The sequence below is a fragment of the Streptococcus oralis genome (assembly GCF_023611505.1).
Lineage (GTDB): Bacteria > Bacillota > Bacilli > Lactobacillales > Streptococcaceae > Streptococcus > Streptococcus oralis_CT.
The window spans coordinates 864,312-1,094,997 of the sequence record NZ_CP097843.1 but is presented as its reverse complement, the minus strand read 5'-3'; the positions used below and the strand labels follow the sequence as shown (position 1 = coordinate 1,094,997).

At 40.5% G+C, this 230,686-nt stretch carries 224 protein-coding genes, 4 tRNA genes, 6 pseudogenes and 1 riboswitch (2 of these 235 only partly in view); of the genes and pseudogenes, 98 read left to right on the top strand and 136 right to left on the bottom strand.

What is annotated here, in order from left to right; all coding sequences use genetic code 11:
* Positions 1-1,968, top strand: the 3' portion of a protein-coding gene (locus tag M9H69_RS05675) for a pneumococcal-type histidine triad protein (protein WP_284444138.1). 1,071 nt of this gene lie to the left of the window's left edge; only the last 1,968 of its 3,039 coding nucleotides appear in the window; the start codon falls outside the window, past its left edge; the stop codon is at positions 1,966-1,968.
* Positions 1,969-2,013: 45 nt separating this feature from the next.
* Here M9H69_RS05675 and pepT read toward each other — a convergent pair whose 3' ends face one another.
* Positions 2,014-3,237, bottom strand: a complete 1,224-nt coding sequence (gene pepT / locus M9H69_RS05670) for a peptidase T (RefSeq protein ID WP_250315034.1) — start codon at positions 3,235-3,237, stop codon at positions 2,014-2,016.
* A 153-nt stretch (positions 3,238-3,390) separates the two neighbouring features.
* On the opposite strand from pepT, the gene hemH reads away from it, so the two are divergent.
* A complete protein-coding gene (gene hemH, locus M9H69_RS05665; protein ID WP_250315033.1) occupies positions 3,391-4,485 on the top strand; it encodes a ferrochelatase in 1,095 nt (364 codons plus the stop codon).
* Positions 4,486-4,526: 41 nt separating this feature from the next.
* Here the strand turns inward: hemH and mscL are convergent, their stop codons facing one another.
* Positions 4,527-4,907 carry a large conductance mechanosensitive channel protein MscL gene (gene mscL / locus M9H69_RS05660; protein WP_033584199.1) on the bottom strand — a complete coding sequence of 127 codons (381 nt, stop codon included), beginning with the start codon at positions 4,905-4,907 and terminating at the stop codon, positions 4,527-4,529.
* Between the two features lie 69 nt (positions 4,908-4,976).
* Positions 4,977-5,423 carry a GtrA family protein gene (locus M9H69_RS05655; RefSeq protein WP_250315032.1) on the bottom strand — a complete coding sequence of 149 codons (447 nt, stop codon included), beginning with the start codon at positions 5,421-5,423 and terminating at the stop codon, positions 4,977-4,979.
* Between the two features lie 28 nt (positions 5,424-5,451).
* Positions 5,452-5,548, top strand: a riboswitch (PreQ1 riboswitch).
* Between M9H69_RS05655 and M9H69_RS05650 the strand changes: the two genes are divergently transcribed.
* The 4 genes from M9H69_RS05650 (at position 5,546) to dapA (ending at position 8,658) form a co-directional block, all read left to right on the top strand.
* Positions 5,546-6,055, top strand: a complete 510-nt coding sequence (locus M9H69_RS05650; protein ID WP_000737309.1) for a QueT transporter family protein — start codon at positions 5,546-5,548, stop codon at positions 6,053-6,055. It overlaps the preceding riboswitch by 3 nt.
* 105 nt (positions 6,056-6,160) lie before the next feature.
* A tRNA-Thr gene (locus M9H69_RS05645) sits at positions 6,161-6,233 on the top strand.
* 357 nt (positions 6,234-6,590) lie between these two features.
* Positions 6,591-7,667, top strand: coding sequence for an aspartate-semialdehyde dehydrogenase (locus tag M9H69_RS05640; RefSeq protein ID WP_250315031.1), 1,077 nt, complete (start codon positions 6,591-6,593; stop codon positions 7,665-7,667).
* A 55-nt stretch (positions 7,668-7,722) separates the two neighbouring features.
* Positions 7,723-8,658 (top strand): 4-hydroxy-tetrahydrodipicolinate synthase, encoded by a 936-nt coding sequence (dapA, locus tag M9H69_RS05635; RefSeq protein WP_000121610.1) that lies wholly within the window; start codon positions 7,723-7,725, stop codon positions 8,656-8,658.
* A 42-nt stretch (positions 8,659-8,700) separates the two neighbouring features.
* Here dapA and mnmE read toward each other — a convergent pair whose 3' ends face one another.
* Positions 8,701-10,074, bottom strand: coding sequence for a tRNA uridine-5-carboxymethylaminomethyl(34) synthesis GTPase MnmE (gene mnmE / locus M9H69_RS05630; protein ID WP_250315030.1), 1,374 nt, complete (start codon positions 10,072-10,074; stop codon positions 8,701-8,703).
* 134 nt (positions 10,075-10,208) lie between these two features.
* Complete coding sequence (locus M9H69_RS05625; RefSeq protein ID WP_001117394.1) at positions 10,209-10,391, bottom strand: 4-oxalocrotonate tautomerase; 183 nt, start codon at positions 10,389-10,391, stop codon at positions 10,209-10,211.
* Between the two features lie 122 nt (positions 10,392-10,513).
* Between M9H69_RS05625 and M9H69_RS05620 the strand changes: the two genes are divergently transcribed.
* The 18 genes from M9H69_RS05620 (at position 10,514) to M9H69_RS05535 (ending at position 24,875) form a co-directional block, all read left to right on the top strand.
* Positions 10,514-11,113 carry a thymidine kinase gene (locus M9H69_RS05620; RefSeq protein ID WP_250315029.1) on the top strand — a complete coding sequence of 200 codons (600 nt, stop codon included), beginning with the start codon at positions 10,514-10,516 and terminating at the stop codon, positions 11,111-11,113.
* Complete coding sequence (locus M9H69_RS05615) at positions 11,103-11,582, top strand: GNAT family N-acetyltransferase (RefSeq protein ID WP_250315028.1); 480 nt, start codon at positions 11,103-11,105, stop codon at positions 11,580-11,582. Before M9H69_RS05620 ends, M9H69_RS05615 begins: the two co-directional genes overlap by 11 nt.
* A gap of 9 nt (positions 11,583-11,591) precedes the next feature.
* The gene (gene prfA, locus M9H69_RS05610) at positions 11,592-12,671 is read left to right on the top strand and encodes a peptide chain release factor 1 (RefSeq protein ID WP_223339630.1); all 1,080 of its coding nucleotides are present in this window, start codon (positions 11,592-11,594) and stop codon (positions 12,669-12,671) included.
* Positions 12,671-13,507, top strand: a complete 837-nt coding sequence (prmC, locus tag M9H69_RS05605; RefSeq protein WP_250315027.1) for a peptide chain release factor N(5)-glutamine methyltransferase — start codon at positions 12,671-12,673, stop codon at positions 13,505-13,507. The genes prfA and prmC overlap by 1 nt, the downstream gene beginning before the upstream one ends.
* Positions 13,491-14,093 (top strand): L-threonylcarbamoyladenylate synthase, encoded by a 603-nt coding sequence (locus M9H69_RS05600; protein ID WP_250315026.1) that lies wholly within the window; start codon positions 13,491-13,493, stop codon positions 14,091-14,093. The genes prmC and M9H69_RS05600 overlap by 17 nt, the downstream gene beginning before the upstream one ends.
* Position 14,094: 1 nt before the next feature.
* A complete protein-coding gene (locus M9H69_RS05595) occupies positions 14,095-14,526 on the top strand; it encodes a GNAT family N-acetyltransferase (RefSeq protein ID WP_250315025.1) in 432 nt (143 codons plus the stop codon).
* A gap of 55 nt (positions 14,527-14,581) precedes the next feature.
* Positions 14,582-15,838, top strand: coding sequence for a serine hydroxymethyltransferase (gene glyA, locus M9H69_RS05590; RefSeq protein ID WP_000575498.1), 1,257 nt, complete (start codon positions 14,582-14,584; stop codon positions 15,836-15,838).
* A 7-nt stretch (positions 15,839-15,845) separates the two neighbouring features.
* Positions 15,846-16,820: a nucleoid-associated protein gene (locus tag M9H69_RS05585; RefSeq protein WP_250315024.1), complete on the top strand. Its 975-nt coding sequence runs from the start codon at positions 15,846-15,848 to the stop codon at positions 16,818-16,820.
* Positions 16,820-17,422, top strand: coding sequence for a lysozyme family protein (locus tag M9H69_RS05580; RefSeq protein WP_250315023.1), 603 nt, complete (start codon positions 16,820-16,822; stop codon positions 17,420-17,422). The genes M9H69_RS05585 and M9H69_RS05580 overlap by 1 nt, the downstream gene beginning before the upstream one ends.
* A gap of 86 nt (positions 17,423-17,508) precedes the next feature.
* Positions 17,509-18,483, top strand: coding sequence for a DUF1002 domain-containing protein (locus M9H69_RS05575; RefSeq protein WP_250315022.1), 975 nt, complete (start codon positions 17,509-17,511; stop codon positions 18,481-18,483).
* A 74-nt stretch (positions 18,484-18,557) separates the two neighbouring features.
* Positions 18,558-19,928, top strand: a complete 1,371-nt coding sequence (gene rlmD, locus M9H69_RS05570; RefSeq protein ID WP_250315021.1) for a 23S rRNA (uracil(1939)-C(5))-methyltransferase RlmD — start codon at positions 18,558-18,560, stop codon at positions 19,926-19,928.
* A gap of 212 nt (positions 19,929-20,140) precedes the next feature.
* Positions 20,141-20,569, top strand: a complete 429-nt coding sequence (gene aac(6'), locus M9H69_RS05565; RefSeq protein ID WP_250315020.1) for an aminoglycoside 6'-N-acetyltransferase — start codon at positions 20,141-20,143, stop codon at positions 20,567-20,569.
* A gap of 57 nt (positions 20,570-20,626) precedes the next feature.
* A complete protein-coding gene (locus M9H69_RS05560; RefSeq protein WP_250315019.1) occupies positions 20,627-21,235 on the top strand; it encodes a Type 1 glutamine amidotransferase-like domain-containing protein in 609 nt (202 codons plus the stop codon).
* A gap of 178 nt (positions 21,236-21,413) precedes the next feature.
* On the top strand, positions 21,414-22,157 hold the full coding sequence (locus M9H69_RS05555) for a CPBP family intramembrane glutamic endopeptidase (protein WP_250315018.1): 744 nt from the start codon (positions 21,414-21,416) through the stop codon (positions 22,155-22,157).
* A 154-nt stretch (positions 22,158-22,311) separates the two neighbouring features.
* The gene (locus M9H69_RS05550; protein WP_250315017.1) at positions 22,312-23,136 is read left to right on the top strand and encodes an alpha/beta fold hydrolase; all 825 of its coding nucleotides are present in this window, start codon (positions 22,312-22,314) and stop codon (positions 23,134-23,136) included.
* A complete protein-coding gene (locus tag M9H69_RS05545) occupies positions 23,130-23,258 on the top strand; it encodes an ADP-ribosylglycohydrolase (RefSeq protein ID WP_268718737.1) in 129 nt (42 codons plus the stop codon). Before M9H69_RS05550 ends, M9H69_RS05545 begins: the two co-directional genes overlap by 7 nt.
* A gap of 104 nt (positions 23,259-23,362) precedes the next feature.
* Positions 23,363-23,980 carry an SAP domain-containing protein gene (locus M9H69_RS05540; RefSeq protein ID WP_000573118.1) on the top strand — a complete coding sequence of 206 codons (618 nt, stop codon included), beginning with the start codon at positions 23,363-23,365 and terminating at the stop codon, positions 23,978-23,980.
* Positions 23,981-24,020: 40 nt separating this feature from the next.
* Positions 24,021-24,875 carry an ADP-ribosylglycohydrolase family protein gene (locus tag M9H69_RS05535; RefSeq protein ID WP_250315016.1) on the top strand — a complete coding sequence of 285 codons (855 nt, stop codon included), beginning with the start codon at positions 24,021-24,023 and terminating at the stop codon, positions 24,873-24,875.
* Between the two features lie 230 nt (positions 24,876-25,105).
* On the opposite strand, the gene M9H69_RS05530 is transcribed toward M9H69_RS05535, so the two are convergent.
* The 3 genes from M9H69_RS05530 to M9H69_RS05520 are packed head-to-tail and all read right to left on the bottom strand — an operon-like array spanning position 25,106 to position 27,398.
* Positions 25,106-25,822, bottom strand: coding sequence for an ABC transporter permease (locus M9H69_RS05530; RefSeq protein WP_250315015.1), 717 nt, complete (start codon positions 25,820-25,822; stop codon positions 25,106-25,108).
* Positions 25,819-26,634, bottom strand: coding sequence for an ABC transporter ATP-binding protein (locus tag M9H69_RS05525; RefSeq protein ID WP_250315014.1), 816 nt, complete (start codon positions 26,632-26,634; stop codon positions 25,819-25,821). The genes M9H69_RS05530 and M9H69_RS05525 overlap by 4 nt, the downstream gene beginning before the upstream one ends.
* Positions 26,635-26,636: 2 nt before the next feature.
* On the bottom strand, positions 26,637-27,398 hold the full coding sequence (locus tag M9H69_RS05520) for a MerR family transcriptional regulator (protein WP_250315013.1): 762 nt from the start codon (positions 27,396-27,398) through the stop codon (positions 26,637-26,639).
* A 344-nt stretch (positions 27,399-27,742) separates the two neighbouring features.
* Here M9H69_RS05520 and M9H69_RS05515 point away from each other — a divergent pair, with 344 nt between their 5' ends.
* From M9H69_RS05515 to M9H69_RS05475, 9 genes and pseudogenes are all read left to right on the top strand, one after another.
* Entirely contained in the window at positions 27,743-28,309 is a 567-nt protein-coding gene (locus M9H69_RS05515) for a hypothetical protein (protein WP_250316173.1), read from the top strand.
* Between the two features lie 105 nt (positions 28,310-28,414).
* On the top strand, positions 28,415-28,657 hold the full coding sequence (locus M9H69_RS05510; protein WP_250315012.1) for a phosphohydrolase: 243 nt from the start codon (positions 28,415-28,417) through the stop codon (positions 28,655-28,657).
* A 261-nt stretch (positions 28,658-28,918) separates the two neighbouring features.
* A complete protein-coding gene (locus M9H69_RS05505; protein ID WP_000814116.1) occupies positions 28,919-29,305 on the top strand; it encodes a hypothetical protein in 387 nt (128 codons plus the stop codon).
* A 45-nt stretch (positions 29,306-29,350) separates the two neighbouring features.
* On the top strand, positions 29,351-30,232 hold the full coding sequence (locus M9H69_RS05500; RefSeq protein ID WP_084940716.1) for a diacylglycerol/lipid kinase family protein: 882 nt from the start codon (positions 29,351-29,353) through the stop codon (positions 30,230-30,232).
* Between the two features lie 39 nt (positions 30,233-30,271).
* The gene (locus M9H69_RS05495) at positions 30,272-30,793 is read left to right on the top strand and encodes an RDD family protein (RefSeq protein WP_009730133.1); all 522 of its coding nucleotides are present in this window, start codon (positions 30,272-30,274) and stop codon (positions 30,791-30,793) included.
* A 176-nt stretch (positions 30,794-30,969) separates the two neighbouring features.
* A pseudogene (locus tag M9H69_RS05490) lies at positions 30,970-31,832 on the top strand (DUF4300 family protein).
* Between the two features lie 93 nt (positions 31,833-31,925).
* Positions 31,926-32,246, top strand: a complete 321-nt coding sequence (locus M9H69_RS05485) for a hypothetical protein (RefSeq protein ID WP_061598402.1) — start codon at positions 31,926-31,928, stop codon at positions 32,244-32,246.
* A 38-nt stretch (positions 32,247-32,284) separates the two neighbouring features.
* Positions 32,285-32,596, top strand: a complete 312-nt coding sequence (locus M9H69_RS05480; protein WP_000351658.1) for a hypothetical protein — start codon at positions 32,285-32,287, stop codon at positions 32,594-32,596.
* A 48-nt stretch (positions 32,597-32,644) separates the two neighbouring features.
* Complete coding sequence (locus tag M9H69_RS05475) at positions 32,645-33,448, top strand: hypothetical protein (protein ID WP_250315011.1); 804 nt, start codon at positions 32,645-32,647, stop codon at positions 33,446-33,448.
* Positions 33,449-33,478: 30 nt separating this feature from the next.
* Here M9H69_RS05475 and M9H69_RS05470 read toward each other — a convergent pair whose 3' ends face one another.
* On the bottom strand, positions 33,479-34,498 hold the full coding sequence (locus M9H69_RS05470; protein WP_250315010.1) for a hypothetical protein: 1,020 nt from the start codon (positions 34,496-34,498) through the stop codon (positions 33,479-33,481).
* A 119-nt stretch (positions 34,499-34,617) separates the two neighbouring features.
* Here M9H69_RS05470 and M9H69_RS05465 point away from each other — a divergent pair, with 119 nt between their 5' ends.
* From M9H69_RS05465 to M9H69_RS05380, 18 genes are all read left to right on the top strand, one after another.
* Complete coding sequence (locus M9H69_RS05465) at positions 34,618-35,124, top strand: YfbM family protein (RefSeq protein ID WP_000525326.1); 507 nt, start codon at positions 34,618-34,620, stop codon at positions 35,122-35,124.
* Between the two features lie 48 nt (positions 35,125-35,172).
* Positions 35,173-35,577: a hypothetical protein gene (locus M9H69_RS05460; RefSeq protein ID WP_250315009.1), complete on the top strand. Its 405-nt coding sequence runs from the start codon at positions 35,173-35,175 to the stop codon at positions 35,575-35,577.
* A 132-nt stretch (positions 35,578-35,709) separates the two neighbouring features.
* Complete coding sequence (locus M9H69_RS05455) at positions 35,710-36,561, top strand: CbrC family protein (RefSeq protein ID WP_001070496.1); 852 nt, start codon at positions 35,710-35,712, stop codon at positions 36,559-36,561.
* A gap of 18 nt (positions 36,562-36,579) precedes the next feature.
* Positions 36,580-37,053: a hypothetical protein gene (locus M9H69_RS05450; RefSeq protein WP_193431810.1), complete on the top strand. Its 474-nt coding sequence runs from the start codon at positions 36,580-36,582 to the stop codon at positions 37,051-37,053.
* A gap of 26 nt (positions 37,054-37,079) precedes the next feature.
* Positions 37,080-37,634, top strand: coding sequence for a hypothetical protein (locus M9H69_RS05445; RefSeq protein WP_084851186.1), 555 nt, complete (start codon positions 37,080-37,082; stop codon positions 37,632-37,634).
* Between the two features lie 10 nt (positions 37,635-37,644).
* A complete protein-coding gene (locus M9H69_RS05440) occupies positions 37,645-38,142 on the top strand; it encodes a hypothetical protein (protein ID WP_001265715.1) in 498 nt (165 codons plus the stop codon).
* Positions 38,143-38,190: 48 nt separating this feature from the next.
* A complete protein-coding gene (locus M9H69_RS05435) occupies positions 38,191-38,985 on the top strand; it encodes a DUF4261 domain-containing protein (protein WP_250315008.1) in 795 nt (264 codons plus the stop codon).
* A gap of 43 nt (positions 38,986-39,028) precedes the next feature.
* Positions 39,029-39,496: a hypothetical protein gene (locus M9H69_RS05430; RefSeq protein ID WP_250315007.1), complete on the top strand. Its 468-nt coding sequence runs from the start codon at positions 39,029-39,031 to the stop codon at positions 39,494-39,496.
* On the top strand, positions 39,489-40,505 hold the full coding sequence (locus M9H69_RS05425; protein ID WP_250315006.1) for a hypothetical protein: 1,017 nt from the start codon (positions 39,489-39,491) through the stop codon (positions 40,503-40,505). Before M9H69_RS05430 ends, M9H69_RS05425 begins: the two co-directional genes overlap by 8 nt.
* Positions 40,506-41,095: 590 nt before the next feature.
* Complete coding sequence (locus tag M9H69_RS05420; RefSeq protein ID WP_250315005.1) at positions 41,096-42,556, top strand: aminotransferase class I/II-fold pyridoxal phosphate-dependent enzyme; 1,461 nt, start codon at positions 41,096-41,098, stop codon at positions 42,554-42,556.
* Positions 42,557-43,417 carry a polyamine aminopropyltransferase gene (speE, locus tag M9H69_RS05415; protein WP_009730144.1) on the top strand — a complete coding sequence of 287 codons (861 nt, stop codon included), beginning with the start codon at positions 42,557-42,559 and terminating at the stop codon, positions 43,415-43,417.
* The gene (locus M9H69_RS05410; protein WP_250315004.1) at positions 43,414-44,673 is read left to right on the top strand and encodes a saccharopine dehydrogenase family protein; all 1,260 of its coding nucleotides are present in this window, start codon (positions 43,414-43,416) and stop codon (positions 44,671-44,673) included. Before speE ends, M9H69_RS05410 begins: the two co-directional genes overlap by 4 nt.
* Positions 44,673-45,800, top strand: coding sequence for a carboxynorspermidine decarboxylase (gene nspC / locus M9H69_RS05405; RefSeq protein WP_250315003.1), 1,128 nt, complete (start codon positions 44,673-44,675; stop codon positions 45,798-45,800). Before M9H69_RS05410 ends, nspC begins: the two co-directional genes overlap by 1 nt.
* Entirely contained in the window at positions 45,797-46,882 is a 1,086-nt protein-coding gene (aguA, locus tag M9H69_RS05400; protein ID WP_250315002.1) for an agmatine deiminase, read from the top strand. The genes nspC and aguA overlap by 4 nt, the downstream gene beginning before the upstream one ends.
* A 9-nt stretch (positions 46,883-46,891) precedes the next feature.
* Positions 46,892-47,767, top strand: a complete 876-nt coding sequence (aguB, locus tag M9H69_RS05395) for an N-carbamoylputrescine amidase (RefSeq protein WP_250315001.1) — start codon at positions 46,892-46,894, stop codon at positions 47,765-47,767.
* 144 nt (positions 47,768-47,911) lie between these two features.
* Complete coding sequence (locus tag M9H69_RS05390) at positions 47,912-48,649, top strand: TraX family protein (RefSeq protein ID WP_250315000.1); 738 nt, start codon at positions 47,912-47,914, stop codon at positions 48,647-48,649.
* A 106-nt stretch (positions 48,650-48,755) separates the two neighbouring features.
* On the top strand, positions 48,756-49,454 hold the full coding sequence (locus M9H69_RS05385) for a response regulator transcription factor (RefSeq protein ID WP_000146578.1): 699 nt from the start codon (positions 48,756-48,758) through the stop codon (positions 49,452-49,454).
* Positions 49,454-50,332, top strand: a complete 879-nt coding sequence (locus M9H69_RS05380; protein ID WP_195215690.1) for a sensor histidine kinase — start codon at positions 49,454-49,456, stop codon at positions 50,330-50,332. Before M9H69_RS05385 ends, M9H69_RS05380 begins: the two co-directional genes overlap by 1 nt.
* 39 nt (positions 50,333-50,371) lie before the next feature.
* Here M9H69_RS05380 and M9H69_RS05375 read toward each other — a convergent pair whose 3' ends face one another.
* The 3 genes from M9H69_RS05375 to M9H69_RS05365 all read right to left on the bottom strand — a co-directional run bounded on the left by M9H69_RS05375 (position 50,372) and on the right by M9H69_RS05365 (position 53,000).
* On the bottom strand, positions 50,372-51,127 hold the full coding sequence (locus M9H69_RS05375) for an ABC transporter permease (RefSeq protein ID WP_061598385.1): 756 nt from the start codon (positions 51,125-51,127) through the stop codon (positions 50,372-50,374).
* Between the two features lie 10 nt (positions 51,128-51,137).
* Positions 51,138-52,046 (bottom strand): ABC transporter ATP-binding protein, encoded by a 909-nt coding sequence (locus M9H69_RS05370; RefSeq protein ID WP_250314999.1) that lies wholly within the window; start codon positions 52,044-52,046, stop codon positions 51,138-51,140.
* Between the two features lie 144 nt (positions 52,047-52,190).
* The gene (locus tag M9H69_RS05365) at positions 52,191-53,000 is read right to left on the bottom strand and encodes a Cof-type HAD-IIB family hydrolase (protein WP_250314998.1); all 810 of its coding nucleotides are present in this window, start codon (positions 52,998-53,000) and stop codon (positions 52,191-52,193) included.
* A 121-nt stretch (positions 53,001-53,121) separates the two neighbouring features.
* Between M9H69_RS05365 and rexB the strand changes: the two genes are divergently transcribed.
* From rexB to M9H69_RS05350, 3 genes are read left to right on the top strand one after another with little or no spacing between them, the layout of a single operon-like run.
* Positions 53,122-56,397 carry an ATP-dependent nuclease subunit B gene (rexB, locus tag M9H69_RS05360; RefSeq protein ID WP_250314997.1) on the top strand — a complete coding sequence of 1,092 codons (3,276 nt, stop codon included), beginning with the start codon at positions 53,122-53,124 and terminating at the stop codon, positions 56,395-56,397.
* Entirely contained in the window at positions 56,394-60,047 is a 3,654-nt protein-coding gene (gene addA, locus M9H69_RS05355) for a helicase-exonuclease AddAB subunit AddA (RefSeq protein ID WP_250314996.1), read from the top strand. The genes rexB and addA overlap by 4 nt, the downstream gene beginning before the upstream one ends.
* 17 nt (positions 60,048-60,064) lie before the next feature.
* A complete protein-coding gene (locus M9H69_RS05350) occupies positions 60,065-61,243 on the top strand; it encodes a hypothetical protein (protein WP_250314995.1) in 1,179 nt (392 codons plus the stop codon).
* A gap of 33 nt (positions 61,244-61,276) precedes the next feature.
* On the opposite strand, the gene M9H69_RS05345 is transcribed toward M9H69_RS05350, so the two are convergent.
* Together M9H69_RS05345 and mazE are read right to left on the bottom strand one after the other, a co-directional pair.
* Positions 61,277-61,633: a type II toxin-antitoxin system PemK/MazF family toxin gene (locus M9H69_RS05345; RefSeq protein ID WP_042902272.1), complete on the bottom strand. Its 357-nt coding sequence runs from the start codon at positions 61,631-61,633 to the stop codon at positions 61,277-61,279.
* A complete protein-coding gene (gene mazE, locus M9H69_RS05340) occupies positions 61,617-61,832 on the bottom strand; it encodes a type II toxin-antitoxin system PemI/MazE family antitoxin (RefSeq protein WP_001098941.1) in 216 nt (71 codons plus the stop codon). Before mazE ends, M9H69_RS05345 begins: the two co-directional genes overlap by 17 nt.
* 212 nt (positions 61,833-62,044) lie before the next feature.
* On the opposite strand from mazE, the gene ylqF reads away from it, so the two are divergent.
* The 13 genes and pseudogenes from ylqF to xerS all read left to right on the top strand — a co-directional run bounded on the left by ylqF (position 62,045) and on the right by xerS (position 72,301).
* Positions 62,045-62,896 carry a ribosome biogenesis GTPase YlqF gene (gene ylqF / locus M9H69_RS05335; RefSeq protein WP_250314994.1) on the top strand — a complete coding sequence of 284 codons (852 nt, stop codon included), beginning with the start codon at positions 62,045-62,047 and terminating at the stop codon, positions 62,894-62,896.
* The gene (locus M9H69_RS05330) at positions 62,883-63,662 is read left to right on the top strand and encodes a ribonuclease HII (protein WP_250316151.1); all 780 of its coding nucleotides are present in this window, start codon (positions 62,883-62,885) and stop codon (positions 63,660-63,662) included. Before ylqF ends, M9H69_RS05330 begins: the two co-directional genes overlap by 14 nt.
* A gap of 12 nt (positions 63,663-63,674) precedes the next feature.
* Entirely contained in the window at positions 63,675-65,225 is a 1,551-nt protein-coding gene (locus M9H69_RS05325) for a ClC family H(+)/Cl(-) exchange transporter (RefSeq protein WP_250316150.1), read from the top strand.
* Between the two features lie 51 nt (positions 65,226-65,276).
* Positions 65,277-66,023 carry a CPBP family intramembrane glutamic endopeptidase gene (locus tag M9H69_RS05320; protein ID WP_250316149.1) on the top strand — a complete coding sequence of 249 codons (747 nt, stop codon included), beginning with the start codon at positions 65,277-65,279 and terminating at the stop codon, positions 66,021-66,023.
* Positions 66,024-66,175: 152 nt separating this feature from the next.
* Positions 66,176-66,605: pseudogene (locus tag M9H69_RS05315) on the top strand (hypothetical protein).
* Positions 66,605-66,961 (top strand): hypothetical protein, encoded by a 357-nt coding sequence (locus M9H69_RS05310; RefSeq protein WP_250316148.1) that lies wholly within the window; start codon positions 66,605-66,607, stop codon positions 66,959-66,961. The pseudogene M9H69_RS05315 and the gene M9H69_RS05310 overlap by 1 nt, the downstream one beginning before the upstream one ends.
* 51 nt (positions 66,962-67,012) lie before the next feature.
* The gene (locus tag M9H69_RS05305; protein WP_250316147.1) at positions 67,013-67,456 is read left to right on the top strand and encodes a hypothetical protein; all 444 of its coding nucleotides are present in this window, start codon (positions 67,013-67,015) and stop codon (positions 67,454-67,456) included.
* A complete protein-coding gene (locus M9H69_RS05300; protein WP_250316146.1) occupies positions 67,456-68,688 on the top strand; it encodes a hypothetical protein in 1,233 nt (410 codons plus the stop codon). Before M9H69_RS05305 ends, M9H69_RS05300 begins: the two co-directional genes overlap by 1 nt.
* Before the next feature lie 72 nt (positions 68,689-68,760).
* Positions 68,761-69,183 carry a hypothetical protein gene (locus M9H69_RS05295; protein WP_250316145.1) on the top strand — a complete coding sequence of 141 codons (423 nt, stop codon included), beginning with the start codon at positions 68,761-68,763 and terminating at the stop codon, positions 69,181-69,183.
* The gene (locus M9H69_RS05290; protein WP_250316144.1) at positions 69,183-70,436 is read left to right on the top strand and encodes a hypothetical protein; all 1,254 of its coding nucleotides are present in this window, start codon (positions 69,183-69,185) and stop codon (positions 70,434-70,436) included. The genes M9H69_RS05295 and M9H69_RS05290 overlap by 1 nt, the downstream gene beginning before the upstream one ends.
* Entirely contained in the window at positions 70,418-70,810 is a 393-nt protein-coding gene (locus M9H69_RS05285; protein ID WP_250316143.1) for a hypothetical protein, read from the top strand. The genes M9H69_RS05290 and M9H69_RS05285 overlap by 19 nt, the downstream gene beginning before the upstream one ends.
* Positions 70,791-71,081 carry a hypothetical protein gene (locus M9H69_RS05280; RefSeq protein ID WP_250316142.1) on the top strand — a complete coding sequence of 97 codons (291 nt, stop codon included), beginning with the start codon at positions 70,791-70,793 and terminating at the stop codon, positions 71,079-71,081. Before M9H69_RS05285 ends, M9H69_RS05280 begins: the two co-directional genes overlap by 20 nt.
* Before the next feature lie 149 nt (positions 71,082-71,230).
* Positions 71,231-72,301: a tyrosine recombinase XerS gene (gene xerS / locus M9H69_RS05275; RefSeq protein ID WP_250316141.1), complete on the top strand. Its 1,071-nt coding sequence runs from the start codon at positions 71,231-71,233 to the stop codon at positions 72,299-72,301.
* Positions 72,302-72,373: 72 nt separating this feature from the next.
* Here the strand turns inward: xerS and M9H69_RS05270 are convergent, their stop codons facing one another.
* From M9H69_RS05270 to eno, 17 genes and pseudogenes are all read right to left on the bottom strand, one after another.
* Complete coding sequence (locus M9H69_RS05270) at positions 72,374-73,363, bottom strand: lipoate--protein ligase (protein WP_061414054.1); 990 nt, start codon at positions 73,361-73,363, stop codon at positions 72,374-72,376.
* A 58-nt stretch (positions 73,364-73,421) separates the two neighbouring features.
* The gene (gene lpdA / locus M9H69_RS05265) at positions 73,422-75,125 is read right to left on the bottom strand and encodes a dihydrolipoyl dehydrogenase (protein ID WP_250316140.1); all 1,704 of its coding nucleotides are present in this window, start codon (positions 75,123-75,125) and stop codon (positions 73,422-73,424) included.
* Positions 75,126-75,171: 46 nt separating this feature from the next.
* A complete protein-coding gene (locus M9H69_RS05260; protein WP_250316139.1) occupies positions 75,172-76,215 on the bottom strand; it encodes a dihydrolipoamide acetyltransferase in 1,044 nt (347 codons plus the stop codon).
* Positions 76,216-76,655: 440 nt separating this feature from the next.
* Complete coding sequence (locus tag M9H69_RS05255) at positions 76,656-77,648, bottom strand: alpha-ketoacid dehydrogenase subunit beta (RefSeq protein ID WP_250316138.1); 993 nt, start codon at positions 77,646-77,648, stop codon at positions 76,656-76,658.
* A 16-nt stretch (positions 77,649-77,664) separates the two neighbouring features.
* On the bottom strand, positions 77,665-78,633 hold the full coding sequence (locus M9H69_RS05250) for a thiamine pyrophosphate-dependent dehydrogenase E1 component subunit alpha (RefSeq protein WP_250316137.1): 969 nt from the start codon (positions 78,631-78,633) through the stop codon (positions 77,665-77,667).
* A gap of 177 nt (positions 78,634-78,810) precedes the next feature.
* Positions 78,811-80,151 carry an MATE family efflux transporter gene (locus tag M9H69_RS05245; RefSeq protein ID WP_250316136.1) on the bottom strand — a complete coding sequence of 447 codons (1,341 nt, stop codon included), beginning with the start codon at positions 80,149-80,151 and terminating at the stop codon, positions 78,811-78,813.
* Between the two features lie 41 nt (positions 80,152-80,192).
* Positions 80,193-81,461 (bottom strand): dihydroorotase, encoded by a 1,269-nt coding sequence (locus M9H69_RS05240; protein ID WP_250316135.1) that lies wholly within the window; start codon positions 81,459-81,461, stop codon positions 80,193-80,195.
* A 12-nt stretch (positions 81,462-81,473) separates the two neighbouring features.
* Positions 81,474-81,938 (bottom strand): NUDIX hydrolase, encoded by a 465-nt coding sequence (locus M9H69_RS05235; protein WP_250316134.1) that lies wholly within the window; start codon positions 81,936-81,938, stop codon positions 81,474-81,476.
* Between the two features lie 9 nt (positions 81,939-81,947).
* On the bottom strand, positions 81,948-82,601 hold the full coding sequence (locus M9H69_RS05230) for a uracil-DNA glycosylase (RefSeq protein ID WP_250316133.1): 654 nt from the start codon (positions 82,599-82,601) through the stop codon (positions 81,948-81,950).
* 61 nt (positions 82,602-82,662) lie between these two features.
* Positions 82,663-83,355 (bottom strand): annotated as a pseudogene (locus tag M9H69_RS05225) (YjjG family noncanonical pyrimidine nucleotidase).
* Between the two features lie 27 nt (positions 83,356-83,382).
* Positions 83,383-84,000 (bottom strand): hypothetical protein, encoded by a 618-nt coding sequence (locus M9H69_RS05220; RefSeq protein ID WP_250316132.1) that lies wholly within the window; start codon positions 83,998-84,000, stop codon positions 83,383-83,385.
* A gap of 86 nt (positions 84,001-84,086) precedes the next feature.
* Complete coding sequence (locus M9H69_RS05215) at positions 84,087-84,590, bottom strand: hypothetical protein (protein WP_250316131.1); 504 nt, start codon at positions 84,588-84,590, stop codon at positions 84,087-84,089.
* A gap of 284 nt (positions 84,591-84,874) precedes the next feature.
* Complete coding sequence (locus M9H69_RS05210) at positions 84,875-85,417, bottom strand: ClbS/DfsB family four-helix bundle protein (RefSeq protein ID WP_250316130.1); 543 nt, start codon at positions 85,415-85,417, stop codon at positions 84,875-84,877.
* A gap of 131 nt (positions 85,418-85,548) precedes the next feature.
* Positions 85,549-86,463: a peptidase gene (locus tag M9H69_RS05205; RefSeq protein WP_250316129.1), complete on the bottom strand. Its 915-nt coding sequence runs from the start codon at positions 86,461-86,463 to the stop codon at positions 85,549-85,551.
* A gap of 184 nt (positions 86,464-86,647) precedes the next feature.
* Positions 86,648-87,484 (bottom strand): AraC family transcriptional regulator, encoded by an 837-nt coding sequence (locus M9H69_RS05200; protein ID WP_250316128.1) that lies wholly within the window; start codon positions 87,482-87,484, stop codon positions 86,648-86,650.
* A 199-nt stretch (positions 87,485-87,683) separates the two neighbouring features.
* Positions 87,684-88,178 carry a YkgJ family cysteine cluster protein gene (locus tag M9H69_RS05195; RefSeq protein ID WP_000031484.1) on the bottom strand — a complete coding sequence of 165 codons (495 nt, stop codon included), beginning with the start codon at positions 88,176-88,178 and terminating at the stop codon, positions 87,684-87,686.
* A gap of 175 nt (positions 88,179-88,353) precedes the next feature.
* On the bottom strand, positions 88,354-89,658 hold the full coding sequence (gene eno, locus M9H69_RS05190) for a surface-displayed alpha-enolase (protein ID WP_000022823.1): 1,305 nt from the start codon (positions 89,656-89,658) through the stop codon (positions 88,354-88,356).
* 162 nt (positions 89,659-89,820) lie between these two features.
* Here eno and M9H69_RS05185 point away from each other — a divergent pair, with 162 nt between their 5' ends.
* A complete protein-coding gene (locus tag M9H69_RS05185; RefSeq protein WP_000131095.1) occupies positions 89,821-90,267 on the top strand; it encodes a DUF1694 domain-containing protein in 447 nt (148 codons plus the stop codon).
* On the opposite strand, the gene M9H69_RS05180 is transcribed toward M9H69_RS05185, so the two are convergent.
* The 12 genes from M9H69_RS05180 to M9H69_RS05125 form a co-directional block, all read right to left on the bottom strand.
* Positions 90,264-91,379, bottom strand: coding sequence for a glycerate kinase (locus M9H69_RS05180; RefSeq protein WP_250316127.1), 1,116 nt, complete (start codon positions 91,377-91,379; stop codon positions 90,264-90,266). The genes M9H69_RS05185 and M9H69_RS05180 overlap by 4 nt on opposite strands.
* A 9-nt stretch (positions 91,380-91,388) precedes the next feature.
* Positions 91,389-92,033, bottom strand: coding sequence for a phosphoserine phosphatase SerB (serB, locus tag M9H69_RS05175; RefSeq protein ID WP_250316126.1), 645 nt, complete (start codon positions 92,031-92,033; stop codon positions 91,389-91,391).
* A gap of 61 nt (positions 92,034-92,094) precedes the next feature.
* Positions 92,095-93,528, bottom strand: a complete 1,434-nt coding sequence (gene glgA / locus M9H69_RS05170; RefSeq protein ID WP_250316125.1) for a glycogen synthase GlgA — start codon at positions 93,526-93,528, stop codon at positions 92,095-92,097.
* Positions 93,525-94,664, bottom strand: coding sequence for a glucose-1-phosphate adenylyltransferase subunit GlgD (gene glgD / locus M9H69_RS05165; protein WP_250316124.1), 1,140 nt, complete (start codon positions 94,662-94,664; stop codon positions 93,525-93,527). The genes glgA and glgD overlap by 4 nt, the downstream gene beginning before the upstream one ends.
* Positions 94,654-95,796, bottom strand: coding sequence for a glucose-1-phosphate adenylyltransferase (locus M9H69_RS05160; protein WP_000787257.1), 1,143 nt, complete (start codon positions 95,794-95,796; stop codon positions 94,654-94,656). The genes glgD and M9H69_RS05160 overlap by 11 nt, the downstream gene beginning before the upstream one ends.
* Positions 95,786-97,714: a 1,4-alpha-glucan branching protein GlgB gene (gene glgB, locus M9H69_RS05155; RefSeq protein ID WP_250316123.1), complete on the bottom strand. Its 1,929-nt coding sequence runs from the start codon at positions 97,712-97,714 to the stop codon at positions 95,786-95,788. Before glgB ends, M9H69_RS05160 begins: the two co-directional genes overlap by 11 nt.
* A gap of 272 nt (positions 97,715-97,986) precedes the next feature.
* Positions 97,987-99,411, bottom strand: coding sequence for an NADP-dependent glyceraldehyde-3-phosphate dehydrogenase (locus M9H69_RS05150; RefSeq protein WP_250316122.1), 1,425 nt, complete (start codon positions 99,409-99,411; stop codon positions 97,987-97,989).
* Between the two features lie 197 nt (positions 99,412-99,608).
* The gene (pulA, locus tag M9H69_RS05145) at positions 99,609-101,894 is read right to left on the bottom strand and encodes a type I pullulanase (RefSeq protein WP_250316121.1); all 2,286 of its coding nucleotides are present in this window, start codon (positions 101,892-101,894) and stop codon (positions 99,609-99,611) included.
* A 165-nt stretch (positions 101,895-102,059) separates the two neighbouring features.
* Positions 102,060-104,018 (bottom strand): NAD-dependent DNA ligase LigA, encoded by a 1,959-nt coding sequence (gene ligA, locus M9H69_RS05140; RefSeq protein ID WP_250316120.1) that lies wholly within the window; start codon positions 104,016-104,018, stop codon positions 102,060-102,062.
* A 90-nt stretch (positions 104,019-104,108) separates the two neighbouring features.
* Positions 104,109-105,287, bottom strand: coding sequence for an MFS transporter (locus M9H69_RS05135; protein WP_250316119.1), 1,179 nt, complete (start codon positions 105,285-105,287; stop codon positions 104,109-104,111).
* 80 nt (positions 105,288-105,367) lie between these two features.
* A complete protein-coding gene (locus M9H69_RS05130; protein ID WP_250316172.1) occupies positions 105,368-106,231 on the bottom strand; it encodes a MutR family transcriptional regulator in 864 nt (287 codons plus the stop codon).
* Between the two features lie 2 nt (positions 106,232-106,233).
* Positions 106,234-108,135, bottom strand: a complete 1,902-nt coding sequence (locus tag M9H69_RS05125; protein WP_250316118.1) for an ABC-F family ATP-binding cassette domain-containing protein — start codon at positions 108,133-108,135, stop codon at positions 106,234-106,236.
* Between the two features lie 227 nt (positions 108,136-108,362).
* Here M9H69_RS05125 and M9H69_RS05120 point away from each other — a divergent pair, with 227 nt between their 5' ends.
* Entirely contained in the window at positions 108,363-110,081 is a 1,719-nt protein-coding gene (locus tag M9H69_RS05120) for a phospho-sugar mutase (RefSeq protein WP_250316117.1), read from the top strand.
* A gap of 110 nt (positions 110,082-110,191) precedes the next feature.
* Positions 110,192-110,539, top strand: coding sequence for a thioredoxin (locus tag M9H69_RS05115; protein ID WP_250316116.1), 348 nt, complete (start codon positions 110,192-110,194; stop codon positions 110,537-110,539).
* A 32-nt stretch (positions 110,540-110,571) separates the two neighbouring features.
* On the opposite strand, the gene M9H69_RS05110 is transcribed toward M9H69_RS05115, so the two are convergent.
* The 8 genes from M9H69_RS05110 to M9H69_RS05075 form a co-directional block, all read right to left on the bottom strand.
* Positions 110,572-111,381, bottom strand: coding sequence for an MBL fold metallo-hydrolase (locus tag M9H69_RS05110; protein ID WP_001290612.1), 810 nt, complete (start codon positions 111,379-111,381; stop codon positions 110,572-110,574).
* A gap of 1 nt (position 111,382) precedes the next feature.
* Positions 111,383-112,732, bottom strand: a complete 1,350-nt coding sequence (gene vicK, locus M9H69_RS05105; RefSeq protein WP_000568719.1) for a cell wall metabolism sensor histidine kinase VicK — start codon at positions 112,730-112,732, stop codon at positions 111,383-111,385.
* The gene (gene yycF / locus M9H69_RS05100) at positions 112,725-113,432 is read right to left on the bottom strand and encodes a response regulator YycF (RefSeq protein WP_250316115.1); all 708 of its coding nucleotides are present in this window, start codon (positions 113,430-113,432) and stop codon (positions 112,725-112,727) included. Before yycF ends, vicK begins: the two co-directional genes overlap by 8 nt.
* A gap of 59 nt (positions 113,433-113,491) precedes the next feature.
* Positions 113,492-114,667, bottom strand: a complete 1,176-nt coding sequence (gene mutY, locus M9H69_RS05095) for an A/G-specific adenine glycosylase (RefSeq protein ID WP_250316114.1) — start codon at positions 114,665-114,667, stop codon at positions 113,492-113,494.
* 82 nt (positions 114,668-114,749) lie between these two features.
* A complete protein-coding gene (gene pta / locus M9H69_RS05090) occupies positions 114,750-115,724 on the bottom strand; it encodes a phosphate acetyltransferase (protein ID WP_250316113.1) in 975 nt (324 codons plus the stop codon).
* A gap of 43 nt (positions 115,725-115,767) precedes the next feature.
* Complete coding sequence (locus tag M9H69_RS05085; protein ID WP_250316112.1) at positions 115,768-116,664, bottom strand: RluA family pseudouridine synthase; 897 nt, start codon at positions 116,662-116,664, stop codon at positions 115,768-115,770.
* Positions 116,661-117,479, bottom strand: coding sequence for an NAD kinase (locus M9H69_RS05080; RefSeq protein WP_250316111.1), 819 nt, complete (start codon positions 117,477-117,479; stop codon positions 116,661-116,663). Before M9H69_RS05080 ends, M9H69_RS05085 begins: the two co-directional genes overlap by 4 nt.
* Positions 117,463-118,134, bottom strand: coding sequence for a GTP pyrophosphokinase (locus tag M9H69_RS05075; RefSeq protein WP_250316110.1), 672 nt, complete (start codon positions 118,132-118,134; stop codon positions 117,463-117,465). Before M9H69_RS05075 ends, M9H69_RS05080 begins: the two co-directional genes overlap by 17 nt.
* A gap of 129 nt (positions 118,135-118,263) precedes the next feature.
* Here M9H69_RS05075 and M9H69_RS05070 point away from each other — a divergent pair, with 129 nt between their 5' ends.
* From M9H69_RS05070 to M9H69_RS05040, 7 genes are all read left to right on the top strand, one after another.
* On the top strand, positions 118,264-118,833 hold the full coding sequence (locus M9H69_RS05070; protein ID WP_250316109.1) for a CYTH domain-containing protein: 570 nt from the start codon (positions 118,264-118,266) through the stop codon (positions 118,831-118,833).
* A 111-nt stretch (positions 118,834-118,944) separates the two neighbouring features.
* Positions 118,945-119,904 carry a ribose-phosphate diphosphokinase gene (locus M9H69_RS05065; RefSeq protein ID WP_001283846.1) on the top strand — a complete coding sequence of 320 codons (960 nt, stop codon included), beginning with the start codon at positions 118,945-118,947 and terminating at the stop codon, positions 119,902-119,904.
* A gap of 9 nt (positions 119,905-119,913) precedes the next feature.
* Complete coding sequence (locus tag M9H69_RS05060) at positions 119,914-121,029, top strand: cysteine desulfurase family protein (protein ID WP_250316108.1); 1,116 nt, start codon at positions 119,914-119,916, stop codon at positions 121,027-121,029.
* A 4-nt stretch (positions 121,030-121,033) separates the two neighbouring features.
* Entirely contained in the window at positions 121,034-121,381 is a 348-nt protein-coding gene (locus tag M9H69_RS05055) for a DUF1831 domain-containing protein (RefSeq protein ID WP_250316107.1), read from the top strand.
* A 6-nt stretch (positions 121,382-121,387) separates the two neighbouring features.
* Positions 121,388-121,597, top strand: a complete 210-nt coding sequence (locus tag M9H69_RS05050) for a DUF4649 family protein (protein ID WP_093585258.1) — start codon at positions 121,388-121,390, stop codon at positions 121,595-121,597.
* 98 nt (positions 121,598-121,695) lie between these two features.
* The gene (locus M9H69_RS05045) at positions 121,696-122,337 is read left to right on the top strand and encodes a redox-sensing transcriptional repressor Rex (RefSeq protein WP_000653419.1); all 642 of its coding nucleotides are present in this window, start codon (positions 121,696-121,698) and stop codon (positions 122,335-122,337) included.
* A gap of 15 nt (positions 122,338-122,352) precedes the next feature.
* Positions 122,353-123,042, top strand: a complete 690-nt coding sequence (locus tag M9H69_RS05040; RefSeq protein ID WP_250316106.1) for a gamma-glutamyl-gamma-aminobutyrate hydrolase family protein — start codon at positions 122,353-122,355, stop codon at positions 123,040-123,042.
* Here M9H69_RS05040 and radC read toward each other — a convergent pair.
* From radC to M9H69_RS05025, 3 genes are all read right to left on the bottom strand, one after another.
* Positions 123,039-123,719: a RadC family protein gene (gene radC, locus M9H69_RS05035; protein WP_250316105.1), complete on the bottom strand. Its 681-nt coding sequence runs from the start codon at positions 123,717-123,719 to the stop codon at positions 123,039-123,041. The two genes, M9H69_RS05040 and radC, sit on opposite strands and share 4 nt — an antisense overlap.
* Positions 123,720-123,761: 42 nt before the next feature.
* Positions 123,762-126,053, bottom strand: coding sequence for a DNA helicase PcrA (gene pcrA / locus M9H69_RS05030; protein ID WP_250316104.1), 2,292 nt, complete (start codon positions 126,051-126,053; stop codon positions 123,762-123,764).
* 182 nt (positions 126,054-126,235) lie between these two features.
* Positions 126,236-127,906: a formate--tetrahydrofolate ligase gene (locus M9H69_RS05025; protein WP_250316103.1), complete on the bottom strand. Its 1,671-nt coding sequence runs from the start codon at positions 127,904-127,906 to the stop codon at positions 126,236-126,238.
* A gap of 230 nt (positions 127,907-128,136) precedes the next feature.
* On the opposite strand from M9H69_RS05025, the gene coaB reads away from it, so the two are divergent.
* The 5 genes from coaB (at position 128,137) to M9H69_RS05000 (ending at position 131,170) form a co-directional block, all read left to right on the top strand.
* Positions 128,137-128,826, top strand: a complete 690-nt coding sequence (gene coaB, locus M9H69_RS05020; protein WP_250316102.1) for a phosphopantothenate--cysteine ligase — start codon at positions 128,137-128,139, stop codon at positions 128,824-128,826.
* 11 nt (positions 128,827-128,837) lie between these two features.
* Complete coding sequence (gene coaC, locus M9H69_RS05015; RefSeq protein ID WP_250316101.1) at positions 128,838-129,389, top strand: phosphopantothenoylcysteine decarboxylase; 552 nt, start codon at positions 128,838-128,840, stop codon at positions 129,387-129,389.
* The gene (locus M9H69_RS05010; protein ID WP_001042726.1) at positions 129,373-129,936 is read left to right on the top strand and encodes an ECF transporter S component; all 564 of its coding nucleotides are present in this window, start codon (positions 129,373-129,375) and stop codon (positions 129,934-129,936) included. The genes coaC and M9H69_RS05010 overlap by 17 nt, the downstream gene beginning before the upstream one ends.
* 179 nt (positions 129,937-130,115) lie before the next feature.
* Complete coding sequence (locus M9H69_RS05005) at positions 130,116-130,643, top strand: ECF transporter S component (protein ID WP_000354636.1); 528 nt, start codon at positions 130,116-130,118, stop codon at positions 130,641-130,643.
* Between the two features lie 11 nt (positions 130,644-130,654).
* The gene (locus tag M9H69_RS05000; protein WP_250316100.1) at positions 130,655-131,170 is read left to right on the top strand and encodes a transcription repressor NadR; all 516 of its coding nucleotides are present in this window, start codon (positions 130,655-130,657) and stop codon (positions 131,168-131,170) included.
* Here the strand turns inward: M9H69_RS05000 and M9H69_RS04995 are convergent.
* Positions 131,167-131,316 (bottom strand): annotated as a pseudogene (locus M9H69_RS04995) (8-oxo-dGTP diphosphatase); the annotation flags it as partial. The gene M9H69_RS05000 and the pseudogene M9H69_RS04995 overlap by 4 nt on opposite strands.
* Positions 131,317-131,431: 115 nt before the next feature.
* Positions 131,432-132,205: a class I SAM-dependent methyltransferase gene (locus M9H69_RS04990; protein WP_250316099.1), complete on the bottom strand. Its 774-nt coding sequence runs from the start codon at positions 132,203-132,205 to the stop codon at positions 131,432-131,434.
* A gap of 56 nt (positions 132,206-132,261) precedes the next feature.
* Here M9H69_RS04990 and M9H69_RS04985 point away from each other — a divergent pair.
* Positions 132,262-132,375 (top strand): annotated as a pseudogene (locus M9H69_RS04985) (3H domain-containing protein); the annotation flags it as partial.
* Here the strand turns inward: M9H69_RS04985 and M9H69_RS04980 are convergent.
* The 4 genes from M9H69_RS04980 to M9H69_RS04965 all read right to left on the bottom strand — a co-directional run bounded on the left by M9H69_RS04980 (position 132,372) and on the right by M9H69_RS04965 (position 136,889).
* Positions 132,372-132,839, bottom strand: coding sequence for an 8-oxo-dGTP diphosphatase (locus M9H69_RS04980; RefSeq protein ID WP_250316098.1), 468 nt, complete (start codon positions 132,837-132,839; stop codon positions 132,372-132,374). The pseudogene M9H69_RS04985 and the gene M9H69_RS04980 overlap by 4 nt on opposite strands.
* Positions 132,840-132,858: 19 nt before the next feature.
* The gene (locus tag M9H69_RS04975; RefSeq protein ID WP_250316171.1) at positions 132,859-133,179 is read right to left on the bottom strand and encodes a hypothetical protein; all 321 of its coding nucleotides are present in this window, start codon (positions 133,177-133,179) and stop codon (positions 132,859-132,861) included.
* Positions 133,180-133,870: 691 nt separating this feature from the next.
* Complete coding sequence (gene uvrB, locus M9H69_RS04970; RefSeq protein ID WP_250316097.1) at positions 133,871-135,859, bottom strand: excinuclease ABC subunit UvrB; 1,989 nt, start codon at positions 135,857-135,859, stop codon at positions 133,871-133,873.
* A 76-nt stretch (positions 135,860-135,935) separates the two neighbouring features.
* Positions 135,936-136,889: a CPBP family intramembrane glutamic endopeptidase gene (locus tag M9H69_RS04965; protein ID WP_250316096.1), complete on the bottom strand. Its 954-nt coding sequence runs from the start codon at positions 136,887-136,889 to the stop codon at positions 135,936-135,938.
* Positions 136,890-137,061: 172 nt separating this feature from the next.
* On the opposite strand from M9H69_RS04965, the gene M9H69_RS04960 reads away from it, so the two are divergent.
* From M9H69_RS04960 to zwf, 3 genes are all read left to right on the top strand, one after another.
* The gene (locus M9H69_RS04960) at positions 137,062-139,227 is read left to right on the top strand and encodes an ABC transporter substrate-binding protein/permease (protein WP_250316095.1); all 2,166 of its coding nucleotides are present in this window, start codon (positions 137,062-137,064) and stop codon (positions 139,225-139,227) included.
* Positions 139,227-139,967 carry an amino acid ABC transporter ATP-binding protein gene (locus M9H69_RS04955; protein ID WP_007516801.1) on the top strand — a complete coding sequence of 247 codons (741 nt, stop codon included), beginning with the start codon at positions 139,227-139,229 and terminating at the stop codon, positions 139,965-139,967. Before M9H69_RS04960 ends, M9H69_RS04955 begins: the two co-directional genes overlap by 1 nt.
* A 149-nt stretch (positions 139,968-140,116) precedes the next feature.
* Complete coding sequence (gene zwf, locus M9H69_RS04950) at positions 140,117-141,604, top strand: glucose-6-phosphate dehydrogenase (RefSeq protein ID WP_250316094.1); 1,488 nt, start codon at positions 140,117-140,119, stop codon at positions 141,602-141,604.
* Between the two features lie 44 nt (positions 141,605-141,648).
* On the opposite strand, the gene ftsY is transcribed toward zwf, so the two are convergent.
* From ftsY to M9H69_RS04935, 3 genes are read right to left on the bottom strand one after another with little or no spacing between them, the layout of a single operon-like run.
* Positions 141,649-142,917 (bottom strand): signal recognition particle-docking protein FtsY, encoded by a 1,269-nt coding sequence (ftsY, locus tag M9H69_RS04945; RefSeq protein WP_250316093.1) that lies wholly within the window; start codon positions 142,915-142,917, stop codon positions 141,649-141,651.
* Positions 142,918-142,920: 3 nt separating this feature from the next.
* Positions 142,921-143,739: a Cof-type HAD-IIB family hydrolase gene (locus M9H69_RS04940; RefSeq protein WP_250316092.1), complete on the bottom strand. Its 819-nt coding sequence runs from the start codon at positions 143,737-143,739 to the stop codon at positions 142,921-142,923.
* Entirely contained in the window at positions 143,739-144,530 is a 792-nt protein-coding gene (locus M9H69_RS04935) for a Cof-type HAD-IIB family hydrolase (RefSeq protein WP_250316091.1), read from the bottom strand. Before M9H69_RS04935 ends, M9H69_RS04940 begins: the two co-directional genes overlap by 1 nt.
* A gap of 205 nt (positions 144,531-144,735) precedes the next feature.
* Here M9H69_RS04935 and M9H69_RS04930 point away from each other — a divergent pair, with 205 nt between their 5' ends.
* Positions 144,736-145,431, top strand: coding sequence for a VIT1/CCC1 transporter family protein (locus tag M9H69_RS04930; protein ID WP_000136037.1), 696 nt, complete (start codon positions 144,736-144,738; stop codon positions 145,429-145,431).
* A 39-nt stretch (positions 145,432-145,470) separates the two neighbouring features.
* Here the strand turns inward: M9H69_RS04930 and M9H69_RS04925 are convergent, their stop codons facing one another.
* Entirely contained in the window at positions 145,471-147,459 is a 1,989-nt protein-coding gene (locus M9H69_RS04925; protein WP_250316090.1) for an FtsX-like permease family protein, read from the bottom strand.
* A gap of 1 nt (position 147,460) precedes the next feature.
* The gene (locus M9H69_RS04920; RefSeq protein WP_250316089.1) at positions 147,461-148,219 is read right to left on the bottom strand and encodes an ABC transporter ATP-binding protein; all 759 of its coding nucleotides are present in this window, start codon (positions 148,217-148,219) and stop codon (positions 147,461-147,463) included.
* Between the two features lie 444 nt (positions 148,220-148,663).
* On the opposite strand from M9H69_RS04920, the gene M9H69_RS04915 reads away from it, so the two are divergent.
* A complete protein-coding gene (locus tag M9H69_RS04915) occupies positions 148,664-150,658 on the top strand; it encodes a DUF1430 domain-containing protein (protein WP_250316088.1) in 1,995 nt (664 codons plus the stop codon).
* Between the two features lies 1 nt (position 150,659).
* Positions 150,660-151,310 carry an ABC transporter ATP-binding protein gene (locus M9H69_RS04910; RefSeq protein WP_250316087.1) on the top strand — a complete coding sequence of 217 codons (651 nt, stop codon included), beginning with the start codon at positions 150,660-150,662 and terminating at the stop codon, positions 151,308-151,310.
* A gap of 104 nt (positions 151,311-151,414) precedes the next feature.
* Here M9H69_RS04910 and M9H69_RS04905 read toward each other — a convergent pair whose 3' ends face one another.
* The 3 genes from M9H69_RS04905 to M9H69_RS04895 are packed head-to-tail and all read right to left on the bottom strand — an operon-like array spanning position 151,415 to position 154,306.
* Entirely contained in the window at positions 151,415-151,687 is a 273-nt protein-coding gene (locus M9H69_RS04905; protein WP_009730226.1) for a PspC domain-containing protein, read from the bottom strand.
* Positions 151,688-151,746: 59 nt separating this feature from the next.
* Positions 151,747-152,190: a SprT family protein gene (locus M9H69_RS04900; protein WP_250316086.1), complete on the bottom strand. Its 444-nt coding sequence runs from the start codon at positions 152,188-152,190 to the stop codon at positions 151,747-151,749.
* Positions 152,177-154,306, bottom strand: coding sequence for a Tex family protein (locus M9H69_RS04895; RefSeq protein ID WP_250316085.1), 2,130 nt, complete (start codon positions 154,304-154,306; stop codon positions 152,177-152,179). Before M9H69_RS04895 ends, M9H69_RS04900 begins: the two co-directional genes overlap by 14 nt.
* Positions 154,307-154,442: 136 nt before the next feature.
* Here M9H69_RS04895 and M9H69_RS10370 point away from each other — a divergent pair, with 136 nt between their 5' ends.
* Genes M9H69_RS10370 through M9H69_RS04885 form a run of 3 tightly spaced genes read left to right on the top strand, consistent with a single transcriptional unit; the run spans position 154,443 to position 156,292 of the window.
* Positions 154,443-154,574, top strand: coding sequence for an SPJ_0845 family protein (locus M9H69_RS10370; RefSeq protein WP_000268696.1), 132 nt, complete (start codon positions 154,443-154,445; stop codon positions 154,572-154,574).
* On the top strand, positions 154,575-155,480 hold the full coding sequence (locus tag M9H69_RS04890) for a permease (protein WP_250316084.1): 906 nt from the start codon (positions 154,575-154,577) through the stop codon (positions 155,478-155,480). It abuts the gene before it with no gap.
* Positions 155,477-156,292 (top strand): TIGR03943 family putative permease subunit, encoded by an 816-nt coding sequence (locus M9H69_RS04885; RefSeq protein WP_250316083.1) that lies wholly within the window; start codon positions 155,477-155,479, stop codon positions 156,290-156,292. Before M9H69_RS04890 ends, M9H69_RS04885 begins: the two co-directional genes overlap by 4 nt.
* Before the next feature lie 83 nt (positions 156,293-156,375).
* On the opposite strand, the gene M9H69_RS04880 is transcribed toward M9H69_RS04885, so the two are convergent.
* The 40 genes and pseudogenes from M9H69_RS04880 to gyrA all read right to left on the bottom strand — a co-directional run bounded on the left by M9H69_RS04880 (position 156,376) and on the right by gyrA (position 198,314).
* Positions 156,376-157,302: a bifunctional riboflavin kinase/FAD synthetase gene (locus M9H69_RS04880; protein ID WP_250316082.1), complete on the bottom strand. Its 927-nt coding sequence runs from the start codon at positions 157,300-157,302 to the stop codon at positions 156,376-156,378.
* A gap of 143 nt (positions 157,303-157,445) precedes the next feature.
* A complete protein-coding gene (gene smc, locus M9H69_RS04875; protein WP_250316081.1) occupies positions 157,446-160,985 on the bottom strand; it encodes a chromosome segregation protein SMC in 3,540 nt (1,179 codons plus the stop codon).
* Entirely contained in the window at positions 160,976-161,674 is a 699-nt protein-coding gene (gene rnc / locus M9H69_RS04870) for a ribonuclease III (RefSeq protein ID WP_250316080.1), read from the bottom strand. Before rnc ends, smc begins: the two co-directional genes overlap by 10 nt.
* A gap of 173 nt (positions 161,675-161,847) precedes the next feature.
* Positions 161,848-161,919, bottom strand: a tRNA-Arg gene (locus M9H69_RS04865).
* Between the two features lie 68 nt (positions 161,920-161,987).
* The gene (locus tag M9H69_RS04860; protein ID WP_250316079.1) at positions 161,988-162,974 is read right to left on the bottom strand and encodes a GMP reductase; all 987 of its coding nucleotides are present in this window, start codon (positions 162,972-162,974) and stop codon (positions 161,988-161,990) included.
* A gap of 172 nt (positions 162,975-163,146) precedes the next feature.
* Complete coding sequence (locus M9H69_RS04855) at positions 163,147-164,451, bottom strand: McrC family protein (protein WP_250316078.1); 1,305 nt, start codon at positions 164,449-164,451, stop codon at positions 163,147-163,149.
* A complete protein-coding gene (locus M9H69_RS04850; RefSeq protein ID WP_250316077.1) occupies positions 164,438-166,129 on the bottom strand; it encodes an McrB family protein in 1,692 nt (563 codons plus the stop codon). Before M9H69_RS04850 ends, M9H69_RS04855 begins: the two co-directional genes overlap by 14 nt.
* Positions 166,130-166,284: 155 nt before the next feature.
* Positions 166,285-167,064 (bottom strand): L-threonylcarbamoyladenylate synthase, encoded by a 780-nt coding sequence (locus M9H69_RS04845; protein WP_250316076.1) that lies wholly within the window; start codon positions 167,062-167,064, stop codon positions 166,285-166,287.
* Positions 167,065-167,089: 25 nt separating this feature from the next.
* The gene (gene leuD, locus M9H69_RS04840) at positions 167,090-167,683 is read right to left on the bottom strand and encodes a 3-isopropylmalate dehydratase small subunit (RefSeq protein ID WP_250316075.1); all 594 of its coding nucleotides are present in this window, start codon (positions 167,681-167,683) and stop codon (positions 167,090-167,092) included.
* A gap of 9 nt (positions 167,684-167,692) precedes the next feature.
* Positions 167,693-169,075, bottom strand: coding sequence for a 3-isopropylmalate dehydratase large subunit (leuC, locus tag M9H69_RS04835; protein ID WP_250316074.1), 1,383 nt, complete (start codon positions 169,073-169,075; stop codon positions 167,693-167,695).
* A gap of 3 nt (positions 169,076-169,078) precedes the next feature.
* The gene (locus M9H69_RS04830) at positions 169,079-169,348 is read right to left on the bottom strand and encodes a DUF1294 domain-containing protein (RefSeq protein WP_125841322.1); all 270 of its coding nucleotides are present in this window, start codon (positions 169,346-169,348) and stop codon (positions 169,079-169,081) included.
* The gene (gene leuB / locus M9H69_RS04825) at positions 169,345-170,382 is read right to left on the bottom strand and encodes a 3-isopropylmalate dehydrogenase (RefSeq protein ID WP_250316073.1); all 1,038 of its coding nucleotides are present in this window, start codon (positions 170,380-170,382) and stop codon (positions 169,345-169,347) included. The genes M9H69_RS04830 and leuB overlap by 4 nt, the downstream gene beginning before the upstream one ends.
* Positions 170,383-170,393: 11 nt before the next feature.
* Positions 170,394-171,956, bottom strand: coding sequence for a 2-isopropylmalate synthase (locus tag M9H69_RS04820; protein ID WP_250316072.1), 1,563 nt, complete (start codon positions 171,954-171,956; stop codon positions 170,394-170,396).
* A 314-nt stretch (positions 171,957-172,270) separates the two neighbouring features.
* Positions 172,271-172,927, bottom strand: a complete 657-nt coding sequence (locus M9H69_RS04815; RefSeq protein WP_250316071.1) for an MmcQ/YjbR family DNA-binding protein — start codon at positions 172,925-172,927, stop codon at positions 172,271-172,273.
* A gap of 43 nt (positions 172,928-172,970) precedes the next feature.
* On the bottom strand, positions 172,971-173,603 hold the full coding sequence (locus M9H69_RS04810) for a copper homeostasis protein CutC (protein WP_250316070.1): 633 nt from the start codon (positions 173,601-173,603) through the stop codon (positions 172,971-172,973).
* A gap of 92 nt (positions 173,604-173,695) precedes the next feature.
* On the bottom strand, positions 173,696-174,055 hold the full coding sequence (locus tag M9H69_RS04805; RefSeq protein WP_250316069.1) for a YbaN family protein: 360 nt from the start codon (positions 174,053-174,055) through the stop codon (positions 173,696-173,698).
* 107 nt (positions 174,056-174,162) lie between these two features.
* Entirely contained in the window at positions 174,163-176,250 is a 2,088-nt protein-coding gene (gene topA, locus M9H69_RS04800) for a type I DNA topoisomerase (protein WP_250316068.1), read from the bottom strand.
* 117 nt (positions 176,251-176,367) lie between these two features.
* Positions 176,368-177,216 carry a DNA-processing protein DprA gene (dprA, locus tag M9H69_RS04795; protein ID WP_250316067.1) on the bottom strand — a complete coding sequence of 283 codons (849 nt, stop codon included), beginning with the start codon at positions 177,214-177,216 and terminating at the stop codon, positions 176,368-176,370.
* An 80-nt stretch (positions 177,217-177,296) separates the two neighbouring features.
* Complete coding sequence (locus M9H69_RS04790) at positions 177,297-177,920, bottom strand: hypothetical protein (protein WP_000734764.1); 624 nt, start codon at positions 177,918-177,920, stop codon at positions 177,297-177,299.
* A gap of 138 nt (positions 177,921-178,058) precedes the next feature.
* A complete protein-coding gene (gene lepA / locus M9H69_RS04785; RefSeq protein ID WP_250316066.1) occupies positions 178,059-179,882 on the bottom strand; it encodes a translation elongation factor 4 in 1,824 nt (607 codons plus the stop codon).
* A 78-nt stretch (positions 179,883-179,960) separates the two neighbouring features.
* Positions 179,961-180,689 (bottom strand): metallophosphoesterase family protein, encoded by a 729-nt coding sequence (locus M9H69_RS04780; protein WP_250316065.1) that lies wholly within the window; start codon positions 180,687-180,689, stop codon positions 179,961-179,963.
* Positions 180,690-182,357, bottom strand: a complete 1,668-nt coding sequence (gene recN, locus M9H69_RS04775; protein ID WP_250316064.1) for a DNA repair protein RecN — start codon at positions 182,355-182,357, stop codon at positions 180,690-180,692.
* 6 nt (positions 182,358-182,363) lie between these two features.
* A complete protein-coding gene (locus tag M9H69_RS04770; protein WP_001034409.1) occupies positions 182,364-182,795 on the bottom strand; it encodes an arginine repressor in 432 nt (143 codons plus the stop codon).
* Complete coding sequence (locus tag M9H69_RS04765; RefSeq protein WP_250316063.1) at positions 182,788-183,603, bottom strand: TlyA family RNA methyltransferase; 816 nt, start codon at positions 183,601-183,603, stop codon at positions 182,788-182,790. The genes M9H69_RS04770 and M9H69_RS04765 overlap by 8 nt, the downstream gene beginning before the upstream one ends.
* On the bottom strand, positions 183,596-184,471 hold the full coding sequence (locus tag M9H69_RS04760) for a polyprenyl synthetase family protein (RefSeq protein ID WP_250316062.1): 876 nt from the start codon (positions 184,469-184,471) through the stop codon (positions 183,596-183,598). Before M9H69_RS04760 ends, M9H69_RS04765 begins: the two co-directional genes overlap by 8 nt.
* Positions 184,468-184,680 (bottom strand): exodeoxyribonuclease VII small subunit, encoded by a 213-nt coding sequence (locus M9H69_RS04755; protein WP_000043226.1) that lies wholly within the window; start codon positions 184,678-184,680, stop codon positions 184,468-184,470. The genes M9H69_RS04760 and M9H69_RS04755 overlap by 4 nt, the downstream gene beginning before the upstream one ends.
* Positions 184,658-185,998, bottom strand: coding sequence for an exodeoxyribonuclease VII large subunit (gene xseA, locus M9H69_RS04750; RefSeq protein ID WP_250316061.1), 1,341 nt, complete (start codon positions 185,996-185,998; stop codon positions 184,658-184,660). Before xseA ends, M9H69_RS04755 begins: the two co-directional genes overlap by 23 nt.
* A 128-nt stretch (positions 185,999-186,126) precedes the next feature.
* Positions 186,127-186,765 (bottom strand): uridine kinase, encoded by a 639-nt coding sequence (udk, locus tag M9H69_RS04745; RefSeq protein ID WP_009730252.1) that lies wholly within the window; start codon positions 186,763-186,765, stop codon positions 186,127-186,129.
* A 111-nt stretch (positions 186,766-186,876) separates the two neighbouring features.
* Positions 186,877-187,755 (bottom strand): tRNA pseudouridine(55) synthase TruB, encoded by an 879-nt coding sequence (gene truB, locus M9H69_RS04740; protein ID WP_250316060.1) that lies wholly within the window; start codon positions 187,753-187,755, stop codon positions 186,877-186,879.
* A 28-nt stretch (positions 187,756-187,783) separates the two neighbouring features.
* A complete protein-coding gene (locus M9H69_RS04735; protein ID WP_250316059.1) occupies positions 187,784-189,031 on the bottom strand; it encodes a glutamyl-tRNA amidotransferase in 1,248 nt (415 codons plus the stop codon).
* Between the two features lie 25 nt (positions 189,032-189,056).
* Positions 189,057-190,331 (bottom strand): DUF2130 domain-containing protein, encoded by a 1,275-nt coding sequence (locus M9H69_RS04730; RefSeq protein ID WP_250316058.1) that lies wholly within the window; start codon positions 190,329-190,331, stop codon positions 189,057-189,059.
* A gap of 94 nt (positions 190,332-190,425) precedes the next feature.
* Positions 190,426-191,706, bottom strand: coding sequence for an O-acetylhomoserine aminocarboxypropyltransferase/cysteine synthase family protein (locus M9H69_RS04725; RefSeq protein ID WP_250316057.1), 1,281 nt, complete (start codon positions 191,704-191,706; stop codon positions 190,426-190,428).
* A 149-nt stretch (positions 191,707-191,855) separates the two neighbouring features.
* Complete coding sequence (locus M9H69_RS04720; protein ID WP_000254787.1) at positions 191,856-192,653, bottom strand: formate/nitrite transporter family protein; 798 nt, start codon at positions 192,651-192,653, stop codon at positions 191,856-191,858.
* A 124-nt stretch (positions 192,654-192,777) separates the two neighbouring features.
* Positions 192,778-193,125: a hypothetical protein gene (locus M9H69_RS04715; RefSeq protein WP_001008345.1), complete on the bottom strand. Its 348-nt coding sequence runs from the start codon at positions 193,123-193,125 to the stop codon at positions 192,778-192,780.
* A gap of 122 nt (positions 193,126-193,247) precedes the next feature.
* Positions 193,248-193,589: pseudogene (locus M9H69_RS04710) on the bottom strand (hypothetical protein).
* Positions 193,590-193,707: 118 nt separating this feature from the next.
* Positions 193,708-193,830 (bottom strand): hypothetical protein, encoded by a 123-nt coding sequence (locus M9H69_RS10365; protein WP_284453901.1) that lies wholly within the window; start codon positions 193,828-193,830, stop codon positions 193,708-193,710.
* A 123-nt stretch (positions 193,831-193,953) separates the two neighbouring features.
* Positions 193,954-194,583, bottom strand: coding sequence for a hypothetical protein (locus M9H69_RS04705; protein ID WP_250316056.1), 630 nt, complete (start codon positions 194,581-194,583; stop codon positions 193,954-193,956).
* Positions 194,584-194,609: 26 nt separating this feature from the next.
* Complete coding sequence (locus M9H69_RS04700) at positions 194,610-195,026, bottom strand: hypothetical protein (protein ID WP_000464449.1); 417 nt, start codon at positions 195,024-195,026, stop codon at positions 194,610-194,612.
* A gap of 73 nt (positions 195,027-195,099) precedes the next feature.
* Positions 195,100-195,846 carry a class A sortase gene (locus M9H69_RS04695; RefSeq protein WP_000018513.1) on the bottom strand — a complete coding sequence of 249 codons (747 nt, stop codon included), beginning with the start codon at positions 195,844-195,846 and terminating at the stop codon, positions 195,100-195,102.
* Positions 195,846-198,314 carry a DNA gyrase subunit A gene (gene gyrA, locus M9H69_RS04690; RefSeq protein WP_250316055.1) on the bottom strand — a complete coding sequence of 823 codons (2,469 nt, stop codon included), beginning with the start codon at positions 198,312-198,314 and terminating at the stop codon, positions 195,846-195,848. The genes M9H69_RS04695 and gyrA overlap by 1 nt, the downstream gene beginning before the upstream one ends.
* A gap of 195 nt (positions 198,315-198,509) precedes the next feature.
* On the opposite strand from gyrA, the gene M9H69_RS04685 reads away from it, so the two are divergent.
* Positions 198,510-199,496, top strand: a complete 987-nt coding sequence (locus M9H69_RS04685; RefSeq protein ID WP_000204722.1) for an L-lactate dehydrogenase — start codon at positions 198,510-198,512, stop codon at positions 199,494-199,496.
* Positions 199,497-199,771: 275 nt separating this feature from the next.
* Here M9H69_RS04685 and M9H69_RS04680 read toward each other — a convergent pair whose 3' ends face one another.
* Both M9H69_RS04680 and M9H69_RS04675 read right to left on the bottom strand, forming a co-directional pair.
* Entirely contained in the window at positions 199,772-200,047 is a 276-nt protein-coding gene (locus tag M9H69_RS04680; RefSeq protein ID WP_001284630.1) for an HU family DNA-binding protein, read from the bottom strand.
* Between the two features lie 106 nt (positions 200,048-200,153).
* Entirely contained in the window at positions 200,154-200,990 is an 837-nt protein-coding gene (locus tag M9H69_RS04675) for a DegV family protein (RefSeq protein ID WP_000195447.1), read from the bottom strand.
* A 143-nt stretch (positions 200,991-201,133) separates the two neighbouring features.
* Here M9H69_RS04675 and M9H69_RS04670 point away from each other — a divergent pair, with 143 nt between their 5' ends.
* Entirely contained in the window at positions 201,134-201,982 is an 849-nt protein-coding gene (locus M9H69_RS04670; protein ID WP_007522135.1) for a YitT family protein, read from the top strand.
* Positions 201,983-202,004: 22 nt separating this feature from the next.
* On the opposite strand, the gene M9H69_RS04665 is transcribed toward M9H69_RS04670, so the two are convergent.
* The 17 genes from M9H69_RS04665 to parE form a co-directional block, all read right to left on the bottom strand.
* Positions 202,005-203,402 (bottom strand): APC family permease, encoded by a 1,398-nt coding sequence (locus M9H69_RS04665; RefSeq protein WP_250316054.1) that lies wholly within the window; start codon positions 203,400-203,402, stop codon positions 202,005-202,007.
* Positions 203,403-203,528: 126 nt separating this feature from the next.
* Entirely contained in the window at positions 203,529-204,941 is a 1,413-nt protein-coding gene (gene sufB, locus M9H69_RS04660) for a Fe-S cluster assembly protein SufB (protein WP_000797062.1), read from the bottom strand.
* Between the two features lie 57 nt (positions 204,942-204,998).
* On the bottom strand, positions 204,999-205,439 hold the full coding sequence (gene sufU / locus M9H69_RS04655) for a Fe-S cluster assembly sulfur transfer protein SufU (RefSeq protein ID WP_250316053.1): 441 nt from the start codon (positions 205,437-205,439) through the stop codon (positions 204,999-205,001).
* The gene (locus M9H69_RS04650; protein ID WP_250316052.1) at positions 205,426-206,652 is read right to left on the bottom strand and encodes a cysteine desulfurase; all 1,227 of its coding nucleotides are present in this window, start codon (positions 206,650-206,652) and stop codon (positions 205,426-205,428) included. Before M9H69_RS04650 ends, sufU begins: the two co-directional genes overlap by 14 nt.
* A 10-nt stretch (positions 206,653-206,662) precedes the next feature.
* On the bottom strand, positions 206,663-207,925 hold the full coding sequence (sufD, locus tag M9H69_RS04645; RefSeq protein ID WP_084911645.1) for a Fe-S cluster assembly protein SufD: 1,263 nt from the start codon (positions 207,923-207,925) through the stop codon (positions 206,663-206,665).
* A gap of 27 nt (positions 207,926-207,952) precedes the next feature.
* Positions 207,953-208,723: a Fe-S cluster assembly ATPase SufC gene (gene sufC / locus M9H69_RS04640; RefSeq protein ID WP_250316051.1), complete on the bottom strand. Its 771-nt coding sequence runs from the start codon at positions 208,721-208,723 to the stop codon at positions 207,953-207,955.
* Positions 208,724-208,875: 152 nt separating this feature from the next.
* Entirely contained in the window at positions 208,876-209,070 is a 195-nt protein-coding gene (locus M9H69_RS04635; protein ID WP_001081612.1) for a DUF3272 family protein, read from the bottom strand.
* A 27-nt stretch (positions 209,071-209,097) separates the two neighbouring features.
* Positions 209,098-210,753: a DNA polymerase III subunit gamma/tau gene (gene dnaX / locus M9H69_RS04630; protein ID WP_250316050.1), complete on the bottom strand. Its 1,656-nt coding sequence runs from the start codon at positions 210,751-210,753 to the stop codon at positions 209,098-209,100.
* On the bottom strand, positions 210,753-211,250 hold the full coding sequence (locus M9H69_RS04625; RefSeq protein ID WP_250316049.1) for a GAF domain-containing protein: 498 nt from the start codon (positions 211,248-211,250) through the stop codon (positions 210,753-210,755). The genes dnaX and M9H69_RS04625 overlap by 1 nt, the downstream gene beginning before the upstream one ends.
* An 82-nt stretch (positions 211,251-211,332) precedes the next feature.
* Positions 211,333-212,535, bottom strand: coding sequence for a 30S ribosomal protein S1 (rpsA, locus tag M9H69_RS04620; RefSeq protein WP_033584854.1), 1,203 nt, complete (start codon positions 212,533-212,535; stop codon positions 211,333-211,335).
* A gap of 162 nt (positions 212,536-212,697) precedes the next feature.
* A tRNA-Gln gene (locus M9H69_RS04615) sits at positions 212,698-212,769 on the bottom strand.
* A gap of 8 nt (positions 212,770-212,777) precedes the next feature.
* Positions 212,778-212,858: transfer RNA gene (locus tag M9H69_RS04610), tRNA-Tyr, on the bottom strand.
* Positions 212,859-212,907: 49 nt separating this feature from the next.
* Positions 212,908-213,138, bottom strand: a complete 231-nt coding sequence (locus tag M9H69_RS04605) for a DUF2969 domain-containing protein (RefSeq protein WP_000037107.1) — start codon at positions 213,136-213,138, stop codon at positions 212,908-212,910.
* Between the two features lie 112 nt (positions 213,139-213,250).
* On the bottom strand, positions 213,251-214,288 hold the full coding sequence (locus tag M9H69_RS04600; protein ID WP_284453904.1) for a branched-chain amino acid aminotransferase: 1,038 nt from the start codon (positions 214,286-214,288) through the stop codon (positions 213,251-213,253).
* Positions 214,289-214,403: 115 nt separating this feature from the next.
* On the bottom strand, positions 214,404-216,884 hold the full coding sequence (gene parC, locus M9H69_RS04595; protein WP_250316048.1) for a DNA topoisomerase IV subunit A: 2,481 nt from the start codon (positions 216,882-216,884) through the stop codon (positions 214,404-214,406).
* 204 nt (positions 216,885-217,088) lie between these two features.
* Complete coding sequence (locus M9H69_RS04590; RefSeq protein ID WP_250316047.1) at positions 217,089-217,907, bottom strand: aminoglycoside 6-adenylyltransferase; 819 nt, start codon at positions 217,905-217,907, stop codon at positions 217,089-217,091.
* Between the two features lie 27 nt (positions 217,908-217,934).
* Entirely contained in the window at positions 217,935-219,884 is a 1,950-nt protein-coding gene (parE, locus tag M9H69_RS04585; protein ID WP_250316046.1) for a DNA topoisomerase IV subunit B, read from the bottom strand.
* 135 nt (positions 219,885-220,019) lie between these two features.
* On the opposite strand from parE, the gene plsY reads away from it, so the two are divergent.
* Entirely contained in the window at positions 220,020-220,661 is a 642-nt protein-coding gene (gene plsY, locus M9H69_RS04580) for a glycerol-3-phosphate 1-O-acyltransferase PlsY (protein WP_250316045.1), read from the top strand.
* Between the two features lie 33 nt (positions 220,662-220,694).
* On the opposite strand, the gene M9H69_RS04575 is transcribed toward plsY, so the two are convergent.
* The 9 genes from M9H69_RS04575 to M9H69_RS04535 form a co-directional block, all read right to left on the bottom strand.
* The gene (locus M9H69_RS04575) at positions 220,695-221,651 is read right to left on the bottom strand and encodes an ABC transporter permease (RefSeq protein ID WP_084874955.1); all 957 of its coding nucleotides are present in this window, start codon (positions 221,649-221,651) and stop codon (positions 220,695-220,697) included.
* 2 nt (positions 221,652-221,653) lie between these two features.
* On the bottom strand, positions 221,654-222,712 hold the full coding sequence (locus M9H69_RS04570; RefSeq protein WP_250316044.1) for an ABC transporter permease: 1,059 nt from the start codon (positions 222,710-222,712) through the stop codon (positions 221,654-221,656).
* Positions 222,705-224,240, bottom strand: coding sequence for an ABC transporter ATP-binding protein (locus M9H69_RS04565; protein WP_250316043.1), 1,536 nt, complete (start codon positions 224,238-224,240; stop codon positions 222,705-222,707). Before M9H69_RS04565 ends, M9H69_RS04570 begins: the two co-directional genes overlap by 8 nt.
* Positions 224,241-224,376: 136 nt before the next feature.
* Positions 224,377-225,432 carry a BMP family lipoprotein gene (locus M9H69_RS04560; protein WP_250316042.1) on the bottom strand — a complete coding sequence of 352 codons (1,056 nt, stop codon included), beginning with the start codon at positions 225,430-225,432 and terminating at the stop codon, positions 224,377-224,379.
* A gap of 89 nt (positions 225,433-225,521) precedes the next feature.
* Positions 225,522-225,911, bottom strand: a complete 390-nt coding sequence (locus tag M9H69_RS04555; RefSeq protein ID WP_000246081.1) for a cytidine deaminase — start codon at positions 225,909-225,911, stop codon at positions 225,522-225,524.
* Positions 225,898-226,560 carry a deoxyribose-phosphate aldolase gene (gene deoC, locus M9H69_RS04550; RefSeq protein ID WP_000773698.1) on the bottom strand — a complete coding sequence of 221 codons (663 nt, stop codon included), beginning with the start codon at positions 226,558-226,560 and terminating at the stop codon, positions 225,898-225,900. The genes M9H69_RS04555 and deoC overlap by 14 nt, the downstream gene beginning before the upstream one ends.
* A gap of 19 nt (positions 226,561-226,579) precedes the next feature.
* Entirely contained in the window at positions 226,580-227,857 is a 1,278-nt protein-coding gene (locus tag M9H69_RS04545; protein WP_247917269.1) for a pyrimidine-nucleoside phosphorylase, read from the bottom strand.
* On the bottom strand, positions 227,854-228,444 hold the full coding sequence (locus tag M9H69_RS04540; RefSeq protein WP_080585606.1) for a class I SAM-dependent methyltransferase: 591 nt from the start codon (positions 228,442-228,444) through the stop codon (positions 227,854-227,856). Before M9H69_RS04540 ends, M9H69_RS04545 begins: the two co-directional genes overlap by 4 nt.
* A 203-nt stretch (positions 228,445-228,647) precedes the next feature.
* Entirely contained in the window at positions 228,648-229,052 is a 405-nt protein-coding gene (locus M9H69_RS04535) for a hypothetical protein (protein WP_049504491.1), read from the bottom strand.
* 201 nt (positions 229,053-229,253) lie between these two features.
* On the opposite strand from M9H69_RS04535, the gene coaA reads away from it, so the two are divergent.
* The 3 genes from coaA to M9H69_RS04520 all read left to right on the top strand — a co-directional run.
* The gene (gene coaA, locus M9H69_RS04530; RefSeq protein WP_250316041.1) at positions 229,254-230,174 is read left to right on the top strand and encodes a type I pantothenate kinase; all 921 of its coding nucleotides are present in this window, start codon (positions 229,254-229,256) and stop codon (positions 230,172-230,174) included.
* A 67-nt stretch (positions 230,175-230,241) separates the two neighbouring features.
* Positions 230,242-230,478 (top strand): 30S ribosomal protein S20, encoded by a 237-nt coding sequence (rpsT, locus tag M9H69_RS04525; RefSeq protein WP_001274000.1) that lies wholly within the window; start codon positions 230,242-230,244, stop codon positions 230,476-230,478.
* A 52-nt stretch (positions 230,479-230,530) separates the two neighbouring features.
* Positions 230,531-230,686, top strand: partial view of a DNA topology modulation protein gene (locus M9H69_RS04520; protein WP_250316040.1) — the beginning only. Its footprint extends 378 nt past the window's final position; only the first 156 of its 534 coding nucleotides appear in the window; it begins with the start codon at positions 230,531-230,533; its stop codon lies off the right edge, out of view.

Sequence of the window (230,686 nt, the reverse complement as noted above, 5' to 3'; positions counted from 1 at the left end):
CCTCATGACCAAGACGGTGACCATGGAAGTCAGAATACCAACCACGAAGATCATGACCATGATGGAGAGGAGCATGACCATCACCACGGTGAAGAACATGATCATGGTTTCGCAGCTGACCGTGTTATTAGTGAAGATGAGCAAGGGTTTGTAGTTTCTCATGGAGATCACGCTCATTATTTCTTTAAGAAGGACTTGACTGCATCCCAAATCAAAGCTGCCCAAGATCACTTGAAAGATAATCATCAGCCTCAGCACGTTCAACCACTTGCAAAGACTGTGGAAAGTTTCTCAAGAGATGCTAGCGATGAAGAAAAAATCAAGTATATCTCACAGACCTACGGGGTTCCGCTCGAAGCGATTCGTATTTCAAATGGATTCTTTGTCTTTGGAAATCCGGATCAAGCCTATGATCCAACCCATATCCATCCCTATGCTGTTCGAAAAGAACATGTTCGTATTCCTCTCCAAACTGGAAATCCAGAACTGGATTTCCTAAATGAACTGTATACAACTGCCCTACGTGATGGGGTATCTCCTTATAGTTTGCAAGTAGAAAATGGTAGTTTTGTGATTCCTCACGGAGACCACAATCACTACATCAATGTTCAAACTAAGGGCTATGAAGTAGCTTTGAAAAATAAGATTCCGGTCCTACAATCGACCTATCAACCTGGAGCATTTGATGAACAAACAGTTCTATCTAAGGTGGATCAACTTTTAGCAGATAGCAGAAGTCTCTACAAAGACCAGCCAATCATGCAGAGACGTGTTGAACTTGCTTTGGGGCAATTCACCGAAAATATGAAAAAACTGGCAGCAAACTCAACTGCTGGATATCTAGCAGCCTTGGATCTCTTTGATAAACAGTATATCCATGTGGATCAAAGTGTGGCACCGGTTGAAACTTCACCTTTAGATAAGAAGTACCAAGCCCTTGTAGATAAGATCAATACACTGGATACAGACACTTATGGCTTGCCTAAGAAGGATCTTTTGATACATTTGCAGGAAGCAAAACTAGCACAGGATGAGACAGAGTTGGCTGCCATTGAAGCAAAACTTCAGGCCTTGCAAGATTTCCGAGATCGGACAGGGGTTACAACAGTAGAGTACATCAAGTATTTCTATGAACATGTATCTGATGGTCGTTTGAGAGAAGAACTTCGGAACCGTGTTGCCAAGTTGACATGGGAACTTTACCAGTCACAATTTTTCCTCAAAGCAACCGACTTGAACAAGCTATTCCCAACTATTTACCAAACTAAGCTAGAAGTAGAAGAAGCTCTCAAAGAAGAACCCGTTTCTACAAAAGCTGGTAAGACTATTCTAGATATGGAAAAAGTAGATAGTCAAACCGCTAAGACAGCCATCTATGAATTCCTAAAAGAACTCTACGGTGATTTTATGCCAGAAGAGCGGGTTAGCCATGTTAAGAAGGAAGAAGTGGATGCTCTCCTAACTAAAGTTGCCCAACTCCTAGCACGTGTTAAAGAGGATGGTGTCAAACAATCCCTAGCTGAAGAAGCTGCTAATATCAAAGCGGCTACTGAAAAGGAAAATGCAGACCTTGACGAAGCTAAAACACAACTTGAGGATCTTTTAAACCGTATTGCAGCGACTATCCAACGAGAGGAAAAAGAAGCAGAAAAAGATCCACAAACTGTGATCATCTACCAAAAACTCTATAATGTCTTGCTCTCTCTTCACAAGTACTTAGAGGATAACAAAGGATCCGATGCTGACTTTGAACGTGTTGATGCCCTATTTGATCAACTTGCAGCAAAAAGCAGTGATAAAGAAGGTCTCCTCACTCTAGCTAAAGAAATCATTAGATTGAACCAGGAACTCCGTTCAAAAGCAAGTGAAACTGATAGCCAATCTAAGTCTGAGAAAGACAGTGAAACAGTTGCTTCTCAACCAACAGAAAAGCAAGCGCAAAGTGAATCTGAGCTAAGTGCTCAATAAAATGAAAAAAAAGAAAGGCGAAGTAGCTGAGCTACCTCGTCTTTTTTAGTCTTTATAAGCTACAATACCAATGATGGTATCCACCGCACGCTCCATAGTCTGAAGGCTGACGTATTCAAAACGTCCATGCATGTTTTCACCACCTGCAAAGATATTTGGAGTTGGGATTCCCATAAAGGAAATCTTAGAGCCATCAGTCCCACCACGAATTGGTTCGATAATAGGCGTAATCCCTAGATCTTCCATAACAGTCTTAGCAATAGTAATAGGTGTCATGTCTTTCTCAATGACTTCCTTCATATTGTAGTACTGGTCTGTCAGAGTCAAGGTCACTCGATTATTCCCAAACTCTTGATTCATCTTGTCAGCAATAGACTGCATAGCTGCTTTACGTGCTTCAAAGACATCCTTTTCAAAATCGCGAATGATGTAGCTTGCACGCGCCTCCTCGACACTACCTGACACATCCATAAGATGATAGAAACCTTGGTAACCATCTGTCAGTTCAGGTCGGTCATTCTCAGGAAGTTGATTATGAAAATCAATCGCCAGCTGAAGGGCATTGACCATCTGTCCTTTGGCAGTACCAGGATGGACATTGCGCCCTTGGAAATGAAGTTCAGCAGCAGCTGCTGAGAAAGTCTCGTACTGCAGTTCCCCTAGAGGTCCACCATCAACAGTGTAGGCAAAGTCAACATCAAAGTCATCTGCATCAAACTTATTAGCACCGACACCGATTTCTTCGTCAGGTCCAAAACCAACACGAATTTCACAGTGTTTGATTTCAGGATGAGCAGTCAAGTACTCGATAGCGGTCATAATCTCAGCAATACCTGATTTGTCATCAGCGCCCAGCAAGGTTGTGCCGTCAGTTGTGATAAGCGTTTGGCCATGATATTTTTCAAGACTCTTGAAGTCAGAAGGATCTAGTTTAAATCCAGAATCACCCAAGTCGATAGCTCCACCATCGTAATTTTCGATGACTTGCGGATTAACGCCCTCAGCATTAAAGTCAGCAGTATCCATGTGGGAGATAAACCCAATCTTGCGTGTCAAGCTCGGATCATTAGCTGGTAAGGTACCAATAGCAAAACCATTTGGTAGGTAGTAAACATTTTGCAGGCCAACACGTTTCATCTCAGGAATAAGAACAGTGGTCGCAAAATCTACCTGGCTTTGCGTACTTGGAGTAGTAGTAGAGTGTTCATCAGAACGCGTATTGACCTTAACGTAGGTCAAGAAACGATCTAAAAGGTTCGGATAAGTCATAAAAACTCCTTTATTATCATTTTTTTTCATTGTATCATAGAATGGAGAGAAAGACAAAGAGAAGTAAATAAAAATAAAATGAATGAAAGCGTTTATTTATGATATATTTCATGATAGAATGGATAGAGAAAATAATATCATAAGGATGATAACATGAAAAAAGCAATATTGATGATGACCTTTGGATCTCCAGAGGAGATTAGTTTTGAAGGAGTAGCAGAATTTTTTACAAACATTCGTCGTGGAGTTAGGCCCCAAGACCACGAAATCCAGACTCTCTATGACAACTATGTTCGTATCGGTGGGACGCCTTTGCAGCGGATTACACGTGAGGAGGTCAATTTAGTCAAAGAACGTTTAGGGGAGGAGTACGGTATCTACTTTGCCAACAAATTTTCTCGTCCCTTTATTCCAGACGTGATCAAGCAGATGGAAACTGATGGTGTTGAAGAATGTATCTGCTTGATTTTGGAACCTCATTATTCTTTTTACTCAGTCATGGGGTATGAAAAGTTTCTGGAAAGCCAGCAGATCCGATTTTTAGTTATTAAGGACTGGTATCAACAACAGCCTTTGCTGGACTTTTGGACAGATGAGATTAGAAAAATTTTACGAAATGAGGTGGGAGAAGAATCCTTCAAGGTAATCTTTTCAGCCCATAGCGTCCCCATTTTTGCCTTGGACTATGGAGATCCTTATATCGATCAGATTTTCGATAATAGCAGGCTCATTGCTGAACAACTCGGCCTAATGAAAGATCAGTATACCAATACTTGGCAGAGCGAAAGCGATATTGGAATCCCTTGGATCAAGCCAGATGTCTTAGAATATTTACGAGAACAAAAGCAACATCCCGAGCATTATATTTTTATTCCTATTAGTTTTATCAGTGAGCACATCGAAGTCTTGTTTGACAACGATGTGGAATGTTATGATTTGTGTCAAGAATTAGGTGTCACCTACCATCGTCCACCTATGCCCAATACGGATAGTCGTTTAATTGACGCTTTAGTTGCTACTGTAAGGGCCAACGAACACAAAGAATTTAAAGCTTTTCTCCCAGAAGAAGAAACCTTTGATGAGTTAGCGCCTTCAGCAACTACTAAGGACATCATGGAGGAGACAGACGACCTTCAGATGCCAGAATTTGTCAAAAAACTCATTGAGAAAAAAGGCCGTGAAAATGTGAAGATGCCTTACCTGATTAAGAAAATGCTCGAAAAGGCTGGTAAGTTACCAAAAGAGTAAAGAAAAAAGGATTTAGCTTTAAGCTAGATCCTTTATCTGTCTTATTTTTTTTCAAGAAGAGCTTTGATTTCTTGAAGAACTTCAAGTTCAGTTGGAGCAGCAGGTGCTTCCTCAACCACTTCCTCTTTCTTACGAAGGTTTTGCGCTTTTTCCATAGCTTTAATAACGAAGAAAAGCACAGTACCTACAACGAGAAAGTTGATAATAGCACTCAAGAATTTACCATATGTAACACCATTCCATGCAAGCTCAGCGATGTTTTGTACTTTCGCAGCTTCCAAGGCTGGATTCAAGATAAGTGGAGTGATGATATCGTTAACGAGTGAAGTTACGATAGCACCAAATGCAGAGGCGATGATTACACCGACAGCAAGGTCAACAACATTACCGCGAAGCAAGAATTCTTTTAGGTCCTTTAACATTTTCATAAATTCCTTTCCTAATTTCTAACTAATTATATCCTAAATTGTGACAAAAAGCAACCTGGATGCTTAAGGAGAACAGTTGCTTTTTTTAAAAATATAGATTTTACTGAAAATATAATTAAGCACAATAATCAAGATTTGTGCTAAGATAGTTTCAACCGTATTAACCCTATCTATATTATATTCGACAAACTGACCAATAAGATCAGGAAAGGTTGTAACGAAGATATAAGTTAAAAGAACGTCAAGTCCAAGTGTAGAGAGACGAGCTAAGAAAAACTTAGCCAGCCGAGTTGACCAATTCCTTCTCTCTTGTTTAAAGACGATTGTATCATTTGTGAGAAAGGCAAAGAGAATCCCGATAAAATTTGCGAGTACGGTTGCCAGGATTTCCTGGTGGCTGATGTGGTAAATAACCAAGCGCGATAAAATAGAAACCAAAGTAGTAGCAGCACCGAAAAATAGATAGGAGAGAATTTCGTTATCGAAGAATGCCTTTATTATTCTTTTCATGGTTTTAGTATAGCATAATGTCATATATTGTGCTATACTAGTAAGGTTGATAATCTCAACCCTTGGTGCTTAACTTCTTTCACCAAGCATATTTTACGCGGGAAACCGCTAAAGGAGAAAACATGAAAAAATTAACTGTTCGTGATATGGCAGATATCGCTATTGTCGCTGCTATTTATGTGGTTTTGACCATTACCCCACCACTGAATGCCATTAGCTACGGCGCCTACCAGTTCCGTATTTCAGAGATGATGAATTTCTTGGCCTTTTACAATCCAAAATATATCATCGGTGTGACGATTGGTTGTATGATTGCAAATTTCTTTAGCTTTGGTCCAATAGATGTCTTTGTCGGAGGGGGCTCTACCCTAGTTTTCCTAAGTCTAGGTGTATGGCTCTTTAGCAAGTACAAGAAAGACTATCTGTTCAATGGTTTGATTCGAAAAGATCATTTCTTCTTTTCAATTCTCTTCTCTATTTCAATGATTACCATTGCAGCAGAACTCTATATTGTTGCAGAAGCTCCATTCTTCTTTACATGGTTCTCTACGGGAATTGGTGAGTTTGCATCACTTATCGTAGGTGCTATTTTAATCGGAAAATTAGGGCGCCGAATCGATCTAACAAGATAAGAAGTTTATAAGCTAGATTCTTGCTAAATCTAGCTTTTTTTATTCCATAAAATTAAAAGAGAGCGCTTGACAAGAACTAGGAACTATAGTATACTTTTTAGGTAAGCTGATTTAGCTCAGTTGGCAGAGCGCATCCATGGTAAGGATGAGGTCGCCGGTTCAATCCCGGCAATTAGCATGATAGAAACAAAATGACCTTGGGAGACCAAGGCTTTTCTTATCTACCTGTATAAATGAAGCAAAGAGTTTTGTCTGTTGACAAAAGTGACTCTATCTAGTAGAATAGTAGTTGCGATGAGTCGATAGGTAGTCTTCGGACTACTATTGAGCATAAGGAGGTCATAACGCAGGAGCGGACCTTGATGAGTTGTGTGAACCTGCTCATCACATGAAGATGCCTCTTAGTCCCTGGTCGAATGGCTAGGGATTTTTAGTTTTCAGAAAATATAGTCTAAAAGTGCTTTTCAATTTCTGGAAAAAGTAGTATAATACATCTATTATAGAAATTTTTAGAAAATTCCGAAAGAGGTTATTTATGGGATATACAGTTGCTGTAGTCGGCGCGACAGGTGCTGTCGGAGCTCAGATGATAAAAATGTTGGAAGAATCAACACTTCCAATCGATAAAATTCGTTACCTTGCTTCTGCACGTTCAGCAGGCAAAACTTTGAAATTTAAAGACCAAGATATTACGATTGAAGAAACAACTGAGACAGCTTTTGAGGATGTTGATATTGCACTCTTTTCAGCAGGTGGTTCGACATCAGCTAAGTATGCACCATACGCAGTTCAAGCTGGAGCGGTAGTAGTGGATAACACATCTTATTTCCGCCAAAATCCAGACGTACCATTGGTTGTCCCAGAGGTCAATGCTCATGCACTTGATGCCCACAACGGGATTATTGCCTGCCCTAACTGTTCAACAATCCAAATGATGGTGGCTCTTGAGCCTGTCCGTCAAAAATGGGGCTTGGACCGTATCATCGTTTCAACTTACCAAGCGGTCTCTGGTGCTGGTATGGGAGCGATTCTTGAAACACAACGTGAACTTCGTGAAGTCTTGAATGATGGTGTGAATCCACGTGATTTGCATGCGGAAATCTTGCCTTCAGGTGGTGACAAGAAACACTACCCTATCGCCTTTAACGCTCTTCCACAAATCGATGTCTTTACTGACAATGATTACACTTACGAAGAGATGAAGATGACTAAGGAAACTAAGAAAATCATGGAAGATGATAGCATCTCAGTATCTGCAACCTGTGTACGTATTCCAGTCTTGTCAGCTCACTCTGAGTCAGTTTATATCGAAACAAAAGAAGTGGCACCAATCGAAGAAGTCAAAGCAGCCATCGCAGCCTTTCCAAGTGCTGTTCTTGAGGATGACGTAGCGCACCAAATCTATCCTCAAGCTGTCAATGCAGTGGGTTCGCGTGATACTTTTGTTGGTCGTATCCGTAAAGACCTAGATGCAGAAAAAGGAATCCACATGTGGGTTGTTTCAGACAACCTTCTCAAAGGTGCTGCTTGGAACTCAGTTCAGATTGCAGAAACGCTTCACGAACGTGGATTGGTTCGTCCAACAGCTGAATTGAAATTTGAATTAAAATAGTCATATCGTTTAGGAGTTCAGATGAACTCCTTCTTTGAAATAGAGAGGTATTCTCATGTCTTATCAAGATTTAAAAGAGTGTAAAATCATTACAGCCTTTATTACCCCTTTCCATGAGGATGGTTCCATCAACTTTGATGCCATTCCAGCCTTGATTGAGCATCTGTTGGCGCATCATACAGACGGCATTCTTCTTGCAGGGACGACGGCCGAGAGTCCAACTTTGACTCATGATGAAGAGTTGGAACTCTTTGCGGCTGTACAAAAGATTGTCAATGGACGCGTTCCTTTGATTGCGGGTGTAGGTACCAATGATACGCGTGACTCAATCGAGTTTGTCAAAGAAGTCGCAGAATTTGGTGGTTTTGCAGCTGGACTTGCTATTGTTCCTTACTACAACAAACCTTCTCAAGAAGGGATGTATCAGCACTTTAAGGCAATTGCAGATGCTTCTGACTTACCAATTATTATCTATAACATTCCAGGGCGTGTAGTTGTCGAATTGACTCCAGAAACCATGCTTCGTTTAGCTGACCATCCAAATATCATTGGGGTCAAAGAATGTACTAGTCTGGCTAATATGGCTTACTTGATTGAACACAAGCCAGAAGAGTTCTTGGTCTATACTGGGGAGGACGGAGATGCTTTCCATGCCATGAACCTTGGTGCGGACGGGGTTATTTCTGTTGCATCTCATACAAATGGAGATGAAATGCACGAGATGTTGACTGCTATTGCAGAAAGCGATATGAAAAAAGCGGCAGCTATTCAACGTAAATTCATTCCTAAGGTCAACGCCCTCTTCTCTTATCCAAGTCCTGCTCCAGTTAAGGCAGTCCTTAACTATATGGGATTTGAAGCTGGCCCAACTCGTCTACCTCTAGTTCCAGCACCAGAGGAAGATGCCAAACGCATTATCAAGGTTGTCGTAGATGGCGACTATGAAGCGACTAAGGCAACCGTAACAGGAGTCTTAAGACCAGATTACTAATAAAGACAATAAAATCCATGACCGAATAATCATGGATTTTTCTTATTTTCCTAAACAGAATTGGCTAAAGAGTTGGGTAATGAGTTCATCAGGTGCGGCATCTCCAGTGATTTCTCCGAGAATTTCCCAAGTACGGGTCAAGTCAACTTGCAACAAATCAACTGGCATCCCTAGTTCAAGACCTTCATTAACTGCTTGTAGGCTTTCAACGGCCTTTTCAATCAAGGAAATATGACGGGCATTTGACAAGTAAGTGGCATCTTGCTCAACCAAGCCAGCATTTTCGAAGAAGAGGTCATTAATACGCTCTTCGATCTTATCGATATTTTGATTTTTAAGAACTGAAATACGGATAACATCTTCAGGTAGTTCCGAAGTTTCAATCGCTTCAGGAAGGTCAGTTTTATTAAGTAGAATAATGCGGTTGGTATCCTGACTGATTTCTAAGAGTTGTCTGTCTTGTGCTGTTAGTGGCTCACTAGCATTTAGCACTAGTAGTACCAAGTCAGCTTCCTTGAGGGCTTTTCTCGAACGCTCGACACCGATTTGTTCCACGATATCATCTGTATCCCGGATACCGGCTGTATCAATCAATTTGAGAGGAACACCATTGATATTGACGTATTCTTCTATGACATCTCGAGTAGTACCAGCAATGTCTGTAACGATAGCCTTGTCTTCACGTAGGAGATTGTTTAGGAGGCTCGATTTCCCAACGTTGGGGCGTCCGATGATGGCAGTTGAAATTCCCTCACGAAGGATTTTGCCACGTTGTGCTGTTCTAAGGAGATTGGTCAGCAGTTGCTCAAACTCCATAGTCTTCTCGCGGATGACTGCAGTAGTGGCTTCTTCAACATCATCATACTCAGGATAGTCAATATTGACCTCTACTTGGGCAAGTGTATTGAGGATTTCTTGGCGAGTATTGTTAATGAGGTCAGAAAGAGAACCGTCCAATTGTTTGACTGCAATATTCATAGCCTTGTCTGTCTTGGCACGGATGATGTCCATCACCGCCTCAGCCTGTGTCAAATCCACACGACCGTTTAGAAAGGCGCGCTTGGTAAATTCACCAGGTTCTGCCAACCGAGCTCCTTCACGGATAGCTAGCTGGAGAATCTCATTGGTCACCGCAATCCCACCGTGGGTGTTAATCTCGATAATGTCCTCACGAGTGAAGGTCTTTGGAGATTTCATGGCCCCAACCATAACCTCGTCCATAACCTTACCAGTTTGAGGGTCAACAATGTGACCGTAGTTAAGAGTGTGGCTAGCAACCTTGCTTAAGTCTTTGCCTTTAAAAATCTTTTGCGCAATGGCAAAACTGTCAGTTCCGCTCAAACGGACAATACCAATGGCCCCTTCACCTAGTGGAGTAGAGATAGCAGCGATGGTATCAAATTCACGTGTAATCATACTAATTCCTTTTGTAATTCTTTTCTTAGGATATGTATCTAAGCATCTCTTCAAATTGTAACAAATTTAGGTTATTTCTTCAATGGATGCTACTTGGAGATTGAAAAAGCCTAAGCAATTCTGCTTAAGCTAGCTTATTTGGTGCGCATTTCCCCTTGTGGGAAGTAAGTTCCTTCTGGCATGTCGTTGATGATGACATGGACAGCAGATTGAGGTGCTCCAGTATTACGGACAACAGCTTCCGTAACTTCCTTAGCAAGAGCTTTCTTTTGATCAAGCGTGCGTCCTTCAAATAAATCGATGCGTACAAATGGCATAATAGCTTCCTCCACTAGTTTTTGATTTCTTCTATTTTACCATATTTTGCCATTTAAAGCTTTTGGAAAATATGGTATACTAGAATGTAGCAAAAATTTAGAAATGGACGTGAAATAGAAGCATGGCACAGTTGTATTATCGTTATGGGACTATGAACTCAGGTAAAACGATTGAGATTCTCAAGGTGGCCTATAACTACGAGGAGCAAGGAAAGGGAGTTGTGATTATGACTTCGGCTCTGGATACGCGTGACGGTGTTGGCTATGTGTCGAGTCGAATCGGCATGAAACGCCCAGCCATTGCGATTGAGGAAACGACGGATATCTTTGGTTATATCCGAAACTTACATGAAAAACCTTACTGTGTGTTGGTCGATGAGGCCCAGTTTCTCAAGCGTCACCATGTTTACGACCTAGCTCGTGTTGTTGATGAGTTAGATATACCTGTCATGGCTTTTGGTTTGAAGAATGACTTTCGCAATGACTTGTTCGAAGGTTCAAAATACCTCTTGCTCTTAGCAGACAAGATTGAAGAAATCAAGACCATCTGCCAGTACTGTAAGAAAAAGGCGACTATGGTGTTGCGAACTCAAGATGGTGTGCCAGTCTATGATGGCGAACAAATTCAGATCGGTGGCAATGAAACCTATATCTCAGTCTGCCGTAAACATTATTTTGCGCCAATGATAACATCTAACCAGGAGAACAACTATGACAATTGAACTGAGAGATGTTACAATGGAAAATTATTTTGATGTTTTGAATTTGGATGTCAAGGAATATCAAAAACAATTCATTGCAACCAACGCAATTAGTTTAGCTGAAGCATATGTCTACACTAAAAATGGAGATTTTGTAGCTCCATTGGCAGTTTATGATAATAATGCAATTATAGGTTTTGTGATGATAGCTTATGATAAAAAGATAGGAATTAGTAGTGAAAATTATTTACTATTTCGTTTTATGATTGATAAGAATTTTCAAAATCAAGGATATTTTAAACCAATTATGGATAAAGTGCTGGACTATGTTCGGACAGCGCCAGCAGGTTTAGGCAATAAACTTTGGTTGTCTTATGAACCAGAAAATGAACATGCAAGATCTTGTTACCTCAGTTATGGATTTAAAGAAACTGGGGAAATATTTGAGAACGAAGTAGTAGCAATCTATGATTTAACAATTGAGAACTAAGGAGAAAAAATGAACATCTATGATCAACTACAAGCTGTAGAAGACCGTTATGAAGAATTAGGAGAATTGCTGAGTGACCCTGATGTCGTTTCGGACACCAAGCGTTTCATGGAGCTTTCAAAAGAAGAGGCTTCTACTCGTGATACGGTAACTACCTACCGTGAGTACAAACAAGTCCTTCAAAACATCGTTGATGCAGAAGAGATGATTAAAGAATCTGGCGGGGATGCGGACTTGGAAGAAATGGCTAAGCAAGAGCTGAAAGATGCCAAGGCTGAAAAAGAAGAATACGAAGAAAAACTCAAAATCTTGCTCCTTCCAAAGGATCCAAACGATGATAAGAACATCATCCTTGAAATCCGTGGAGCGGCTGGTGGTGACGAAGCGGCACTTTTCGCCGGAGACCTTCTAACTATGTACCAAAAGTATGCGGAAGCCCAAGGTTGGCGCTTTGAAGTCATGGAAGCTTCTATGAACGGTGTCGGTGGTTTCAAAGAAGTGGTTGCTATGGTTTCTGGTCAGTCTGTATACTCTAAACTCAAGTATGAGTCTGGAGCCCACCGTGTTCAACGTGTCCCTGTGACAGAAAGTCAAGGCCGTGTTCATACCTCGACAGCGACAGTTCTAGTCATGCCTGAAGTGGAAGAAGTAGAGTACGATATTGATCCAAAAGACCTTCGTGTTGACATCTACCACGCATCAGGTGCTGGTGGACAGAACGTCAACAAGGTTGCGACTGCTGTTCGTATCGTTCACTTGCCAACCAATATCAAGGTTGAGATGCAGGAAGAACGTACCCAGCAGAAAAACCGTGAGAAGGCTATGAAGATTATCCGTGCGCGTGTTGCTGATCATTTTGCTCAGATTGCTCAAGATGAACAAGACGCTGAGCGTAAGTCTACTATCGGTACTGGTGACCGTTCAGAGCGCATCCGTACTTATAATTTCCCACAAAACCGTGTTACAGACCACCGTATCGGTTTGACTCTCCAAAAACTAGATACCATTTTGTCTGGTAAATTGGATGAAGTTGTAGATGCCTTGGTTCTTTATGACCAAACACAAAAATTAGAAGAATTAAACAAATAATGAAATTAGCTCAATTATTTTCAGATTTTGAAGAAGAGTTGATAAGACAAGGAGAGGAAGCAGAAAGCCTCTCTTTTGTCTATCGTAGCCTGAAAAATCTATCTTTTACTGAATTCATTTTTGCCCTACAGCAAGAGGTAACAGAGGAAGAAAAACAATTTGTAGAAGAGATTTACCAGCAGTTAGCAACTCATAAACCAGCCCAGTATATCATTGGTCACGTAGATTTCTTTGGAATGCAGTTAAAAGTGGATGAGCGGGTTTTGATTCCTCGTCCAGAAACAGAAGAGTTGGTGGAACTCATCCTCACAGAAAATCCTGAGGAAAATCTTAAGATTCTAGATATTGGGACTGGAAGTGGGGCCATAGCTCTTGGATTAGCTAAAAACAGACCAGGTTGGTCAGTGACGGCAGCGGATATTTCCCAAGAGGCCTTAGAGCTTGCATCAGAGAATGCTAGAAATCAAAATCTTAATATATTTTTTAAAAAATCTGATTGTTTTGCAGAAATTTCTGAAAAATATGATATAATTGTATCCAATCCACCTTATATCTCTCGTGAAGATGAGTCAGAGGTCGGTTTGAATGTTTTACATTCGGAGCCTCATCTAGCTCTCTTTGCAGATGAGGATGGCCTAGCTATTTACCGCAGAATTGCGGAAGATGCAAAAGACTATCTCACAGATGGTGGTAAGATTTACCTTGAAATTGGATACAAGCAAGGTCAAAGTGTTCCTGCGCTTTTTAGGAAGCATCTTCCCCAAAAACGGGTACGAACACTCAAAGACCAATTTGGTCAAGATAGGATGGTTGTAGTTGATGATGGACAGGATTAGACAAGAGTTGGAAAAAGGGGGGGCAGTTGTCTTACCTACTGAGACAGTTTATGGTCTCTTTGCCAAAGCTCTAGATGAAAAAGCAGTGGACCATGTTTACCAACTCAAACGTCGTCCCAGAGATAAGGCTCTTAACCTTAATGTTGCCTCTCTAGAGGATATCTTGCACTTTTCAAAGAATCAGCCAACTTATCTACAAAAACTTGTAGAGACCTTTTTACCGGGTCCCTTGACCATTATCCTCGAAGCCAATGACAGAGTTCCCTTTTGGGTCAATTCTGGTCTTTCAACGGTGGGATTTCGGATGCCGAGTCACCCCATTACACTGGATTTGATTCGAGAGACAGGACCTTTGATTGGGCCGTCTGCCAATATTTCAGGTCAGGCGAGTGGAGTGACCTTTGCTCAAATTCTAGAGGATTTTGACCAAGAGGTTTTGGGTCTGGAGGATGATGCTTTTCTAACTGGACAGGATTCGACGATTTTGGATTTGTCTGGAGACAAGGTGAAAATCCTACGCCAAGGGGCGTTTAAGCGAGAAGATATTCTTGCACAGTTGCCAGAGATTTCTTTTGAGGAGGAATGAGATGCTCAGAGATTTGCAAGAAACAGATGTGAATGCTATATGTGAGATTAACAAAGAGGCTTTGGGCTACTCTTTTAGTCCAGAGGACACAGCTAGTCAACTAGCTAGACTGTCTCAGGATTCCCATCATTTCCTACTTGGTTATGAGGATGCAGCTAGTCATATCTTGCTTGGATATGTCCATGCTGAAGTTTATGAATCCCTCTATTCCAAAGCAGGATTCAATATCTTAGGCTTAGCGGTTTCGCCTCAAGCTCAAGGGCAAGGTATCGGTAAAAGCTTACTGCAAGGGTTGGATCAGGAAGCAAAAAGACGTGGTTATGGGTTTATCCGCCTAAACTCTGCCGATCATCGTCTGGGTGCTCATGCATTTTATGAAAAAGTTGGTTATACTTGTGATAAAGTGCAAAAACGGTTTATTCGCATCTTTTAGTTTGGTTTTTGTAAAATAAACTAAAGGACCAGTCACACTATAAAGGAGAAGACCTATGATTTTTGACAAAGATGATTTTAAAGCATACGATGCTGATCTCTGGAATGCTATTGCCAAAGAAGAAGAACGCCAACAAAACAACATTGAGTTGATTGCTTCGGAAAACGTGGTTTCCAAGGCTGTTATGGCGGCTCAAGGGTCTATCTTGACGAACAAATATGCCGAAGGTTACCCAGGACGCCGTTATTACGGTGGTACAGATGTGGTGGACGTTGTAGAGACTCTGGCTATTGAACGCGCGAAAGAAATTTTCGGTGCAAAATTTGCCAATGTCCAACCCCACTCAGGAAGTCAAGCAAACTGTGCTGCTTACATGGCCTTGATTGAACCAGGTGATACGGTTATGGGGATGGATTTGGCTGCAGGTGGACACTTGACCCACGGAGCTCCTGTCAGCTTCTCTGGTCAAACCTACAACTTTGTTTCTTATAGTGTGGATCCTGAAACAGAACTCTTGGACTTTGATGCTATTTTGAAACAAGCCCAAGAAGTAAAACCAAAACTGATTGTAGCAGGTGCTTCAGCCTATTCACAAATTATCGACTTTTCAAAATTCCGTGAAATTGCAGACGCTGTTGGAGCTAAGCTCATGGTGGACATGGCTCATATCGCTGGTTTGGTTGCAGCTGGTCTTCACCCAAGCCCAGTGCCATATGCTCATATCACGACAACAACGACCCACAAAACCCTTCGTGGACCTCGTGGTGGTTTGATTTTGACAAATGATGAGGACCTAGCTAAGAAAATCAATTCAGCTATTTTCCCTGGTATTCAAGGCGGTCCTTTGGAACATGTTGTGGCGGCTAAGGCGGTTTCTTTCAAAGAAGTTTTAGATCCAGCCTTCAAGGAATATGCTGCTAATGTCATCAAAAACAGCAAGGCTATGGTTGAAGTCTTCTTGCAAGACCCTGATTTCCGTATCATTTCTGGCGGAACTGAAAACCACCTCTTCTTAGTTGATGTTACTAAGGTTGTTGAAAACGGAAAAGTGGCTCAAAACTTGCTGGATGAAGTCAATATTACTCTAAATAAAAACTCAATCCCTTACGAAACTTTGTCACCATTTAAAACAAGTGGGATTCGTATCGGATCTGCAGCCATCACTGCACGTGGATTTGGTGAAGAAGAAAGCCGTAAAGTAGCTGAACTCATCATTAAAACCCTTAAGAATGCAGAAAATGAAGCTGTCTTAGAAGAAGTGAGAAGCGAAGTCAAAGCGTTGACAGATGCCTTCCCATTATACGAGGACTAAAACTTTTATGGACATTTATATTAAGAAAGCCATTATCCATCAGTTCAGCCCAGATGATACCGAGTTGTTCCTAGCGGATAAGTTTCTCAATATCACGCCAAAAATCGAAGAATACCTGCGCAAAAAAATTGAACGTGTGTATTCAGATGAAGCCAAGACAGGGATTTTCGAAGAAGAAAATCCCTTCTTCAATCACATCTCAGACGATTTGTTGGAGACTTCGGTAACACTGGCTAATCTTTGGAAAGAGGAGTTTAGTATTTCAGAAAATCTCAAGACCAATGACTTGGTTTTTGTTCAGTTTTCTAAAGAAGGTGTAGAGCATTTCGCTTTCTTACGAATTGCTCTACGTGAGACTTTGACCCACCTCGGTGGAGAAGTTGATAATCCAATCAAGCTAACTCAGAATAACTTGCCTGGATTTGGAACGGGGGCTGATGAGGCCTTGGTGGTCAATCTTCAAAGTCGCAAGTACCATCTCATCGAAAAACGCATCAAGTATAATGGGACTTTTTTGAACTACTTTTCAGAAAATCTCCTAGCTGTTGCCCCTAAGATTTCGCCAAAAAAATCCATCAAGGAACTGGAAAAAACAGCCCAGAGAATTGCAGAGTCCTTTAACACAGATGATTTTCAGTTTCAATCCAAGGTCAAATCAGCGATTTTCAATAATTTAGAAGAAAGCAATGAATTGTCTCCTGAAAAATTGGCGAATGACCTTTTTGATAACAATCTAACAGCTCGTTTGAGCTTTATCGACCAAGTCAAGGAAGCCGTACCCGAACCAGTCCAGTTTGATGAAATTGATGCCAGTCGTCAGCTCAAGAAATTTGAAAACCAAAAACTTTCCTTGTCAAACGGAATTGAACTCATCGTTCCTAATAATGTATACCAAGACGCAGAATCTGTTGAGTTTATCCAAAATGACAATGGAACCTATTCTATCTTAATCAAAAATATTGAGGATATTCAAAGTAAATAATGTTTAAATTTATAAGAAGAATGCTAGTGCTAGCAGTCCTCCTTTTTGCTGGATACAAAGCCTATCACATTCGTCAGGATGTAAAGCAAGTCATGACCTATCAACCTATGGTTCGGGAAATCCTCAGTGAAAGAGATACTCCAGCCAATGAAGAGTTAGTTCTCGCTATGATTTATACCGAAACGAAAGGAAAAGAGCGGGATGTCATGCAGTCTAGTGAGTCTGCTAGTGGCGCTACCAATACCATCAATGACAACGCCTCTAGTATTCGCCAAGGGATTCAAACTCTAACCGATAACCTCTATTTAGCACAGAGCAAAGGAGTAGATGTCTGGACCGCCGTTCAAGCCTATAATTTTGGACCTGCCTATATAGACTTTATCGCTCAGAATGGTAAGGAAAATACACTAGCTCTAGCCAAGCGTTATTCCCGAGAAACAGTCGCTCCAATCCTTGGGAATACCACGGGGAAGACCTACACCTATATCACCCCTATTTCTATCTTTCATGGAGCCGAACTCTACGAAAATGGAGGAAACTATTACTACTCCAGACAGGTACGTTTTAACCTGTATATCATGAAATTCTTTAATTTCTTCTAAACATCTGGTTTTACCAGGTGTTTTTCACTATAAGCTTTCTTTAAGAATGTTTTATTACCCTAGAAAGGTAAAGGAGGGAATACCCTATGAGAAAGAAACTTTTTCTAACAAGCGCTGCAGTTTTGTGGGCAGCAACAGCTATGACGAGTGTCCACGCAGCAACCGATGTTCAAAAAGTAATCGATGAAACCTATGTACAACCTGAATATGTTCTTGGCTCTTCGCTAACTGAAGACCAAAAAAATCAAACACTTAGCAAACTTGGTTATGACGCATCGAAAGATACCAAAGATATCAAAACCATGACACCTGATATCTATTCGAAAATCATGAATGTGGCTAATGATGCTAGTTTACAGCTCTATTCGTCGGCCAAGATTCAAAAGCTGGGTGACAAATCGCCTCTAGAGGTCAAGATTGAAACGCCTGAAAATATCACCAAGGTGACGCAGGATATGTACCGTAACGCAGCTGTGACTCTTGGAGTGGAGCATGCCAAAATCACAGTTGCAGCTCCTATTCCAGTTACAGGAGAAAGCGCCCTAGCAGGGATTTACTACTCGTTAGAGGCCAATGGTGCTAAAGTACCGCAAGCCAATAAAGACTTGGCCCAAGAAGAACTAAAAGCCTTGTCCGAAATCAATGCTGAAAACAAGGACAAGTCAGGATACGATGCTAATAAGCTCAATGCGGCTATGACAGATATCAAGGCAGGAATCGCAAAGGCAAAAGAAGCAAAAGGAAATCTGACAGAAGAAGATGTCCGCAAAATCGTTGAAGATACGCTAAAAAACTACAAACTTGATCAGGTTATAACAGGAAACCAGGTCAATATCATCATCAATTTTGCCCTAAACCTCTCAAAGAGCGACATTTTGAACAATGCTGATTTCACTAAAACCCTAAATGACCTCAAGGAAAGCATCGTTTCCCAAGCTGGAGATAGTTTTAAAAATATCAACCTCAACTTTGATGCCAATAAAGCGTTAGAAGAGGGGGGCAACTTTTTTAGCTCCCTTTGGCAAGCCATTGTCAACTTCTTCAAGAGTTTTGGTGCTTAGGTCATTTCATGATATAATAGATGGTAGCAGAAATGTTGCCGTCTTTTTTTGTCGGCCGATAGAAAGTGAAGAATATGTTAAAGAAAAATGATATTGTAGAAGTTGAAATTGTTGATTTGACCCATGAAGGGGCAGGGGTCGCCAAGATAGAAGGTTTGGTTTTCTTTGTAGAAAATGCTCTACCAACTGAGAAAATCCTCATGCGTGTCCTTAAAGTCAATAAAAAGATTGGCTACGGGAAAGTTGAAGAATACCTTACACATTCTCCGCATCGTAACCAAGATCTTGACCTAGCTTATCTACGTTCAGGTATCGCTGACTTGGGGCATCTTGCCTATCCAGAGCAGCTCAAGTTCAAAACCAAGCAAGTCAAAGACAATCTCTACAAAATTGCTGGCATTAGAGATGTAGAGGTCGCTGAAACACTAGGTATGGAAAATCCAGTTAAGTATCGAAACAAGGCACAGGTGCCCGTTCGTCGAGTGAATGGTGTCTTGGAAACTGGCTTTTTCCGTAAGAATTCGCATGACCTTATGCCCCTTGAAGATTTCTTTATCCAGGATCCTGTCATTGATCAAGTCGTAGTGGCTCTACGCGATTTGCTCCGTCGTTTTGATTTGAAACCTTATGATGAAAGGGAACAGTCTGGCTTGATTCGGAATCTTGTGGTGCGTCGTGGTCACTATACAGGACAAATCATGGTTATCTTAGTGACTACACGTTCTAAAGTTTTCCGAGTGGAGCAGTTGATTGAACAAGTTATCAAGCAGTTCCCAGAGATTGTGTCTGTCATGCAGAATATCAATGACCAGAATACCAATGCGATTTTTGGTAAGGAATGGAAGACTCTTTATGGTCAAGACTATATTACGGATCAGATGTTGGGAAATGACTTCCAAATCGCTGGCCCAGCCTTTTACCAAGTCAATACTGAAATGGCGGAGAAACTCTATCAAACGGCTATCGACTTTGCAGGATTAAAAGCAGATGATGTGGTGATCGATGCTTATTCGGGTATTGGAACCATTGGTTTATCAGTCGCCAAGCATATCAAGGAAGTCTACGGTGTTGAAGTGATTCCAGAAGCAGTTGAGAATAGCCAGAAGAATGCTACATTAAATAATATCACAAATGCCCACTATGTCTGTGATACTGCTGAAAATGCAATGAAGAATTGGCTCAAGGAAGGTATTCAACCAACCGTTATATTGGTCGACCCACCACGCAAGGGCTTGATCGAGAGCTTTATCAAAGCAAGTGCTCAAACAGGAGCAGACCGCATCGCTTATATTTCATGTAATGTCGCAACCATGGCGCGTGATATCAAACTCTATCAAGAATTGGGATATGAGTTGAGGAAAGTCCAGCCGGTGGATCTGTTTCCACAGACGCATCATGTTGAGGCGGTATCACTGCTTGTACGAGCTGAGGCATCAGCGAAGTAGAAGCAGATGTTCTGCCCATGGGATAGACGTCGTAGAGTAAGGAGTTTACGACTAAACGATACGGTAACAGCGAACCGCTGAGTGCGTGGCTCTGCTCTTCCGATCTGAGACAGTCGAAAAGTAGAAGAGGATGGTATTGGTATCAATCAATGAGTAACAAAGTAACAGCATGATTCGAAACATTTGCTTGTAATTTGCGGAGGAACATCAATATGGATGGAATAACAAAAGATTCTATAAAAACGGCTAAACTAATGAAACAATTATGGCCCCAATTGACCGATAAAGAAGCTATTGATGAAGTAAAAAGATATACGAATGGCAAAAATACTGCAATCTTTACTGAAGTTGAAGGTGACACAATTGTTGGTCTAGCAGTATGTTCACTCAGATTTGATTATGTTGAAAGTTGTAAATATAGTCCTGTTGGATTCTTAGAAGGGATTATTGTCGACGAGGAATATCGTTTAAAGGATATTGCTAAAAATCTCTGTACAAAATGTGAGGAATGGGCGAAAAATAAAGGATGTAAAGAATTTGCAAGTGACTGTACTTTAACGAATACGGATTCTATAAGATTTCATCTCAATATTGGATTTCAGGAGGCAAATAGAATTATTCATTTTAAGAAAAAATTATAATTTAGAAACGTGAATAAACTTGTTTAAACTTTATGTATCTTTAGAAAGTGTGTTAACTTGAAAGAACAAATTTTTTTGATGGGTGGGAATCCCCCAATAACGAAATATACCATTGTTGATAAAATTGTATTATCAAGCAAGATTGAAAGAATTGTTATTTTTACAGTTTTTCGAGATAATTGGCAACCCTATATGAAAAAGTACACGGAAGTTTTCCAAAGTCAATTTACTAATCTAAACACTGATTACTTACTTTTGGACACTGAGCAGATTGATTTTGATAGCTATTTAGATGCTGATCTAATCATCATCGGTGGAGGAAATACGGAAAAATATATAGCTACTTATGTCAATCAGGAGTTCAAAAATTATATCGATCATATGCTTAATAAAGGGGCAAAAGTTATAGGGTTTTCTGCAGGAGCCCTATTATTAGGAGAAAAAGTCTATGTCTCACCTAATGATAATTCAGATCATCAGATAAAGATAAAAGATGGATTAGGACTCTTTAGTCAGTTTTTAATTAGTGTCCATTATGATTCATGGAATGATAAAGCAAATAAGGATAGAGCTGAAGAACTCGTTAACGTTCCCATAATTCCACTAAATGATCATTCCTGTCTTGTCTTGGATAAATTTGGGAACATTATAGAGAAAATTGACTAATTCTAATCATGCGAATTTGAATCTACGAAGCTAAAGTATTGACGAAATGAATAACGAAAAGCCTTGATTGTAAGGCTTTTTTGTGTTTTTATGATAGAATATAGGTAGTTATAATCGAGAGCAACTAAGAAGCAGTAACAAATATTACATATAAAATAATCAAAATAAGGAAGATAAAATGACAGAAATTGACAAAAAGAATTTAATAAATTATCTTTATTGTACATTTGGAATTACTTATATAGCTTGGGGGCTTCTTGCCATCTTTACTCAATCTTATATTTTGGGATTAGAAACATTTATAGGGAGAATGTTACATATAGTAGGTGCACTTGGTCCAGCTATTGCAAGTGGCTTTTATTTGAAAAGGAATAATATAAAATTTAAACATTTTGTATTCACTAAAAGAAAAAGTAGTAGTATTTATTTCATTATTCATTTGTTAGCAATTTTGATACTATTTTCTGTATCTTCCTTAGAATTAAACGGAGTATCCATTTATCTGATGCCACTATTCTTTATTCAATTAATTTTTTTTGGTGGCGGACATGAAGAATTAGGATGGAGAGGTATACTACAACCTTTACTTGATAAAAAATATACTTATTGGCAATCTAATTTGATTGTAGGATCAATTTGGGGAATTTGGCATCTGCCTTTATGGTTTATAGTTGGAGAAAGTCATCAAGGATTTCCTTTTATTTTATTTTTTATATATACATTATTTTTAAGTTTTGTTTTAGGGCTTCTTTACCGTCAAACGAAATCTGTGGGATACTGTATATTATTTCATGCGTTCGCAAATTTGTTAAATCTCTATTTTGTGTTAAAAATTAATCTTATTTTTATTATCATTTTTATTGGTTATTTGATTTATACTATATTGGCGAGTAATAGAATTAGTAAGGAAACAACATTTTAAAATTTAGATCAGGATATCCATTATTGAAAGTAACGTGTGGTCATTCTAGATAATCAATGTTAGAGACTTTTCTATTTGATGAGACATCACTGCTTGTTCAAACTGATTTAACAAGTATTTATCTAGTGAAAGCCCTACAGTAAGGAGTTTAAACATGAAATTCCATGAATTTGGTGATAAGAATTTGCCTCCTATTTTACTGATACATGGTGGTGGCAGTTCTTGGTGGAATTATCTTCGTCAAGCACGAATCTTGTCAAAAGAATACCGTATTATTCTACCAACTTTGAATGGTCATGGCGAGGAATATCAACTTGATTATGTTTCTACTGAAGATTCTGCTTTGGAGATTCTAGACTATATCAAAGCAAACTGTGGTGGGAAATTGTTTGCAATCGGTGGTGTTTCACTTGGTGGTCAAATTGCCATGGAGCTTTTGTCTTTAGACAGTGAAATTGCTGAGAAGGCCATCATAGATGGAAGCCTCTGTATTCCTCAACCAAGTTTAGCTAAAATCAGCATCTTTCTAGTGTCTCTATTTGGTAAACTGATGTTCAATAAATTCTCTTGCAAACTTCAGTTAAGCATGATGAACAAACTCTATCCTAAACTGGCTTATCCAGAGGAAATAAAAGCTTATTATTTAGAGGATTTGCCAAGGACGCCTGTCAAAACATTGGTGACCATTTACAAAACCTATATGGGATGTTACAAGCTGAAAGATATGATTTCTGCTAGCAAGGCTCAGGTTCTGTATATCTATGGTGAAAAAGAATTGAACTGTGTGAAAGAATCAGCGAAATTATTTCATCAGCTACATTCAAATACAATTTTGTATGAAGCAAAGGGCTATAATCACGGCTATTTGTCAGCTTACCTGCCTCAAGAGTGGATTGATTTGGTGGCACCATTTTTAAAGAGTGAACCATTGGAAATGTGTAATGAATCTGATATGTCACAAGGAGGAATACCCTGCTAGGAGCAATTATTGGAGACATTGTAGGTTCAGTTTACGAATGGAACAATATTAAAACGAAGGATTTTCCTTTATTTCGTGAGGATTGTTTTTTCACGGGTGATACGGTAAGTCCGAACCGCTGAGTGTGTGAGTTTGTTAGCGAAACGTAGCTAATCCTCAGAATAAAGAAACTAAAACTCCATTATTTAGAAATGAAAACCTAAACTGTTTTTAAGGAGGTATTATATTGATAGAGAGCAGACCTGAGTTTGATAAAATCGCATCGTTTGATGAGTTTAGCAAATACTATTGGTATCGGGATGAACTTTCACAGATATGCAAGTCATTAGGGCTTGAATATAGAGGTACAAAACAGGAACTCAATGATATTATTAAGCAGTACTTTAAGGGGAAATTGATTAAAAAATCAACAGTAAAAAGGAAAAAGAAACGAGTAGAAGTCGTTACCTTAGATACGCCCTTACTTGAATGTGGATTCTCCTTTAACGCACACTTTAGAGAATATTTCTCAACTTTAACAGATGTTTCGCCCTTTAAATTTACTGCCGATATGGCGACTGCTTGGAGAAAAGTAAAAAGCGACAATGATTTGAGTTTCACAATACAGGATATGCTAAAAGTTTATCATGGAAATTCAGATTATGCCAAGTATGATCATTCGGTTTGTCAATGGAACCAATTTCTAAAGGATTTCTGTGCAGACGAAAATAGTCACAATTACTCGAATAAACTAAAAGTAGCTTCCATCCTTTGGAAAGAAGTTAGAAATTCAAGTAATGAAAAAATTTATTCAAAAAATCTTTTGACTGAATATGCTGATAGAATAAACGAGTATAGGAAGTAGAAAAATCAGTCTAAACCAATAGTTTACAAGGAGGAATCTTATGCTAGGAGCAATAGTTGGAGACATTGTTGGTTCTGTTTACGAATGGGATAATATTAAAACGAAGGATTTTCCCTTGTTTAGGGATGACTGCTTTTTCACAGATGATACGGTGATGACCTGTGCTGTGGCAGAAGCAATCATGAACGGTGGACAGAAGGATGACTTTATTGATTCCATGAAGAAATATGGTAGGATGTATCCTGATGCTGGTTATGGTGCTAGGTTTGATGCATGGATTCATAGTAATGACCGCTCCCCTTATAATAGCTTTGGCAATGGATCTGCTATGCGTGTTTCTCCATGTGCTTGGGTCATGGACTGCGGTTTTTGTGCGAGAACTGGTATGACGCCATCAACTAGAGAGCTTGCACGACTTTCTGCAGAAGTCACCCATAATCATCCTGAAGGTATCAAGGGAGCCATGGCGACAACTGATGCGATCTTTCTGTGTCGTTATTACTTTGGAGGTTATTGTGGGGATTATGAGCAACCAATCAACAGCAATCCTACAGAGTGTAAAAGACGAATAAAGGAATACATCGAGAAAGAGTATGGGTATAACCTTTCTCAATCTCTAGATGACATCCGTCCTACGTACCGTTTCAATGAAACGTGTCAGGATACGGTTCCTCAGGCCATCGTTGCTTTTCTAGAAAGTACAGATTTTGAAGATGCGATTCGAAATGCGATTTCTCTTGGTGGGGACAGCGACACTCTTGCAGCAATCACAGGAAGTATCGCCGAGGCAGCTTATGGAATTCCTGAGTGGATTAAGGATAAGGCCTTAAGCTATCTAGATGAGCCTTTGAAAGAGGTGCTTAGACGGTGGGAGAAAGAAGTTTCAATATCATAACGGATACTAATTAGTCAGTATTAAACTCTGAAAAATAAGATTAAGGAAGTTGAGCAAATACTAGGGTAAAGAGTTATCACCTTTTGAGAAGAAAAGGCAGAAACAAACTTGACGAAGGTATGAGCTTGACTACTGAAAAAAAACAGCAAAGCGACGAGATTATTTGTTATCTCATCGCTTTTTGCTTTTAACTTAATGCGCAATTAATCCATTTTGCTCGATTTAGGTATTTACTCAGATTTTTGTTTATTCATTAGTAAAATGCATGTTATTACTGCTATACAAGTTAGCAGAATCAAATACCATAGATTTGCAAGTCGAAGCCCTTTATCTAACATCAAACGGTATCCCCAATAAGCCGGAAAAACATGGCCTATTACTTGAAGAAAATCAGGGAGCAAACTAATGGGAAACATAATCCCTGAAAGCATAATTGAAGGCAAAAATACAAGTTGAGCTAACATGGTTAGCTTTGCCTGGTTTTTTAAAGTAAGTCCCAGTATACTTCCAATACTCAATGATACAACAATATAGATGGTTAGCGAAAGTAAGAAAAATGGAAGTTGAGTCGGTAGACTTGCTTTAAATAAAATAGGGGCAAGTAGTAGGATCACAATGCTGGTCATTATCAAATGGACAAAAGCCGAGAGAACCATAGTTAGCAATCCTAAATAAATAGGCACTCCATTTGCATTATAAATTTTTTTAATGTCGCTTCCATAAATTTCAACTAATGAAGGGGGCAAGCCAAGAAAGGCCCCCATTGAGACACTCATGACTATCATAGATTGTATGAGCGTACTTCCCATCCCAGGCATAACGGAAGTAAAAATACCACCCATGATAAGAAAGAAAACAAACGGTACAATATAGAAAGTAACCAAGAGAGATTTGCTTCGTATATCTAATTTCCACTGTAATACTAAACTATATAGAAAACAGTTCATTCTGATTCCCTCCTTGCAATTTTGATGAAATGCTGTTCCAAGGTGCCACGATCAACCTTAATATCCAATATCCGGATTTTTTTCTGCTTGCATTCTTGCAATAATGAAATTAAGGTATCCTCAATATTAGTCGTTTCAAAAGACTTCACTCCCTCTTGAGTCTTTAAATGGATATAGTATCTTCTTCCAACCTTGTCTGTCAGTTCTGAAGGAGTGCCACAAAAGACAATCTTTCCATTGTTCAAAATAGCAATGCGGTCACATAAGGTCTCAACCTCAGCCATATCATGACTTGCCAAAATGATTGTTTTCCCTTGTGATTTGAGATTCCGTATTTGTTCGTGGAGGGATAGTCTTGCTTCAACATCAAGTCCCGCTGTCGGTTCATCGAGGAAAATAATATCGGGATTGCCGATAAGTGCAAGAGTGAGATGTAGTCTTCTTTTTTGTCCCGTGGATAATTGCAGGTATTGTAACTTCTCAATTTCTTTTATTTCCAGAGCTTTAAGCATATCATCATCAATTTTTGTATGATTCCATTTTGCAAAGAGCTTTATCGCTTCCATGGGTTTGATATGGGCAGGCAAAGAAGATGACTGCAGTTGAATTCCCATTTTGCCGTTTACAACAATAGTGCCTCCATCATATTTTCTCAGTCCTTCGATACATTCAAGTGTTGTTGTTTTCCCAGCTCCATTCACACCGAGTAAAGCGAAAATTTCTCCTTTTACGATTTGAAAATTAAGACCTTTTAAGATCTTATGACAACCGTAATTTTTATTTAGTTCACGAACTTCTATTGCGTATTTCATGGTTACACCTCCTCAAAGGGATTGGTTCCAAGTCTTGAAAAATAAACTTGCAAGGCTGGCTCTAAATAATCATTAACGATCTTTTGTTTTTCTTCCCAAGCGTTAGTGGCGGTATCAATATTACCGACTTCCATCAACTTCGGAAGCATAGTCATATCTCCATTTGTAAACTCCATAATCAAGCCCCAGTATTCTTGAACAACTTGTTGGCATTGTTCGCTATCAGCTGATACGTTTTTCTCCTGAAGTTGCACAATTTCATCACTTAGGTTATTCAACCTATTCATAAATTCAAAGTCACTTTTTTTGTCAAATCGACTCCGTATATAATCGAGTGTATCATCATCAAAGCGCTTAATTAAAGAGTATGACTCATTCTTCATCTGTAGATTAACAATAATACCAGCATACTTCTTAAAATTAACCGTTTGCATCTGTAAAACTTCTGTTTTTAACTGTTCTATTGCTTCCAAAGAATCCTTAAGTTGTTTAATATTTATACGTATGGCATCCGCCTGCTCGGTAAGAGCATTTGCGACATCATCAGGTGTTTTCAAAGAGATTAACCTTTCCTTTATATCAGTCAAAGAAAAGCCCAATGATTTCATTGATATTATCTGATGGAGCAACACTAAATCTTTATCGTTATAAAGCCTACGCCCTCCATCGCTTTCTGCTGATGGATGAAGTAATCCTTCTCTATCGTAGTATTGAAGAGTACGGACGGTAACTCCCATTTTCTTAGCTGCTTTCCCAACTGTCATATAGCCTTCCGGAATCATGACGTAAGGTCATAAACAAGGATTTTTAATAAAATTTAAACTGAAAAGCTTTTAGCATTAATGAAGAATCTCATAAAAAATATAGACTTGATGAATTGGTGAGCTTGTTTTCTATTTCAAAAGGTTATTTGGTCCGATAATAAATATCTGATATGTGAGTGGAAACGTGTTATAATTGAGGATGAGATAAGAGGAGGTAAGCTGGTGAAATTTTTAGCAATCAATCCTATTTAGTAAAAAAGAATGCTTGAATCTCTATCCTCACGTGTTAAGTATATTAGTTTGCTAAAAAACTATCATCTATCCAAATATTGGAAGGATTAATGATGTATCTATTAGAATTGTACCAAAACAATTATTCAAAGGATTTAGTCTTATTTGAGACTTTAGAAAAAGGACGGGAATTTGTAACTCAAATCCCTGGGTATACATTAGAAAACGAAGATGGTTTTGAAGTGGAATATTTTAATTCAAAAAATCTACCGGATTATATGGAGATTGTCTTTAACGGAAATATTGTCCCTTTATCTAGGTTTTCGTTTAATTCTGAGGAAAATGTGGACATTATTTGGAAAGAGGTTTCGAATCTATCCTTTAAAAACGATAAAGTGATCGAAGGAGCTACAAAAGTAGACGCGTATGTCGTTAACAACGATGAAGTGAAAGCTTATGTCGAAGCCAGAGAAGCAAACTTCCGCAAGGCAAAAGCTTTCTTAGAAAGCAAAGGGTACGAAGTCGACAGAAGCTTTTTCGGAAGTGAAGACGGTGAAGCGATTGTCTACAGAAAACGCGACACCGAAGATTGGCACTTCCTATGTCACTTAGACCCGTTGTTTGTAGAGATTGAAGATGTCGAAGGATATGTGAAAGAAGCGATGGAAGATATTCAATAGTCAACCAAAGTTCTTTGTGAGTGTATGCCACTGCTTTAGTAGACGGATTGAGCAGTAAAGAGAAACATCTAGCACTATCTAGCTTCTTAAGGATAAATATCTATCATGAAAATGGAAATCGGGAAAACCTATCTTGTAAAAAAAGATATTTTTGGTTTAACAAAAGATGAACTTTGGACCTTAGTTGACAAGGGTTATCAGGCTTATTTTGGTGAACATAATTTCGTATTTGTCAATGATGATAAAGTGAAGGTATTTGCAGTTTTGCAAGATGGTTCAGAAGAAGATATGCAAATCTACCATCATCTGGATGACTATTTTGAAGAAGTTAATCGTGAGAATTTCTAAAGAATGTGAGATGAAAGTTGTATCTGTGAGTTTTAAATTTTGCTTAGCCCCAATCTATCACTACCAAGTACAAGGAATTAATTTTGGGATAGACGTCTTTACAGTGGCTATTCCGATTATCAAAAAGATCTAGACTGAGACAAAGGTAAGGGCCCGCTGGTTAGGTCTTTTTTCTGTTTATGTAGTATAATAAAAGGTGTAGGGATTCAATTTTTTAATAGAATTATTCTAAGAACGAAAACATCTAGAAAGAGAAAAAATATGAAGCAATCACTTGAATTTTTAAGAGAAAGAATCACCGATAAGATGCCCTTAGAGGAAATGGTAGCAATCTTTGAAGACTTGTGTCGTGAGCCTATTGAGGATGAGATGATTTTATTTGAAACAGGGACATTTACAGCTATATCTGATAAGCCAATGTTTCAACTATCTTTAGTAAGGCAAGCTCCAAATGAAGATGAAGAGTTTTATCAGGTTCACCTCGATATTTTCTATGAATCATGTCAAGAGAATGAAATATTTCATGAATCAATCTGGGATGAAGATTTAGAGGAAAATATCTTTGATTACATTAGAGCTTCAGAGGTGTTTGCCTATGCTAAAGAGCAGGAATACCAAGCGATCAAAATTTATATGGACCAAACTTGAGATGGTTAGTTAAAGTAAGAAAATCTAATGACAGGAGAACAATAAATGAAAAAAATTATGGTAATCATCAATCCAACATCTGGAGGTGAAAAAGCCTTGGATTATAAGGTGAAACTGGAGAATAAAGCTAGAGACTATTTTGAAGATGTGGAAATTAAAATTACGGAGAAAGCACAAGACGCCACAAACTTTGCAGAAGAAGCTTCTCAGGAGCACTATGATGCTGTTCTTGTTTTTGGTGGAGATGGAACCGTCAATGAAGTAATTTCCGGTATCGCTGAAAAAGACTATATTCCTAAACTGGCGATTATCCCAGGGGGAACTGGAAATCTCATTACGAAACTATTAGAAATCTCTCAGGATATTGATAGTGCTATTGACGAGCTTGATTTCAGTTCTACAAACAAGATTGATATTGGAAAATCAAATGGAAATTATTTTGGTTATATCTTTAGTATTGGCTCTTTGCCAGAAGCTATCCACAACGTTGGGATAGAAGATAAAACAAAGTTTGGTATGCTCGCCTATGCGATTAATACCATGAAGTCTGTGGTTACAGATCAAGCATTTAACATTACAGTTGAGACTGATAATGGTAATTACATTGGCCCAGCCAGTCATGTTTTAGTTCTCCTCACAAATTATTTCGCTGACAAAAAAATCTTTGATGAAGACAAGGATGGTTATGCTAATATTTTGATTCTAAAAGATGCGTCAATTCTTACTAAATTGTCAGTTATCCCTGATTTATTAAAAGGGGATGTTGTCGTAAATGACAATATAGAGTATCTGAAAGCTCGACATATAAAAATCTCTTCAGATAGTGAATTGGAAACGGATGTTGATGGTGACAAATCCGATAATCTACCTGTAGAAATCAAGGTACTAGGTCAGCATATCGAAGTCTATTCTCAACCGAAAGAATAAAACTTTTGAAAAGAATAGTAGATAACAAAGGAGGAGATGATGAGGAAGATTTTAGCAATTAATTCTATTTCGTTTAAAAAAAGAATGATTGAATTACTATTTGATTATCTTTTCATTCTAGCTTATTTAGCACTTCTGTTTTTGGGTTCTATGCTTTTTTACACTATTTTTTTTAATGGTATTCCAGAGTTTACAGAAATTCAGTCGCAGTGTCTTGTATTTTTTACCTCTGTTTTGCCAATCATTCTACTTTTTACATTCTTAGATTATACAAAAAATGGGAGTTTCGGGAAGGCGAAAGCAGGACTTCAATTGGTTTACAAGAAAAAAACAGTGCAAGCTAGCTTGCTTAGAAACACCATTAAATTTTTTCCTTGGCAAATAGGTCATATGGGCACGATACATGGTTTCTATAGTGAGTTTGATTCCTTATCTATTATTCTCTCGTTTTTAGCTACTCTCCTCGCAGTTGCCCTACTTGTAATGATGGTTTTCAGGAAGGATAAGCGACATCTAGGTGACCTTATAGCACATACACAGGTACAGCTAAAAGGTGACTAAAATTAAAGATTTCATAGATATTTCACTTATTAGGGAGCGTGCTGTGTGCCAGCTTCCTTTTTAATGATTTAAAATCTACTTTATTCAGCAAAATGCTTGGACTTAAAATAAATTTGAACTATAATATAAGAGAAGCTAATCGACCTGAAAAATCTTAGTAAATAAGAAAATATTTTATGAAAGTATCTAAAAAAATCAGATTAATGAGCTGCTGTGGTTTAGCTTTCTTTACTTTAGCTGCCTGTGGTACAAACCAAAACCAATCTACGGAAAAACAGAATAGTTCAACTACTAAGGTGGTTAAGGAACCTATAGCAACCTCAATAGCAAGGAAAGTTCAGAAGAAGTTCGAAAAGCCTTGGCTGCACATTTGGATAAAGATAGTGTCGATGCATTTTTCAACCTTGTCAATGATTACAACGCGACTGTCGGTTCAGTAGGCTTAACTGGAGATTTTTCTACATTTACCAAAACAGACTATGATGTTGAAAAGATAAGCAATCTTTGGACGCCTAAAAAGGGTGATTTTGTCGGTATCAACTGTCGTATTAACAGTTATTGTTTATTAAAAAATTCTATCGAAATTCCTAAATTAGAGAAAGATGATTCTCTCTTGTTTGTCGATAATGATGCCATTGACAAAGGTAAGGTCTTTGATGCAGAAGACAAGGATGCTTTTGATATTTTATTCTCAAGAGTCAAGACCGAAGCAACGACAGATGTTAAGGTGCATGCTGCAAAGATGGAACAATTCCTTTCTCAATTCAAGTTTAATGAAAATGCTCGAATGCTGTCTGTTGTAGTTCATGATGACTTGGATGGTCAATCTCTCTTTATCGGTCATGTCGGCATACTTGTGCCAAGCGAGGACGGTTATCTCTTTGTCGAAAAGTTAACCTTTGAGGAGCCTTATCAAGCTATCAAATTTGCAACCAAGGAAGATTGCTACAAATATCTAGATACAAAATACGAAAACTATACAGGTGAAGGTCTAGCGAAGTCTTTTATTATGGATAATGATAAGTGGGTTCAACTCTAAAAATAGTATTTTGGGGATGTTTTGCCTAAAGAGTGGGATAAGAAGTTACCAACCGAATGATAGTTAAATTGATATGATTAGAGGACAGCAAGCATGGATGAATATACATTAAGAGTTGTAAAAATTGATAAGGAAGCTATTTTTGAGTTTATCTACGAAACTTTTATATCGCAAGAGCAAGAACTACTGGATCTGTCGCCGGTGGATGTTATCAATGATTGTGCTATGGATTGGGAAAAGGGAGAGTTTATCTTTGCAGCACATCTTCAGGAAAATAGTCTGGGAGAATTTAATCCTCTTCCCAATGATATTGATATCCAAAATTTGCTGGAAAAACTACCTGTTACAACAGATTCTGTTCTTGGGCAAGAGAGGATTTATAGAGATTTTTCATTCGACCAATTAAAAAAATAATATAATAGAAGTAAATAAAATACTCATAAGGAGACACAATGGATATTAAAGATTTTACAGAAAAAGAACAAGAGATGATTAAAAAGGGACTCACTTTCTCTAAGCTTAACGATAAGGAAACTGCCGATAAGATTATCGCATTAATTCCTCAAGATATGATTAAACGGATTCCATTTTTTGTTAGAAAACATGCCATTACACGTACTGTTAAGAGAATCTCGCTTGAGTATCCAGAGTTGTATGCTGTAGCTGAACAAGAAGGCCAACTTCCTGAAAAGGAAGCTCAAGAATTGCGACAAATTCTTACAGATATTTTCCAAGAGAAAATGAACAAGCATAAGATTAAATAAGTTTTGAGATTTATCAATAAGATGTTGATTGAGCATTAGGAGTTGAGTATGGCTATTGATGGCGTTAAAATCATTGACAGTGATCAAGGTTATGACATTTACAATGAGGTGGTTGGTCGCTATAGAGATGGTGAACATGTAGCAAATATCATCAAGGATATTCTCGATGCGGAAAAAGATTACTGTCAAACAGACTTTTTTACAGAAATTTATTGGACAGCTCTTGCCTACTCACTGTGGAAGATTGGTCACCTGACAGACGACATCAGAGATAAAACATTAGAGCTTATCAAAAAAGGGGCTGATCCATTTTGGTTGGAAATAGATCCAAAGGCTTTGAAGCAAAGGCAGAAGGTCTTGGAAAAACTTGCAGTTCAGTTGCAAACTGAAAATCCTAGACCTCTAAAGGTCCCTAAAACCAAAACTAAACGCAAACCTTATTTTGAAGAAGGGGATATCCTTGCTGTTAAGTTCCAAGATGAGTATGGTCTTGTCTTTGTACCTATGGTTGATCAGAGTCCTAGAAAGCTTGAGTACCATCTGGCTTGCACGCGCCTCTTACAAACAAAACGGCCCACCATCGATGATTTTTTGACCAGTCATATCTCCTGTAAGATGGACAATACAAAGTTTGCTCTCGTTACAGATTGCTGGTTCAATCACAAAGATTTAGGGCAATTATTAGATAATATTGAAAAAATTGGACAGGTGAAACTTAGACCTTTTAGTCTTTGGATGCTAGCACCAGCCCAAAATTTAGAAGATATTTATGAAGAAATCACTAGAGATATGGGCTCTTCTGGCCTTCGCATCGAAACCTATAAACTTGTCGATGATGTTTTTTCAGTTTAATGCTTATGTGATAAAGGGGAAAATGGTCAATCATTCCCACATACTGTGTTGAGCTCTAACACCATAACTATCTATGGAACCATCTGAATTGATCTTGGCTTCAATCCTGTATCTTTTCCAGAGGTCGTAATCTGCCGTTTGAATGGTTAGGATGTAGTTTGAGTCAGTCTCAGCGACATTGTAATCAGCAGGATTGACTTCAAAGATATCGATTAATTTTCTTGTTTGAAAATCTTGGAGCTTGAGATTTGCTAAACTGACATGATTGATAGAAATTCCCTGCAATTGATGGGCATCCTTAGGCGTTCTATAGTAGGTAATGACACAGTTTTTGAGTTGATCAGTATCTTTGCCAGTAGGAGTAAGGATCATAAAACCATAGGACTGATCTTCACGCTTGATTTCGAGAAGCTGGCCGTAGTAGAAATGGTCGTTTTTTGGATTGGTGATAGGACTATTTGCACCTTTATCTTCGAAGGTGAAACCTTGCTCTAAAAGCTCGGAAGCCTTGCTCTCCCCGATAATGACAGTGGTATCTTGAATGGTTACTGGAACAGGTTGAGCTGGAAGACCACTCATCATCATGCAAAACATAAAAACATAACTCGTTAAAAAGGCTGTCCCGACAAAAGCGTTGGTTGATGCATAAGCATGACTGTTATGAAAGTTTTTTCTTATAGCTAGTACAATAAATTTACCAATACTTTTTAAAACCATACTAACAAGTACGATAAAAAATTGTTTTTTCAAACATTCATAAATTGCTTGCGGAAAGCTATTGCCATGATAGTAGAAGCCAGCCAATACCAGTAGATTTACGATTAAATAGATCAGCAAGAACCAATGAATCTCTTTAAGGGCATTAGCATCTGTGATTTCTTCATAGTCAACGTGAATTCTACCTTGAATGGCATGGCCGAGTTTATAGATCCATTTTGGGACATCTTTCCCTTGTCTGACCGCAACTACAAGTCTGATATAGAGATAGATAGTAAAGGACAAGGATAGAAAGAAAAGAGCATAAAAACCCAAAACAATACTAGTGAACATTACTATTTCCCCCTATTTAACATTCAATAAAACAATTTCTTAGCTCCATTATAGCATTTTCTAGGGAAATAGAGCTAGAAAGATCCGTATAATACTAACTGATTCAAAGGAGTAAAATCATGGGAATGATTGCCAATTATCAATATTTACCAGACGATGAATTAGATCAAATAAAAGGTCTTTCCAATCAAGAAGATGACTTGTTAGATTTTGCAGAGGATTCCGCTGATAGTCATGATATCTTACTAGATATTGACAAAATGTGGGATGCCTTGGTCTTTGTCTTGACAGGATTTAGTAGTTCAGAATTTTTGGATGACAATCCCTTGAGAGAAGCGGTTTTAGGAGTGACTCCTTTAGAAGAAGTGTCTGAGTACATAGCCTATACTGAAAAAAATAAGATAGCCGAAATCATAGAAGCTCTAGAAAGTTTTGACATGCACAGAGCCTTGGAAGACTTTAGTATGGAAGCCTGCAAGAAAGCCGACTTGTATCCTGATATTTGGGATTATCTTGAGGAAGAGGAAGAAATCAAGGATGAAATTCGAATCAGTTTTGTAAATATGAAAGAGTTTTACAAAAAGATTCTGGAGCTCAATGGAAATGTCCTGGTCACTATTTGTTAGAAAGTTTATTAAACATTCCTAAAAGAATAAAACTGCTTGAGGTAATAAATGAACAAAGAAGATTTATTGGCATTATGGAAGGGGATAAGCTGGGAAAAACATGATTCGGGGATCTATTTTCTAGGGCGATATCTAAATAAAGACATAAATATTTATTTTACAGGTTACTGTGAACAGGATTTGGTCTTATTATCAGATGATTTGATGACTAGTTTATATAGAAACTTGGAACACCTTGATAAAAAAGCTCAAAAGGTTATCCATGATAATTGGCCTGATAAAGCAGTTACAGAACTGGAATTAAGGGAGTTAATCTTGGATAAAAGTAGTTCTTATGGCGAATTTGCTCTAGGTTATGATGCCGGTGTCTCTCCAGCTGTATTCCTTTATCTTTTAGTGAAATTCGACAAATATTTTCAAGTTGATAGAGAGCTTGTGTATGAAATTTACTAACTGTCTGACAATAAGAGGTTAAGATCAGGTGATGAAATGAAAGATTTATATAAAGCAATGTTAGGCTTAAATGGTATTGTCCTTGTTACCATTTGTTAATCAGAATTTATCCATGTAAGAAAAGGTAGTCAGATGAATCCATATTTACAAGAATATATCACCCGGACAAGGGAATACCATGCTAAAGATGGAAAGCCTTCAAGTGTTGCGGCACTCTATGATTTGGCTGATGAATTAGCTAAGTCTGATGATTTAGAAGCTAAAAAAGTCTTAGTTGACCTCTATGAACAATTGGGTCTCTACACTAGTGCCTATAGCTTATTTACCGAAATCTTAGATAAACCAGATCGAAAACAGAAAAAGAAACTGAGCCGTTTACAAGAAATGAATCAGAGTCATGGTGATCGTTATGCCCTTCCTCGTCCCCTAAGAAAAGAAGATAAAAAGCAGAGTCAGGAGTTATTACAGTCTTTGCCACATTTTCTCTATCATCCAGATCCCTTAGCTACAGGTTCATTTGTTGAAGGAGAAGCCAAGCTTTGTCCATCTTGTGGGAAAGAAAGCAATATTTATTATGACTTGATCCCTTATTGTATTGACAACATAGAGAACCTTTGTCCATTTTGTATTGCAAATGGTCAAGCAGCTAAAAAATTCGATGCAGAATTTATCCAAGATGCCGAGTGGCAGGGTGAATTGGATCCAGAAAAGAATCAGCTGCTTTTTTGTCAGACCCCAGGCTACTCTAGTTGGCAGGGAGAATATTGGCTTTCTTGTTGCCAAGATTATTGTGCTTACTTGGGTACAGTTGGAACTCGAGAATTGAAGGATATGGGAATCGCTGAGCAAGTTTTGGCAGACTATGAAGCGCGTGAAGAATATCAAGAGGTAGAAGACTACTTGGTCAAAGACGGGCCTATCTGTGGTTATTTGTTTAGATGTCTACATTGTCAAAAATACCATATCTGGGTTGATGCAGATTAAATCGAAATGTGATTAGCTATGAAAATTAAAGAGAAGACTATGGAAGAACTAGAATTATTCGAAGCTGCCTCCAAAGATTTATTTGATACTATGCAGGGATTTAAAGACAATCTATCTGTTCAATTTCCCCTATTAGATAGTGATAACTGGCAGTATGATAAGGGATCCATAAAAGTTTGTAAGGCTGATGAGTCAGGATTCAAAAAAAGATGTAGAGTCGGAATCAGCTACAATTTGAAAGTCCCCCTATTAAACGAAGATGCCGAGCAAATCTGGCTACTGTTTAAAGACTGGTTCAATACTAGCAGATTGAGTCAAGTTGAAAGAAATCTTAATAATGAGGATTTGGGAAGATATGTCTTCTCAGCAAGTTCCCCTCTAGGTGATCAGGTAGATTGTTCCATTTATTTGCCTAATGAGTGGAATATCCCTCAGATTAGCTTTTCAGGCTATCTAACAGCTCGTTATAGGGCTTGTGATCTTGATAAATAGCAAAAATAAGATGGAGGTTTTTAGAGATGAAAAAGATTAATTGGGACAAGATAAAGACTCGCTTAGATGCCTTGCTTGTCATTGATGAGTTTCTAACAGATCCGAGTGAGGATTGGCTCAGACTTGTGATTAAGACTGAGGAAGACTATGGACTCCGCTACCTTATTGACAATGGCTCTGGTGATTCTTTAGATGTGATTTTGACTGATAAAATGATCCTTATAAAAGGCTTTGATCATGAAAGCAGTTTAAGCCAGTTTGCTGCTGACGAGTGGAATCAAGATATCATCGATGGTTTTTATAATGGACTGGATGAAAAGTATGTCTCACTTTATTCAGAAGAACAAAAAGATGAAACAACCTTCTTTATCTGGTATGACGGTCACGCGCATCAACACACTTACCAAGATCAGGATGGCGGAGAATGGTTGCTCTCTTACCTTTTTGATAGCTTTGAGAGATTTCATGAGTTTGTGACTGACTATTATGAAATTACCGTAGATAAAGATTTACTTAGGAAACTCTACATGGATGGACAACTTTCAGACATAGAAGTAAAGCAATTAATCCAGGAAAGTTAAGAGAGTAATCATGAGAGTGAACTATAAAAATACCCCTGAAAACTATCGAGCCATGGCGGAAATAATCATCCCACCCTTGCTTAATTTACTCAAAAGTTTAACCTTGTTAGAAGAGGAAATTTTTGAGCGTAACAGAGCACTGGATAAGGAAAAAGAAGCCCTTAGCATCCCAGCCAATCAAGTTCATCCCAAGTGGAATGATCTTATGGATGACTATTTTCATAGACAAATCCAACTTATGACTGGACAAGTGACTCGAAAATGCTTGGAAGGAGGAGTTCGAAATTCTTATGGCTCCCCAAGTGAGTATAACTATGTTCAAACGAATGATTTTTCTGTAGATTTTATCATGACAAAAGCTGAAGAAGCAAGAGTCATCACCCATTATCAAGAAGCTTTAGAAATGAAGCATCAGTTTGTACTTAGATTGGTGGATGGAAATTGGCTACTTGATGAGAAATTCTACGGTTTTGAGGATGAGGAAACTTGGTATGACGACTCACTTTAAGCAAGATAGCTTTGCTTCCCAACTGATATGAGAAAAAGGAGAAGTCCTATGAAATTTTTAAAAAATCTATTTGCTAGGAAGAAAGAAAAGTCAGAGAAGAAAAAACAACTGATCTTGTCCATGCCGCTCTTCAAAGGCAAGCAGGCCTATTCTTTAGACCAGGTCGTTCAGGAATTGAAATCTCACTGGGCGCTTGAAATTTCTGAAGTTTCTGGGGATGATTCTAGTGCAACCTTTGTGATTGATGGTGCTCTCGTTGCGCTGGCTTTAATGGATTTGCCTATCCCAAGTCAAGAATTTGAAGAATTGTATGCCTATTCTTACCTCTGGCAGGATGTTGAGAAGGAAACACAAGAGCACACACAACACGCCATTGTTTCTATCCTGTCTGACAATCTTTCGCCAGTAGAAACTTATTCCCTATTAACTAAAGTCAATGCCTCTATCTTAAAAACTAGTCAATCAGCTATTGGTATTTATCAGGGTTCTACCACCTTGCTCTTACCCAAAGATCTTTATCTAGACCTGACTGACCTTTTGAAAGAAGAAATGCTTCCACTTCAACTCTGGATTTATATAGGAATTATCAACCAGGGAGATAAAACTAGTATTTACACTTATGGTTTGAAAGAGTTTGGAAGAACTGAGATTGAAATTATCGAGTCTCCTATGAATAGCGATGATTTATATTATTTCCTCCTGTCTATTCTTCAGTATGTTTTAGGCAGTGACGTCACCTTAAAGGACGGTGAAACCATTGGCTTTTCAGAAGATCAAAAAATCAAAATCACTGAGTCAAAAGCCGTCTATTTGGAAGGAAATTCCTTGAAATTAGATGTTTAAACCATGATTTATAATTGAGTGTCTTTCCTAGATTGGGGGTTTTATGAAGCGTGATATAAAAAAATATTATCTCTACCGATTTCTGGACCATAGATTTGAAAAACTCTCTTGTAAGAATCCAAGTCTCAAGGAAATAAAACCAGAGAAGAGAGAAAAAATCGTTCTAGAGGCTACTCGAACTAGTCAAAAGATTATTCTAGTCCTTGGAATTCTTTATGTTTTGCTATATTCTGCTATGTTCATTTACCTAAGGCTCAATAATTTTCAAAATCCCTTATTGACTTGGTTTACTGACTACATCGACTATTTAGGGGCACTGATAAACGGAGAATGGGGCAGTAGTTGGCGTCAAAAGAAAGCTAGTTTTTTGATGATTGCTCTAGTGGCTTTACCCATTGTGCTGATAGAAGGCGGCCCCTTCTTCTTGCTGGTTTTATTGATTGGGAATTGGGTACTAAAGAGTAAGATAAGATTTGAGAGAGAACATAAAGGAGTAGAGAGCCATGGGTAGAACAGTGATTATAGGTACTTTAATTGCTTTTGCAATCTTTAATCTGCTGCTAGGTCTGGGCTTTTATCTCTTTCTAAAAAAGAGGAAAGAGAATGGACAGTCATTGTACGAAACTCCTGTAAATCAACAAACTCGAACAGAAAAACTGGGTCTAGGCGAGATTTTGGTCTACCTGACACTGATTGCCATCGCAGGGATCTTTGCCTTTCAGACCTTAAATAGAGGCGGTGTTGGGAATTCTATTTTAGCCAAAATGATCCTCCTACCTGCTCTAATGGCCCTTTTCAATGCAAGAAAACGAACTGGGAAGTCTATGCTCGCCCTCCTTATAACCTTCCTTGTCTTTCTATTAGGAGTCATGTTTAATCTCACGATTGGTTTGCCACCTCAAGCACCGATTTTACAAATTAATGAAAGTAAAATCATTTTAGCTGAAACTAAATCCAGTGAGCTGATGGACGCTGGATTTGACATCTATGTAAGACAGGGCGATGGTGGTAGCGACTATGAAGACCTCCTGACAAGTAACAGTTTCCAAAAGTATCCTGGAGATAAAACAGTTACCATCGAAAAAGGTTTCAGGCTTGATAGCAATGCTGTTCCTTACGCTCCCTATCTCCTAGCAAAAGATGGCATAGTACTGGGCAGTATTTCCTTTTACGGTGCTGAGGACCATGATGTGGCTATAGAAGATTCTAAGGTTATTCAGGTTCGATTTAACAAGGACAGTATTGAGGCAGCAAAAAAACATTCTATTACTTTCAAATTAAATGAACTTGACTTGACTACTAGACTAGATGTTCCACTTGTTCAAGAAACTTTCAAGAAGCATCTATGGTCAATTCCACCATCAAATACAAGTGATGTCACTCAACTATGGTATGGATTAAAGTGGTCCAGCAACAGTGATTCGCTATTTTGGAATGAGTACTATGGTCTCATCCGCCTAGATGAAAATTATATGATGACTGATTTTGAACTAGCTGTTCAAGTAGCACGAGATAAGTAGATAAGATTTTGAATAACTGACTATACTTACGATTCAACAAAGGAACTAATCGATTTAGTTCCTGTTTTTGTATTTTGATTTCAATTTAAAACGATTCCTTTTTATCGTTAAATACCATTTTGCGAACAAAAAAAGAAATTGTTTAAAAAAGTTTCTCAAAATCCTTTACAAGCTCTTATAAACATGATATAGTTATAAGGCTTAGAAAATGAGATGATGTTTTCTAGCAAATATAAACCCGAGTAAAAAATGCCTACGGACAGGCAGGGTTGAATGCCGAAGCGTGGTTGAAAAGCCACATTATTGATAGGGTTAAAAGCCTACTTTTATAAGTTGATGTTAGGACACTTGTCCTAATTCATAAATTTTAGTGTGGTGAAAGCACACGTCATCTTGTGAAACGATCAATAAAGTACGTAATATTTGCTACTAGAGAGTTAGGAAACATCAGGAACAGACATACTCAACAGAAACCAAAATACAAACGTCAGAAGATTGCAGAGCAGGTGAAAACCTGCTCTTTTTTCATAAGTCAACCTTTAGTCGCCTTTATCTTCTTGAGGTGCTAAAATACGGTAAAGGAGTATGTCTTGAAGAAGTTAGATCAAAACCAAGCCCCAATTTACGAGGCCTTGGTCAAGCTACGCAAGAAAAGGATTGTTCCCTTTGATGTACCAGGTCACAAACGCGGACGAGGAAATCCAGAACTTGTCGAACTATTAGGAGAAAAATGTGTTGGCATTGATGTCAATTCGATGAAACCCTTGGATAATCTAGGTCATCCCATTTCGATTATTCGGGATGCAGAGGAGCTGGCTGCGGATGCTTTTGGAGCAGCGCATGCCTTTCTCATGATTGGTGGAACAACATCATCTGTTCAAACCATGATTCTTTCCACCTGCAAGGCGGGAGATAAGATTATTCTGCCACGGAACGTTCACAAATCTGCTATCAATGCGCTGGTTCTATGTGGTGCCATTCCCATCTATATCGAGATGAGTGTAGATCCTAAAATCGGCATCGCTTTAGGTCTTGAAAATGACCGTGTTGCCCAGGCCATTAAGGAACATCCAGATGCCAAGGCCATTTTGATTAACAATCCTACTTACTATGGAATTTGTTCAGACCTCAAGGGTTTAACGGAAATGGGTCATGAAGCGGGCATGCTGGTTTTAGTGGATGAAGCCCATGGAGCGCATTTGCATTTTACAGACAAATTGCCACTGTCTGCTATGGATGCTGGCGCTGATATGGCGGCGGTTTCTATGCATAAGTCTGGTGGGAGTTTGACCCAGAGCTCCATCCTTCTTATCGGGGAGCAGATGAATCCTGAGTACGTTCGTCAGATTATCAACCTGACCCAGTCTACATCTGCATCTTACTTACTTATGGCTAGTTTGGATATTTCTCGACGAAACTTGGCTCTTCGTGGAAAAGAGTCTTTTGAGAAAGTTATTGAGCTATCCGAGTATGCTCGTCGTGAAATAAATGCCATAGGTGGCTACTATGCCTACTCAAAAGAGTTGATAGACGGTGTGTCTGTTTGTGATTTTGATGTAACCAAGCTGTCCGTTTACACTCAGGGTATTGGCTTAACAGGGATCGAGGTTTATGATCTCCTACGAGACGAATACGATATTCAGATTGAATTTGGGGATATTGGCAATATATTGGCCTACATTTCAATCGGTGACCGCATCCAAGACATTGAACGTTTAGTTGGTGCTTTAGCTGATATCAAGAGACTCTACTCAAGGGATGGAAAAGATTTGATTGCTGGAGAATATATCCAGCCTGAGTTGGTACTGTCTCCTCAAGAAGCCTTCTATTCAGAGAGAAGAAGTTTGACCCTGGACCAGTCTGTTGGACAAGTCTGTGGGGAATTTGTCATGTGTTACCCTCCAGGCATTCCTATCTTGGCTCCTGGTGAACGCATTACACGTGAAATTGTAGACTATATCCAATTTGCCAAGGAACGTGGTTGCTCTCTCCAAGGGACGGAAGATCCAGAGGTCAATCGCATTAATGTTATTGAGAGAAAGGAGAACTAGATGGATTTATGGTTTTCTGAAGTTCATACTCCAGATGTGAAATTGTCCCTGAGAACCGCCAAGCAACTCTACGCTGGTAAAAGTGAATGGCAGGATATCGAAGTTTTGGATACACCAGCTTTTGGAAAGATATTGATCTTAAATGGGCATGTCTTGTTTTCAGATGCAGATGATTTTGTTTACAATGAAATGACCGTCCACGTACCCATGGCTGTCCATCCTAATCCTAAGAAAGTATTGGTTATTGGGGGTGGTGACGGTGGTGTTGCCCAAGTATTAACCCTCTATCCTGAACTGGAACAAATCGATATTGTGGAACCAGATGAGATGCTAGTTGAGGTTTGTCGTGAGTATTTCCCAGATTTTGCCGCAGGGCTAGACGATCCTCGTGTTACCATTTACTACCAAAATGGGCTACGCTTTTTGCGAAACTGCGAGGATGATTACGATATTATCATCAACGATGCGACAGATCCATTTGGACATACGGAAGGGCTCTTTACCAAGGAATTTTACGGAAACAGTTTCAGGGCCTTGAAAGAAGACGGAATCATGATCTATCAGCATGGTAGTCCTTTCTTTGACGAAGATGAGTCAGCTTGCCGAAGCATGCACCGCAAGGTCAATCAAGCATTTCCAATCAGTCGGGTTTATCAGGCCCATATCCCAACCAGTCCAGCGGGCTATTGGTTGTTTGGATTTGCATCGAAAAAATACCACCCTGTCAAAGATTTTGACAAGGAAGGCTGGAAAAAACGCCAGCTTTTCACAGAATACTACACTGCAAACTTACATGTGGGAGCCTTTATGTTGCCCAAGTATGTAGAGGACATTTTAGAAGAAGAGGAAGGAAAAAAATGAGTCGTTTATTAGTTATCGGATGTGGGGGCGTTGCCCAAGTTGCTATTTCAAAGATTTGCCAAGATAGCGAAACCTTTACAGAGATTATGATTGCTAGCCGTACCAAGTCAAAATGTGATGACTTGAAGGCTAAACTGGAAGGCAAAACAAGTACAAAGATTGAGACAGCTGCCCTTGACGCTGACAAGGTTGAAGAAGTGATTGCCTTGATTGAAAGCTACAAGCCAGAAGCCGTTTTGAACGTAGCTTTACCATACCAAGACTTGACCATTATGGACGCTTGTTTAGCGACTGGAGTTCACTATATCGACACAGCTAACTACGAGGCAGAGGATACAGAAGATCCTGAGTGGCGTGCCATCTACGAAAAACGCTGCAAGGAACTTGGTTTTACAGCCTACTTTGATTATTCATGGCAGTGGGCTTATCAGGAGAAATTCAAAGAAGCAGGCTTGACAGCTCTGCTTGGATCTGGTTTTGACCCAGGTGTGACTAGTGTCTTTTCAGCCTATGCTCTCAAACATTACTTTGATAAAATCCACTATATCGACATTTTAGACTGTAATGGTGGTGACCACGGTTATCCATTTGCGACAAACTTTAACCCAGAAATCAATCTCCGCGAGGTTTCTGCACCAGGTTCTTACTGGGAAGATGGAAAATGGGTCGAAGTCGAAGCTATGTCTATCAAGCGTGAGTATGATTTCCCTCAAGTTGGACAAAAAGATATGTATCTCCTTCACCATGAAGAAATCGAATCACTTGCCAAAAACATTCCTGGAGTCAAACGGATACGTTTCTTTATGACCTTTGGTCAATCTTATCTCACGCACATGAAATGCTTGGCAAACGTTGGTCTCCTTCGCACGGATACCATTAACTTTAATGGACAAGACATCGTTCCGATTCAATTCTTAAAAGCTTTGCTTCCAGATCCTGCAAGCCTTGGTCCACGCACGGTTGGTAAAACCAATATCGGTTGTATCTTTACAGGTGTCAAAGATGGCGTTGAAAAGACTATCTATATCTACAATGTTTGCGACCATCAGAAATGTTACGCAGAAGTTGGTTCACAAGCAATTTCTTACACTACAGGCGTTCCAGCTATGATTGGGACAAAATTAGTTATAAACGGTACTTGGAAACAACCTGGAGTTTACAACCTTGAAGAATTGGATCCAGATCCATTCATGGAAGCTTTGAATGAGTATGGCTTACCTTGGGTTGTGGTTGAAAATCCACAAATGGTGGACTAATGAAGCTAGAACATGTACCAACACCAGCTTACGTCATTGACTTAGCAAAGTTAGAGGCCAACTGTCGCATTTTACAATATGTACAAGAAGAAGCCGGTTGCAAGGTTTTACTAGCCCAGAAGGCATATTCTCTCTACAAAACCTATCCATTGATTAGCCAGTACCTATCTGGTACAACTGCAAGTGGTCTCTATGAGGCCAAGCTAGCTAGAGAAGAATTCCCGGGGGAAGTCCATGTCTTTGCTCCAGCTTTCAAGGATGCGGACTTGGAGGAATTACTTGAAATTACAGACCATATTGTCTTTAATTCGGAGAGACAGTTGCGTAAACATGGTCCTCGTTATCGAGCGGCTGGTATCAGTGTCGGTTTGCGTCTCAATCCTCAATGTTCAACGCAGGGTGACCACGCGCTTTATGACCCTTGTGCTCCTGGCTCTCGTTTTGGTGTGACACTTGATAAAATCCCTAGTGATTTGTTGGATTTAGTGGATGGTCTTCATTTTCATACCCTTTGCGAGCAAGGTTCAGAGGATTTAGAGACAACTTTGAAAGCAGTAGAAGCGCAGTTTGGTCCTTATTTACATGAGGTAAAATGGCTCAATATGGGTGGCGGACACCACATCACAAGAGAAGATTATGATGTAGATTTGCTGATTTCTGAAATCAAGCGTATCCGAGAAACTTACAACCTTGAAGTCTATATCGAGCCGGGTGAAGCCATTGCGCTCAATGCGGGTTATCTAGCAACTGAAGTATTGGATATTGTCGAAAACGGTATGGAGATCTTGATTTTAGACGCCTCTGCGACCTGCCATATGCCTGATGTACTTGAGATGCCCTATCGTCCACCTTTGAGAAATGGATTTGAGGCGCAGAAAAAAGCCCATACTTATAGACTTTCTTCCAATACCTGCCTGACGGGAGATGTGATTGGCGATTATAGCTTTGAAAGTCCAGTTCAAATAGGAGACAGACTTTATTTTGAAGATATGGCCATTTATTCTTTTGTTAAAAATAATACCTTTAACGGTATTGGCTTGCCAAGTCTCTATCTTATGAACGAGCAGGGGGACTGCAGCTTAGTCAAAGCCTTCGGCTATCAAGACTTTAAAGGGAGATTATCATGATAGACAGTCCAAAAAAATTAGGCTTTCGTATGCCAGCAGAATATGAACCCCATCATGGTACCCTCATGATCTGGCCGACTCGACCAGGTTCATGGCCCTTTCAAGGAAAAGCTGCCAAAAGAGCATTTACTCAGATTATCAATACTATAGCAGAAGGAGAAAGGGTTTATCTTTTGGTGGAGCAGGACTATCTATCTGAAGCCCAGTCCTATCTAGGAGACAAGGTCGTTTATTTAGATATTCCTACCAATGATGCCTGGGCGCGTGATACTGGGCCGACTATTCTCGTCAATGATAAAAGAGAAAAGTTGGCAGTCGATTGGTCTTTCAATGCCTGGGGTGGTGCAGTCGATGGTCTTTATCAAGACTATGAAGCAGATGACCAAGTAGCTAGTCGTTTTGCTGAGGCCTTGGAAATGCCTGTTTATGATGCTAAACCTTTTGTACTAGAAGGCGGAGCCATACACAGCGATGGTCAAGGAACCATTCTTGTGACTGAAAGTTGCCTACTCAGTCCTGGACGCAATCCTCATCTCAGTAAAGAGGAAATCGAAAACACCTTATTAGAAAGCCTTGGCGCTGAAAAAGTTATCTGGCTTCCCTATGGTATTTATCAGGACGAAACCAATGAACACGTTGACAATGTTGCTGCTTTTGTTGGCCCTGCAGAACTTGTTCTAGCTTGGACAGACGACGAAAGTGATCCTCAGTATGCCATGTCTGTAGCTGACCTTGCTCTTTTAGAAATGGAAACAGATGCAAAAGGTCGTCCCTTCACTATTCATAAATTGCCAATCCCAGCGCTTCATCAACTTGTAACCGAAGAGGATTTGCCAGGCTACATCTATGAAGAGGGGGAAGAAGAGCGCTATGCGGGTGAACGTCTTGCGGCTTCCTATGCCAATTTCTATATTGCCAACAAGTCTGTCTTGGTTCCCCAGTTTGAGGATGTAAACGACCAAGTGGCTTTAGATATTCTCAGTAAGTGTTTCCCAGACCGTAAAGTTGTCGGAATACCAGCCAGAGATATTCTCTTAGGTGGTGGCAATATCCACTGTATCACCCAACAAATCCCAGAATAGGAGAAAAAGATGAGAAATGTAAGAGTTGCAGCGATCCAGATGCAATGTGCTAAGGATGTAGCAACAAATATCCAAACAGCTGAACGTTTAGTTCGCCAAGCTGCAGAGAAAGGCGCACAAATCGTTCTCTTGCCTGAGTTGTTTGAACGTCCTTATTTCTGTCAGGAACGCCAGTATGACTACTATCAGTTTGCCCAGTCCGTGACAGAAAATACAGGCATTCAGCATTTTAAAGGAATTGCCAAGGAGCTAAAGGTCGTTTTACCGATCAGTTTCTATGAAAAAGATGGCAATGTCTTGTATAACTCTATCGCCGTCATTGATGCAAATGGGGAAGTGCTGGGCGTTTATCGAAAGACCCACATACCAGATGATCATTATTATCAAGAAAAGTTTTACTTTACGCCTGGTAACACAGGTTTCAAGGTCTGGGACACTCGCTATGCTAAGATTGGGATCGGCATCTGTTGGGATCAATGGTTTCCTGAAACAGCGCGCTGTCTTGCATTGAATGGTGCTGAATTACTCTTTTATCCAACCGCCATCGGTTCAGAGCCAATTTTGGATACGGATAGTTGTGGTCACTGGCAACGTACTATGCAGGGGCACGCAGCAGCAAATATTGTTCCAGTCATTGCAGCCAATCGTTACGGTTTGGAAGAAGTCACTCCAAGTGAGAAAAATGGCGGACAAAGCTCTAGTCTTAACTTCTACGGTTCATCATTTATGACGGATGAAACAGGAGCTATTCTAGAGCGAGCTGAAAGACAAGGAGAAGCAATTCTGTTAGCGACCTATGACCTTGATAAGGGAGCAAGCGAACGCCTCAACTGGGGACTGTTTCGAGATAGAAGACCAGAAATGTACCAACGAATTACGGACTAGAAGGTAACTTTCATAATAAACTTTTGATATTCACGCCTGTCTTACAAAAATGTAAGATAGGCTTTTTAAATGTAAGATGGGTGTACGATTATGCGTAGAAATGTATGCTATACTCTATATAGATCAAAAAGAAAGAGGTTTATTATGAAAAAATGGAATGCGACGCAGTTGAAGTATCTGATGGCTGCAATAATGGTTTTAGACCATATTCCTCATATCACCGGAATTATTTCTCCTATGTGGGAAGGTATTTTCCACGCTATGACCCGTTGTGTAGGAGTTTGGTTTGCCTATATGGCTATGGAAGGTTTTATCCATACTCAAAATTTGAAAAACTACCTCATCCGTCTCTGGAGTTGGGCGCTTATCATGTTTGTTGGAAATAGCCTACTCAATGCCCTGTTTTCCTCTAAGGGAGTAATGGTTAATAACAACATTTTCTTGACTTTGGCTATCGGTGTCACCATGCTTTGGCTTGGTTTTCCCAGAAAAGAGCTGGATAAAAAAGAGAAATTATGGCGTCGGATTGGAGTTGCTGGGCTCTTGATTTTCGGTTGTCTTTTTACTGAGGGTGGCATCACCATGTTGCCATTTCTCTTGATTAGTTACTCTTGTCGAAATCGCAAGGGATTGCGAAATCTCCTATATGCCTTTCTGTGGGCCTTCTTGTTAGTGACTTCCATCCAAATTTACGACACTTGGCACCAAACACTAGAAATGATGCTTTACAATTCTGACTGGCTCTTTATCACCGTATTTCCTTTTATAGCCTTGTATAATGGACAGCGAGGACAAGAAACCAGCTGGAGTAAATATTTCTTTTATATTTTCTACCCGACTCATCTATGGATCATAACTTTGATTGCTTATTTGGTTAAATAGATTCAATTTCCATTAGCTCCATCTTACTTAAAATGTGAGAGGAGCTTTTCTGTATCTGGAATTCCTAACAAAACATGTTATAATAGTTTTAGAAAGGACGAGGTTTATGGCGAGCATACTTGTAATTGAAGATAATAATGAAATCCAGGAAATTTTAAGAACCCTTCTTACAGAGGAACACGAGGTGATCCAAGCATTTTCTGGCACAGAAGGTATCATGCAATTTGACAAAGGTGGCATTGATCTCGTTTTACTAGATATCATGCTCCCTGGGAAAAATGGTGACCAAGTCTTGCAAGCTATTCGACAAACGAATCAGACTCCGGTCATCATGCTTACTGCTTTAGGTGATAAAAAGCTCATCAGCCAATATCTACTAGACGGTGCCAATGATTATGTAGTAAAACCTTTTGATTTGGACGAAGTCTTTGCCAGAGTCACTGTGCAATTACGCCAAAGTGGTGAACATCAGTCAGGAGATCGAAGAGAAATTGATAACCTCGTGCAAAACTTTAAAAATATCCAATTCGATGCGGATAGTTTTGAAATAAGTAGCACAACTGAAACCATTCGCCTTGCAAAGAAAGAGTGCCAGATTCTTCAAATGTTGCTCCATCATCCTAAAAAAATCTTCACCAAGGAAGAACTCTATGAATTGATTTGGGAAGAAAGTTACCTGCCTGGAGACAATACGCTCAACACCCATCTAAGCAATCTCCGTAAAAAACTGTATCAACTGGATCCAAATCATGAGTACATTGAAACCATTTGGGGAGTTGGTGTTCGATTAAAAGGAGACAAATAATGAATTACATTTTGATATCAATATTACTCCTTACTAACATTATTTTGGCGATTTCTTTGATTCGCTATCATATAGCAATTAGAGATTTAAGCAGACAAATCGAAGAAAAGATTCGCTCTGGTAGCATGAAGAGGATCGGGGTAAATTTCTTTTCAAAGACCATTTTGCGTCTACATAACCAAATTGAGAATCTATTTCAAGAAGTGGAGCAAAATCAGCTAATCATGAAGCGTGAAAAACGCACCCTAGATATGGCAATCAGTAACATCGCTCATGATATTCGGACACCTTTGACAATCGCTTCAGGATATACTCAGCAACTAATAAAACACCCCGATAATAGTCAGGAAACTTTAAGCAAAATAGCCCATCATCAGGATTTGGTTTCCAAACGTTTGGAAGCTCTTCTTGAATATCGTCATTTGATGGAAGGAGCAGTCAAACCGAAACTGGAAGAGCTTGATTTATCAACTTTTATAACGAAAAAGACTTTAGCCTATTACGACGTTTTTCAATCTTCACGTATTGTTCTTGATTTTAACGTCGAACCAGGATTGAAAACGACGACTGATGAGGACTTGCTTGATCGAATTATACAAAACCTCCTTGGAAATGTTCTCAAGCACGGCAAGGAGAAGGCTCGACTTTCTTTGAAAAAGGAAGAAAAAGGACTTGTTTTGGAAATAGATAATCTAGTCAAAAAACCTATCAAGAATATAGACAATCTCAGCAATCGTTTTTATTCTGAAAATATGTCGGATACAGAAGAATCCTCTGGTTTAGGTCTTTATATTACTGAGGAATTAGTTCATCTTCTTGGAGCGGATATGAAGCTAGCCACTGATGGAGAATGGTTTTCAGTCTTTATTTATTTTTAACAGAAGAAACCTCCTCTATAAGTTTAGAGGAGGTCCTTTTTATAAGCTTTTCTTCTTGAAAACAGTCAGTCCACTGAAAGAGAAGAAAAGTATGACCGTTACGCAAATCGTGATGGTATAGAGAATAGCTTGACTATTAGTAGTCATAGCATAGGCAAAATCTAGAATTAAATATCGTAGAATTTCAATGTCTGGGAAAACAAGCATTGGCATAGAAAGGACGATAGAGCTAATCAGATAACCAATAAATACGGCAAGATAAGAATGAGTTAGGTAGAGAATAAAGGAAACAATCGAAAGCCAAGCGAGAAGGCAGAGAAATTGAAGGGAAATCGTCAAGAGGAGATTAGTAACAAAACCATCAGGCATTGTACCAAGTCCGTTTAGTAGGGTTGAGGGAACAAAAGCAATCACAAGGCTGGCGATGAGTTGCAAGAGAGCGATGCTTGCTAGTACAAAGGATTTAGCAAGGAAAAACTCTGTACGAGAAACACCAACAGTCAAACTATTTTTATAAAGCTTGCCGATTAGATCAACTCCAAGAACGAGACATGCTAGAACAATGCAGAGAAAAACGAGGTTTGAACCATTGCTAGACGCGTTGATAAGAGCTTGGATGCCGTCCCAACCTTTGGTCGGAAATTCTGTTTCAGGTGTGGTATTTACTGACATCAGATGTCCTGTAGCTCCGATAGTAGCACCCATTAACATGAGAGCAAAGAGAATGAATTCTGTAATCCAGAATCCTTTGGAGCGAAAGAGACGGTAAAAATCTGCTTGAATGGTATGTATCATGATTTTTCTCCTATTCTACCAATTGTGTGAAGTATTCTTCTAGGTTTTGACGGGCATAGTAAATCTCGTCAATAGCAACATCTGCCAAAGTTAATTTCTTAAGAATCTGTTTGACATCTTGTTCATTCCCAAAGATATGGATTTCATTTTCTGGATTAACAACCTTGAACTGGAGTTGGATTTGTTCTTTCAATACTTGACATGCTCTTTCTTTATCGCTTGTTCTGAGCACAATATAATCCTCACTTAGCGTTTCAAATTCAGCTTTGCTGATTTCACGGATAATCTTACCTTGATCCAAAATTCCAAAGCGATTAGCTAAGAGATAGAGTTCTGACAAGATATGGCTAGAAATGAGAATGGTTATTCCTTTTTCTTGATTGAGTCGTTGAATCATCAGACGAAATTCTTTGATTCCAATCGGATCGAGACCGTTAATGGGTTCATCAAGAATAAGGAAGTCGGGTTTAGATAGAAGAGCAATGGCAATGCCAAGTCTTTGTTTCATTCCTAGCGAGAAATCACGAAAGACTTTCTTACCTGTATCAGACAAACCTACATAATCCAGTGTTTCTCGAATGACTTTATCAGCATTTGGAATATGGCGAATCATACAATAATATTTCAGATTTTGATAGGCTGTTAAGTGATTATGAGCTACAGGTGATTCGATAACCGAACCTACTCGAGATAAAGCCTTGGTCCATTCATTTTCCGATTGACTAGAAAAGAGGGAAACAGTTCCTGTATCCGAAAACAGTAGTTGTGTAATGATTTTAATAAGAGTAGTTTTACCTGCTCCGTTTTTTCCAATTAAACCATAAATATCTCCCTCTTTTATCGTTAGACTAAGATCTTGAAGAATAGCTTGTTTACCAAATTCTTTGGTCAGTCCATGAATTTCGAGTACTGTTTTCATGATTTTCTCCTTTTGATTTATTTTTCTAACTTTAGTATAAGCTATAGAAATCAAAGAAAGCTCAAGTATTTCTAAAGAGTTTCTAAAGTTTTCTGATTTTTAAAATGTCAAAAACCCAGTTAAGGATTTAACTGGGAATTTTCTCTATAAAATATATTTCTCAATGGCACGCGCGACGCCATCTTCATCGTTGCTTGCTGTAACGGCATCAGCAAGAGATTTGACATGGTCACTAGCATTTCCCATAGCAATGCCAAGTCCTGCAAACTGGAGCATTTCGATATCGTTATTAGCATCGCCCATGGCCATGATTTCTGAGGAATCAATCTTCAAAATCTCAGCTAGTCGTGAAAGAGCAGTAGCCTTGGTCGTTCCAAGGGGCATTGCTTCATAAATGACAGGCTGCGAACGAACTCCACTGAATCGTTGGCAGAGTTCCTTCGCAAAACGCTGCTCAAAATCGTCTGTTTGCTCTTCGTTGCCCAAAAACATACCTTGGAACATCCGATATTTGCCACTAGTGGCTTCCTCAAGGGAAATTTCAGTCAAGTCTGAAAAGACTAGCTTGGCATCATTTTGAACAATTTCATTTGGCTTACCACCGAGGACAAAATAATGTTCTTCATCAAAAAGAGTCAACTGGACGTCGCTTTTTTCAGACAGGTCATAGAGGTATTCAATGTCAGCTGGACTGAGTTCTTGCCAGTCAACTAGACTCCAGTCACTAGTCTGGTGAGTTGAGCAACCGTTATTGACAATGACATACTCATTCTGGAGATCAAGACCCAGTTTTTTGTAATAAGGAAGAACACCGAAAAGCGGTCGACCCGTACAGAGAACCAATTTGACGCCTTTTTCAATAGCCTGGTGAATGGCAGTAATGTGGGCTTGTGGGATTTCCTTGGCTTCATTAAGGAGGGTTCCGTCCATATCCAAGGCTAGTAGTTTAATCATAAGACTTCCTTTTCTATGTGTTTTGCTTTTATTATAGCATATTTTGGTGATAAGGAGGCAGAATCTTCGGCTAAATCATGGTATAATATAGGATAATGACAGAAAGTGTAACGAGGCTGAGATGAAATTACTGTATACTGATATTCGGACTTCTTTGACAGAAATCTTGACCAGAGAGGCGGAAGAGCTGGTTGTTGCTGGTAAGCGGGTTTTCTACATTGCTCCCAACTCTCTTTCTTTTGAAAAGGAACGTGCCGTGCTGGAATGCTTGTCCCAGCAGGCTTCTTTTGCGATTACCGTCACGCGCTTTGCTCAGATGGCTCGTTACCTGGTTTTAAATGACTTGCCTACAAAGACCAGTCTTGATGATATCGGTCTTGGGATGGCCTTTTATAAATGTCTTGCGGAACTGGACTCCAAAGAGTTACGAGTTTATGGTGCGATTAAACAGGACCCTCAATTTATCCAGCAGCTGATTGAACTTTATCACGAGATGACAACTGCTCAGATGAGCTTTTTGGACTTGGAAAGTTTGACCGATGAGGACAAGAGAGCAGATTTACTCTTGATTTTCGAGAAAGTAACAGCCTATCTCAATCAAAGTCAGTTGGCTCAGGGAAATCAGTTGTCCCATTTGATTGAGGCTATTGAGAATGATAAGGTAAGTAGTGATTTCAGTCAGATTGCCTTAGTCATCGACGGATTTACCCGTTTTTCTGCTGAAGAAGAGCGTGTAGTGGATCTGCTCCATCGCAAAGGAGTCGAGATTGTCATTGGCGCTTATGCAAGCAAGAAGGCCTATACCAGTCCGTTCACTGAAGGAAATCTCTACCAAGCCAGTGTGGAATTCCTCCATCATTTGGGGGCAAAATACCAAACACCTGCTCAGGATCGTTCTCAGACTCATGAGAAAATAGATAGTTTTGACAAGGCCTCTCGTTTGCTGGAGTCTTCTTATGACTTTTCAGAACTCGCTTTAGATGTCGATGAGAAGGACCGTGAAAATTTGCAAATCTGGTCTTGTTTGACACAAAAAGAGGAGTTGGAACTAGTAGCCCGTAGCATTCGTCAGAAATTACATGACCATCCAGACCTGAGTTACAAGAATTTTCGTATTCTCTTGGGAGATGTAGCTTCTTATCAGTTATCACTGAAAACTATTTTTGACCAGTACCAGATTCCGTTCTATCTTGGTAGAAGTGAATCCATGGCCCATCATCCCTTAACCCAGTATGTGGAGTCTATTTTACGTTTGAAACGCTACCGTTTCCGTCAGGAGGATTTGATTAATCTCCTCAGAACTGGTCTGTATACTGACCTTAGCCAAGCTGATATTGATGCTTTTGAGCAATATCTCCGCTATCTTGGCATCAATGGCTTGCCAGCTTTTCAGCAGCCCTTCACAAAATCCCACCACGGAAAATTTGATTTGGCACGTTTGAACGCCATTCGTCTGCGAGTTTTGGCTCCACTTGAAACCTTATTTGCCAGTCGGAAGCAAAAGACCGAAAATCTCTTGCAAAAGTGGAATACTTTTCTAACAAACGCTGCTTTAAGCAAGCAGATGCAAGACTTGACAGCTACTATGGAAGCTCTAGAACAGAAAAGACAAGCCGAAGTTTGGAAAGCTTTTAGTCATGTTTTAGAACAATTTGCGACAGTTTTTGATGGTTCACAAGTTAGTCTGGAGGACTTCCTAGCCTTGCTCCATTCAGGGATGAGTTTATCTCAGTATCGCACTATTCCAGCGACAGTGGACACTGTTCTGGTGCAGAGTTACGATTTGATTGCACCACTGACAGCTGACTTTGTCTATGCCATTGGGCTGACTCAGGACAATTTACCAAAAATCGCGCAAAATACCAGTCTTTTGACAGATGAAGAAAGACAGAGACTAAACCAAGCGACAGAAGAAGGCGTTCAATTGCTGATTGCCAGCAGTGAAAATCTCAAGAAAAATCGCTATACTATGCTTTCCTTGGTTAATTCTGCTCGCAAACAGTTGGTGTTGTCAGCACCAAGTCTCCTCAATGAAAATGAGAGTAAAGAATCGGCCTATCTTCAGGAATTGGTGAGTTTTGGATTTAATCGGACAGAGAAGAAGATTCATCACAAAGGTCTGTCTAAGGAAGATATGGGTTCTTATCACAGTCTCTTGTCTAGCTTAGTTGCCTATCACCAGCAGGGCGAGACGAGTGATAGAGAGCAAGATTTGACCTTTGTCAAGGTTTTGGCTCGTGTGATGGGGAAAAAACTAGATCAAAAAGGCCTTACAAATCCAGCTATCCCAACTAGTCCAAGTAGCAAACCATTAGAGAAAGAGACCTTGCAGGCTCTCTATCCAGCTGACAAAGAGTTTTACCTGTCTACCTCTGGTTTGACGGAGTTTTACCGCAATGAATACAGTTATTTCCTCCGTTATGTCCTTGGTTTGCAGGAAGAATTACGCCTGCGCCCAGATGCTCGCAGTCACGGGAATTTTTTGCATCGTATTTTTGAACGGGCTTTGAAACTGCCTACTGAAAATCCGTTTGATCAGCGTTTGGAACAAGCTATTCAAGAAACCAGCCAAGAACGCGAATTTGAAGCTATTTATCAGGAAAGTTTGGAAGCTCAGTTTACCAAGGAAGTTCTGCTTGATGTCGCTCGGACCACTGGCCACATCCTACGTCATAATCCAGCAATTGAAACCATCCAAGAAGAGGCAACATTTGGCGGCAAAGACCAGGCATTTATTCAATTGGATAATGGGCGAAGTGTTCATGTGCGAGGCAAGGTTGACCGTATTGACCGTTTGAAAGCTGATGGAGCGTTAGGAGTGGTAGACTACAAGTCTAGTTTGACCCAGTTCCAGTTTCCGAATTTCTTTAATGGGCTCAATTCCCAACTACCAACCTATCTTGCTGCTCTTAAGGGAGAAGGAGAGCAGAACTTTTTCGGCGCTATGTACTTGGAAATGGCTGAACCTGTCCAATCTTTATTAGCTGTTAAGAGTTTGGCTGGAGCAGTAGCAGAAGCCAGCAAGTCTATGAAATACCAGGGACTCTTTTTAGAAAAAGAAAGCAGTCATTTGGGCGAATTTTATAACAAAAACAAGGCCAATCAGCTGACAGACGAGGAATTCCAACTCTTACTGGACTATAATGCCCACCTGTACAAGAAAGCAGCTGAGAAGATTTTAGAAGGCCAGTTCGCTATCAATCCATACACAGAAAACGGCAGAAGCATTGCCCCGTACGTTCAGCAACACCAAGCCATTACAGGTTTTGAAGCCAATTACCACTTGGGTCAAGCCCGTTTCCTAGAAAAATTGGACTCGGCTGACGGTAAGCGTCTGGTCGGAGAAAAACTCAAGCAAGCTTGGTTTGAGAAAATGAGAGAGGAGTTGAATCGATGAAGCCCATTTCCTTTTTAACTGAGGAAGAGATTCAAAAATTGCAAGAAGCAGAAGCGAATTCGAGCAAGGAACAGAAGAAAACAGCCGAGCAAATCGAAGCCATCTACACTTCTGGTCAAAATATCCTCGTTTCAGCGTCTGCTGGTTCTGGGAAAACCTTTGTCATGGCAGAGCGCATTCTGGACCAATTAGCCCGTGGTGTCGAAATTTCTCAACTCTTTATCTCGACCTTTACCGTCAAGGCTGCCACTGAACTAAAAGAACGCTTGGAGAAAAAAATCAGCCAGCAAATCCAAAAAACCGATGATGTTGATCTCAAACAACACTTGGGAAGACAGTTGGCAGAACTACCAAACGCGGCCATCGGAACCATGGACTCCTTCACACAAAAGTTCCTCGGCAAACATGGCTATCTGATTGATATCGCACCGAACTTCCGTATTCTACAAAATGAAAGTGAACAGTTACTCTTAAAAAATGAGGTTTTTCATCAGGTTTTTGAAGATCATTACCAAGGTGAAAATAAAGAGAGCTTTAGTCGATTGGTCAAGAACTTTGCTGGACGTGGCAAGGATGAACGAGGTCTGCGCCAGCAAGTCTACAAAATCTATGATTTCCTCCAATCCACCAGTAGCCCCAAAAAATGGTTGAGTAACTCTTTCCTCAAAGGGTTTGAAGAAGCTGACTTTGTAATTGAAAAAGACAAATTAACTGAGCAAATCAAACAGGCGCTATGGGATTTGGAAAGTTTCCTCCGTTATCATCTGGATAACGATGCCAAGGAGTTTCCAAAAGCTACCTATTTAGAAAATGTGCTGTTGGTTCTGGATGAAATTGGTTCCTTAAATCAAGAGTCCGATAGCCAGGCTTATCAAGCAGTGCTTACGCGTGTTGTCGCCATCTCGAAAGAAAAAAATGGTAGAGCTCTAGCTAATTCTAGTCGTAAGGCCGATTTGAAACCACTGGCTGATGCCTACAACGAAGAAAGAAAGGCCCAGTTTGCTAAACTTGGACAACTAGCAGACCAGATAACAATTCTCGACTATCAAGAACGTTATCATGGAGACACCTGGGAGTTATCTAAAACTTTCCAAACATTTATGAGTGATTTTGTGGAGGCTTATCGTGAACGTAAACGCCAGGAAAATGCCTTTGAGTTTGCTGATATCAGCCATTACACCATTGAAATTTTAGAGAATTTCCCACAAGTCCGCAAGGCTTATCAGGAACGATTCCACGAAGTCATGGTCGATGAGTATCAGGATACCAACCACATTCAAGAACGGATGCTGGAATTGTTGTCTAATGGCCACAATCGCTTTATGGTGGGGGATATCAAGCAGTCCATCTACCGTTTCCGTCAGGCAGACCCGCAGATTTTCAATGAAAAATTTCAACGCTATGCACAAAATCCTAAAGAAGGCAAGTTGATTCTCCTCAAGGAGAATTTCCGTAGCAGTTTAGAAGTGTTGTCAGCAACCAATGATGTTTTTGGACGCCTTATGGACCAAGAGGTCGGCGAAATCAACTATGATAGCATGCACCAGCTTGTTTTTGCCAATACCAAACTAACTCCCAATCCAGACAACAAGGCAGAATTTCTCCTCTACGATAAGGACGACAGCGGACAAGAGGAGGAAGAGAGCCAAACAGAAACAAAACTCACAGGAGAAATGCGCCTAGTTATCAAGGAAATCTTGAAGCTCCATCGAGAGAAAGGTGTAGTCTTTAAGGAAATTGCCCTTTTGACCTCTAGCCGCAGTCGAAATGACCAGATTCTCCTCGCCCTGTCTGAGTACGGGATTCCTGTTAAAACCGACGGCGAACAAAACAACTACCTTCAATCCCTAGAAGTGCAAGTCATGTTAGACACCCTTCGTGTCATCCACAATCCCCTGCAAGACTATGCCTTGGTTGCCCTTATGAAGTCCCCAATGTTTAGCTTTGATGAGGACGAGTTGGCACGCTTGTCTCTTCAGAAAGTAGAAGATAAAGTCCAAGAAAATCTATATGAGAAACTGCTTCATGCTCAAAAACAGGAAACTGAACTGAAGGACTTAATTCACACAGCTTTAGCGGAAAAATTAAATCAGTTCATGGATATTTTGGATTCTTGGCGCTTGTATGCCAAAACTCACTCCCTTTATGATTTGATTTGGAAGATTTATAACGACCGTTTTTATTATGATTATGTTGGAGCCTTGCCTAACGGTCCTGCTAGACAAGCCAATCTCTATGCTTTAGCTTTGAGAGCAGACCAGTTTGAAAAGAGTAATTTCAAGGGCTTGTCGCGTTTTATACGTATGATTGACCAAGTCCTAGAAGCCCAGCATGACCTTGCAAGCGTGGCTGTCGCACCGCCAAAAGATGCCGTGGAACTCATGACTATTCACAAGAGCAAAGGGCTGGAATTTCCTTATGTCTTTATCCTCAACATGGATCAGGACTTCAACAAGCAAGACTCGATGTCAGACGTCATTCTCAGCCGTCAAAATGGGCTTGGTGTCAAATACATTTCTAAGGTGGAAACAGGAGCAGTGGAAGCACACTATCCTAAAACCATCAAACTCTCCATTCCTAGTCTAACTTATATCCAGAATGAGAAAGAACTGCAATTGGCTAGTTATTCAGAGCAGATGCGTCTGCTGTATGTTGCCATGACGAGAGCTGAGAGAAAGCTTTATCTTGTCGGTAAGGGTTCTCGTGAAAAGCTGGAAGCCAAGGAATACCCAGCAGCAAATAACGGAAAATTAGATAGCAATACCAGACTGCAAGCAAGAAATTTCCAAGATTGGATCTGGGCTATTACTAAAGTATTTGCCAAGGACAATCTCAACTTTAGCTATCGTTTTGTTGGTGAAGATCAGCTGACCAGAGAAGCTATCGGAGAGTTGGAAAACAAGAGTCCTCTACAAGATAGCTCTCAAGCTGACAACCGCCAGTCTGAAACGATTAAAGAAGCCCTTGAAATGCTGAAAGAGGTGGAAGTTTATAATACTCTTCACCGCGCAGCCATTGAATTACCAAGTGTTCAAACTCCAAGTCAAATCAAGAAATTCTACGAACCCGTTATGGATATGGAGGGTGTTCAAATTGCTAACCAAACTCAATCAACTGAGAAGAAAATCAGCTTTGATTTGCCAGATTTTTCAACTAAAGAAAAAGTCACTGGATCTGAGATTGGTAGTGCCACCCATGAACTGATGCAGAGAATTGACCTCAGTCAGCAACCAACACTTGCCACTCTGGAAGAAACTCTGCAACAAGTTCAAACTAGTCAAGCTGTCAGAAACAAGATTAATCTTTCTAAAATCCTAGCTTTCTTTGATACAGCACTTGGTCAGGAAATTCTCGCTAATACTGACTATATCTATCGTGAGCAACCTTTTTCCATGCTCAAACGAGATGAAAAGAGCCAAGAGAACTTTGTGGTTCGTGGAATTCTAGATGGGTATTTACTCTATCAAGACCGAATTGTCCTCTTTGACTATAAGACAGACCGTTACGATGAACCAAGTCAACTCATAGACCGCTATCGTAGTCAGTTAGCTCTATATGGAGAAGCCTTATCACGAGCCTATTCGATTCAAAACATAGAAAAATACTTGATTTTACTCGGTAAAGACGAGGTTCAAGTTGTAAAAGTATAATCTAGAAAGGAGACCTCATGCCACTTCCAGTTAGAAAATCCCTGCATGATGCAGTGTTACAGGCTTCAAAAGCTGATACTTGGGATCAAGCTACCAAGGAATGGAATGAAGTTTCCTTGATTTTTAATGGTATTGGGCGCAGTAATTGTATCTGCGGAAATACTATTAAATACGCTTACGAACTCTTTAACAATGTCACAGGACAACGTCTCTTTCCTATCGGCAGTGACTGTGTTCGGCATTTTCATCGTATTAGCCTCGACCAGAAACTAGAAGAGGAAGAAAAACTTCTCAGAAAGCTTGAAAATCTGACTGGAAAAGTCAAGAAAAAGGAAAAAATCAAGGTTAATAAAAGCGACTTTGACGAACGACTTCTAAAATGGTTTTGGGAGAAAGGTGTTTTCAAAGCCAATCGTGGCAATCAATTCTCGCCTGAGAAAGATTATCGGCTCTTCCTAGAAGTCTTTCAAGGAGGAAGTTGGACCAAGGCAGAGCCAAAGAAGAAGGCCCGTATGGAAGAAGTGCTGGAAAAGTGTATCAAACCTTTTCTACTTGGTAAGTCCGATGACCAACTCTACCTTGTCAAATTAGGCAAGGAGAAAATCGACTACGAGCAGCATTTACGGATTCAAGCAGAGAAAGAACGCAAGAAAAGAGATAAAATCGCCAAGCAATACGCTGACAACCTCATTCTTGCCATGGGACCTGCAGAACGCGCTTATCAAGATTACTTTGGCTTTACAGAAACCTTGACCCAAGAAGAACGAAAATGGGAGAAAATCCTCTTTGGTAAAAATAGAGACGAACGGGCTATCAAGGCTAAACAAAACCAAAAGGAGCTGGAAAAGGATCAGCGTATTGCAAATCAAGATCCTATTGAACGAAAGCAGAAACAGACTTGGCTTCTTAATTCCTATTTTCGTGATTTGCCTGATGAAAAAGCCAGATTTTCTCGACTCTTACTAGAGTATCGAAAAAGTGGAGAAGTACCCTTTTCAGATGGTTACTTATCTGAGCATCTCATTGACTTTTTCTACAAGATGAAGGCCTTTGAGTTTGAGATTGCTCCAGAACAAGTCCGCGATTTTCTAAAAGAATGCCTTCAAGCAGAGGATCTATCATCAGCACAAGAAAGCTGGATTAGAGGGATTTTGACAAATTGCCTTCACCTGTTTTTAGATAGATTGCTCATATAGAAAAAATCCTACCTTGTCTATGCATGGTAGGATTTAAGTATCTCCGAAGATGTACTGGTAAAGTTGGACGACTTTTTGAAAACATTGTGTGTCCATTCTTGTTATTTTTTGAGCATTACGCATCCGAAAATCAAAGGTATAAAGTTGAAATGGATTGACAGCGCCATCTACCTTATCCGACGAGACAGGAACGAGCAAGCCTTTTTCTGCCAATCGTTGTTGACCGTGAGTGATAGGACAGACAGCCACAAAACCAGTTTGCAAGGCATATTCTCTCCTAGAAACGACCAAGGCAGGTCGCCGTTTCTGGATTTCTCGACCGACTGATGGATCAAAGTCCAGCCAAATGATATCCTGCTTTTCAGGAATATACTCAGATTTCGCTATCAAGTGACCTTACCTCTTCAAAATCGTTTGTCATTCTCAAATCAGTAATTCCATCAAAAGGATCTTTTAGTTTTGGAGCTAAGACAATGACTCCATCTATCCCCTTGTAGACGACCATTTCTTGTCCTTCTGTCATCCCCAAATTTTTAGGAATGGTCACAGTGAGAGAATTCCCCACCTTCCGAGTCTTTACTGTATTCATCGCTCTACCTCCATGAATTTGTATACACTAAGTATATACTCTCCAGTAAAAAAAGTCAAGTCAATTGTTGCTGGTATCAAGGATATTTCGGACGATTACTATTTATCATTTGTTGTGGTCAAAGCCTGTGCAAAAGTTCCTAATTTATGATAGAATAGATGGTAAGAGAGAAAACGTTTTTACTACGTTTTTTTAGTCGGAAAGGGAAATTTATGGCTACAATTCAATGGTTCCCGGGCCACATGTCTAAGGCTCGGCGACAAGTTCAGGAGAATCTAAAATTTGTTGATTTTGTGACGATTTTGGTGGATGCTCGGCTACCTTCATCTAGTCAAAATCCTATGTTAAACAAGATTGTGGGTGATAAACCGAAGCTCTTGATTTTAAATAAAGCGGACTTAGCAGATCCAGCAATGACCAAAGAATGGCGTCAGTATTTTGAATCACAAGGAATTCAAACTCTGGCTATCAACTCCAAAGAGCAAGTTACTGTAAAAGTTGTGACCGATGCTGCTAAAAAGCTCATGGCTGATAAGATTGCACGCCAGAAAGAACGCGGTATCAAAATCGAAACCTTGCGTACCATGATTATTGGAATTCCAAATGCTGGTAAGTCAACTCTCATGAACCGTTTGGCTGGGAAAAAGATTGCAGTGGTCGGCAATAAACCAGGTGTTACCAAGGGGCAACAATGGCTCAAAACCAATAAAGACCTTGAAATCTTAGACACACCAGGGATTCTTTGGCCTAAGTTTGAAGATGATACCGTCGCACTGAAACTAGCCCTAACAGGAGCAATTAAAGACCAGTTGCTTCCTATGGATGAAGTGACCATTTTTGGTCTCAATTATTTCAAAAAACATTATCCAGATAAGCTAGCTGAACGTTTCAAACAAATGAAAATTGAAGAAGAAGCACCTGTTATCATCATGGATATGACCCGTGCCCTCGGTTTCCGTGACGACTACGACCGTTTTTACAGTCTTTTCGTGAAGGAAGTTCGTGATGGAAAACTCGGTAACTATACCTTAGATACATTGGAAGACCTAGATGGCGACGATTAAAGAAATCAAAGAACTCCTTGCAACAGTCAAGGACTTAGATAGCCCTATTTTTTTAAAACTTGAAAAGGACAATCGCTCTGGAGTTCAAAAGGAAATCAGCAAGCGTAAAAAAGCCATTCAAGCTGAATTGGATGAGGAGCTTCGTTTGGAATCCATGCTTTCCTACGAAAAAGAACTTTACAAGCAAGGATTGACCTTGATAGCAGGTGTTGACGAGGTTGGCCGTGGCCCTCTGGCTGGTCCTGTAGTCGCTGCAGCCGTTATTTTACCTAAAAATTGCAAGATTAAAGGTCTCAACGACAGCAAAAAAATTCCTAAAAAGAAACATCTGGAGATTTTCCAAGTCGTTCAGAACCAAGCTTTGTCAATCGGCATTGGTATCATGGATAATCAAGTCATCGACCAAGTCAATATCTACGAAGCAACCAAACTAGCCATGAAGGAAGCAATCTCCCAGCTCCGTCCGCAACCTGAGCATCTCTTGATAGATGCCATGAAACTGGATTTACCCATTTCACAAACATCTATCATCAAAGGAGATGCAAACTCTCTCTCTATTGCAGCTGCATCTATAGTGGCCAAGGTGACACGAGATGAATTGATGAAGGAATTTGATCAGCAATATCCTGGCTATGATTTCACGGCTAATGCAGGATATGGAACAGCTAAACATCTAGAAGGATTGGAAAAACTAGGTGTCACCCAAATTCACCGAATCAGTTTTGAACCAGTCAAAACACTGGTTTCAACTAAGAAAGATAAGTAAGAGGAAATAATTATGGAGGAACAGTCAGAAACACTCAGTTCCAAGAAAGAATTTGCCTTTGCGTCAAGTACTATATTATCCCAAGTTGGACGAGGAATCATTGTTGGTCTCGCCGTCGGGCTCATTGTAGGATCCTTTCGTTTCTTAATTGAAAAGGGTTTCCACCTGATACAAGGACTCTATCAAGATCAAGCGCACCTAGTGCGCGATCTTTTTATCATTGGTCTATTTTATCTAATTGTTAGCTGGCTCAGTGCGAAATTGACTCGATCGGAAAAAGATATCAAGGGTTCAGGAATTCCTCAAGTTGAAGCCGAATTAAAAGGACTCATGACTCTTAACTGGTGGAGTGTCCTCTGGAAAAAATATATTTTAGGGATTCTTGCTATTGCCAGTGGCCTTATGCTAGGTAGAGAAGGGCCAAGTATTCAGCTTGGAGCAGTTGGTGGTAAAGGTATTGCCAAGTGGCTCAAATCCAGTCCAGTAGAGGAACGCTCCTTGATTGCCAGTGGTGCTGCAGCAGGATTAGCAGCTGCCTTTAATGCACCAATCGCAGGTCTTCTCTTTGTTATAGAAGAAGTTTACCACCATTTTTCACGCTTTTTTTGGGTCTCAACTTTAGCAGCTAGTCTCGTAGCAAACTTTATTTCTCTGCTCATATTTGGCCTAACCCCCGTACTGGATATGCCAGATAACATCCCTCTCATGACCCTAGACCAGTATTGGATATACCTCCTCATGGGAGTTTTTCTCGGGCTTTCTGGTTTTCTCTATGAGAAGGCTGTACTCAATGTTGGTCGAGTTTATGATTGGGTTGGCCAAACAATCCATTTAGATAGAGCTTATTATCCAATCCTAGCCTTTATCCTTATCATACCAGTCGGGATTTTCTTGCCACAAATTCTCGGTGGTGGAAATCAGGTCGTTCTTTCCTTGACTGAGCAAAATTTTAGTTTCCAAATTCTATTAGCTTACTTTTTGATTCGCTTTGTTTGGAGCATGATTAGTTATGGAAGTGGTCTCCCAGGAGGAATTTTCCTTCCCATTCTGGCTCTCGGTTCCTTACTTGGTGCCCTAGTTGGTGTCATTTGTGTCAACCTTGGGCTTGTCAGTCAGCAACAATTCCCTATATTTGTCATTTTAGGAATGAGTGGCTACTTTGGAGCAATTTCCAAGGCTCCCTTAACTGCTATGATACTCGTAACCGAGATGGTTGGAGATATTCGCAACCTCATGCCACTTGGCTTAGTGACCTTGGTTGCCTACATCATCATGGATCTACTCAAGGGGGCTCCAGTCTATGAGGCTATGCTAGAAAAAATGCTACCAGAAGAAGCAACAGACGAAGGAGAAGTTACCCTAATTGAAATCCCTGTATCAGATAAAATCGCTGGAAAACAGGTTCACGAACTCAACTTGCCACATAACGTACTCATCACCACCCAAGTCCATAATGGTAAGAGCCAAACAGTTCACGGCTCAACTAGAATGTATCTGGGTGATATGATTCACCTAGTGATTCCAAAAAGTGAAATTGGAAAAGTCAAAGATTTGTTGTTGTAAGTTTTATTTACATAATTTATTTTACGTAAAATAAATTTGAAAGGATTCTCTATGAAAAGAAATAAGGCAATTGCGGTATATTTGCTAGGCACATTTAGCCAGTTAGTATCAGTTTGTCTCCTTTTCTTTCTCTTGAATCATTTCTCTATTCAGTCCAATCTGTTAACTGTTTTAGGAATCATTGTTGGTGGGATTTCTTCAGCTCTTTGGGGAATAATTGTTGCAAATCACTATTTTCATATTCATTTTAAGAAGATCGTAAAAGATTTTTTTAACATTCATACCAGTTATAAATACTATTTATTATCTTTCTTCCTTATTGTCCTTGATTTTTCTTTTCTAATGTTTGGTGGGAAAATAATAGAATTTAGCTGGTATCTCCCATTTTTGATGTTCTTCAAATTTATTGTCTTTGGTGGTATAGAAGAGATTGGATGGCGATATGTCTTTCAACCAATTTTACAAGAGAAGCTACCGTATTTTCACTCAACAATCCTAACCTTTTTCAGCTGGGCGATTTGGCATCTGTTGTTCTTTTACATAGATGGTTCCCTAGCAACACTGCAAACTCTACCGTTTTTATTTGGATTGCTGACAAATTCTTTCATACTCTCAGCTCTTTATATCAAAACAAAGAATCTTTGGATTTGCGTTATGACACATTCGATCATTAACGTCTTGTCTCAGCTAACCATAGATACTGATCGATACGAAACCTACCTGATTAAAATTTTCGTCATTTTGATATCCTGCTATATGGTAATACATAAAAAAGATGAGTATAGTCGGTATAAATAAAATTAAATATAAACCTTCAAAACCAAATCAAAAAAGATTTGGTTTTTTAAGAATTAGAAATCTGATTTTCAGTATATAGTATGATTTTTACCCCCCTACTTTGTAAAGAATGATTAGAATATTGTATAATAAGAAAAAGGAGGAAAGCTTAAATGAGTAATTCTGGCATCAAAAAAAGTCATAAAAGGTTACTAATCGTTTTGTCAATCTCAATTATCACAGCAGTTGGTATTTTTATGTTTAGTATGTTAGGGAAATCCCAAGAAGAACGTCGGAATAAAGAGTATGAAGTTAGTTTGATTGAAACTTTAAAAGATAGTTATGAGGGTATTGAAGAAATTAGATTTTCTAATGCAAACTACACAAATCCGCCAGGAAGTTGGACTTGCGTAGTTGAACTATATTTTAATGAGAGAAGCATAAAATATAAAATTAATTATTCAAAAAAAGATAAACGTATTTCTGATGTATCTTTAGAGAGAGAATAGAAAAGAGGACCGAGAATTTTTAAATAGTCACTTGGGTAAGACTAGTAAACTCACAAAAATTATTTATTCAGATGGTTCAGAAGGAGAATATTAATGGTATACACTTATACTGATAAACAACTCAATGAATTAAATCACGGAAAAAATGTTTATAGTGTCAATGCTGAATATGCTGAAAGGGAAGTTGAAAAGAAAGTTGTAGCCAAAACAAATGATAAGTTATCTTCGGATGAAACTAACACTATAACCACCTCCGATGGTCAAGAATTCCGTGTCGTTGCGACTAAGTCTCACCGAGGAACAGGTTTTGATGGTTTGGCGGTGGCTCCTATAGTCAGTGGCAAACCGGATTATAAAAGTATAGCTGTGATTGCTACGGGAACAGATCCTGGGGGTCCTACTATGATTGATAGAAGTAAATCAACTTTTTCTTATTATAGTGTAATATAGACTAATCTTATAGTACTTTATAGTATAATAAGAAAAAGGAGAACAACTTTAATGAATAATTCTAGCATCAAAAAAAGTCATAAAAAGCTACTAATCGTTTTATCAATCGCAATCATCACAGCAGGAGGTATATTTATGTTTAGCATGTTAGGGAAATCTCAAGAAGAGCGTCGAAATAGAGAATACGAGGTAAGTCTGGTAAACGCCTTAAAGAATTCATATGAAGGGATAGAAGAAATCAAAATTTCCAATCCAGAATATACAACCCCTCCTGGCGACTGGTCTTGTGATGTAAATATTCTATTTTCAGATAAAGTAAAAATAGAATATCGTGTAGGCCACTCTTTAAATGACGTTGAAAATTATAATGGTTTTGTTAATGGAAAAACAAATAAAGAAATAAATGACCAGTGGGAAATATTGAATTCTCATAAAGGGAAAACAACATCTTTAGTTACTATATATTATTCGGATAAAGAAAAAGGAGTACAGTAGTGGTTTTCACTTATACAGATAAACAACTTAATGAATTAAATCAAGGGAAAAATGTTTATAGTTCCAATCCAGAATACGCTGAGCGAAAGGGTTACAAAATTGTTACTCCTTCGCCTAAAAATAAAGGTGAAACAAACACCATAATATCCGATGGTCAAGAATTCCGTGTTGTTGCTACTAAGTCGGATCCAGGAACAGGATTTGATGGACTGGCGGTTGCGCCAATTGTCAATGGTAAACCGGATTATAAAAGTATAGCTGTGATTGCTGCAGGAACGGATCCAGGGAGTCCTACTAAGATTGATGTTGGAACTGCAATTGCAGAAAGGGAGATATCTACATCACCTCAGTATTATGTAGCGGACCGATTTGTAAAAGAAATTATGGATGACCCTAGATATGAAGTTAGTCAACTTTCTGGTTATTCACAAGGGGCTTATATGCTAAAGGTAGGAGCTAAATACCACATACCTACGACAACCTTCAATGCCTGGTTTTTTTATCTTTCACTTTCTAATGAAGAAAAAGCATTTATTGATAAAAATCCAGCTATGTTTATAGATTATAGAAGAAATTATGATCTTGTCGTGTTTGGAAATGATTTCAACCATCCTGAATTATTCAATAAATCATTTTTAGAAATGCCTGAAACAATATACTGGCTTGACGGAACTAGTCACAATATCGATGATTGGGAGTTTGATCCTGTAACAGGTCAAGTTGTTGATGGTAAAGGAGGAAAACCCTTAATTAGCGGTGTTTATAAAGCTTATGCCAACAGTCTCCGAGGAATGGCTAGTTACAAGGACTTGAAATCAAAATGGTCATCAGGTGGCATTAGTAGTTCTGAGGAAATATACTTAGATGCAGCCCAAGGTTCTATCTTATCATCATCTATGGCTACAGCAGCCAGAACTGGAGCTGATGAAGTAAGTGCCTTAGCAAAAAAAGCTAATCAAGAATTACAAGAAATTTGGTCCAAAATCGATTTTACGAGTTACACAGCATTAGCTCCCTATGAGGTGGAGGCCCTTTTTGCTAGCCAAGGTATCACTCAAGCACAGTTTATCGATACTTTTCAGGCAGAGACAACACAAACAGTCACTAAGATGAACGCTTCCGCCCAAGAATTCGAAAATTTGGATAAACAATTACAAGAAGTCATCGAAAAAACAGTAGCAACAGACAAACAATTGGCCAAGGAGTTTCGACAATGGAAAGAAAAGATGTAAATCTCCTTTTTCTTATTATAGTGTAATATAAACTAATCTTATAGTATAATAAAAAAAAGGAGAAAAGCTTAAATGAATAATTCCAGCAATAAAAAAAGTCATAAAAGGTTACTAATCGTTTTGTTACTCGCAACCATCACAGCAGGAGGTGTTTTTATGTTTTCTATGTTAGGGAAATCCCAAGAAGAGCGTCGGAATAGAGAGTATGAAGTTAGTTTGGTGAATGCTTTGAAGAATTCCTATGAAGGGATTGAGGAGATTAAAATTTCTAATCCAGAATACACAAATCCTCCAGGCGACTGGTCTTGTAAGATTGATATCTTGTTTAAAGATGGGGAAAAAATCTTTTATGGAATTCCACATAACTTAGATGAGAAAGAAAATTATGACGGTCGTATGACTTATGGACAACGAGATTTTCTTAACCTAAGAAAAGGAATAACAACTAATACAGTTACGGTTACATACTCTAACAAAGAAAGAGGGGAACAGTAGTGGCATTTAATTATACAGACAAACAACTTAATGAATTGAACCATGGGAAGAATGTATATAGTGTCAATGCTGAATATGCTGAGAGGAATAATAGACCTTTGGTTACCGAAACTCCTAATCCGAATCCTTCTTCATCTGATTTCGAAGAGACCAACACTATAACCACCTCCGATGGTCAAGAATTTCGTGTTGTTGCGACTAAGTCTCACAAAGAAACAGGTTTTGATGGACTGGCAGTTGCGCCAATAGTCAACGGTGAACCAGATTATAAAAGTATAGCTGTGATTGCTGCAGGAACTGATCCTGGGAGTCCTACTAAGATTGATGTCGGAACGGCAGTTGCAGAAAGAGAGTCAGGTCTATCCCCTCAATATTATGTAGCAGACCGATTTGTAAAAGAAATTATGGATGATCCTAGATATGAAGTTAGTCAACTATCTGGCTATTCGCAAGGCTCTTATATGCTGAAAGTAGGAGCTAAATATCATATTCCAACTACAACTTTTAACGCTTGGTTCACTTATCTATCACTTTCTAACGAAGAAAAAGCATTTATTGATAAAAATCCAGCCATGTTTATTGATTACCGTAGAAAACATGATGATGTAGTACGTTGGAATGATTTCAATCACCCCGAATTATTCAATAAATCATTTTTAGAAATGCCTGATACCATATATTGGCTTGACGGAACTAGTCACAATATAGGTGATTGGGAGTTTGATCCTGCAACTGGTCAACTTGTAGATGGCAAAGGAGGGAAACCCTTAATCAGTGGTGTTTATCGAGCGTATGCTAACAGTCTCCGAGGAATGGCTCATTACAAGGACTTGAAGTCAAAATGGTCATCAGGTGGTATTAGTAGCTCTGAGGAAATATACTTAGATGCAGCTCAGGGTTCAATCTTATCATCATCAATGGCTACGGCAGCAAGAACTGGAGCTGATGAAGTGAGCGCCTTAGCCCAAAAAGCCAATCAAGAATTACAAGAAATTTGGTCAAAAATCGACTTTACGAGCTACACAGCATTAGCTTCCTATGAGGTTGAGGCCCTTTTTGCTAGCCAAGGTATCACTCAAGCACAGTTCATCGATACATTTCAGACAGAGACAAATCAAACAGCCACTAAGATGAATGCTTCCGCCCAAGCATTTGAAAAGTTAGATAAACAATTACAGGAAGTCATCGAAAAAACAGTGGCAACAGACACACAATTTGCTAAGGAATTCAGACAATGGAAAGCAGAGATGTAAAATGGGATGCCATTAGGCAAAAAGAGAGGGAAATTCTTAACCTCGAAGAACAATACTATCAGCAAAAGAAGAAGTTAGAGAAAAAGACACTAGAACTAGAGGAACGGTCTGCAAAATTAGAAAAAATCATGGACGAAGAAGCTGATAAAATGTACCTAGTATTAAGAAAGTTTTCATCAACAGCTGATTGTGTTAGAGACTACTTTACGGAAATAGAAAATTTGAGATATCATTCTAACCAAGTTTATAGAACTAAGGGAATAAAACTGGAAGAAGAAAAAGAAAAAATAGATAAAGAATTTCGCAAAAAAAGAAATGATTTAGATGAAGAATTTCACAGATTAAGGAGAGATTATGCAAGCACCAATGAATGAATACTACACAGATGAAGAATACCAGTATGCACTGAAACAAATGTATCGAATGATGGAAAGAAACCGAATCATTACGGAAGCAAAGTTAGCAATAACAGCAAAAAATAAATTAAAAGATAACTTTAATAAAGCAGCTAAGAAAATTGCTACAGAAACCCAATCAACCATTACAAGCATTAACAGCCAAATGGACACTGCAATTCAAGGTAAAGTTCGCAAGAGTCTTGAAACAAAGATTCCTAACATGTTGCTCAAGTATGATGAAATATAGAAAATACTCTAAAGAATTTTTTGGTTATTTGCTTAAAGTTATCTATTCCTAAATCTCCCCTATAACATCTTTCCGAAAAACTATAATTTTCTTGAAAAATATATGAGTCTATGCTATACTACTAGTAGACTTAATTATGGAGAAAATACATGAAACGTGAGATTTTACTGGAACGAATCGACAAACTAAAACAAATCATGCCCTGGTATGTTCTGGAATACTACCAATCAAAGCTTGCTGTTCCCTACAGTTTTACAACTCTGTACGAATACCTCAAGGAATACGATCGATTTTTCAGCTGGGTTTTGGAGTCTGGTATTTCAAATGCTGATAAAATGTCTGATATTCCTTTATCTGTCTTGGAAAATATGTCTAAGAAAGATATGGAAGCTTTTATCCTATATCTACGTGAACGTCCATTGCTGAATGCCAATACAACCAAACAAGGTGTCTCTCAGACGACCATTAATCGGACTTTGTCGGCACTTTCTAGTCTTTACAAGTATCTAACAGAGGAGGTTGAAAACGACCAAGGGGAGCCTTATTTCTATCGTAATGTAATGAAGAAAGTTTCAACCAAGAAAAAGAAAGAAACACTTGCTTCCAGAGCTGAAAACATCAAGCAAAAACTCTTTCTAGGTGATGAAACAGAAGGTTTTCTGACTTATATCGACCAAGAGTACCCACAACAACTCTCAAATCGCGCTCTCTCGTCATTTAATAAGAATAAAGAACGTGATTTGGCCATTATTGCCCTTCTCTTGGCATCTGGTGTTCGCTTATATGAAGCTGTTAACCTGGACCTAAGAGACCTTAATCTCAAAATGATGGTCATTGATGTCACTCGAAAAGGGGGGAAACGTGATTCTGTCAATGTCGCTGCTTTTGCTAAGCCTTACCTAGAGAATTATCTAGCCATTCGAAATCAACGTTATAAGACGGAAAAGACGGATACAGCACTCTTTCTGACCTTATACCGTGGCGTTCCCAATCGTATTGATGCTTCTAGCGTTGAAAAGATGGTTGCTAAGTACTCTGAGGACTTTAAAGTCCGTGTAACTCCCCACAAACTCCGCCATACCTTAGCAACCAGACTCTATGATGCAACTAAATCGCAAGTTTTGGTCAGCCACCAATTAGGACATGCCAGCACGCAAGTCACTGACCTCTATACCCATATCGTAAATGATGAACAAAAAAATGCTCTAGATAGTTTATAGAATACATAAAATTATTTATGTAAAATATAACTCATAAAAAGAAGCTGGTCATACAACCAACTTCTTTTCTTTTTATCCCACTACTGCTTCAGCGATTTCTTCACGGCTGATACCAGCGAAGTAGCGTGTAATATCAATGGTTTCTAGTGCCTTGAGGACATCTTCGCGTTCGTATTTCACTCCACGAAGGACATCTTCTACAGCTGCAACATCTTCGATACCAAAGAAGTCACCATAGATCTTGATATCTTGGATTTTTGATTCAATGACGTTAGCAAAAACTTCAACCTTACCACTAGTGAATTTTGTACCACGACGGACGTTAAATTCAGGTGATTTACCGTAGTTCCAGTCCCAAGTTCCAAACTTAGTATCCTTGATACGATTGATTTCCGCCAATTCTTCTTCTGAAAAGACGTATTCAGTCATCTCTGGGTACTCTTTTTTCATGTATTCCAATAGCAAATCACGGAATTCTTCAACTGTGATTTTTTCAGGTAATTCATTGACAATATTGGTTACACGGGCACGGACGGATTTCACACCTTTTGATTCAAATTTATCTTTTGAAACCTTGAGGGCGTTAGCAAGGACTGATAAATCAACGTCAAAGAGCAAGCAACCGTGGTGCATGATACGCCCATTGATATAGGCCTGGGCATTGCCACAGAATTTTTTGCCATCAATCTCAAGGTCATTACGCCCTGTAAATTCAGCTTTAACACCGAGTTGAGCTAAGGTATTGATAACTGGAGTTGAGAAGCTCTTGAAGTCAAAGGCCTTGTTTTCATCTTCTTTTGAAATGATGGTGTAGTTGAGGTTGTTTAGATCGTGGTAAACAGCTCCACCACCACTGATACGACGGACTACCTCAATACCATTTTCTCGAACATAATCACGGTTAATTTCTTCAATAGTATTCTGGTGACGACCAACAATGATAGAAGGTTTGTTAATCCAAAGTAGGAAGATTTGATCCTCATCTAGTAGGTGTTTAAAGGCATATTCTTCCAAGGCGATATTAAAAGCAGTGTCGTTTGAATGATTGATAATGTATTTCATGATATCCCTTTATACGATAGAGACTGGAAATAATCTTCCAGTCTAGTCTATCTTCGTTTTATTTTTTCTTAGGTGAATGGATGGCCATTCCTAGAACATCCGCAAACGCTTCGTACATCACTTCAGAGTAGGTTGGGTGTCCGTGGATGGTCTTCAGCATTTCTTCAACAGTGATTTCCATTTCGATGATACTTGATGCCTCGTTGATCAATTCTGCAGCTGCAGGACCAATGATGTGCACACCAAGGATTTCCCCGTATTTCTTATCAGCGATAACTTTTACGAAACCTTGAGCAGCATCCGATGCAATGGCACGACCGTTGGCAGCAAAGTTGAATTTACCGATGGCTACATCGTATTTCTCACGAGCTTGTTCTTCAGTCAGACCTACTGCTGCTACTTCAGGGAGAGTGTAGATGGCTGCAGGAGTCAAGTTCAATTTGGCAACAGCATGATTTCCTTTGAGGGCATTTTCAGCGGCAACTTCACCCATGCGGAAGGCTGCGTGCGCCAACATCTTAGTACCATTGATATCACCTGGTGCGTAGATACCTGGAACAGAAGTTTCCATGTATTCGTTGACCTTGATGCGTCCACGATCCAATTCAAACTCAACATCGCCAATACCTTCAAGGTCTGGCACACGACCGATTGAAAGAAGGGCTTTGCTTGCGATGATATCATCTTTTCCTTCAACCTTGATACGAAGTTGTCCATTTTCCTCGATGATTTCTTGGAGTTTAGTGTCGGTTAAGATGGTCATACCTTTGCGTTCCAAAATCAAGCGAAGATTCTTAGAAACTTCCGCATCCATAGCTGGAACGATACGGTCCATCATTTCGATAACAGTTACTTTTGAACCAAATGTCATGAATGCTTGGCCGAGTTCGATACCGACAACCCCACCACCGATGATTACGAGGCTTTCTGGAACTTCGTTCATTTCAAGAATATCATCGCTGGTCATCACAAGTGGAGATTCCATACCAGGGACTTTAATCTTGCTAACTTTTGAACCACCGGCAAGGATGATTTTCTTGGTTTCAAGCAATTCAGAACCATCTACCAAGACATTCTTATCTTTAGTAATAGTACCAACGCCCTTATGAACAGTAACTCCGTAACTACGAAGAAGACCCGCAACACCACCTACCAAGGTATTGACAACTTTAGATTTAGTTTCTAAAAGTTTGTCCATATCAACAGTGAAGTTTGGATTTTCGATGACGATACCACGATTTGCTGCATGACCGATGTTTTCGATGATTTCAGCATTGTGAAGGTATGTCTTAGTTGGGATACAGCCGCGGTTCAAGCAAGTTCCACCGAGTTCAGATTTCTCAACAAGGGCAACCTTACCACCAAGTTGAGCAGCTTTAATGGCCGCTACATATCCAGCAGGACCTCCACCAATCACAACGATATCAAAGGCATCATCGCTCTTGCCGTCGTCGTTTGAAGCACTAGCTGCAGGTACAGGTTTTGATTCTGGTGCTGCCGCTCCAGCTGTTGGGATATTTTCACCTTCTTCCCCAAGGTAACCAATAACTTCAGTTACTGGAACAGTTTCACCATCTCCTTTGAGGATGGCAATCAAGTATCCATCTTCTTCGGCTTCCAATTCCATGCTGACTTTATCAGTCATGATTTCCAAAAGGATTTCTCCTTCTTTTACAAATTCACCGACTTTCTTATTCCATTGGACGATTTGTCCTTCTGTCATATCCACGCCGGCTTTTGGCATAATTACTTCTAAGGCCATGTCTTACTTCCTTTATCTATATCTCTAAAAATAAATACTGTATTATTTAAACCAACATTGAGATTGGATTCTCAATCAAGGCTTTCAAGTCTTTCATAAACTTAGCACCAGCCATACCATCTACAACACGGTGGTCAATAGTTAATCCTAGGCTCATGATAGGACGAATAACAATCTCACCATTGACAACTACAGGTTTTTCAACTGTTGAGCTAACCCCGAGGATAGCTGAGTTTGGTTGGTTGATGATCGGACCAAAGGACTGGACGCCAAACATTCCTAAGTTACTAATTGTGAAGGTTGGATTTTGGAGTTCGCTCGGAGCCAATTTACCATCCAAGGTACGACCAATGACATCCTTGAAGGCTACGACCAGCTCTGAAAGGCTCATCTTTTCAGCATTGTAAACAACAGGTGTCATCAATCCATTATCCATCCCAACTGCCATAGCAAGGTTGACATAGTTGTGCGTGATAATAGTCTTGCCATCTTCTGTCAATGAAGCGTTGATGTATGGGTGTTTCATTAAGGTCTTCACAACAGCGAGTGAAAGAAGGTCTGTTACAGTAGTCTTCTTACCAGTTGCTTCCATAATTGGCTCAAGAACCTTCTTACGAAGAGCCAACATTTCTGACATATCGACATCGTAGTTGAGTGTGAAGGTTGGCGCAGTTAGGTAAGATTCAACCATACGTTGCGCGATAACCTTACGCATTGGTGTCATTGGAATACGCTCAATCTCACCATAAGGAGTGATATTGTCTGGAACTTCTTCCACTTTTTCGATTTGAGCAGGAGACTTGATGGTGTCGTTTTCGATATTTTCAGGAAGTAAGGCCAAAACGTCCTTCTTCATGATTTTACCACGGTGACCCGTTCCTTGGATTTCCTGCCAAGCAATGTTATGTTCAAGGGCAATTCGTTTTGCAAGTGGCGAAATGCGAACCACGTTTGTGTCTTTATAAGTTTCCACGTCTTCTTTGTGGACACGACCGTTTGCACCTGAGCCAGAAACGTCATAGAGGTTGATACCTAAATCATCCGCTAACTTTCTAGCTGCAGGAGTCGCTCTTAGCTTGTCATCAGCCATGACCTCTCCAATTCTATTTATGATACAAAGGGCGTCAAAAGCGACTGAAAAATAGGAAATCGACGCTGGCTTCGATGAAGCCAAGGAGATTTATCTTTTTTCCGAGCTTTTAGCCCGTGTTCGAATATAAGATATTAAGGACGAAGAGGGCAATGAAAAAATAGGAGATTGACGATGTGTTCGATGAACACAAGGAAATCTATCTTTTTTTCGCAGACCTCCGTCCGAATTCAATTACAACTCTACAAGTAACTTGGACACGGAACGTGTCTCAAGTTACTACGGTTGCCGCTATCAGGCGACCAACCTAGTAGACTTACTAAGTTTTTTATCGAATATTATTGATTCGTCAAAAAACTGTCACAACTTTACAAATAAGTTGGATACGAAATGTATCTAAAGTTAAAATCTTTAAAAATTTACATAACTTATATTATGTATTATTCTTTGTTATAAGTCTTACGGATTGCATCTTTGATGCTTTCAACTGTTGGAATCATTGCATTTTCAAGGTTTTGCGCGTAAGGCATTGGCACATCTTCTCCGGCGCAACGGCGGATTGGTGCGTCTAGATAATCAAATGCTTCTGATTCTGAAATAGTAGCTGAAATCTCTCCAATATAACCACTTGTTTTATGAGCATCATTAACCAAAACAACCTTACCAGTCTTCTTCACTGAGTTAATGATGATATCCTTATCAAGCGGAACGAGGGTACGTGGGTCCACAATTTCAACTGAAATTCCCTCTTCTGCTAACTCTTCAGCAGCTTGAACCACACGGCGAAGCATTTTTCCATAAGTAACAACTGTTACATCTGTACCTTCACGTTTGATTTCTCCAACTCCAAGTGGGATTGTGTAATCTGGATCAACTGGCACTTCCCCTTTTTGGTTAAATTCGGACTTGTACTCAAGGATGATAACAGGGTTATTATCGCGGATAGAAGACTTGAGAAGTCCTTTCATGTCCGCAGGTGTACCTGGAGCTACAACCTTAAGTCCAGGGATGTGTGTGAACCAAGACTCCAAAGACTGAGAGTGCTGGGCTGCAGAACCGACACCGTTACCAGCTGCGCATCGAACAGTCATTGGAACCTGACCTTTACCACCAAACATATAACGTGTTTTAGCAGCTTGGTTGACGATATTGTCCATGGCTATAACCGAGAAATCCATAAAGGTCATATCAACGATTGGGCGAAGTCCTGTCATGGCTGCTCCTGCTGCTGCTCCAGAGATGGCAGCTTCAGAAATCGGACAGTCACGGATACGTTCTGGACCAAATTCTTCGAGCATTCCAACAGAAGTTCCGAAGTCTCCTCCGAAGACACCGACGTCTTCTCCCATCAAGAATACATTTTCATCGCGACGCATTTCCTCAGACATAGCAAGGATAATGGTGTCACGGAACGACATTGTTTTTGTTTCCATTTTTATCTCTTTCTCCTTAGTCTGCGTAAATATCTTCAAATGCTGATTCTAGTGGTGGGAATGGGCTTTCTTCTGCAAATTTAACAGAAGCTTCTACTGCTTCCTTGACTTGTGCTTGAATTTCTTCCAATTCTTCTGCACTTGCAATATTGTTTTCAATGAGGTATTTGCGAAGGTTTTCGATTGGGTCTTTTTGTTTCCACAATTCCACTTCTTCACGAGTACGATATTTACCAGGGTCAGATGATGAGTGACCAAGCCAGCGATAGGTTACACTTTCGATCAAGACTGGGCCATTGCCACCACGAACATGATCTACAGCTTTCTTAAATCCTTCATAGGCATCGATGACGTTGTTCCCATCTTCGATAAACATTCCAGGAATTCCATATGCCGCACTGCGTTGATGGATATGCTCCACATTGGTCATTTTCTTGATATCCGCAGAGATTCCATAACCGTTGTTAATGCAGTAGAAAATAACAGGAAGTTTCCAAATAGAAGCCATGTTCACTGCTTCGTGGAAAACACCTTCGTTGGTCGCACCATCTCCAAAGAAGCAGACGACGATTTTACCCGTATGTTGCATCTGCTGACTGAGGGCCGCACCGACAGCGATTCCCATACCACCACCTACGATACCATTGGCACCAAGGTTACCCGCATCCAGGTCAGCGATATGCATAGAACCACCTTTTCCTTTACAGGTTCCAGTGTATTTCCCGAGGATTTCAGCCATCATTCCATTGAGGTCAATCCCCTTAGCAATAGCTTGCCCGTGTCCACGGTGATTTGAGGTAATCAGATCATCTGGATTAAGAGCCAGCATCGCTCCGACGTTAGCAGCTTCCTCTCCGACAGAAAAGTGAGTCATACCGGGAACTTTTCCCTTTTTCACTAACTGAGCGATTTTTAAGTCCATGCGACGGATTTCTTCCATCTTACGGAACATCTCTAGCAAAAGATTCTTATCTAAAGTTGACATAATCTTGCCTTTCTAACTTTGTACTTACTTTACTATTTTACCTTTTTTAGTATACACTGTCAAAGTATATGGCTAATAAAATTTCACAATATAAAAAAATAAATCCCTGTTAAAACAGGGATTCTCTCTAGTTAGAGCATTTTTTCACAAAGTTTTTTTCAGGATAATTTCTTAAAATTAGCTCAACCTTTTCATTATGGATTTCAAACGCCATTGATACAAACAACCAGAAACAATCAAGCTGGCAATTAACCCAATCCAGTAAGCAAATGCCCCCAAGTCAGTTACTTGATCTAGTAAATATCCTAGAGGTATCGCTACTCCCCAATATCCGATTAGGCCAAGATAGAAAGGAACGATAGTGTCCTTATACCCTCTTAAAATCCCCTGAAGCGGAGCCGCAAAGGTATCAGCTAACTGGAAAAAGAGACTGTAGGTTAGAAATACAGCAGTTGTTTCAATGAAGTGAGGGTCATTGCCATATAGACTTGCTACACGATCTCTAAAAATGTAGAGAAAGGACAGGGTAAGACCTGCAAAAATAAGGGCGGTTACTCTCCCTAGACGAGCATAGATTTTTGCATCCTCAAAACGTTTAGCCCCCACCTCGTAAGACACAACAATCGCCATAGCAGAGGAAATACTCATGGGGAAAGCGTACATGAGACTGGAAAAGTTCATAGCTGACTGGTGACTAGCGATGATGAGCGATGAAAACTTAGCCATGATTAGTCCCACAACGGAGAAAATAGCCACTTCCGCAAAGACGGTTCCTCCGATTGGTAGACCTAATCGAACACCCTCCTTGATTTTATCTATATTGAGTGGAATCCGTTTTTCAAGATGTAGCGCTTTTAACCTTTCTTGTTTGAACAAAACAAGAATAGAAATCCCCAATAAAACCCAATAGGCTAGCGAGGTCCCTAGCCCTGCTCCTGCGCCACCAAGCTCAGGAAAACCGAATGCTCCATATATCAAGAGATAGTTAAAACCACTATTAAGAGGAAGTAATAGGAGCATCAGATACATCGATAGTTTGGTCAAACCAAGAGAATCCAACAATGACCGAATGACACTAAAAAGCAACAAGGGAATAATCCCGATAGACAGGTACCAAAGATAGGAAACTGCAACTGCCGCCACTTGAGCTTCTAGTCCGATGTTGTTTAAGACAGGTGGCGCTAAGAATACTACCATTCCAAGCAAGACCAAAGACAGTCCGAAAGCCAAGTAGATAAATTGGTAAAAGTCAGATGCTACTTCTTCCTTTTTGCCCCGTCCCAGATGATGGCCTATGATGGGCACCATGGCCGAAACAATCCCTGTTAAAAAAGTAAAGAAAGGATTCCATAGACTCGTTGCAGTTGATACTCCTGCCAAGTCCATGGTATTGTACTGCCCAGTCATGGTTGTATCGACAAAAGAGGCAGAATAATTGGCAAATTGATAAATCAGGATAGGGAAAAATATCTTAAGAAATAAGACAAACTTGTCTTTAAATTGATGGGTTGGATACATATACGCTCTCTATTCTTATAGTTTATAGAGCAGAGTCCCATCTAGTTTTGGTAGACGATTTGTCCCTTACAGATAGTATATTTAACCTGCCCTTTTAAAGTTTCCCCGATAAATGGAGAATTAGCTGATTTTGAAGCGAAGTTTGGACCAACAGTACGATCAGCCTTGTCATCAAAGATAGTGATGTCCGCTGGACCATTTTCAGCTAAGTAGCCTGCTTCAAAGTTGTAAAGTTTGGCTGGATTGACAGTCATCTTTTCTAGCAATTCCATTAAGCTTAGCTCACCAGCTTCCACCAAATAAGTCAAGCCGAGAGATAGAGAAGTTTCCAAACCAGTCATACCAGATGGCGCTTTGGTGATATCTTCTACATTTTTCTCATCTGCATGGTGAGGCGCGTGGTCTGTCGCAATCACAGTGATGACGCCTGACTTGAGGCCCTCGATAACGGCACGGCGGTCTGACTCCAAACGAAGCGGAGGATTCATTTTGGCATTGCTCCCTTGAGTTAAAAGAAGAGCTTCTGTCTTAGAAAAATGTTGTGGTGCCACTTCTGCTGTGACTTGGGCCCCCAAACCTTGAGCAAACTCTACTACTTTGACACTTTCTTCCTTAGACAAATGCTGGATGTGAACATGGGCCTTGGTTGCATGGGCAATCATAACATCACGCGCAATCATGGCGTATTCTGCTACCCCTGTCGCACCACAGATCTTGAAGTGGTCTTTAGCGATGTTTTCATTAAAGCCAAGAATACCGTTCAAGCCGGGATCTTCCTCGTGTAGACAAACAAAGGTACCAAGTTTTTTAGCAGTTTCCAAGGCTTCTTTGAGAACTTTGCTGCTCTCAAGTGGAATACCGTCATCTGAGAAACCAACGGCACCTGCTTCTAAAAGCGCCTTAAAGTCAGTCAAGTCTTTACCATTAAAGTTCTTGGTAATAGTTGCAACCGTTTTGACGTTAATCTTTTCCTTGGCAGCAGACTGGAGAACTTCTTGCAAAGTCTCTACGTCTGAGATGGTTGGATTGGTATTAGCCATCATGACAACCGTTGTAAAACCACCTGCAGCAGCTGCTAGGGCACCAGTATGGATATCTTCCTTGTGGGTCTGACCAGGTTCACGGAAATGGACATGAATATCCACTAGTCCAGGTGCAACCACAAGACCTGTAGCATCAAGCACCTCTGCTCCTTCTTTCTTGATTTCAGACGCAATTTTGACAATTTTCCCATCTTGGACCAAAACATCACACACTTGATCCAAACCAGACTTGGGATCCATTACACGACCGTTTTTGATTAATAACATCTGCTTTCTCCTTTATTCATAGAAATCAACTTGAGTATCCAACAATTTATCCCCATCATAAACAAACTTAGCTGAAAAGAAGGGTTTGTCCTCTAAAAGCCACTCAACAAAGGTGTGGTCACCCTCCCAAGTTGGCTTGCTCAAAACTTCATCATAGGGAACCCATTCTAATGTTCCCTCGTTGCATTCAATCAAGTCACCCTCAAACTCCGTCACCTTAAAAACATAGGTGTACCAGTCTAAATCTGGCGTGAATTCAGGGAAAGTGATAATGCCTTTTAGAACTGGCTTGGCTTTCAGGCCTGTCTCTTCGAGGATTTCACGCGAAGCGCATTCTTGAGGTGTCTCCCCTCGCTCTAACTTACCACCCACACCAATCCATTTGCCTTCATGGACATCATTCGGCTTCTTATTACGATGCAGCATGAGCAGTTCTTTTCCGTTATCAATGTAGCAAATCGTCGCTAACTGAGGCATATTTTCTCCTTATCTAAGCCAATCGATTGGCACTTGTCCTGTCTCTTTTAAGAATGCATTGGCCTTGGAAAAAGGCTTGGAACCCCAAAATCCTCTATAAACCGATAAAGGACTGGGATGGGCTGATTCGATAATCAAGTGGTGAGGATTGGTAACTAAGGCCTTCTTCTTGCGTGCATAAGCACCCCAGAGTACAAAGACCACTGGCCTATCTAGATGATTGACCACCCGAATCACAGCATCTGTAAAAGGCTCCCATATCTGCCCAGCATGACCATTGGCCTGACCAGCAGGAACGGTCAAACAAGCATTGAGAAGCAAGACTCCTTGCTCAGCCCAAGCAGTTAAATCATGGGATTTCTTAACGCCGATGTCATCTGACAATTCTTTCAAGATATTTTGCAAGGATGGCGGAGCTGGGATAGAGTCAGGGACAGAAAAACTCAAGCCCTGAGCCTGACCTGGCCCGTGATAGGGGTCTTGCCCTAGAATCACCACCTTAACTTCTTCAAGCGGTGTAGTCAATAGAGCCTGAAAAATCTTTTCCCTAGGTGGATAAACAATTCCCTGAGCATAGACCTGGTCCATAAACTGATTGATTTTCCCGAAATAACCCTCAGGTAATTGCTCCTTAATCAAAGCATGCCAAGATGAGTGTTGCATCGCCAACTCCTTCGTTTTTACTGCTTCTATTATAGCAAAAAGTGGCTATCTAAACCACTTTTTACAGTTTATCCAAACAATCCAGCAAGTCTTGGTAAGAATGAACTTCATAGGTCGGCTGGGCTTGTGTATGATTTTCGAGGTGATGAGGATTATACCAGATAGTGTCAATTCCAGCATTATTGCCACCTTGGATGTCGGCGGTTAGAGAATCTCCAATCATCAGTGTCTCTTCTTTGCTAAATCCTGCAATCTGCTGACCGATTTTTTCATAGAATAGTGCATCAGGTTTTTGTGTTTGTAACTGTTCGGAGATAAAAACTTGGTTGAAATAGGGAGCCAGACCAGATTGAGCCAGACGTCCTGTCTGGATGGCAGTAATCCCATTTGTCGCAGCATACAAGTCATAATCTCATTCGATGAGACTGTCCAAGAGTTCATGAGCACCTGAAAAAGTTTGTCCCTGTTGAGCGAGATAAAATTGGTAACGCTGGGCAAGAAAACTACCTTCTTTCTCCAGTCCAAAATGAGCAAATAAACGAGAAAAGCGCGTGTTAACCAGTTCTTGTTTACTGATTTTCTTTTGCTCCAAGTCTTTCCAGAGAGCCTTGTTCATAGGAATGTAATAGTCTTTATAGGCTTGAATATCCGCAACTCCTTCTTCCTTTAGAAGTTGCGTCAAAGCCACATCCTCAGCAGCATCAAAATCAAGCAAGGTGTGGTCGAGGTCGAAGAGTAGAAATTTGTAGGGCATTGAGTTTCCTTTCTAAGTGAAAATAAGTTACTTGTATTTATTAGGGAAATATTCTTTTCCTAACTGCCATAAAGACTGATCAATCTCTTTAAGATTAAATTCTTCTAATCCGTAGTATTCTCTAAAAGCAATAATTATATTTTTAAATTTTTGATAATCTTTTAGGTCTGAATTCTTAAATTGAGAAAATTTATCTGTTTTTCTAAAGTATTTCAATACCTTTTCTACATAGCTATCATAAATAGGGTGTTCTTTAGGATTATGATGGGAACAGTATTTGGTAGAAAAAGAATAGAACTTTCTAGTTACTCCATTGATCGTAATATTTTGAATTTCATTGACTAAAGTTACATCACCTTGTCTCAACCTCTCATCAATGTTAAGACTCATTATATGCTCTGCAACTGTATAAACTGAAAAAATACTTGTGCTATAAAAATCATTCAACGTAGCAACCTTTAATAAGATGTCAGAGATTTCTTCGTTACTTGGTAACAGCTCAAAAAATAATTTATCTAAAGCATCTTCTTGCAACTTATAATTTTTAAGATTTTTCCATGTTTTCAAGTATTTTCCTACTTCGCTGGCTGACGGTTTAGAAATAACAATATCTGATTTCTGTCTTCTATTATAGTTAATTTGCATACTTATCTCACTTAAAGTAGTTATTAAAAAAATGATAGATTTATTATAGCATATTACAAAACGAATGGGTAACCTCCTCATTCCCCCTACCCCAACTCCTTGGCTATTCTGCTCTTTTCAAGTTTTCCCTTGGTAATTCGTTTCCATAAAACAAGTGGATTCAAACTATAAGATAGGCGTACGAGGAAATAATTAACCCATTCGATAAAGGCAAAAAGCTGTATCAACGTAGCTAAGATAGGCCCTAGGATACTCTGGGTATTCCAGACAATAAAAGGAAAGCCTGAAATAAGTAAAATAAGGTCTAGTATTCTGAGCCCACCATATATTCTAGGGACATTTCCACTTCCGAACTGAGGATTCGACAGTCTTCTAATCAAAATTGCCCAATAGATTGAACCTTGAAGCAAAATAAATGTCAGCAGAGACAACGGATAGAGAATAGAGACTAGACTCCTCCAATCACCAAGCCTATTTTTCAAAAGGAAAAAACAAAACCAAAAGGATAGGACGGCTGTAAACTCTCCCAAACAAAGGGACACCAACTCTCTTCTCACTTTCTCTTTTTGTATGTGCATCATCTCACCCATCTATCTATCATCCTATATCAGAAAAAAGCTATTCGAATCATTTTCTAGTCAACATTTCTCAGAATCAAGTCATTCTAACTATCGAACAGCCTAATTACTTTAATATAAATGCAATTCTAAGTTTAGAATTGCATTTATATATATGTTTTAGATCTATTCTAAGTCTATGACAGCTTTAAATTTTAATTTTTGAAGGATTCTAAAGCTAGAAGAGCTCAAAAATCAAGAGAACTAAGCTATTCGAAGCTTAGAAGAACCTTTGGTGAATTTCAATAGCACTTCAACTAGCTATTCTTACAATTTTTTTGATGAGCTTTGAGTTTTTTCAGAGCCCAGTCATAGTGGCTGGAGGTACTACTGACAAAGTAGGAACCTAGACTTGTCCCACCCGTCCATTTATAGACACCTTTTGTGAACAATTCGTCATTGCTGAAGCCTTCCATCAATTCTAAAACCTCCTTATGCGATTGCTCTAGTAGTTTAGTCGCTTCTTCTAAGGTCGTTCTCTGGTGCTTCTTCCAAAAAGCGACATTCATTTCCCCATAAGTTTTCCAATTATAAGGCTCAGGGAGAAAAGGTCTTTCATGTCCCTTTTGATTAGAATGTACCCAGGTCAAAAGTAACTGATGCCATTCATAGAGATGGATTAGAACATCTCTTAGATTTTTATCTCTTTTCCAGTGAGCTTCTTTTTTCTTTTCATCTTTTGAAAAATCAAAAGGAGTCTGTAGTTCCTCTTCACTTAATTTAGATATAAAGTGATTGAGCTTTTCATAGTTTTCCTTAGAGGCTAGCACTAGCTCCTCTTTTGTTCTTGGTCTAGGCATAGGAGTTCTCCCTTCATTTTTAAGTAGAATAAGCTATTTTCTTACTTCATTATACCATAGCCATAATCAAAAAGCAGTTCTTCATTTTACGAAAAACTGCTTTTACTAACTATTTTTTATGCTTATAGTCACTACTTTACATATAAATCTCTAAAGCGACCATCCACCTCTGCTATCTGATAGAGCAAGTGGGACAGTTCTTGATAATCTTCTTTTAAACACGAAAGGTGGGCTTGGCCAAATAGAGTAGCCAATTCTTCTTTGAATCTTGCCCCTTCTGGATCATGGTCTTTTAAGAACTCACTGAGGTAGAGATTTCGAACAGCTGCAAGTTTAAAACTGAAATACTGATGCAATTGTTTTTGCTCCGTATTTAAGCCGTTTTCAGCAACTGCTTTTGCATAGTATTTCAATACACCACTTTGGCCATTCAGATATCGATTCCTCATAATCCTCGCCGTTTCTTGATAGATTTCAGTCTGACTCGGACTCTTGACCTTCTTAAAATTTCCCCACATGGAGTAGGCTCCGCGCTTATAGTCAATAGCCTCCGCCTTCCAAGCTTCTATAATGTCATTAAAAGTAACCTTCATACAGGCAAAACCAGCTGGATCATGCAAATAGAGGTACTGATCATCAATGCCATACACGGTTACAAAATGATCCACACCATAAAGGTTTGTGTGATTGGGATTGTAGGTCAGATGGCCCATATCAAGAGGTCCCAGAACGACAGGTCCATTGGACAGAAAGGTTTCCAACTTTCTTTTTATCTCTTCCAAATCTACTTCCGATCCATCTTTTAGATAGAAATCCTCATAGTCAAATCCTAGTATTTTTAAGGAATGGGAGATAGAAAGATCTGGCATTCCGTTATCAAAGAATACTAGAGGGTGCTGGTCATCTTCCTTTACGATACTAGCGCCATTTCCCATCACCATGATTGCCTCTAGAAAGTCTGCTTTAAAGTCATAGCCATAGCCATCCAGTGCCATTGTCAATGAATAGCTATAGCAAAGTGAAACATCTCCAAAATACATCTGCATATTCTTGCCTCCTTATCTTCTATGGGACTATTATACCGAGAAAACTATTCTCATGCCCCATAAAATCCAAACAAAAATTATGGTATGTTTGATTTATAGACATGAATTTCCACAATAAAAAACTCTGTAAAAGGCACCTTCTACAGAGTTCGATTTGCATTTTTATAAATTGTCAGAAAATGATCTAGTTCATAATCACTGGTATCCAGAGTTCCATTTGATAGTCAGGTGACGACATATCACCTTCGGTATAGACTTCGAAGTCTGGTGAGCCTGAGTGGCGATAGCCTGTTTCAGGGAAAAAGACCTCCAAGACATATTTCCAAGCATTGTGAATGCTAGCTGGTATAGGGCCTTTGACTGGGACGATAGCATATTCAGCGGCTGGGACATCTTTGATTGATAGACCTAGCTCTTCTGCTTTGACTTTATCCGTCACATCATAAGCAGCCATATAGCTGATGATTTCGCCTTCTTTGACATCGGAGCAGAGACCAAAGGATTGGCCACTACCCAGACTTTCTAGATTTTCAAAGCTATGTTTCTCATAGAGTTGTTCCCAAGCAGATGGGCATTGGCTATTGTCGATAGCTTCCAATAGGACGCCTGCTACAGTAAAAGCAGGTTTCTTTTGAATCTTGATATCCATATTCTTTCCTCCTGTAATCTTTAAGGATAATTGAAGTCTAGGAAAAATCCGATAAGGTTTTCCATTCCTAACTTCTGAGGGGGTTGCACCATGGAATTTCTTAAAGGCTGCGCTGAAGGCATCCGCAGACTCATAGCCGTATTTCATCGCTATGTCAATGACCTTCTCAGAGCCTTCCCGCAAGTCTGTCACAGCTTCTGACAGCCTGCGATTGCGCAAGTATTCTGCTAAAGTCATATCTGCTAGGATGGAAAAGAGCCGGCTAAAGAGAGCATAAGAATGGCCTGATAGCTGCTGGAATTTCTGCAAATCCACTTCTTCGTCCAACTTACTTTCCAGATATTCCATGGTTCGATTGAATTGATGCATCATATTCTTTTTCACCTCACAAAAGATACTAAGACCGTTAAAAGCAAAGTGAAAATTGGAAAATTGACGGAGGGGCTCCTGCTCCGAGAAAATTTCATCTTTTTCACACAGCTTTTAGGCCGTGTTCAATTCTAACTATAGTCTAACAAATACAAGATACTTCCACCCTAGAATCTTTGTACAAAATTTAAAGGTGTAAAATCTATAACTTATCCTTTAATTTCTCAACAAAGAGATAGGCTGCAGGGCAGGTCAAGGTATTCTTAATCGTCAAATGATTAATTTGATGGATCTTTTTCCGGTCTGTATGGGGGAACTCACGACAGGCCTTGGGACGAACGTCGTAGATTGAGCAGAGATTATCCCCTCCTAGAAAGGGGCAAGGCATGGATTTGAAAACTTTATCCCCATCTTCATCCACCTGAAGGAATTCCGCTTCAAAAGCCGGTAGTTTCATCTTAAAGTATTTGGCGATACGGGTAATATCTGCTTCTTTAAAATCAGGCCCCAATGTCTTACAACAGTTAGCGCAGGCAGTACAATCGATCTCAGAAAAGACTTCTTGGTGGATCTGCTGGGCAATCTTATCTAGATTCTTTGGTGGCTTTTTCTTTAGATTTGCTAACACTTTACGATGCTCTTTCTGCTTTTGCAGTGCTAGTTGGTGGTAATACTCAATATCAATTTCTTTAGACATAATTGCTTTCTAATACAAGTTTTTTGTCTATTATACCATAAATACTGCCCCCTTTTTGCCCCCTGAACAGAAAAAAAGCCCTTCGGATAAAATCCGAGGGGCTTAAAACGTTGTTAGATCAACGACCGAACTTTTGAATTTCAAGGTTCGGGATAAAATAGTTCACTGAACTATTTTATTTTTTCAAGTTGTAGAATGATTTCAATCCACGGTATTCAGCTACTTCACCAAGTTGGTCTTCGATACGAAGCAATTGGTTGTATTTAGCGATACGGTCTGTACGTGAAAGTGAACCAGTCTTGATTTGTCCTGCGTTAGTTGCAACTGCGATGTCAGCGATTGTTGAATCTTCAGTTTCACCTGAACGGTGTGATACAACAGCAGTATAACCAGCTTCTTTTGCCATTTCGATAGCGTCGAATGTTTCAGTAAGAGTACCGATTTGGTTAACTTTGATAAGGATTGAGTTAGCAGCGCCTTCTGCAATACCTTTTTCAAGGTAAGAAGTGTTTGTTACGAAGAAGTCGTCACCAACCAATTGAACTTTACCACCAAGACGTTCAGTAAGAGCTTTCCAACCGTCCCAGTCGTTTTCATCCATACCATCTTCGATAGTGATGATTGGGTATTTGTTTACCAATTCTTCAAGGTAGTCGATTTGTTCTGCAGCAGTACGTACAGCAGCGCCTTCACCTTCAAATTTAGTGTAGTCGTAAACTTTACGTTCTTCATCATAGAATTCTGATGAAGCACAGTCAAATCCGATAAATACGTCTTTACCAGGAACATATCCAGCAGCTTCGATTGCAGCAAGGATAGTTTCGACACCGTCTTCAGTTCCTTCGAAACGAGGAGCGAATCCACCTTCGTCACCTACGGCTGTTTCCAAACCACGTGATTTAAGGATTTTCTTAAGAGCGTGGAAGATTTCAGCACCCCAACGAAGAGCTTCTTTGAATGTTGGTGCACCAGCAGGTACGATCATGAATTCTTGGAAAGCGATTGGAGCGTCAGAGTGAGAACCACCGTTGATGATGTTCATCATTGGAGTTGGAAGAACTTTAGTGTTGAATCCACCAAGGTAGCTGTAAAGTGGGATTTCAAGGTAGTCAGCAGCAGCACGAGCTACAGCGATAGACACACCAAGAATTGCGTTTGCACCCAATTTACCTTTGTTAGGAGTACCGTCAAGTGCGATCATAGCACGGTCGATAGCTTGTTGGTCACGTACATCGTAGCCGATGATAGCTTCAGCGATGATGTTGTTTACGTTGTCAACAGCTTTTTGTGTACCAAGACCACCGTAACGAGATTTGTCACCGTCGCGAAGTTCAACTGCTTCGTGTTCACCAGTAGAAGCTCCTGATGGAACCATACCACGTCCGAAAGCACCTGATTCAGTATAAACTTCTACCTCAAGTGTTGGGTTACCGCGTGAGTCTAGGACTTCGCGAGCGTAAACATCAGTAATAATTGACATTTTTTACTCTCCTTTGAGTTAAATTTTTTACACCTCTATGATACCTTAAAAATAAGCGTTTTTCAAGAAAAAACGTTATCTTTGTGCAAATTTTCCTTAACTTTATAAAGTAATCGCTTTCTTTTGTCTGTTTTCATGCGATTTTTGTGATATACTGTTTTTATGACAGATTTATCAAAACAACTACTAGAAAAAGCTCATGGCGGGCCAAAATTAAACCCTGACGAACAACGCCGCTACCTCGGTACTTTCGAGGAAAGAGTTCTTGGATACGCGGATATCAGTACTGCCAATAGTCCTGAATTAGAACATGGATTTTTCTCTATTTTAGATGGTTTTCAAGAAAAGGTAGAGGAACTTTTTGTGAAAATCTCACCAAATATCGAGTTTGACAAACAAGTCTTTTACTTAAAACAAGCAAAGGAAAGCAACTGCCAGGCGACTATTGTTTCAGATGATCATATCACCTCTCCTTTCGGCCTTGTCATTCACACGAACGAACCTGTTCAAGTAGATGAAAAAGACCTTAGACTTGCATTCTCGAATCTCTGGGAGGAGAAAAAGACAGAAACTCCTAAAAAATCAATCTGGAAAAAATGGTTAGGTTAATCCTTCCTCATATTTAATAAATGACCGATATTAGTAGCTGTGTGCTCCAAATAGAGACTTGCATTTTTCAAACTATTCTCTAAAGGTTCACATTTCTCTAAAATGGAAAAGGCAGCTTCTATATTTTCAAATGGTAGGGGAGGCAAATCGTCAGCAAGACTACCACAAATAGCAATAACTGGAACTCTGTTAGGGGTTCTTTTTGCTACGCCGATAGGAGCTTTTCCAGCAAAGCTTTGACTGTCCAGTCTGCCTTCTCCAACGATAACCAAGTCGGCACCTGCAACTTTCTTGTCAAAGTCTATCAAATCCAAGCAAGTATCAATCCCAGATACGATACAGGCCTTAGCAAAGGCACAGAGTCCAGCAGCAATACCCCCACCTGCCCCTGCTCCTTTAAGAAATAGGGTAGAAGGCGATAATTTTTCATAGAACCGCTGCATAGCCAGATCTACTGTCTCAAATAAAGCAGGATCCAAGCCCTTTTGTTTTCCAAATGTATAGGTCGCTCCTTGATGACCACATAAAGGGCTCACGACATCTGCTAAAATGCGAATTTTCACATCTTCAGGAATCCTATACAACTCACTGTCTGAAACTGACTCGAACTCAAGCAACGTCTGACCGCAAGCTGGTAATTCCTTTCCATTCTTATCATAAAAACAATAACCCAGACTAGCAGCAATGCCTATCCCACCGTCATTACTAGCCGTACCACCAACGCCGATATAGATTTCTTTCATCCCTTGATCAATGAGATGGTGAATCAGCTCTCCAATTCCTCTGGTTTGGATGTGGAGAGGGTTTCGTTTCTCACGCGGAATCTTTCCAAGACCAACCAAGTCAGCAACTTCAAAGAGCGTTATTTGACCTTTTTGAAAATAGCGCATTGATTCTTTTAGCCCAAAAGGCCCTGTCACCTCTTGCCATTTTTCTTCGAGTTCAAGAGAATGGCGAATAGCATCTACAGTTCCTTCCCCACCATCACCAACAGGACAGAGCAGACATTCTACATCCGCTATTGACTGTTCGAAGCCTTTTTTCATAGCTTGAGCGACCTCTTCTGCTGTCAAACTTTCTTTAAAAGAATCAGGTGCAATTACAATTTTCATAGTTCCCTCTCATTCTAAGAAATCAATCAAAGGAAGAACTTCCAAAAAATCCCTCGTATCTACATGACAAGCTATCTCTGCTTTTACGACATCTTTGGCACAAAAGGCTATACCGTGACCTGCTGATTTTAACATGAATAGGTCATTAGCCCCATCACCGATGGCAATCGTTCTTTCTTTGGGAAGTTTTAGGTCTTTTCTCCATTTCTCAAGAGTAGCTTGTTTTACTTGGGATGTAACAATTTCACCAACTAGTCGACCTGTTAAAAAGTTGTCTTTGACTTCCAACTGGTTGGCAGAGAAATAGGAAATACCTAGGTGCTTTGCTAATCTCTCAACGATTGGACTAAATCCACCTGAAACTAGACCAACTAGGATGCCATTCTTTTGAAGTATGGAGATAAATTCTTGAGCATTATTGGACAGATGGATGGATTTGAAAACTCTATCAAAGACCGAAATCGGAAGACATTTTAACAAAGCTACCCTCGCTCGTAAACTCCCTTCAAAGTCCAGTTCTCCTTGCATTGCTTGATTGGTAATCTTTGAAATTTCCGCTTCGCAACCTGCTTCTCTTCCCAAAAGGTCAATCACTTCCTCTGCTATTAAGGTACCATCAACATCCATAACACACAGGCCTTTTACTTGTGTCATCACTTCTCCTCTTTTCTAAACAGCCCAAAAATCGTATGAAAGAATCATACGATTTTATCTATTAGTTGACTAAACTATGGTACAAGTCAAGATAAGACTTGCAGGCTGTATCCCATGAGAAATCGCATTCCATAGCTTGTTTTTGTAGATTTCTCCAAACATCTGGCTGGTTCTTATAAACATCCAAGGCTGTTTGGAAACTCCAGTTAAGCCAGTATGGTGTTAAATTGTCAAAGCTAAATCCTGTACCAGTTCCTTCGATTGGATTGAAAGCTTGAACAGTATCACGCAATCCACCCACTTCATGAACCAATGGTAGCGTTCCATAGCGCATCGCCATCATTTGAGATAAGCCACATGGTTCAAAACGACTTGGCATGAGGAAGAGATCACAAGCTGCGTAGATTTCTTGAGCGAGCTTGACATCGAAAGTGATATTTGCTGATAGCTTGTCAGGATAGACTTGAGCAAACCAGGAGAAGGAATGTTCAAAAGCAGGATCTCCTGTTCCTAAAAGGACTATTTGAACGTCCTCTTGTAAGAAACGATGCAAGCTCTCTACAACAACATCAAAGCCTTTTTGACGGGTCAAACGAGAGACAATCCCAACTAGAGGAACATCTGCTCGGACAGGTAACCCAACTCTCTCTTGCAATTTTGCTTTATTTTGTGCTTTTCCAGACAAATCTTCCTTATCAAAATGATAATCTAAAAGTGGGTCTGTTTGAGGATTATAAAGATCTGCGTCAATACCATTGACAATACCTGAAACTTTGCCTGACTCCATGCGAAGAATCTGATCCAAACCGCAACCAAACTGACTGGTCATAATCTCATGCGCATAGCTAGGAGAAACGGTTGAGACACGATCCGCGTAAAGAATGCCTGCTTTCATCCAGTTGAGACAATCATTCCAGCGAAGGGTGCCATCAGCGTAGCGTTCAAAGCCAACTCCAAACAAATCCCACAACATTCCTTCAGAAAATTGACCTTGGAATTCCAAATTGTGAATAGTTAGAACAGTTTTAATTCCTTGATATGCTTGAATCCAATGATACTTTTCTTTCAACAAGAAGGGAATCATGGCTGTGTGGTAATCATGAACATGGAGAAGGTCAGGAATAAAGCCGATGCGTTCCATGGCTTCAAGAGCAGCCAGTTGGAAAAAGGCAAAGCGTTCACCATCGTCAAAATCACCGTACACATGGCCACGGAAGAAATAATATTGATTATCAATGAAGTAGAAGGTAACCCCATTCAAGACCGTTTTCTTAATACCACAGTACTGTCTACGCCATCCTACACTAACTTCAAAGTGGAGAACATCCTCTATCTGGTCACCAAACTTAGCTTCTACCATATCATAGTAAGGCAAGAAAACTGCAACTTCGTGCCCTGCTTTTACAAGTGATTTGGGAAGGGCACCAATGACATCGCCCAAACCACCTGTTTTTGAAAAGGGTGCTCCTTCTGCCGCTACAAATAAAATTTTCATGAGTAAATGTCCTCTGTTACTGTTTCACCCTTCTTAACTACAACTGGATGTTCTGCTGTTCCTCGAATGACAACACCGTCCGCAACTTCAACTCCTTTGTCTAGGATGGCATATTCAACTTGGGCACCCTGACCAATCACAACACGAGGAAATAAAACGCTGTCTTTCACCACACTATCTTTGTGAACATAAATGTTACGAGATAGGACTGACTGAACTACTTCACCCTCAATGATACTACCAGAAGCAAACTGAGAAGTACTTACTTTTGAAGTATTCGCATAGTAGGTTGGTTCTTCATTCTTAACCTTGGTATAAATCTTTTGGTTAGGTGAGAAGAGAGAGTAGAATTTTTGAGACTCCAACATATCAATATTGGCTTGATAATAGGATTGAACGGAGTGAATATTGGCTAGATAGCCCGTGTATTCGTAAGCAAAAGCACCTTCTTTTACAGCTAAATCGCGGAGTACATAGCGTAATTTTTCTGGATATTCTTTTTGAACTTCTTCTTCAAGTCGTTCAATCAACCACGGAGTATCAACGACGAATATATCTGTAGACATGTTGAAAAGTTCATCTGTTGATTTGGCATCAAAAAGTTTATGAGAAAGAACATGGTCTGTTTCATCCACTTCCAAGATGGCATTAACATCTGAAATATCCTTTTTAGGTAATTTCTTATAAACAACTGTAATCGGACGACCGGCAGTAGTATGTAAATGGAATACTTGATTGAGGTCAATATTCACCACGATGTCACAGTTAAGTGCAACCGTCTGATTTGATCCTGAACGTTTCAAATAAGTGAGAAGCTGTTGGTAATATTCTTTCCCAACTGTGCTACTTTCAACACTCGTATTATAAATACCTAGATAGTAGTGACTGAGAAGGGTAGATAAGCCCCACTCACGTCCTGAACGAATATGGTCAAAGACTGAACTGATATTGTCTTGTTGGAAAATTCCAAAGACACTACGAACACCAGCATTTGCAAGGCTAGAAAGAGGGAAATCAATTAAACGATATTTTGCTCCAAATGGCAAGCTAGCCACCGGACGGTGTTCTGTTAACGTTGACATATCATGAAAACCAACTGTGTTTCCTAAAATGGCTGAATATTTATCAATCTTCATCTGATGCTACCCCCACTACTTCATTGTATCCTACTACTTGTACTTCGTCTGTTCCATCAATTTCGACACCTTCAGAAATAACAGCACCCTCACCAATAATGGCACGTTTAATTTTTGCACCTTTTCCGATAATGGCACCACTCATGATTACAGAGTCTACTACTTCGGCACCCTCACGTACTTGCGCTTCTGTTGAGAGAATGGAATGCTTAACAGTTCCATCCACGAGACAGCCATCCACAACTAAAGAATCTTCTACATGAGCGTGTTTTCCAATAAAGTTTGGTGGTGAAATCAAGTTCCGTGAGTAGATTTTCCACTGACGATCACGACTATCCAAAGCGTTGTTTGGATCAATGTATTCCATATTGGCTTCCCATAGAGACTCAATCGTACCAACGTCTTTCCAGTAACCCTTGAATTCATAAGCATAGACACTTTCACCAGACTCAAGGTAATTTGGAATAACGTTTTTACCAAAGTCTGACATATCTACCTTGTTCTTTTCAGCAGCAACAAGCATATTGCGGAGACGTTTCCAATCAAAAATATAAATCCCCATTGAAGCCTTTGTAGACTTAGGTTGAGCAGGTTTTTCTTCAAATTCAACGATACGGTTATTGGCATCTGTATTCATGATACCAAAACGGCTAGCTTCCTTTAGAGGTACGTCTAGAACAGCTACAGTCAGACTGGCATTGTTATCCTTATGTGATTGGAGCATGTCATCATAGTCCATCTTGTAGATGTGGTCACCAGAAAGGATCAAAACATATTCTGGATTGATACTGTCGATGTAGTCAATGTTTTGGTAGATAGCGTGGCTAGTTCCTTCAAACCAACGATTTCCCTCGCTTGCAGAGTAGGGTTGAAGGATGGAAACACCTGTGTTAATACCATCTAGTCCCCAGCTCGAACCATTTCCGATATGGTTGTTCAAGGCAAGAGGTTGATACTGCGTAATAACACCGACGTTGTGAATCCCAGAGTTAGCACAGTTTGAAAGAGCAAAGTCAATGATACGGTAGCGCCCACCAAATTGCACAGCCGGCTTAGCAATACTTTGAGTGAGTTTTCCGAGACGTGTTCCTTGCCCACCAGCAAGGATCAAAGCTAGCATTTCATTCTTCATTTTCTACTCCTTTTTGGGTTTTATTTGTGACAGTTTTAGTTGGTTTCAAGCGACGTTTAATCTTCCAGATACTTGCTCCCATAGCTGGCAGGGTAAAAGTCAAGGTCTGCTCATAATCCTTCCATAATCCTTCTTGAGTTTGAACCGTTTGGTTGTATTCTTTCCAGACACCACCCCATTGTTCCAATTCTGTATTCCAAACTTCTTCATAAACTCCTGCGACAGGAAGTCCGATTGTAAAGTCTTTACGCTCAACTGGTGCCATATTAAAGACACAGACTAGCATTTCACCCTTTTTACTCTTACGAATAAAGGAAAGGACACTCTGATCTCTATTATCCGCATCGATAATTTCGATGCCGTCGTAGCTGGTGTCAATTTCCCAAAGACAACGATGCTCTTTATAGAATTGATTGAGTTGAGAAGTGAAGTACTTCATCTTAGCATTCATTGGATCTTCCAAGTTAGACCATTCTAGCTGTTCCTCAGACTTCCACTCTAAGAACTGACCATATTCGCTTCCCATGAACAAGAGTTTCTTACCTGGATGACAAATTTGATAAGTGTAGAGATTTCGCAAACCTGCAAATTGATTGTATCGATCTCCCCACATCTTGTGCATCATGCTCTTCTTACCATGTACGACTTCATCGTGCGAGAATGGTAAGAGGTAGTTTTCATTGAAAACGTACATGAAGCTGAAGGTTACCAAGTTAAAATCATACTTACGATAAATCGGATCTTCCTCGTAGAAACGGAGAATATCATTCATCCAGCCCATATTCCACTTGTAGTCAAATCCTAGACCGCCCATTTCTTTCATACCAGTAATCTTTGTTGCTGATGAACTTTCTTCTGCAATCATCATCACATCTGGATGAGCTAACTTGATAACAGTGTTCAAACGTTGAAGGAAATAATAACCTTCATAGTTAAGGTTTCCACCGTCTTTGTTTGGAGTCCAAGGAGCATTATCATAATCTAGGTAAAGCATATTGCTCACTGCATCGACCCGAATACCATCTAAGTGGTAAAAATCAATCCAAAATTTAATACTTGAAATCAAGAAAGACTGGACCTCATTTTTCCCGAGGTCAAAATTCAGCGCACCCCAACCGTAGTTATGAGCCTTGTTGTGATCTTGGTATTCAAAAGTTGGTGTGCCGTCATAATATGCTAATGCATCATCATTAATAGTGAAATGACCTGGAACCCAGTCTACGATAACACCGATATTATTTATATGACACTCTTCAACGAAATCTTGGAATTCCTCAGGTCTACCATAGGAATGTTCAAAAGCAAAGTAACCCATAAGCTGGTATCCCCAGCTCAATCCAAGTGGGTGAGCCATTAAAGGCATGAACTCAATATGTGTATAGTTCATCTCAACTAAGTATGGAATCAACTCGTCTTTCAGTTGCGAAAAAGTATAGGGACTGCCATCTGGATTTCTCTTCCAAGATCCTGCATGGGCCTCGTATATATTAACTGGTCTCTCGAAAAATCCCAAACGTTTGCGACGTGCTAGCCAAAGACCATCTTTCCATCTCTTTTCACGGATATTGGTCAGAACTGCTCCTGTACCCGGTCTAGCTTCAAAATAAACTGCCAACGGATCAATCTTCATAATCTGGTGACCATTTGCACGCGTGATATGATATTTATAAATCTGACCTTCCTGAGCCTGACTAGTAAAGACTTCCCAAACACCTGCTTCATTACGAACCATAGGAATTTGATTCTCGACCCAATTAGTAAAATCCCCAACTAGATGAACTGCTTGTGCATTTGGTGCCCAAACCCTAAAAGTATAGCCAATTTCTCCGTTTTTCTCCTCTCTATGTGCTCCTAAATAATGCTGGAGGTGAAAGTTTTCACCTGTAGTAAAGGTTCTTAATGCTTCTTGATTATTCATTCGATCCCCTCTCTTTTGTAAGCGTTTTCTATAATTCTATTATACACTCTTTTAAGATAACTTTCAAGTAATTTACGAAGAAAATCATATTTTTTTATGAAAGTCTTCAAAAAATTACCGAGCATTTTAAAAAAGATATCCCGAAAATAGAACACGAAACAATTTCCATATATTTTTTTATTATAATACCAGAATATTCGTTTTTTAACAATTTTAAACTGTATTTTTTTGAAAAAAATAAAATCAGGAAATCGATTTCCTGATTTTATATATTATTTCACATCAAATACAATGGATTTAACATTTGTCATCGCTTCGATACTATATTTAATTCCTTGCACTCCTGCTCCAGAACCTTTTACACCAAGGAATGGGAAATTATCTGGTCCGCGTTGTGTTTTATTATTAATATGAACGGTTCCCACTTCAAGTTTCTCAACGATTTCAAATGCCTTCTTAAAGTCATTTGTAAAGACAGAGGATTGAAGACCAAACTCAGATTCATTGGCAATTGCTACTGCTTCATTCGCATCTGCGACACGGATAATTGGTAGAACAGGGCCAAACGGCTCTTCCCATGCTACTTTCATATCTTTTGTAACTTGGTCAAAAAGCACTGGCCATAGAAGATTGCCTTCACGCTTGATTGGTGTAAGAGCCCTAGCGCCTTTTTCCTGAGCATCTTCAATCAATCCCCAGATGAAATCAGCTGAAGCATTGTCAATAACAGGTGTGATATCAGCATTGTCAAATGGATCACCGACTGTTAGCTTAGCGACTTTAGCCTGGAGCAATTCGGCTAACTTGTCTGCTACGCTTTCTAAAACTAAGACACGTTTGATAGCGGTACAGCGCTGACCAGAGTAGCTAAATGCACCACCTACGATTTGATTGGCTGCATTTTCCAAATCTGCATCTTCTAAAACGATTGCTGCATCTTTCCCGCCAAGCTCCAGCATAACTGGGCGCATACCAGCTAAACGACCGATACGCTCACCAATCGGTGTTGAACCTGTAAAGTTAATGAAGTTCACTTCCTTGTGTTCGATGATGTAGTCTCCGATCTCAGAACCACGTCCAGTGATGGTGTTAAAGACACCTGCTGGAATTCCGGCTTCGTCAAATGCTTTAGCTAGCAAGAGACCAGAAATAGATCCTTGCGTTGGTGGTTTAAACATAACAACATTCCCTGCAATCAAAGCCGGAGCAATCTTGGATCCAGAAAGGTTTACTGGATAGTTAAATGGCGCGATAGCTAAAACGACACCAACTGGCTCACGACGAACAACGGCTAGCTTGTTTTTACTTGCAGCTTCAAAACCGCCACCTTCCATCGCTTGTCCAGTAATACGGATACCTTCCTCAGCAGCAAAACGGATCAAATCTGCTGTACGTACTACTTCTCCAATGGCTGCTTTAATCCCTTTTGCAACCTCTTTGGCAAGAATTGTACCAATTTTTTCTTTATCACGTTCCAAAATATCTGCTGTCTTATGTAAATAGGCTGCACGCTCAACGGGTGCTAAATCACGCCACGCAGGGAGAGCTGCACGCGCAGCTTTCATAGCCTCATCTACTTCAGCCTGACTCATAGCTGGTACCGTGCCTAGTTTTTCTTGATTGATAGGAGAATAGATGGCAATTTCATTCTCTGATGATTTCCATTTTCCATTCACTAAATTCTGATAATTTGTCAAATTCTCTTCCTCCTGAAAATGATTAAAACTTATTTTATCAAATTTTCAGAAAATTACAACCCTTTTTGTGAAAATATTGATATTTTTTTCACAAACTTGATTCTTCAAATTATTTGAATTTTATTCCTATTAGATATTGGTTTTTCAATAAAAATCAAAAAAGGTCTAGTTAATCTAAACCTTTTCAGAACATTAATTTACGAGAGTACCTTTAAGACCACGACACTGGTATCATCAATCACATTTGATTCTTTAGAACGACTATTAGACACAAGCATTTCAAGATTTCCTGCATTCTCAAAGTAGAAGGAAGTTCCCTTCGCATTAAAGACTACCAATAAGTGCTCTGGTCCACCGTGAATTTCGTAAACGATCCATCCGCTATTTTCAGCAGCTGTATGGACGAAGACATGGCGATAGACTTCTTCATATGTAGGATAAGAGAAGGCACTGGTCTGTGTTTTTAGACGAATAATCTGGCGAATAAATTCAATGCTCTCTTGTCTTTCATTGATCAAATTCCAGTTGACTTGATTAACACTGTCAGGAGCATTGTAGCTGTTCATAGCCCGCTCTCTATCTGCCGCAGTCAGCTCGCCATTTTCACCAGTAGCAAGGAGCTTGGTGCGTCCAAATTCTTGCCCTAACTCTATAAAGGACATCCCTTGCATGAGAATGCTCATCGCTGTTGCTGTCTCAACCTGGCGCATAATCTTATCTGAACTGCGATCTGGATGAAGGGTTGCTAACAAATCATGCAAGTTGTAATTGTCATGGGCTTCCACATAATTAAGAACTTGGTTTGGACTAAGATAGGAACCCAATTCTCGACTACCAAGAATAGCCTTAGCTACAATTGATTCTGTAGCTGCACCACTAACAAATCCTGCCTTGATTGAGCCATAAACTTCTCCTCCTTTGACCGCATCTCGCTGATCATCATTGAAAAATCCAATATTTGGCATCTGATAGGCGTTGTCCTTCTTGGCCTTATCATAAGGTGCAAGACCTGTCCCCATATCCCAACCTTCTCCATAAGTGAGAATACGTGGATCAACTTCATCAAGTGCCCAACGAATTGCCTGCATGGTTTTAACATCGTGAATTCCCATCAAGTCAAAACGGAAACCGTCAATATTGTATTCTTTCACCCAATAAAGGAGTGAGTCAATCATATACTTGCGGAACATTTCGTGTTCACTCGCGGTTTCATTTCCTACTCCTGTGCCGTTTTGGAAGGTTCCATCTGGATTCATACGATAGTAATAATCAGGAACAGTTGTTTGGAAAGGTGCATCAACTGTTGAGAAGGTATGGTTGTAAACGACATCCATAATGACACCGATTCCTGCATCATGATAAGCCTGAATCATTGTCTTGAGGTCTCGAATAACTTGTCCAGGATCATCTGGATTGCTAGAGAAACTCGTTTCTGGAGCATTGTAGTTTTGAGGGTCATAACCCCAGTTATAGGTTACATTTCCGTCCTCATCATATTCCTTATGGCGATCAAAGATAGGTTGAAGCTGAACATAATTACAACCAAGCGCTTTGATATAGTCAAAGGCAGTTGTTTGACCATACTGGTTAACCGTTCCAGTCTGGGCAGCCCCAAGGAAGGTCCCTCGAAGGTTTTCTGGAACTCCAGATGTCGGTGATTTTGTAAAATCACGAATATGCATTTCACAGATAACTGCTTTACATGGATTTTCCAAACGCCAAGGAGCATCTGTCCCATGTTTAACTTCGAATCCTGCTACCTGTCTATCTTGCTGAGAGAGAATGACGGAACGTTTTCCATCAGGACTTGTTGCAGTTGTATAAGGATCTCGTGTCAAAGTCTGGTGGTGCGGAAACTCAACCTGGTACTGATAAGCTTTACCTGCAAGATTTTCATCTAGATCTACACTCCAAAGACCAATAGTATTGTACTTATGACTGTATGAATAGCTATTCCCACGCTCTAGATTAAAGGTTTTCCAAACCGGCGCATCGTTGCTGGTATTTTCATAGACAACCACTTGAACCGCTGTAGCTGTAGGAGCCCAAAGTTTAAAGCTTGTCTGGTAGTCTGAGATACTATACCCCAACTCTCCTTGGTATCCCCAATGATGATCAAAACTTTCACTGTGAAAGGCTTTATCAAAAGCAAAAGGGTTTTGATCTTTATAGAAAGGACTTGCAATGGCTGGATTTTCAGAATAATAAACTGTCTCATCACCATCTAAGATCCAAACCTCAGTCAACAGTGGATAATGGTTAAACCGTAGGAGATAGTCTTTTGCCTTTCCAACTATTTCGACAGAAAAGGTCAGAGTATCGAGCCTTTCTGCACTTATGACGGTAAAGGAGAATTTGGCTCCAAAATAGTCATTTTCATAATACAAATTTTCTTTAATATCTGCCTGTTTTCTACTGAATGAACAGGCATCATAATCTCCATTTTTTCGGTGAAAATGGATGACTACTGGGTATCTATACATTTCTTTTCCTAATTCCTAATTCCTAATTCCTAATTTCAATTTTTTTATGTGGTGCTGAAGAATTTAGCGGGAATTTCAGCACAATAGAGAATAGCCTTAATAGATATAAAAATACATCAGGAGAGATAGTTTCAGACTATCTAACATCTAGTTTTCAACTATTCTTTACAAACTTTCTAGCCAAGCTTCATCTCGAACTTCGATACCAAGTTCTTGTGCTTTTTGGAGCTTGTTTCCTGCATCTGCTCCTGCTACGACAAGATTCGTTTTCTTAGATACACTGCCTGTAACTTTGGCACCAAGACTTTCAAGTTTGCTTTTAGCTTCTGAGCGCGTGAGACGTTCCAATTTTCCTGTTAATACAACTGTTAAACCTGACAAGGCCGCATCTGCTACTACTGTCTGTCCCTTGTAGTCCAGATTAACTCCAGCTTCTTTCAACTCGTCTAGGAGAATCTTCGATCCTTCTGTAGCAAAATAAGTCTGAAGGCTTTGAGCAATCACACTACCCAAGCTCTCGATACTTGCGACTTCCTCTGGGTCTGCTTGGGCTAGATTTTCAATAGAGTGAAAGTGTTGGAGCAAGAGTTGGCTAGCCTTGCTTCCGACATGGCGAATTCCCAAACCGAATAAAAGCTTTTCAGCAGAGTTTTCCTTGGATGCTTGAATGGCCTGATACAGTTTAGAAGCAGACTTTTCCTTGACGCCTTCTAAAAGGAGGAAATCGTCTTCATTCAAACGGTAAATATCCGCCACATCCTTAACTAGATTAGCAGCAAAAAGCTTTTCAACGATAGATGGACCAAGTCCTGTAATATTCATGGCATCTCGAGAGGCAAAGTGAATCAAGCCTTCCATGATTTGGGCAGGGCATCGTGGATTGATACAACGAAGAGCCACCTCATCTTCAAAGTGCAACAAGTTCGAGTCACAACTTGGGCAGTTTGTAGGGATATCTAGTTTCTCTTCCGAGATACGCTTGGACTCTACCACACGCAAAACAGCAGGGATGATGTCTCCCGCCTTATAAACGATAACCGTATCGTCCTTTCGGATATCTTTTTCAGCAATATAATCTACGTTGTGGAGAGTTGCACGACTGACGGTTGTCCCAGCAAGCTGAACTGGTGTCAGATTGGCAGTTGGCGTGACAACTCCAGTACGGCCAACTGTCCAATCAACTGAAAGGAGTTGGGCTTCTTTTTCTTCAGCAGGAAATTTATAGGCAACTGCCCACTTGGGCGCTTTAACGGTAAAGCCAAGCTCTTCTTGACCTGCAAGGTCATTGACCTTGATCACTACTCCGTCAATGTCATAAGGTAAATTATCCCGTTCTTGTCCAACTTCTTGGATGAAATTCCATATCTCATCCATGCTTTCAGCCAGAATTCGCTTAGAATTAACCACAAATCCAAGCTGTTCAAGATGCTTCAAGACCTTTTCTTGGCTATCACGAGTAGAAGGGCTTACTTCTTGATAGAGGAAAGTCGCAAGATTACGCTTGGCCACTACTGCTGTATCCAACTGACGGAGGGTTCCTGCAGCTGCGTTACGAGGATTAGCAAATTCAGGCTCTCCATTTTCTTGGCGGGCCTGGTTGACTTGATCAAACGAAGCGCGTGGCATGTAACACTCTCCACGGACAGTGATATCAAGTTCTTCTGGCAAGGTCAAAGGAATGTCCTTGACGCGCTTGAGGTTCTCTGTGATATTTTCACCAACAGAACCATCCCCACGTGTGGCACCAACAACCAAAATCCCCTTTTCATACGTAAGCGATATAGACAAACCATCGATTTTCAATTCACAGATATAGGTCGGTTGGGGTAATTCCTTTCGAACACGCGCATCAAAAGCTTCTAACTCTTCACGTGAAAAAGCATCCTGCAAACTATAAAGAGGATACTGATGACTGTATTTTTCAAAACCGTCTAAAACCTTACCACCAACACGATGGGTCGGACTGTCCGCTAAAACTTGATCTGGATAGGCAGCTTCCAACTCGACTAACTCTCGGTAGAGGCGATCATACTCGCTATCTGAAACCGAGGGGTTATCACTTGTATAGTACTCGGTTGCATAGCGATTGAGTAAGGCAACTAACTCATTCATTCTTTCATTCATAATATTATTTTACCACAAATGAAGCCCTCCTCACAATAGAGAAGGGCTGAAAAATGGTTCGTAGTGAAATATTTTCTAAAAAAATAGAAATTAGGACTCTTTTTCAAAATGACTTCGTACATAAATAAGGGATAGACAAGACAGGATAACAACTCCACTTCCGATTATCAGGAAAGAAGAGAGATGTACGCTTGGCAGCACCGTCATAAAGCCTTTTGCAATCGGCATAAATAGAATGGCTAAAGTAAAAATTGTACTTAATACTCTACCCAAATATTCACTTTCAACCTTGGTTTGAACCTGAGTAAAAAAATGAATATTAAAAATTGTCATAAACAGTTCACAAACTAAATTTCCCGAAAAGGAAAGAAAAGTTGGCAGTGGTAACCCCATCACAAAAACTCCAACTCCAGTCAAAACCAATAGAATCAAAAGATTATAAACACTTGCCTTTATTTTACTAGCTAGAAGAGCTCCGATAATCGAACCAATTGCCCCCATAGTCAAAATACTTGCATAAGCTCCTTCTGCCCCGTAAAGCCGATTTGAAAAGGGGAGGAGAAATTCAAAAGCTGCAAAAAAGAAATTAACACTGGAAGCTACTAACAAAAGGAAAAAGATCTCTTGCTGGCGCCAGATATAGTCAAGTCCTTCTTTCATATCAGAAAAAATATTTTTCCAGTTGAAAGTCTTCTTCTCTTGTTTTTGAGTCTCTTTTTGGGGGAGAAAAGCTACTAATGTAAATGCGATGAAAAAACTAATGGCATCTAAAACGAGCGTCATATGGAGACTGGCAAATTGTAAAACGAGGAAAGAAAGTACAGGGGAGCTAACACCTACAACCTGCAAAACGAGCTCTAAGCGAGCATTATAGGTCACAATCTCGTCTTTCTCTACAACCTCAGTTATAATGGCTTTATTGGCTGTACGAGAAAATGCAAAGGCAACCGCCTGAACAATATTGGCAAAAATCAAGGCAGCAATCATCAAGCTATCATTTCTGATGAAAGAAATAGCTAAACAGAGAATACCACAAACCAAGTCTGTCGTCATCAAAATTTTGCGACGCGAAAAGCGGTCTGAAATCACTCCGCCAAAGGGATTGACTAGAATCGATGTAACCAACTCAGAAATTTGATAAATCCCAAGAACAGTCTGCCCTATCGTTCCCATTGACGCCAACCAAACACTGTTTCCATAATCATAGAGCATATTTCCTATCTTATTAATAGCACCACGACTAATCAACTGTACTGCATGTCGATTCATATAAAAAGCTCCTCTCAAATTTTGAAACTATTGTATCAAAACTGAAAAGAGTCTCTTCGCTTTTCCCTTATTTGGGAAATTTAAGGATTTATAAATTTTTCATAATGTTCCTGATAATAGGCCACTTGCTCTGGAAGTCCAAGTACTTCAAAAATATGCATGGCTTCCTGCATCTGACAACAACCCTCTTCTTTCAAGTCTCTCTGGTAGAGGGCAAAACCCTTTAGATAATGAAAGATATTGCGCTCATAAAGCTTGATACCATTTCCAATCAGCTTCTCTACATAACTTTCGAAATAGTCCGCATCCGTAAAGGAACGGTTTTCCAAACAATGTTGGTAACAGTTAAGGGCTAGAATCAGAACGAGTTTTCGATGGCGACCAATTTCTTTGTAGTACTCTTCTCGCTCCATGACTTCTCTACCAATCCGAGATACATAGTCCACATTGTAGAAAGTATAGAGATTACCAAAAAGAATCAACTCATACATAGTCCATTCTTCCGTTTTGAAAAGATAATCTGCGACCTTATCCAAATCACTCTGCCTCATCGTGTAACGAGTATCTCTCTGACAAATAAGGCCTTGTAGCAGAATCCAATTCAGCTCAAAATAGAGGGGATTGGTCGAACTCTTCGCTTTCTGTAGTTGTTCTTTTTGAAGTTGTTGAAAACCTGCAATATCATTTGAGTAGTAAAGCGGAATAATCTGCGCCATCAAGGCAACGTGTTCATGATTTTGAAAATCCCTAGCTTTGTCCATAAAATTTTCAACAGTCACGTGAATATTATCCAAAATCTCAAAGAAACGGGAAACTGCTAGATCAGACTCGCCAAGCTCAAAGCGAGATAACTGAGAGGTAGAGCAAGAATCTCCCGCTGCTTCCTTTAATGAGTACTTTCCACTAGTTCGAAATTCACGAAATACCTTTCCAAGATGTTCCATCTTTACACCTGCTCCGATAATTCTTCCCACTCAAGCATAGCCTCTTCCTGACGATGGCTAATTTTGTCCAGTTCAGCCTGCAACTCCATGAGTTTTTCGGCATCATTGGTTTCCAACATTTGTTCAGAGAGGGCTTGACTTTGATTTTCTAGCCCTTCGATTTCAGCCTCCAAGTTCTCGATTTGTCGCATGAGCTTGCGAACTTCTTTTTGACTTTCTTTCTGGGCTTGATAATCATTAGCTGGACTTGCTTCTTTTGCTTGATTGCTAGTTGAAACTTCTTCTGTCCGGCTGACTTCCATTTCAGCCTTCTTATCAACATAGTAGTCGTAATCTCCCAAGTAAAGAGTCGAACCATTCTCAGACAATTCCAAAACATGAGTGGCCACACGGTTAATAAAGTAACGGTCGTGGCTGACAAAAAGAAGGGTTCCATCAAAGTCGATCAAGGCATTTTCTAGCACTTCCTTGCTATCAATATCCAAGTGGTTGGTCGGCTCGTCAAGAATCAAGAAGTTATTGTTCTCCATAGACAGTTTAGCAAGTAACAAACGAGCGCGTTCACCACCAGACAACATGCCAACTGATTTTTTAACATCGTCACCTGAAAAAAGGAAAGCGCCTAGCCGATTACGGATTTCAACTTCCGGTGTCAGTTTAAAATCATTCCAGAGTTCATCGAGTACAGTATTACTAGGTGTTAACTTGCTTTGGGTCTGATCATAGTAGCCAACCTCAACATTGGCACCAAATCGCTTTTCTCCCTTGATAAAAGGAATCTGACCAACTATTGACTTGATAAAGGTTGACTTCCCGATGCCGTTTGGTCCAACGATGGCAACAGCATTCATCTTACGAAGGTCTAGGTTGATTGGCTCTGACAATATTTCCCCATCATAGCCAATAGCCGCATTTTCAACTGTCAGGACAACATTACCAGATATTTTTTCAGACTGGAAGGTCATATTGGCTGATTTCTTGCCAGATTCAGGCTTATCTATGCGCTCCATTTTTTCTAGTTGCTTACGCCGAGATTGGGCACGTTTGGTTGTCGAAGCTCGTACTAGATTTCGATTGACAAAGTCTTCCAGAGCAGCAATTTCCTTCTGTTGCTTTTCATAGTTTTTTGCTTCAGTTGCTAGCTTTTGCTCCTTTAGCTCGACAAAACGAGAGTAATTCCCCACATAACGATCCAAGGAATGTTTGGTCAAATCGAGCGTAATCGTCGCAACCTTATCCAAGAAATAGCGGTCATGGCTGACAATAATGAGAGCACCGCTATAATTTACCAAGTAATTCTCCAACCAGGCTATCGTATCAATATCCAAATGGTTGGTAGGTTCATCTAAGACCAAGAGATTTGGTTTTTCGAGGAGCATTTTAGCAAGAGCAAGACGGGTGTTTTGACCACCAGAAAGCTCGGCAATTTTCATCTGCCACATAGACTCATCGAACTTAAATCCATTTAAAATCGCTCGAATGTCTGCTTCGTAGGTAAAACCACCTGCCTGGCGGAAATTCTCTGACAAACGGTCATAATCTGACATCAGTTTATCCAAACCTTCACCAGATTTTTCACCCATCTCCAACTCCATCTGACGAAGTTGCTTCTCGGTTCGACGCAAGTCATCAAAGACATGGAGCATTTCTTCATAAATGGTATTTTCAGACTCAAAACGGCTATCTTGTACTAGGTAAGACAGAGAGATTTCTTTTTTCTTATTGATTTCTCCACTAGTTGGCTCCTCTTCTCCAACCAAAATCTTCAAAAGTGTGGACTTACCAGCACCATTTTTCCCAACAAGAGCAATTCGGTCTCGTTCATCTACCTGCAGGTTTATATTATCAAACAAAAGCTCGCCTGCAAAAGAACGTTCAATTTTATTGGCTTGTAAAATAATCATACATCTATTTTACTATCTTTTTCTCTTTTGCACAATTGCAATGAAAAAAGTTCAAGTCATAAACCCGAACTATTCATCTTCTTTTTCATTAGAAAGCGTATAGGGCTGTTCTTCTACAATGAAATAAAAGTAAATTTCCTACATTTTAAGTTATGCTAACGTTTTACTAAAATATCAAATCGTGATATAATGAAAGCGATTAAAGCAATAGATAAAGGAGATACTCTATGACTTACCAAGAAAATTATCAAAAATGGGTCGATTTTGCCGACCTTCCAGACTACCTTCGTCAAGATTTGGAAAATATGGACGAAAAAACAAAAGAAGATGCTTTCTACACCAATCTTGAATTTGGTACTGCAGGTATGCGTGGCTTGATCGGTGCCGGTACAAACCGCATCAACATCTATGTTGTTCGTCAAGCAACTGAAGGATTGGCTCGTTTGATTGAGTCAAAAGGTGGAAATGAAAAAGAACGTGGTGTGGCAATTGCCTACGATAGTCGTCACTTCTCACCTGAGTTTGCCTTTGAATCTGCGGCAGTTCTTGCAAAACATGGTATCAAATCTTACGTATTTGAAAGCCTTCGTCCAACTCCAGAACTCTCATTTGCAGTTCGTCACCTCAACTGTTTTGCAGGTATCATGATTACTGCCAGCCATAACCCTGCTCCATTTAACGGTTACAAGGTTTACGGTGAAGACGGTGGACAAATGCCTCCACACGATGCGGACGCTTTGACTACTTACATCCGTGCTATCGAAAACCCATTCGCTGTGGAAGTTGCTGATGTGGAAGCTGAAAAAGCTTCTGGCTTGATTGAAGTTATCGGCGAAGCTGTCGATGTAGAATACCTTAAAGAAGTCAAAGACGTAAACATCAACCCAACCTTGATTGAAGAGTTTGGTAAAGACATGAAGATTGTCTACACACCACTTCATGGTACTGGTGAAATGTTGGCCCGTCGTGCTCTTGCTCAAGCAGGATTTGACTCAGTTCAAGTCGTTGAAGCTCAAGCAACTCCAGATCCAGATTTCTCAACTGTTAAATCTCCAAACCCAGAAAACCAAGCAGCCTTTGCACTTGCTGAAGAACTCGGCCGTCAAGTTGGTGCTGATGTTCTTGTGGCGACTGACCCAGACGCTGACCGTGTTGGTGTTGAAGTTCTTCAAAAAGATGGGAGCTACCTCAACCTTTCAGGTAACCAAATCGGTGCTATCATGGCTAAATACATCTTGGAAGCTCATAAGAGTGCTGGAACTCTTCCTGAAAATGCTGCTCTCTGCAAATCCATCGTATCAACTGACTTGGTAACGAAGATTGCTGAAAGCTACGGCGCAACCATGTTCAACGTTTTGACTGGTTTCAAATTCATCGCAGAGAAAATCCAAGAATTTGAAGAAAAACACAATCACACTTACATGATGGGATTTGAAGAAAGCTTCGGTTACTTGATTAAACCATTCGTACGTGATAAAGACGCCATCCAAGCCGTTCTAGTCGTGGCTGAACTTGCCGCCTACTACCGTTCACGTGGTTTGACACTTGCTGATGGTATCGAAGAAATCTACAAAGAATACGGCTACTACGCTGAAAAAACCATCTCTGTTACCCTTTCTGGTGTCGATGGTGCAGAACAAATCAAAGCAATCATGGCTAAATTCCGTAACAATGCTCCGAAAGAATGGAACGCAACAGCTATCACTGTTGTAGAAGACTTCAAAGCACAAACTTCTACTGCTACAGATGGTACTGTGACAACTTTGACTACTCCTCCAAGTGATGTGTTGAAATATACACTTGCTGACGGTTCATGGATTGCAGTTCGCCCTTCAGGTACAGAACCAAAAATCAAGTTCTACATTGCCGTTGTGGGTGAAAGCAACGAAGATTCACAAGCTAAGATTGCTAACATCGAAGCGGAAATCAATGCGTTTGTGAAATAACACTCTATAAAGATGAGATAAACTAGTCTCATCTTTTTTTCGTATCAAATCTAAGCAATTTTAGGAACTTTGTGGCATACTAGACATATCAATGAAAGCGAGGTAAACTCATGGAACAATTTTTAGAAAATATTAAAGATCTTGAAGTCACAACTGTTGCCCGTGCTCAAGAAGCACTTGATAATAAAGAAACTGCAACCTTCTTCATCGGTCGTAAAACTTGCCCTTACTGCCGTAAATTTGCTGGTACATTGGCAGGTGTCGTATCTGAAACCAAAGCCCACATCTACTTCATCAACAGTGAAGAACCAAGCCAACTCAATGAATTGCAAGAATTCCGCTCACGTTATGGAATCCCAACCGTACCAGGCTTTGTCCACATTGCAGATGGCCAGATCAAGGTCCGTTGCGACTCTTCCATGTCCGCACAAGAAATCAAGGAATTTGCTGGGTTGTAAAAAATATAAAAAAGAAGGCACTTGCCTTCTTTTTATATATCTGTCAATGGTGTTGCAGTATCTGGGGAAGTGTCGTAAACTTTAAAGTCTACTCCTACTCCCAGATCAGCTTGTGCTAGCTGGTTGACCATGGTCATATGAGCCAGCTCCTTGATATTGTTCTCTTTGGACAAATGCCCGAGGTAGATTTTCTTGGTACGATTTCCCATTGCACGAATCATGGCCTCAGCACCATCCTCGTTAGAGAGGTGACCGAGATCCGATAGAATTCTCTGTTTGAGACGCCAAGCGTAAGATCCTGCTCTCAAGATTTCTACGTCGTGGTTGGACTCGATGAGATAACCGTCTGCATTTTCGACAATTCCTGCCATACGGTCACTGACGTAACCTGTATCGGTCAGCATGACAAAGCTCTTGTCATCTTTCATAAAGCGGTAAAACTGGGGTGCTACCGCATCATGGCTAACCCCAAAACTCTCAATATCAATATCGCCAAAGGTTTTGGTTTTACCCATTTCAAAAATATGCTTCTGCGATGAATCCACCTTACCGAGGTACTTGCTATTTTCCATAGCCTGCCAGGTTTTTTCATTGGCGTAAAGGTCCATACCATATTTGCGAGCCAATACACCAACTCCATGAATATGATCTGAATGTTCATGCGTAATCAAGATAGCATCCAAATCTTCTGGCTTACGATTGATTTCGCTCAAAAGACTGGTGATTTTCTTACCAGACAAGCCTGCATCCACTAAGATTTTCTTTTTTGGAGTTTCCAGATAAAAGGAATTTCCACTGGAACCTGATGCTAAAATACTGTATTTAAAGCCTTTTTCACTCATTCTAGTCTTCTATTTCGTCCTCCCATATTTCTTCTTTTACGGCATCCTTATCATAAGGGAGCACTATGGTAAAGGTTGAGCCCTTACCGTATTCGCTTTTTGCCCAAATAAAACCATTGTGTTGTTTGATGATTTCTTTCGCGATAGCCAGACCTAGACCAGTCCCACCTTGAGCACGACTTCTTGCGCGATCCACACGGTAAAAGCGGTCAAAAATCCTAGGCAAATCTTGTTTTGGAATCCCAAGACCCTGGTCAGAAATTGATAAAATCATCTGGTCATCCGTGGTTTTCATGCTAACCGTAATCTTCCCACCATCTGGTGAATACTTGATGGCATTGTTAAGAATATTATCAATCACCTGGGTCATCTTATCCGTATCAATCTCAATCCAAACTGAAGTTATTGGATAATCTCTCACTAGCTCATATTTTTTCTCTTCATCCTGATTTCTCATCTTATCAAAACGGTTGAGGATGAAGGTGATAAAGGCTGTAAAGTTAATCAACTCTATATCCAGTTTAGTAGTCGCATTGTCAATACGAGATAGATGCAAGAGATCTGTCACCATACGCATCATACGGTTGGTTTCATCGAGTGAGACCTTAATAAAATCAGGGGCGACAGGATCATACAGAGCTCCCTCATCCAAGGCTTCGAGATAAGATTTAACACTGGTCAAAGGAGTACGCAACTCATGACTGACATTCGAAACAAAGAGTCTTCGCTCACGCTCTTCCTTCTCTTGCTCGGTCGTATCATGTAAAACGGCAACCAAACCAGAGATGAAACCTGACTCACGACGAACCAGAGCAAAACGTACACGAAGGCTCAGGTATTCCCCATTTACATCCTGGGAGTCAATCGTCAACTCTGGAATCTGTGTAATCAGGTCACGCAGCTCATACTCATCTTCTATCTTAAGCAATTCGAGGATGCTTTTATTAAGAACATCTTCTTTCTGCACACCGAGCTGTTTCTTTGCCATATCGTTGATCATGGTAATCTGGCCACGGCGATTAGTCGCAAGGACGCCATCAGTCATATAAGAAAGAATACTGTTCAATCGTTTACTCTCTTGTTCCAGATTTTCTTGGGTCAAACGAATAACTTCTGACAAATCGTTTAGATTATTGGTGATATTGGTGATTTCTGTACTTCCTTGCAAGTCCAAAACTTGAGAATAATCACCTGCAATCAAGTCCTTAACCTTTTGATTTATCTCCTTCAGACGGATATTATCCCGACGATTTTCCAGTAAGAGCAAGGTCACCACCAGGATAAAGCCAAGTAAAATCAGGATAAAGATAAAATCACTGGTCAGAATAGTTTGTCTAATATCTTCAATCATTATTTTTCATATAGTAGCCAACACCACGACGGGTGAGGATATACTCTGGACGGCTTGGAGTATCTTCAATTTTTTCACGCAAACGTCTAATAGTCACGTCCACTGTCCGAACATCACCAAAATAATCATAACCCCAAACAGTCTCAAGCAAGTGTTCACGCGTAATCACTTGTCCAATATGGGAAGCCAAGTGATATAAGAGCTCAAACTCACGGTGGGTCAAATCTAATTCCTCACCATATTTCTTTGCCACGTAAGCATCTGGAACGATTTCCAAATCACCAATTTGTAAAGGTTGCGCCTTCTTCTCATCAGACTCTTGGTTATCTACTGAAACTAGATCGGTACGACGAAGAAGGGCCTTAACACGAGCCTGCAACTCACGGTTTGAGAAAGGTTTTGTAACATAATCATCTGCACCTAACTCTAAACCAATAACCTTGTCAAACTCGCTATCCTTGGCTGAGAGCATGATGATAGGAACACTACTGGTCTTGCGAATAGCTTTAGCAACTTCTAAACCATCAATTTCAGGTAACATCAAGTCGAGGATAATAATGTCAGGTTGCTCTGCTTCAAATAGCTCGATTGCCTCACGACCATTGAAGGCTGTAACAACTTCATAACCTTCCTTGGCCATATTAAACTTAATAATATCTGAGATTGGTTTCTCATCATCTACAATTAATATTTTTTTCATTTTATCACCTTTTCTCTATCTATTATAACAAAAAAATGCAAAGAAGGCACAAATGGCTACTATAGGCCTTCATCTTCAAAACTTGTTTTATAAGCCTGCCAAATTTTTTGTTGAGGTTTCGCAAGTGGATAATCAGAAAATTCCTGAGAAGAAACCCAGCGAATTTCTCTGTCAGAAAACTGTTTTGTTTCCGTCACTTGACCAGCTTGGATTTGAATATGCCATTTCCGATGACTAAATACATGCTTGACTTGGTCAAATACTTGCTGGGACCAATTCACTTCTAAATCATAATCCTGCTCAAAGTTTTCTTGAGGGCTTGGTCCAAATGCTCTGCTTTCCTCTTTGACTTGTGAGAAGAGATCTAGTTGATTATCATCGCTAGAGAAATCGTCAACCTCAATCAGTGGGAAGTGCCAAAAACCGGCTAACAGTTTCTCACTTTCATTTTTCTCAAGTAGGTATTGCCCTCTATCATTGCACACAACCAAAGCCTTCAGATAAATAGAAAGAGGCTTTCTCTTGGGTTCTTTGATCGGATATCGATCCATTGTTCCATTTTGATAGGATGCGCTAAATTCCTTAACAGGACTTTCTTCTGGTCGAGGGTTAACCGGAGACTCTATATCAGAGCCTAAATCCATCAGAGCTTGGTTAAAGTCACCTGGTCGTTTCGGGTCAATCAAGATTTCCATCATAGCCTGAAAAATTTTGCGATTGCTGGGAACTCCAATATCATAATTCACCTCAAACAAACGCGCTAAAACTCGCATGACATTGCCATCGACCGCAGGCTCGGGTAAATTAAAAGCGATACTGGAAATTGCACCCGCAGTATAGGGGCCAATCCCTTTCAAACTAGAAATTTCTTCGTAAGTGTTTGGAAATGTCCCTTCAAAGTCAGTCATAATCTGCTGAGCAGCAACTTGCATATTGCGTACTCGAGAATAATAACCCAAACCTTCCCAAGCCTTCAGCAGACGCTCTTCAGGGGCATTCGCCAGACTTTCAACAGTTGGAAACCAGTCCAAGAATCGTTTGTAGTATGGAATAACTGTATCCACCCTGGTTTGCTGGAGCATGATTTCAGATACCCAGATGTGATAAGGATTTTTACTTCTCCGCCAAGGTAGATTTCGCTTGTTTTCATCATACCAGTTGAGGAGTTTCTCACGAAAAGAAATGATCTTCTCCTCCGGCCACATGACGATACCGTATTTTTTCAAATCTAACATATATCTAGTATAACATAGAAGCTTATAGCTGTCCTTTTCTCAGTACTAAAAAGCCTCTTCCCATGGGAAAGAGGACTAAATCTTATTGATGAACTGCTTGAGCTGCAGTAATTAGTGTAAGATTATATACATCATCTGAGCTACATCCACGTGAAAGGTCATTAACTGGCTTATTCAAACCTTGTAAAACAGGACCTACAGCCGAGAAACCACCGAGACGTTCTGCAATCTTGTAACCGATATTTCCAGCTTCTATACTTGGGAAGATGAATACAGTTGCTTGTCCAGCTACTTTACTTCCTGGAGCTTTCAAAGCTGCCGTTTCAGGGTGGAAGGCCGCATCAAATTGCAATTCCCCATCTATTTCAAGATCTGGACGTAGTTCGTGCGCACGTTGTGTAGCTGCTACTACCTTATCAACGTTCTCACCAAAACCAGAACCTTTACTTGAATAGCTCAACATAGCAATTTTGGGTTCGATACCAAACATTTTCGCAGTGATTGCTGAGTTAATAGCAATTTCAGCTAAGTCATCAGCATCAGGATTAATGTTGATCGCACAGTCTCCGAAAAGATAACGTTCTGAACCACGAGTCATCAAGAAGGCACCTGAAGTACGAGTAACATTAGGACGAGTTTTAATGATTTGAAGAGCTGGACGAACTGTTGCAGCAGTTGAGTGAAGTGCACCTGAAACCATACCGTCAACCAAGCCCATATATACTAGCATTACACCAAAGTAGTTAACGTCTTCACGCAATAGTCTACCAGCTTCTTCTTCTGATATCTTACCGTTACGACGTTCAACGAGCGCAGCAACCATTTCGTCAAACTTAGCGTAGTGGTCAGGGTCGATAACTTCGTAACCTTCAGTGATCCCTTCGATTTCAAGGTAGATTTTAATTTTTTCAGGTTTACCAAGCAATACTGGGATGACATCTGTTTCTTTAACCAAACGTTTTGTCGCTTGAAGGATACGAGGTTCTTTCCCTTCAGGGAGAACGATGCGTACATTTTTACCAACCAGGTTGGCTTTGAGACTTTCAAAAACTTCCATGAGTTTTCTCCTTTAATAAAATAAATTATACTCCAAATAGTTTTTAAAGAGTATTAGTTGATAACTGAGTAATAAGATTGCTGAAATCATCCGGTAAGGGGCTTTCTAGCTGCAAATCGTGCTCTAGAAAAGGATGATAAAAAGATAAATAATGACAATGCAGAGCCTGACGTTTAATACCGTCATCCAGACTACCACCATACAAATCGTCTCCCAACAAAGGAAAGCCAATATGGGAAAAATGCACTCGTATCTGATGAGTTCGTCCAGTATGCAGGCGAATATCGACTAGGTGAATATTTCCATAAGACGCTACAACTTTGTAAGACGTATGAGCGTATTTCCCACCTTTGGCAACCCGTCTAGTGATAATGGAGTCCACATCACGCGCAATTGGTGCGATAATCTCCCCTTCTGGCTCCAAGACACCAGCTCCTTTAACTAAAGCAAAGTAACGTTTTTCGATAGACTTTCGTTGCAACTGCTTATCTAAACGTGCATGAGCGTAGCCGTGCTTGGCAAAGAGCATCAAACCAGATGTATCTCTATCAAGCCTAGTTACGATGTGAACTTGCTGGTTCTCATAATTTTGCTTGACATAGTAGCCCTTTATAAAATTAGCAATGGTATTGGAATGATTGACACTTGGGATGGATGCTACTCCATAAGGTTTATTTAAAACCAGAAAATGGTCATCCTCATAGAGAATATCCAGTGGACGCTCAATTGCTTCAAGGCTCTCAAACCCTTCCTCTGCAGGGATATCAATAGTCACCCTGTATCCAATATCTAAGAGATAAGTCGCATTTTGAGGTTGGCCATTGACCAGAATAGCCCCGCCTCGAAACTTTATCTTAGCCAACAGTCCTTTAGAAACCTCGTGTTTCTTCAGAAAGGCTTTGACCTTGACATGTTCATCTGCGATAAATTCGAACTTCATTCGTCCACCTCGCCGATGAAGGCATCTTTGACACGATTCCAGAAACTAGTGTGACTTGGTGTCGCTACGAAGTGAATCTTGTGATGGTCGATTTGGTACTCAATCCTTTCTATATTTCGGAAAGAATAGATACTATTGTCAACCGAAAGGGTGTGATAGTCATTACGAGTCGGTAATAGCTCGATTTTATCTTTCTTCGGAACGATGATTGAAGATCCTAGAGTCCGATAAACCCGGTTGTTGAGGCTCGCAATTTCAGTCAGTTGCAAGGCTTCAATGGTAGGGTGCAAAACCGCTCCTCCCAAGGATTTGTTATAGGCAGTGCTTCCAGTCGGCGTTGAGACAGTCACACCATCTCCACGAAAGCGCTCGAATGGAACATGGTTAATGATGATATCTGCAACCATGGTGCGATCTGACCGACGGATGCTCGCTTCATTTAAAGCACGGAAGGTTTTCACATCTCCATTTTCAAGTGTCACTTTGACATTCAAGACTGGGTAAGAAACCTTGGCTCCAGAATCCAGTTGGAGATTGGTAACCAGCTGGTCCAACTCAAAGTCACGATAATCCGTGTAAAAGCCTAAATGTCCAGTATGGACGCCAACAAATCGAACCTTGTCTAACTGATTTTCGTACTTGTGAAAAGCAGACAAAAGCATCCCATCTCCGCCAATCGAAATGACGATGTCTGGATTTGTGTCATTAATTATAAAATGCTGTTTTTTGAGTTTTTCCCTCAGTTTATGTAAAACTTTCTGACTCTGCGGCTTTCTATTAGCTATGAGGTCAACTCGCTTACCTGTATTCTTCATCTGTATCGTCACTATTTCCTACACCATCGTTAAGTTTTCTACTCAAAGGATCAAAGAGAGCCTGAGCTTCCTGAATGTCATCTCGAATCTTACCCATTTCTTCATCTAGCTGATGAGCAATTTTGGCAGTGATTTCCAGTCTTTCTTTTATATCCTCTGGAAAATCTCCCTGGTACTTATAATTGAGCGAATGCTCAATAGTAGCCCAAAAGTTCATAGCCAAAGTCCGTATTTGAATCTCGGCGAGGATGGTCTTAGCCCCATTTATCGTGTCAACGGTATATTCGACAACAACGTGATAAGAACGATAACCTGAAGCCTTACGATGGGTGATATAATCCCGTTCCTGAACGACTCTCATATCCTGACGTTTACGTAGTATTGCAACAACTTCTTCCACGTCATCAACAAACTGAACCATAACACGTAGCCCTGCGATATCTTGCAAGTCATTTTCCAGAGTTGCATAAGTAATACCTCGACGAGCCATCTTTTCTTTAATACTTTCAATCGGTTTGACACGACCCGTTACAAACTCAATCGGAGAATGCTTGTTTTGCTTACGATACTGTTTGCGAATCCCACGAAGTTTAATCTTCAACTCACCTACAGCCTGAATGTAAGGATCTAAAAATTCTTCCCATTCTATGGTCATACTTTCTCCCTTGTAATGTTTGATTGCTCTATCGAAAATCTTTGATTTTTTCACTACAATCTTATACAATAAATACATTGTACATTATACCATAAATCCGCTTTCAAAGATAAAGAAAAGGTTAGAAAAATGAAACATTTAGAAATTGAACTGAAAACACTACTGAAAAAAGAGGATTACGATCATTTAAAAAAACAATTTGCCCATATAGCACCTGTTCATCAAAAAAACTACTACATTGACACACCTGATTTTCAATTGCGTGAAAAGAAGGTTGCCATGCGCATTCGCACTTTTGCAGATTGGGCGGAATTGACCTTGAAAGTGCCTCAAACTGTAGGAAATATGGAATACAACCAGAAACTAACTCTTCCAGAAGCTGAGTCGTACCTAGAAAAACAAAAACTACCTCAAGGGCTCGTTCTAGAAAAGCTCGCTAAGATTGGTATTGAAAGTCATGACTGGCTTGTTCTAGGCTGCCTTTCCACTCAACGTTATGAAATGAAAACCGAGATTGGCTTAATGGCCTTAGATGAAAGTCGATACTTTGGCCAGACGGACTATGAACTCGAGCTTGAAGTCACAGACCATGAAAAAGGGAAAGCCGATTTTCGGAAATTTTTAGATGAAAATCACATAACTTATCAGAAAGCTCCTTCAAAATTAATTCGTTTTATTAAAAGCATGAAAAAAAGCTGAAATAATCTCCTTTTTTTGGTAGAATAGAAAAGATAAAAATAAAAGAATCTTGCTTTGAAAAACAGAACTTTCTCAAAGGAGATTCACAAAGTTTACAGAGGACGGTCTATAATGTCAGATAGAAACAACATGAAACTTTTCACCCTAAACTCTAACCCAGAAATCGCTCAAAAGATTGCGGATACAGTTGGTGTACCTCTCGGAAAATTATCCTCTCGTCAATTTTCTGACGGAGAAATCCAAGTCAACATCGAAGAAAGTGTCCGTGGTTACGATGTTTACATCATCCAGTCAACCAGCTACCCCGTTAGCAACCACTTGATGGAATTATTAATCATGGTTGATGCTTGTGTTCGTGCAAGTGCTCACAGTATCAACGTTGTCCTTCCTTACTTTGGTTATGCTCGTCAGGATCGTATCGCTTCTTCTCGCGAACCCCTCACTGCAAAATTGGTTGCCAATATGCTTGTCAAGGCTGGTGTAAGCCGTGTTCTAACGCTTGACCTCCACGCTGTTCAAGTTCAAGGTTTCTTTGACATTCCTGTAGACAATCTTTATACTGTTCCTCTATTTGCTAAGCACTACTGTGATAAAGGACTTCTTGGCTCTGATGTTGTTGTTGTTAGTCCAAAGAACTCTGGTGTTAAACGTGCTCGTAGTTTGGCCGAATACCTTGATGCCCCTATCGCTATCATTGACTACGCCCAAGACGATTCTGATCGTAACGAAGGCTATATCATTGGGGATGTTGAAGGCAAGAAGGCTATCTTAATTGACGATATCCTAAATACTGGTCGTACTTTCTCTGAAGCAGCCAAAATCGTTGAACGTGAAGGTGCAACTGAAATTTATGCAGTATCTAGTCACGGTTTATTTGTTGAAGGTGCAGCAGACCTCCTTGATGCTACAAACATCAAAGAAATCCTTGTGACAGACTCCGTTGCAACCAAAGAAAGAACTCCAGAAAATGTATGTTACATTACTGCTAGCGAGTTAATCGGAGATGCTATCGTCCGCATCCATGAAAGAAAACCAGTCAGCCCACTCTTTGCTTACAACAAAAAGAAATAAGGTGATCCTTTGATTTATTTGGACAATGCTGCAACGACTCCTATGTCAGCAGTTGCTATTTCAGAAATGACCAAGGTCATGCAAGAAACCCATGGTAATCCTTCTAGTATTCATAGTCATGGTCGACAGGCTGGCAAGCTCTTACGAGAAGCTCGTCAGGACTTAGCCCACTTACTAGGAACCAAACCTCAACATATCTTTTTCACATCTGGTGGTACAGAAAGCAACAATACAGCTATTATCGGCTATTGTCTCCGTCATCAAAAAAATGGAAAACATATCATCACGACAGCTATTGAACACCATTCTGTGCTTGAGACTATCGATTATCTGGTGCAACATTTTGGTTTTGAAGCGACCATCATCCAACCAGTAAATCAAGAAATAACTGCCCAGCAAATTCAAGAAGCCTTACGTGACGATACCATTCTCGTTTCCACTATGTATGCTAATAATGAAACGGGCAGTCTCTTACCTATCGCTGAGATTGGACGTGTTTTAAAAGAGCATCCTGCGGCTTATCATGTAGATGCTGTTCAAGCTATCGGGAAACTTCCTATCCATCCCGAGGAATTAGGAATTGATTTCCTCAGTGCTTCTGCCCACAAATTCCATGGACCAAAAGGAGTCGGCTTTCTTTACGCATCGGCTGGGGACTTTGACTCCTATCTTCATGGTGGTGATCAAGAACAAAAAAAACGGGCTGGAACAGAAAACCTCGCTGCCATTGTAGGCATGGTCGCCGCTCTCAAAGAGGACTTAGAGCAGCAAGCTGAACATTACCAAAAACTAGAGGGATTAAAATCTGCTTTTCTAGATGAGATTGCAGATCTAGAATACTATCTCAACGAAAGCCAACACCAGCTTCCTTATGTTGTCAACATTGGCTTTCCTGGTCAAAAAAATGATTTGCTCTTACTCCAGTTAGACCTTGAAGGAATTTCAATTTCTACCGGTTCAGCCTGTACTGCTGGTGTCGTGCAAACCAGTCATGTGCTTGAAGCATTTTATGGACCAGATTCACATCGTTTGAAAGAATCTGTCCGTATCAGTCTGTCTCCTCTTAACACTGAGGAAGAACTAAAACAACTCGCACAAACCTTAAAAAATATTATTGGAGATTAATCTAATGGCATTCGAAAAAACCATTAAACTACAAAACTGTCGCTACGACTACACACTTAGCCCATCTGTCAAAAAATTCACACTCAAAGACAATACTTTCTTTGAAACAAAAGTTGGAAACTTCGAACTGACTCGTCTGCTTGAGAAAGTACCTAACAGCGGTGAAGGATTCAAGCTAAAAATCATCATCAACAAAGACCTTACAGGTGCTAAACTCAATATCACTGACAAGTCAGGCCTTCGTTTGGTGAATATTTTTAAATCTGAAGAACACCATATCCACCAAGAGAAATTCTACTTCCTCATGGACAGTCTTGTAGAACGCGGAATCTTCACAAAAGAAGAAAGATAGTTTGCCATGTATCGTCTCACATATAAAGATAGCTATCAAGTAGAACGCACACTTGAATTTGCCGATTACGAAGAGCTTATGCTATCACTATCAGGCTGTGTCACCCTGCCCGACACTCTCCTAATTAGCTCCTTAACACTGAATGATAAAGTTATTTATCAAGGATTAGTTGGCGATCTCTACCGTTTTTTATCACAAACTAATTTTTCAGATTAAAACTAAGAATTCTCTTAGTTTTTTCTTGTTTTCGTTGATTTTTGTTGATTTTTTCACAATGTTTCTATAAAATAGAAGAATAGAAAGGTTGTGGTTTTGTGAAAGATAAACAGTCTGCTATTCCAAAAGCAACAGCAAAAAGACTCTCTCTCTACTATCGAATTTTCAAGAGATTTCATGCCGAGAAAATCGAACGTGCCAACTCCAAGCAAATTGCAGAGGCTATCGGTATCGATTCTGCGACTGTTCGTCGTGATTTTTCCTATTTTGGTGAACTAGGTCGTCGTGGTTTTGGTTATGATGTTAAAAAACTGATGACTTTTTTTGCTGACCTCCTAAATGACAACTCCATTACCAATGTTATGTTGGTTGGGATTGGGAATATGGGGCATGCCCTTCTCCACTATCGCTTCCATGAGCGTAACAAGATGAAAATCATCATGGCATTTGACCTAGATGACCATCCAGAAGTCGGGACCCAGACACCTGATGGAATTCCAATCTATGGTATCTCACAGATTAAAGAAAAAATCAAAGAAGCAGATGTCAAAACTGCTATCCTAACTGTTCCAAGTGTTAAATCACAAGAAGTTGCCAATCTTTTGGTCGATGCAGGTATAAAAGGTATTCTCAGCTTTTCCCCTGTTCACCTTCACCTCCCAAAAGATGTGGTCGTTCAGTATGTCGATTTGACAAGCGAACTCCAAACCCTCCTCTATTTTATGCGTAAAGAGGATTAGAAAGCGAAAGCATTTATGAAAAAACCAGTTATTGGGATTACAGGAAATGAAAAAACTCATCCAGATGATGACATCATGATGAGCTATGCAGCAAAGGGCTTTGTTGAAGGAGTCAAGGACGCTGGCGGAATTCCAATCATCCTACCGATTGGTGATCAAGAAATGGCTACCCATTACATCAGTATCATTGATAAGCTCATCCTAACGGGTGGGCAAAATGTTGATCCAAAATACTATGGTGAACCAAAGGCTATTGATAGTGATGACTACCACCTTCAAAGAGATATTTTTGAATTATCCCTTATCAGAGAAGCGATCAAACAGAAGAAACCAATTTTCTCTGTTTGCCGTGGTACTCAGCTTTTCAATGTCGCTATGGGCGGTACGCTTCACCAAGATATCGAGGATCATTGGCAGGACTGTTCAGCCGAATACACGACTCAACGTCTCGTAACGGAACCTGATACCATTCTCCGAGAGATTTATGGAGAAATCTCACATATCAACTCCTTCCACCACCAGAGCATTAAAGATTTAGCTCCTAATCTTAAGGTTGTAGCACATGATCCTAAAGATGGAATAATTGAGGCCGTGACAACTACGGACGGTCTTCCTTATCTTGGTGTTCAATGGCATCCTGAATTTCTCTTTGAAAATCGCCCCAAAGATAAAACATTGTTTGACTATGTTGTTAATGAACTCTAGATTAGATCCGTATTTTCACGGTAACTAAAGTAATCCGAGTGCGAGACAATCAGATGATCCAAGAAAACGATTCCCATCAGTTCGCAAGCTTCCTTGACTAGCTTAGTGACATGATTGTCATTTCGACTAGGAGATACAGCACCAGATGGATGATTGTGAACGAGAATCACCGAGGTTGCCATATGCTTCAAAGCATAGTGAAGGATTTCTCTCGGTTCAGCGATACTGCGTGTCGCAGAGCCGATAAAAATGGTCTGCTGATGAATGATTTGATTTTGAGTATTGAGATAGAGCGCCACTAGGTGCTCTTGTTTCTTGTCTCCAAGTTCCTGTTGCATTTTCTTGGCTAGCTTTTGACTACTGAGAATACTTTCCATTTCAAGGGTTTCATGTTTGTTAATGCGATGTCCCAGTTCAATCACCGCTTGTAGTTCAATGGCTTTTATTCGCCCTATACCAGACAGACTCTGCAATTCCTGCAGGGTCATTTTCTTTAAATCAGTTAGACTGTTAAGACTATCCAAGACTTTCTGAGCAATTTCAAATACATTAGCCTGACGAGTTCCAGTTCTGAGCAGAATAGCTAGTAATTCTTGATTGCTCAGAGCCTCTACTCCTTCTTTAACTAGTCTTTCTCTAGGCAAGAGTGAATCTTCTTGGAATGAAATACTGTACATAAAAATCCTCCTCACTTTATTATTCGTGAGAAGGATGGAAAATTAGATTTTTTTCTCAATTGGAGCTACACTGGCTAGGAGTTTTTTCAGACCCACTTCTGGGAAATTGATTTTTAATTCCTGAGTAGCGCCACTACCCGACACTTCAAGGACTGTTCCTTCACCCCACTTTTTGTGAAGTGCAATATCTCCAATAGACCAACTTGTACTAGTCGAATCTTTTTTACTTCCGGCTACAAACTGTCCAAATGGGAGAGTGCTTGACTGGATAGAGCTTGGTGCGGCATTACGTTTCCGTTCTTGAAGGGCCTGAGCTAAGCTCATACCTTGACCGAAAGAAATCCCACCACTGCTATATGAAGCCTTGAAACTGGTATTAGCTGAACGAGCCAGACCTTGATACTCAAGCAAGTCCGAACTGATTTCATTGATAAAACGGGTTGGGCGATTATAGTTGGTACGCCCAAAAAGCAAGCGTGAGTTGGCATTGGTCAGATAGAGGATCTTTTCTGCGCGCGTGATACCTACATAGGCCAAACGGCGTTCTTCTTCCAGTTCATCAGGATCCTCAGCTGCGCGGCTAAGCGGAAAGACATTCTCCTCCATCCCGATAATAAAGACAACTGGGAACTCGAGTCCCTTAGCAGCGTGCAAGGTCATCAAGGTCACTTCTGATGTCTCCTGACTGCCTGAATCTGTGTCTGCAATCAAAGCCAAGTCATTCAAGAAACGACTGAGTTTGTCCAAACCTTTTTCCTCTTCTTGACTATCAGGATTGACATCAAAGTTCTTGGTAACAGATAGGAACTCTTCGATATTTTCAACCCGTGCCTTGCTTTCCAAGGTTGCCTGAGTATTAAGAATATCGACATAACCTGTTTTTTCTAGAACAGCCTCCACCAGCTCGGTGATGGTTAATTGGTCCAGTTGTTCCCGCAAACCCAGAATCATATTGGCAAAGTCCCAGATAGACTGGGCTGCTTTTCCTTTGATGCCAGACAGCATGATATTGGCTGAAGCGTCTAGCATGGACATCTCTTGTAGGTTAGCAAAGTCGCGAATTTTCTCAACAGTACCTGGCCCAATTCCGCGTTTAGGCTCGTTGATAATACGCTCAAAACTGATATTGTCACTCAAATTTGCAATGAGGTTAAGATAAGCGATAATATCGCGAATTTCCTTACGGCTGTAGAACTTGGTCCCTCCAACCATAGTATAAGGAATATTGGACTTGAGCAGGGCTTCCTCAATAGTACGGGATTGCGCATTAGTCCGATAAAGAACTGCAAAATCCTTGTGGAGGAAGTTTTGGCTGCGACCAAGTTCATCTATGGTTTTGGCTACAAAAACAGCCTCATCTTGTTCGTCGTTGGCTCTGTAGTAGACGATTTGCTCCCCATCCGCATTCTGGGTCCAGAGATTCTTAGGGCGGCGATTTTTATTGTTTTTTATGACATCATTGGCAGCTTGCAGAATGGTTTTAGTTGAACGGTAATTCTCCTCCAGCAAAACAACCTTGGCGTTAGGGTAATCTTTCTCGAAATCCAAAATATTCTGCATATCAGCCCCACGCCAACCGTAGATAGATTGGTCTGCATCCCCGACCACGCAGACATTTTTAAAGCGTGAAGCCAAAAGTTTGACTAGTTGGTACTGGGCATGGTTGGTATCTTGGTACTCATCAACGTGAATGTACTGGAACTTCTGCTGATAGTAGGTCAAGACGTCAGGATTCTGATCAAAGAGACGCAAGGTCAGCATAATCAAATCATCAAAATCAACAGACTCAGACTGGCGAAGCTCCTTCTGATAAGCTGTATAACACTGAGCCACGATTTGTGTGTACATATCACCAGCTTGGGCAGCATAAGCCACATCATCAATCAGGTCATTCTTAGCATTAGAAATGGTTCCCAAAATGGTCCGTTCATTCCATTTTTTAGGATCCAAGTTTAACTGCTTGAGAATGCGTTTCATAAGGGTACGTTGTTCACCAGGATCTACAATGGTGAAATTACGATTGTAACCGATATGATCTGCATCACGACGCAGAATACGAACACACATGGAGTGAAAGGTCGCAATCAGACAGTCCTGAGTTGCTGGATTGAGCCCATAGGCACGCTCCTTCATCTCACGCGCAGCCTTATTGGTAAAGGTAATGGCCAAGATATTCCAAGGATTAACCATCTTTTCATCAATCAAGTAGGCGATTCTGTGAGTTAAAACACGAGTCTTTCCAGAACCAGCCCCCGCCATGATCAATAAGGGACCTTCTGTCGTTTGCACCGCCTCAGCCTGACGGTCATTCATTCCATTCAATAATGCGTTCATTTTCTCTTCCTTACTCTTGAAGTCAATGTTTCTATTATATCAGAAAACAGGGAAAATATCTTTAGCTAGACTGGTTGCGTGTAGTAAACAACTCTCTCATCAACTGAAGATAACTACTTATATCTATATAGAAAATGAGCTTGGATTAAAATCTCCAAACTCATTTGAATTCAATTAAACTATTAGAACAATCCTAGAACGGTTCCGTCACTATCAACATCCATATTGAGAGCGGCTGGACGTTTTGGAAGTCCTGGCATGGTCATGACATCACCTGTTAAGGCAACGATAAAGCCTGCACCCAATTTTGGTACTAACTCACGAATGGTAATTTCAAAGTTTTCTGGAGCTCCAAGTGCATTTGGATTGTCAGAAAAACTGTACTGAGTTTTAGCCATACAGATTGGCAATTTATCCCATCCGTTTTGAACGATTTGAGCGATTTGCGTTTGAGCTTTCTTCTCAAAGTTCACTTTGCTACCACGGTAGATTTCAGTGACAATCTTTTCAATCTTTTCTTGAACAGAAAGGTCGTTGTCGTAAAGACGTTTATAGTTTGCTGGATTTTCAGAGATAGTCTTGACAAGCGTTTCGGCAAGCGCTACTCCTCCTTCTGCGCCATCAGCCCAGACACTAGCCAACTCAACTGGAACATCGATTGAGGCACAAAGTTCCTTCAAGGCTGCGATTTCAGCTTCTGTATCAGAGACAAATTCATTAATCGCAACAACTGCTGGAATACCAAACTTACGAATATTTTCAACGTGGCGTTTCAAGTTAGCAAAACCTGCGCGGACCGCCTCCACATTTTCCTCTGTAAGAGCGTCTTTAGCAACGCCACCATTCATCTTAAGGGCACGAAGGGTTGCGACGATGACTACTGCATCTGGAGAAGTTGGCAAGTTTGGTGTCTTGATATCAAGGAATTTCTCGGCACCAAGGTCCGCACCAAAACCAGCTTCAGTGACTGTATAATCAGCCAAGTGAAGGGCTGTTGTTGTTGCCAAGACAGAGTTACATCCATGAGCGATATTGGCAAATGGACCACCGTGTACAAAGGCAGGTGTACCGTAAATTGTCTGAACGAGATTTGGCTTAATAGCATCCTTCAAAATCAATGCTAAAGCTCCCTCAACCTGTAAATCACCAACAGTAACTGGTGTACGGTCATAACGATAACCGATAACGATATTCGCCAAACGGCGTTTCAAGTCCTCAATGTCTGTTGCCAAGCAAAGAATCGCCATGATTTCAGAAGCAACTGTAATATCAAAACCATCCTCACGAGGAATACCATTTAGAGGGCCACCAAGTCCAACGGTCACATGACGAAGTGCGCGGTCGTTCAAGTCCACAACACGTTTCCAGAGAATACGACGTTGGTCAATTCCCAACTCATTTCCTTGGTGCAAGTGATTGTCAATCAAGGCAGAAAGAGCATTGTTGGCAGTTGTGATAGCATGCATGTCTCCAGTAAAGTGGAGGTTGATGTCTTCCATTGGCAACACTTGCGCATAACCACCACCAGCGGCACCACCCTTAATCCCCATTACTGGTCCAAGAGACGGTTCGCGGATAGCAATCATGGTTTTCTTGCCGATTTTGTTTAAGGCATCTGCAAGACCAATAGTAATGGTTGACTTCCCTTCACCAGCAGGTGTTGGGTTGATGGCAGTAACCAAGATCAATTTCCCAACTGGATTGTTCTCAACCGCACGAATTTTATCAAAACTAAGCTTAGCCTTGTATTTTCCGTACAACTCCAAATCATCGTAAGAAATCCCAAGTTTCTCCACAACATCCACGATTGGCTTTAACTCAATGCTCTGTGCGATTTCAATATCTGTTTTCATAGCAAACTCCTCTAACCTCTAATATGATAACTCATTATAACACAAAAAAAGTTTTTTCACATACAAAAAGCTTAGTAAAGTTTATAAACATAAAGTTTTAAGGCCGATTTTAGTCGTCTTTTTTACTTTTTATAAGTTTTTATAGCCAAAAACTATAATCTTGCTGGAAAATTAGAAAAAAAACAAACGCTTTCTTTTGATTCTATTTTATTTTTTGGTACAATAGTCCTATGAAAATTTTAGTTACATCGGGTGGTACCAGTGAAGCTATCGATAGTGTCCGCTCTATTACTAACCATTCTACAGGTCGCTTGGGAAAAATCATCACCGAAGCCCTACTTGCTGCTGGTCATGAGATTTGTTTGATTACTACTCCTAGTGCTCTTAAGCCAGAACCTCATCCCCATCTAACCATTCTAGAAATCAAAAATACGAATAATCTTCTTATAGAGATGAAAGAACTTATTCAAGATTATCAAGTCTTGATTCATTCAATGGCTGTATCTGACTACACACCTGTTTATATGACGGGGCTTGAGGAGGTTCAGGCTAGCTCTAATTTGGAAGATTTTTTAAACAAGCAGAATCATCAAGCTAAGATTTCTTCAACTGACGAGGTTCAGGTTTTATTCCTGAAAAAAACACCCAAAATCATCTCTCTAATCAAAGAATGGAATCCTGCCATTCATTTGATTGGTTTCAAACTGTTGGTTGATGTCTCTGAAGATTATCTCATAGAAATTGCTAGAAAAAGCCTTATCAAGAACCAAGCAGACTTAATCATTGCAAATGACCTCACTCAAATTTCAGCAAATCAGCATCGCGCCATCTTTGTTGAGAATGATCATCTTCAAACGGTTCAAACCAAAAAGGAAATAGCAAACCTCCTCCTTGAAAAAATTCAAGCATACGATTCATAGAAAGAAAAGCCATGGCAAATATTTTGATCGCAGTGACTGGTTCCATTGCCTCCTATAAAGCAGCTGACCTCGTCAGTTCCTTGAAAAAACAAGGCCATGATGTCACTGTCTTAATGACCGAGGCAGCGAGAGAGTTTATCCAGCCTTTGACACTACAGGTACTCTCACAGAATCCAGTTCACCTTGATGTCATGAAGGAACCCTATCCTGATCAAGTCAATCATATCGAACTAGGTAAAAGAACTGATCTTTTTATCGTTGTCCCTGCTACTGCTAATACCATTGCCAAACTTGCGCACGGTTTTGCGGATAACATGGTGACTAGTACAGCATTAGCTTTACCCCAAAACATTCCTAAACTACTTGCTCCTGCTATGAATACAAAAATGTACGATCATCCGGCAACCCAGGCTAATCTAAAAACATTAGAGACCTATGGTTATCAGATTATCTCTCCAAAGGAATCTCTACTAGCCTGTGGCGATCACGGCAAAGGCGCCCTAGCTGACCTGAATACTATTTTAGAAAGAATAAAGGAAACCCTCAATGAACAAACGCTCTAACATTGCTCCAATTGCTATCTTTTTTGCAGTTATGCTCGTTATCCACTTTTTAACTTCTCTCCTATTTAACCTTTTCCCATTTCCAATCAAACCAACTATCGTTCATATTCCAGTCATTATTGCTAGTATCATCTATGGTCCTCGGGTTGGGGTTACACTTGGTTTTCTTATGGGACTATTGAGCTTAACGGTAAACACAATTACCATCCTTCCAACCAGCTACCTCTTCTCACCATTCGTACCGAACGGAAACATCTATTCTGCGATTATCGCTATTGTCCCTCGCGTTTTGATTGGTCTGACACCTTACTTAGTTTATAAATTATTAAAAAACAGAACGGGTCTCATCTTTGCTGGTGCTCTCGGTTCCCTTACCAACACCGTCTTTGTCCTCGGGGGAATCTTCTTCCTTTTTGGAAATGTCTTCGACGGCAATATCCAAAAACTCCTAGCAACTGTCATCTCTACAAACTCAATCGCTGAATTGATTATCTCAGCTATTCTAACTGTAGCAATTGTCCCACGTCTCGAAACCTTGAAGAAATAAAAAAACAACTCCACTTTCGTCCTGAAGGTGGAGTTTAGCATTTAAAACATAAGAATTAAGTTTCTAGTATGCTTTACCATATTTTAATCAAATATCCCTTAAAAATCACTAATGCTTCTTGACTTAACTGATTATTTATTGTACTATACTTGTGTATATACAGATAAATGGAGGTTCTTATGGATATACGGAAAAAAACGCAGTTTATGACCATGACTGCACTGCTCACAGCAATCGCGATTTTGATTCCAATCATTATGCCTTTTAAAATCGTCATCCCACCAGCTTCTTACACTTTAGGAAGCCATATCGCCATCTTTATCGCCATGTTCCTATCACCTTTGATGGCTGCTTTTGTGATTATTGCTTCTAGTCTCGGCTTCCTGATGGCAGGCTACCCTATGGTTATCGTTCTGCGCGCCTTTTCTCACATCGTTTTTGGTATTTTGGGAGCATTTTACTTAAAAAAATTCCCTGAAACCTTGGATAAACCAAAGGCATCTTGGATTTTTAACTTTGTTTTGGGTGTTGTTCACGCTATCGCTGAAGTACTAGCTTGTATCATCTTTTATGCTACTTCAGGGACAAACGTTGAAAATATGTTTTATGTTCTCTTTGTCCTAGTTGGTTTTGGAACAATTGTCCATAGTATGGTAGACTATACATTAGCACTAGCTGTCTATAAAGTGCTTCGAAAACGTCGCTAAAAGGAAAAACTATGACAACGGATCGCAAACAAGCTCTTCTCAAACTATTAAAAGAGGCACCAAAAGCCCTCAATGGTCAAACCTTGGCTGAGCACTTTCATGTCACGCGCCAAGTCATTGTACAGGATATCGCTATTCTCCGAGCAGATGGGGCTCCTATCCTATCCACCAATCGTGGTTATATCTACAAAGAAAATGATGCCAGCCCCTACGTTCACAAACTCTTTAAAGTGAAACATGAACTGGAAGAAATTGGTCAGGAACTTCTAGCTATTGTAGATAATGGCGGACGCGTTCAAAATATCTTAATCGATCATCCCGTTTATGGCGAAATTGAAACCCATCTCAAACTCACTTGCCGCCGAGATGTCCAGCACTTTCTGGAACAAGTCGAGAATTCAGACTTTAGACCCCTTTCTGAATTGACAGACGGCATTCATTACCACCTAGTCGAAGCAGAAACGCAACAAGACCTCAACTATATTGAGGAGGCCTTGGATAAACTTGGTTATTTAGTAAAAGACTAAAAAGTTTCTTTCTCCCAGCCATCTTCTGTACGATGACGGTAGAAAAATTCCGACTTATCAGGTGCTTCCATCATTTCCATCAAGGGCAACATATCATAGGCCAGATCCAAGTTAGGAATCTGGTCTTTTTGTACCCAAGATACTTCTTTAAATCCAAAAAGTTGAGACTTTTATATAGAACCAGCTGTAGCATGCTCTATAGACTATCCGCTTGATTTTATATTGAAAAGCTTCTCCTTAATTTTTCACAATTTCGTTCCCTTAATTTTCCTTTCGAGCAATAAACATACCATATTCTTTAGGAATGATTAACTTACCCTTTTGAAAATGTATTTCCAATCTTTTACGAATGACTTTTTCTTCTAGCGAACCTATTTCTGAAATTCCTTTAAAGGATTGGATGTATTTAACTAGGTCATCTATACTAGTTACCTGTAACTCATCATCATAGAGTAATGTATCGACAGAGTTAAAATACCTCCTCAGGTACCTTTTGCCATTTTGTAAAGTAAATGTTTTATTTTCCAAATCTTGATTAACCTCATCTTTAAATAAGCTTGCCAAATAATCTACAACTCCATTTTCACCAAATGTAGCACAGTAAAAGATTCCGCCTGTTTTTAAGACTCTATTCACCTCAGAGAGCGCTTTAGGAATATTATTTACATGATGTAGAAGCATATTAGCAATAACAATATCAAACGTTTCATTCTCAAAAGAAATCTTTTGAATATCAATTATTTCATAGTTAACATTGTCTCTATTTCCAATTACTGACTTCGTTGTTTTTACCATATCTTTAGAAAAATCTGTAACAACTAACTGCTTCATTTTATCTATAGAATCACTATTACTTTTCCACAGTTCTCCTGTACCACATCCTAATTCTAGAACCTTTACTTCATCAGTGATTTGGTAGTTAGAAAATATCCAATTATTAAATCCCAGTTTATTTTTTGAATACTTCTTATGCAATTCTACTCGAATATCAAGATTATCATGATTTTTATATTGTTCAATTACTTTATCATCCATTTTCTGGTACTTCCTTTCATATCTTAAGATTATACCACAAAATATAACAATCTCTGATTTCAGAATTGACAGACGGCATCCATTACCACCTAGTCGAAGCTGAAAATAAACAAGACCTCCACTATATTGAGGAGGCCTTGGATCAGCTTGGTTATTTAGTAAAAGACTAAAAAGTTTCTTTCTCCCAGCCATCTTCTGTACGATGACGGTAGAAGAATTCCGACTTATCAGGTGCTTCCATCATTTCTATCAAAGGCAACATATCATAGGCCAGATCCAAGTTTGGAATCTGGTCTTTTTGCACCCAGGAAACTTCTCCTTCGTCTGAGGAACGCAGGCTTCCAGAGAATTCAGTTACCTTGTAACAAAAGACAATATAACGCTCACCTGTGTCTAGTGGCCAATTTTTAATACCGACCAGTTGGGGATTTTGGATAGTCAATCCTGTTTCTTCATAGATTTCTCGAATAACTGACTCTGCAAAGGCTTCTCCATTTTCAACATGACCACCTGGAAAAGCATAACCAGACCAGTGGTTGGTTTCGGGCGAACGATACTGCATGACCACGCGCTGCTTTTCAAGATCTTCAATCAGACAAATATTAGTTAAAATGGTTAATTGTGCTCGAGACATAGGACTCACTTTCTAAAATTTAATTTTCTATCTTGTACTTAACTTTAGACTTCATAATCAAAGGATTAACCAAGTCGTGATATTCATGAGTTTCATGGAGCAAGGATCCTCGGATGATTCTAATTTCATTTTTTTCCTTATTCACATAGTAGTCTAAATTGATAGGCATGGATGAGTCTGGAACCATAGATAAAATAAAGAAAATCACAAACCAGATAAGGAGAGCAAAAAATCCGCTGAGAGCTTGAAAAATCAGATGATGCCATTGAAAGATTCTCGTTTTATAGAAGATAGTCCATGGATGGATAAATAAGGTCAAACAGAGACCAAAGAACCAAATATTTCACAAAAATGGTGTAAAAGCTAAACCAAACAAGCCTAAGATAAAATGAATCAGGACAAATACCAAGAACAGAAGGTAAATAACCCTAAATATAGTTAGATGTTTTAGCATGATTAACTCCTTTTCTTTTCAATATTCTTGGAAATTAAAATGGTTAAAGTAGCCACTAGGAAGAAGAACACATAAGTAAGAATGGGGAACCAAATATAGCGATGATCTAGGGATAAGAGAGAAGGCAGGAAGCCCTTACTATTTTTCCCACCAACTCCTAAAAATAGATGAACTAGTAAACCGATACTATTAAGATAGATAAATAAATCCGCATACCTTTTTATTGTCATCCTTCTCCTAGACAAGTCTAGGAACCAATAGTCAAAGAATTGATATACCAGGCAAAAAAGATTTATATATATTGGAAAACTATAGTTGATATCTCTGTATGGTGAAGGAATAGGAAGGCTTTCGAAAATTAGAGTAACACCTAAGCCTATTCCTAAGATTAGACCAAGGACTAGGAAGAAACCTATAATTTTATGAGAATTTAGCCAATGCTGAAAACTTTCTTTCCTTGGTAGATTCTTTTTTGTATTTGAATTTCTTTTATTCATTTTCACCGTTTTCTTCATATCTAGACTACTGAAATAAGGACATAGCAATTTGGCTAATTAAATTTGACTTAAGGGCCTCTCTACCCCATCGCCTTGACTTCCAGCATCATATCACGGATCTGAGCTGCCAGTTCAAAGTCAAGCACTTCGACGGCTTCTTGCATTTGTTTTTCCAGTTTCTTGACGAGTTCTTTGCGCTCTTGCTTGTTGAGGCTGTTGATGTCAATTTCCTTGTCCTCTTCCTTGGTAACTGCCTTGGTTACGGCAATCAGGTCACGGATTTCTTTCTTGATTGTCTGAGGTACGATACCATGTTCTTCATTATATGCCATCTGGATTTTCCGACGGCGAGCCGTTTCATCGATAGCGCGTTGCATAGACTGAGTCATCGTGTCCGCATACATAATCACATGCCCTTCGCTATTACGGGCAGCACGACCAATGGTCTGGATGAGGCCACGTTCGTTACGAAGGAAACCTTCCTTATCAGCATCGAGAATGGCAACCAAGCTTACCTCAGGAACGTCAATCCCTTCGCGGAGCAGGTTGATTCCGACTAAGACATCAAATACACCCAAGCGCAGGTCACGGATAATCTCCGTCCGCTCCAAGGTCTTGATGTCCGAGTGCATATACTTGACCTTGATGCCCATTTCCTTGAAGTAGTCGGTCAAGTCTTCTGCCATCTTCTTGGTCAAGGTTGTGATAAAGGTTCGTTCATTCTTTTCAACACGGGCATTGATTTCACCCAATAGGTCATCAATCTGTCCCATAGTCGGACGGACTTCCACCTCTGGGTCTAGAAGCCCTGTTGGACGAATGATTTGCTCAATCACTGTCTCGGTCTGTTCATTTTCATAATCACCTGGTGTCGCTGAAACGTAAACAATCTGATGAACGTGACTTTCAAACTCTTCACGACGAAGAGGTCGATTGTCCAAGGCTGATGGCAAACGGAAACCATAATTTACCAGCATTTCCTTACGAGAACGGTCTCCATTGTACATGCCCTTGATCTGCCCCATGGTCATGTGGCTTTCATCAATCATGATCAAAAAATCATCTGGGAAGAAGTCGAGAAGCGTATAAGGAGGCTCCCCTTCACTACGACCATCCATGTGGCGTGAGTAGTTCTCAACCCCATTTGTATAACCCATCTCACGTAACATCTCAATATCATACTCTGTCCGCTGTTTCAAACGCTGGGCCTCTAGCAGTTTGCCTTCCTTTTCAAAGACAGCTAACTGCTCCTCCAACTCAGCCTGAATCTTGGCAATAGCAACTTCCATGTGGTCGTCATTGGTCACAAAGTGAGTCGCAGGGAAAATTGCCAGATGATCCACTTCACCTAATACCTGACCAGTCAGAGCCTCAACTTCTCGGATACGGTCAATTTCATCTCCGAAGAACTCTACTCGAAAAGCGTGTTCATCACGGGAAGCTGGAAAAATCTCCACCACATCCCCGCGAACGCGAAATCTTCCTCGTTGGAAATCAATGTCATTACGTTCAAACTGGATATCAACCAAGTCATTCAAGAGTTTATCACGAGAAATCTCAAGACCAGGACGGAGACTAACGACACTATCTGCGTATTCCTTTGGCGAACCCAAACCATAGATACAAGAGACTGAAGCCACGACGATGACATCGTTACGCTCCAGAAGAGCCGAAGTCGCTGAGTGACGGAGCTTGTCAATCTCATCATTGACAGAGCTATCCTTCTCAATATAGGTATCGCTCGAAGGGACATAAGCCTCGGGTTGGTAATAATCATAATAAGACACAAAGTACTCAACAGCATTTTCAGGGAAAAATTCCTTGAACTCTCCGTAGAGCTGACCAGCTAGGGTTTTGTTATGCGCAATGACCAAAGTTGGCTTATTGACTTTGGAAATGACTTGACTCATGGTATAGGTCTTCCCTGTACCCGTCGCCCCCATCAGAATCTGAGCCTTTTCTCCACCCTCGATATTATCAACCAACTGCTCAATTGCCTGGGGTTGATCTCCTGAAGGTTCGTATTTTGATACTAGTTTAAATTTATTATCTGTAATCCGATTGATCATAAGAATCCTCTCTCCATGTGCTATTCCTATTTTAGCATACTTATAGCATTTTCACGAAGAAAAGGACGGACCTAAGTCACATCCTTTCATTTTCTTTCTTTAATTGATTAGCGAGATAGACAATCAGAAGTAACAAGACTAAACTTGTCATGATAGAACCTTCAATCCCAAAAGAGCCTCCTGATAGCCAAACTTGATTGCCTTGTGGTAAAAAGGTCATCAGAGACGTTCCTGACGGTTGACCGCTAACTAAAATGCCAAAAAGATTGCCCTGAGCAAAATTCCAAGCTCCATGAATACCTGCAACACCACAAACTGTATCAGCTTTGAGAAGGTAAAGAGCCATGGCGATTCCGAATAAGAAGAGATTCGCTATAGATAGAGGTGTTAGACCAGAATTTCCCACATGAAGCAGGGTAAAGAATATGCTAGATATGACAACAGCAAGTTTTAGATTGGTTCTTGAGGCCAATTGTGGAAGAAGCCAAGCACGGGACACCACTTCTTCTGCTGTCCCCTGTAAAATCCAAAATGGGATAGTAAAGACGACAAAAGTAAGCGAATAAGGATTCAAGCGAATGGATTCCAAACGATATTGCCCCAAGACCACCAAACCTAACAAGGTCAGAAGAAAAAGTGCCAAACCTAGGCCAAATCCTTTCAGAAGACTGCTAAGGAAATTTTCTCTATAAAATCCCAAGGTTCTAATAGATCTTTTCTCAACTTTTTTAGTCCATCTGAACACAGTGTTGAGAATAAAACCAAAGGACAGCAATGCTAAAATTAAACGAAAGTCACTTGTTTTATCCGTCAAGCTCTGCTGCAAGGTTTGCAAGTAAGTTGCAAGATTTTGACCAGCCTCTCCAAAATTTCTAGCAAGTCCGATGAGAGCTAACAAGCTAATACCATACAAAGTATATGCAACAAACTCTCCTATAAAGACAAAAACAAAGGCTAACAAAGGACTTGTGTAAATATTTAAACTCATTTGGGAAGATTGGAAGTCTTTAAATATTCTTTTATTCTTCATGTTCCTGCCCTCATTTCTTCTATTACATACTATTATTGTATCATTTTATAGTAGCAATTCAAGAAGGAAAAGAAAACATAGATGTTATATTTTCTGACACAAAAATATAAAAATTTGCCTTTTCATCCATTTTCTGATATAATGAGAAAATATTCGGAAAAGGAGACTAAAAATGAAGAAAAAAATACTAGCATGTTTGCTCATTTTATTTCCCATTTTCTCACTAGGTATGGCAAAAGCTGATACTGTTAAGATTGTGTCTGATACAGCTTACGCGCCTTTTGAGTTTAAAGATTCAGATCAAACCTATAAAGGAATTGATGTTGATATTATCAATAAAGTCGCAGAAATCAAAGGATGGAACATCCAAATGTCTTATCCTGGCTTTGATGCAGCTGTAAATGCAGTGCAGTCAGGTCAAGCAGATGCCATTATGGCAGGTATGACAAAAACAAAAGAACGTGAAAATGTCTTTACCATGTCTGATACCTATTATGATACAAAAGTTGTCATTGCTACCACAAAGGCGAATAAAATCACCAAATATGAGGAACTTAGCGGGAAAACAGTTGGAGTTAAGAACGGAACTGCCGCTCAACGCTTCCTCGAAAGTATCAAAGATAAATACGGTTTCTCTATTAAAACCTTTGATACAGGTGATTTGATGAATAACAGTCTAAGTGCTGGTGCTGTAAATGCCATCATGGATGATAAACCTGTTATTGAGTATGCGATTAATCAAGGACAAGATCTCAGCATCAATATGGATGGTGAGGCTGTTGGAAGCTTTGCTTTTGGTGTCAAGAAAGGGAGCAAGTATGAATACTTGGTTACCGAGTTTAATGAAGCCCTAGCACAAATGAAGAAGGATGGTAGCTTGGAGCAAATCATCCAAAAGTGGACGGCTTCTAAAACTACGGCAAGCCCAACAACAACTACTGCTGCTGGACAAAAAGCTACTCCTGTGAAAAGCAAGTACATTATTGCCAGCGACTCATCTTTCGCCCCATTCGTTTTTCAAAATTCAAGCAATCAATACACCGGTATTGATATGGACCTCATCAAGGCCATTGCCAAAGATCAAGGTTTTGAAATTGAGATTACCAACCCAGGATTTGACGCAGCCATTAGTGCTGTTCAAGCAGGACAAGCAGATGGTATCATTGCTGGTATGTCTGTAACAGATGCTCGTAAGGAAACCTTTGACTTCTCAGAATCATACTACACAGCTAATACGATTCTCGGTGTTAAAGAATCAAGCACGATTGCATCTTATGAGGACCTCAAGGATAAAACTGTCGGAGTCAAAAACGGGACTGCTTCTCAAACCTTCCTTACTGAAAATCAAAGCAAATACGGCTATAAGATTAAAACCTTTGCAGATGGCGCTTCTATGTATGACAGTCTGAATACTGGCTCTATCGATGCCGTGATGGATGATGAGCCAGTTCTCAAATATTCTATCAGCCAAGGTCAAAAATTGAAAACGCCAATCGCTGGAACTCCAATCGGTGAAACAGCCTTTGCGGTTAAAAAAGGTACAAATCCAGAATTGATCCAGATGTTCAATAACGGACTTGCGAACCTCAAAGCTAACGGAGAATTCCAAAAAATTCTTGACAAGTATCTAGCTAGCGAAACTTCAACTGACTCAACAAGTACGGTTGACGAAACAACTATCTGGAGCTTGCTTCAAAACAACTACAAACAACTTCTGAGTGGACTTGGAATCACTCTTGCTCTAGCGCTTATTTCATTTGCAATTGCCATTGTCATCGGGATTATCTTTGGTATGTTTAGCGTTAGCCCATACAAATCTCTTCGTCTGATTTCTGAGATTTTCGTTGACGTTATCCGTGGTATTCCCTTGATGATTCTTGCAGCATTCATCTTCTGGGGTATTCCAAACTTCATCGAGTCGATTACAGGCCAACAAAGTCCAATCAATGACTTTGTAGCTGGTACTATTGCCCTCTCACTTAATGCGGCAGCTTATATCGCTGAAATCGTTCGTGGTGGGATTCAAGCTGTTCCAGTTGGGCAAATGGAAGCCAGCCGCAGTCTTGGTATCTCTTATGGAAAAACCATGCGAAAGATTATCTTGCCACAAGCGACTAAATTGATGTTGCCAAACTTCGTCAACCAATTCGTTATCGCTCTTAAAGATACAACCATTGTATCTGCTATCGGTTTAGTGGAACTTTTCCAAACTGGTAAGATTATCATCGCCCGTAACTACCAAAGTTTCAAGATGTATGCAATTCTTGCTATCTTCTATCTTGTAATTATCACGCTTTTGACTAGACTAGCGAAACGCTTAGAAAAGAGGATTCGTTAATGGCAAAACTAAAAATTGATGTAAATGATTTGCATAAGTATTATGGAAAAAATGAAGTTTTAAAAGGCATTACGACTAAGTTCTATGAAGGAGATGTTGTTTGTATCATCGGCCCTTCCGGTTCTGGTAAATCCACTTTCCTCCGTAGCCTTAACCTTCTAGAGGAGGTAACGAGTGGTCACATCACTGTGAATGGTTATGATTTGACTGACAAATCAACCAATGTCGACCATGTTCGCGAAAACGTTGGAATGGTCTTCCAACATTTCAATCTCTTCCCTCACATGTCCGTTCTAGAAAATATCACTTTTGCTCCTATTGAACACAAACGAATGACCAAAGAAGAAGCTGAGAAATTGGGGATGGAGTTGCTTGAAAAGGTTGGACTAGCAGATAAAGCTAATGCCAATCCAGATAGTCTTTCAGGTGGTCAGAAACAACGTGTAGCTATCGCTCGTGGACTTGCCATGAATCCTGATATCATGCTCTTTGATGAACCAACTTCCGCTCTTGACCCTGAGATGGTCGGAGATGTACTAAACGTTATGAAGGAATTAGCAGAGCAAGGCATGACTATGATTATCGTAACCCATGAGATGGGATTTGCTCGTCAGGTGGCCAACCGTGTTATCTTTACGGCTGATGGTGAATTCCTGGAAGATGGGACACCAGATCAAATCTTTGATAATCCGCAACACCCTCGTCTAAAAGAATTTTTAGACAAGGTCTTAAACGTATAAAACTAAAGTGTGAGGTTCTCCTTACACTTTTTTTATTGCGTATTGGATTTTTTGTTTTTTTTGAAAATTATGATAAAATAAAAACTATGATAATGAGGAAATCTCATCCCTAGTCCAACTAGGAAAAAATATAGAAATTAGGTAGCTAGATGTCATCAAAGGTTATTGTTACAATTTTCGGTGCGAGTGGAGATTTAGCAAAACGCAAACTCTACCCTTCCCTTTTCAGACTCTATAAATCAGGCAATCTTTCTGAGCATTTCGCAGTTATTGGAACAGCTCGTAGACCTTGGAGTAAGGAATATTTTGAATCTGTAGTTGTCGAGTCCATCCTTGATTTGGCAGATAGTACCGAGCAAGCCCAAGAATTTGCTAGCCACTTCTACTATCAAAGCCATGATGTGAATGATACGGAACATTACATTGCTTTGCGTCAATTACAAGCCGAACTTAACGATCAATACCAAGCTGAACACAACAAGCTCTTCTTCTTGTCTATGGCACCCCAGTTCTTTGGAACCATTGCCAAGCACCTCAAATCTGAAAACATTGTCGATGGCAAAGGTTTTGAGCGCTTGATCGTTGAGAAACCATTTGGTACAGACTACGAAACAGCTAGCAAACTCAATGAAGATCTTCTTGCGGCCTTTGATGAAGAGCAAATCTACCGTATCGACCATTACCTAGGGAAAGAAATGATTCAAAGTATCTTTGCGGTTCGATTTGCCAATATGATCTTTGAGAATGTTTGGAACCGTGAGCACATTGATAATGTACAGATTACCTTTGCGGAACGCTTGGGTGTTGAAGAACGCGGTGGCTACTATGATCAATCTGGTGCTCTTCGTGATATGGTGCAAAACCATACTCTCCAACTCCTCTCTCTTCTAGCCATGGACAAACCAGCTAGCTTTACAAAGAATGAGATTCGTGCTGAAAAGATAAAGGTCTTTAAAAACCTCTATCATCCAACTGAAGAAGAATTGAAAGAACAGTTTATCCGTGGTCAATATCGCTCTGGTAAAATCGATGGCATGAAATACATTTCCTATCGAAGCGAACCAAATGTCGACCCAGAATCTACAACAGAAACCTTTGCGTCTGGTGCCTTCTTTGTAGATAGTGATCGCTTCCGTGGTGTCCCTTTCTTCTTCCGTACTGGTAAACGCCTGACAGAAAAAGGGACTCATGTCAATATCGTCTTTAAGCAAATGGACTCTATCTTCGGAGAACCATTGGCTCCAAATATCTTGACCATCTATATCCAACCAACTGAAGGATTCTCTCTCAGCCTCAATGGTAAACAAGTCGGTGAGGAATTTAACTTGGCACCAAGCTCTCTGGATTACCGTACAGATGCTACTGCTACCGGCGCCTCACCAGATCCATACGAGAAATTAATCTACGATGTTTTGAACAACAACTCAACCAACTTTAGCCACTGGGATGAGGTAAGTGCTTCTTGGAAATTGATTGACCGTATCGAAGAGCTCTGGGCTGAAAATGGTGCCCCACTTCATGACTATAAAGCCGGAAGTATGGGACCTCAAGCAAGTTTTGACTTACTTGAAAAGTATGGAGCCAAATGGACCTGGCAACCGGATATCGCCTATCGTGAAGATGGCCGTTTAGAATAGCAAAAATATCCTGCAAGATTGACTTGCAGGATATTTATTTTGTATTAAATCAAGCCTTCTAAGAGACCCTTCATAAAGTTTTCTGAGTTAAATTCCCCGATATCATCGATTTTTTCACCGAAACCAATTAATTTCACAGGGATATTGAGTTCTTCGCGGATAGCCAGAACAACACCACCTCGGGCAGTTCCGTCAATTTTTGTCAAAACAATTCCTGTCAATGGTGTTATCTTAGAAAATTCCTTAGCTTGTACCAGGGCATTCTGTCCAGTTGAAGCATCAAGTGCCAGGAAGGTTTCATGAGGTGCTTCAGGAACGACACGCTTGATAATACGACCAATCTTTTCCAACTCAGCCATAAGGTTGTCCTTATTTTGCAGACGACCTGCTGTATCAATCATAAGGATATCAATCCCTTCTGCTACAGCACGTTCCATCCCGTCAAAGACGACGCTAGCCGGATCAGCCTTTTCAGGTCCCGTCACAACAGGAACATCCACACGTCGACCCCATTCAGCTAGCTGAGCCACAGCACCCGCACGGAAGGTATCTGCCGCAACCAACATGACTTTCTTTCCAGCTTGTTTGTAACGATGAGCCAATTTCCCGATAGAAGTTGTTTTCCCAACACCATTGACTCCAACAAAGAGCATAACTGTCAAACCATCTTGGAAATGGATTTGTTCATCGTAGTTGCCATCCTTTTCGTAGAGCTCAACCAATTTCTCGATAATGACACGGCGAAGTGCGTCAGGCTTTTTAGCGTTTTCTAATTTGGCTTCATAGCGTAGTTCTTCTGTTAAGTTTGAAGCGACCTGCACACCAACGTCACTCATGATGAGCAATTCTTCTAATTCCTCGAAGAATTCTTCATCTACAGAGCGGAAGTTGGCAAAGAAGGCATTCAAGCGAGCACCGAATCCCGTACGGGTTTTCTTGAGACTGCGGTCATATTTTTCCTGTACGGTTTCTTCAACCTGAGGAAGTTCTTCTTCTTCTACTACTTCAGAAGCTAGTTCTTCTTCAGTTTCTTGGTTCTCTTCTTCTAGAAATTTTTCCGGCTCTTGTCTTTGCTCTGTCTCATCAGCTTCTAACTCAAACTCCTCTTCCTGAGCCCTTCCCTCAACTGTTTCTGACTCAACCACTTCTTCTGTAGACACCTGAGAAAGTTCTTCTTGAGCAAGGGTTTCTTTGATAGACGTTTGATTTTCTTCAACCTCTTCTAACAAATCAAGATTTTCCAGAGCTTCTTTTACAACATCTTCAATTTTCGGCTCTTCTTTTTTTCCGAATAGACGGTCAAATAATCCCATATTCTAGTTCTCCTTTAACACGTATTCTTCGATAGCCCAAGCAACGGCTTCCTCGTCGTTGGTCATCGGGGTAATCACATTGGCAACTGCCTTAACTGCTGGAACTGCATTTTGCATGGCAACCCCCAGACCAGCCCACTCAATCATGGAAAGGTCATTGGCCTCGTCCCCACAAGCCATAACTTGACTTTGGTCAATACCTAAGTGCTCAATTAGCTTAGCAAGACCAGTAGCTTTATGGACGTTTTTAGGCGACCACTCCAGAAGCATTTCACGTGATTTGAAAATCTCATATTGGTCAAACAATTCTGGAGAAATCTGTTGAATCGCTGCATCCAAAGGTTCTTGGGCAAAGGCAGTCACACATTTATTATACGTCATCTGACTAGATAGATCTTCAAAAGCGACAGGCACGAAAGTCAGGGCTGGGTTGAACTTAGCATAGAGACTCTCTTGGTCCGACTGGATTTGATAGACTGTACCTTCTGAAATGGCATCTAACGGAAGTCCGAGTTTTTCAGTTTCCTCGTACAATCGTGCCACATCATCGATTGAAAAGACTGTTTTATCGAGAATCTCTCCTGTATTTTTCTGTACTAGACCACCATTAAAGGTGATGGTGTACTCATCCTCCTGACCGTCAGTCCCTAGCTCATGGAGAAAGAAATCCATAGCCTTCAGAGGACGCCCCGTTGTCAGTACGACCTTGATGCCACGGTCACGCGCAGCTTTGAGGACCGCCTTGGTACGATCTGTCAGCTTTTTATCCGTTGTCAGCAAAGTACCGTCCAAATCAAGTGCAATCAATTTAATATCTGCCATTATAAGCCCTCCATATAAGCCATCACTGACTGGTCCTTATGGTGGCCAATCACTGTTTCTGCTAATTCTAAAATCTCTGGTCGCGCATTTTCAGGAGCGATTGGGTGTCCCACAACCTGCATCATGTGAAGGTCATTGAGATTATCTCCAAACGCCATAACCTGATCCATGGTTAGACCAAGTTTTTTGGATAACTCAACAACAGCCACACCCTTATCAACGTAGTCCAAGACAATATCAATGGATTCAAAACCAGTTGTCATGGCTTTCACACCAGGAACATTTTCGTTGACCCAGGACTCTCCAGCTTCTATCGTTTCTTCAGTAAAGTTCGTGGTAAATTTAAAAATCTCATCTGAGATATCTTCCAAACTCGCTACGTTTTGAATGTTTTCATTGTAGTGACGGCTAAACATGAGATAGGTCTCATCCACTGTATCCAATACATAACAAGCTTTTTTCCCAGTCAGGAGCATTTTTCTTTCATCAAAATAGGGCGATTTCTTTAAGGCTTCAAAAGTGCTCAAGTAAAAGTCCCGAGACATAGTAGCCTCGTACATATCCTCACCATGAAACTCAACATAGCTCCCATTTTCAGCTATAAAAATCACTTCATCACGCACATCCGCAAACAACTTTTTCAGGGACAGAATACCACGACCTGAAGCCACTGCAAAATAAATCCCCTTTTCCTTGTAGGAAACAAGTACGTTTTTGAGACGTTCCATATCAAACCGCCCCTCTCCGTCAAGAAAGGTTCCATCCATATCGGTTGCTACAAGTTTAATCATAAAATCCTTCATTCTCCAATTGATAAATCTATCTTCTATTATACCATAGATAAGTTTAAAAAGGTCCAGTACGGTAGGATAGCAGTACTTTTTCGGAGAAACTTCAAAAGGCCTAAAAATTAGAATCGTAGAACTTTTTTCAGATAGTTTAAAAAGTTTGTATTCCCCTTCTCTTTTCTCTATAATGGAGAGAAAGGAGATGACTATGACAGAAATAAAACATGAAATTGATGCAAACTTTGCAGGCCGACTCAATATCCTGCGCGCGGGTGTTCTCGGTGCCAATGATGGGATTATTTCCATCGCTGGAGTCGTTATCGGTGTTGCTAGTGCGACGAGCAATATCTGGATTATCTTTTTATCAGGTTTAGCTGCTATCCTCGCTGGTGCTTTCTCTATGGCCGGTGGCGAATATGTCTCTGTATCCACTCAGAAAGACACGGAAGAAGCCGCTGTTGCTAGAGAACAGTTGCTCTTGGATAAGGATATCGAATCTGCAAAACAATCCCTCTATGCTGCTTACCTTCAAAATGGTGAGTGTGAAACGTCCGCCCAACTCTTGACCAACAAGGCCTTTTTAAAAAATCCACTCAAAGCCTTGGTCGAGGAAAAATACGGTATCGAGTACGAAGAATTTACCAATCCTTGGCATGCTGCCATCTCTAGCTTTATCGCCTTTGTATTGGGAAGTCTTCCTCCTATGCTTTCGATCACTGTCTTTCCAAGTGATTATCGCATTCCTGCTACTGTTTTTATCGTGGCGCTTTCCCTTCTCGTCACTGGCTATACCAGTGCTAAACTAGGCAAGGCACCTACAAAAACTGCCATGATCCGTAACCTCTGTATCGGACTTCTGACCATGGGGGTAACCTTCCTCTTGGGACAACTCTTTAGTATTTAAGATAAAAGAAATACCTCGACAAGCATCGAGGTATCTTTTTTACATTTGCACAATCTTGCGATAACTTCTTGAGGTAATCATAAAGATTAAAACATAGACGATGAGGAAGATAGCACAGATGGACAAAGTGACAGTCAACATCATGGTCGCATCTAGCACCCCAATGACTTTTAGAATGAGGCTAAGCATATGATAGGCAAAGGCAAGGTGTAGGAAAGCAAAGAGCAATGGGAGGAAGAAAACAGTTAGGACCTGTTTGTTGATGGTTTGCTTGATTTGCTTTTGATCGAGTCCGACCTTTTGCAAAATGATGAAACGTTCACGGTCTTCATAACCTTCAGAGATTTGTTTGTAGTAAATAACCAGTACTGTTCCTACCATAAAGATGATAGAGAGGAAGATACCGATAAAGAAGACTCCACCAAAGAGAGCACTCACCTGCGCACTGCTATCAGCCAGATTACTTCCGTAAACATAGCTTCCTTCTTTGTTTAATTCTCTATTAAAGTTGTTGACGAATTTTGAATAGTCATCTGCAATTTTAAGCTGCTCTTCCTCGCTAGCCGTTACGTTCATACCACCGTAGTATTGATTAAAAATGGAAGAATTAGGATACTGGTCAAGAAAGGCTTTCAAGTCAGGAACAACCAGATAGTTATAGTCCGAAGTTAGAATATTGTACTGATTTGGGACATGTTCAAGAATAAAATCTTTTTTGATTTCTTCCTTTATTGTATAGGTCTGGTCATTTAGAGTCAGTTCTTTCTGTCCTTGAAGTTCTTTGTTTTTAGTAAACAATCCGACTTCCTTACCTGAAAGTGCAAGTTTTTGCCCCGTCATATTCTCATAGTCTTTTTGATCAAAGACCATAAAAATAGTTTTCGGTTGAACACGATTTTGACCTTTCTCAAAGATTGTCAATTTCGTACCTTCTTGGTTTGCCACACCAAAGTTACTGTATGTAAGGACTTCTTTCTTTGTGACAGTCAATCCTTTATCGCTAGCATACTGGTCTAGGAGTTTATTTATGTCTTCTTTTTCAACATTCTGCCCTGTAATTCCAAAATCATGTGGATTCATGACTTTCTTGAAAGTTTCAGAGCCTTTAAAGATACTCGTTGCAGCAGACATAGTCACCAAGACCATGGTTGAGAGAATAGCAATCGTCGCTAGACCAACAGCATTTTTCTTCATACGAAAAATGAGATTGGATACGGAAATCATGTTGTTAGGTTGGTAATAGTAACGCTTGTTTTTCTTCAAGATTTGTAGGAAAACTGTGATTCCTGCATTGAAGAGAAGATAAGTTCCCAAAATTACCAACAAGACTGCTACAAAGAAAATCAGAACGGCAGAAAGTGGATTTTCAACTGTAACTGCTAGATAATAACCAGCTCCCAAACTGATTAGACCTAGAATGGTTTGAAGACCTAAGAAACGTCCTTTTTTCTCACCACTGGCTTTTTCACGGGAGAGCTGAAGAGCATTCATGCGGGCTATGCGAAAGGCATTGATAAAAATCAAACCTAGGAAAATAGCGCCAAAAACGATAAGAACTAGGATAAAGACTATTGGTTGGAAGGTTGAAACGAGCTCCACCTTCATTTTCATCAACTTCAGAAGAAGGGCAAAGATTAGCTTGTCAAAGAGAGCTCCTAGGCCAAGACCAGCTGTCAGCGTTAAGGAACCAAAAATAAGAAGCTCCTTAAAAACCATACTGATCAAATGGCGCTTTTCAAGACCCAGCATACCATATATACCCAGCTCTTTGGAACGGTTCTTCATGACAAAACTATTGGCATAAAGGACAATAATTCCAGAAGCGATGGTAACAACTACCATACCGAGAGCAAGCGTCATAGAGATAGTTTCTCCCCCTCGAATCTTGACAATATTAGGGTTAAGTGTCAATGAGTAAAAGAGATAAGTGATGGTCACAGCTAAGAGAACAGCTAAAGCAAAGGGATAGTAGAGTTTGCGGTTTTTAATTAAGTTCGAAACCGCTAACTTATTGGTCAATCGAAACATACTAATTCACCTCACTTGCCATAACAGTCAAGGTATCAGAGATTTCTTGGAACATCTGACGTTCTGTTTTCTCTCCACGGTAGATTTGGTTGTAAAGAATTCCGTCCTTGATAAAGAGAACGCGCTTGGCCCTGCTGGCTGCAGCTGTAGAGTGGGTTACCATGAGAATGGTTTGCCCGCGCTCATTGATTTCATCAAAAACGTCGAGTAAGGCTGAAGATGACTTGGAGTCAAGTGCCCCAGTTGGCTCATCCGCAAGGAGAATTTCAGGTTCAGTGATGATGGCGCGTGCTACTGCAACCCGCTGTTTTTGACCACCAGAGATCTCGTAAGGGTACTTCTCTTGCAATTGGTTGATGCCTAAATTTTCAGCTGTTACCACCAATTTCTTCATCATCTCTGTGATGGGTCTTCTTGATAAAACTAGCGGAAGCAAGATATTGTCTTTGACCGATAGAGTATCTAGCAAGTTAAAGTCTTGGAAGACAAATCCCAACTTCTCACGACGGAAGCTAGAAGCCTGAGAATTTTTAATGGTTGCTGTGTCTGTTCCATTTAGGTAAACCTGCCCACGAGTTGGTTTATCTAGCATTGCTAGGATGTTGAGTAGAGTAGACTTCCCTGAGCCAGACTCTCCCATGATAGCTACGTAGTCACCCTTTTCCACAGTAAAGTGAATGTCCTTGAGGGCCTCTACTTGGTTGCCTTGGAAACGTGTTTTGTAGATTTTTTGAACGTGTTTTACATCTAAAAGTGTCATGATTTTCTCCTTCTTAATATCCCATCAATTGAAATTGTGCTTGCATCATAGCGCATCCTAGTTGAACACGCTCGATATCTTTTTGACTTGGTTTTCTTGTTTTCTTTTGTAAAATTCTTTTCATGGTTTTGCTCCTTTGTTCTTTATGAGTTTAGTTTATCGCAAAAAAAGGTAGCCTGCCATAACCTAACCTTACAAAAGAAACTTTAATCTTACATTTTTGTAAGATTGAGGAATTTTTTTGAAAATGGCTACTATAAGAAGTCCTGTCATTGCTTGTTTTATTTTTAAAAAAGGAATAAAATATAATTATGAAAGGGTTTTCTTCGATACCTTGTAAAACTTTAGTTTTTTAGTGCTTATTTTAAAAAGTAGTAAGCTATAATTCGTATAACTGCAATGAAGAGGGAGGTTGATCTCCCTCTTTTTTAGAAAGAGGTTCCTATGAAACGTGTTTTTCTCTTCATCAGCAATCTTCTTTTAACTTTCTTCCTCATTGCCACTCTGTCCTTTTGGAAAGAAGCTCTTCCTCAACGCCTATTTCCAGGTGTGGCTGTACACAGTGGTCAAGTCGATTATACTACCCTCAAACAAGAATTAGACAGCCTTGCTAGGAAACATAATAGTCTCATCGCAAGAACTATTTGGGAAGTGGATAGTGATGGAAAATCAAAAACTCTCTACGAAGCTTTTGGAGATGGGCAACTCCCAGACTGGATGCCCCCAGCAAGTCAAGAAAGCATTCACAAGAGCGATCTTCTCAACAACTACAATATTATCAGCGGAACCCTAACTAGTCAAGAATTGGCTACTCATCTGAAAGAACTTGGACTAGAAAAAGCGAATGCATTTGAAAATGACAGAGTATCCTTCGTACTGGCCATGTTTACCCAACCTGATCAGCTCATCAGTATGTTAATCTTTTTGCTGACTTTCTTAGCTTTGATTGTTATTGGCCAAATTCAATCTCTCTCTCAGTCAGGGATTCGGTTGATTTCTGGAGAACGACTGAGCCATCTCTTCTTTCGTTCTCTCGCAAGAGACGGACTTGATATCCTTCTTTTTGGTCTTCCTGCTTTGCTGATAGCAAGTGTCTTGCTCATTTCCCTAGGATATCCTTATGAGGTTCAAACTTTTTTAGGAATACTTTTTATTCTTTACAATAGCCTACTTTTCTTACTTAGCCTCCTAATTGCCCTTCTTTTTACCATTTCTTTGAAAAAAGTTCATCTCCTCTCTATCATCAAAGGGAAATTACCAATCAAGTCAATCCTACGCATTCTCTACTTTGGTCAGGTACTTGCCATTCTACTGGTTATTGTAGGATTTGGACGAATGTCTACTTACTATCATATCCTTGAGAAAAATGAGGCTGGACAAGCTACTTGGGAACAACGCTCCAATGTTGTCAATCTTCAAACAGGGCGTTCCAGTCAGATGAAAAATTCAGATGAACTACAAACAAATGCTAATAAATGGTTTGACTTTATTCAGCATGCTATAGATAATGAGAATGCCTTCCTTATTAAACATAATCTAGTTGAGCAAGCTCTTAAGCAAGCTACCTCAAATCATAATGAAACTGAAAATAACCCTTATGGTGTGGAAGGAAAAAATATTCTCTACGTCACGCCCAGCTACTTCAAAAAGGAAGGTATGGACTTATCATCAGAAGTCTTTCAAAAAATCAGCACCCTCAAAGATGGACAGATTCTTGCCATACTCCCAGAAGAACTACAAAAAAATGAAAAAGATATAAAAGCAAACTTGCAACAAGAGTTAACCAACCGATTATACAGTAGCGAGTCTAATCAAACTGTCGAAGTTAGTATAGCTTATACCAATCAAAATAATGATGTATTTCTCTATAATACCACCCATATCGCTTATGATCAATGGTTATCAAATCCCATCTTTCTTGTGCTTTCTCCTAAAGCACTTGGTAAGGCTTCCTCCATCTTCTGGTTTACAAATCTAGAATATCTCTATTTTACAGACCTCCACCAGACACAAGAACTTTTGAAACACTATCAACTTGATCAAATGGTCTCAGGGCTATCGTCTGCTAGGGAAACCTATCTCCAGTTAAATCAAAAAATTAAAATCGAAATTTTTAGTAACCTAGCGAGTGCTATGTTTGCTATTTTGACTTCAATTTTGCTGTTTACAAGTTTAAATCTGCTCTATTTTGAAGCCTTTCGCAAAACCATATTCTTGAAAAAAATAGCAGGCTATTATTTCTTTGAATTACACAATAGATATATCACTTCTCAAATAGCAGCTCTCTTCATTGGAAGTAGTATAGCACTATATATCTCTAAGAATTTATGGATTACGCTGTTTCTATTTCTCAGCTTTTCAAGTTTAGCTATTCTTCTATTAAAAATTTGTGATAAAAAGGAAACTAAAACTTATGCTAGCATTATCAAAGGAGGATAGTATGATTGAATTACAACATATTTGGAAACAATTTGGTTCTCGTATTATTTTTTCAGACTTGAATCTGAATTTTCAAAGTGGTATGGTGTATGCTTTGATAGGAGACAGTGGTTGTGGAAAAACCACTTTGCTCAATATGCTTGCAAAACTAGAGACTTTCGACAAAGGAGAAATAGTTTACAAAGGAAAGTCTTTGACCTCACTAAAAAATGAGGAATTCTATCGTAACGAGCTAGGTTATCTCTTCCAGAACTTTGGACTATTAGAAAGTCAGACCATTCGAGAAAACCTTGAGCTGGGACTGATTGGTAAAAAGAAGAAAAAAAAACAAGAGAAAGAGAGACTTCTTCTTCAAGCACTGCAAGCTGTCAGACTGGATTATCTAAGTCTCAACCAAAACATCTATGAATTATCTGGTGGTGAAGCTCAACGCGTAGCGCTTGCTAAGATTATCCTGAAAGACCCTCCCTTAATTCTAGCTGATGAGCCTACCGCCTCGCTAGACCCCAAAAATTCCAAGGAAATTATGGAAATTCTCCTTGAACTTCGTAATGCTAATAGAACAATTATCATCGCAACTCACAATCCTAGTATTTGGAAAATGGCTGATCAGGTAATTCGTCTTTCTAAAGACGAAACAGAATATAATTAAATACCAAAATCCCTTGTGGTTATTTAGCCACAAGGGATTTTCAATCATTTATGCTACTTCTTTTAAGTATCATAGTGCAAATAATAAATATTTACTGTTAAATCTCACCAAAACCAGCCATCATCATCATTGATTGGTTGGGCTTCTTTGATTTTTCGTGGTCCTGTTCCGTACATTTCGGCTTCAATGTCTTCCTTGGTTGGTAGGATAGAGGCAAGGATGATGTAGATTATCACTCCGACTCCAAAATTTGCCACAGTAAAAATGGCGAAGAGAAAGCGGACTAGGGTTACATCAAAATTCCACTTGTCTGATAGACCAGCTAAAACTCCTGATACCATACGATTTCGTCTCATTTTATAAAATTTTGTATTCATGATTGTTTCCTCTTTCGGTATTCTTACTAGTAGTATAGCATGAAACGGAACCAAGAACATCAGTCCTTAGGCCGATTTAAAATGACGAGTTTACCTCGACAGACTCCACAGCGATAGCGTTTCGTGTCAATCTTCCTCTTTCGTTGATAGGATTGCTGGCAGGATTGACACTGATAGACTAGGTAACTACTTTGGGCTCTCAAAGGTGGTACAAAGCGCAGTCCATCCACTTCTTTCAACAGTTCCTTAAAATCTCGGTCCTTATGGCGATAACCCTTTTTCTCAAAATAAAGATGATAGTGACAGAGTTCATGACGCACGATTTTGCGAAAGACTTCCAAACCTAGTTCATTATAAACCTTTGGATTAAAGTCCAAATGCCCATCCTTTGGGAAAAATCGTCCACCTGTCGTTCGCAGACGAGAATTCCACTGGGCTTGGTGCGTGAAAGGTCTACCAAAGTCTTCAAGGGAAACAGACTGAACGTACTCAGTCAGTTTCATCTGGAGCTAGGAGCGACAGATTGACTTTATCACGTTCCGTATCGATTTTCTTGACCCAAACCGTTACCAAATCTCCGACTGACACCACTTGGCTGGGGTGTTTGATAAATTTGCGACTCATGTGGGAAATATGAATCAAGCCGTCCTCGTGAATTCCGATATCAACGAAGGCACCGAAGTCAACGACATTACGCACCACTCCTTCTAGCTTCTGTCCGACAACAAGATCCTTGATATCCAGAACATCTTGACGGAGAACTGGAGCATCAAAAGAGTCACGGAAATCACGACCTGGTTTGAGGAGGTCAGCAATAATATCTTTAAGGGTTTCTGGGCCAACTTCTAGTTCTTGCGCCATTTCCTTGACAGAAAGGGACTTAAGCTTATTTTGTGCTTCTTCGTTTAGATCTTTAATATCTAAACGTTTGAAGAGCTCCTTAACAGCACCATAGTTTTCTGGGTGAACTCCAGTATTATCGAGGATATTGCTACTTTCAGGGATACGGAGGAAACCAGCAGCCTGCTCAAAGGCTTTGGCACCCAGACGAGGAACCTTCTTGATTTGAGCGCGTGAAGTGATTTTTCCTTCTTCCTCACGGTATTTGACGATATTTTCAGAGATGGTTTTATTGAGTCCAGCTACGTGTGAAAGAAGAGCTGGGCTGGCTGTATTGACATTGACACCAACCTGGTTGACCACGGTATCGACGACAAAGTCCAGACTCTCAGATAGTTTCTTCTGACTAACATCGTGTTGGTATTGACCGACACCGATGGATTTGGGATCAATTTTCACCAACTCAGCAAGAGGATCTTGCAAACGACGGGCGATAGAGATAGCAGAGCGTTTTTCAACGGTTAATTCTGGAAACTCCTGACGAGCAAGTTCACTGGCAGAGTAGACAGAAGCACCACTTTCATTGACAATAACATAGCTGACTTCTGGAAAATCTTTCAGAACTTCCGCCACAAAGGCTTCACTCTCACGACTGGCAGTTCCGTTTCCAATGGCAATGATTTCTACACTGTACTGACCAATCAGATCGGCCAAATCTCGCTTGGCTTCTTCAATCTGACGAGCTGATGCTGGTTTAACAGGATAAATGACTTGTGTCGTCAGCATTTTCCCCGTTGCATCAACGACAGCCAGCTTGGCACCTGTACGAAAGGCAGGGTCAAAGCCTAGAACCACGCGGCCTTTTAGCGGAGCAACCAAGAGGAGATTGCGCAGATTGTCTGAAAAGAGTTGGATAGCCCCTTCTTCCGCTTTCTCAGTCAATTCTGTCCGAATACGGCGCTCGATAGCAGGCAAGACCTTTTTCTTAACTGACTGTTGAACAACTTCATCAATATAGGCATTTTTCACCTTGAAACGAGCAGCAAAGAAAGCTAGGATACGATCTGTCGCATGTTCAAAACCGACTTTTAAGACGCCTAGCTTCTCCCCACGATTGAGAGCCAAGGTACGATAGCCCTGCATGTTGCCAACTGTCTCTGAGAAATCGTAATATATCTGAAACACTTGTTTTTCATCGAGACTTTCATCCTTGACTTGCGAGGTGATTTTAGAGTGTCTCAGCACCTCCTGATAGGTCATAGCACGTAGATTGACATCTTCGGATAAGGCTTCTACCAAGATATCAACTGCTCCAGCCAAGGCTTCTTGACCAGTTGCAAATCCTTCACAGACAAATTTCTCAGCTTCTTTCTCTAAACCATCTACATTCTGCAAGATCAAGCGAGCAAGAGGAAAGAGTCCAGCTTCACGAGCAATGGTTGCCTTGGTCCGTCGCTTTTCCTTGTAGGGTAGGTAAAGTTCTTCTACGTCTGCTAGTTTTTCGGCAGCTAAGATAGCTTCTTCCAATTCCTTTGTTAGCTTGCCTTGTTCTTGAATCTTAGCCAAGACAGCTTCTTTACGGTCGTTGAGATTTGTCAGACTTTTATCCAAGTCGATAATAGCCTTAATCGCCACCTCATCCAGACTACCAGTCATGTCCTTCCGATAACGTGCGATGAAAGGAATCGTCGCCCCTTCTGCCGTTAAACTTAGAACAGTATCGATTTGCTTTAAGGTTACACCCAAATCTTGGGAGATTTTTTCATATTTTTTATCCATAAACCTATTATACCATAAGGAACAAAGCTTGTTTCACCTTACCTGTTTTTACCTCTTTGATTATCAAAATAAAAATAATCCCTTTTCCGCAAAATAATAGTATAATAGAGGTAACATTTAGAAACGAGGTAGGCCCATGGCTGTTAAATTTACAAAAACGGATGACTTGGACAAGATGTTTGAAGAATTCGCCAAACTTCCTGACTTAACACAAGTCACTTTCCCAGATGACAAAGACAAAAAAGAAAAAGTTGAGAAGAAAAAATAGATGACGATTTTCCAATCTCTTCCTCCTAGCATCTTGCAAGCAGGAGCTATTTTTCTCTCTATCATGATTGAAGCCCTTCCTTTTGTCTTGATTGGGAGTCTGATTTCGGGGTTGATTGAGGTCTATATCACACCTGATAAAGTCACTGAGTTTCTCCCTCGCAATCGTTGGGGGAGGATCTTTTTTGGTACCTTCATTGGCTTTCTCTTCCCATCCTGCGAGTGTGGAATCGTCCCGATTATCAATCGTTTTTTGGAAAAGAAAGTCCCTAGCTACACGGCCGTTCCCTTTCTGGTGACTGCTCCTATCATCAATCCAATCGTTCTTTTCGCTACCTATTCTGCCTTTGGCAATTCATTAAAGTTTGCCTTTTTGCGAGCGCTGGGAGCTATTGTGATTGCTTTGGTTCTGGGGATTTTCTTAGGATTTTTCTGGAAGGAACCCATTCAAAAAGAAAATCCTATTTCTTGTCATGAACATGACTTTTCACACTTGACTCCTGCTAGAAAAGTCCTTCAGGTCTTTATACAGGCTATTGACGAGTTTTTCGATATGGGTCGTTACCTGGTCTTTGGTTGTCTCTTTGCAGCTATCGTGCAAGTCTATGTCCCGACTCGGATCCTGACCTCTATCAGTGCTAGTCCTGTCCTTGCGATTCTCTTGCTCATGCTTCTTGCCTTTCTCCTTTCCCTCTGTAGTGAGGCGGATGCCTTTATCGGTGCTTCTCTCCTCTCGAGCTTCGGCCTAGCGCCAGTCCTTGCTTTTCTAGTCATTGGCCCCATGCTTGATATCAAAAATCTCCTCATGATGAAACACTATCTCAAAGCGCGCTTCATCTGGCAATTCACGGGCATCGTGACTCTGCTTGTCTTACTTTATTCTTACATGATGGGGGTGATGTTATGATTCGATTTATCATTCTATTGGGCTATTTTGCTCTGACCCTTTATCTACAGCTATTTGGCAAGCTTAACCACTACATTAACCTCCACTATTCCTATCTAATCTATATTTCTATGGTCCTTTCTCTTCTGTTGGCTCTGATCCAATTCTATATCTGGATCAAGAAAATCAACTCTCACAGCCATTTGGAAAGCCGTCGAGCTAGACGAATCAGCATCCTTTTACTGTCTCTACCTCTCTTGATTGGAATTGCCTTTCCCACAGTAAGTTTGGACTCAAGAACCGTATCTGCCAAAGGCTATCATTTCCCACTCGCTGAGGGGATCGATACTGCTATTCAGGCAAGCGAAGGCACATCCAGTCAATACCTCAAACCCGATACCAGTACCTATTTTTCCAAGTCTGCTTATGAAAAGGAAATGAGGACAACAGCTAATAAATACCTCGCCCAGCCAACCATTCAAGTCACAGATGAAAACTATATGGAGGTCATGGAAGTTCTCTATGACTATCCACAAGAGTTTGAAGGAAAGCAAATCGAGTTTACAGGCTTTGTCTATAACGATCCTAGTCATCCAGATAGCCAGTTCCTCTTTCGCTTTGGTATTATTCACTGTATCGCAGACTCTGGTGTATATGGGCTCTTGACCAAGGGAAACTCACGCCAGTATCCTGACAATACCTGGATTACCGCTAGGGGAACCCTGACACTCCACTACCATAAAGAACTCAAACAAAAACTCCCAACACTGGAAGTTGAGAGTTTCACCAAAGTAGACAAACCAGAAAATCCTTATGTCTATCGTGTGTTTTAATAAAAAGTAGCCTGAAAAGGCTACTTTTTTTGTCCATTATATGAATTTCATTCTATCTACTCTTTCGAATTGATAGAAAACTCTCACTCTCCATCCTTCCAGTTCCGAGCAATTTCTTCGTCTTTCTGGAGTTGGTCTACGAGCTCGTCGATGGAGTCAAATTTGACCATATCACGGACACGGTCTAGCCAGTAGACCATGACTGTCTCACCATAAATATCATCTGAAAAATCAAAAATATTGACTTCAAAACGTGGCTCTTCTCCATCGAAAGTAACATTTTTCCCAACACTTGCCATCCCACGATATCTCTGACGTTGTACTTCTACATCGACTACGTAAACACCGTCTGCTGGCATATAAGTTCGATCTCTTAGGATTAGATTGGCTGTTGGATAACCGATAGTCCGCCCACGAGCATTTCCATGAACGACCATGCCACGAGATGGGAGCGGTGTGCCTAGTAGATGGTTGACTTCCTTGACATCTCCATCAAGAATAGCTTGGCGAATCCGTGTAGAACTGATCTTGCCCTTTTCGTCCTCGACCGGAGGAACAATGATAATCTCTCCATCAAAATAATCCTTCAGGTCATCTGCAGTTTTCTTATCTGAGCCAAAGGTATAGTCAAATCCTGCTACGATAATCGCTGGTTTTAAAGCTCTAACATAGGTATCAAAGAATTCTTGACCCGTTAAACTAGCAAATTTACTACTAAAGTCCAGTAAGAAAAGAGCCTCTACTCCGTGCCACTTCATCTTGTGCTCCCGTTCTTCGTGATTGACGATGTGAAGCATGAGCTCAGGTTGGTAAGGTTGTAAGGCAAGTTTTGGCGACTCTGTAAAGGTCATCACGACAACTGGCAGGTAGTCCTTCATCGAAGCCTTACTGGCCACTTCAAAAAGTTTCTGATGCCCCTTGTGGATGCCATCAAAATAACCTAGTACAAGGACCGTTTTACCCGGTACTGCAATGTCTTTTTCGTTCTTAATAGGTACTGTTGTAATCATGAAACTATTATATCATAGAGAAAGTCTTTTCGCTAAGAGGAAATCCCAAATGTCGTTTTTTGCGCCTGAACTGACCTTGATAGACAATTCAAGCTATGAGTTTTTAAAAATAGCACCTCTTAAGAGATGCTATCGTTTGGTAACTAGTCTACTGTTTCTTCTAAGTCTTTTAACTTAACCGAAACAATCTTGGACACACCTGATTCTTGCATGGTAACGCCATAAATGGAATCAGCCGCAGCCATGGTCCCTTTACGGTGGGTTACGACGATGAACTGACTATCCTTGTCAAAGCGGTTGAGGTAATCCCCAAAACGTTTGACATTGGCTTCGTCCAGCGCCGCCTCTACCTCGTCCAAGATAACAAAAGGAATAGTCTTAACTCGGATGATTGAGAAGAGCAGAGCCAGAGCTGATAGGGCTTTTTCACCACCACTCATAAGATTAAGTGATTGGATTTTCTTACCTGGAGGTTGGACAGAAATCTCCACACCGGCAGTTAAAAGATCGCCCTCAGTCAATATCAAGTCTGCCTGACCTCCACCAAACATCTGTCTAAAGGTCACTTTAAAGGACTCACGAATAGCTTCAAAGGTTGATTTAAAGCGTTCCTTAACCTCATCATTCATCTCTGAGATGGTCTCAAGGAGTAGGTTTTTAGCAGACAAAATATCATCTCTCTGACTATTTAGAAATTCCAAGCGGTTATGGACTTCTTCATATTGCTCAATAGCATCCAAATTGACTGGACCCAGTGAGCGAATAGCATTCTCCAAATCCTTAACCTCTTGTTCTGCCAGATTGAGATTTTCCAGTTCATGAGCCTTTTCTAGAGCCTCTGTGTAGCTGATTTGGTACTGGTCTGTTAATTGACCTTGTAGATAGCGCAAGCGTTCGCTGACCTTTTCTTTCTTGGCTTCAGCACGTGTTTGTTTGCGAATCCACTCCTCATTCTGCTTACGAGCATTATCCAAATGGCTGGCAATGTCATCCAGCTGGCCTTCGATATCATCCAACTCAAACTGCTTGCGAATCAGACCTTGTTGGAGGTTTGTTTTCTGAGTTTTGGCCTCTTCCTCCTGCTGACTTAGCAAATCCGTATCCACTTTCTCAAGATTATCAACCTTTTCTTGGAGGAGGCGCTGGATTTCCTCTTGCTCAATATCTAGATTATCCAGTTCCTTACCTAAGCGTTCTATATCAGTCACTTCGTACCGCTTTTGTCCTTGCAGTTCTGACTTAAGCAAGCGCGCTTGAGAAATCTGTTCCTGCAAGTTTTGATAACGTTCTTGAATAGCGTTTTTGTTAGACTTAATCTCTTCAATCTCAGCTTCCAGATTTTGCTTTTCACTGGCGATAGTAGCAAGGCGCTCTTGGCATTTTTCCTTATCCGCTTGCCAATCTCCTTCAGTAAGGCGATTTAATTCCTCTTCTTGAAGTTTCCAAAGCGTTTCCAGTTCTTCGACCTGCTGATTGGTTTGTTGATAAGCAAGATACAAACCTTGCTCCTGAATACGAGCTTGCTCACCTTGAGATTTGATAGCTTCTAACCTTTCTGCCAATACCGCCATCTCATCTTGCAAGGTCTTCAAACTCGCCTCTTCTGACCGCAGACTAGCTTCTTCTTCAGCAATTTCTTTTTGCAATTGCTCCAGCTCTGGCTTGATGAAAATACTGTTGTTTTGACGATTAGCACCACCCGCGTAGGAACCACCTGTACGCAACTCTGTCCCATCAAGCGTCACCATGCGAACCTGATAACGAACTTGGCGAGCTGCGGCACGCGCATGTTCTACAGTATCAAAAATTGCTGTCGTAGCTAGCAAGTTCTTGAAAATGGCTTCTAATCTCTTATCAAACGACACCAACTCATCTGCCATACCCAGAAATCCTGGACTTGCAGCGATAGCGTCTTGATTCTGACTAGATATTGTACGCGCCTTAATCGTTGTCAAAGGAAGGAAGGTTGCACGACCAGCTCTGTTACGTTTGAGGAAATCAATCGCCTTGGTTGCCGCGTTTTCATCTTCTACGATGATATGCTGGCTGCTAGCTCCGAGCGCGATTTCCAGCGCAGTTTGATAATGCACATCAAAGGTCAGGTGCTCACTAACTGCACCAATGATCCCACCAAGCCGGTCTTTTTCTTGAAGAACACTCTTAACACCCGCATAAAAATTACTATGATTTCTTAGGATGTTTTCTAAGCTTTGGGCTCGAGCCTGCTTGTTTTTGAGACTATCCAGACGGTCAAAGAGTTGGCTCTGCTGGGCTTGATAAGAAACTTTCTTCTCCTCTTGTTCCTTGGCACTAGCTTGATAGTCTGCCAATAATTTCTGAACCTGCTCCTTGGCAGCTTCAAGCTCGTCTTTTTGCTGACTAGACTTCTCTTTAGCTGTAGCCAGTTGTTCTTTCAGTTTCTCAAGTTGATCAGCTTGTTTTTGAGAGAGTTGACGGCTGTTCTCCAGTTCATTCTCTATTCGTGTCAACTGGTTTGAGACATCCGCTTCTTCTTGTAAAAGCGCCACAAAACGTTCACGCAAGAGTTCAATCATCTGGTCAGGATCATCTGAAAAAGCCAGTAATTCCGCTTCTAGGCGATTGAGTTCCTTGTTATTTTCAGCTAGACTTTCCTCTAACTGTTCCAAGTTCGCTTCTTTTTCATCCTTTTCCTTACTTAGAGCCTTTCTCTTATCTTCCAAAGTCGCCAAACGGGCTTGTGCCTCTTGTTGATTGAGGGCTACTTGCTCGGATTCCAGTTTTGATAGGGCTAGTTTTCGCTCTAAGTCACTGATCAAACTAGTCAAATCCATCAAGCTCCCTTGGTCTTTAGACATTTGAGCTTGGAGATCTTGGCGTTTCTTTTTAAGACTTTGATTTTCTTCTTCTAACTCTTCACGCTTTTGGTAATAGCTCGTCAAAAGTTCCTGAACCTGAGTTAATTCTTCTTCTGTCAGCTCCAGTTCAGTCTTGTTTTCCTTAATTTGGGCAACCAGCACATCCAAATAAATAGCCTTGCGTTGACCATCCAAGTCTAGAAACTTACGAGCATTCTCAGCTTGTTTTGCAAGAGGCTTGATTTGATTGTCCAATTCATAGATAATATCCTCTAAGCGGTCTAGGTTGTCCTGAGTTTGTTGCAGTTTACTCTCTGTTTCTTTTCTACGAGTCTTGTATTTTAAAACTCCAGCTGCTTCTTCAAAAATAGCACGGCGTTCTTCGGGCTTGGAGTTAAAAATCTCCTCTACCTTCCCTTGAGAGATGATAGAGAAGGAATCCCGTCCCAAACCGGTATCCAAGAAGAGGTCATGAATATCACGCAAGCGCACTTTCTTTCCATCAATTCGATACTCGCTATCTCCACTACGGTAGATATGGCGTTCTACCTTAATGACTTGCCCTGCATCCTTGATAAAGCCATCTTCATTGTCCAAGGTCACGATAACAGAGGCATAATTGAGTGGTTTGCGACTTTCTGTTCCAGCAAAGATAACGTCAGGCATCTTACCACCACGAAGGCTCTTGATACTGGACTCTCCCAAGGCCCATCGCAGACTTTCTATGATATTTGACTTTCCAGATCCATTTGGCCCAACGACAGCTGTCACACCTTGATCAAAAACGACCTTGGTCTTATCAGCAAAGGACTTGAATCCCTGGATCTCAATTTCCTTTAAATACATGAATCCAGCCCTTTCTCCACTGCATTTTTCGCGGCCTCTTGCTCTGCCAATTTTTTAGAACGTCCTTGGCCTTTTCCGATACTCTTGCCTTCAACCAGAACTTCTACATCAAAAACCTTATCATGGGCAGGGCCCGTCTCAGAGGTCACCTGGTAGCGAATATCCACATCTCCATTGACTTGGAGCAGTTCTTGCAAGTGTGTCTTGTAATCCTTAATCATTTCAAAGTCACCTGCTTCAACCTTGGGAATCATGACCTGATAGATAAAATCTTTTACCCTAGCAACATCCTTGTCTAAAAGCAACGCTCCCAAAAAGGCCTCAAAGGCATCTCCAAGAATGGTGTCACGATTACGCCCACCAGACTTTTCTTCTCCTTTTCCCAGCTTGATAAACTGATCAAACTGGCAATCACGCGCAAAACCAGCCAAACTTTCCTCACGGACAATCATGGCACGAAGTTTAGACAAATCGCCCTCTGGTTTCTTAGGATATTTTTTATACAGATATTCTGAAATCAATAATTGCAGAACAGCGTCTCCTAAAAATTCCAAGCGCTCATTGTGTGAAATTTTTAAGAGGCGGTGCTCATTGGCATAACTCGTATGAGTAAAAGCCGTTTCCAATAAATTCTTGTCTGCAAATTCGATTGCAAAACGCTTCTTTAGTACAGTTTGTAATTCTTTCATACCAACCTCTTTCTAACTGATAACAGTCTCTTTTATTATATCAAAAAAAGCCCCCTGAGTCACTTTAAAACGGGACTAGAGGGGATTTGAGCATTTTTTAGAATAAAATTTCCAATTTTGGAGGCGATATAAAGAAAAAAGCCTTATTTAAAGGCTTTTTTAGGATGTTTACATCCACCCTGAGGGAATCGAACCCCCATCTCAAGAACCGGAATCTTACGTGATATCCATTACACTAAGGGTGGAAACTTGTCTTATTATAACAAAAATTTGCTCTAATAACAAGTTTTTTTATGGGTAGACTAAGCATCCATTAGTGGGATGCATCCCCGTTCCAGATAGAGTTTTTCACGATAACATAATCAACATGTTTAAGGTCAGCAAGCCTGCGTCCACCTGCGTAGGAAATAGCACTTTGCAAGTCCTGCTCCATCTCAGTAAGGGTGTCTTGCAAATGCCCTTTGGCAGGCAGTAAGATGCGTTTACCTTCTACATTTTTATAAGCGCCTTTTTGATACTGTGAAGCTGAACCATAGTATTCTTTGAACTGTTCGCCGTCGACTTCAATCGTCTTTCCTGGGCTTTCGATATGTCCTGCAAAAAGAGAACCAATCATAACCATGCTAGCACCGAAACGGATAGACTTAGCAATATCGCCATGAGTACGAATCCCACCATCAGCGATGATTGGTTTACGAGCTGCCTTAGCACACCAGCGAAGGGCAGCCAACTGCCAACCGCCAGTGCCAAAACCTGTTTTCACCTTGGTGATACAAACCTTACCAGGACCGATTCCAACCTTAGTTGCATCCGCACCAGCATTTTCCAATTCACGAACAGCTTCTGGTGTTCCCACATTCCCAGCAATGACAAAAGTATCTGGCAACTCTTTCTTGATGTGTTGAATCATAGAAATCACGCTATCCGCATGACCATGAGCAATGTCAATCGTGATGTATTCCGGAGCATCAGCCTTGAGCTGGCTAACAAAGTCATACTCGTAATCCTTAACACCAACAGAAATGGAAGCAATGATCCCTTGATCGTGCATACGTTTGATAAAAGGAATGCGTCCCGCTTCATCAAAACGATGCATAATGTAGAAGTAACCGCCTTTAGCAAGTTGCTCTGCTACGTTCTCATCCAAAATTGTCTGCATATTTGCTGGCACAACAGGTAGTTTAAAAGTGTGTTTTCCAAACTTAATACTTGTATCCGCTTCTGAACGGCTTTTAATCACACATTTATTAGGGATCAACTGAATATCTTCGTAATCAAAAATTGGAAATTCATTTAACATATCGATGTCTCGTTTCTTTTATAATGACCTACCTATGCTTGCGCATCCCTACGCCTTTTCCGACGTTTCCTTGATTTATTATAAACTAAAGTACAGTTTTTGTCAAATATTTGTAATAATCACATTATATCGTTCGGAAATTACTTATATAAATAGCAAAAAAGTGAAGAGATTACCTTCTCCCCACTTCTTCATCAATAATCGCTTTAAAATTTTCTTCTGAATTTTCCATCATTTCACAAAATGCACTATAGGATGAGGCATTCTGAGGTATTCGAATAGACCACTTCTTCAATTGAGCTCCATAACCAGCTACTTTTCCTATTTCACTATTTACTGACTGCTCCATACTAGGAAAAATCAGTCCAGCTTTCTCAGCTTTTAAAATATAAGAATAGGAAATCAGCTGGAACAAGTCCTCGCGGTTAATTCCTTTTTCAGTGAACTCCAGTTTTTTATATTTAGCATCTAGAACAATCTTTCGTTCTCTGTCATAAAAATCTGGATATACTTTTCGTTTCCCAACAGAAAATACTGAAATTCCATCCGTCTTATCCTTATTTCTGGGATGTACAAAACCTTTTGGCAACAAGGTGTAAACATACTCTTCCCAAAGCCAGGCAACATCAAAAAGAATACCATGTACCCTTTGGGCTTGAGGTCCAAGACCATGCTTTTCTCTATTCAGAATCATCAAGCAGAGTTCCTGTAATTTTCTATACTCTCTGAAATAGGCGTGTCGGATGGGTTTGGTTTTATTCATTCTGATAATCTTAGCACGATCAGCTAATTTATAAGAAGGGGTTACACGAATAATTTCAGCTATAGTTTCACGATTACTATCAAGCAGAGCTCCGAAACTTTTTGGATTCTTAATGTACTCAATCGTATGCCGAATCAACTGCATGAGTGGATTATCATAAGTAAACTCTCTAGTTGTATAGGCAATATTTCCCATAAAAGGGAGATTTTTTTTCAGATGATTTTCAACATCTAGCACTCCCTTTACATGACTATCATTATGGAAAAATCGCTGGTATTCCTTATAAAGACCTTTTCTGAGAGCAGCTTGCAGATATTTGGGAAAGAGGTAAATCAAAAGCTGATAGAGTTTATCCTCTGGAGATAGACCGACATCCAAACTAGTCAGATTGATATTGAGAACCTTTTGTAAAAGATAATGTAAAAAATGGTCGTTACTTTTATCAGAAAAACGAGAGGAAATCGTCAATTTTTCCTGACCACACCCCAGAAAACCAATCACATTTCCAGTCTTAATTTCCTGATTGACCGTTTCAAAAATCTTTTGGTCCTTCTCTAAATCAGGAGTATGAGTCAAATCATTTGGAAAAATAAAGATATTATCCTCTCTAGAAAGGTTATCCAGTGTTCTATCAAGAAGAGCTTGACTTAGTTTGGGATATTCTGCGATAAAGTCTTCTTTAGCAATTTTATGCTGATTATCAGTTATCCGCATCATTATCACCAGTATCTTGCTGAACTGTTTGCTCGTTATTTGTCAGATCAAATGCTTTTTTCAATGTTGCCAGAGTTTCAGACTCTTCATAAGAACCCCGCAAGTAGTCTTCTAGGAGGGGTTTAATATAATCAGACCAGAGGAATTCATAGTTAAAGTCTACATCCTTCAATTTAAGGAAATAACTTGGACCGATATGATAATGACTGTTTAATTCCTGAACGTTTTCGATAGCAGCGTTCAAGTTTCTAAGACGAAGTTTTGCTTCTTCTGCATGGATACCCAGTTCTTTATCCAACATGCCAACTTGACTCTCAGCAGTAACTTCAACAAAACGAAAACGACGACGCATAGCAAAATCAAAGGTATCCACTGAACGATCAATATCATTCATAGTTCCGATGATGTAAACATTTTCGGGGATATAAAACTTTTCATCAGTTTCGTGTAGATTTGCATATTGGGTAGAAACACTTCCCTTTTCACCACGATAGCCAGGGTCAATAGAGAAAAAGAGTTCACCGAAAATCTTAGAAATCTCCCCACGATTGATCTCATCTATGATGAAAACGAATTTCTTGTCTGTGTTAATCATTGGGGATACATAATCACATAAACCATAACTTTCTTTCATGTGCTCCAAAACAATTTTTTGATAAGTTTCGTACTTTAAATTAGTATCTTCACCCTTGTACAAAAGATACACTTTTTCTTTGGTAGCAACAGGAGAATCAAACTTCACATTCCCTTGACTATTTAAACTGGCTGGAACAGAACTACGAGGAAAGAAGTATTGTCCTTGCTTTTCATTGATAGCATCCGTTAGCTTCCTCCACGCTTCCTCAAAATTATCTTGTCCTCCAGTTTTCTGAGCATCTATAGCATTCTGACAAAACTTCTTAAAAATACCTTCTTTTAATTTAAAAAATATACTGCCATCCTCATTTGAATCCGGTCTTAAACCCTCTACAAAATCTGTATAATCATAGGAAGGGTGAAATTGTACAAAGCCGATTTGGTCTTCGTTGTCACCCGTTAACTCCATAGCAATTTCTTTAGCAAGATAAGTTTTTCCTGTGCCAGGTGCACCACGGAGGATGAGGTTTTTGGATTTTTTTAATATACCACTATAATCAAATAAAAAATCATTCCTTAACATAGTTTCACTTTCTAATTTTTTATACTTTTTCCAATTAGGATGATTCAAAAAATAGTCATAGTCTTGAATTATAATTTCATCACTTGCAGCAAATTTTATTAACTGGTTAGTCTCTTTAGTTCGATACGTAATATCTGATGGAAACCATATTGTTTCTTGCCCCGTAAAGAAAAACCACTCCCTCTCTATATACTCTTTTTTCCAATCAACAATAATGGTATGCCCATCATCTAAAATCTCTTTAACAGTCGCCATTCCACGAATGTTCATGACAGAAACCTTTAAATCATCTTTCTTTACAAAAGGTAAATTATTCTTTTTGACATATGTGGATTTAGCAAATAAAACGTCACCTGGTTTAATTTTATTAAACAACTTTAACATTTTTTGATACTGCTTATTTTCCTCGTTGTTATGCCATCCTAATTCCCACTTTCCTTCTTTCCTAAAATATTCAAGATAATCATCATCACCAAATTTTGTACCAACAAAAAAATAGTTATTTTGTTCACTGTTCATTTGAATGCTCCTTTAATTAACTTTTACAAGTAAGTTCTATTAATATATAGTTCATATCTAGCATATCATATCTATTAAAAAAAGGAAAGAATTTCTAAAGAAAAAGCCTAGAGTAGAGGGTTTTATTCCCTCATAACACTAGACTTCTTTTTATCTTAATAATACTCTCCCTGACGGTAGTCCCATGAGTTAAAGGTATCTGACAAGTGCATCATGATTTTATCAATGTCAAGCCCTTTACGGATCACAACTGGAGCTGGTGAGATTGAACGGGCTCCTCCTTGTTCGGGGATGAGTTTGCCGTCTTTATCGACCATAGAAACCATCACACCTTGCTCGTAGCGAGTTTCAATCGTTTTGTCAGGTTGGATGGATGCCACATAGTCGTCTGCTTCGATGACAAGGTCCACTGCTCCTTCGATACGTTCTCCAATCCCTTCCACCTTACCGCGGTTTCCTTTTCCAGATGGGTTAGCTGATGAGGCGTAAACCATCTTACCTTCTTCCCAAAGTTTGGCAGCCAATTGTTCTCCTGCTTTCCCGAACTTAATCACAAAACAGCTCGTTCCACGCACGTCAGTCATCAGCTCTTCACGGCCATCACCGTATGCTTTAAGTTTTTCAAAAGCTTCCGGTTTCCAAGGAAGGATACAACCGAGGAGAATGTCTTCATCCCAATGTTTTTGGTAGAAGGCTTCAATTTCTGGGTTGAGTTGTGCTAAAGCACGAAGCTCGTCCATGCTACCACAGAGTACAACACCTGGTTTGTTACGGTTACGCTCTTTAGCTGCGAACTTGCGCTCAAGTCCTGCCTTGTCACTGGTCATGATGATGTAACCAACTTTTGTAGGGCAAACGATACATCCGCCCTCACCTTTTAAAATGTCATAGCCTTCTTGTGAAAGTGTTCCCTTCCATTGAATGTGTTTTGTCATAGTTCTATTTCCTTTTCTATTTTTCCTATTCCTGCCAGTAGGCTGGACGTTGTTTTTCATAGGCAGCAATCAAGTCTTCATACTGCAAAGTAATGCCGATATCATCCAAACCATTTAAGAGCTTGTGTTTCCACTCGCTATCGATTTCGAAAGTGAATTCTCCAACTGGTGAGATGATTTTTTGTTGTTCCAAGTCTACAGTTACCTGATCGGTCGGTTTGAGTTGGGCTAGCTTTTCTCTAACCTTCCTAGGCTGAACGATGGGCAACATACCATTATTGAGTTCATTATTGTAATGAATGTCCCCGAAAGATCCTGCAATCACGACCTTAAAACCATAGTCAGCTAGAGCCCAAGCTGCGTGTTCCCTCGAAGACCCCGCCCCAAAGTTATCACCTGAAATGAGAATACTGGCTTTGCGATATTCAGGTCGATTAAAGACAAAGTCTGGATCCTCAGTATACTTATCGTCTAGATAACGCCAAGCATACATGAGGTACTTACCAAAGCCTTTCTTATCAATTAATTTCAGAAACTGCTTGGGAAGGATTTGGTCAGTATCAATGTTATCATTCATAAGAGGAACGGTCGTTCCCGTATAAACTGTAAATTTCTCCATATCCTCTCCTTACTGAGCCTCTGGCATTTGCCGAACATCTACGAAACGCCCTGCGATAGCTGCTGCTGCTGCCATGGCTGGACTGCAGAGATGGGTTTTAGCACCAAATCCCTGCCTATCCTCAAAGTTGCGGTTACTGGTTGAGGCACAGTGGACACCATCAGGGACCTTGTCAGGATTCATCCCTAGGCACATAGAGCAACCTGGGTCTCGCCACTCAAAGCCAGCATCTAAGAAAACCTTATCCAAGCCCAACTTCTCAGCAGCTCGTTTCACAGGACGAGAGCCTGGAACCACGATAGCTGTTAAGTTGGGAGCTATTTTCTTCCCTTTGACAAATCGAGCAGCCAGTTGCAAGTCACTTAGCCGAGCATTGGTACAAGACCCGATAAAAATATATCCTAGTTCAATGTCCGCTGGCTTTTGACCAGGCTCCAAGTCCATGTAATGATAAGCTCGTTCATCATTCATATCCTTAATTTCTGGGAAGCTACTGTCAAAGTCAACGCCCATAGCAGGATTGGTTCCCCAAGTCACCATGGGAGCCAAGTCTGAAACATCCATCTGGATAACCTTATCATAGACAGCATCCTCATCACTGACTAGCGTCTTCCAGTCGGCAACCGCCTCCTCGAAATCCTCTGGAACACATTCCCGTCCCTTGAGATAATCATAGGTAGTTTGATCCGGATTCATGATCCCCATCTTAGAACCAAACTCGATGGACATATTGCAGATGGTCATTCGCTCTTCCATGGTCAGAGCATCAATCGCCTGCCCTCGATATTCCACCACATAGCCTACACCACAGGCAACGCCATACTTGGCAATTAAGGCTAAAATGTAATCCTTAGAATAAACTCCTTTTTGAGGAACACCAGTGAATTCTACCAACATTTTCTTGGGTTTGACCTGCCAGAGTGTCTGTGTAGCAAAGACATGCTCGACCTCACTGGTCCCAATTCCAAAAGCGATAGCTCCGAAAGCTCCGTGAGTAGCTGTATGGCTGTCTCCACAGACGATGAATTTTCCTGGTTGGGTCCGTCCTGTTTCTGGACCAACCATGTGAACGATTCCCTGCTTTTCAGAACCGTGGGCAGCATGTTCAATCCCAAACTCCTCAACATTTTTAGCAAGCTTATCAATTTGAGCCTTAGAAATGACATCTCGAATATCGTAGATATTAACTGTCGGAACATTATGATCAAAAGTTCCAAATGTCAAGTCTGGCCGTCTCAATCTACGACCTGCGTCTCGCAGTCCTTGAAAAGCTTGGGGACTGGTCACTTCATGAATATAGTGCTGATCCACATACATGAGTTGGGGCTGCCCCTCTTCTCCTGTGATGACATGGCGTTCCCATACTTTATCAAAAATCGATTTTCCTGCCATCCATTACCTCCAAATAAAATATAAGGCTACTAGTGTGGTTACCATCCCGAGAAACCAAACTGTTTTAAAATACCATTTTCTAGTCTTGTGGTGAAAGGTGATTCCTGCCAACCAGGCACCAAAACCACCACAAGTAAGGGCTAAAATGAGTAAGATTTTCTCTGGGACGCGCCAAGCACCTCTTCTTGCCTTGGATTTGTCAATGCCATAAATCAAGAAAACCAGCAAATTCCAAATCAAGAGGGCAAGCGTGATTCCTTCATTTATCTTCATAATCTTTCAATGATGGCTTCTGTCATTTCCTTGGTCGAAGCCTTTCCTCCAATATCTCTTGTTAAAACACCAGACGCTAAACTACCTTCAACAGCATGTTCGATACACTCCGCATCCTCATAACGTCCAAAGCTATCTCTCAACATCATGGCAACTGATAAAATCATGGAAATAGGATTGGCAATTCCTTGACCTGCAATATCAGGCGCTGAACCGTGAATGGGTTCATAGAGACTTGGGCCATTTTCAGAATGACTGGCTGATGGCATGACCCCAAGTGTACCAGATAGAACGCTTGATTCATCAGATAAGATATCACCGAAAAGATTCTCCGTCACAATAACATCAAACTTAGCAGGATTGGTAATCATGAGCATAGCAGCTGAGTCCACCAACTGGTGTTCCAAGGTCACGTCTGGGAAATCCTTTGCGACTTCCTCAGCTACTCTCCGCCAAAGTTTTGATGTTGCCAAAACATTCTGCTTATCGATACTAGTAACGATTTTTCTGCGATTGCTTGCGATTTCAAATGCCTTGCGAAGAATCCGCTCCACTTCCTCATAGCTGTAGTCGTTGATATCACGCGCTTTTCGATCTTCAAGAATATGATCTCCAAAGTAAATCCCTCCTGTCAGCTCACGCACCACGACAAAGTCCACACCAGCAATTTGTTCAGGTTTGAGAGGTGACAAATGTTTGAGACTTTCAAAGATTTTTACAGGGCGAATATTGGCATAAAGATTGAGTTCCTTACGGAGGGCCAGCAGTCCTTGTTCAGGCCGAATCGCTGCCCCATCATACTGGGGACTACCAATAGCCGCTAGGATAATAGCATCTGCTCCTCTACATGCCTTGAGGGTCTCATCAGGTAAGGGATGCCCCTCAGCATCAATACCTGCCCCTCCAAAAGGTCGCCCATCTATCTCATAGTCAAAGCCCGTTTTTTCAGCTAGGGTCTCCAAAACTTCCAAACCAGCTTCCATGATTTCTGGACCGATTCCGTCCCCTGCTAGAGCTACTATTTTCTTTGTCATAGTTTTCTCCTTTACACACTAGGCATATCTCGGTAGGAAACACTACGCCCCATCTCACCAGCATTCTCCTTTTGAACAAAGGTATTGGCATTGATGTAGGCAATCGCCGAAGCCTTCAATACATCGAAGTCAAGACCTGCCGCGTTAAAGATGGTTTCTGTATCTCTATTTTCAACAGTGACCAATACCCGAGCCTGAGCATCGATCCCATCTGTCACAGCGTCAATAGTATAGGATACCAAGCGAACAGATTGGTTAAAGAACTTGTCAATAGCATTAAAGATAGCTTCCACAGAACCTTGTCCGGTCGCATTAAACTCAACCTTCTCACCATCCATATTAGCAAGGCTGACAAGCGCTTCAATGTCTTTATCCGCATGGGTTTGAAGTTGTAAATCATCGAAGTGAAAGCCTTCTGGGTTTTCAACCATGATTCCAGCTACCAGAGCACGAATATCTGCATCTGTGATTTCTTGCTTTTTGTCCGCTAGTGCCTTGAACTTAGCAAAGAGTGGTTTGATGTCTTCTTCAGTAAAGTCTAGGGCCAATTCCCTTAGTTTTTCTACAAAAGCGTGGCGACCGGACAATTTACCAAGCGGAAGACTGTTACACTTGACACCAACCAATTCAGGTGTAATAATTTCATAGGTAAGAGGATTTTTAAGAACCCCATCTTGGTGAATACCAGACTCGTGAGAGAAGGCATTTCCTCCAACAACCGCCTTGTTTTTAGGAACTGGAATACCTGAGAAGCGAGAAACCATTTCTGACGTATTGATGGTTTCGTTTAGGACAATACTGGTTTCTGCTTGGTAGTAATCTTGGCGAATATTAAGCGCCACTGCTATTTCTTCAAGGGCTGCATTGCCTGCCCGCTCCCCGATACCATTGATTGTTCCTTCGACTCGTCCTGCTCCATTCTTAACAGCAGCAAGGCTATTAGCCACTGCCATTCCGAGGTCATCGTGACAGTGGGGCGAATAGATGATCTGACGATCGGTCTTGACATTCTCAATTAAGCATTTGAAGATGGCACCATATTCCTCTGGCGTAGTAAATCCAACCGTGTCAGGGATATTGATGTAGGTCGCACCTGCATCCACAGCTGTCTGAACAACTTGCAAGAGGAAATCCAATTCTGTTCTGGTCGCATCCTCTGGAGAAAATTCGACAATTTCAAACTTAGAACGAGCATAAGAAACATGTTCACTGATTGCTTCCAAAATCTCTTCCTTGCTCTTATTGAGCTTATACTTACGGTGAATCGGACTAGCCGCGATAAAGACGTGAACCTGAGGATACTTGGCATCCTTGAGCGCCTCGTAACAAGCATCTATATCAGACTTGACCGAACGGGCCAAACCTGTCACCGCTGTTTTCTTCAAGACCTTGGCAATCTCCTGAACTGCTCTGAATGAATCTGGACTCGCCGCCGGAAAACCAGCTTCGATAGCCGAAATCCCCCATTTCTCCAGCTGTCTTGCGATGGCAACCTTTTCCTTGATTGAAAAATTAACGCCTGGTGTCTGCTCACCATCACGGAGACTGGTATCTAGAAACTCAACTCTACGCATAAGAATTCCCCCTTCAAAATTTCAGTATAGAAAAAACATCTCGCTCGGAAACCCAAGCGAGATGTTGATTTACTCCCGCTTGGTAAGCCAAACAGGACTAATGCTTTTGCACTAGCCCGAGTACCTCAACAACAAAGCAAATTTATTAAACTTAGCTGTTTTCATGTTTGACTTTCTCCTTCGTTTGATGTCTTGTTAAATATTTTAGCATAGGAAAAATCTCTTGTCAAGAAAAAATCCATTATTTTCTGAAAATTTCTTCAGTAAAGAATATTTTGCTAATTGAAAGTATTTGAAAACACAAGGGAATTTCCTTACTTTTTCAATGTCAAATTCCAACTGATTTCTAGCAAATCTAGAACTTCGTTATCCGATAAACTATCATCAAGAGCAAGACTAATCCAGTAGCGTTTGTTCATATGAAAGGCAGGGTAAATACCCTTTTGTGAAAGTAAATCCGCTACTTGGTCATGTTTGAGGTTGACTGCTTCCACTAGCCCTTCTCTCCCCTTATCTAGCCTATCCCAAGGAATTCTCATTAAAACAGCATACCACTTTTGACTGTCTTCATGACGTAATACCGCTGTATCAGGAGATTTCTCCCACAGATATTCCAACTGATCACCATACTTTTCTTGAACTTGAGCCATGATGCGCTTAGTCTGAGGACAGATAAAATCCTGCACGTCAAAACAAGCCTTCCGAATCTGATAGAGAATCTCCAAACAAGCCTCACGGACACTTCCAACAAAAGACCCTCTCATACTTTCCATATGGACTTGAGGATAAAGGTCACCAGTCTCCTGATCAAAAACTTGAAAGCTCACATTATCCGTTGTGATGGACACATTCATGACGAAGTCGCTATCCAAAATCTGGAAACTGTAGGTCCAGACTCCCTCATTTTCTATAAAACCGTAGGCACTGGCTTTTTCTTGATTAAACTGATAGGATTTAAAAATTTCAAACATAAGTGAAAACTGCTACCCAAAGCTAGCAGTTCCTTTCTATTTTTTAAAAGACAACCTTAGTACCATGAAGTTGCGTCACGCCCAGTTGGTCGATAAAGGTTTGACGGTTGTCCAAGTCAATCCCTCCGCCTGGTAAGATTTCAATTTTACCTTTTGCATGTTCCAAAATTCTGTGATAGTGGGCAAAACGTTTTTCTAGTGAGTCCCCAGAAACTCCAGCACGAGTTAGGATACGGGTAACACCAGCTTGGCTGAGCCAGTCAATAGCTTCCAACTGGTCTTCTTCACTCAATTCATCAAAGGCCATGTGGAAGACAATTTCCATTCCTTTTGATGCGGCAATCAGCTTCTCTAGATTAACCTTATCCAACTTCTTATCAGCAGTTAATGCCCCAAATACAACCCCTTGACTTCCAGCCTGCGCAGTCAAACGGATGTCTTCCAGCATAATTGCTATTTCAAAATCAGTATAGACAAAATCGCCACCACGGGGACGAATCATAGTCATAATGGTCGTATCGTAGTTAGATGCCAGTTCAACCGCTGCCTTGGTCACTCCATAGCTAGGTGTTGTTCCTCCTACTGCTAGATTGTCACAAAGTTCGATTCGATGAGCTCCAGCCTGCATCGCTTTTTCAAGCAAGGTCACATTTTCAGCACAAAATTCGTAAATCATTTGATTCTCCTTGATCTTTTCTTTGAATTTATTATATCATATTATTTTAAATATGCTTTCATTTTTATCAAGGTAAATACTACTTTATTTATCTATTTTTTATCAGGAATCACTTTAAAGAGATAGTAGGTGATAAAAATAGTCAAGGCTCCCAGACCGATTTTGACTGGCAAAAGAGGGGCAAAATAAATAGAAATTCCCATCAAGATATAGATAGATACGATGATTTTTTTCTTACGTTCTCGCGCGATTGACTTGGTTTCCCGAAAATCAGCTACATAGGTCTGATAGAGCTTGGTATGATAAAGCCAGTCTTCAAAATGCTTAGAAGATTTTGAAAAGCAAGCGATTGCTAACAAAAGAAAGGGCGTTGTTGGCAAAAGTGGTAGGACAACTCCAATAACAGCTAAAGCCAGTGAAATAAAGCCAATACTGAGGTAAATGATACGCATGATCTCTCCTAGATAAATTACTCTTCCTCTAGTTTCGCATACAAGGAGGAAATTTGTCAAGCATCAACAAAAAAAGAGCCTGAAATTCATTTTCAGGACTCTGCATTCTATTTAATTTTTTCCTCTTCGTAGTCGCCATTACTACATACAACCTGCTTACCACCACCACGGACCTTTTTCTCCATAAGGAAATGTCCGCATTTTGGACAATCACGTCCAATTGGTTTATCCCAGGAAGTAAATTCGCATTCTGGGTAACGATTGCAACCATAGAAGATACGATTGCGCTTGGTTTTGCGTTCGATGATTTGTCCTTGATGACAGCTTGGACACTCGACTCCAATCTCTTTGACAATCGCTTGTGTGTGACGACAGTCTGGAAAATTGCTACAAGCATAGAATTTACCAAAACGACCGAGCTTAATGACCATCGGACTGCCACAAACCTCACAGTCAAATCCAGCTGGCTCATCCTTGATTTGGATTTTTTCCATTTCAGATTCAGCCTTAGCTACTTCTTTGGAGAATGGTTTATAAAATTCGTCAATAACACGTTGCCACTGCTCTTTTCCAACTTCGACATCATCCAGTTTTCCTTCCATCTCAGCTGTGAAGGTCACATTGACAATATCTGGGAAATATTCAACAATGAGTTTATTGACAATTTCTCCCAGTTCTGTTGGTTCAAAACGTTTTGCTGCCAGACGAACGTAGTAACGTTTTTGGATGGTTTCAATGGTCGGAGCGTAGGTTGACGGACGTCCAACTCCATTTTCTTCCAAGGTCTTGATAAGAGTCGCTTCCGAATAGCGAGCTGGCGGTTGGGTGAAATGTTGTTCTGGCTTGCTATTGACCTGCTTGACCACATCTCCAACAGCCATATCTGGCAACATTTTGTTCTTGTCAGAGTCATTGTAGATAGCAAGATAACCATCAAACTTAACTTGGCTTCCATTCGCTGCAAACTGAACCCCATTTTGAGAAAGCTTAACAGCCATGGTGTCAAAGATAGCGCCTGTCATCTGGCTAGCCACAAAACGGTTCCAGATAAGGGTATAAAGTTTGAGCTGGTCTTTGTCCAAGTACTTAGCGATGCTTTCTGGTGTATTAAAGACACTAGATGGACGAATGGCTTCGTGGGCATCTTGAGCACCTGAGGCATTCTTGACCCTGCTACCATGCTTGGAATACTTGCTACCAAAACGGTCGTTAATGTAGCTTGCCGCTTCGTTCTGAGCTACTGGACTAATACGAGTCGAGTCTGTACGCATATAGGTAATCAAACCTTGCACACCTGATCCGATATTGATCCCTTCATAGAGCTGTTGAGCCACCATCATGGTCTTTCGAGTACGGAAATTGATTTTGTTAGCCGCATCCATCTGCATGGTTGAGGTCGTATAAGGTAGGGGTGCATTGCGTTTGCGTTCTTTCTTATCTACCTGGTCAACTGTGAAATCTTTACTAGTCAAATGGGACAAGACTTCTTTGACTTCTTCGTTGGTAGTCAATTTCATCTTTTTGCCATTCATACCATAGAATGAAGCCTGAAATTGCTTGGTTCCCTTCTTAAAGACACCATCAATTGTCCAGTATTCTTCCGGTTGGAAGGCATTGATTTCATTTTCACGGTCAATGATGAGCTTAAGAGCAACAGACTGCACCCGCCCAGCTGATAAGCCCTTTTTGACCTTTTTCCACAAAATTGGCGAAATCGAATACCCTACCAAGCGGTCTAAAACTCGACGAGCTTGTTGAGCGTCGACCAAGTCCATATCAATCTTGCGAGGTTCTTTAAAGGCATTTTTTACAGCGTCCTTAGTAATTTCATTAAAGACTACACGGTTGGCATCATTCTCGTCCAAGTTGAGAATGTGAGCCAAATGCCAGGAAATCGCTTCTCCTTCACGGTCCGGGTCACTCGCTAGAAAGACTTTATTGGCCTTTTTAGCTTCTTTTTTTAAGTCATTGATGAGAGGACCTTTTCCTCGGATATTGATATACTGCGGTTCATAGTTATTTTCAATGTCGACTGACATACTGGATTTTTTCAAATCACGGATATGCCCGACACTGGCTAAAACCTTGTAATTTCTGCCTAGATATTTCTCAATCGTTTTTGCCTTTGCAGGCGACTCCACGATGACTAGATTTTTTTTAACTGTTGATTTTTTCTTCTTTGTTGCCGTAGCCACACTATCACACCTTTTCAAAGTAATAAACTTTATAAAGTGTAAACCATTTTTCTATAGCTGTCAAGACTTAGCTCCTATATATAGAAGAAAAGTTTATCTGAGTGAACAAATTTCTCCTTAAAATTCAAACTCTGCCATCACATCTTGACCACTTGTGACCAGTTTTGCTCCCTCTTGGATCAGGTGGTGACAGCCATCTGAATAGCCATCTAAAATGTTTCCTGGAATGGCAAAAACATCGCGTCCTTCTTCCATAGCTCGCTCACAGGTAATAAGACTACCAGAACGCATCCTTGCCTCTGCAACGATCACACCACGGCAAAGGCCAGCAATGATGCGATTACGAGCTGGAAAATGAAATTTCAGAGGTTGCTCGCCAGGTCCATATTCACTGAGAACCAGATGGTCATTGCCAATGTACTCCTGCAAGCGTTTATTGGCTTTAGGATAAAACACATCCAATCCTGTTCCAATCACAGCAATCGTTCTTCCTCCATTCTGAAGTGCAGCCATGTGGGCAGCCGTATCAATCCCTTTGGCTAAACCACTGACCACGATCAACTCGTTTCCCAAACCTTGGATGACTCTCTGAACCGACTTTGCTCCCTGACTAGAACATGAACGGCTCCCTACAACAGCAACCTTTGGAAATTTCAACAAGTCCAGATTTCCTTTATAAAACAAGAGCACTGGAGCATCATAAATCTCACTCAGATTCCAAGGATAACAGTCATCAAGAATCGAGAAGGATGGAAATTTTTGGAACTCCTTCTCCAACTGTGCATCATCTATCTGGAAATAGCGTTCCATAAAGACCGCAGGATTACGACACCCCGATAGTTCTGCAATATCACCTAGCAAGAGCTCCTGATCTACAGTCTCATCGTATTCAAGAACAGTTAAAATTTGTTGATTTGTCAGCCCAGCTTTTCTCAATTTGTAAATCTCATAGTTTGTGATCTTCATATACAACTCCATTTCTTTTTCTACTCATCTATCTATTCGTAAAAAAATAAAAAGAAGACCAAGGATCTTCTTTTTTTCATTTATTCAGATTTAGTAGTTGACCAGCTACTTTCAACCATCGGTAAGATTGTTTTTAAAGTTTCCCCATCCCCTTCAAGTGAAACATAGCGGATTTTACCATCATTTGATCGGAAAACCCAGGTAACGAGGTATTTCCCTGACTTAGCAATTGCATTGACAACATAGGCTTCATAGCCTCCAATGGTCGATTTGGAGCCCCAAACCTTACTGAAATCAGAGCTTTGTTCTTTGGAAGTTAAAATACTAGATGAGACAGTCACAACATCCAGTTTAGCATATTCTTCTTCGCTGATATTAAACTGCTCAGCCTTGAAGGTATTCAGCGTAACAATGTTGATATCTGTTCCATCGCAATACTGTATATCATTTCCACCTTCTACTTCATGGAACCGAACCCATGATTTGGGTACCTTGACAAAACCATATTCATTCGAACCGATGATTTGAGTCTCTTCCTTCTTCGCTTCAGAAACAGTAGAGCTAGAGCTACTCGTTTCCTGACTGCTAGAAGAACTAACAGCCGCAGTCGAACTTTCTTCGGTTGCTGTTTGCGATTTATTAGAGCATGAAGCTAGAAAAACACTAGCAGTAACAACAGTTCCTAAAATTAATAATTTTTTCATCCTACCACCTTTCCATCTGCATTATAAGAAAAATAAGAACTTCTGTCAAATTCTAACCTGATCTATTTTGTCAGTTGATGATTTTACTCGCTCTCATTTAAAGTAAAAACTCTTGAAAAATCTTCAAGAGTTTTATTTCTATTCTTCATCCATGCTTAAGACGCTGAGGAAGGCTTCTTGTGGAACTTCTACTGATCCGATAGCCTTCATGCGTTTCTTACCAGCTTTTTGTTTTTCAAGGAGTTTGCGTTTACGAGAAACGTCACCACCGTAACACTTGGCAAGTACGTTCTTACGAAGGGCCTTGATATCAGTACGAGCCACGATTTTGTGCCCAATAGCTGCTTGAATCGGCACCTCAAATTGTTGACGAGGGATGATTTTCTTGAGCTTATCAACGATGAGTTTCCCGCGTTCATAGGCAAAGTCCTTGTGAACGATAAAGCTGAGGGCATCGACCTTATCACCATTGAGAAGGATATCCATTTTGACTAGCTTAGACGGACGATACTCTGACAATTCGTAGTCAAAGCTTGCATAACCACGTGTTGAAGACTTGAGCTTATCAAAGAAATCAAAGACGATTTCAGCGAGTGGAATTTGATAGATAACATTGACACGATTGTCATCAATGTAATCCATGGTCACAAAGTCTCCACGTTTGCGTTGAGCCAATTCCATTACTGCACCAACAAACTCCTGCGGTACCATGATTTGCGCCTTGACATACGGCTCTTCAATAGTCGCAATCTTAGTTGGGTCTGGAAATTCAGAGGGGTTAGACACATCCATAGATTCACCGTCAGTTTGGTTAACCTTGTAAATAACAGACGGAGCTGTCATGATGAGGTCAATGTTGAACTCGCGCTCTAAACGCTCTTGGATAACATCCATATGGAGAAGCCCAAGGAATCCACAACGGAAACCGAATCCCAGCGCCTGAGATGTTTCTGGCTCAAACTGCAAGCTAGCATCGTTGAGCTGCAATTTTTCTAGGGCTTCACGAAGGTCATTGTACTTGTTTGACTCAATTGGATAAAGACCTGCAAAGACCATGGGGTTCATTTGCTTGTAGCCGTCTAGCGGTTCTGCTGCAGGATTGCTTGCTAGGGTCACTGTATCTCCGACACGGGTGTCTTGAACCGTCTTGATAGAAGCCGCAATATAACCAACGTCACCAGTCGCTAGGAAATCACGCCCGACTGCTTTCGGTGTGAAAATTCCGACCTCAGTGACATCAAAGGTCTTGCCATTGCTCATGAGTTGAATCTTATCGCCAGGTTTAACCACTCCGTCCATAACACGAACTTGGAGAATAACCCCACGGTAAGCATCATAGACCGAGTCGAAAATCAAGGCTTTTAATGGAGCTGAAACATCACCAGTTGGAGCAGGAACTTTTTCAACGATCTGCTCAAGAATCTCTTCGATCCCAATACCAGCTTTGGCAGAAGCTAAGACTGCTTCGCTGGCATCCAGTCCAATCACATCTTCAATCTCTGTACGCACGCGCTCTGGATCAGCTGCTGGTAGGTCAATCTTGTTAATGACTGGCAGAATTTCCAAATCATTATCCAATGCTAGATATACGTTGGCAAGTGTTTGAGCTTCAATCCCTTGGGCCGCATCAACCACCAAAATCGCTCCTTCACAGGCAGCTAGCGAACGCGACACTTCATAGGTAAAGTCCACGTGCCCTGGCGTGTCAATCAAGTGGAAAATATAGGTCTCGCCATCTTTTGCAGTATAATTGAGTTCGATGGCATTGAGTTTAATGGTAATCCCACGTTCCCGTTCTAGATCCATGCTATCCAGAAGCTGGGCCTGCATTTCACGACTAGAAACTGTCTCCGTCTTTTCCAAAATGCGGTCTGCCAGCGTTGACTTCCCATGGTCAATATGGGCGATAATAGAGAAGTTTCGGATCTTCCCCTGTCGTTGTTTCAATTCTTCTAAGTTCATGATGCTCTTCCTTTCAGGGTATCTATTAATTATAAATTGTTTTTAACATTTTGACAAGACCATACCCTGCTAGGAGTACTAATCTTCGGCAATAAAGCCATCATTTTCGATAAAGTGGTGTTCTGTCATTCCTTGGTCTGTAAAGACGATACCATGAAGGACACCACCATAGACAGCTCCTCCATCCATGCCAATCTTGCCATCATCTGTTATCCAAAGCTCAGCTGTACCTCGGTCTTGCTTCAGCAAACCATAAACTGGTGTATGCCCAAAAACAATGGTTTTCCCGGTATGATTTTCAGCTTCATGGAATGGCTTTCTGAGCCAGACTTTCTTGTAATCAGTCGTTTCATGCCAGTCTTCCAAGGTCAAATCAATACCTGCGTGAACAAAGATATACTTGTCTGTCTCTACTACAAATGGCATTTGACGAATGAATTCGACCAAGTCTGCCGCTTCAGTCGCAACACGCCTGGCATCTTCTACGCCATCAACTGGTGCATCCAAGGGACGACCTAGAATAGAGTTAATAGTTGTATCACCACCATTACGACGATAATGGTCATAGCTTTCTTCTGGATCATCGAGCCAAGTCAGAAACATATACTCGTGGTTTCCTGATAGACAGATAGCCCCTTGATTGTCCACCAAGTCCTTGACCATTTCTAGAACACGGCGACTATCCTCACCACGGTCAATCAAATCCCCTAGAAAGAGCAACTGAGTTTGACCATCCCAGGTTTTGAGCAGATCTTCTAGCATAGCTGCTTTCCCGTGAACATCTCCAATTACATAATAGTCTGTCATTTATTTCTCCCTCGTTTGCAATAATTCTCTAGCTTGGGTAAGGGCCGCTTCGGTTACATTTTCCCCAGCCAACATTTTAGCTACTTCCTCTACTCGCTCTTCTAAAGTCAAAAGACGAACCGTCGACACCGTTGAGTGCTCATCGCTAATCTTCTCAATAAAGAATTGATAGTCCGCGATGGCAATCACTTGTGGTAAGTGAGAAATAGCTAAAACCTGACCATGCTGGCCAATCTTATGAATCTTTTGAGCGATGGCTTGGGCTACACGACCTGAAACTCCCGTATCCACCTCATCAAAGACAATACTAGTCTTGCCTTCTTTACGAGAAAAGGCGGATTTAATAGCTAGCATGAGGCGGGACAATTCCCCACCGGACGCAACTTTAACCAAGGGTTTAAAGTCTTCACCAGGGTTGGTGGAAATGTAAAACTCGACCGTTTCATTCCCCTCTCGACTAAATTTGCCCTTGCTAAAGCGAACCTGGAATTGTGCCTTCTCCATATAGAGGTCTTGCAGTTCTTGTTTAATCTCTGCTTCAAGCTGCTGGGCCAAATCATGACGAGCTGTTGCAAGCTGCCCTGCCAAATCAACAAGATTAATTTCCAATTTCTTGAGCTCTGCTTCCATGTCTTCGGAAGAAAGATTATTACCCGTCAAGAGATTATACTCATCTGTAATCTTAGCAAAATAAAGCAGAACATCATCCACAGTCCCACCGTACTTACGGGAAATAGTATTCAGAAGATCTAGGCGATTCTCAACCTGCATGAGGCGATTGCCATCAAAATCCAAGTCCTCAATAATATCTTCCAAACGCTTTGTAATATCTTCTAAAACATAGTAGGTTTCTGATAGAGAACTTGAAATTTCACGGTATTCAGGATCGTATTCTTCAACACTTTCCATGTCATTCATGGCTGAACGAACATTAGCTAGGCTAGAAAACTCCTCATTGTCCAACATGCTATAGGCATTGGTTAGCGTATCCGCAATATTTTTATGATTGAGGAGTTTATCTCGTTCTTGGTTGAGAGCCAAGTCTTCACCAGCCTGCAAGTTCGCTGCCTCAATCTCTGCCATTTGAAATTCCAACATCTCAATGCGAGACTTATGTTCCTGCTGATTTTTCTTGACTTCTAGAACCTGCTTACGCATTTTGCGATAGGCGTCAAAACTCGTCTGATAGGTCTCCTTCAAGTCCAAGAAAGCTGCATCACCAAACTCATCCAACATCTGGATGTGCAGTTGAGGACGCATTAACTCCTCTTGGTCATGCTGACCATGGATATCTACAAGGTGTTGCCCAATAGCACGCAAGACAGAAAGATTGACCATCTGACCATTCACGCGACTAACACTACGACCATTTTGCAAAATTTCCCGGCGGATGATAATTTCATCACCCATTTCCAAACCTTGCTCATCAAAAAGTTCTTGCAAAGAACGACTGTTTTCAACCGAAAAAAGTCCCTCAATCTCCGCCTTTGGCGCACCATGACGAATAACGTCTGTCGTTGCACGAGCCCCCAACATGAGATTCATAGCGTCGATAATGATAGACTTTCCGGCACCCGTTTCCCCAGTCAAAACAGTCATACCCTTTTCAAAATTGAGGGAAATTGCCTCAATAATGGCAAAGTTTTTTATCGAAATTTCAAGTAACATACTGACCTACCATTTTTTGACTTGTTCAACAATTTCTTCAGCTGCCTCTGCTGTTCTAGCTACAATTAAGATAGAATCATCATCAGCTAGACAGCTAAAAATCTGTTCAGAGAATGCTTCAACCAACTGACTCTTCACAAAAATAGTATTTCCAGGAATGACAGAAAGGTTGATCATATTTCCCATTAACTCAGAACTCACAATATTGTCCTCAGCCAACTGCAAACTCTTAACAATTGATTTTGGCAATTCATAGATATAAGTGTTGTTTTTCAAAGGAATTTTAACAATACCAAGCTCCTTGATGTCCCTTGAGACAGTGGCTTGAGTAGCAGAAATACCTGCTTCCCTCAAGTACTCAACAATTTCTTCCTGAGTCCCAATCTGATAATCCGTAACAAATCTTCTAATTTTTTCAAGTCTCTCTTTTTTATTCATCTTTAAATTCTCTATGTGCTCTCTCTACAACTTTTTCTATTTCGGGGGCAACTTGATTGCTTGCTCCCTCTTCCTTTTTTAAATATGCCAAAAATTCGATGTTTCCATGTCCTCCTTGGATTGGTGAATAGTCTAATCCAAGCACTGAAAAACCTTGTTCAACTGCCATAGCAGTGACAGATTCAAGGACAGTTTGATGAACCTTGGCATCGCGAATGATTCCATTTTTCCCGATTTGCTCACGACCTGCTTCAAACTGAGGTTTGACAAGTGCTACCACCTGCCCTTGATCTGCTAAGACACGGTGCAAGGCGGGCAAAATCAGACTGAGGGAAATGAAACTCACATCAATACTGGCAAAACTTGGTTCCTGCTCAAAGTCAGTCTCTTCAGCATAACGAAAATTAAACTGCTCCATGCTGACAACCCGTGGGTCTTGGCGTAATTTCCAAGCCAACTGATTGGTGCCAACATCGACTGCAAAGACCAGCTCAGCACCGTTTTGCAACATGACATCAGTAAATCCTCCAGTGGAGGCTCCAATATCAATCGTTGTCTCCCCTTCCACTGACAAACCAAAGGCCTGCAAGGCTTTTTCTAATTTTAAGCCACCACGGCTGACATACTTGAGTTTTTCACCTTTGAGTTTTAGCTCAGTGTCATCTGGGATTTTCTCTCCTGGTTTGTCAAAACGCTCCCCATTGAGGACAGCTACAACCAGACCTGCCATGACGCCGCGCTTGGCCTGTTCTCGCGTTTCAAACAAGCCCTGTTTATAAGCTAGTACATCCACTCTTTCCTTAGCCATTGATTCTCAAACTTTCTACTACTTCCACAATCGGCTCTGTTTCAAAGCTGACTCGTTGGGAAATTTCATCTAATTTTACCTTGGCTTGATCAAGGGTTTGGTTACAAAAGGCAATTGCCTCCTCCAAGCCCAACAAGGCTGGATAGGTTGACTTTTCTGCCTGTAGGTCCTTTTGTGGAGTCTTGCCGATTTCCTCAAAACTAGCGGTCACATCTAACACATCATCTCGAACTTGAAAGGCCAGCCCAATCAATTCCCCAACAGTTTTCAGTTTTGCTTGGATTTCTGGTGCTAATTCAGCTATGATAGCAGCTGCTTGGAAAGGATAGGCTAGTAACTTACCTGTTTTATTAGCATGAATGGTCTGAAGTTCTTCCAAAGACAAGTGCTGGTGTTCGCCTTCCATATCTAAAACCTGCCCTGCAACCATGCCCAGACTTCCTGAAGCAAGGGATAAGTTGGCAATCAAGTCCACCTTGATCTGACTTGGCAAATCTGCCTGCGCTATCAAGGCATAGGGATCTAGGAACAAAGCATCGCCTGCCAAAATTGCCATCGCTTCGCCAAATTTCTTATGATTGGTCAAACGCCCTCGACGAAAATCATCATCATCCATGGCAGGAAGATCATCGTGAATCAAGCTCCCTGTATGAATCATTTCCAAGGCCGCAGCCACTTGGGCATGAGCTGGTCTAATAGCGACTTGCAAGGCTTCCAGAACTTCTAACAAGAGAAAAGGTCGAATACGCTTGCCACCAGCATGAATGGAATAGAGAACAGACTCTCGCAAACTAGAGGCAAACTGCTGGTCTCCATAAAAATCTTCCAAAGCCGACTCAACAAGAGCTAATTTTTCTTGCTTCTTCATTCAAAATCACTTTCTGTTCCATCTTCTTGCATGACCTTGACCAAGGTCTTTTCAGCCTTGTCTAGCGTCGCTTGGAGCTCTTTTGACAAGACCATGCCCTTTTGAAAGGCAGCAATTGCATCTTCTAGAGCGATTTCACCATTTTCCAAACTTTGGACAATGGTTTCCAGTTCTGCTAGATTTTCCTCAAATTTCTTTTGTTTTGACATCTTTAACCTCTAATTCTACTTGACCATCTCGCATCAAAAGCGTTACTTGATCTTTTTTCTTCAAACTCTCAACCGAATCGACTACGGACTCTTCTTTTTTGACAATAGCATATCCACGCGCGACAATTCGGCTAGTATCCAACATCAGCAAAGCTTCCGAAAGTCGCTTGACCTCAGCAACCTTGGTATCATAAACTAACGCCATTTGGCTACGGAGGAGCTTGTCCAACTGAGCAAGCCGGTCCTGATAGCGTTGGATTTTGGTAACAGGTGATAATTGCACCAATTGGTGCGTCCTTGCTTGTACTAGCTGTTTGCTATCAGAAATCCGTGTTCCCAAACTTTGTTTTAATCGCAGTTGCAGCTGATCTAACCGTTGCAAATAGCCATCATACAAGCGCTCTGGTTGTCTAAAAATCACAGACTGGCTGCATTTTTTCAGAGCTTCTTTTTTTTTTGACAGGACATTCTGAACTGCTATTGCCATCCGCTTTTCCTGATTTTGCAAATGGGTTAACACATCCAACTTAGTCACAGGCGTTGCCAGTTCAGCTGCAGCTGTTGGGGTCGCCGCTCTGCGATCCGCTACAAAATCTGCCAAGGTCACATCCGTCTCATGCCCCACACTAGAAATGATTGGCAAGCGAGATTCAAAAATAGCCCGTACCACAATCTCTTCGTTAAAGGCCCAGAGATCCTCGATGGAACCCCCACCACGACCAATGATGAGAACATCTAGGTCCTCACTTTGATTGGCACGCGCAATATTTCGAGCAATTTCCTCCGCCGCTCCATCACCTTGTACCTTGGTCGGATAGAGAAGGATATCAACACCTGGAAAGCGTCTGCTGACAGTCGTGATGATATCTCGAATAACAGCTCCACTGCGACTGGTTACCACACCGATTCTCTTAGCAAACTGGGGAAGAGATTGCTTGAATCTCTCTTGAAACAGACCTTCTTCTGTCAGTTTCTTCTTGAGTTGTTCAAACTGAATCGCAAGCGCCCCAATCCCATCAGGCTCAGCTTTTTCAATGATGATAGAGTAGCTCCCACTGGGTTCATAAACCTGCACACGCCCAATCACATTGACCTTCATTCCCTCTTCGAGGTCGAAACCTAATTTCTGATAAATCCCAGACCAGATGGTCGCTTGAATAACTGCATGGTCATCTTTTAGGGAGAAATATTGGTGAGTAGGTCGTTTACGAAAGTTGGAAACTTGACCAGTTAAATAGACCCGTTCCAAGTAAGGGTCTTTATCGAATTTCATTTTCAGATACTTGGTCAAAGTTGTTACCGATAAATACTTTTCCATCTCCACCTACTATTCATTTTCTTGCTTTTCCATGGGTATTATTATACCAAAAATATGATTAAAAATCTCCTTTTGCATACCGAAACGAAAGGAAAAATAGAAAAAGGAGGCCAAGCCTCCTCGTCTGATTATTTGCTGTTTCGAGCTTCTTCCAAAATCTTTGCAATCTTGGTCGTCAAAAGGTCGATTGCCACTGTATTACTGACCCCTTCAGGAATGACGATATCCGCATACCGCTTGGTCGGCTCGATAAACTGGTGGTACATGGGTTTGACCACGCCCAAATACTGCTCAATAACGCTGTCTAGACTACGGCCACGCTCCTCCATATCACGCTTGATACGACGAATAATGCGCACATCATCATCTGTATCCACAAAAATCTTGATATCCATCAAATCGCGCAGGCGCTTGTCCTCCAAGACCAGAATCCCCTCAACGATAAAGACATCCTGAGGCTCCTGACGATAGGTCTTGCTACTCCGCGTATGCTCTGTATAGTCATAAGTCGGGATGTCCACCGGACGTCCTGCCAACAATTCCTTAATCTGCTCGATCATCAAATCTGTATCAAAGGCAAATGGATGGTCGTAGTTAGTTTTGACACGCTCTTCAAAGGTCAAGTGAGACTGATCCTTGTAGTATGAATCATGCTCAATCATGGAAATCTTTTCATCAGGAAAGTGCGATAAAATGGCTCTTGAAACACTGGTTTTTCCTCCACCAGAACCACCTGTCACTCCGATAATGATTGGTCTATTTTGCATGCTATCCTCCGTTTTTTTATCCGTGGTCTATTCTATCACATTTTTTGCAAAATTTATAGTCTGATTTGGATAGTCTAGGAGAAACAAATCTATCCCAACACTCCAGTTTGACTAGCCAAAAACCTTTCTTGGTTTGTAGAAATTGTCCCTTTTTTCTAGAATAGCTAGCAATTTGTCTCCTTCAAAGGCAGCCAATTCTTGGTCTGTTTGGTCTAACTCGATAAAACGACCAAAACGTACTTCTGTAGCCTCTTCTGGACTTAGGAAAACTTTGACAAGGTCCCCTGTTCCAATCTCTAGAGGATGGAGAAAGTCCAGTTGACCAGCCTCCACTTTTTCAGCAATTTCGTCCAAGGTAAGAGCATCTTCCAGTTGTAAACCTGCAGCACTGGTTCGAGTCAGATGCGACATATGAGCCGCATAACCAAGGTTCTCTCCCAAGTCAACTGATAAGGTACGGATATAAGTCCCCTTGCTACATTTTACACGAAAAGTGAATCGTGCAAGATGAGCATCATAAGAAATCGGACTCGTTCTTTCAAAACTATAGATTGTTACCTGGCGTTCTGGACGCTCCACTTCCTGACCTGCACGCGCATACTCATAGAGCTTGCGACCATTGACCTTGACAGCCGAGTACATAGGCGGAATCTGAGTAATAGGCCCAGTCAGACTGGCAATCGCTTCATCGACAAGCTTTTCATCCAAGGGTGACAAAACAGGGGTTTCTGCGACCACTTCTCCACTAGCATCCTCGGTCGTCGTTGAATAGCCCAGAGTAATCTCTCCCTCGTAGACCTTGCCCTCATCCTGCATAAATTCGACCATGCGGGTCGCCTTGCCAACCGCAATGGGCAAAACACCCACCACATCTGGATCCAAGGTCCCACCATGACCAATTTTCTTGGTTCCCAAAATCTTACGCAGCTTAAAAACCGCATCATGCGAAGTCATCCCCGCTTCTTTTTTTAAGTTGATAATACCGTTCATGTGTTGCTTTCTAATTTCCCTTTCACTTCTATTCCTCATTGTTTAAATCAATTTTTTTAATATCATATAAATCCTCAGAGTAAAATAGTTTACCCGACTCAATTGGTAAAATAAATTCAAAATTATCATCATTTTCAAGCCGCTTATACTTTCCATTAACAACCGAAAAGGAGTCAGCATTTATGTTGTAATACCCATCTGGAAGGCTTGAAAAATCAATATCTCCTAGTTCCAATAGGTTGCTTTTGCTAAGTGTTAAATGCAAGCAAAGAGCTCCCTCCTTCATAAAGTCTTTAACAGAAAGAGTCGCATATCCTCTAAAAGCTTGTTTTTCTTTACTGAATGAATCTTGATTCTGAAGAGCCTTTTCTTTTATTAAAGGAGTTATCCTATATGAATTTGATATTTTAAAACCAGGGCTAGCTAACGGCTGTTCTTTATCATCAATAACTACTAAATCATATCCTTTCTTTTGTATTGCACTTTCTACAGCAGATGTAAAATCATTCAGAACTGTCTGCGCTTCTTGGCTTGATACAGAAAGCTTCAAGAATTCTTTAAAACCATAATTCTCATTAATGAAACTGACCTGTGTTAATTTTTGACGAATGTACTTAGCACCTACTTGGATCGTTATCCCATTATCCGATACTTCAAAAATACTAATATCTGAAACGTTACTATCTATTTCTACGCTTTTAAGAGCAACATCATAATTCATTCCCCTAGAAGAATAAAACTCTTTTAACTGTTGAACTTTAGCATTATTTCTAAAGTGGGTTTGAATTGTACTTCCTATAAGTGGAGAAAAAATCCCAATCAAAAATAGAATAAGTAACTTGCGACTTATTTTTGGATTGTAGTCTTCCTTTTGATAAATCCAATCTAAATATGGAAATAGAAATAATGAAAAAATGAAACTCCAAAGGTCAATATCTTTTATAAAGTCAAAGGAAACGATCATTTTAAATCTTAGCAAAAATATCAGAAAAATTGCTAAAAAAATATTTCCAACCAATAGGAATGCAATGATGCGTTTCGATTCATTTTTTGCTTTTCGCACATAAGATATACCCACCAGAAGATTAGCCAAAAAACTAATTCCATAACCGAATATAGTTGGAATAAATCCAAAAATAGCAAATAATAAACTATATCTTGAGTCAGTATCACCTACGCCTTCAATATTTAAAAGACCATATAGGAGATTAAGAAAAAATACAACTAATGGTAAATAAGCAATATAAATTTCCGAGAATTTCAAAGATTTTTTCATAGGAACCCCTGTTTTTCAGGTAATCTCACTCCCCCTTCAGCGCTTCAAACTTAGCTTTCATAGTTGGGTTTTTTCGGGTCAATTTTTTAACCGAAACATCTTCCAATTTGTTATTAGCGAGGCGAAGTTGGTTTTCCGATGTAGTAAGGAACTTCTTGACCTCTTCCATCCGTTTGATAGCCTTATCGATTTCATCTATAGCTTTACCAAAGTTAGTCGAAGCTGAGTTGTAGTTCTTAGCAAAGGCCTGTTTAAAGGCATCCAAGTCTTCCTCAAAATGGGTAATGTCGATATTTTGCTCACGGACAAGTGCTAACTCCTGCTTGTATTTTAGAGAATTAAGAGCCGCATTTCGTAAGAGCCCAATCAACTGGATAAAGAATTGAGGACGAACCACATACATCTTTTCATACTCGTGGCTGACATCGACAATCCCTGTGTTAAAGTAGTCGTTATCTGCTTCTAACATGGTCACCAAAACGGCATACTCACAGTTCTTTTCATGACGGTCCTTGTCCAATTCCTTGTAAAAATCTGCATTCTTATGCTTTTTCTCTGTTCCGTCGGCTTCATTTTTCATCTCAAACATGATGGAAATAAATTCTAGCCCATTTTCATCAAAGTCACGGAAGATAAAGTCGCCTTTAGACCCACGCGCAGAAACCTTGTTATCCTTCTCAAAGTAAGCATTTGGAAAGGCAAAACTACGAACCTTGTTAAACTCACTCTCTGCATACTGTTCCAAACTTTCCCCGATAGCTTTTGTGGATTGTTGGGCTTTGAAATTCTTGTAAAATTCTACTTGTTCACTAGCAGCCTTGAGCTGGGCTTCGTAATTTTGCTTGAGGGAAGCTAGAGATAACTCATTTTCCTTTTCTTGCAATAGGAGCTGGTTTTTGACCTGATCGCGCTCTTTTTCTAAGTCAGAAAGAGTTTTCTGTAGCTGATTTTCATGCTCTAAACGCAAGGTAGCCAATTGGTTTTCCAAGGTCTGTACTTCCTTATCCTTAGCCAATAAAGCCTCATGACTTGTCTGTTCAACTTCTTTCTTAGCTAACTCTTTCTCTGTATCAAAGTTTTGGATTTGACTCTGTAATTGCGCAATTTCTTGGTCTTTTTGAGCTAGTTTAGACTGTTGCTCATTCATGGCCTTTTGCTCAGCTAAGGCCAGCTCCTGCTTCATGCGATCGTGTAATTCCTTATCAAACTCAGCTGTTCTCACTTGGGATAAAAGTTCGGCATACTGGCTCTCATTTACTGTAAAGACTTCCCCACAGTTGGGACATTTGATTTCGTTCATAACTTTCCTCTTTCTAGACTTCTGTAACCATTATATCATGCTTGAGGGAAAATCAAAAACAGCGAGTCGAAACCCACTGTTTATATCTGTTACTTTAAATTTTTTCCAAGGCCAAACGCAAATCTTCAATCAAATCCTCTACATTTTCAAGACCGATAGACAAGCGGATTTGGTTTGGTGTGACACCTGCTGCTTCTAGATCTTTTTCTGACAACTGACCGTGAGTGGTTGTCGCGGGATGGACAACAAGAGATTTGGCATCTGCTACGTTTGCAAGGTCAGAGAAGATTTCCAAATTATCAATCACCTTGCGAGCCTCTGTCTCTCCACCTTTAACATGGAAGGTAAAGATTGAACCAACACCTTTTGGCAAATATTTCTCAGCCAAGGCATGATATGGACTGTCAGCTAGTTTTGGATAGTTGACTTTTTCTACCTTAGGATGATTTACAAGGAAATCAACAATTTTCTCTGCATTTTGCACGTGACGTTCAACACGAAGAGAGAGAGTTTCAAGCCCTTGGAGCAGGAGAAAGGCATTAAACGGTGATAAGGCAGCACCTGTATCACGAAGCAATTGAACACGAACAGCGATAATAAAGGCTGCTGCACCCACATCACGAGTATAGCTCAAGTTGTGGTAACTTGGGTCTTCCTCAACAAATTGAGGGAACTTCCTTGAAGCCTCCCAGTCAAAACGACCACTATCGACAATCACTCCACCAATAGTCGTACCATGCCCACCGATAAACTTAGTTGCTGAGTGAATGGCAATATCTACACCGTGAGAGAAGACGTTAATCAAATATGGTGTAGCAAAAGTGTTGTCTGAAACGAGAGGAATCTGGTGTTTATGCGCAATTTCAGCCAATTTTTCCAAGTCAGGAATGTTAATCAAGGGATTCCCCAAGGTTTCAATCAAGACAAGCTTGGTATTGTCATTGATAGCTGCTTCTACTTCTTCCAAATTATCCACATCCACAAAGGTTGTTGTGATTCCATAACGAGGAAGGGTTTCTTTCAAGAGGTTGAAGGTCCCACCGTAAATAGTTGATGCAGCCACCACATGATCACCTGCGTGAGCAAGCGCCAAAATAGTGTAGGTTACAGCAGCCATACCTGATGCTGTCGCTAGTGCTCCAACACCACCTTCAAGAGCAGCGATTCTTTCTTCAAATGCCGCTGTTGTAGGGTTGGTAATACGAGTATAAATATTCCCTGGTTTTCTCAAGGCAAATAAATCAGCACCTTCCTGCGTGTCATCAAAAACAAAGGATGTTGTTTGATAAATCGGTACTGCACGAGACTTAGTTGCTGGATCAACTACTTGCCCAGCATGTAATTGTAGAGTTTCAAATTTAAAATCACGAGTCATAAGACGACCTCCAAATAGCTTCATTACGGATATTGTACCATCTTGGGCTAGTCTTTTCCAATACCGTTTTTCTATATTTTGATATAAGGAACAACTATGACTAGTCTTACTTCTCAAACAAAAAAGCACGATTAATTCGTGCCCGATTTTTAATCGACATAAGTATCTTCGTTTTTGTTGAGGAAGGCGTAAGGCAAGCCCATCAAGAGACCTCCTCCGATAAAGTTCCCGACAAAGGTTACACCCCAGTGACGAAGAATATTAGGTATGTCAAAGTTAGCAATTGAATCAGCTGCAACACTGAACTTAACAATCGCAAAAGAAGCAAAGTTCGCAGCAATGTGTTCGTTTGTTAAGAATACAAACATGTAAATCGCTGATAAGACAAGCCAAAGTTTGGCTCCACCGTCTTTCACCAAAACGAATGAAAGAATGGCAATGTTTACAAAGATATTGGCTAAAATACCTTCAAGTAGGACTAACTCATTGGAACGACCTAACTTCATCTCTACAACCCCTGAAATGAAGCTATCATGTGTTAGATTTGCATAGGCTGCTGAGTGGGCAAAGCCCCAACCTGCTATCAAAGCTCCGATGAGGTTGAACAAGGTACAGTATAGTAAAATCTCAGCTGTTTTTCTCCATGAGATTTTTTTCAAGAAACTACCAGCTGTCAAAAACATCATATTTGAAGTTACTAGCTCAGCATTCAAGAAAACAATGTAGGCCAATCCCCAAGCAAAAACAAATGGGAAGAGGAAGCGACCACTGCCTGGTGCGATCTTATTAATCAAGTCAGCCCCAACTGCACCCGCAGCCGTACTAAATGTTAAAAAGGCACCTGCAAACATGGAGCGAATCGCATACTTAAACTTACTTTGGCTATAAAGACTTTCTTTCTTCTTGCAAGCAAATTCAATCTTTGAGATAAATTCTGAAGAGACCATAAAAAACTCCTAAAACTTTTATTTGTGAATATTATAACATAAAGTACGCATTTTGAAAAGCCTTTCTTGTATACGTTTTCTACAAAGAAAATCAATGCATTGGGGAATTCCATAAATCTCTCCTTTACCCATTAACAGAAAAACATTCCAATGTTTCAAATTGATCATCCAAAAATTCAAACTCAAATAGGTGCCAGTCATCGAAGGTTTGCTCACAATAACTAACTGTTCCTTGATTGTAGTCAATGATAGGTTTCCCCAGCTTGTTCTTCACATCTTCCTCGCTGACTTCTCCATACATTTCCTTAAGATCAGCTAGCATGAAGTTGATAATTCTATTGAGATTTTCCTGATAATTTTTTGATAACAGTTCAACTTTATCTATAAAGTCACAATCAGGCTCTTCGTCCCAAACAAAGGTCACTCCCTCATGCTCATAAGTGTATTGCTGTAAACTCTTATCGAAATTCATTGTTCACTCTCCAAATCATTATCATTTACTAAAAATTTATTAACATTAATCAAAATGTTCAAATGATTTCATAAAAATGTCTTCCACACACGCGTACGATAAAATAACAACACTTGCAATGATTAGAAGATATCATCATAATGTTCACTCGCTTGTTTCACAAACTCGGAAATATTCAAAGATATGGGTTTCATTTCCAGTGAACCTAATGCCCCCAAATCATTCATATAAATAGTGTCGTCAGAATCTTTCTTTATAAAAAAAGCGACATCCCCATCTTGCCCAATCAGGAAAAAATCAGGTTCCCACTCTTCTATTTGGTAGGTGGAGTTTCTCTCTAGCAAATCTAGCCTCGAGTATAAGGTGATACCTGTATTCTCTATTACGAAGCCTCCTTACTTTTCAACTTTGGACAAAAATACTTTGTATAAGTTGGGAAATACTAAATTAATCTGATGATGCATTGACAGCTCCTATTCTATTTTTCCGGCTGTAAAAGTCCTATACCTCATCTTCACCTAGTTCTCTAAAATGTGAAATATGATATCCAAAATAACACTTCCCCCGATTTCCTGTGAAGATTCAGTGTCCAGCCATATTGGCAATTTCTCCCAAGTATATCATAGGAAGATCCTTGTCAAATGGAAAACTACTTGTTGTGTCCTCTTTGAGCATAACTAAAGTTTTTTCTCTTAACTCACTCATCACATACCTCTCTTAATTCAAGCTTTCTTCAGTTTCTTAGGATTAATCTTTCAACCTACCGACCTGCTTCCTTTCATATGGTAAAACTAACATTTGAGTTGATTTATCATCTTAGAAACATCCTCAATCAATATAGTTCTTGATTTCATCTCTCGTCATCCCTACAAGCTCTGTCGTCCACATTCCCACAATGTCCGACAAGACTGAATCACAGGTATATTCTTCTTCACCGTCTATATACTTACAGGAAAAGACAGGCTTCCTTGTCGCTGCTTGATAAAATGCCATGGCTACTTTTTCTAGTTTTTGGGGATTGAAATCAAGTGATAGTTTTTGAGCCATATTTCCTCGTATCTGATCCCAATCTTCCTGCTTAATCTGATAGCTTTCTCGTATTTTAGACACATAACCTTTACAAAATGCTTTCAATAAGTCTGTATTCTGATAAAGATACTGACAGCTAAAATCCGAAATACAACCTGCGTGAAGTAGGAATGTCAGTAAGTCATCCAGACTTTCTGCTACTCTTCCCACTTGGCCCTCACTTCCGATAAAGCCTATGCTGTTATCTTCGAGAAAAACATATTCTCCCCCACTACCGTCTTGAGCAAAAGCCTTACAGGCAAGAGAGTACTCCTCATTGTTCCCTGAAAACTGGACTTCACTTATCTTGTCATAAAAATAAATATCACATTCAGTCATCAGTAAGGTCCTTAACTGTTCATTTTCTCTGACTTCTTGTGGCTTATCCATGATCATTCCTTTCTTAAACTAAACACTTATCCATCTATTACAATTCTAATATGGTAGTTTTTAGTTTCATTCTTTAGATTCTTCACAAGGAGATCATTCTGTTTTGATTTGCCACAGAAAAATGATAGAGTCTTTCTGTTTTTCTGTTCAATAAACACATGATACCTTGCCCCATTCAATTTGACACTTCGAATATATTTGACTTCAATCCTTTTGATGTTATTCAGCGGAATGATTCGCTTCACAAATACGAAAGCATTGTGAATATAAAGTCTCCCATTGGCAATGTGAAATGGGGCAAAAAAATTACCACCACTACGACGGACAATTATAAAACGTCGCCAAAAGATTAGTAAAAGAATAGAGGTTAATAAGTAAAAGGCAAAACTAAAGACAGGACTTTCCCACATCATTTTCATTCCAATCCAAAAATATTCGAACATGTATTATTCTCCTTTGACCGACGGTTCTATTTGACAAAAACCAGTGAAAAATACAATTCACTGGTTTTTGAGGTTAATAACGTTGTCTATACGGTTGATTAAAGGCCTTCAAAATATCCTCAGAAGTCTCTGAATAAGCTTTTGATTCTTTAAAAATCCCCTTAACAATTATACGCTCAGTCGCATTATAATCAACACAGGTAACCAAAGTAATCTCCTTTACGCCATCACGATCTTCGATTTCATCTACTCGGTCCGGAGTAACGTGTTTAACTTCCGTAATCTCATAAGTATAAACCTTATCCTTATCGGTCAGGTAAATTTTCATACCCGCTTTAGCGTTAACTAAAGGTGAGAAGAGCATTTGACTGGCATTTTCAGCAGTAAAGATATGGTGACTCGCTAGAGAATAGTTGCCCTCTCCCATTTTTTGGTCTGGTTTCATGGTTCCTGCTCCATAGAACAAGTTTACATTATCCAACCCTTTGAAAATTGGCAAGTTAATCTCCACTTCGGGAATAGCAATTCCTCCAATAACAGGAAGCTTCTGAGCGTCCCACTGAGCGGCTAGAACTGCTTCAGATGAGATAGATTTAACCGAATCAAAATCAAAATTTCCTTCTGTTTTGAGATTTTCATCTATATTTTCTTTAGTAACCTGATTGACTTGGTATTTATTGGTGTTCCACACCATAAAGAGATCTCGAATCTTTGAATTAAAAATCAAAGCTAAGGATAAAAGAATTAAGAAAACCGCTAAAATATTGAGAAATAGATTCCTACGCTTATTCTTCTTACTTTTCGTTTTTTTATGAGACATTATGCTTTACCTTCTGTTTCGTTTTCAGTCCCAACTTCTTCTTTTTCTACCGCATCAACCGTTGTAAAGGTCACAATCTTGGCATCCTGGTCTAGACGCATCACCTTAACTCCCATAGTTGAGCGTCCTGTTTGTGAAATATTGGCAACGTTTGTTCGAATCATGACACCTGTATCCGTGATAATCATCAGGTCTTCATCTCCTTTAATAGTGAGGAGACCTGCAAGAGGGCCATTCTTCTCAGCAACATTGGCTGTCTTCATCCCTTTACCACCACGACCTTTTGTTGGATATTCAGTTGCAAGAGTACGTTTCCCATATCCTTTTTCAGTGATGATAAGGACCTCGTCCTGGTCAGTGATGACACTAGCACCAACTACAGTGTCTCCATCACGGAGGTTAACACCTCGGACACCTGTCGCGATACGGCTCATACCACGAACGGCTGATTGATTAAAGCGAACGGCATAACCAAACTTAGTACCAATGATGATATCTGTATCTTCTTCTGTCAGCAAGACATTAATCAGTTCATCTTCATCCTTGAGATTCAAGGCTTTAAGTCCATTTTGACGGATATTAGCAAATTCTTTAACACTGGTTCGTTTCACGATACCGTGACGGGTTGTGAAGAAGAGATAGGCGTCATCACTACGTTCAGATTTAACATTAATGATGGTTTGTATGCTCTCCCCTTCATCCAGCTTCAAAAGATTGACAACCGGCAATCCCTTGGCTGTGCGACCGTATTCAGGAATTTCATAACCTTTTAGTCGGTATACACGACCTTTATTGGTAAAGAAGAGCAAATGATCATGGGTGCTGGTTGAAACCAACTCACGCACAAAGTCATCATCCTTAACTCCCGTACCTTGGACTCCGCGACCACCACGTTTTTGAGCAGTGAATTCACCTTGGTCCAAACGTTTGATGTAGCCCTTGTTAGAGAGAGTAATCAAGACATCCGTCTCTTCAATCAAATCTTCATCTTCAAGAGTTAAGACTTCTCCGACCATTAACTCGGTACGACGCTTGTCACCAAATTTACGTTTTACTTCGTCCAATTCATCTTTTATGATTTGTGCCACACGTTCTGGTTTAGCAAGAATATCGGCCAAGTCTGCAATCAAGGCAATCAATTCATCATATTCAGACTGAATCTTATCGCGTTCCAATCCTGTCAAACGACGAAGACGCATATCAAGGATAGCTTGGCTTTGACGCTCTGAAAGCTTAAACTTGCTCATCAACTCAGCTTGCGCTTCCGCATCGGTTTCGCTGGCACGAATGATACGGATTACTTCGTCGATATGGTCAAGTGCAATTAAAAGCCCTTCTAAAATGTGCGCACGCGCTTCCGCTTTTTCCTTGTCAAAACGGGTACGACGAACAACTACTTCCTTTTGGTGCTTGATATAAGCGTCCAAAATTTGACGAAGGGACAAGATTTTTGGCACGCCATTTTGAATCGCCAACATGTTGAAACCAAAGTTGGTTTGCATCTGGGTCATCTTGAAGAGGTTGTTAAGGATAACGTTGGCAGACGCGTCGCGTTTAACCTCGATTACAAAGCGAACGCCTTCACGGTTGGACTCATCACGTACGGCTGTAATGCCCTCAAGGCGTTTTTCCTGAACCAAGCGAACAATATGTTCATGCACCTTGGTTTTATTGACCATATAAGGAAATTCTGTTACCACGATGCGCTCACGACCCGTCTTAGTGGTTTCAATCTCTGTACGAGAACGAAGGACAATGGAACCTTTACCAGTCTCATATGCCTTATGAATTCCTGATTTCCCCATGACAAGGGCTCCAGTTGGAAAATCTGGACCGGGTAAAACTTCCATCAAATCCCTAGTAGTTACTTCAGGATTGTCCATGACCAACTTCACCGCATCAATGGTTTCACCCAAGTTGTGAGGTGGGATATTAGTTGCCATCCCAACAGCGATACCAGTTGCCCCATTTACCAAAAGGTTTGGAAAACGTGCAGGCAAGACTAAAGGCTCCCGCTCATTGCCATCATAGTTGTCAGCAAAATCAACTGTGTTTTTATTGATATCACGAAGCATTTCCAGAGCAATCTTGCTCATACGAGCCTCGGTATAACGCTGGGCAGCCGCACCGTCACCATCCATAGAACCAAAGTTTCCATGTCCATCGACAAGCATGTAACGGTAGCTCCACCACTGAGCCATACGAACCATGGCTTCATAAATAGATGAATCTCCGTGTGGGTGGTATTTACCCATAACATCCCCTGTAATACGGGCTGATTTTTTATGAGGTTTGTCTGGTGTAACACCTAGTTCATTCATTCCGTAAAGAATACGGCGGTGAACCGGCTTCAAGCCATCTCGAACATCAGGAAGAGCCCGCGCAACGATAACACTCATGGCGTAATCGATAAAACTGGTCTTCATCTCCTTTGTCAGATTGACATTCACTAAATTTCTATCCTGCATTAATAAATGCCTCATTTCACTATTAGTAATTAGATATATTATACCATAATTTGTCCTTCATTTCAGTCTTTGAAAACCACTAAAACGTTTACATCGATAACCGAATAGAATATTCGTGACAAAGCTTTTTAAAAGTGATAGAATGAAAGTGTCTGGGGATTCCCCTAAAAAAAAAATGAAGGAGATGTTTAGATAATGACTTCAACTAAACAACACAAAAAAGTGATCCTTGTTGGTGACGGTGCCGTAGGTTCATCTTACGCTTTCGCACTTGTTAACCAAGGAATTGCACAAGAGCTTGGAATTATCGAAATTCCACAATTGCACGAAAAAGCTGTTGGTGATGCGCTTGACCTTAGCCACGCCCTTGCCTTCACTTCACCTAAAAAAATCTACGCTGCTCAATACTCTGACTGTGCAGACGCTGACCTTGTTGTTATCACTGCAGGTGCTCCTCAAAAACCAGGTGAAACTCGCCTTGACCTTGTAGGTAAAAACTTGGCTATCAACAAATCAATCGTAACACAAGTTGTTGAATCAGGTTTCGATGGTATCTTCCTTGTTGCAGCTAACCCAGTTGACGTTTTGACTTACTCAACTTGGAAATTCTCTGGATTCCCTAAAGAACGTGTTATCGGTTCAGGTACTTCACTTGACTCAGCACGTTTCCGTCAAGCACTTGCTGAAAAATTGGATGTTGATGCTCGTTCCGTTCACGCCTACATCATGGGTGAACACGGAGATTCTGAATTTGCGGTTTGGTCACATGCAAATATCGCTGGTGTAAACCTTGAAGAATTCCTTAAAGATACTCAAAACGTTCAAGAAGCTGAATTGATTGAATTGTTCGAAGGTGTTCGTGACGCTGCTTACACAATCATTAACAAAAAAGGAGCTACCTACTACGGTATCGCAGTAGCACTTGCTCGTATCACAAAAGCAATCCTTGATGACGAAAATGCAGTACTTCCACTTTCAGTCTTCCAAGAAGGTCAATACGGTGTTAAAAACGTCTTTATCGGTCAACCAGCTGTTGTTGGTGCACACGGTATCGTTCGTCCAGTAAACATCCCATTGAACGATGCTGAAACTCAAAAAATGCAAGCATCTGCCAAAGAATTGCAAGCTATCATTGATGAAGCATGGAAAAACCCTGAATTCCAAGCAGCTTCTAAAAACTAATGAAAAGAAGGTTCTCAAATATGGGAACCTTTTTTCTTTTGCTGTAAAGGCTTAAACCCTATTTTTCAAGAGACTACTTATCTCAGAAGTTATATATTATATCAAATACTCGATTGAAAAAATACCTAAATTTATATATAACTAAAGAAATGAAATCAACAGTGGTAGCTATCACGAAAAAGTATTCGTCTTTGCCCCCAAAATGCCCCAAAGCAACAAAAAAAGCCTATTGACCAAGCTAGAAAGCTTGATACAATAGGCTTTTTCTAAATTCATTATTTAACAGCGTCTTTAAGAGCTTTACCAGCTTTGAATGCTGGAACTTTAGAAGCTGCGATTTCGATTTCTTTACCAGTTTGTGGGTTGCGACCTTTACGTGCAGCACGTTCACGAACTTCAAAGTTACCAAAACCAATCAATTGAACTTTTTCACCAGCTGCAAGGTATTCAGTTACTGCTGCAAATACAGCATCAACTGCTGCTGCTGAATCTTTCTTAGTTAAGTCTGTAGCTTCTGCCACTTTAGCGATCAAATCTTGTTTGTTTGCCATGTTAACAAATCCTCCAAATAATTTCTGATTAACAAATATAATCATATCCTAAAATTGCCCATAGGTCAAGTCAAAAACACCATTTCAAACATTTTTCTCTATTTTTTTAGGAATTATAGCGGATTAGAATTGCCCAAGCATTCTCTCCAGTATGAGTTTGAATAATAGAGCCAGTTTCCAGTACAGAGATTGGTTTCTCAACATAGGCTTGCAATAAACTCTTCATCTCATTTGCCCATTCATTCGTTCCAGCATAGGAAATTCCAATTTCTGCAACTGATTTATGAGTAAGGGCCACCGTTAACTCTTCAAGCCATTTTTTGAAAGTTTTCGCACCACGCCCTTTGACGATTGGTTGGAGTTCGTGGTTTTTCATCTGCATCACTACACGAATATTTAATAGTGAGCTTAATAGTCCCGTCACACGTCCAATACGCCCACCTTTCACTAGGTTTTCTAGAGTCGAAACACCGATATAAAGCTCTGTGTGATTCTTCACTTCTTCTATATGTGCTAGAATAGTTTCTAAATCTTTACCCTCTTTAGCAAGTTTTGCAGCTTCAACAACTTGAAACTTCATAGCCTGATCTGTGAAGGAACTATCAATAACAGTCACATCAGAACTTGAGAGACTTGCGCCTTGGCGAGCAGCTTCAACCGTTCCAGACAAGGCATGAGACATATGAATAGCAACAACCTGACTGCCATCTTTTCCCAGCTCTTCAAAGACTTCAGCAAACACTCCTACTGGAGGTTGACTCGTTTTAGGGAGATTCTTGCTTTGTTGCATGAGATGAAGGAATTCCCCCTCTTTTAGATCAGCATCTGAGTAGAGTACGCCATCAATCATAACTGATAAGGGGACAATAGTGATATTTAATTCTTTAACTACTTCTGGTTCGATAGTAACAGAAGAGTCCGTTACAATTTTTACTTGTGTCATAAGTTCAATCTTTCTATTCTTCTCAATAGGATTGGGATTTTTCACTCTTATTATATCAAAAAAATGATAAAAAATCATAAGTAATCCAATTAAAAAAACTGAATTTTTGGTATAATCTATCTATAGAAAAGCGAGGAACAGCTATGATTCGAAAAGTTCAACCGATTATTACGATTATATTTGGAGCAGCTATCTATGCCTTTGGTCTCACCTACTTTGTTGTTCCTTATCATCTATTTGAGGGAGGGGCGACAGGTATCACCTTGATTACCTACTATCTTTTTAAAATCCCTGTCTCATTGATGAATCTCTTGATTAATATCCCTTTATTTATCCTGGCTTGGAAAATATTTGGACCTAAGACCCTCTACTCCAGTCTTTTAGGATCTATTTCACTTTCCGTTTGGCTAGCAATTTTTGAGCGTATTCCTTTGCACATCGACTTGCAAGGGGATCTCATCATTGTCGCTTTGGTCTCAGGAGTCTTACTGGGGGTTGGTTTAGGAATTATCTTTAATGCTGGTGGAACCACTGGTGGTTCTGATATCGTTGCCCGTATCCTCAACAAATACACCAATATTTCGATTGGGAAATTGCTCTTTGGGATTGACTTTTTTATCCTAATGTTGATTTTGATTATCTTCCAGGATCTTCGTCTAGTTACCTATACCCTCTTGTTTGACTTTATCATCGCTCGCGTTATTGACCTTATTGGCGAAGGGGGTTACGCTGGCAAAGGATTTATCATCATTACTCAATATCCTGACCAACTGGCTGATAAGATTAATGAGGAGCTTGGCCGTGGCGTTACCTTTATATCTGGTCAAGGATACTACAGCAAAAGGGATTTAAAAATTATCTACTGTATCGTCGGTCGAAACGAAATCGTAAAAATGAAAGATATGATTCACAAAATCGACCCTCAAGCCTTTATAACCATCACTGAGGCTCATGAAATTCTGGGTGAAGGATTTACTTATGTGAAAGATTAAAAAAGCTGGGAATTCCCAGCTTTTATTTTTCTTCTGTGAGGGTTGAATGATGATAACCATAAGTAAAGTAGATGACTAGACCAACTACAAGAGCAATGCCAAAGGCAATCCAGGTATCTAGACTATATTGAAGCATAAAGGAAACACAGATAAGGATGGAAAGGATTGGCAAAAGTGGCACCAAGGGAGTTTTAAACTCTCCCTCTTTTGGCATCCCCTTATCCTTTCTGAGTTTTATTATCCCGTAGGCTAGCAAAATGAGATAAGCTAGCGTACAGATATTTAAAAAGGCAGCAATACTGGCTAGAGGAAACACTCCGGCAGCAAGGGCTGAAACAACTCCTGTTAAGAGGGTCGCATTTTTAGGAACGCGACTGGTCTTGCTTAGTTGTTTGAAACTTTGTGGTAAAAGTCCATCACGTGCTAAGCTATATATCATTCGAGACAAAGCATAAGTCATGGAAATACATACCGTTATCAGGGTTAGAATGGCTACAAGCGAAACATAGTTAGCTGCCCAACCGATACCAATACTCCGTAATGAAAATGCTACTGCATCGTCCACATTGAGCTTACTGTAGTGAACAATCCCTGTCAATACTAAGGTTACCAAGGCATAGAGAATGGTGACGATTGTCAGAGAAAGTACAATTCCACGAGGAATATTTTTTTGTGGGCTTTGGATTTCATCAACTGCCATGGAAATAGACTCAAATCCGAGAAACCCAAAAAACATCAACGATGCACCTGCCATAATCCCAGTGCTTCCTCCATAAATCTGGCCAAAGCCAAAAGGAGCAAAATTCGACCAATTTTCAGGTTTGATGTACCAAATACCAACTAGGATAAATAAGGCTAGAGCAGAGAATTTCAAGATTACTAGAAGCGAATTAAAGCGTAAGGCTGCCTTGGAATTTAATAAAACCAATCCTGTTACCAAGGTCAGCACTAAAATAGGTAAAAGATCGATATAGGTACCTTGTTCAGGGTTGAAGGTGCCATTCAAGGTTTGGGGCATGGAGATACCATAATCACTGAGTAAGCCCTTAAAATAAGCCGCCCAGCCAGACGCCACACCAGATACGGCAGTCATGAATTCCATGATGGTCAACCAGCCAGCAATCCAGGCTGGCAATTCTCCCAAAATCGCATAGAGATAACTATAAGCACCCCCAGTTGCGGGTACACGAGAGGCAAATTCTGCAAAAAAGAGAGCTGATAAAGAAACACATAAGGCAGAAATCACAATGGAAATCACTAGTGAGGGACCAGCTAGAGTAGCCGCTGCTGTCCCTGTAATGGTGAAAATCCCCGTCCCTACCATAGCACCGATTCCCAATAGAATCAAATCCCACAATTTCAAATGGCGACGCATCTCTGTCTGTCTCAGACTAACATCCTTGGTTCTAAAAATATTCATACTCCATCTCCACTAAATGTAATTGTTTTATTTTACCATATAAAAGCATTTTTGTGAATATTTATTAGGTTCTTTTTTGAAAAAAATTCTGAACAGAAAGGATTCCTGTTCAGATTTTGCATATTCTTATCCGACTGAACCTTCCATTTCATAGCTAATCAAGCGGTTCAGCTCAACTGCGTATTCCATTGGAAGTTCTTTTGTGAAGGGCTCTACAAATCCCATGACAATCATCTCGGTTGCCTCAGATTCTGACAAACCACGGCTCATGAGGTAATAGAGTTGTTCTTCTGAAATCTTAGATACCTTGGCTTCGTGTTCCAAAGCAACTTGCGAGTTGTGAATTTCATTAAATGGAATAGTATCTGACGCTGATAAATCATCCATGATAATGGTATCACACTCAATGTGAGAAACAGATTTCTTAGAGTTCTTGTTGAAGGTTACTTGTCCACGGTAGTCCACCTTTCCTCCACCTTTAGCGATGGATTTAGACACGATAGACGAGCTTGTATGTGGAGCGTTGTGGATCATCTTGGCACCCGTATCTTGGTGTTGCCCTGCATTAGCAAAGGCGATGGAGAGCATGGTTCCACGCGCACCTTCTCCATCTAGGTAAACAGATGGGTATTTCATGGTTGTTTTGGCACCTAAGTTTCCATCAATCCATTCAACAGTCGCATCTTTCAAGGCTTTGGCACGTTTTGTTACCAAGTTATAAACATTATCAGACCAGTTTTGGATAGTTGTATAACGCATATAAGCTCCGTCCAAAGCAAAAATTTCTACAATGGCAGCGTGCAAGCTATTGCTTGAATATGTTGGTGCTGTACATCCTTCTACGTAGTGGACGCTTGCTCCCTCATCAACGATAATCAAGGTACGTTCGAACTGACCTGTATTTTCGTTGTTGATACGGAAGTAAGTTTGAAGCGGAATATCTACCTTGACCCCTTTTGGTACGTAGATAAAGGTTCCACCAGACCACACTGCCGAGTTGAGGGCTGCCAACTTGTTATCAGTCGGCGGTACCAACTTCGCAAAGTACTGTTTAAACAAGTCTGGGTATTCTTTGAGGGCAGAATCTGTATCTGTAAAGATAATGCCCAACTTCTCGAATTCTTCTTTCATGTTATGGTAAACCACTTCAGACTCGTACTGAGCAGAGGCTCCTGCTAGATAAGCACGTTCAGCTTCTGGAATACCGATACGTTCAAAGGTTTCTTTGATCTTTTCAGGTACATCATCCCAAGAACGGGCAGGTTTATCAGATGGTTTTTGGTAATAGATCAAGTCATCAAAGTCAATCTCTGACAAGTCCGCTCCCCAAGTTTGCATGGGCATTTTCTTGAAGGTTTCATAAGACTTCAAACGGAATTCCAACATCCACTCTGGCTCACCCTTGGCAGCAGATAATTCACGAATAACACCTTCGTTGAGTCCTTTTCCTGTCGATAGGACAGGCTCTACATCATCATGGAAACCAAATTTATATTCACCAAGATCAATTGGTTTTGGTTCTACTCTTTCTTCAGCCATAATATCCTTTCTTTCATTCTTCATTTTTACTGATTTATAAGACAAAAGAAACTTGCCTTACTGTTTTTCTTGATTTTCAATTGTTTTCTTAAGTGCATTCCAAGCTAGAGTTGCACACTTAATCCGTTGCGGGAATTTGGCAATACCTGATAAGAATGCCGCGTCTCCAAGTTGGTCTTGACGGTCATCCTTTTGACCTTGAACCATTTCAGAAAAGATGGTTGCAAGTTCTAGAATTTCTTGCTTGGTCTTCCCTAAAACTGCATCTGTCATCATGCTAGCAGAGGCAGTTGAAATCGTGCATCCTGAATTTAGAAAAGCAATATCTTCCAAACGGTCCTCTGCGTCAAACTTGACAGAGAGGTTGATGACATCCCCACAGGTTGGATTATTGAGACTGATTTGCTCAGCATCATCCAACTTCCCTTGGTGATGGGGATTTTTCGAATGGTCCGCTACCACTGCCATATAAAGGCTATCTAGTTTAGAAAGTGCCATTGAAAAACTCCTTTGTCTTTTGTAAGGCATCGACCAACTTGTCGCAATCTGCCTTGGTGTTGTAGATATAAAAACTTGCACGAGCTGTTGCTGGAACTTCCAAATACTGAAGCAAGGGTTGCGCACAGTGGTGACCTGCACGAACAGCCACTCCTTCATAATCCAGAGCCGTCGCAAGGTCGTGAGGATGAAGCTCCCCTAAGTTAAAGGCAATGACACCTGAACGTTGAGCCAAGTCCTGAGAACCATAAATGGTCAAACCTTCAATGGCCTGTAGTTTTGGAAAGACGTACGCGATCAATTCTTGTTCATGAGCTTCAATCGCATCCATACCAAGATTTTCAAGATAATCCACTGCAGCAGCAAGTCCGATAGCCCCTGCCATATTTGGCGTTCCAGCCTCAAATTTCCAAGGCAATTCCTTCCAGCTAGCAGATTGCTCGTAGACGAAATCAATCATCTCACCACCAAATTCAAGGGGTGACATTTGTTCTAAATACTTCTCTTTTCCGTACAGAACACCGATACCTGTCGGGCCAGCCATCTTGTGACCCGAAAAGGCAAAGAAGTCCACATCCAAGTCCTGGACATCAATCTTCATATGAGGCGTAGATTGAGCACCATCCACCACCATGATAGCTCCAACTTGGTGGGCTAATTGGGTGATTTCTTTGATAGGATTGACCACACCAAGAACATTTGAAGCATGAGCTAGGGAGACAAATTTAACCTTATCAGTCAATTTAGCTCGCAAGTCATCCATATCCAAGGCACCGTCCTTGAGATAAACATAGACAAGCTCTGCTCCAGTCTTACGGCAGGCTTCCTGCCAAGGAATAATATTAGAATGGTGTTCCATGATAGAAATCAAGACCTGGTCTCCCTCAGTCAAAATTTCCTCAGCAAAGCGTGCCACCCAGTTAAGACTGGTTGTCGTTCCTCTGGTAAAGAGAACTTCCTTTGTAGAGCCTGCATTGATAAACTTACGAATGGTTTCACGAGCAGCTTCATAAGAAGCTGTTGCTCGCTCAGCCAAGGTATGAACACCACGGTGAACGTTGGCATTGTCTTTCTCATAGTAGCGGTTAATCGTTTCAAGAACTGCTAGTGGTTTTTGTGTCGTCGCAGCATTGTCCAGATAGACCAGAGGTTCATCGTTGACAATCTGGTCCAAAATTGGAAAATCCTTGCGAATCGCTTCTACATCTAACATAGGCTTCCCCTTAGCGTTTTGACAATTTTTCTTCGATAGTTGCAATCATTTCGTCACGAACTTCCTTGACTGGAATCTCTACGATTACAGATCCAAGGAAACCGCGGACAACCAAACGTTCTGCAGTTGCTTTATCCAAGCCACGGCTCATGAGATAGTACATGTCTTCTGGATCCACCTGACCGATAGAGGCCGCGTGTCCTGCAGTAACGTCATTTTCGTCAATCAAAAGAATTGGGTTAGCATCTGAACGAGCCTGGTCTGAAAGCATGAGAACACGGCTTTCTTGTTGCGCATCCGCTCCCTTAGCGCCCTTGATGATGTGACCGATACCATTGAAGGTCAAAGTTGCTTTTTCAAGGATAACCCCATGTTGGAGGATATTTCCGATAGAATTGCATCCGTAGTTAGTCACTCGCGTATCAATCCCTTGTACCTGACGACCACTTGAAAGAGCTACGGCTTTAAGGTCAGCATGGCTACCATTCCCAATCAAGTCGCTATCAAAGTCAGCAACAACATTTCCTTCGTTCATGACACCGATTGCCCAGTCAATGCTTGCATCGTTGCCTAGTTTACCACGACGGCTAATGTAGGCAGTGACATTTTCACCTAGACGGTCAATGGCAGCAAACTTCACTTGCGCACCAGAACGAGCAATCACTTCAACTGTGATATTGGCAGTTGCTTTTGCACTGCCTCCACCTCGTGACTCTAGACGTTCAAGATAGCTTATTTTAGAGTTTTTACCAGCAATGATAAGGATATGCTTGTTAAATGGCACGTCGCTGTCGCTGTCTTGGTAGAAAATCCCTTCGATTGGCTCTTTAATCTCAACATTATCAGGGATGTAGAGAACAGCACCACTGTTAAAGTAAGCTGTATGGTAGGCCGCCAACTTGTCGTCATCATACTTAACAGATGACATGAAGAATTCCTCAATAAGCTCTGGAATTTCTTCTAAAGCTGAATGGAAGTCTGTGAAGATAACACCCTGTTCAGCCAATTCAACTGGTGTTTGTTCAAAAACAGTTTGCGTTCCAACTTGTACCAATTTCAAGTGATTATCTAGTGCAGTGAAATCTGGAACATTTGCTGAAGGCTCACTTTCTATGATGGTTCCATCCCCCAGATTCCAACGGTGAAATTTGACACGCTCAATGACTGGTAATTCCAAACTTTCAATCTTATCAAAAGCTTTTTGACGGAGGTCTGACAACCAGCTTGGTTCAGCGTGCGTTTCTGAAAAAAGTTTAATAGTTTCTTTAGTCATTTACTTCTCCTAAAAGATACGAGGGAATTACAATTCTTCCTTGTAGTCGTAGCCAAGTTCTTCAGCTAGTTTTGCGTATCCTTCACGTTCTAGACGCGCAGCCAATTCTGGACCACCAGAAAGGACAACACGACCTTCCATCATCACGTGTACCACGTCTGGTGTGATGTAGTTCAAAAGACGTTGGTAGTGAGTGATGATCATAGCACCAAAGCCTTCACCACGCATAGCATTCACACCTTTCGATACGACTTTAAGGGCATCAATATCAAGACCTGAGTCAATCTCATCCAAAAGGGCAAATGTAGGTTCCAACATCAAGAGTTGAAGAATTTCATTACGTTTTTTCTCACCACCAGAGAAACCTTCGTTAAGGTAACGCTCTGCCATTTCTTCTTTCATGTTAAGCAATTCCATTTTCTCGTCTAGTTTAGTGATAAACTCACGAACTGAAATCTTTTCATCATCTTCTTTACCAGCATTCATGGCTGCACGAAGAAACTCTGCGTTAGTAATTCCAGGGATTTCTGATGGGTACTGCATAGCCAGGAAAAGTCCCATACGCGCACGCTCGTCCACTTCCAACTCAAGGATATTTACACCATCAAACAAGACCTCACCTTTAGTAACTTCATAGTTAGGGTTACCCATAATAGCTGCTGAAAGAGTTGATTTACCCGTACCATTTGGTCCCATAATGGCCGCAATTTCTCCTGTTTTCAGAGTCAGATTGACTCCTTTTAAAACTTCTTTTCCTTCAATCTCAACGTGAAGATCTTTGATCTCTAATACTGACATGATAATTCCTTTCTTTTTCTGACCTACTTCCTTTATCATTAGAGAAATCACTTACATTTCTCTAAAAAACACAAGAAAAGATCCATAAATATACTCTACTAGTATAACAAAAAAAAGCCTAAAAGGCTTTGATTTTGTCTAGAAGCTGGGAGCTAGTCCTTGCGGTTTAGGTGCTGATCAATGGTGTTTACAATTTTTCCCATCACGTAACTTAACCTAAAATTTCGAAAGAGTAGAATCGCCCAAAAGGCTGCCATAATATAGCGACCAGTCATCCAGGCCTCATTGAAAAAATAAGTCTCAGCAGCCGTAAATAACGCTATCATAATAAATTGTTGTCTATTCATAAACTTATTGTATCATGAAATCTTTCTTTAGTCTTCCTCTACCTTCACTTTATCAGCCAAAAATTCAAATCCTTCTGGAATCAGACTGTCTTCTGCTTCTTTTTCAACTTGAGAAGATTTAGCTTTAGCTGAAAAGGCCGCTCGAACCTCTTTCCATTCCTCTAGGGAAATGGCTAAGATTTCAGGTGAAAAACCTGCTGCCTGACTGAGGATGTTGCCAAACATAGTATTGAGATTATCTCTTTTCATGGTTTGACCAGCATTGAAATTAGACTCAAAGGCTAAAATAGCATGGTGTTCGTTTGCCGCAACTGGTTGAGAACCAACGAGCAGAGCCTTATCCGGACCAGCTAAGCTTTCAATCACTTCTCCCCATGCATTTTGGAGGCGAATCAAGTTTTGCCGTGCCAAATCAGGATTTTCGACAGCTTCTTGCAGGATAGTCTGAACTTTGTTGCGATCCACTCGATAGACTGTCTTGGAAGTGGCTGGACGGCTAGGAACTGGCACCACTTGTTTAGGAGCCGTTTCAACATTGGCAAGTTCTTGTTTGAGACGAGCGACTTCCTGTCTCAGTGCAGCTATTTCACCTTCGACAGCTTCTGAAAGCACTGGTTCAGGCTTAATCTCAGCTAAACGAATGGTCATCATCTCAGCATAAATCTTAGGTTGCAGGCTTGCTTTCATATCTGCCAAGCTCACAGTCGCCATTCGAATCATTTCAAAGAGACTTTCCTGAGATAAAGCTAGATTGTCCATAAAAACTGGACTATGATGAGTATTTTCGCCACCCGTCTGCACGACCAGTAAATCACGCAAATACTGCAAGAGATCCGTCACAAAACGAGTCATGCTCTTGCCATTCTCAAATAAAAGATTCAAAGAATCAAGTGCTTTTGGAACATCCTGCTGAGACAAGGCAGCTACATAGTCATCTAGTGCTGATAAACTAATGGTGCCTGTAATCTCCTCAGAGATAGCAGTCGTGAGCTCGTTTCCCTGTGTTAAACTCAAAGCTTGATCCAGAATGGACAAGGCATCCCGCATTCCACCTTCAGCTCGTCTGGCAATGATTTCCACAGCCTCCGGTTCAGAACTGATATTTTCTTTTTCTAGAATATGATAAATATGCTCCTTGATATCTTGAGTTTTAATCGATTTGAACTCAAAACGTTGAACACGCGATAAAATGGTTGCAGGAATCTTATGCAATTCAGTGGTCGCCAAGATAAAGACAACATTCTGAGTTGGCTCCTCAAGAGTCTTCAAAAGCGCATTGAAGGCTCCCGTAGACAGCATATGGACCTCGTCAATAATATAGACCTTGTAACGTGCTAAGCTAGGTGCATAGGTAGATTTGTCACGAATTTCACGGATTTCATCGACTCCGTTATTCGAAGCTGCATCCATTTCGATAACATCTTCTAGGCTACCTTCTGTCACAGCCTGACAGATATAGCAGTTATTACACGGTTCTCCGTCCACTTGGTTCGGACAGTTCATAGCCTTGGCAAAAATCTTGGCTACACTGGTTTTCCCAGTTCCACGAGGACCTGAGAAAAGATAAGCATGACTAATCTTTTCCTGCTCAACCGCTTGTCTTAGAGTTTTCGCCACAACCTCTTGTCCGACCAATTGTGAAAAAGTCTGACTTCTATATTTTCGATAAAGTGCTTGATACATTAGGCTTTCTCCTCAAACATTGTAAAGTCCCATTCTGTCTTCTCAAGCAAAATAGCGACAAATTGTTCCAAGTAATCACGGTCAATGGCATTGTAATCATCGATAAGTGAAGAATCCAGATCTAAAACACCTAGCAATCGACCATTCTTGAGCATGGGAACTACGATTTCACTCTTTGCCATACTATCGCAAGAAATGTAGTTTGGATAGGTACTCACATCGCCAACTAAAACAGTCTCCTGAAACTCAGCAGCTTCTCCACACACGCCTTTTCCAAGCGGGATGCGAATGCACGAAACGCCGCCCTGAAAAGGCCCTAAAACCAACTCGCTACCATCAAACAGGTAAAAACCTGCAAATACAGTATTCGGAAAGCGAGATTTTAGGAGGGTACTAGCATTTGAAAGATTGGCAAGAACATTGGTCTCACCTTCTAGTAAGTAAGAGAGTTCCTCATTTAACATTTGATATTGTGATCGTTTTTCTGAATCTAACATAGAACTATTATATCAAAAATGGGAAAGAGACAAAAGAAAAATCCCTTGTTTTAAACAAAGGATTTTGTGATTATCAATTTGATTAAAGTTCGATATCACCGAACAAGTCAGCCATTGAGAATCCTGTTTGCGTTTCTGGAAGTTCGAAATCACGTTTTTCTTGACGTTTTGGACGACGTGGACGAGCAGCACGTTTTTCTTCTTTTTGTCCTTCTTCTTGAGCTGGACGCTCTTCAAGAGCTTTGATAGAAAGTGATACACGTTCTGCATCAGCGTTAACATCAAGGACTTTAACAGTAACTTCTTGACCAACAGTAAGAGCTTCTTTTGGATTTTCGATACGTTTGTGTGAAATTTGTGATACGTGAACAAGTCCATCAATACCTGGCAACACTTCAACAAATGCACCGAAGTCAGTCAAACGTTTAACTGTCCCTTCTACTACATCACCTTTAGCCAATTTTTGCTCAACGCCATCCCATGGTCCAGGTGTTGTTGCTTTAAGTGAAAGTGATACGCGTCCTTCTTCTTCGTTAAGATCAAGGATCTTCACTTCGATTTCTTCACCAACAGTTACAACTGATTTAGGTGAAACGTTACGTTCGTGTGACAATTCAGTCAAGTGAACCAATCCGTCAACACCACCAAGGTCGATGAAAGCACCAAAGCTTGTGATACGAGCAACTTTACCAGTTACGACATCACCAACAGCTAATTTACTGAATACTTCAGCACGAGCTGCTGCAGTAGCTGCTTCAACAACTTCACGACGTGAAAGGATGAAGCGGTTTTCTTTAGGATCAACTTCTTTGATTTTAGCATCAAATTCTTGACCTACGAAACGCTCAGTGTTACGTACAAAACGAGTATCCAACATTGAAGCTGGGATGAATCCGCGAACACCTTCAAATTCTACTGAAAGTCCACCTTTAACGGCACGAGTTCCTTTAACAGTAACAACTTCTTCTTCGCGTCCTACAAGTTTGTCCCATGCTTTGCGAGCTTCAAGGCGTTTTTTAGATACAAGGTATGTAACTGTATCAGTATCTTTACCAACTACTTGACGAAGTACAAGAACATCTAATACTTCTCCTACTTTCACAAAGTCATTGATATCTGCATCGCGATCGTTTGTCAATTCGCGAAGAGTCAAGACACCTTCAACACCAGTCCCAGAGATTGCAACGTTAGCTTGAGTCGCATCAACTGTCAATACTTCAGCACTAACAACATCACCAGGCTCAACTTGGCTAACGCTATTTAGCAAATCTTCAAATTCGTTCATCTAAAAAATCCTCCAACAATCAAGTCTTTCCAAACTTGACATACTTATAATTTTTTTCCTAAGCACCCGCAAAGACATGTTCACATCGTTCACGCCTTTCAATTATAAAAATAAAATACCCTAAGATATTTTTCTTTTTATCTTGAATTTATTACCTAAGAACTGGGGTAGCTGGATTCGAACCAACGCATGAGGGAGTCAAAGTCCCTTGCCTTACCGCTTGGCTATACCCCAATGATGAATGGAGAGAGAGGGATTCGAACCCCCGAACCCGAAGGAGCGGATTTACAGTCCGCCGCGTTTAGCCTCTTCGCTATCTCTCCAATGTTTAACGAGAACTATTATATCATGAAATTTTCAATAAAACAAGTATTATTTTGTCAAATTATAGTTTTCAATCAAAATTTCCACAGCTTTTTCAAGTTTTTTATAAAAACTATCGACATTTCCATTCTTTATGATGGCAAATTGACTATCTAATTCGGCAATTTCACCAATGACCTTTTTCCCGATCGTCAAAACGTAACCTTCATAACTGTCTTTTCCAACAGTCACTTTTGCATCTGTTAATTGAATTTCAATTTTCTTATCTTTTTTACTCATACTTTACCTCTTTTCACTTTTTCTATTGTACAGGAAAATGCTCAAACTAGCAAGAAAAAACTCCATTTCAGCCATTATAACTGCTATGGAGTTTCTCTTTACTTTGTGTCGTTTAGTCTACTTTGACAATCCATCCTTCAGGTGCTTCAACATCACCGAATTGGATACCAGTCAATTCATCATAGAGTTTACGTGTAACAGGACCTACTTCTGTTTCACTATAGAAAACATGGAAATCGTCACCGTGTTGGATTCCCCCTATTGGTGAGATAACTGCTGCTGTTCCACAAGCACCTGCCTCTACAAAACGATCCAAATTGTCAATCGGAACATCACCTTCGATTGGTGTCAAGCCTAAGCGGTGTTCAGCTAAGTAAAGCAAGGAGTACTTGGTAATAGATGGCAAGATTGATGGACTAAGTGGTGTAACAAATTCATTGTCAGCCGTGATTCCAAAGAAGTTGGCTGATCCGACTTCCTCAATCTTGGTGTGGGTAGCTGGATCTAGGTAGATAACATCTGAAAAATTACGTGATTTTGCCATTTTACCTGGTAGAAGACTGGCAGCATAGTTCCCACCAACCTTAGCCGCACCTGTACCATTTGGCGCTGCACGGTCATATTCATCCTGAATCAAGAAGTTAGTTGGAACCAAGCCACCTTTGAAGTAGTTGCCAACTGGCATAGCAAAGATGGTGAAAATATACTCTTCTGCTGGTTTTACTCCAATGATGTCTCCAACACCAATCAAAAGCGGACGGAGATAGAGGGTTCCACCCGTTCCGTATGGTGGTACATAATCTTCATTGGCACGAACAACCGCTTTACAAGCTTCCACAAACATTTCTGTCGGAACTTGTGGCATCAAGAGACGGTCGCAGGTACGTTGCAGACGCTTGGCATTTTCATCAGGACGGAAAAGTTGAATACTACCATCCTTAGTACGATAGGCCTTCAAACCTTCAAATGCTTGCTGTCCATAGTGAAGACTTGGAGAAGACTCTGAAATATGCAAGGTCGCATCCTCTGTCAATTCTCCTTGATCCCATTGACCATTCTTGTAGTGAGCGATATAACGGTAAGGTAATTTCATATAAGAAAATCCAAGGTTTTCCCAATCAATTGCAACTGTCATGTGTTTCTCCTTTATACTATTCAAACTATGTGTTCTATTCTACACTTTTCTAGTAAAATTTCAAGTATTATTTGTAATTTTCTGAAAATTTTTTCAACATAAAGAAATCAGCCCTCTGGACTGATTCTTTTTATGAATTTGTTTTGTCCTCTTTAAAGACTTCTTTGAGGTAAGCAGCGAAAACTTCCTCATCTGAAATGGTGTCTGAAATAAAGCTTCCATTGCTAGTTCGTTCTGACAAGTTGAGGTCTTGCAATCGACTCTCATAGATTGTTCCCTTGTTAGATTGGACTAGCAGTGTTTGGTCGTTCTCTTCCACTTCTGTACTGAAGAGATCACCTACAAGTCCTTGATCTGCAACTGCTCCTGCTAAAAAGACACGGTGCGGTTTGTTTTTCAACTCACGCAAGACTTGCAGACCTCGTTTGGCACGGCTGGTCGCTGGAATTTCCTCAATGGAAACACGTTTTAAGCTACCGCGTTGGGTCAAGAGGTAGAAGGATGAGGTGTTACAGATAAAGGCGGCCTGAAGCAAATCATCTGCTTTCAGGTTCATAGCCTTGACACCTGCAGCCTTTGCTCCGACAATCGGAACCTCTTCGATATTGAAACGAAGGGCGTAACCGTTTTGGCTAATCAAGAGAACATCATCTAGTTTAATTGGAGCTACTGCTACAATCTGGTCTGTCTCGTCTTTGAGCTTAGCATACTTGACAGACTTAGACTTGTAGGTCCGCCATGGAGAGAATTCTTTGCGTTCTACGCGTTTGATTTGACCAAGACGAGTTGCAGCAAAGTAGGTTGTCGCATCATCAAACTGATCCACGACTTCGACATAGAGAATTTCTTCGTTAGTTTCAAAGTTTGTAATGGTCTGGCTCAGATGCTCTCCGATATCCTTCCAACGAATATCTGCTAACTCATGGATTGGTCGATAAATGACATTTCCAAGAGTTGTGAACATCAAGAGGTGTTGCGTTGTCTTGGCAGATTGTACAAAAATCAGACGATCATCATCACGTTTGCCAATTTCTTCCAGAGTGGAAGCTGCAAAGGAACGTGGGCTAGTACGCTTGATGTAACCAGCCTTGGTCACGCTGACATAGGTATCTTCCTCGGCAATCAAACTAGCTGTATCAATCTCGATGACTTTTGCTGTATCTTCTAATGCACTCAAACGTGGAGTCGCAAATTTCTTCTTAACCTCACGAAGCTCCTTCTTCATGAGATTGTACATGGTCCGCTCATCACCGATAATCGCCGCAAGCATGGCAATCTTTTCACGAAGTTCTGCTTCTTCTTCTTGCAAGACAACCACGTCGGTGTTGGTCAAACGATACAGTTGCAAGGTAACGATGGCCTCAGCCTGCTCTTCTGTAAACTCATAGCTGACCTTGAGGTTTTCCTTAGCGTCAGCCTTGTTCTCAGAAGCACGGATAAGGGCAATGACTTCGTCCAAAATCGAAATCACGCGAATCAAACCTTCAACGATATGGAGACGTTTCTCAGCCTTTTCCTTATCAAAGTGGGAACGTGCTAGAATCACTTCACGACGGTGGGCGATGTAGCTAGATAAGATTGGAACAATCCCGACCTGACGGGGTGTGAAATTATCAATCGCCACCATATTAAAGTTGTAATTAATTTGTAGGTCGGTGTATTTGAAGAGATAGTTGAGTACAAGCTCGGTATTCGCGTCTTTCTTTAGTTCAATAGCGATACGAAGACCGTCACGGTCAGACTCATCACGAACCTCAGCAATACCAGCCACCTTGTTATTGACACGAACATCATCGATTTTCTTGACCAGATTGGCCTTATTGATTTCATAAGGAATCTCAGTGATAACGATTTGCTCCTTGCCACCTTTTAACTTTTCAATCTCAGTTTTAGAACGAACGACCACGCGCCCTTTCCCAGTTTCATAGGCTTTCTTGATTTCATCACGACCCTGAATAATCCCTCCTGTCGGGAAATCTGGTCCAGGCAAGAATTCCATGAGTTTGTCGACCTTGGCAGTTGGATGGTCAATCATGTAGACTGTCGCATCGATAACCTCGGCCAAATTATGAGGTGGAATGTCAGTAGCATAACCAGCCGAAATACCAGTCGAACCATTGACCAAGAGGTTTGGAAATGCTGCTGGCAGGACTGTCGGTTCTTTCTCGGTATCGTCAAAGTTCCAAGCAAAAGGAACTGTCTTTTTCTCAATATCCTGAAGAAGATAACCAGCAATCTCAGACAAACGTGCCTCGGTATAACGCATTGCCGCAGGCGGATCTCCGTCCATAGAACCGTTGTTACCGTGCATTTCGACCAAAATCTCACGATTTTTCCAGTCCTGAGACATACGGACCATAGCATCATAGATGGAACTGTCACCGTGTGGGTGGAAATTCCCCATGATGTTTCCAACTGACTTGGCCGACTTGCGGTAGCTCTTGTCAAAGGTATTGCCATCCTTATTCATCGAATAAAGAATACGACGCTGAACCGGCTTCAATCCATCACGAATATCTGGCAAAGCCCGGTCTTGAATGATGTACTTGGAGTAGCGACCAAAGCGCTCTCCCATGATGTCCTCAAGGGACATGTTTTGAATGTTACTCATATAGGATACAGAGCCCGTAAAATACAAAGGAAATTTATCTTTTTCACACAGTATTTAGGGCATGTTCAACTCCTTTCAAAGAATGTAGAGTAGGTTTTTATAAAATAAAGGATGTTTTACAGAAATTAGTCCCGTGTTCAGTTACTATATATAACCAAACGATCCTTTCTGTAGTTTAATCTTTTAAATTATATATTTTTTTAGTTAGTGATTTGAAAGTCTCTCCTCAGCATACTCAATCATCCTCTCTGCCACTTCCTTATCATAGTCAAGGCCCATCTTGTTAGCAAGGTATTGAGCTTCTTGGTGGAAATGTTTCATTGTTGCAAATAAAGACTGAGTGATTTTTTCTAAACTGGAGAAATCAAGCAGATTTAAGAATTCCTTCTCTTTCTCAGTAGGTAAATAGTTAAAGAGATATTTATAGTTCTTGCCAATATCGACAGTCCCCTTATCACTTGCTACCTGCCAGGCTAAGACCTTCAGGAGTTCTTGGTGACAAATCCCATAGAGATGGTCAGTAGCGTAGATGAGATGACAGCGACGAATACCCTTAACCACATAGGCGGAAACCCACCAAAATTCATTGCAGGCTTTTTCGAAATCTATCTGACTAGCTGGACTTGTCCAGTAACGCTGAGGATTTGGAGAATAAGGCACAAATAAGCCCTTAGGGTCCTCTAGCACCGTGAAATCCGCTTCGCTTTCTACCCACTCCTTGATATACTCTTTAGGACATAAAGTCAAATCAATGCGATTGTCATCTTCAAAAAGCATCAGATAAAGTCGACGGTTGCCTAGGATATTATGCTGCTCAATGATACGTGTTCCAAACTGGTCCAACCAAGTAAGATTACTCGTCAGATTATCTAAGTCGTCCACGACATAAACAACATCATAATCTTGAAACTCATCTTTTGGAGCTTTTGGATTTGTCCGTGAACCAGACATGGCGACAGCCTCGACTTGTAAAGTTTGGGCAGTCTGTAAAATCACATCGAGCATTTCTGTTTCTGTTCTCATGGTCAGTCCCCATTCATTATAGACTTCTCAAAACACCATCTCCCCACTCTCCTCCAGCGTAAACTTGACATTATCCTCAATCCACTTACGGCGTGGTTCGACCTTGTCTCCCATGAGGACGTTTACGCGGCGTTCAGCGCGTGCTAGATCTTCAATTGTAACACGGATAAGAGTACGGGTTTCTGGATTCATGGTTGTTTCCCAGAGTTGGTCCGCATTCATCTCACCAAGACCTTTGTAGCGTTGAAGGGTAGCGCCTTTACCGAACTGCTTGCGGAGTTCTTCTAGCTCTCCGTCTGTCCAAGCATAAGCTACTTCTTCTTTCTTACCTTTCCCTTTGGACATCTTGTAAAGAGGCGGAAGGGCGATATAGACATGGCCTGCCTCAACTAGGGGACGCATGTAACGATAGAAAAATGTCAAGAGCAAGGTCTGAATATGGGCACCATCGGTATCCGCATCGGTCATGATAATAATCTTGTCATAGTTGGCATCTTCAATAGAGAAGTCTGCTCCCACACCCGCACCGATGGTATAAATCATGGTATTGATTTCTTCATTTTTGAGAATATCCGCCATCTTAGCCTTGGCTGTATTGATAACCTTACCTCGAAGGGGTAGGATAGCTTGGAATTTACGGTCACGACCTTGCTTGGCAGAGCCACCGGCAGAATCTCCTTCGACTAGGTAGAGCTCGTTCTTTGCTGGATTTTTAGATTGAGCTGGAGTCAATTTTCCAGACAACAAGCCCTTGTCTTTCTTGTTTTTCTTACCATTTCGGCTCTCATCACGCGCCTTACGAGCCGCTTCACGGGCATCACGAGCCTTGATAGCCTTTCTGATGAGATTTGAAGCTAGTTCTCCATTCTCCATTAGGAAGAAGGTCAACTTATCAGATACTATGCCATCCACAACAGGACGAGCCAGAGGGCTTCCAAGTTTGTCCTTGGTCTGTCCCTCAAATTGGAGGTGTTCTTCCGGAACTAGGATAGAAAGAACAGCTGCTAGTCCCTCACGATAGTCTGAACCTTCAAGGTTTTTATCTTTTTCCTTGAGAAGACCTGTCTTACGCGCGTAGTCATTCATGACCTTTGTAATGGCAGACTTGAGTCCCGTCTCATGCGTCCCACCGTCCTTGGTACGAACGTTATTGACAAAGGATAGAATGTTATCTGAAAATCCATCATTGTACTGGAGGGCAACTTCCACTTGGAAACCATTATCTTCCCCTTCAAAGTACAGAACCGGCGTCAGGGTTTCCTTGTCTTCATTGAGGTAAGAAACAAAGTCTTGTACCCCGTTCTCATAATGGAATTCGATTGCTTCATCTGTTCGCTTATCTGTCAAAGACAAGGTCACATTTTTTAAGAGAAAGGCTGACTCATTGAGTCGTTCTGAAATAGTATTGTACTTAAAGTCAGTCGTAGAAAAAATCGTCGCGTCAGGCATGAAGGTAACCTTGGTACCTGTCTTAGATTTGGGTGCTGTACCAATTTTCTTCAAGGTTGTGACGGGTTTCCCGCCATTTTCAAAACGTTGCTTGTAGACTGCGCCATCACGAGTGATTTCTACTTCTAGCCAACTTGATAGGGCATTAACAACAGAAGACCCCACCCCGTGGAGACCTCCAGACGTCTTATAACCTCCTTGACCGAATTTCCCTCCGGCGTGAAGAATGGTAAAGATAACCTCGACAGTTGGAATTCCCATGGCGTGCATACCAGTCGGCATCCCACGACCATGGTCTTCTACTGTTAAACTTCCGTCTTTATTGATAGTCACATCAATGCGATCACCGAAGCCAGACAAGGCCTCATCGACTGCATTGTCCACAATTTCCCAGACTAGGTGATGGAGACCTGCACCGTCGGTCGAACCAATATACATCCCCGGACGTTTACGGACCGCATCCAACCCTTCTAGCACCTGAATGGCGTCATCATTGTAGTTATTAATATTGATTTCCTTTTTTGACACAAGGAACCTCCTATTCGTTCATCTTTTCTATTTTACAGGTTTTCTAGGGATTTTGCAAAATTTTTCCCATTCAGCCGTCACAATTTCACAGGATATTCTCTGACTTTCGAAAGCATTTCATGGTATAATAGTTCTATGATGACATTTGTATTATTAATTTTAGTTTATCTGCTAGGTTCGATTCCGTCAGGTCTTTGGATTGGACAAATCTTTTTTCAAACAAATCTGCGTGAACATGGTTCTGGAAACACCGGAACAACCAATACTTTCCGAATTTTAGGTAAGAAAGCGGGTATGGCAACCTTTGTGATTGACTTCTTTAAAGGGACCTTAGCCACTCTACTTCCTATTCTATTCCACCAACAAGGTGTATCACCTCTTGTCTTTGGACTTTTGGCCGTGATTGGACATACCTTTCCTATCTTTGCAGGGTTTAAAGGGGGCAAGGCTGTCGCAACTAGCGCTGGAGTTGTTTTCGGATTTGCCCCTGTTTTCTGTCTCTATCTAGCGATTGTATTTTTTGGAACCCTCTATCTAGGCAGTATGATTTCCCTGTCCAGCGTTACTGCTTCTATCGCAGCTGTTATCGGAGTTCTACTATTTCCACTATTTGGATTTATCCTAGACAACTATGACCCTCTCTTCATTCTGATTATCCTAGCACTTGCTAGTTTGATTATCATTCGTCACAAGGATAATATCACACGTATCAAAAATAAAACTGAAAATCTCGTTCCTTGGGGACTAAACTTGACACATCAAAATCCTAACAAATAAAACGCCAGTTTAAACTGACGTTTTTTTGTATGCTTATTTTGACTTGATGTAGTTGATACCGTCTGCCTTTGGTGCAACTGCTTTTCCAAAGAAAGCTGCTAAGACAAGGATGGTCAAGACATAAGGGGCGATTTGAAGGTAAACCGCTGGTACTCCTTGTAGGAAAGGCAATTGAGAACCGATAACTGCCAAACTTTGTGAAAGTCCAAAGAAGAGACTAGAAAGCATAGCACCGATTGGGTTCCATTTACCAAAAATCATCGCAGCAAGAGCGATAAATCCAGGACCGACAATAGTTGTCACTGAGAAGTTAACTGAAATGGATTGAGCATAAATCGCTCCACCGATTCCCCCTAGGAAACCTGATATGATAACCCCAAGATATCGCATCTTGTAGACATTGATCCCCAAGGTATCCGCTGCCTGAGGGTGTTCACCGACAGAGCGAAGGCGAAGACCAAAGCGTGTCTTGAAGAGGATAAACCAAGCAAAGAATGAGAAGGTAATCGCGATATAACCTAGCAAACTTGTTGACTTGAAGAAGATATCTCCAATCACTGGGATATTAGCCAAAACTGGAAAATCAAAACGTCCAAAGGTCTGGCTTAAGTTATCCGTTTGTCCTTTGTTATAAAGAACCTTAACCAAGAAAACTGCTAGGGCAGGAGCCATCAAGTTCAATACTGTACCACTGACAACATGGTCCGCACGGAAATGAACTGTAGCGACTGCATGAATGAGGGAGAAAATAGCTCCCACGATACCGGCAACTAACAAGGAAATCCAAGGAGTCGCTGCTCCAAGTTGTTCTGCAAACTCAAGGTTAAAGACAACCCCAGAAAAGGCTCCCATAACCATAATTCCTTCAAGGCCGACGTTAACGACACCACCACGTTCAGAGAAGACTCCTCCAATACTCGTAAAAATAAGTGGTGCTGAGTAAATCAGCATAGAAGAGACCAAGAGGGTGAGTAATGTTGTAATAGACATCCTTACTTACCTCCTTTAACTTGTTTTTTTGGTTTGACAAAATGTTCGATAATATAGTGAACACTGACAAAGAAGATAATGGACGCTGTTACAATGCTGACAAGTTCAGACGGAACTTGCGCAGCGTTCATACCTGGCGCACCAACTTGCAAAACTCCAAATAAGAAGGCTGCAAAGAGAATTCCAATTGGTGAATTCCCAGCAAGCAAACTAACTGCCATTCCGTTAAATCCGATAGCTAATGATGAGCCCTGAACGTAAACGTTTTGGAAAGTTCCAAGACCTTCGACCGCTCCACCAAGACCAGCCAAGGCACCAGAGATAATCATTGATAGGATGATTGTACGTTTTGCTGAAATACCAGCGTACTCTGAGGCATGGGAATTTAGACCAACTGCACGAATTTCAAAACCGAGAGTCGTTTTCTTGAGCAAGAACCAAATCACACCAACAGCAATGATGGCAAAAAAGATTCCGATATTCATACGAGAATTGCCAGTTAACTCAGATAACCATGGTGTTTGATAAGTGGCATTGGCACTCACACGAATCGTTGAGTCTGTACTTTGCATAAAGTCTTTCGGGAAAGAATGAATAAAGGCATTCCCTACGTACAAAACAATATAGTTCATCATAATGGTTACGATAACCTCTGATGTACCTAAATAAGCTCTGAGAATACCTGGAATAGCACCTACAATCCCACCTGCAATCAAAGCAATTACTACGGTCGCTAAAATCAACATTGGGCGTGGCATGTCCGGATGCGACAAAGCAAACCAACCACTAAGAATCCAACCCGCTAGTGCCTGACCAGGAAGCCCAACGTTAAAGAAACCTGCACGACTAGCAACTGCAAACCCCAGACCAATCAAGATAAGAGGACCCATGGCACGGAAAATTTCACCAATCCCACGGAGACTACCAAAAGCTGTATAGAACAACTCCTCATAACCCCAGATAGCATCGTAGCCGAAGATCCACATGATAATGGCTCCGAGCAAGATTCCTAAGAATACGGAAATCAAGGGAACCGAAATTTGTTGTAACTTTTTAGACATCATCCTTCTCCTTTCCCAAGTTTCCACCTGCCATCAAGATACCAAGTTCTTGTTTGTTAGTCGTTTCTGGCGACACAATACCTTGAATCTTCCCATCATGAATAACAGCAATTCGGTCTGAAACATTTAAAATCTCATCCAATTCAAAGCTGACAACAAGCACAGCTTTTCCGTTATCACGTTCTTCAATCAAGCGTTTGTGGATATATTCAATGGCACCGACATCCAAACCACGAGTTGGTTGGCTGACGATAAGGAGATCAGGATCACGATCAATCTCACGAGCGATAATCGCTTTTTGTTGATTTCCCCCTGAAAGAGCTGCTGCTGGGACAAATTCGCTCGCCGCACGGACGTCAAATTCTTCCATTAATTTTTTGGCATGTGAAGTGATATTCGCATAGTTTAAGATACCATTCTTGCTGAGTGGTTCTTTGTAGTAGGTTTGAAGAGCGATATTTTCTGAAATCATCATATCCAAAATCAAACCATCACGGTGGCGGTCTTCAGGAACATGCCCCACACTGAGTTCCGTAATTTGTCGAGGATGCATCCCTACGATTGATTTGCCTTTTAATTCAATACTCCCAGACTCAACCTTACGAAGACCCGTGATGGCTTGAATGAGTTCAGATTGGCCATTGCCATCAATACCTGCAATACCGACAATTTCACCAGCACGAACATCCAAAGAAAGATTCTTCACAGCTGGTACACCTCGGTTTTCATTAACAACCAAATCTTTGATAGACAAGACTACTTCTTTTGGTTGTGGTGCCTGTTTCTCCGTTTTGAAGGAGACAGAACGTCCCACCATCATCTCAGCCAAGTCCGCATTGGTTGCCCCTGCAATCTCCACCGTCTGGATTGATTTCCCACGACGGATAACCGTCACTCGATTAGATACCGCACGAATTTCATCCAGTTTATGGGTAATCAAAATAATGGATTTTCCTTCTTTGACAAGGTTCTTCATAATCCCCATCAATTCATCAATCTCTGAAGGAGTCAATACGGCTGTTGGTTCGTCAAAGATAAGGATATCAGCACCACGATAGAGTGTTTTCAAGATCTCTACACGTTGTTGAGCACCAACGGAAATATCTGCCACCTTAGCAGCAGGATCCACTGCCAAACCATAACGTTCAGAAAGAGCCTTGATTTCTTTAGTAGCTTCAGCTATATCTAGCACACCATTTTTAGTGATTTCACTCCCCAAAATGATATTTTCAGCTACTGTAAAAGCCTCAACCAACATAAAATGTTGGTGAACCATCCCAATTCCAAGACTAGCAGCTTTAGAAGGTGAATCTAATTTGACAACCTGACCATTCACCGCAATTTCACCACTAGTTGGCTCGAGAAGTCCTGCCAGCATATTCATCAGAGTGGATTTACCCGCTCCATTTTCTCCTAAAAGTGCATGGATTTCACCTTTTCGCAGTTGCAAGTTGATCTTGTCGTTCGCTACAAATTCACCAAACACCTTGGTAATATCCCGCATCTCAATGACATTTTCGTGTGCCATATGCTTTTCCTTTCCGAGGTTTATTTTGTTTCAATAAAACCTGCTAATCGTGTTAACAAGTTCTATTGAGACAAAAATTGCCTCAATTCTTAAAGAAGCGACCGATGGTCGCTTCCTAAGAAATGACTTTTATCCATTATTTTTCAGGAACTTTTACGCTTCCGTCAAGGATTTTAGCTTTCGCGTCTTCAACAGCTTTTTTACCTTCTTCTGAAAGGTTTGTTACTGCCAAGTCAACCCCTTTATCCTTCAATGAGTAGACAATAACTTGTCCACCAGGGAATTCACCTTTTTCTGTTTTGTTGGCAATATCTTTTACAGTTGTACCAACTTGTTTCAATGTAGATACAAGAACAAAGTTTGATTCTTTACCATCTTTAGAAGTGTATTTACCTTCTGCTGCTTGGTCACGGTCTACACCAATGACCCAAACTTTTTCGTCTTCATTTTTACTTTCGTTCAAAGATTTTGCTTCAGCAAAGACACCAGCACCTGTACCACCAGCTGCTTGGTAGACAACGTCTGCACCTGCAGCGTATTGAGCAGCTGCAATTGTTTTACCTTTGGCAGCATCACCAAATGAACCAGCATAGTCAACTTGTACTTTGATAGATGGGTCTACTGACTCAACACCAGCCTTAAATCCAGCAGCGAAACGTGAAATAACTTCAGATTCGATACCACCTACAAAACCAACTTGTTTTGTTTTAGTTGTTTTAGCTGCTGCAACACCTGCAAGGTAAGCTGCTTCGTTATCAGCAAATGTTACGCTCGCAACATTCTTTTGATCTTTGATCACATCATCAATCAAGACATAGTTTAAGTCAGAGTGGTCTTTTGCTGCCTCTTCAACTGCATTGTGAAGTGCAAAACCAACACCGAAGATCAGGTTGTAACTTCCAGCCGCTTGTTGCAAGTTGTTCGCATAGTCTGCTTCACTTGTTGATTGGAAATAAGTAAAGCCTTTATCTTTAGAAAGATTGTGTTCTTTACCCCAGTCTTGCAAACCTTCCCAAGCTGATTGGTTAAATGATTTATCATCAACACCACCAGTATCTGTTACAATTGCTGCTTTCGTCTTCATTTCAGATGAAGATGAAGCTACGTTACGAGAAGAGCGGTTACCACATGCAGCAAGTCCAACTGCTGCCACTGCAACTAGACCAAGGCCTAGCCATTGTTTCTTGTTCATTACTGAACCTCCTAAATAAGATGTGCAACGATGTTGCAAGTATGGATTGGTTGGCCACAAGGACCGCGTCACTCAAAGAGTGACTCAGACTAGTTTAAGTCTGTAAAAGAGTATGGAAGTAACTCCCCGACCGTCATCTCGACCGTCGATTTATCTTTTGCGACAAGTGTCACTTTTAGATCTTTTTCAAAAAATTCAGCCATCACTTGGCGACAAGCACCACATGGTGATATGGGTTTTTCAGTCTGTCCATAGACAATCAACTCTGAAAACTCTCTTTGGCCTTCGGAAACTGCTTTGAAAATCGCTGTACGCTCTCCACAGTTCGTCAAAGAATAGCTAGCATTCTCAATATTAACACCTGTATAAACGTTACCATCTTTCGCCACTAGAACAGCGCTAACAGGAAAGTGAGAATAGGGTACATAGGCTTGCTTGCTGGTTTCAATTGCTAAGTCAATCAACTCAGTAGTCGCCATCTGCTAATTCTCCTTTTAAAATTGCAACGCCAGCTGATGTTCCGATACGGGTAGCGCCCGCTTCCACAAAGGCAACAGCATCCGCATAAGAACGAGCACCACCAGCTGCCTTAACTCCCATATCTGGCCCGACTGTTTTACGCATCAACTTAACATCCTCTATAGTGGCACCACCAGTTGAAAATCCAGTTGATGTTTTGACAAAGTCAGCACCTGCTTTCTGAGATAATTGGCAAGCCACAACCTTTTCATCGTCTGTCAACAAGCAAGCTTCAATAATGACCTTAACCAACTTGTCACCACTTGCTTCTACGACAGCACGGATGTCCGATTCAACCAAATCAAGATTTCCTGATTTGAGGGCACCGACATTGATAACCATATCAATCTCATCTGCACCATTTTGGATGGCTTCCTTGGTTTCAAAAGCTTTTACAGCTGAAGTTGTCGCTCCCAAGGGGAAACCAACTACTGTACAAACCTTTACATCTGAGCCTTCAAGTCCTGTTTTCGCATGTTTAACCCATGTGGGATTAACACAAACGCTGGCAAAGTCATACTCACGCGCTTCAGATAGCAAACGATCAATTTGTTCTTGACTTGCATCTTGTTTTAAAAGCGTATGATCAATGTATTTGTTTAATTTCATATTCGGATTCCTCTCTTTTTCATGAGATGATTTCAATTATTTCCTGCAAACGTTTCACACTATCATTTATTTTAACATATTTTTGGAATTCTGTAACTAGTTGAGGGGAAATTTTTCCATTTGTATAAACTTTTGCGACAATTTCTCCCTTTTGAACGGAGTCACCGATCTTCTTCTCAAAAACGATTCCAGTTTCATAGTCCAAGTCATCAGTCTTGACTGCACGACCAGCTCCCAATCTCATGGCATAGAGACCAAATTCCATCGCTGGAAGGGCTGAAATGACACCTGACTCTTGAGCCAGGATATCTACTACATGCGCCACCTTGACTGGGCGATAAAGATCTTCTAAATCACCGCCTTGAGCCGCCACCATTTCTTCAAACTTAGCCAGCGCTTGGCCGTTTTCAAGATGTTGACGTACTTCTTCAACTGTCTTCTCAACATTTGCCAAACCAAGCATAATCTGAGCTAGTTCACAAATAAAGTGACTAATATCTTCTCGACCCTTTCCTTGAAGAATTTCAATTGCTTCTAGGATTTCGAGACGATTGCCAATGGCTCGTCCCAAGGGTTGGCTCATATCTGTAATGACTGCAACTGTTTTTCGACCAACTGCCTTCCCCAAATCAACCATGGTTTGAGCCAATTCGCGCGCCTCCTCAACAGTCTTCATAAAGGCACCCTCACCAACTGTCACATCTAGCAAAATGGCATCTGCCCCAGCAGCGATTTTCTTGCTCATGACAGAGCTTGCAATCAAAGGAATCGTGTCGACAGTCGCTGTCACATCACGGAGGGCATAGAGAAGTTTATCTGCTTTAACAAGCTGATCTGACTGCCCAATAACAGATACACCAATGTCCTGTACCTGACGAATGAAATCTTCTTGACTGCGCTCGACTTGATAGCCCTTGATCGCTTCTAACTTATCTAAAGTTCCGCCAGTGTGTCCTAGTCCACGACCACTCATTTTTGCCACGGGCACACCAAAGCTAGCAACAAGGGGAGCTAAAATCAAGGTCACCTTATCACCTACACCACCAGTAGAATGTTTGTCAACTTTAACCCCATCAATAGCTGACAAGTCAAACTCCTGACCTGTCTTAACCATATTCATCGTCAGGTCAGAAATCTCTCGTGTCGTCATTCCTTTGAAATAAACCGCCATAGCAAAGGCAGACATCTGATAGTCTGGAACAGTTCCTGCCACATAGCCTTCTACTAGCCACTTGATTTCATTTGAAGTAAGTTCTTGACCATCTCGTTTCTTTTGAATTAAATCAACTGCTCTCATTCTTTCACACTTCTAAGGATATAGTATCCCTTATCTTTCTTTACGATTTCACAATTTCCAAAAACGTCTTCCATCTTACTTTTAGCACTCGGAGCACCTTGCTTTTTCTGAATGACAATGGTTAAATCACCTCCATCTTTCAAGAAATCTCTGCTCTTTTCGATAATCTCATGAACAACTTGTTTACCCGCTCGAATAGGCGGATTAGAAATAACATGGTCAAATTTCCCTTCAACTTGTTCATAGATATTGGATTGGAAAATCGTTGCTTCTACTTTATTTCGTTCAGCATTTTGTCGAGCCAAGTCTAGAGCACGATTATTGATATCAACCATGGTTGCCTGAACTCCATAAGCCTTGGTCAAGGACAAGCCCAAAGGCCCATATCCACAACCCACATCAAGGACCGTTTCTCCTTTGTTAACCTCCAGACACTTCAATAAAAGCTGACTCCCAAAGTCAACCATTTTCTTGCTAAAAACACCCGCATCCGTCAAAAAGGTCATTTTTTCTCCCAACAACTCCACTCTCAACTCATGTATGTCGTGAGCAGCGTCAGGATTTTCTGCATAATACATTTTACTCATAAAACTATTTTACCATAATTTTGCTTGAATTGTAAGTCGTTTACAAAGTGATGATAAAATGAAAAAGACTGAAGAATCCTAGTCAAAAAACCTTTTCTTCAATCTCTTTCAATTATTAGAAATACATTACAATCTATCGGGAACTACAAATTATCATAGTCAGGAAAAAAACAGATCGTTTGTAATTAGACGCATTTTTATCACTATTGCTTAACCTTAAAATACTTTATTATCAACAGGATTCCCAATATGATGTTTAGATAAAAGCCCAACTGATAAGTTTGTGTCAAGATTTCCAAACTTGTCCAAAGACGTATCAAATCTTCTAGTGACATACGGAATAGATATCCTTCTGTAGCAATCCACAAAATCAAAAATAGATAACTACCAGCAGCAAGCCATTTCGTCCACTGCTTTTTTACTAACCAAGCAATCAAGAGTGAACAGATAAAGATAACTGTTACAAGGAGATGATCCATTAAGAAGGTAAAACCGTAATAGGTTTCTACAAAGCGTCTACCATTATCCGCATTCGCTCCCCTTATAAAAGGTAGTGTAAAACTTAAAATAAAACAGAGTTCCAATATGTAACATCTCAAGATTTTCATTGTATACCTCCTATAAGTTGCGAACTAAAAAACCCACTTTTAATAACTGATAACTCTTCAGAAACCATTCCCTATCTCATCATTAAATTATTCAACCTCCATCTACCTCTATTATACGATATTGACTTACTACCATCAAGAAACCGCTTTATTTTTTTAGCTTTTTATGGTATGATAGACAAAATATCTAGGGGAAAACAAATGACCAACGAATTTTTACATTTTGAGAAAATCAGCCGCCATACTTGGCAATCATTGCATCGCAAAACAACCCCTCCCTTGACAGAGGAAGAGTTAGAATCCATCAAGAGTTTCAATGACCAGATTAGTCTGCAGGACGTAACGGATGTCTATCTTCCCCTTGTCCATCTTATCCATATTTACAAGCGCACCAAGGATGATTTGGCATTTTCAAAAGGAATTTTCCTCCAACGTGAAAGCAAATCACAGCCTTTTATCATTGGGGTTTCTGGTAGTGTTGCTGTCGGGAAATCAACAACTAGCCGACTTCTGCAAATCCTTCTCTCTCGTACAGTTACTGATGCTACTGTAGAGTTAGTGACAACGGATGGCTTTCTCTATCCCAATCAAACCTTGATGGATCAAGATATATTAAATCGCAAAGGTTTTCCTGAAAGTTATGATATGGAAACCTTGCTGAATTTTCTTGATCGCCTAAAGAACGGGCAAGATGTCGATATTCCTGTCTATTCTCATGAAGTGTATGACATCGTTCCTGAAGAGAAACAACGTGTCAAAGCTGCGGACTTTGTTATTGTTGAAGGCATCAATGTCTTTCAAAACCCTCAAAATGAGCGCCTTTACATCACTGATTTCTTTGATTTTTCCATCTATGTGGATGCTGCTGTCGAGGACATTGAAAGTTGGTATCTGGATCGTTTCTTAAAACTCCTCAGCTTTGCCCAAAATGATCCCAACAGCTACTACCACCGCTTTACGCAAATGCCGATTGGAGAAGTTGAAGCCTTTGCACATCAGGTTTGGACCAGTATTAATCTCACAAATCTACAAAACTATATCGAACCGACAAGGAATCGCGCTGAGGTCATTCTCCACAAGACTAAAAACCATGAAATCGATGAAATTTACCTAAAAAAATAATTTCCCCTTGTCAAAACCTAAGTTTTCAGATATAATGGTATAGTTAGTAAATATGGAGGTAAGAACATTGGCAAACATTAAATCAGCTATCAAACGCGCTGAATTGAACGTTAAACAAAACGAAAAAAACTCAGCTCAAAAATCAGCTATGCGTACTGCTATCAAAGCTTTCGAAGCAAACCCTTCTGAAGAACTTTTCCGTGCTGCTAGCTCAGCTATCGACAAAGCAGAAACTAAAGGTTTGATTCATAAAAACAAAGCAAGCCGCGATAAAGCTCGTCTTTCAGCTAAACTTGCTAAATAAGAAACAGTCCGTAGAGGCTGTTTTTTTGTCCTCCATTACGAAAAGATAGAAAATGAAAATCGCAATCATCGGCTATTCTGGAGCTGGTAAGTCAACTCTAGCTGAGAACTTATCTAACTACTACTCCATACCCAAACTGCATATGGACACCCTCCAATTTCAACCAGGCTGGCAAGACAGTGATCGTGATTGGATGAAAGCCGAGATG

Bases quoted from the DNA above. Each gene is read 5' to 3' on its own strand.
- M9H69_RS05525 (WP_250315014.1), bottom strand. From the start codon at position 26,634: ATGAAATACGCAATAGAAGTTCGTGAACTAAATAAAAATTACGGTTGT.
- M9H69_RS05215 (WP_250316131.1), bottom strand. From the start codon at position 84,590: ATGGGTGAGATGATGCACATACAAAAAGAGAAAGTGAGAAGAGAGTTG.
- M9H69_RS05600 (WP_250315026.1), top strand. From the start codon at position 13,491: ATGATGGACAGGATTAGACAAGAGTTGGAAAAAGGGGGGGCAGTTGTC.
- addA (WP_250314996.1), top strand. From the start codon at position 56,394: ATGAAGCCCATTTCCTTTTTAACTGAGGAAGAGATTCAAAAATTGCAA.
- M9H69_RS05325 (WP_250316150.1), top strand. From the start codon at position 63,675: ATGGAGGAACAGTCAGAAACACTCAGTTCCAAGAAAGAATTTGCCTTT.
- M9H69_RS05025 (WP_250316103.1), bottom strand. From the start codon at position 127,906: ATGAAAACAGATATTGAAATCGCACAGAGCATTGAGTTAAAGCCAATC.
- M9H69_RS05280 (WP_250316142.1), top strand. From the start codon at position 70,791: ATGCAAGCACCAATGAATGAATACTACACAGATGAAGAATACCAGTAT.
- M9H69_RS05320 (WP_250316149.1), top strand. From the start codon at position 65,277: ATGAAAAGAAATAAGGCAATTGCGGTATATTTGCTAGGCACATTTAGC.
- M9H69_RS05255 (WP_250316138.1), bottom strand. From the start codon at position 77,648: ATGGAAACAAAAACAATGTCGTTCCGTGACACCATTATCCTTGCTATG.
- mscL (WP_033584199.1), bottom strand. From the start codon at position 4,907: ATGTTAAAGGACCTAAAAGAATTCTTGCTTCGCGGTAATGTTGTTGAC.
- truB (WP_250316060.1), bottom strand. From the start codon at position 187,755: ATGAACGGTATTATCAACTTAAAAAAAGAAGCGGGGATGACTTCGCAT.
- M9H69_RS04680 (WP_001284630.1), bottom strand. From the start codon at position 200,047: ATGGCAAACAAACAAGATTTGATCGCTAAAGTGGCAGAAGCTACAGAC.
- M9H69_RS04590 (WP_250316047.1), bottom strand. From the start codon at position 217,907: ATGAGAACAGAAACAGAAATGCTCGATGTGATTTTACAGACTGCCCAA.
- M9H69_RS04535 (WP_049504491.1), bottom strand. From the start codon at position 229,052: ATGAAAATCTTGAGATGTTACATATTGGAACTCTGTTTTATTTTAAGT.
- aguA (WP_250315002.1), top strand. From the start codon at position 45,797: ATGATAGACAGTCCAAAAAAATTAGGCTTTCGTATGCCAGCAGAATAT.
- M9H69_RS04560 (WP_250316042.1), bottom strand. From the start codon at position 225,432: ATGAACAAGAAACAATGGCTAGGCCTTGGTCTAGTTGCAGTGGCAGCA.
- M9H69_RS05475 (WP_250315011.1), top strand. From the start codon at position 32,645: ATGGCTATTGATGGCGTTAAAATCATTGACAGTGATCAAGGTTATGAC.
- M9H69_RS04755 (WP_000043226.1), bottom strand. From the start codon at position 184,680: ATGTCAAAACAAAAGAAATTTGAGGAAAATCTAGCAGAACTGGAAACC.
- M9H69_RS04575 (WP_084874955.1), bottom strand. From the start codon at position 221,651: ATGTCTATTACAACATTACTCACCCTCTTGGTCTCTTCTATGCTGATT.
- nspC (WP_250315003.1), top strand. From the start codon at position 44,673: ATGAAGCTAGAACATGTACCAACACCAGCTTACGTCATTGACTTAGCA.
- M9H69_RS04605 (WP_000037107.1), bottom strand. From the start codon at position 213,138: ATGAGTAAAAAAGATAAGAAAATTGAAATTCAATTAACAGATGCAAAA.
- zwf (WP_250316094.1), top strand. From the start codon at position 140,117: ATGTCATCAAAGGTTATTGTTACAATTTTCGGTGCGAGTGGAGATTTA.
- M9H69_RS04670 (WP_007522135.1), top strand. From the start codon at position 201,134: ATGATTCGAAAAGTTCAACCGATTATTACGATTATATTTGGAGCAGCT.
- M9H69_RS05270 (WP_061414054.1), bottom strand. From the start codon at position 73,363: ATGAAATACATTATCAATCATTCAAACGACACTGCTTTTAATATCGCC.
- prfA (WP_223339630.1), top strand. From the start codon at position 11,592: ATGAACATCTATGATCAACTACAAGCTGTAGAAGACCGTTATGAAGAA.
- M9H69_RS05515 (WP_250316173.1), top strand. From the start codon at position 27,743: ATGTATCTATTAGAATTGTACCAAAACAATTATTCAAAGGATTTAGTC.
- M9H69_RS05120 (WP_250316117.1), top strand. From the start codon at position 108,363: ATGACTTACCAAGAAAATTATCAAAAATGGGTCGATTTTGCCGACCTT.
- leuB (WP_250316073.1), bottom strand. From the start codon at position 170,382: ATGACAAAGAAAATAGTAGCTCTAGCAGGGGACGGAATCGGTCCAGAA.
- ligA (WP_250316120.1), bottom strand. From the start codon at position 104,018: ATGAATGAAAGAATGAATGAGTTAGTTGCCTTACTCAATCGCTATGCA.
- M9H69_RS05285 (WP_250316143.1), top strand. From the start codon at position 70,418: ATGGAAAGCAGAGATGTAAAATGGGATGCCATTAGGCAAAAAGAGAGG.
- M9H69_RS05625 (WP_001117394.1), bottom strand. From the start codon at position 10,391: ATGCCATTTGTACGCATCGATTTATTTGAAGGACGCACGCTTGATCAA.
- M9H69_RS05305 (WP_250316147.1), top strand. From the start codon at position 67,013: ATGAATAATTCTAGCATCAAAAAAAGTCATAAAAAGCTACTAATCGTT.
- M9H69_RS04675 (WP_000195447.1), bottom strand. From the start codon at position 200,990: ATGACACAAGTAAAAATTGTAACGGACTCTTCTGTTACTATCGAACCA.
- M9H69_RS05055 (WP_250316107.1), top strand. From the start codon at position 121,034: ATGGCATTCGAAAAAACCATTAAACTACAAAACTGTCGCTACGACTAC.
- ylqF (WP_250314994.1), top strand. From the start codon at position 62,045: ATGGCTACAATTCAATGGTTCCCGGGCCACATGTCTAAGGCTCGGCGA.
- pulA (WP_250316121.1), bottom strand. From the start codon at position 101,894: ATGTATAGATACCCAGTAGTCATCCATTTTCACCGAAAAAATGGAGAT.
- M9H69_RS05615 (WP_250315028.1), top strand. From the start codon at position 11,103: ATGACAATTGAACTGAGAGATGTTACAATGGAAAATTATTTTGATGTT.
- M9H69_RS05555 (WP_250315018.1), top strand. From the start codon at position 21,414: ATGACAGAAATTGACAAAAAGAATTTAATAAATTATCTTTATTGTACA.
- glgD (WP_250316124.1), bottom strand. From the start codon at position 94,664: ATGAAGATTGATAAATATTCAGCCATTTTAGGAAACACAGTTGGTTTT.
- M9H69_RS05065 (WP_001283846.1), top strand. From the start codon at position 118,945: ATGTCAGATAGAAACAACATGAAACTTTTCACCCTAAACTCTAACCCA.
- xerS (WP_250316141.1), top strand. From the start codon at position 71,231: ATGAAACGTGAGATTTTACTGGAACGAATCGACAAACTAAAACAAATC.
- M9H69_RS05130 (WP_250316172.1), bottom strand. From the start codon at position 106,231: ATGGAACATCTTGGAAAGGTATTTCGTGAATTTCGAACTAGTGGAAAG.
- M9H69_RS04930 (WP_000136037.1), top strand. From the start codon at position 144,736: ATGACAGAAATAAAACATGAAATTGATGCAAACTTTGCAGGCCGACTC.
- M9H69_RS04715 (WP_001008345.1), bottom strand. From the start codon at position 193,125: ATGAATTTCGATAAGAGTTTACAGCAATACACTTATGAGCATGAGGGA.
- M9H69_RS05185 (WP_000131095.1), top strand. From the start codon at position 89,821: ATGACAGATTTATCAAAACAACTACTAGAAAAAGCTCATGGCGGGCCA.
- pta (WP_250316113.1), bottom strand. From the start codon at position 115,724: ATGGAAGTTTTTGAAAGTCTCAAAGCCAACCTGGTTGGTAAAAATGTA.
- M9H69_RS05390 (WP_250315000.1), top strand. From the start codon at position 47,912: ATGAAAAAATGGAATGCGACGCAGTTGAAGTATCTGATGGCTGCAATA.
- M9H69_RS04895 (WP_250316085.1), bottom strand. From the start codon at position 154,306: ATGGATAAAAAATATGAAAAAATCTCCCAAGATTTGGGTGTAACCTTA.
- dapA (WP_000121610.1), top strand. From the start codon at position 7,723: ATGTCTTATCAAGATTTAAAAGAGTGTAAAATCATTACAGCCTTTATT.
- sufB (WP_000797062.1), bottom strand. From the start codon at position 204,941: ATGGCTGAAGAAAGAGTAGAACCAAAACCAATTGATCTTGGTGAATAT.
- hemH (WP_250315033.1), top strand. From the start codon at position 3,391: ATGAAAAAAGCAATATTGATGATGACCTTTGGATCTCCAGAGGAGATT.
- M9H69_RS05380 (WP_195215690.1), top strand. From the start codon at position 49,454: ATGAATTACATTTTGATATCAATATTACTCCTTACTAACATTATTTTG.
- M9H69_RS04700 (WP_000464449.1), bottom strand. From the start codon at position 195,026: ATGTTCGAATATTTTTGGATTGGAATGAAAATGATGTGGGAAAGTCCT.
- M9H69_RS05260 (WP_250316139.1), bottom strand. From the start codon at position 76,215: ATGGCTGATGACAAGCTAAGAGCGACTCCTGCAGCTAGAAAGTTAGCG.
- M9H69_RS04880 (WP_250316082.1), bottom strand. From the start codon at position 157,302: ATGATTACAACAGTACCTATTAAGAACGAAAAAGACATTGCAGTACCG.
- M9H69_RS05370 (WP_250314999.1), bottom strand. From the start codon at position 52,046: ATGAAAACAGTACTCGAAATTCATGGACTGACCAAAGAATTTGGTAAA.
- M9H69_RS04765 (WP_250316063.1), bottom strand. From the start codon at position 183,603: ATGGCTAAGGAAAGAGTGGATGTACTAGCTTATAAACAGGGCTTGTTT.
- M9H69_RS05460 (WP_250315009.1), top strand. From the start codon at position 35,173: ATGAACAAAGAAGATTTATTGGCATTATGGAAGGGGATAAGCTGGGAA.
- M9H69_RS05330 (WP_250316151.1), top strand. From the start codon at position 62,883: ATGGCGACGATTAAAGAAATCAAAGAACTCCTTGCAACAGTCAAGGAC.
- M9H69_RS04685 (WP_000204722.1), top strand. From the start codon at position 198,510: ATGACTTCAACTAAACAACACAAAAAAGTGATCCTTGTTGGTGACGGT.
- M9H69_RS04705 (WP_250316056.1), bottom strand. From the start codon at position 194,583: ATGGATAAGCCACAAGAAGTCAGAGAAAATGAACAGTTAAGGACCTTA.
- M9H69_RS04915 (WP_250316088.1), top strand. From the start codon at position 148,664: ATGAAACGTGTTTTTCTCTTCATCAGCAATCTTCTTTTAACTTTCTTC.
- dnaX (WP_250316050.1), bottom strand. From the start codon at position 210,753: ATGTATCAAGCACTTTATCGAAAATATAGAAGTCAGACTTTTTCACAA.
- M9H69_RS04810 (WP_250316070.1), bottom strand. From the start codon at position 173,603: ATGATTTACGAATTTTGTGCTGAAAATGTGACCTTGCTTGAAAAAGCG.
- M9H69_RS05365 (WP_250314998.1), bottom strand. From the start codon at position 53,000: ATGATTAAACTACTAGCCTTGGATATGGACGGAACCCTCCTTAATGAA.
- M9H69_RS05445 (WP_084851186.1), top strand. From the start codon at position 37,080: ATGAAAAAGATTAATTGGGACAAGATAAAGACTCGCTTAGATGCCTTG.
- M9H69_RS05070 (WP_250316109.1), top strand. From the start codon at position 118,264: ATGAAACATTTAGAAATTGAACTGAAAACACTACTGAAAAAAGAGGAT.
- M9H69_RS05295 (WP_250316145.1), top strand. From the start codon at position 68,761: ATGAATAATTCCAGCAATAAAAAAAGTCATAAAAGGTTACTAATCGTT.
- M9H69_RS04910 (WP_250316087.1), top strand. From the start codon at position 150,660: ATGATTGAATTACAACATATTTGGAAACAATTTGGTTCTCGTATTATT.
- M9H69_RS04905 (WP_009730226.1), bottom strand. From the start codon at position 151,687: ATGAATACAAAATTTTATAAAATGAGACGAAATCGTATGGTATCAGGA.
- M9H69_RS05495 (WP_009730133.1), top strand. From the start codon at position 30,272: ATGAGGAAGATTTTAGCAATTAATTCTATTTCGTTTAAAAAAAGAATG.
- M9H69_RS05230 (WP_250316133.1), bottom strand. From the start codon at position 82,601: ATGCAACACTCATCTTGGCATGCTTTGATTAAGGAGCAATTACCTGAG.
- radC (WP_250316105.1), bottom strand. From the start codon at position 123,719: ATGTACAGTATTTCATTCCAAGAAGATTCACTCTTGCCTAGAGAAAGA.
- prmC (WP_250315027.1), top strand. From the start codon at position 12,671: ATGAAATTAGCTCAATTATTTTCAGATTTTGAAGAAGAGTTGATAAGA.
- M9H69_RS04545 (WP_247917269.1), bottom strand. From the start codon at position 227,857: ATGAGAGCAGTTGATTTAATTCAAAAGAAACGAGATGGTCAAGAACTT.
- M9H69_RS04635 (WP_001081612.1), bottom strand. From the start codon at position 209,070: ATGAATAGACAACAATTTATTATGATAGCGTTATTTACGGCTGCTGAG.
- M9H69_RS05005 (WP_000354636.1), top strand. From the start codon at position 130,116: ATGGATATACGGAAAAAAACGCAGTTTATGACCATGACTGCACTGCTC.
- M9H69_RS04725 (WP_250316057.1), bottom strand. From the start codon at position 191,706: ATGACTCGTGATTTTAAATTTGAAACTCTACAATTACATGCTGGGCAA.
- M9H69_RS05530 (WP_250315015.1), bottom strand. From the start codon at position 25,822: ATGAACTGTTTTCTATATAGTTTAGTATTACAGTGGAAATTAGATATA.
- aguB (WP_250315001.1), top strand. From the start codon at position 46,892: ATGAGAAATGTAAGAGTTGCAGCGATCCAGATGCAATGTGCTAAGGAT.
- M9H69_RS05205 (WP_250316129.1), bottom strand. From the start codon at position 86,463: ATGCAGATGTATTTTGGAGATGTTTCACTTTGCTATAGCTATTCATTG.
- rexB (WP_250314997.1), top strand. From the start codon at position 53,122: ATGAAATTACTGTATACTGATATTCGGACTTCTTTGACAGAAATCTTG.
- coaA (WP_250316041.1), top strand. From the start codon at position 229,254: ATGACCAACGAATTTTTACATTTTGAGAAAATCAGCCGCCATACTTGG.
- M9H69_RS05350 (WP_250314995.1), top strand. From the start codon at position 60,065: ATGCCACTTCCAGTTAGAAAATCCCTGCATGATGCAGTGTTACAGGCT.
- M9H69_RS04820 (WP_250316072.1), bottom strand. From the start codon at position 171,956: ATGCGTAGAGTTGAGTTTCTAGATACCAGTCTCCGTGATGGTGAGCAG.
- mutY (WP_250316114.1), bottom strand. From the start codon at position 114,667: ATGTTAGATTTGAAAAAATACGGTATCGTCATGTGGCCGGAGGAGAAG.
- M9H69_RS05585 (WP_250315024.1), top strand. From the start codon at position 15,846: ATGGACATTTATATTAAGAAAGCCATTATCCATCAGTTCAGCCCAGAT.
- M9H69_RS04830 (WP_125841322.1), bottom strand. From the start codon at position 169,348: ATGAAGATAAATGAAGGAATCACGCTTGCCCTCTTGATTTGGAATTTG.
- M9H69_RS05620 (WP_250315029.1), top strand. From the start codon at position 10,514: ATGGCACAGTTGTATTATCGTTATGGGACTATGAACTCAGGTAAAACG.
- M9H69_RS05595 (WP_250315025.1), top strand. From the start codon at position 14,095: ATGCTCAGAGATTTGCAAGAAACAGATGTGAATGCTATATGTGAGATT.
- yycF (WP_250316115.1), bottom strand. From the start codon at position 113,432: ATGAAAAAAATATTAATTGTAGATGATGAGAAACCAATCTCAGATATT.
- M9H69_RS05235 (WP_250316134.1), bottom strand. From the start codon at position 81,938: ATGCCTCAGTTAGCGACGATTTGCTACATTGATAACGGAAAAGAACTG.
- plsY (WP_250316045.1), top strand. From the start codon at position 220,020: ATGATGACATTTGTATTATTAATTTTAGTTTATCTGCTAGGTTCGATT.
- rlmD (WP_250315021.1), top strand. From the start codon at position 18,558: ATGTTAAAGAAAAATGATATTGTAGAAGTTGAAATTGTTGATTTGACC.
- M9H69_RS04935 (WP_250316091.1), bottom strand. From the start codon at position 144,530: ATGATTAAACTTGTAGCAACCGATATGGATGGAACCTTTCTTGACGGA.
- M9H69_RS05080 (WP_250316111.1), bottom strand. From the start codon at position 117,479: ATGAAGAATACAGGTAAGCGAGTTGACCTCATAGCTAATAGAAAGCCG.
- sufC (WP_250316051.1), bottom strand. From the start codon at position 208,723: ATGTCAGTATTAGAGATCAAAGATCTTCACGTTGAGATTGAAGGAAAA.
- M9H69_RS04885 (WP_250316083.1), top strand. From the start codon at position 155,477: ATGATTCGATTTATCATTCTATTGGGCTATTTTGCTCTGACCCTTTAT.
- M9H69_RS05655 (WP_250315032.1), bottom strand. From the start codon at position 5,423: ATGAAAAGAATAATAAAGGCATTCTTCGATAACGAAATTCTCTCCTAT.
- sufU (WP_250316053.1), bottom strand. From the start codon at position 205,439: ATGGCACTTTCTAAACTAGATAGCCTTTATATGGCAGTGGTAGCGGAC.
- M9H69_RS05250 (WP_250316137.1), bottom strand. From the start codon at position 78,633: ATGTCAACTTTAGATAAGAATCTTTTGCTAGAGATGTTCCGTAAGATG.
- M9H69_RS05425 (WP_250315006.1), top strand. From the start codon at position 39,489: ATGGGTAGAACAGTGATTATAGGTACTTTAATTGCTTTTGCAATCTTT.
- M9H69_RS04570 (WP_250316044.1), bottom strand. From the start codon at position 222,712: ATGTCTAAAAAGTTACAACAAATTTCGGTTCCCTTGATTTCCGTATTC.
- M9H69_RS05125 (WP_250316118.1), bottom strand. From the start codon at position 108,135: ATGATTATTTTACAAGCCAATAAAATTGAACGTTCTTTTGCAGGCGAG.
- gyrA (WP_250316055.1), bottom strand. From the start codon at position 198,314: ATGCAGGATAGAAATTTAGTGAATGTCAATCTGACAAAGGAGATGAAG.
- M9H69_RS04920 (WP_250316089.1), bottom strand. From the start codon at position 148,219: ATGACACTTTTAGATGTAAAACACGTTCAAAAAATCTACAAAACACGT.
- M9H69_RS04960 (WP_250316095.1), top strand. From the start codon at position 137,062: ATGAAGAAAAAAATACTAGCATGTTTGCTCATTTTATTTCCCATTTTC.
- M9H69_RS05010 (WP_001042726.1), top strand. From the start codon at position 129,373: ATGAACAAACGCTCTAACATTGCTCCAATTGCTATCTTTTTTGCAGTT.
- serB (WP_250316126.1), bottom strand. From the start codon at position 92,033: ATGACACAAGTAAAAGGCCTGTGTGTTATGGATGTTGATGGTACCTTA.
- M9H69_RS05310 (WP_250316148.1), top strand. From the start codon at position 66,605: ATGGTATACACTTATACTGATAAACAACTCAATGAATTAAATCACGGA.
- M9H69_RS05510 (WP_250315012.1), top strand. From the start codon at position 28,415: ATGAAAATGGAAATCGGGAAAACCTATCTTGTAAAAAAAGATATTTTT.
- M9H69_RS04925 (WP_250316090.1), bottom strand. From the start codon at position 147,459: ATGTTTCGATTGACCAATAAGTTAGCGGTTTCGAACTTAATTAAAAAC.
- M9H69_RS04565 (WP_250316043.1), bottom strand. From the start codon at position 224,240: ATGGCACACGAAAATGTCATTGAGATGCGGGATATTACCAAGGTGTTT.
- xseA (WP_250316061.1), bottom strand. From the start codon at position 185,998: ATGGAAAAGTATTTATCGGTAACAACTTTGACCAAGTATCTGAAAATG.
- M9H69_RS10370 (WP_000268696.1), top strand. From the start codon at position 154,443: ATGGCTGTTAAATTTACAAAAACGGATGACTTGGACAAGATGTTTGAA.
- M9H69_RS05375 (WP_061598385.1), bottom strand. From the start codon at position 51,127: ATGATACATACCATTCAAGCAGATTTTTACCGTCTCTTTCGCTCCAAA.
- M9H69_RS10365 (WP_284453901.1), bottom strand. From the start codon at position 193,830: ATGAGTGAGTTAAGAGAAAAAACTTTAGTTATGCTCAAAGAGGACACA.
- M9H69_RS05440 (WP_001265715.1), top strand. From the start codon at position 37,645: ATGAGAGTGAACTATAAAAATACCCCTGAAAACTATCGAGCCATGGCG.
- M9H69_RS05110 (WP_001290612.1), bottom strand. From the start codon at position 111,381: ATGAGTGAAAAAGGCTTTAAATACAGTATTTTAGCATCAGGTTCCAGT.
- M9H69_RS04940 (WP_250316092.1), bottom strand. From the start codon at position 143,739: ATGGCAGATATTAAATTGATTGCACTTGATTTGGACGGTACTTTGCTG.
- speE (WP_009730144.1), top strand. From the start codon at position 42,557: ATGGATTTATGGTTTTCTGAAGTTCATACTCCAGATGTGAAATTGTCC.
- leuC (WP_250316074.1), bottom strand. From the start codon at position 169,075: ATGGCAGGAAAATCGATTTTTGATAAAGTATGGGAACGCCATGTCATC.
- M9H69_RS05160 (WP_000787257.1), bottom strand. From the start codon at position 95,796: ATGAAGAATGAAATGCTAGCTTTGATCCTTGCTGGTGGGCAAGGAACA.
- M9H69_RS04850 (WP_250316077.1), bottom strand. From the start codon at position 166,129: ATGAACAGTGAACAAAATAACTATTTTTTTGTTGGTACAAAATTTGGT.
- lepA (WP_250316066.1), bottom strand. From the start codon at position 179,882: ATGAACTTAGAAGAATTGAAACAACGACAGGGGAAGATCCGAAACTTC.
- coaC (WP_250316101.1), top strand. From the start codon at position 128,838: ATGGCAAATATTTTGATCGCAGTGACTGGTTCCATTGCCTCCTATAAA.
- M9H69_RS05455 (WP_001070496.1), top strand. From the start codon at position 35,710: ATGAATCCATATTTACAAGAATATATCACCCGGACAAGGGAATACCAT.
- M9H69_RS05650 (WP_000737309.1), top strand. From the start codon at position 5,546: ATGAAAAAATTAACTGTTCGTGATATGGCAGATATCGCTATTGTCGCT.
- M9H69_RS04780 (WP_250316065.1), bottom strand. From the start codon at position 180,689: ATGACAGACTATTATGTAATTGGAGATGTTCACGGGAAAGCAGCTATG.
- M9H69_RS05430 (WP_250315007.1), top strand. From the start codon at position 39,029: ATGAAGCGTGATATAAAAAAATATTATCTCTACCGATTTCTGGACCAT.
- glgA (WP_250316125.1), bottom strand. From the start codon at position 93,528: ATGAAAATTTTATTTGTAGCGGCAGAAGGAGCACCCTTTTCAAAAACA.
- M9H69_RS05210 (WP_250316130.1), bottom strand. From the start codon at position 85,417: ATGCCTAGACCAAGAACAAAAGAGGAGCTAGTGCTAGCCTCTAAGGAA.
- sufD (WP_084911645.1), bottom strand. From the start codon at position 207,925: ATGACTAAAGAAACTATTAAACTTTTTTCAGAAACGCACGCTGAACCA.
- lpdA (WP_250316140.1), bottom strand. From the start codon at position 75,125: ATGGCCTTAGAAGTAATTATGCCAAAAGCCGGCGTGGATATGACAGAA.
- parC (WP_250316048.1), bottom strand. From the start codon at position 216,884: ATGAGTAACATTCAAAACATGTCCCTTGAGGACATCATGGGAGAGCGC.
- M9H69_RS05050 (WP_093585258.1), top strand. From the start codon at position 121,388: ATGTATCGTCTCACATATAAAGATAGCTATCAAGTAGAACGCACACTT.
- M9H69_RS05575 (WP_250315022.1), top strand. From the start codon at position 17,509: ATGAGAAAGAAACTTTTTCTAACAAGCGCTGCAGTTTTGTGGGCAGCA.
- M9H69_RS05075 (WP_250316110.1), bottom strand. From the start codon at position 118,134: ATGACCATAGAATGGGAAGAATTTTTAGATCCTTACATTCAGGCTGTA.
- M9H69_RS05085 (WP_250316112.1), bottom strand. From the start codon at position 116,664: ATGAAGTTCGAATTTATCGCAGATGAACATGTCAAGGTCAAAGCCTTT.
- coaB (WP_250316102.1), top strand. From the start codon at position 128,137: ATGAAAATTTTAGTTACATCGGGTGGTACCAGTGAAGCTATCGATAGT.
- M9H69_RS04805 (WP_250316069.1), bottom strand. From the start codon at position 174,055: ATGCGTATCATTTACCTCAGTATTGGCTTTATTTCACTGGCTTTAGCT.
- smc (WP_250316081.1), bottom strand. From the start codon at position 160,985: ATGTATTTAAAGGAAATTGAGATCCAGGGATTCAAGTCCTTTGCTGAT.
- mnmE (WP_250315030.1), bottom strand. From the start codon at position 10,074: ATGATTACACGTGAATTTGATACCATCGCTGCTATCTCTACTCCACTA.
- M9H69_RS04980 (WP_250316098.1), bottom strand. From the start codon at position 132,839: ATGTCTCGAGCACAATTAACCATTTTAACTAATATTTGTCTGATTGAA.
- vicK (WP_000568719.1), bottom strand. From the start codon at position 112,732: ATGATTGAAGATATTAGACAAACTATTCTGACCAGTGATTTTATCTTT.
- M9H69_RS04730 (WP_250316058.1), bottom strand. From the start codon at position 190,331: ATGAACGAAATCAAATGTCCCAACTGTGGGGAAGTCTTTACAGTAAAT.
- pepT (WP_250315034.1), bottom strand. From the start codon at position 3,237: ATGACTTATCCGAACCTTTTAGATCGTTTCTTGACCTACGTTAAGGTC.
- M9H69_RS05040 (WP_250316106.1), top strand. From the start codon at position 122,353: ATGAAAAAACCAGTTATTGGGATTACAGGAAATGAAAAAACTCATCCA.
- M9H69_RS04760 (WP_250316062.1), bottom strand. From the start codon at position 184,471: ATGAAGAAGCAAGAAAAATTAGCTCTTGTTGAGTCGGCTTTGGAAGAT.
- M9H69_RS04965 (WP_250316096.1), bottom strand. From the start codon at position 136,889: ATGAAGAATAAAAGAATATTTAAAGACTTCCAATCTTCCCAAATGAGT.
- M9H69_RS04845 (WP_250316076.1), bottom strand. From the start codon at position 167,064: ATGACAAAACACATTCAATGGAAGGGAACACTTTCACAAGAAGGCTAT.
- mazE (WP_001098941.1), bottom strand. From the start codon at position 61,832: ATGAATACAGTAAAGACTCGGAAGGTGGGGAATTCTCTCACTGTGACC.
- M9H69_RS05200 (WP_250316128.1), bottom strand. From the start codon at position 87,484: ATGATGCATCAATTCAATCGAACCATGGAATATCTGGAAAGTAAGTTG.
- M9H69_RS05135 (WP_250316119.1), bottom strand. From the start codon at position 105,287: ATGAATCGACATGCAGTACAGTTGATTAGTCGTGGTGCTATTAATAAG.
- M9H69_RS05535 (WP_250315016.1), top strand. From the start codon at position 24,021: ATGCTAGGAGCAATAGTTGGAGACATTGTTGGTTCTGTTTACGAATGG.
- M9H69_RS05410 (WP_250315004.1), top strand. From the start codon at position 43,414: ATGAGTCGTTTATTAGTTATCGGATGTGGGGGCGTTGCCCAAGTTGCT.
- M9H69_RS04770 (WP_001034409.1), bottom strand. From the start codon at position 182,795: ATGAATAAAAAAGAGAGACTTGAAAAAATTAGAAGATTTGTTACGGAT.
- M9H69_RS05580 (WP_250315023.1), top strand. From the start codon at position 16,820: ATGTTTAAATTTATAAGAAGAATGCTAGTGCTAGCAGTCCTCCTTTTT.
- M9H69_RS04860 (WP_250316079.1), bottom strand. From the start codon at position 162,974: ATGTTAAATGAATTTCCAATTTTTGATTACGAAGATATTCAGTTGATC.
- M9H69_RS05470 (WP_250315010.1), bottom strand. From the start codon at position 34,498: ATGTTCACTAGTATTGTTTTGGGTTTTTATGCTCTTTTCTTTCTATCC.
- glyA (WP_000575498.1), top strand. From the start codon at position 14,582: ATGATTTTTGACAAAGATGATTTTAAAGCATACGATGCTGATCTCTGG.
- M9H69_RS04890 (WP_250316084.1), top strand. From the start codon at position 154,575: ATGACGATTTTCCAATCTCTTCCTCCTAGCATCTTGCAAGCAGGAGCT.
- deoC (WP_000773698.1), bottom strand. From the start codon at position 226,560: ATGAAATTAAACAAATACATTGATCATACGCTTTTAAAACAAGATGCA.
- M9H69_RS05195 (WP_000031484.1), bottom strand. From the start codon at position 88,178: ATGTCTAAAGAAATTGATATTGAGTATTACCACCAACTAGCACTGCAA.
- M9H69_RS04650 (WP_250316052.1), bottom strand. From the start codon at position 206,652: ATGTTAGATGTAGAAGCGATTCGCAAGGATTTTCCAATTTTGGACCAG.
- M9H69_RS05245 (WP_250316136.1), bottom strand. From the start codon at position 80,151: ATGTATCCAACCCATCAATTTAAAGACAAGTTTGTCTTATTTCTTAAG.
- M9H69_RS04855 (WP_250316078.1), bottom strand. From the start codon at position 164,451: ATGCGGATAACTGATAATCAGCATAAAATTGCTAAAGAAGACTTTATC.
- M9H69_RS04955 (WP_007516801.1), top strand. From the start codon at position 139,227: ATGGCAAAACTAAAAATTGATGTAAATGATTTGCATAAGTATTATGGA.
- M9H69_RS05480 (WP_000351658.1), top strand. From the start codon at position 32,285: ATGGATATTAAAGATTTTACAGAAAAAGAACAAGAGATGATTAAAAAG.
- M9H69_RS05520 (WP_250315013.1), bottom strand. From the start codon at position 27,398: ATGACAGTTGGGAAAGCAGCTAAGAAAATGGGAGTTACCGTCCGTACT.
- ftsY (WP_250316093.1), bottom strand. From the start codon at position 142,917: ATGGGATTATTTGACCGTCTATTCGGAAAAAAAGAAGAGCCGAAAATT.
- leuD (WP_250316075.1), bottom strand. From the start codon at position 167,683: ATGGAGAAATTTACAGTTTATACGGGAACGACCGTTCCTCTTATGAAT.
- M9H69_RS05385 (WP_000146578.1), top strand. From the start codon at position 48,756: ATGGCGAGCATACTTGTAATTGAAGATAATAATGAAATCCAGGAAATT.
- uvrB (WP_250316097.1), bottom strand. From the start codon at position 135,859: ATGATCAATCGGATTACAGATAATAAATTTAAACTAGTATCAAAATAC.
- M9H69_RS04900 (WP_250316086.1), bottom strand. From the start codon at position 152,190: ATGAAACTGACTGAGTACGTTCAGTCTGTTTCCCTTGAAGACTTTGGT.
- M9H69_RS05435 (WP_250315008.1), top strand. From the start codon at position 38,191: ATGAAATTTTTAAAAAATCTATTTGCTAGGAAGAAAGAAAAGTCAGAG.
- M9H69_RS04695 (WP_000018513.1), bottom strand. From the start codon at position 195,846: ATGTCTCATAAAAAAACGAAAAGTAAGAAGAATAAGCGTAGGAATCTA.
- M9H69_RS05240 (WP_250316135.1), bottom strand. From the start codon at position 81,461: ATGTTATTAATCAAAAACGGTCGTGTAATGGATCCCAAGTCTGGTTTG.
- M9H69_RS04720 (WP_000254787.1), bottom strand. From the start codon at position 192,653: ATGGTCTCTTCAGAATTTATCTCAAAGATTGAATTTGCTTGCAAGAAG.
- M9H69_RS05550 (WP_250315017.1), top strand. From the start codon at position 22,312: ATGAAATTCCATGAATTTGGTGATAAGAATTTGCCTCCTATTTTACTG.
- dprA (WP_250316067.1), bottom strand. From the start codon at position 177,216: ATGAAGATCACAAACTATGAGATTTACAAATTGAGAAAAGCTGGGCTG.
- glgB (WP_250316123.1), bottom strand. From the start codon at position 97,714: ATGAATAATCAAGAAGCATTAAGAACCTTTACTACAGGTGAAAACTTT.
- M9H69_RS05505 (WP_000814116.1), top strand. From the start codon at position 28,919: ATGAAGCAATCACTTGAATTTTTAAGAGAAAGAATCACCGATAAGATG.
- eno (WP_000022823.1), bottom strand. From the start codon at position 89,658: ATGTCAATTATTACTGATGTTTACGCTCGCGAAGTCCTAGACTCACGC.
- udk (WP_009730252.1), bottom strand. From the start codon at position 186,765: ATGCAAAATAGACCAATCATTATCGGAGTGACAGGTGGTTCTGGTGGA.
- rpsA (WP_033584854.1), bottom strand. From the start codon at position 212,535: ATGAACGAATTTGAAGATTTGCTAAATAGCGTTAGCCAAGTTGAGCCT.
- rnc (WP_250316080.1), bottom strand. From the start codon at position 161,674: ATGAAAGAATTACAAACTGTACTAAAGAAGCGTTTTGCAATCGAATTT.
- M9H69_RS04790 (WP_000734764.1), bottom strand. From the start codon at position 177,920: ATGAAAAAATTATTAATTTTAGGAACTGTTGTTACTGCTAGTGTTTTT.
- M9H69_RS05000 (WP_250316100.1), top strand. From the start codon at position 130,655: ATGACAACGGATCGCAAACAAGCTCTTCTCAAACTATTAAAAGAGGCA.
- M9H69_RS04555 (WP_000246081.1), bottom strand. From the start codon at position 225,911: ATGGCGACTACTGAGTTGATTGACTTAGCAATTGAAACCAGCAAGCAA.
- M9H69_RS05500 (WP_084940716.1), top strand. From the start codon at position 29,351: ATGAAAAAAATTATGGTAATCATCAATCCAACATCTGGAGGTGAAAAA.
- pcrA (WP_250316104.1), bottom strand. From the start codon at position 126,053: ATGAACGCATTATTGAATGGAATGAATGACCGTCAGGCTGAGGCGGTG.
- M9H69_RS05450 (WP_193431810.1), top strand. From the start codon at position 36,580: ATGAAAATTAAAGAGAAGACTATGGAAGAACTAGAATTATTCGAAGCT.
- M9H69_RS04625 (WP_250316049.1), bottom strand. From the start codon at position 211,250: ATGTTAGATTCAGAAAAACGATCACAATATCAAATGTTAAATGAGGAA.
- recN (WP_250316064.1), bottom strand. From the start codon at position 182,357: ATGTTACTTGAAATTTCGATAAAAAACTTTGCCATTATTGAGGCAATT.
- M9H69_RS05465 (WP_000525326.1), top strand. From the start codon at position 34,618: ATGGGAATGATTGCCAATTATCAATATTTACCAGACGATGAATTAGAT.
- M9H69_RS04665 (WP_250316054.1), bottom strand. From the start codon at position 203,402: ATGAATATTTTTAGAACCAAGGATGTTAGTCTGAGACAGACAGAGATG.
- M9H69_RS04540 (WP_080585606.1), bottom strand. From the start codon at position 228,444: ATGAGTAAAATGTATTATGCAGAAAATCCTGACGCTGCTCACGACATA.
- M9H69_RS04735 (WP_250316059.1), bottom strand. From the start codon at position 189,031: ATGAAAAAATCTTTGAAATTCTCGGAAATTTATATTGCTTATTTACCA.
- M9H69_RS05640 (WP_250315031.1), top strand. From the start codon at position 6,591: ATGGGATATACAGTTGCTGTAGTCGGCGCGACAGGTGCTGTCGGAGCT.
- M9H69_RS04990 (WP_250316099.1), bottom strand. From the start codon at position 132,205: ATGGATGATAAAGTAATTGAACAATATAAAAATCATGATAATCTTGAT.
- M9H69_RS04815 (WP_250316071.1), bottom strand. From the start codon at position 172,927: ATGTTTGAAATTTTTAAATCCTATCAGTTTAATCAAGAAAAAGCCAGT.
- M9H69_RS05180 (WP_250316127.1), bottom strand. From the start codon at position 91,379: ATGAAAATTGTAATTGCACCTGATTCTTTTAAAGAAAGTTTGACAGCA.
- M9H69_RS05115 (WP_250316116.1), top strand. From the start codon at position 110,192: ATGGAACAATTTTTAGAAAATATTAAAGATCTTGAAGTCACAACTGTT.
- M9H69_RS05485 (WP_061598402.1), top strand. From the start codon at position 31,926: ATGGATGAATATACATTAAGAGTTGTAAAAATTGATAAGGAAGCTATT.
- M9H69_RS05220 (WP_250316132.1), bottom strand. From the start codon at position 84,000: ATGCAAATTAACTATAATAGAAGACAGAAATCAGATATTGTTATTTCT.